The 228,915-nt window shown below is 53.8% G+C and carries 207 protein-coding genes, 2 other RNA genes and 5 pseudogenes; 138 read left to right on the forward strand and 76 right to left on the reverse strand.

Translation table 11 applies throughout. From position 1 onward, the window contains the following. Nucleotides 1–46: 46 nt before the first annotated feature. Nucleotides 47–427 (forward strand): hypothetical protein, encoded by a 381-nt coding sequence (locus tag AC07U6_RS09235; protein WP_494764596.1) that lies wholly within the window; start codon nucleotides 47–49, stop codon nucleotides 425–427. 260 nt (nucleotides 428–687) lie between these two features. Here the strand turns inward: AC07U6_RS09235 and AC07U6_RS09240 are convergent, their stop codons facing one another. The 9 genes from AC07U6_RS09240 to AC07U6_RS09280 all read right to left on the reverse strand — a co-directional run bounded on the left by AC07U6_RS09240 (nucleotide 688) and on the right by AC07U6_RS09280 (nucleotide 8,319). Then, nucleotides 688–1,626 carry a retron St85 family RNA-directed DNA polymerase gene (locus tag AC07U6_RS09240; protein ID WP_432469575.1) on the reverse strand — a complete coding sequence of 313 codons (939 nt, stop codon included), beginning with the start codon at nucleotides 1,624–1,626 and terminating at the stop codon, nucleotides 688–690. Further along, a complete protein-coding gene (locus AC07U6_RS09245; protein ID WP_494763539.1) occupies nucleotides 1,616–2,572 on the reverse strand; it encodes a retron St85 family effector protein in 957 nt (318 codons plus the stop codon). The genes AC07U6_RS09240 and AC07U6_RS09245 overlap by 11 nt, the downstream gene beginning before the upstream one ends. A gap of 364 nt (nucleotides 2,573–2,936) precedes the next feature. After that, nucleotides 2,937–4,166: an integrase domain-containing protein gene (locus AC07U6_RS09250; RefSeq protein WP_494763538.1), complete on the reverse strand. Its 1,230-nt coding sequence runs from the start codon at nucleotides 4,164–4,166 to the stop codon at nucleotides 2,937–2,939. Nucleotides 4,167–4,437: 271 nt separating this feature from the next. Further along, nucleotides 4,438–5,616 (reverse strand): Arm DNA-binding domain-containing protein, encoded by a 1,179-nt coding sequence (locus AC07U6_RS09255; protein ID WP_494763537.1) that lies wholly within the window; start codon nucleotides 5,614–5,616, stop codon nucleotides 4,438–4,440. Beyond that, nucleotides 5,577–5,783 (reverse strand): hypothetical protein, encoded by a 207-nt coding sequence (locus AC07U6_RS09260; protein ID WP_012906810.1) that lies wholly within the window; start codon nucleotides 5,781–5,783, stop codon nucleotides 5,577–5,579. Before AC07U6_RS09260 ends, AC07U6_RS09255 begins: the two co-directional genes overlap by 40 nt. A 42-nt stretch (nucleotides 5,784–5,825) precedes the next feature. Further along, nucleotides 5,826–6,386, reverse strand: a complete 561-nt coding sequence (locus AC07U6_RS09265; protein WP_494763536.1) for a 3'-5' exonuclease — start codon at nucleotides 6,384–6,386, stop codon at nucleotides 5,826–5,828. Nucleotide 6,387: 1 nt separating this feature from the next. Beyond that, on the reverse strand, nucleotides 6,388–6,693 hold the full coding sequence (locus AC07U6_RS09270) for a hypothetical protein (RefSeq protein ID WP_494763535.1): 306 nt from the start codon (nucleotides 6,691–6,693) through the stop codon (nucleotides 6,388–6,390). Between the two features lie 369 nt (nucleotides 6,694–7,062). Further along, entirely contained in the window at nucleotides 7,063–7,890 is an 828-nt protein-coding gene (locus AC07U6_RS09275) for a YfdQ family protein (protein ID WP_494763534.1), read from the reverse strand. Nucleotides 7,891–7,947: 57 nt separating this feature from the next. Continuing rightward, nucleotides 7,948–8,319: a YfdP family phage-associated protein gene (locus AC07U6_RS09280; RefSeq protein ID WP_494763533.1), complete on the reverse strand. Its 372-nt coding sequence runs from the start codon at nucleotides 8,317–8,319 to the stop codon at nucleotides 7,948–7,950. Nucleotides 8,320–9,009: 690 nt separating this feature from the next. Between AC07U6_RS09280 and AC07U6_RS09285 the strand changes: the two genes are divergently transcribed. Next, nucleotides 9,010–9,501: a hypothetical protein gene (locus AC07U6_RS09285; protein ID WP_494763532.1), complete on the forward strand. Its 492-nt coding sequence runs from the start codon at nucleotides 9,010–9,012 to the stop codon at nucleotides 9,499–9,501. A 473-nt stretch (nucleotides 9,502–9,974) separates the two neighbouring features. Here AC07U6_RS09285 and AC07U6_RS09290 read toward each other — a convergent pair whose 3' ends face one another. Next, the gene (locus AC07U6_RS09290) at nucleotides 9,975–10,520 is read right to left on the reverse strand and encodes a helix-turn-helix domain-containing protein (RefSeq protein WP_494763531.1); all 546 of its coding nucleotides are present in this window, start codon (nucleotides 10,518–10,520) and stop codon (nucleotides 9,975–9,977) included. Nucleotides 10,521–10,677: 157 nt separating this feature from the next. On the opposite strand from AC07U6_RS09290, the gene AC07U6_RS09295 reads away from it, so the two are divergent. The 9 genes from AC07U6_RS09295 (at nucleotide 10,678) to AC07U6_RS09335 (ending at nucleotide 17,780) form a co-directional block, all read left to right on the forward strand. After that, nucleotides 10,678–10,902, forward strand: a complete 225-nt coding sequence (locus AC07U6_RS09295) for a transcriptional regulator (RefSeq protein WP_494763530.1) — start codon at nucleotides 10,678–10,680, stop codon at nucleotides 10,900–10,902. A gap of 22 nt (nucleotides 10,903–10,924) precedes the next feature. Continuing rightward, the gene (locus tag AC07U6_RS09300; RefSeq protein WP_494763529.1) at nucleotides 10,925–11,473 is read left to right on the forward strand and encodes a YmfL family putative regulatory protein; all 549 of its coding nucleotides are present in this window, start codon (nucleotides 10,925–10,927) and stop codon (nucleotides 11,471–11,473) included. 229 nt (nucleotides 11,474–11,702) lie between these two features. Continuing rightward, on the forward strand, nucleotides 11,703–12,344 hold the full coding sequence (locus AC07U6_RS09305) for a phage antirepressor KilAC domain-containing protein (RefSeq protein WP_494763528.1): 642 nt from the start codon (nucleotides 11,703–11,705) through the stop codon (nucleotides 12,342–12,344). Nucleotide 12,345: 1 nt separating this feature from the next. After that, the gene (locus AC07U6_RS09310; RefSeq protein ID WP_494763527.1) at nucleotides 12,346–12,525 is read left to right on the forward strand and encodes a DUF4222 domain-containing protein; all 180 of its coding nucleotides are present in this window, start codon (nucleotides 12,346–12,348) and stop codon (nucleotides 12,523–12,525) included. Continuing rightward, the gene (locus AC07U6_RS09315) at nucleotides 12,522–13,613 is read left to right on the forward strand and encodes a conserved phage C-terminal domain-containing protein (protein WP_494763526.1); all 1,092 of its coding nucleotides are present in this window, start codon (nucleotides 12,522–12,524) and stop codon (nucleotides 13,611–13,613) included. Before AC07U6_RS09310 ends, AC07U6_RS09315 begins: the two co-directional genes overlap by 4 nt. Next, nucleotides 13,610–14,494 carry a phage N-6-adenine-methyltransferase gene (locus AC07U6_RS09320; RefSeq protein ID WP_494764532.1) on the forward strand — a complete coding sequence of 295 codons (885 nt, stop codon included), beginning with the start codon at nucleotides 13,610–13,612 and terminating at the stop codon, nucleotides 14,492–14,494. The genes AC07U6_RS09315 and AC07U6_RS09320 overlap by 4 nt, the downstream gene beginning before the upstream one ends. Further along, nucleotides 14,487–16,343: a DNA cytosine methyltransferase gene (locus AC07U6_RS09325; RefSeq protein WP_494763525.1), complete on the forward strand. Its 1,857-nt coding sequence runs from the start codon at nucleotides 14,487–14,489 to the stop codon at nucleotides 16,341–16,343. The genes AC07U6_RS09320 and AC07U6_RS09325 overlap by 8 nt, the downstream gene beginning before the upstream one ends. Then, nucleotides 16,340–17,434, forward strand: a complete 1,095-nt coding sequence (locus AC07U6_RS09330; RefSeq protein WP_494763524.1) for a DUF968 domain-containing protein — start codon at nucleotides 16,340–16,342, stop codon at nucleotides 17,432–17,434. The genes AC07U6_RS09325 and AC07U6_RS09330 overlap by 4 nt, the downstream gene beginning before the upstream one ends. Beyond that, entirely contained in the window at nucleotides 17,427–17,780 is a 354-nt protein-coding gene (locus tag AC07U6_RS09335) for an antiterminator Q family protein (protein WP_494763523.1), read from the forward strand. The genes AC07U6_RS09330 and AC07U6_RS09335 overlap by 8 nt, the downstream gene beginning before the upstream one ends. A gap of 24 nt (nucleotides 17,781–17,804) precedes the next feature. Here the strand turns inward: AC07U6_RS09335 and AC07U6_RS09340 are convergent, their stop codons facing one another. Then, nucleotides 17,805–18,344: a hypothetical protein gene (locus tag AC07U6_RS09340; protein ID WP_494763522.1), complete on the reverse strand. Its 540-nt coding sequence runs from the start codon at nucleotides 18,342–18,344 to the stop codon at nucleotides 17,805–17,807. After that, entirely contained in the window at nucleotides 18,331–19,257 is a 927-nt protein-coding gene (locus tag AC07U6_RS09345; RefSeq protein WP_494763521.1) for a hypothetical protein, read from the reverse strand. The genes AC07U6_RS09340 and AC07U6_RS09345 overlap by 14 nt, the downstream gene beginning before the upstream one ends. Nucleotides 19,258–19,585: 328 nt before the next feature. Here AC07U6_RS09345 and AC07U6_RS09350 point away from each other — a divergent pair, with 328 nt between their 5' ends. The 24 genes and pseudogenes from AC07U6_RS09350 (at nucleotide 19,586) to AC07U6_RS09465 (ending at nucleotide 41,088) form a co-directional block, all read left to right on the forward strand. After that, complete coding sequence (locus tag AC07U6_RS09350; RefSeq protein ID WP_200546792.1) at nucleotides 19,586–19,924, forward strand: phage holin, lambda family; 339 nt, start codon at nucleotides 19,586–19,588, stop codon at nucleotides 19,922–19,924. Nucleotides 19,925–19,926: 2 nt separating this feature from the next. Next, a complete protein-coding gene (locus tag AC07U6_RS09355; protein ID WP_494763520.1) occupies nucleotides 19,927–20,553 on the forward strand; it encodes a glycoside hydrolase family 19 protein in 627 nt (208 codons plus the stop codon). A gap of 8 nt (nucleotides 20,554–20,561) precedes the next feature. Next, a complete protein-coding gene (locus AC07U6_RS09360; protein WP_494763519.1) occupies nucleotides 20,562–20,738 on the forward strand; it encodes a hypothetical protein in 177 nt (58 codons plus the stop codon). Nucleotides 20,739–20,796: 58 nt separating this feature from the next. Next, a complete protein-coding gene (locus AC07U6_RS09365) occupies nucleotides 20,797–21,723 on the forward strand; it encodes a hypothetical protein (RefSeq protein WP_494763518.1) in 927 nt (308 codons plus the stop codon). Further along, complete coding sequence (locus tag AC07U6_RS09370; RefSeq protein ID WP_494763517.1) at nucleotides 21,716–21,946, forward strand: hypothetical protein; 231 nt, start codon at nucleotides 21,716–21,718, stop codon at nucleotides 21,944–21,946. The genes AC07U6_RS09365 and AC07U6_RS09370 overlap by 8 nt, the downstream gene beginning before the upstream one ends. Continuing rightward, nucleotides 21,940–22,287 carry an HNH endonuclease signature motif containing protein gene (locus AC07U6_RS09375; protein ID WP_494763516.1) on the forward strand — a complete coding sequence of 116 codons (348 nt, stop codon included), beginning with the start codon at nucleotides 21,940–21,942 and terminating at the stop codon, nucleotides 22,285–22,287. Before AC07U6_RS09370 ends, AC07U6_RS09375 begins: the two co-directional genes overlap by 7 nt. Before the next feature lie 119 nt (nucleotides 22,288–22,406). After that, a complete protein-coding gene (locus AC07U6_RS09380) occupies nucleotides 22,407–22,871 on the forward strand; it encodes a phage terminase small subunit P27 family (protein WP_494763515.1) in 465 nt (154 codons plus the stop codon). Next, nucleotides 22,825–24,561, forward strand: coding sequence for a terminase large subunit (locus tag AC07U6_RS09385; protein WP_494763514.1), 1,737 nt, complete (start codon nucleotides 22,825–22,827; stop codon nucleotides 24,559–24,561). The genes AC07U6_RS09380 and AC07U6_RS09385 overlap by 47 nt, the downstream gene beginning before the upstream one ends. Then, a complete protein-coding gene (locus AC07U6_RS09390) occupies nucleotides 24,561–25,838 on the forward strand; it encodes a phage portal protein (RefSeq protein ID WP_494763513.1) in 1,278 nt (425 codons plus the stop codon). Before AC07U6_RS09385 ends, AC07U6_RS09390 begins: the two co-directional genes overlap by 1 nt. A 17-nt stretch (nucleotides 25,839–25,855) precedes the next feature. Continuing rightward, nucleotides 25,856–26,536 (forward strand): HK97 family phage prohead protease, encoded by a 681-nt coding sequence (locus tag AC07U6_RS09395; RefSeq protein WP_494764531.1) that lies wholly within the window; start codon nucleotides 25,856–25,858, stop codon nucleotides 26,534–26,536. A 3-nt stretch (nucleotides 26,537–26,539) separates the two neighbouring features. Next, entirely contained in the window at nucleotides 26,540–27,709 is a 1,170-nt protein-coding gene (locus AC07U6_RS09400; protein WP_494763512.1) for a phage major capsid protein, read from the forward strand. A 32-nt stretch (nucleotides 27,710–27,741) separates the two neighbouring features. Next, on the forward strand, nucleotides 27,742–28,068 hold the full coding sequence (locus AC07U6_RS09405) for a head-tail connector protein (protein ID WP_494763511.1): 327 nt from the start codon (nucleotides 27,742–27,744) through the stop codon (nucleotides 28,066–28,068). Beyond that, nucleotides 28,068–28,403, forward strand: a complete 336-nt coding sequence (locus AC07U6_RS09410) for a phage head closure protein (RefSeq protein WP_494763510.1) — start codon at nucleotides 28,068–28,070, stop codon at nucleotides 28,401–28,403. Before AC07U6_RS09405 ends, AC07U6_RS09410 begins: the two co-directional genes overlap by 1 nt. Next, entirely contained in the window at nucleotides 28,400–28,849 is a 450-nt protein-coding gene (locus tag AC07U6_RS09415; protein ID WP_494763509.1) for an HK97-gp10 family putative phage morphogenesis protein, read from the forward strand. Before AC07U6_RS09410 ends, AC07U6_RS09415 begins: the two co-directional genes overlap by 4 nt. Continuing rightward, a complete protein-coding gene (gene gp17 / locus AC07U6_RS09420) occupies nucleotides 28,846–29,193 on the forward strand; it encodes a tail completion protein gp17 (RefSeq protein WP_494763508.1) in 348 nt (115 codons plus the stop codon). Before AC07U6_RS09415 ends, gp17 begins: the two co-directional genes overlap by 4 nt. A 62-nt stretch (nucleotides 29,194–29,255) precedes the next feature. Then, a pseudogene (locus AC07U6_RS09425) lies at nucleotides 29,256–29,693 on the forward strand (phage tail tube protein); the annotation flags it as partial. A 29-nt stretch (nucleotides 29,694–29,722) separates the two neighbouring features. After that, nucleotides 29,723–30,094 carry a phage tail assembly chaperone gene (locus tag AC07U6_RS09430; RefSeq protein ID WP_494764530.1) on the forward strand — a complete coding sequence of 124 codons (372 nt, stop codon included), beginning with the start codon at nucleotides 29,723–29,725 and terminating at the stop codon, nucleotides 30,092–30,094. Nucleotides 30,095–30,117: 23 nt separating this feature from the next. Further along, nucleotides 30,118–30,399: a phage tail assembly protein T gene (locus tag AC07U6_RS09435; protein ID WP_494763507.1), complete on the forward strand. Its 282-nt coding sequence runs from the start codon at nucleotides 30,118–30,120 to the stop codon at nucleotides 30,397–30,399. A 48-nt stretch (nucleotides 30,400–30,447) separates the two neighbouring features. Then, nucleotides 30,448–33,828: a phage tail tape measure protein gene (locus AC07U6_RS09440; RefSeq protein WP_494763506.1), complete on the forward strand. Its 3,381-nt coding sequence runs from the start codon at nucleotides 30,448–30,450 to the stop codon at nucleotides 33,826–33,828. A 23-nt stretch (nucleotides 33,829–33,851) separates the two neighbouring features. Continuing rightward, complete coding sequence (locus AC07U6_RS09445) at nucleotides 33,852–34,316, forward strand: hypothetical protein (RefSeq protein ID WP_494763505.1); 465 nt, start codon at nucleotides 33,852–33,854, stop codon at nucleotides 34,314–34,316. Next, nucleotides 34,313–34,792, forward strand: coding sequence for a DUF1833 family protein (locus AC07U6_RS09450; protein ID WP_494763504.1), 480 nt, complete (start codon nucleotides 34,313–34,315; stop codon nucleotides 34,790–34,792). The genes AC07U6_RS09445 and AC07U6_RS09450 overlap by 4 nt, the downstream gene beginning before the upstream one ends. Nucleotides 34,793–34,803: 11 nt before the next feature. Continuing rightward, nucleotides 34,804–35,184, forward strand: a complete 381-nt coding sequence (locus AC07U6_RS09455) for a nitrite transporter (protein WP_494763503.1) — start codon at nucleotides 34,804–34,806, stop codon at nucleotides 35,182–35,184. After that, nucleotides 35,181–38,270 (forward strand): host specificity factor TipJ family phage tail protein, encoded by a 3,090-nt coding sequence (locus AC07U6_RS09460; RefSeq protein ID WP_494763502.1) that lies wholly within the window; start codon nucleotides 35,181–35,183, stop codon nucleotides 38,268–38,270. The genes AC07U6_RS09455 and AC07U6_RS09460 overlap by 4 nt, the downstream gene beginning before the upstream one ends. Nucleotides 38,271–38,322: 52 nt before the next feature. Further along, the gene (locus AC07U6_RS09465; RefSeq protein WP_494763501.1) at nucleotides 38,323–41,088 is read left to right on the forward strand and encodes a hypothetical protein; all 2,766 of its coding nucleotides are present in this window, start codon (nucleotides 38,323–38,325) and stop codon (nucleotides 41,086–41,088) included. A 437-nt stretch (nucleotides 41,089–41,525) separates the two neighbouring features. On the opposite strand, the gene ssrA is transcribed toward AC07U6_RS09465, so the two are convergent. Next, nucleotides 41,526–41,890: a transfer-messenger RNA gene (ssrA, locus tag AC07U6_RS09470) on the reverse strand. Nucleotides 41,891–41,937: 47 nt separating this feature from the next. After that, complete coding sequence (gene smpB, locus AC07U6_RS09475; protein ID WP_105593172.1) at nucleotides 41,938–42,420, reverse strand: SsrA-binding protein SmpB; 483 nt, start codon at nucleotides 42,418–42,420, stop codon at nucleotides 41,938–41,940. A 160-nt stretch (nucleotides 42,421–42,580) separates the two neighbouring features. Here smpB and AC07U6_RS09480 point away from each other — a divergent pair, with 160 nt between their 5' ends. Together AC07U6_RS09480 and AC07U6_RS09485 are read left to right on the forward strand one after the other, a co-directional pair. Continuing rightward, on the forward strand, nucleotides 42,581–43,015 hold the full coding sequence (locus AC07U6_RS09480) for a type II toxin-antitoxin system RatA family toxin (protein ID WP_494763500.1): 435 nt from the start codon (nucleotides 42,581–42,583) through the stop codon (nucleotides 43,013–43,015). Next, the gene (locus tag AC07U6_RS09485; protein WP_494763499.1) at nucleotides 43,008–43,295 is read left to right on the forward strand and encodes an RnfH family protein; all 288 of its coding nucleotides are present in this window, start codon (nucleotides 43,008–43,010) and stop codon (nucleotides 43,293–43,295) included. Before AC07U6_RS09480 ends, AC07U6_RS09485 begins: the two co-directional genes overlap by 8 nt. 54 nt (nucleotides 43,296–43,349) lie before the next feature. On the opposite strand, the gene bamE is transcribed toward AC07U6_RS09485, so the two are convergent. The 3 genes from bamE to nadK form a co-directional block, all read right to left on the reverse strand. Next, on the reverse strand, nucleotides 43,350–43,694 hold the full coding sequence (bamE, locus tag AC07U6_RS09490) for an outer membrane protein assembly factor BamE (protein ID WP_494763498.1): 345 nt from the start codon (nucleotides 43,692–43,694) through the stop codon (nucleotides 43,350–43,352). A gap of 186 nt (nucleotides 43,695–43,880) precedes the next feature. After that, nucleotides 43,881–45,542 (reverse strand): DNA repair protein RecN, encoded by a 1,662-nt coding sequence (gene recN, locus AC07U6_RS09495; RefSeq protein ID WP_494763497.1) that lies wholly within the window; start codon nucleotides 45,540–45,542, stop codon nucleotides 43,881–43,883. Between the two features lie 86 nt (nucleotides 45,543–45,628). After that, nucleotides 45,629–46,507 carry an NAD(+) kinase gene (nadK, locus tag AC07U6_RS09500; protein WP_105593177.1) on the reverse strand — a complete coding sequence of 293 codons (879 nt, stop codon included), beginning with the start codon at nucleotides 46,505–46,507 and terminating at the stop codon, nucleotides 45,629–45,631. A 122-nt stretch (nucleotides 46,508–46,629) separates the two neighbouring features. Between nadK and grpE the strand changes: the two genes are divergently transcribed. Next, the gene (gene grpE, locus AC07U6_RS09505; protein WP_494763496.1) at nucleotides 46,630–47,202 is read left to right on the forward strand and encodes a nucleotide exchange factor GrpE; all 573 of its coding nucleotides are present in this window, start codon (nucleotides 46,630–46,632) and stop codon (nucleotides 47,200–47,202) included. Between the two features lie 47 nt (nucleotides 47,203–47,249). Here the strand turns inward: grpE and ung are convergent, their stop codons facing one another. Beyond that, nucleotides 47,250–47,930 (reverse strand): uracil-DNA glycosylase, encoded by a 681-nt coding sequence (ung, locus tag AC07U6_RS09510; RefSeq protein WP_494763495.1) that lies wholly within the window; start codon nucleotides 47,928–47,930, stop codon nucleotides 47,250–47,252. 276 nt (nucleotides 47,931–48,206) lie between these two features. Here ung and grcA point away from each other — a divergent pair, with 276 nt between their 5' ends. Continuing rightward, nucleotides 48,207–48,590: an autonomous glycyl radical cofactor GrcA gene (grcA, locus tag AC07U6_RS09515; protein WP_205066465.1), complete on the forward strand. Its 384-nt coding sequence runs from the start codon at nucleotides 48,207–48,209 to the stop codon at nucleotides 48,588–48,590. 228 nt (nucleotides 48,591–48,818) lie between these two features. Here the strand turns inward: grcA and srmB are convergent, their stop codons facing one another. Continuing rightward, nucleotides 48,819–50,147 carry an ATP-dependent RNA helicase SrmB gene (srmB, locus tag AC07U6_RS09520; RefSeq protein WP_494763494.1) on the reverse strand — a complete coding sequence of 443 codons (1,329 nt, stop codon included), beginning with the start codon at nucleotides 50,145–50,147 and terminating at the stop codon, nucleotides 48,819–48,821. A gap of 132 nt (nucleotides 50,148–50,279) precedes the next feature. Here srmB and trmN point away from each other — a divergent pair, with 132 nt between their 5' ends. Then, nucleotides 50,280–51,017: a tRNA(1)(Val) (adenine(37)-N(6))-methyltransferase TrmN gene (gene trmN, locus AC07U6_RS09525; protein WP_494763493.1), complete on the forward strand. Its 738-nt coding sequence runs from the start codon at nucleotides 50,280–50,282 to the stop codon at nucleotides 51,015–51,017. Here the strand turns inward: trmN and nadB are convergent, their stop codons facing one another. Next, nucleotides 51,018–52,619: an L-aspartate oxidase gene (gene nadB, locus AC07U6_RS09530; RefSeq protein WP_494763492.1), complete on the reverse strand. Its 1,602-nt coding sequence runs from the start codon at nucleotides 52,617–52,619 to the stop codon at nucleotides 51,018–51,020. It abuts the gene before it with no gap. A gap of 471 nt (nucleotides 52,620–53,090) precedes the next feature. On the opposite strand from nadB, the gene rpoE reads away from it, so the two are divergent. From rpoE to acpS, 11 genes are all read left to right on the forward strand, one after another. Beyond that, nucleotides 53,091–53,666 (forward strand): RNA polymerase sigma factor RpoE, encoded by a 576-nt coding sequence (gene rpoE / locus AC07U6_RS09535; RefSeq protein WP_494763491.1) that lies wholly within the window; start codon nucleotides 53,091–53,093, stop codon nucleotides 53,664–53,666. 30 nt (nucleotides 53,667–53,696) lie between these two features. After that, nucleotides 53,697–54,347 (forward strand): anti-sigma-E factor RseA, encoded by a 651-nt coding sequence (rseA, locus tag AC07U6_RS09540; protein ID WP_494763490.1) that lies wholly within the window; start codon nucleotides 53,697–53,699, stop codon nucleotides 54,345–54,347. Further along, entirely contained in the window at nucleotides 54,347–55,300 is a 954-nt protein-coding gene (rseB, locus tag AC07U6_RS09545) for a sigma-E factor regulatory protein RseB (protein ID WP_494763489.1), read from the forward strand. Before rseA ends, rseB begins: the two co-directional genes overlap by 1 nt. Beyond that, nucleotides 55,297–55,761 (forward strand): SoxR-reducing system protein RseC, encoded by a 465-nt coding sequence (rseC, locus tag AC07U6_RS09550; RefSeq protein WP_494763488.1) that lies wholly within the window; start codon nucleotides 55,297–55,299, stop codon nucleotides 55,759–55,761. The genes rseB and rseC overlap by 4 nt, the downstream gene beginning before the upstream one ends. Nucleotides 55,762–55,999: 238 nt before the next feature. Beyond that, on the forward strand, nucleotides 56,000–57,799 hold the full coding sequence (gene lepA, locus AC07U6_RS09555) for a translation elongation factor 4 (protein WP_494763487.1): 1,800 nt from the start codon (nucleotides 56,000–56,002) through the stop codon (nucleotides 57,797–57,799). A gap of 29 nt (nucleotides 57,800–57,828) precedes the next feature. Next, entirely contained in the window at nucleotides 57,829–58,782 is a 954-nt protein-coding gene (lepB, locus tag AC07U6_RS09560) for a signal peptidase I (protein ID WP_494763486.1), read from the forward strand. A gap of 140 nt (nucleotides 58,783–58,922) precedes the next feature. Further along, nucleotides 58,923–59,603 carry a ribonuclease III gene (gene rnc, locus AC07U6_RS09565; protein ID WP_105593190.1) on the forward strand — a complete coding sequence of 227 codons (681 nt, stop codon included), beginning with the start codon at nucleotides 58,923–58,925 and terminating at the stop codon, nucleotides 59,601–59,603. Beyond that, nucleotides 59,600–60,505, forward strand: coding sequence for a GTPase Era (gene era, locus AC07U6_RS09570; RefSeq protein ID WP_494763485.1), 906 nt, complete (start codon nucleotides 59,600–59,602; stop codon nucleotides 60,503–60,505). Before rnc ends, era begins: the two co-directional genes overlap by 4 nt. 5 nt (nucleotides 60,506–60,510) lie before the next feature. Then, on the forward strand, nucleotides 60,511–61,218 hold the full coding sequence (gene recO, locus AC07U6_RS09575; RefSeq protein WP_494763484.1) for a DNA repair protein RecO: 708 nt from the start codon (nucleotides 60,511–60,513) through the stop codon (nucleotides 61,216–61,218). A 102-nt stretch (nucleotides 61,219–61,320) separates the two neighbouring features. Next, nucleotides 61,321–62,052: a pyridoxine 5'-phosphate synthase gene (gene pdxJ / locus AC07U6_RS09580; RefSeq protein WP_494763483.1), complete on the forward strand. Its 732-nt coding sequence runs from the start codon at nucleotides 61,321–61,323 to the stop codon at nucleotides 62,050–62,052. Next, nucleotides 62,052–62,432, forward strand: coding sequence for a holo-ACP synthase (acpS, locus tag AC07U6_RS09585; protein ID WP_105593194.1), 381 nt, complete (start codon nucleotides 62,052–62,054; stop codon nucleotides 62,430–62,432). The genes pdxJ and acpS overlap by 1 nt, the downstream gene beginning before the upstream one ends. Here acpS and AC07U6_RS09590 read toward each other — a convergent pair. Beyond that, complete coding sequence (locus tag AC07U6_RS09590) at nucleotides 62,429–62,683, reverse strand: YfhL family 4Fe-4S dicluster ferredoxin (RefSeq protein ID WP_494763482.1); 255 nt, start codon at nucleotides 62,681–62,683, stop codon at nucleotides 62,429–62,431. The genes acpS and AC07U6_RS09590 overlap by 4 nt on opposite strands. 214 nt (nucleotides 62,684–62,897) lie before the next feature. On the opposite strand from AC07U6_RS09590, the pseudogene AC07U6_RS09595 reads away from it, so the two are divergent. After that, nucleotides 62,898–64,296 (forward strand): annotated as a pseudogene (locus AC07U6_RS09595) (recombinase). Nucleotides 64,297–64,492: 196 nt separating this feature from the next. On the opposite strand, the pseudogene AC07U6_RS09600 reads toward AC07U6_RS09595, so the two are convergent. Continuing rightward, nucleotides 64,493–64,603, reverse strand: a pseudogene (locus tag AC07U6_RS09600) (ATP-dependent helicase); the annotation flags it as partial. Between AC07U6_RS09600 and AC07U6_RS09605 the strand changes: the two are divergent. Next, a pseudogene (locus AC07U6_RS09605) lies at nucleotides 64,589–65,095 on the forward strand (hypothetical protein); the annotation flags it as partial. The pseudogenes AC07U6_RS09600 and AC07U6_RS09605 sit on opposite strands and share 15 nt — an antisense overlap. Here AC07U6_RS09605 and AC07U6_RS09610 read toward each other — a convergent pair. The 4 genes and pseudogenes from AC07U6_RS09610 to AC07U6_RS09625 form a co-directional block, all read right to left on the reverse strand. Further along, nucleotides 65,087–65,638, reverse strand: coding sequence for a serine acetyltransferase (locus AC07U6_RS09610; RefSeq protein WP_494763480.1), 552 nt, complete (start codon nucleotides 65,636–65,638; stop codon nucleotides 65,087–65,089). The pseudogene AC07U6_RS09605 and the gene AC07U6_RS09610 sit on opposite strands and share 9 nt — an antisense overlap. Before the next feature lie 51 nt (nucleotides 65,639–65,689). Beyond that, nucleotides 65,690–66,100 (reverse strand): type II toxin-antitoxin system HicB family antitoxin, encoded by a 411-nt coding sequence (locus AC07U6_RS09615; protein ID WP_494763479.1) that lies wholly within the window; start codon nucleotides 66,098–66,100, stop codon nucleotides 65,690–65,692. 29 nt (nucleotides 66,101–66,129) lie between these two features. Then, nucleotides 66,130–66,303, reverse strand: a pseudogene (locus tag AC07U6_RS09620) (type II toxin-antitoxin system HicA family toxin); the annotation flags it as partial. 1,177 nt (nucleotides 66,304–67,480) lie between these two features. Next, the gene (locus AC07U6_RS09625; RefSeq protein WP_105593196.1) at nucleotides 67,481–68,320 is read right to left on the reverse strand and encodes a MurR/RpiR family transcriptional regulator; all 840 of its coding nucleotides are present in this window, start codon (nucleotides 68,318–68,320) and stop codon (nucleotides 67,481–67,483) included. 276 nt (nucleotides 68,321–68,596) lie between these two features. Here AC07U6_RS09625 and murQ point away from each other — a divergent pair, with 276 nt between their 5' ends. The 3 genes from murQ (at nucleotide 68,597) to tadA (ending at nucleotide 70,871) form a co-directional block, all read left to right on the forward strand. After that, nucleotides 68,597–69,493: an N-acetylmuramic acid 6-phosphate etherase gene (gene murQ / locus AC07U6_RS09630; RefSeq protein ID WP_494763478.1), complete on the forward strand. Its 897-nt coding sequence runs from the start codon at nucleotides 68,597–68,599 to the stop codon at nucleotides 69,491–69,493. A 183-nt stretch (nucleotides 69,494–69,676) separates the two neighbouring features. After that, nucleotides 69,677–70,315: a phosphatidylglycerophosphatase C gene (gene yfhb / locus AC07U6_RS09635; RefSeq protein WP_494763477.1), complete on the forward strand. Its 639-nt coding sequence runs from the start codon at nucleotides 69,677–69,679 to the stop codon at nucleotides 70,313–70,315. A gap of 61 nt (nucleotides 70,316–70,376) precedes the next feature. Then, complete coding sequence (gene tadA / locus AC07U6_RS09640; RefSeq protein ID WP_494763476.1) at nucleotides 70,377–70,871, forward strand: tRNA adenosine(34) deaminase TadA; 495 nt, start codon at nucleotides 70,377–70,379, stop codon at nucleotides 70,869–70,871. 2 nt (nucleotides 70,872–70,873) lie between these two features. Here the strand turns inward: tadA and mltF are convergent, their stop codons facing one another. Further along, a complete protein-coding gene (gene mltF / locus AC07U6_RS09645) occupies nucleotides 70,874–72,331 on the reverse strand; it encodes a membrane-bound lytic murein transglycosylase MltF (protein WP_494763475.1) in 1,458 nt (485 codons plus the stop codon). 269 nt (nucleotides 72,332–72,600) lie between these two features. On the opposite strand from mltF, the gene purL reads away from it, so the two are divergent. Continuing rightward, a complete protein-coding gene (gene purL / locus AC07U6_RS09650; protein WP_494763474.1) occupies nucleotides 72,601–76,485 on the forward strand; it encodes a phosphoribosylformylglycinamidine synthase in 3,885 nt (1,294 codons plus the stop codon). Nucleotides 76,486–76,511: 26 nt separating this feature from the next. On the opposite strand, the gene AC07U6_RS09655 is transcribed toward purL, so the two are convergent. Then, the gene (locus tag AC07U6_RS09655; RefSeq protein WP_494763473.1) at nucleotides 76,512–77,306 is read right to left on the reverse strand and encodes a hypothetical protein; all 795 of its coding nucleotides are present in this window, start codon (nucleotides 77,304–77,306) and stop codon (nucleotides 76,512–76,514) included. A 486-nt stretch (nucleotides 77,307–77,792) separates the two neighbouring features. Between AC07U6_RS09655 and AC07U6_RS09660 the strand changes: the two genes are divergently transcribed. The 4 genes from AC07U6_RS09660 to glnB all read left to right on the forward strand — a co-directional run bounded on the left by AC07U6_RS09660 (nucleotide 77,793) and on the right by glnB (nucleotide 81,770). Beyond that, nucleotides 77,793–79,220 carry a sensor histidine kinase gene (locus AC07U6_RS09660; RefSeq protein WP_494763472.1) on the forward strand — a complete coding sequence of 476 codons (1,428 nt, stop codon included), beginning with the start codon at nucleotides 77,793–77,795 and terminating at the stop codon, nucleotides 79,218–79,220. A gap of 2 nt (nucleotides 79,221–79,222) precedes the next feature. Beyond that, entirely contained in the window at nucleotides 79,223–79,963 is a 741-nt protein-coding gene (qseG, locus tag AC07U6_RS09665) for a two-component system QseEF-associated lipoprotein QseG (RefSeq protein WP_494763471.1), read from the forward strand. Next, on the forward strand, nucleotides 79,960–81,294 hold the full coding sequence (gene glrR, locus AC07U6_RS09670) for a two-component system response regulator GlrR (RefSeq protein ID WP_494763470.1): 1,335 nt from the start codon (nucleotides 79,960–79,962) through the stop codon (nucleotides 81,292–81,294). The genes qseG and glrR overlap by 4 nt, the downstream gene beginning before the upstream one ends. 137 nt (nucleotides 81,295–81,431) lie before the next feature. Beyond that, a complete protein-coding gene (gene glnB, locus AC07U6_RS09675; RefSeq protein ID WP_056238873.1) occupies nucleotides 81,432–81,770 on the forward strand; it encodes a nitrogen regulatory protein P-II in 339 nt (112 codons plus the stop codon). 81 nt (nucleotides 81,771–81,851) lie between these two features. Here glnB and hmpA read toward each other — a convergent pair whose 3' ends face one another. Further along, nucleotides 81,852–83,033: an NO-inducible flavohemoprotein gene (gene hmpA / locus AC07U6_RS09680; RefSeq protein WP_494763469.1), complete on the reverse strand. Its 1,182-nt coding sequence runs from the start codon at nucleotides 83,031–83,033 to the stop codon at nucleotides 81,852–81,854. A 317-nt stretch (nucleotides 83,034–83,350) separates the two neighbouring features. Here hmpA and glyA point away from each other — a divergent pair, with 317 nt between their 5' ends. Both glyA and AC07U6_RS09690 read left to right on the forward strand, forming a co-directional pair. After that, nucleotides 83,351–84,604: a serine hydroxymethyltransferase gene (gene glyA / locus AC07U6_RS09685; RefSeq protein WP_494763468.1), complete on the forward strand. Its 1,254-nt coding sequence runs from the start codon at nucleotides 83,351–83,353 to the stop codon at nucleotides 84,602–84,604. A 123-nt stretch (nucleotides 84,605–84,727) separates the two neighbouring features. After that, nucleotides 84,728–85,864: a 3-phenylpropionate MFS transporter gene (locus AC07U6_RS09690; protein ID WP_494763467.1), complete on the forward strand. Its 1,137-nt coding sequence runs from the start codon at nucleotides 84,728–84,730 to the stop codon at nucleotides 85,862–85,864. Here AC07U6_RS09690 and csiE read toward each other — a convergent pair whose 3' ends face one another. Next, the gene (csiE, locus tag AC07U6_RS09695; RefSeq protein WP_494763466.1) at nucleotides 85,865–87,136 is read right to left on the reverse strand and encodes a stationary phase inducible protein CsiE; all 1,272 of its coding nucleotides are present in this window, start codon (nucleotides 87,134–87,136) and stop codon (nucleotides 85,865–85,867) included. Nucleotides 87,137–87,305: 169 nt separating this feature from the next. On the opposite strand from csiE, the gene AC07U6_RS09700 reads away from it, so the two are divergent. Then, nucleotides 87,306–87,914, forward strand: a complete 609-nt coding sequence (locus AC07U6_RS09700; protein ID WP_494764529.1) for a DUF1007 family protein — start codon at nucleotides 87,306–87,308, stop codon at nucleotides 87,912–87,914. Beyond that, nucleotides 87,905–88,912, forward strand: a complete 1,008-nt coding sequence (locus AC07U6_RS09705; RefSeq protein WP_494763465.1) for a nickel/cobalt transporter — start codon at nucleotides 87,905–87,907, stop codon at nucleotides 88,910–88,912. Before AC07U6_RS09700 ends, AC07U6_RS09705 begins: the two co-directional genes overlap by 10 nt. 54 nt (nucleotides 88,913–88,966) lie before the next feature. Here AC07U6_RS09705 and suhB read toward each other — a convergent pair whose 3' ends face one another. Continuing rightward, nucleotides 88,967–89,770, reverse strand: a complete 804-nt coding sequence (gene suhB / locus AC07U6_RS09710) for an inositol-1-monophosphatase (RefSeq protein WP_105593211.1) — start codon at nucleotides 89,768–89,770, stop codon at nucleotides 88,967–88,969. A gap of 175 nt (nucleotides 89,771–89,945) precedes the next feature. Here suhB and trmJ point away from each other — a divergent pair, with 175 nt between their 5' ends. From trmJ to sseB, 5 genes are all read left to right on the forward strand, one after another. Beyond that, the gene (gene trmJ / locus AC07U6_RS09715) at nucleotides 89,946–90,671 is read left to right on the forward strand and encodes a tRNA (cytosine(32)/uridine(32)-2'-O)-methyltransferase TrmJ (RefSeq protein ID WP_494763464.1); all 726 of its coding nucleotides are present in this window, start codon (nucleotides 89,946–89,948) and stop codon (nucleotides 90,669–90,671) included. Nucleotides 90,672–90,834: 163 nt separating this feature from the next. After that, entirely contained in the window at nucleotides 90,835–91,332 is a 498-nt protein-coding gene (iscR, locus tag AC07U6_RS09720; RefSeq protein ID WP_494763463.1) for a Fe-S cluster assembly transcriptional regulator IscR, read from the forward strand. Nucleotides 91,333–91,450: 118 nt separating this feature from the next. Then, a complete protein-coding gene (locus AC07U6_RS09725; protein WP_494763462.1) occupies nucleotides 91,451–92,650 on the forward strand; it encodes an IscS subfamily cysteine desulfurase in 1,200 nt (399 codons plus the stop codon). 222 nt (nucleotides 92,651–92,872) lie between these two features. Next, nucleotides 92,873–94,165 carry an aminopeptidase PepB gene (pepB, locus tag AC07U6_RS09730; protein ID WP_494763461.1) on the forward strand — a complete coding sequence of 431 codons (1,293 nt, stop codon included), beginning with the start codon at nucleotides 92,873–92,875 and terminating at the stop codon, nucleotides 94,163–94,165. Between the two features lie 69 nt (nucleotides 94,166–94,234). Beyond that, nucleotides 94,235–95,011, forward strand: a complete 777-nt coding sequence (gene sseB / locus AC07U6_RS09735) for an enhanced serine sensitivity protein SseB (protein ID WP_494763460.1) — start codon at nucleotides 94,235–94,237, stop codon at nucleotides 95,009–95,011. A gap of 59 nt (nucleotides 95,012–95,070) precedes the next feature. Here sseB and sseA read toward each other — a convergent pair whose 3' ends face one another. Continuing rightward, entirely contained in the window at nucleotides 95,071–95,928 is an 858-nt protein-coding gene (sseA, locus tag AC07U6_RS09740; RefSeq protein WP_494763459.1) for a 3-mercaptopyruvate sulfurtransferase, read from the reverse strand. Nucleotides 95,929–96,168: 240 nt separating this feature from the next. Here sseA and AC07U6_RS09745 point away from each other — a divergent pair, with 240 nt between their 5' ends. The 11 genes from AC07U6_RS09745 to der all read left to right on the forward strand — a co-directional run bounded on the left by AC07U6_RS09745 (nucleotide 96,169) and on the right by der (nucleotide 114,483). Next, nucleotides 96,169–102,132 carry an alpha-2-macroglobulin family protein gene (locus AC07U6_RS09745; protein ID WP_494763458.1) on the forward strand — a complete coding sequence of 1,988 codons (5,964 nt, stop codon included), beginning with the start codon at nucleotides 96,169–96,171 and terminating at the stop codon, nucleotides 102,130–102,132. An 8-nt stretch (nucleotides 102,133–102,140) separates the two neighbouring features. Continuing rightward, entirely contained in the window at nucleotides 102,141–104,480 is a 2,340-nt protein-coding gene (gene pbpC, locus AC07U6_RS09750; protein ID WP_494763457.1) for a penicillin-binding protein 1C, read from the forward strand. Between the two features lie 216 nt (nucleotides 104,481–104,696). Beyond that, entirely contained in the window at nucleotides 104,697–105,128 is a 432-nt protein-coding gene (gene ndk / locus AC07U6_RS09755; protein WP_013203396.1) for a nucleoside-diphosphate kinase, read from the forward strand. Nucleotides 105,129–105,331: 203 nt separating this feature from the next. After that, the gene (rlmN, locus tag AC07U6_RS09760) at nucleotides 105,332–106,501 is read left to right on the forward strand and encodes a dual-specificity RNA methyltransferase RlmN (protein ID WP_494763456.1); all 1,170 of its coding nucleotides are present in this window, start codon (nucleotides 105,332–105,334) and stop codon (nucleotides 106,499–106,501) included. A gap of 98 nt (nucleotides 106,502–106,599) precedes the next feature. After that, on the forward strand, nucleotides 106,600–107,331 hold the full coding sequence (gene pilW / locus AC07U6_RS09765) for a type IV pilus biogenesis/stability protein PilW (RefSeq protein ID WP_494763455.1): 732 nt from the start codon (nucleotides 106,600–106,602) through the stop codon (nucleotides 107,329–107,331). Then, the gene (gene rodZ, locus AC07U6_RS09770) at nucleotides 107,321–108,340 is read left to right on the forward strand and encodes a cytoskeleton protein RodZ (protein ID WP_494763454.1); all 1,020 of its coding nucleotides are present in this window, start codon (nucleotides 107,321–107,323) and stop codon (nucleotides 108,338–108,340) included. Before pilW ends, rodZ begins: the two co-directional genes overlap by 11 nt. Nucleotides 108,341–108,379: 39 nt before the next feature. Continuing rightward, nucleotides 108,380–109,501: a flavodoxin-dependent (E)-4-hydroxy-3-methylbut-2-enyl-diphosphate synthase gene (gene ispG / locus AC07U6_RS09775; protein WP_200561627.1), complete on the forward strand. Its 1,122-nt coding sequence runs from the start codon at nucleotides 108,380–108,382 to the stop codon at nucleotides 109,499–109,501. Nucleotides 109,502–109,583: 82 nt separating this feature from the next. Beyond that, a complete protein-coding gene (gene hisS, locus AC07U6_RS09780) occupies nucleotides 109,584–110,861 on the forward strand; it encodes a histidine--tRNA ligase (protein WP_494763453.1) in 1,278 nt (425 codons plus the stop codon). Between the two features lie 36 nt (nucleotides 110,862–110,897). Further along, complete coding sequence (locus AC07U6_RS09785) at nucleotides 110,898–111,518, forward strand: YfgM family protein (protein WP_494763452.1); 621 nt, start codon at nucleotides 110,898–110,900, stop codon at nucleotides 111,516–111,518. A 104-nt stretch (nucleotides 111,519–111,622) separates the two neighbouring features. Continuing rightward, nucleotides 111,623–112,804: an outer membrane protein assembly factor BamB gene (bamB, locus tag AC07U6_RS09790; RefSeq protein WP_494763451.1), complete on the forward strand. Its 1,182-nt coding sequence runs from the start codon at nucleotides 111,623–111,625 to the stop codon at nucleotides 112,802–112,804. A 173-nt stretch (nucleotides 112,805–112,977) separates the two neighbouring features. Then, nucleotides 112,978–114,483 carry a ribosome biogenesis GTPase Der gene (der, locus tag AC07U6_RS09795; protein ID WP_494763450.1) on the forward strand — a complete coding sequence of 502 codons (1,506 nt, stop codon included), beginning with the start codon at nucleotides 112,978–112,980 and terminating at the stop codon, nucleotides 114,481–114,483. 32 nt (nucleotides 114,484–114,515) lie between these two features. Here the strand turns inward: der and hisS (AC07U6_RS09800) are convergent, their stop codons facing one another. Genes hisS (AC07U6_RS09800) through hdcC form a run of 3 tightly spaced genes read right to left on the reverse strand, consistent with a single transcriptional unit; the run spans nucleotide 114,516 to nucleotide 118,343 of the window. Further along, entirely contained in the window at nucleotides 114,516–115,790 is a 1,275-nt protein-coding gene (gene hisS, locus AC07U6_RS09800) for a histidine--tRNA ligase (protein ID WP_494763449.1), read from the reverse strand. 27 nt (nucleotides 115,791–115,817) lie between these two features. Then, nucleotides 115,818–116,954: a histidine decarboxylase gene (locus AC07U6_RS09805; RefSeq protein ID WP_494763448.1), complete on the reverse strand. Its 1,137-nt coding sequence runs from the start codon at nucleotides 116,952–116,954 to the stop codon at nucleotides 115,818–115,820. Between the two features lie 36 nt (nucleotides 116,955–116,990). After that, nucleotides 116,991–118,343: a histidine-histamine antiporter gene (gene hdcC, locus AC07U6_RS09810; protein ID WP_494763447.1), complete on the reverse strand. Its 1,353-nt coding sequence runs from the start codon at nucleotides 118,341–118,343 to the stop codon at nucleotides 116,991–116,993. A 372-nt stretch (nucleotides 118,344–118,715) separates the two neighbouring features. Here hdcC and AC07U6_RS09815 point away from each other — a divergent pair, with 372 nt between their 5' ends. Next, nucleotides 118,716–120,620: an ATP phosphoribosyltransferase regulatory subunit gene (locus AC07U6_RS09815; protein ID WP_494763446.1), complete on the forward strand. Its 1,905-nt coding sequence runs from the start codon at nucleotides 118,716–118,718 to the stop codon at nucleotides 120,618–120,620. A 296-nt stretch (nucleotides 120,621–120,916) separates the two neighbouring features. Then, nucleotides 120,917–123,349 (forward strand): glucose/quinate/shikimate family membrane-bound PQQ-dependent dehydrogenase, encoded by a 2,433-nt coding sequence (locus AC07U6_RS09820; protein ID WP_494763445.1) that lies wholly within the window; start codon nucleotides 120,917–120,919, stop codon nucleotides 123,347–123,349. Between the two features lie 827 nt (nucleotides 123,350–124,176). Here AC07U6_RS09820 and xseA read toward each other — a convergent pair. Then, nucleotides 124,177–125,559 carry an exodeoxyribonuclease VII large subunit gene (gene xseA / locus AC07U6_RS09825; RefSeq protein ID WP_494763444.1) on the reverse strand — a complete coding sequence of 461 codons (1,383 nt, stop codon included), beginning with the start codon at nucleotides 125,557–125,559 and terminating at the stop codon, nucleotides 124,177–124,179. A gap of 170 nt (nucleotides 125,560–125,729) precedes the next feature. On the opposite strand from xseA, the gene guaB reads away from it, so the two are divergent. Continuing rightward, the gene (gene guaB, locus AC07U6_RS09830; protein WP_494763443.1) at nucleotides 125,730–127,196 is read left to right on the forward strand and encodes an IMP dehydrogenase; all 1,467 of its coding nucleotides are present in this window, start codon (nucleotides 125,730–125,732) and stop codon (nucleotides 127,194–127,196) included. Between the two features lie 81 nt (nucleotides 127,197–127,277). Then, nucleotides 127,278–128,858, forward strand: coding sequence for a glutamine-hydrolyzing GMP synthase (guaA, locus tag AC07U6_RS09835; protein ID WP_494763442.1), 1,581 nt, complete (start codon nucleotides 127,278–127,280; stop codon nucleotides 128,856–128,858). A 152-nt stretch (nucleotides 128,859–129,010) separates the two neighbouring features. Here guaA and murP read toward each other — a convergent pair whose 3' ends face one another. Then, a complete protein-coding gene (gene murP, locus AC07U6_RS09840; RefSeq protein ID WP_494763441.1) occupies nucleotides 129,011–130,453 on the reverse strand; it encodes a PTS N-acetylmuramic acid transporter subunit IIBC in 1,443 nt (480 codons plus the stop codon). 1,327 nt (nucleotides 130,454–131,780) lie between these two features. On the opposite strand from murP, the gene AC07U6_RS09845 reads away from it, so the two are divergent. After that, nucleotides 131,781–133,196 carry an NAD(P)/FAD-dependent oxidoreductase gene (locus tag AC07U6_RS09845; protein WP_494763440.1) on the forward strand — a complete coding sequence of 472 codons (1,416 nt, stop codon included), beginning with the start codon at nucleotides 131,781–131,783 and terminating at the stop codon, nucleotides 133,194–133,196. Nucleotides 133,197–133,393: 197 nt separating this feature from the next. Here AC07U6_RS09845 and AC07U6_RS09850 read toward each other — a convergent pair whose 3' ends face one another. Continuing rightward, nucleotides 133,394–133,771 (reverse strand): DUF2000 family protein, encoded by a 378-nt coding sequence (locus tag AC07U6_RS09850; protein ID WP_494764528.1) that lies wholly within the window; start codon nucleotides 133,769–133,771, stop codon nucleotides 133,394–133,396. Between the two features lie 180 nt (nucleotides 133,772–133,951). On the opposite strand from AC07U6_RS09850, the gene AC07U6_RS09855 reads away from it, so the two are divergent. Both AC07U6_RS09855 and AC07U6_RS09860 read left to right on the forward strand, forming a co-directional pair. Then, nucleotides 133,952–134,728 (forward strand): DUF3750 domain-containing protein, encoded by a 777-nt coding sequence (locus AC07U6_RS09855; RefSeq protein WP_494763439.1) that lies wholly within the window; start codon nucleotides 133,952–133,954, stop codon nucleotides 134,726–134,728. Nucleotides 134,729–134,892: 164 nt separating this feature from the next. Further along, on the forward strand, nucleotides 134,893–135,096 hold the full coding sequence (locus tag AC07U6_RS09860; RefSeq protein WP_494763438.1) for a hypothetical protein: 204 nt from the start codon (nucleotides 134,893–134,895) through the stop codon (nucleotides 135,094–135,096). Nucleotides 135,097–135,132: 36 nt separating this feature from the next. Here AC07U6_RS09860 and denD read toward each other — a convergent pair whose 3' ends face one another. From denD to mgtE, 3 genes are all read right to left on the reverse strand, one after another. Continuing rightward, nucleotides 135,133–136,110, reverse strand: coding sequence for a D-erythronate dehydrogenase (gene denD / locus AC07U6_RS09865; RefSeq protein WP_494763437.1), 978 nt, complete (start codon nucleotides 136,108–136,110; stop codon nucleotides 135,133–135,135). 17 nt (nucleotides 136,111–136,127) lie between these two features. Continuing rightward, a complete protein-coding gene (locus AC07U6_RS09870; protein WP_494763436.1) occupies nucleotides 136,128–137,447 on the reverse strand; it encodes an MFS transporter in 1,320 nt (439 codons plus the stop codon). Nucleotides 137,448–137,706: 259 nt separating this feature from the next. Further along, nucleotides 137,707–139,140 (reverse strand): magnesium transporter, encoded by a 1,434-nt coding sequence (gene mgtE / locus AC07U6_RS09875; protein ID WP_494763435.1) that lies wholly within the window; start codon nucleotides 139,138–139,140, stop codon nucleotides 137,707–137,709. A 602-nt stretch (nucleotides 139,141–139,742) separates the two neighbouring features. Here mgtE and AC07U6_RS09880 point away from each other — a divergent pair. Further along, nucleotides 139,743–141,974 carry a sensor domain-containing phosphodiesterase gene (locus tag AC07U6_RS09880; RefSeq protein WP_494763434.1) on the forward strand — a complete coding sequence of 744 codons (2,232 nt, stop codon included), beginning with the start codon at nucleotides 139,743–139,745 and terminating at the stop codon, nucleotides 141,972–141,974. On the opposite strand, the gene tehB is transcribed toward AC07U6_RS09880, so the two are convergent. The 3 genes from tehB to ppk1 form a co-directional block, all read right to left on the reverse strand. Next, nucleotides 141,975–142,580 (reverse strand): tellurite resistance methyltransferase TehB, encoded by a 606-nt coding sequence (tehB, locus tag AC07U6_RS09885; RefSeq protein ID WP_494763433.1) that lies wholly within the window; start codon nucleotides 142,578–142,580, stop codon nucleotides 141,975–141,977. It abuts the gene before it with no gap. A 69-nt stretch (nucleotides 142,581–142,649) separates the two neighbouring features. Beyond that, nucleotides 142,650–144,176, reverse strand: coding sequence for an exopolyphosphatase (gene ppx, locus AC07U6_RS09890; protein ID WP_494763432.1), 1,527 nt, complete (start codon nucleotides 144,174–144,176; stop codon nucleotides 142,650–142,652). Nucleotides 144,177–144,185: 9 nt separating this feature from the next. Continuing rightward, nucleotides 144,186–146,246, reverse strand: a complete 2,061-nt coding sequence (ppk1, locus tag AC07U6_RS09895) for a polyphosphate kinase 1 (protein WP_494763431.1) — start codon at nucleotides 146,244–146,246, stop codon at nucleotides 144,186–144,188. 212 nt (nucleotides 146,247–146,458) lie between these two features. On the opposite strand from ppk1, the gene AC07U6_RS09900 reads away from it, so the two are divergent. Genes AC07U6_RS09900 through pstB form a run of 3 tightly spaced genes read left to right on the forward strand, consistent with a single transcriptional unit; the run spans nucleotide 146,459 to nucleotide 151,077 of the window. Then, the gene (locus tag AC07U6_RS09900) at nucleotides 146,459–148,642 is read left to right on the forward strand and encodes an ABC transporter permease subunit (RefSeq protein WP_494763430.1); all 2,184 of its coding nucleotides are present in this window, start codon (nucleotides 146,459–146,461) and stop codon (nucleotides 148,640–148,642) included. Then, nucleotides 148,642–150,288, forward strand: coding sequence for a phosphate ABC transporter permease PstA (gene pstA, locus AC07U6_RS09905; protein ID WP_494764527.1), 1,647 nt, complete (start codon nucleotides 148,642–148,644; stop codon nucleotides 150,286–150,288). The genes AC07U6_RS09900 and pstA overlap by 1 nt, the downstream gene beginning before the upstream one ends. A 12-nt stretch (nucleotides 150,289–150,300) precedes the next feature. After that, the gene (gene pstB, locus AC07U6_RS09910) at nucleotides 150,301–151,077 is read left to right on the forward strand and encodes a phosphate ABC transporter ATP-binding protein PstB (RefSeq protein ID WP_494763429.1); all 777 of its coding nucleotides are present in this window, start codon (nucleotides 150,301–150,303) and stop codon (nucleotides 151,075–151,077) included. A gap of 16 nt (nucleotides 151,078–151,093) precedes the next feature. Here the strand turns inward: pstB and AC07U6_RS09915 are convergent, their stop codons facing one another. Beyond that, a complete protein-coding gene (locus AC07U6_RS09915) occupies nucleotides 151,094–151,768 on the reverse strand; it encodes a GntR family transcriptional regulator (protein ID WP_494763428.1) in 675 nt (224 codons plus the stop codon). A 117-nt stretch (nucleotides 151,769–151,885) separates the two neighbouring features. Between AC07U6_RS09915 and AC07U6_RS09920 the strand changes: the two genes are divergently transcribed. The 4 genes from AC07U6_RS09920 to AC07U6_RS09935 are packed head-to-tail and all read left to right on the forward strand — an operon-like array spanning nucleotide 151,886 to nucleotide 155,891. Further along, a complete protein-coding gene (locus tag AC07U6_RS09920; protein ID WP_494763427.1) occupies nucleotides 151,886–152,563 on the forward strand; it encodes a DUF2848 domain-containing protein in 678 nt (225 codons plus the stop codon). A 6-nt stretch (nucleotides 152,564–152,569) separates the two neighbouring features. Next, nucleotides 152,570–153,934 carry an amidase gene (locus AC07U6_RS09925; protein ID WP_494763426.1) on the forward strand — a complete coding sequence of 455 codons (1,365 nt, stop codon included), beginning with the start codon at nucleotides 152,570–152,572 and terminating at the stop codon, nucleotides 153,932–153,934. A 2-nt stretch (nucleotides 153,935–153,936) separates the two neighbouring features. Next, nucleotides 153,937–154,569: a hypothetical protein gene (locus AC07U6_RS09930; protein ID WP_494763425.1), complete on the forward strand. Its 633-nt coding sequence runs from the start codon at nucleotides 153,937–153,939 to the stop codon at nucleotides 154,567–154,569. Beyond that, on the forward strand, nucleotides 154,566–155,891 hold the full coding sequence (locus AC07U6_RS09935; RefSeq protein ID WP_494763424.1) for an MFS transporter: 1,326 nt from the start codon (nucleotides 154,566–154,568) through the stop codon (nucleotides 155,889–155,891). Before AC07U6_RS09930 ends, AC07U6_RS09935 begins: the two co-directional genes overlap by 4 nt. Before the next feature lie 43 nt (nucleotides 155,892–155,934). Here AC07U6_RS09935 and purN read toward each other — a convergent pair whose 3' ends face one another. Continuing rightward, nucleotides 155,935–156,573 (reverse strand): phosphoribosylglycinamide formyltransferase, encoded by a 639-nt coding sequence (gene purN, locus AC07U6_RS09940; RefSeq protein ID WP_494763423.1) that lies wholly within the window; start codon nucleotides 156,571–156,573, stop codon nucleotides 155,935–155,937. Next, a complete protein-coding gene (purM, locus tag AC07U6_RS09945) occupies nucleotides 156,570–157,610 on the reverse strand; it encodes a phosphoribosylformylglycinamidine cyclo-ligase (RefSeq protein WP_494763422.1) in 1,041 nt (346 codons plus the stop codon). Before purM ends, purN begins: the two co-directional genes overlap by 4 nt. Nucleotides 157,611–157,859: 249 nt before the next feature. Here purM and upp point away from each other — a divergent pair, with 249 nt between their 5' ends. Both upp and uraA read left to right on the forward strand, forming a co-directional pair. After that, the gene (gene upp, locus AC07U6_RS09950; RefSeq protein ID WP_105593251.1) at nucleotides 157,860–158,486 is read left to right on the forward strand and encodes a uracil phosphoribosyltransferase; all 627 of its coding nucleotides are present in this window, start codon (nucleotides 157,860–157,862) and stop codon (nucleotides 158,484–158,486) included. A 238-nt stretch (nucleotides 158,487–158,724) separates the two neighbouring features. Continuing rightward, nucleotides 158,725–160,014 carry a uracil permease gene (gene uraA / locus AC07U6_RS09955; RefSeq protein WP_494763421.1) on the forward strand — a complete coding sequence of 430 codons (1,290 nt, stop codon included), beginning with the start codon at nucleotides 158,725–158,727 and terminating at the stop codon, nucleotides 160,012–160,014. A gap of 65 nt (nucleotides 160,015–160,079) precedes the next feature. Here uraA and AC07U6_RS09960 read toward each other — a convergent pair whose 3' ends face one another. After that, entirely contained in the window at nucleotides 160,080–160,229 is a 150-nt protein-coding gene (locus AC07U6_RS09960; RefSeq protein ID WP_494763420.1) for a hypothetical protein, read from the reverse strand. A gap of 56 nt (nucleotides 160,230–160,285) precedes the next feature. Between AC07U6_RS09960 and hda the strand changes: the two genes are divergently transcribed. Continuing rightward, a complete protein-coding gene (hda, locus tag AC07U6_RS09965) occupies nucleotides 160,286–160,993 on the forward strand; it encodes a DnaA inactivator Hda (RefSeq protein WP_123335939.1) in 708 nt (235 codons plus the stop codon). 58 nt (nucleotides 160,994–161,051) lie between these two features. Here the strand turns inward: hda and arsC are convergent, their stop codons facing one another. After that, complete coding sequence (gene arsC / locus AC07U6_RS09970; RefSeq protein ID WP_494763419.1) at nucleotides 161,052–161,405, reverse strand: arsenate reductase (glutaredoxin); 354 nt, start codon at nucleotides 161,403–161,405, stop codon at nucleotides 161,052–161,054. Nucleotides 161,406–161,442: 37 nt separating this feature from the next. Then, entirely contained in the window at nucleotides 161,443–162,906 is a 1,464-nt protein-coding gene (bepA, locus tag AC07U6_RS09975; RefSeq protein WP_494763418.1) for a beta-barrel assembly-enhancing protease, read from the reverse strand. A 342-nt stretch (nucleotides 162,907–163,248) separates the two neighbouring features. Between bepA and AC07U6_RS09980 the strand changes: the two genes are divergently transcribed. Beyond that, complete coding sequence (locus tag AC07U6_RS09980) at nucleotides 163,249–164,856, forward strand: sensor domain-containing diguanylate cyclase (protein WP_494763417.1); 1,608 nt, start codon at nucleotides 163,249–163,251, stop codon at nucleotides 164,854–164,856. An 81-nt stretch (nucleotides 164,857–164,937) separates the two neighbouring features. Beyond that, nucleotides 164,938–165,996, forward strand: a complete 1,059-nt coding sequence (locus tag AC07U6_RS09985) for an AI-2E family transporter (protein WP_494763416.1) — start codon at nucleotides 164,938–164,940, stop codon at nucleotides 165,994–165,996. Between the two features lie 63 nt (nucleotides 165,997–166,059). Here the strand turns inward: AC07U6_RS09985 and bcp are convergent, their stop codons facing one another. Together bcp and AC07U6_RS09995 are read right to left on the reverse strand one after the other, a co-directional pair. Next, on the reverse strand, nucleotides 166,060–166,527 hold the full coding sequence (gene bcp / locus AC07U6_RS09990; protein WP_494763415.1) for a thioredoxin-dependent thiol peroxidase: 468 nt from the start codon (nucleotides 166,525–166,527) through the stop codon (nucleotides 166,060–166,062). Nucleotides 166,528–166,603: 76 nt separating this feature from the next. Next, nucleotides 166,604–167,161: a glycine cleavage system transcriptional repressor gene (locus AC07U6_RS09995; RefSeq protein ID WP_494763414.1), complete on the reverse strand. Its 558-nt coding sequence runs from the start codon at nucleotides 167,159–167,161 to the stop codon at nucleotides 166,604–166,606. Between the two features lie 137 nt (nucleotides 167,162–167,298). Between AC07U6_RS09995 and dapA the strand changes: the two genes are divergently transcribed. The 6 genes from dapA (at nucleotide 167,299) to ypfH (ending at nucleotide 173,910) form a co-directional block, all read left to right on the forward strand. After that, nucleotides 167,299–168,177 (forward strand): 4-hydroxy-tetrahydrodipicolinate synthase, encoded by an 879-nt coding sequence (dapA, locus tag AC07U6_RS10000; RefSeq protein WP_494763413.1) that lies wholly within the window; start codon nucleotides 167,299–167,301, stop codon nucleotides 168,175–168,177. A gap of 15 nt (nucleotides 168,178–168,192) precedes the next feature. Continuing rightward, nucleotides 168,193–169,221, forward strand: a complete 1,029-nt coding sequence (bamC, locus tag AC07U6_RS10005) for an outer membrane protein assembly factor BamC (RefSeq protein ID WP_494763412.1) — start codon at nucleotides 168,193–168,195, stop codon at nucleotides 169,219–169,221. A gap of 189 nt (nucleotides 169,222–169,410) precedes the next feature. Next, nucleotides 169,411–170,124 (forward strand): phosphoribosylaminoimidazolesuccinocarboxamide synthase, encoded by a 714-nt coding sequence (gene purC, locus AC07U6_RS10010; protein ID WP_494763411.1) that lies wholly within the window; start codon nucleotides 169,411–169,413, stop codon nucleotides 170,122–170,124. A gap of 171 nt (nucleotides 170,125–170,295) precedes the next feature. Next, nucleotides 170,296–171,153, forward strand: coding sequence for a KPN_02809 family neutral zinc metallopeptidase (gene ypfJ, locus AC07U6_RS10015; RefSeq protein WP_494763410.1), 858 nt, complete (start codon nucleotides 170,296–170,298; stop codon nucleotides 171,151–171,153). A gap of 6 nt (nucleotides 171,154–171,159) precedes the next feature. Further along, nucleotides 171,160–173,151 (forward strand): tRNA(Met) cytidine acetyltransferase TmcA, encoded by a 1,992-nt coding sequence (locus AC07U6_RS10020; RefSeq protein WP_494763409.1) that lies wholly within the window; start codon nucleotides 171,160–171,162, stop codon nucleotides 173,149–173,151. 81 nt (nucleotides 173,152–173,232) lie between these two features. After that, nucleotides 173,233–173,910 carry an esterase gene (ypfH, locus tag AC07U6_RS10025; protein ID WP_494763408.1) on the forward strand — a complete coding sequence of 226 codons (678 nt, stop codon included), beginning with the start codon at nucleotides 173,233–173,235 and terminating at the stop codon, nucleotides 173,908–173,910. Between the two features lie 37 nt (nucleotides 173,911–173,947). Here the strand turns inward: ypfH and AC07U6_RS10030 are convergent, their stop codons facing one another. From AC07U6_RS10030 to AC07U6_RS10045, 4 genes are all read right to left on the reverse strand, one after another. Then, nucleotides 173,948–174,127, reverse strand: a complete 180-nt coding sequence (locus AC07U6_RS10030; RefSeq protein ID WP_494763407.1) for a BrnA antitoxin family protein — start codon at nucleotides 174,125–174,127, stop codon at nucleotides 173,948–173,950. Between the two features lie 119 nt (nucleotides 174,128–174,246). Further along, complete coding sequence (locus AC07U6_RS10035; RefSeq protein WP_494763406.1) at nucleotides 174,247–174,435, reverse strand: YpfN family protein; 189 nt, start codon at nucleotides 174,433–174,435, stop codon at nucleotides 174,247–174,249. Between the two features lie 18 nt (nucleotides 174,436–174,453). Then, nucleotides 174,454–175,581, reverse strand: coding sequence for a succinyl-diaminopimelate desuccinylase (dapE, locus tag AC07U6_RS10040; RefSeq protein ID WP_494763405.1), 1,128 nt, complete (start codon nucleotides 175,579–175,581; stop codon nucleotides 174,454–174,456). Between the two features lie 2 nt (nucleotides 175,582–175,583). Continuing rightward, on the reverse strand, nucleotides 175,584–175,958 hold the full coding sequence (locus tag AC07U6_RS10045; protein WP_494763404.1) for an ArsC family reductase: 375 nt from the start codon (nucleotides 175,956–175,958) through the stop codon (nucleotides 175,584–175,586). Between the two features lie 388 nt (nucleotides 175,959–176,346). On the opposite strand from AC07U6_RS10045, the gene AC07U6_RS10050 reads away from it, so the two are divergent. Next, on the forward strand, nucleotides 176,347–176,541 hold the full coding sequence (locus AC07U6_RS10050; protein ID WP_105593268.1) for a hypothetical protein: 195 nt from the start codon (nucleotides 176,347–176,349) through the stop codon (nucleotides 176,539–176,541). Nucleotides 176,542–176,719: 178 nt separating this feature from the next. Continuing rightward, entirely contained in the window at nucleotides 176,720–176,779 is a 60-nt protein-coding gene (gene ypfM / locus AC07U6_RS10055) for a protein YpfM (protein WP_101505280.1), read from the forward strand. Between the two features lie 93 nt (nucleotides 176,780–176,872). On the opposite strand, the gene acrD is transcribed toward ypfM, so the two are convergent. From acrD to narQ, 3 genes are all read right to left on the reverse strand, one after another. Beyond that, on the reverse strand, nucleotides 176,873–179,986 hold the full coding sequence (gene acrD, locus AC07U6_RS10060; protein ID WP_494763403.1) for a multidrug efflux RND transporter permease AcrD: 3,114 nt from the start codon (nucleotides 179,984–179,986) through the stop codon (nucleotides 176,873–176,875). A 232-nt stretch (nucleotides 179,987–180,218) separates the two neighbouring features. After that, nucleotides 180,219–180,848, reverse strand: a complete 630-nt coding sequence (locus tag AC07U6_RS10065; protein WP_494763402.1) for a response regulator — start codon at nucleotides 180,846–180,848, stop codon at nucleotides 180,219–180,221. Continuing rightward, nucleotides 180,845–182,596 carry a nitrate/nitrite two-component system sensor histidine kinase NarQ gene (gene narQ / locus AC07U6_RS10070; RefSeq protein ID WP_494763401.1) on the reverse strand — a complete coding sequence of 584 codons (1,752 nt, stop codon included), beginning with the start codon at nucleotides 182,594–182,596 and terminating at the stop codon, nucleotides 180,845–180,847. The genes AC07U6_RS10065 and narQ overlap by 4 nt, the downstream gene beginning before the upstream one ends. A gap of 245 nt (nucleotides 182,597–182,841) precedes the next feature. Here narQ and AC07U6_RS10075 point away from each other — a divergent pair, with 245 nt between their 5' ends. From AC07U6_RS10075 to nudK, 3 genes are all read left to right on the forward strand, one after another. Next, complete coding sequence (locus AC07U6_RS10075; RefSeq protein ID WP_494763400.1) at nucleotides 182,842–183,117, forward strand: YdgH/BhsA/McbA family protein; 276 nt, start codon at nucleotides 182,842–182,844, stop codon at nucleotides 183,115–183,117. A gap of 325 nt (nucleotides 183,118–183,442) precedes the next feature. After that, nucleotides 183,443–184,909, forward strand: coding sequence for an L-asparagine permease (ansP, locus tag AC07U6_RS10080; RefSeq protein ID WP_494763399.1), 1,467 nt, complete (start codon nucleotides 183,443–183,445; stop codon nucleotides 184,907–184,909). Between the two features lie 110 nt (nucleotides 184,910–185,019). After that, nucleotides 185,020–185,598: a GDP-mannose pyrophosphatase NudK gene (gene nudK, locus AC07U6_RS10085; protein WP_494763398.1), complete on the forward strand. Its 579-nt coding sequence runs from the start codon at nucleotides 185,020–185,022 to the stop codon at nucleotides 185,596–185,598. 28 nt (nucleotides 185,599–185,626) lie between these two features. On the opposite strand, the gene AC07U6_RS10090 is transcribed toward nudK, so the two are convergent. From AC07U6_RS10090 to AC07U6_RS10100, 3 genes are read right to left on the reverse strand one after another with little or no spacing between them, the layout of a single operon-like run. Further along, nucleotides 185,627–185,893 (reverse strand): hypothetical protein, encoded by a 267-nt coding sequence (locus AC07U6_RS10090; protein ID WP_494763397.1) that lies wholly within the window; start codon nucleotides 185,891–185,893, stop codon nucleotides 185,627–185,629. Beyond that, nucleotides 185,890–186,099, reverse strand: a complete 210-nt coding sequence (locus tag AC07U6_RS10095; RefSeq protein ID WP_494763396.1) for a FimD/PapC C-terminal domain-containing protein — start codon at nucleotides 186,097–186,099, stop codon at nucleotides 185,890–185,892. Before AC07U6_RS10095 ends, AC07U6_RS10090 begins: the two co-directional genes overlap by 4 nt. A gap of 33 nt (nucleotides 186,100–186,132) precedes the next feature. Next, nucleotides 186,133–186,594: a response regulator gene (locus tag AC07U6_RS10100; RefSeq protein WP_494763395.1), complete on the reverse strand. Its 462-nt coding sequence runs from the start codon at nucleotides 186,592–186,594 to the stop codon at nucleotides 186,133–186,135. 885 nt (nucleotides 186,595–187,479) lie between these two features. Between AC07U6_RS10100 and AC07U6_RS10105 the strand changes: the two genes are divergently transcribed. Beyond that, nucleotides 187,480–188,568 (forward strand): DUF1176 domain-containing protein, encoded by a 1,089-nt coding sequence (locus AC07U6_RS10105; RefSeq protein WP_494763394.1) that lies wholly within the window; start codon nucleotides 187,480–187,482, stop codon nucleotides 188,566–188,568. Nucleotides 188,569–188,659: 91 nt separating this feature from the next. On the opposite strand, the gene tkt is transcribed toward AC07U6_RS10105, so the two are convergent. The 3 genes from tkt to rpiB all read right to left on the reverse strand — a co-directional run bounded on the left by tkt (nucleotide 188,660) and on the right by rpiB (nucleotide 192,369). Continuing rightward, entirely contained in the window at nucleotides 188,660–190,660 is a 2,001-nt protein-coding gene (tkt, locus tag AC07U6_RS10110) for a transketolase (protein ID WP_494763393.1), read from the reverse strand. 68 nt (nucleotides 190,661–190,728) lie between these two features. After that, the gene (tal, locus tag AC07U6_RS10115) at nucleotides 190,729–191,679 is read right to left on the reverse strand and encodes a transaldolase (protein WP_494763392.1); all 951 of its coding nucleotides are present in this window, start codon (nucleotides 191,677–191,679) and stop codon (nucleotides 190,729–190,731) included. A gap of 231 nt (nucleotides 191,680–191,910) precedes the next feature. Then, a complete protein-coding gene (gene rpiB, locus AC07U6_RS10120; RefSeq protein WP_494763391.1) occupies nucleotides 191,911–192,369 on the reverse strand; it encodes a ribose 5-phosphate isomerase B in 459 nt (152 codons plus the stop codon). A 314-nt stretch (nucleotides 192,370–192,683) separates the two neighbouring features. Between rpiB and AC07U6_RS10125 the strand changes: the two genes are divergently transcribed. The 7 genes from AC07U6_RS10125 (at nucleotide 192,684) to maeB (ending at nucleotide 201,155) form a co-directional block, all read left to right on the forward strand. Then, entirely contained in the window at nucleotides 192,684–193,796 is a 1,113-nt protein-coding gene (locus AC07U6_RS10125; protein WP_494763390.1) for an MDR/zinc-dependent alcohol dehydrogenase-like family protein, read from the forward strand. Between the two features lie 74 nt (nucleotides 193,797–193,870). Continuing rightward, complete coding sequence (locus AC07U6_RS10130; RefSeq protein ID WP_494763389.1) at nucleotides 193,871–195,142, forward strand: MFS transporter; 1,272 nt, start codon at nucleotides 193,871–193,873, stop codon at nucleotides 195,140–195,142. Continuing rightward, complete coding sequence (locus AC07U6_RS10135; protein ID WP_494763388.1) at nucleotides 195,142–195,885, forward strand: SDR family oxidoreductase; 744 nt, start codon at nucleotides 195,142–195,144, stop codon at nucleotides 195,883–195,885. Before AC07U6_RS10130 ends, AC07U6_RS10135 begins: the two co-directional genes overlap by 1 nt. A 29-nt stretch (nucleotides 195,886–195,914) precedes the next feature. Then, nucleotides 195,915–196,916 carry a dihydroxyacetone kinase subunit DhaK gene (locus AC07U6_RS10140; RefSeq protein ID WP_494763387.1) on the forward strand — a complete coding sequence of 334 codons (1,002 nt, stop codon included), beginning with the start codon at nucleotides 195,915–195,917 and terminating at the stop codon, nucleotides 196,914–196,916. 1 nt (nucleotide 196,917) lies between these two features. Next, the gene (dhaL, locus tag AC07U6_RS10145; RefSeq protein WP_494763386.1) at nucleotides 196,918–197,565 is read left to right on the forward strand and encodes a dihydroxyacetone kinase subunit DhaL; all 648 of its coding nucleotides are present in this window, start codon (nucleotides 196,918–196,920) and stop codon (nucleotides 197,563–197,565) included. 173 nt (nucleotides 197,566–197,738) lie between these two features. Beyond that, complete coding sequence (locus tag AC07U6_RS10150) at nucleotides 197,739–198,701, forward strand: sugar-binding transcriptional regulator (protein ID WP_494763385.1); 963 nt, start codon at nucleotides 197,739–197,741, stop codon at nucleotides 198,699–198,701. Nucleotides 198,702–198,875: 174 nt separating this feature from the next. After that, entirely contained in the window at nucleotides 198,876–201,155 is a 2,280-nt protein-coding gene (gene maeB / locus AC07U6_RS10155; RefSeq protein WP_494763384.1) for an NADP-dependent oxaloacetate-decarboxylating malate dehydrogenase, read from the forward strand. A gap of 111 nt (nucleotides 201,156–201,266) precedes the next feature. On the opposite strand, the gene AC07U6_RS10160 is transcribed toward maeB, so the two are convergent. From AC07U6_RS10160 to amiA, 4 genes are all read right to left on the reverse strand, one after another. Then, nucleotides 201,267–202,382, reverse strand: a complete 1,116-nt coding sequence (locus AC07U6_RS10160; protein ID WP_494763383.1) for a DmpA family aminopeptidase — start codon at nucleotides 202,380–202,382, stop codon at nucleotides 201,267–201,269. Between the two features lie 2 nt (nucleotides 202,383–202,384). Next, complete coding sequence (locus AC07U6_RS10165; RefSeq protein WP_494763382.1) at nucleotides 202,385–203,743, reverse strand: APC family permease; 1,359 nt, start codon at nucleotides 203,741–203,743, stop codon at nucleotides 202,385–202,387. A 237-nt stretch (nucleotides 203,744–203,980) separates the two neighbouring features. Beyond that, nucleotides 203,981–204,889: an oxygen-dependent coproporphyrinogen oxidase gene (gene hemF / locus AC07U6_RS10170; protein WP_494763381.1), complete on the reverse strand. Its 909-nt coding sequence runs from the start codon at nucleotides 204,887–204,889 to the stop codon at nucleotides 203,981–203,983. A gap of 39 nt (nucleotides 204,890–204,928) precedes the next feature. Beyond that, nucleotides 204,929–205,813 (reverse strand): N-acetylmuramoyl-L-alanine amidase AmiA, encoded by an 885-nt coding sequence (amiA, locus tag AC07U6_RS10175; RefSeq protein ID WP_494763380.1) that lies wholly within the window; start codon nucleotides 205,811–205,813, stop codon nucleotides 204,929–204,931. Between the two features lie 214 nt (nucleotides 205,814–206,027). Between amiA and AC07U6_RS10180 the strand changes: the two genes are divergently transcribed. The 13 genes from AC07U6_RS10180 (at nucleotide 206,028) to AC07U6_RS10240 (ending at nucleotide 216,725) form a co-directional block, all read left to right on the forward strand. Continuing rightward, nucleotides 206,028–206,453, forward strand: a complete 426-nt coding sequence (locus AC07U6_RS10180) for a GNAT family acetyltransferase (RefSeq protein WP_494763379.1) — start codon at nucleotides 206,028–206,030, stop codon at nucleotides 206,451–206,453. 86 nt (nucleotides 206,454–206,539) lie between these two features. Continuing rightward, the gene (locus AC07U6_RS10185; protein WP_494763378.1) at nucleotides 206,540–206,989 is read left to right on the forward strand and encodes a DUF2919 domain-containing protein; all 450 of its coding nucleotides are present in this window, start codon (nucleotides 206,540–206,542) and stop codon (nucleotides 206,987–206,989) included. A gap of 85 nt (nucleotides 206,990–207,074) precedes the next feature. Beyond that, nucleotides 207,075–207,707, forward strand: a complete 633-nt coding sequence (locus AC07U6_RS10190; RefSeq protein ID WP_494763377.1) for an RpoE-regulated lipoprotein — start codon at nucleotides 207,075–207,077, stop codon at nucleotides 207,705–207,707. Between the two features lie 105 nt (nucleotides 207,708–207,812). Further along, entirely contained in the window at nucleotides 207,813–208,709 is an 897-nt protein-coding gene (locus AC07U6_RS10195; protein WP_494763376.1) for a Dyp-type peroxidase, read from the forward strand. Nucleotides 208,710–209,015: 306 nt separating this feature from the next. Beyond that, complete coding sequence (locus AC07U6_RS10200; RefSeq protein WP_494763375.1) at nucleotides 209,016–210,029, forward strand: sulfate ABC transporter substrate-binding protein; 1,014 nt, start codon at nucleotides 209,016–209,018, stop codon at nucleotides 210,027–210,029. Between the two features lie 4 nt (nucleotides 210,030–210,033). Further along, nucleotides 210,034–210,864 (forward strand): sulfate/thiosulfate ABC transporter permease CysT, encoded by an 831-nt coding sequence (gene cysT / locus AC07U6_RS10205; protein WP_494763374.1) that lies wholly within the window; start codon nucleotides 210,034–210,036, stop codon nucleotides 210,862–210,864. Next, nucleotides 210,864–211,739: a sulfate/thiosulfate ABC transporter permease CysW gene (cysW, locus tag AC07U6_RS10210; RefSeq protein WP_494763373.1), complete on the forward strand. Its 876-nt coding sequence runs from the start codon at nucleotides 210,864–210,866 to the stop codon at nucleotides 211,737–211,739. Before cysT ends, cysW begins: the two co-directional genes overlap by 1 nt. Continuing rightward, nucleotides 211,729–212,817, forward strand: coding sequence for a sulfate/thiosulfate ABC transporter ATP-binding protein CysA (gene cysA / locus AC07U6_RS10215; protein ID WP_494763372.1), 1,089 nt, complete (start codon nucleotides 211,729–211,731; stop codon nucleotides 212,815–212,817). The genes cysW and cysA overlap by 11 nt, the downstream gene beginning before the upstream one ends. Nucleotides 212,818–212,896: 79 nt before the next feature. Continuing rightward, nucleotides 212,897–213,775 carry a cysteine synthase CysM gene (cysM, locus tag AC07U6_RS10220; RefSeq protein WP_494763371.1) on the forward strand — a complete coding sequence of 293 codons (879 nt, stop codon included), beginning with the start codon at nucleotides 212,897–212,899 and terminating at the stop codon, nucleotides 213,773–213,775. 167 nt (nucleotides 213,776–213,942) lie between these two features. Then, nucleotides 213,943–214,623: a response regulator transcription factor gene (locus AC07U6_RS10225; protein ID WP_494763370.1), complete on the forward strand. Its 681-nt coding sequence runs from the start codon at nucleotides 213,943–213,945 to the stop codon at nucleotides 214,621–214,623. After that, the gene (locus AC07U6_RS10230) at nucleotides 214,620–215,969 is read left to right on the forward strand and encodes an ATP-binding protein (protein WP_494763369.1); all 1,350 of its coding nucleotides are present in this window, start codon (nucleotides 214,620–214,622) and stop codon (nucleotides 215,967–215,969) included. Before AC07U6_RS10225 ends, AC07U6_RS10230 begins: the two co-directional genes overlap by 4 nt. Nucleotides 215,970–216,025: 56 nt before the next feature. Further along, nucleotides 216,026–216,565, forward strand: a complete 540-nt coding sequence (locus AC07U6_RS10235; RefSeq protein WP_494763368.1) for a GntR family transcriptional regulator — start codon at nucleotides 216,026–216,028, stop codon at nucleotides 216,563–216,565. After that, nucleotides 216,537–216,725: an FCD domain-containing protein gene (locus tag AC07U6_RS10240; protein WP_494763367.1), complete on the forward strand. Its 189-nt coding sequence runs from the start codon at nucleotides 216,537–216,539 to the stop codon at nucleotides 216,723–216,725. The genes AC07U6_RS10235 and AC07U6_RS10240 overlap by 29 nt, the downstream gene beginning before the upstream one ends. A gap of 46 nt (nucleotides 216,726–216,771) precedes the next feature. Here the strand turns inward: AC07U6_RS10240 and crr are convergent, their stop codons facing one another. From crr to cysZ, 5 genes are all read right to left on the reverse strand, one after another. After that, nucleotides 216,772–217,275 (reverse strand): PTS glucose transporter subunit IIA, encoded by a 504-nt coding sequence (gene crr / locus AC07U6_RS10245; RefSeq protein ID WP_494763366.1) that lies wholly within the window; start codon nucleotides 217,273–217,275, stop codon nucleotides 216,772–216,774. Between the two features lie 44 nt (nucleotides 217,276–217,319). Then, nucleotides 217,320–219,047 carry a phosphoenolpyruvate-protein phosphotransferase PtsI gene (ptsI, locus tag AC07U6_RS10250; RefSeq protein WP_494763365.1) on the reverse strand — a complete coding sequence of 576 codons (1,728 nt, stop codon included), beginning with the start codon at nucleotides 219,045–219,047 and terminating at the stop codon, nucleotides 217,320–217,322. A 269-nt stretch (nucleotides 219,048–219,316) separates the two neighbouring features. Next, complete coding sequence (gene ptsH / locus AC07U6_RS10255) at nucleotides 219,317–219,574, reverse strand: phosphocarrier protein Hpr (RefSeq protein ID WP_048915267.1); 258 nt, start codon at nucleotides 219,572–219,574, stop codon at nucleotides 219,317–219,319. Between the two features lie 383 nt (nucleotides 219,575–219,957). After that, nucleotides 219,958–220,929 (reverse strand): cysteine synthase A, encoded by a 972-nt coding sequence (gene cysK / locus AC07U6_RS10260; RefSeq protein ID WP_494763364.1) that lies wholly within the window; start codon nucleotides 220,927–220,929, stop codon nucleotides 219,958–219,960. A 194-nt stretch (nucleotides 220,930–221,123) separates the two neighbouring features. Continuing rightward, the gene (gene cysZ / locus AC07U6_RS10265; protein ID WP_494763363.1) at nucleotides 221,124–221,885 is read right to left on the reverse strand and encodes a sulfate transporter CysZ; all 762 of its coding nucleotides are present in this window, start codon (nucleotides 221,883–221,885) and stop codon (nucleotides 221,124–221,126) included. Between the two features lie 221 nt (nucleotides 221,886–222,106). Here cysZ and zipA point away from each other — a divergent pair, with 221 nt between their 5' ends. From zipA to AC07U6_RS10280, 3 genes are all read left to right on the forward strand, one after another. Continuing rightward, entirely contained in the window at nucleotides 222,107–223,078 is a 972-nt protein-coding gene (gene zipA, locus AC07U6_RS10270) for a cell division protein ZipA (protein WP_494763362.1), read from the forward strand. 67 nt (nucleotides 223,079–223,145) lie between these two features. Further along, entirely contained in the window at nucleotides 223,146–225,158 is a 2,013-nt protein-coding gene (gene ligA, locus AC07U6_RS10275; protein WP_494763361.1) for an NAD-dependent DNA ligase LigA, read from the forward strand. Nucleotide 225,159: 1 nt separating this feature from the next. Next, nucleotides 225,160–225,375, forward strand: coding sequence for a DUF3820 family protein (locus AC07U6_RS10280; RefSeq protein ID WP_314423126.1), 216 nt, complete (start codon nucleotides 225,160–225,162; stop codon nucleotides 225,373–225,375). A 262-nt stretch (nucleotides 225,376–225,637) separates the two neighbouring features. Here AC07U6_RS10280 and AC07U6_RS10285 read toward each other — a convergent pair whose 3' ends face one another. Beyond that, nucleotides 225,638–226,651, reverse strand: a complete 1,014-nt coding sequence (locus AC07U6_RS10285) for a bile acid:sodium symporter family protein (RefSeq protein WP_494763360.1) — start codon at nucleotides 226,649–226,651, stop codon at nucleotides 225,638–225,640. A 94-nt stretch (nucleotides 226,652–226,745) separates the two neighbouring features. Here AC07U6_RS10285 and AC07U6_RS10290 point away from each other — a divergent pair, with 94 nt between their 5' ends. Both AC07U6_RS10290 and AC07U6_RS10295 read left to right on the forward strand, forming a co-directional pair. After that, entirely contained in the window at nucleotides 226,746–227,666 is a 921-nt protein-coding gene (locus AC07U6_RS10290; protein ID WP_494763359.1) for a LysR family transcriptional regulator, read from the forward strand. Nucleotides 227,667–227,866: 200 nt separating this feature from the next. Beyond that, entirely contained in the window at nucleotides 227,867–228,631 is a 765-nt protein-coding gene (locus tag AC07U6_RS10295; protein WP_494763358.1) for an SDR family NAD(P)-dependent oxidoreductase, read from the forward strand. Between the two features lie 85 nt (nucleotides 228,632–228,716). Here the strand turns inward: AC07U6_RS10295 and AC07U6_RS10300 are convergent. Then, a non-coding RNA gene (locus tag AC07U6_RS10300) (RtT sRNA) lies at nucleotides 228,717–228,830 on the reverse strand. Between the last annotated feature and the right edge of the window lie 85 nt (nucleotides 228,831–228,915).

Genomic DNA, 228,915 nt, shown 5'->3' on the forward strand with positions numbered 1-228,915 from the left:
CCGGAAGAGTACCGGCTGATGGCAGAGAACCCGGAAATCTCAAAAAGTGTGTGGAACTAAAACGGGTGTGCTTACAAGTACAGCATTAAACCAGACACAACAGACACTAACAAGAGTGAACAACTCATTAGAAGCAACAACAACCGCTTTAAACTCAGCGAAAAATATAATAGACCAACAAACAAAAAGATTGGAAGAGCAACACATAAAGCTGCACAAGTACTCAACAGAGTTAAAAAACAATACCATAAAGAACCAATCAAAACTTATAATAAAAGTAGCTTTAATCGTGGGAGCAATACATTTAGCGGCAGTTCTATCAGTAGGATACTTGATCATGCAGAAACAGCCACAACAGCCACGAATAACTTTAGACTCAAAAGCCGTGGCAAAATCAATAGTAGAGCAACTAAGATCGAAGAGATAAGAGAAAAGTTAAATATAAAGAAATCTATTATTCAACCTAAAAATAAAGAAAAAATAGTTAAAGAAGAAATAAAGAAAAATCCTTTGGGGTTGAGTATGAATGAATATAGATTTAAATCGAAGTTAAAAGAAGCTCTTAAAAAAGAAAAGATGACATTACATTTCGAAGAGGTAAATAAAATAGAGAGCCGCCGATTTTAGATAAAATAAAAGAGGCGTTGAACCTCTTTTATATGGTGTTTATTAGTATAATTTTTTGTTCTACTTCTTCAATTTATTTATTGTTTCCCTACCGTATTTTTTTTCCATTGTAGCTATAAATGAAGGTTCTATGTAATATGCGAAAGCTAACAAGCCCTTCAACTTATCGACGGCTTCCTGATCTAATTTTCCATAAGAAAAACGATGTATCGCTGACGATATTAATCTTTTTCTTTCTCGCCCAAGTGAGATGTTATCATTATTAGAGATTGTTATACCCGTAATATGTCGATTATGAGCTTTCGAAGAAAGAATGGTTTTATCTTGGTTCAAAGAAATAGCCCCTTTGAAAAGATCGAATAAAACCTTTTTTATTAACTCATCAAAGCCAATAAGAGTATTCTTTATGCTTGTCGAAAATGTCATATCATCAGCATATCTTGTGAATGTTATCTCTCTTTTCCGACATTCTGTTTCAATAATTTGATCAAATGAGTACATTATTACATTGGAAATGAATGGAGAACTGGGTGCTCCAACACTCAATTTTAAACTGGATTTCCTATGCTCTCGATAGAACAAACAGTTTGATATAATAGAAGCATTGTCTTTATCAAAATCAATATTGTTTCTTCTACACTCAGCAAAAAATATTTCAGGTGTCAACGAATTGAAAAAATTGGATAGATCCAGTTTCAATAAATAACTATTCTTTGAGTGAATGAGCGCATTTTCTTTGATTCCTCTTCCAGTTCTATAAGCATAAGCGCAATCATGTACAGGCAACATATTAGATAATTCTTTAACTATGATTCGTTGAATTAACTTCAGTTCCTTTGAAGGATGAGCGATTTTACGCTTTTCATCAGAGTTTCTTTTATCAATCTCATAAATTTTATATCTATAAGGAGCAGTGGTAATAAAAATATTAATGAGGTCATCACTTAAGAAAAGTGTGCTTTGTAAAAGCTTGCGTAATGATTTTAGATTATTGGTCATTTTCTTCACCATACTTGGCTAATACACTGAGGCGTCTTTGTTCTTTATCCCTTAAATTCAAAGCGAGTTCTTGTTTTAAATTTATTTTATTTTTTGTTTTGTCAAATTGTTTTTTGTCTGAGTAAGAGCCAAATTTTATATAATTGTCATTTGCGAGTTTTTTTGGTGGAAAAAAGTATGTATTGGAACTTCTTTTCTTTTTTTGTATTAGCTCTAGTGTTAATAGTAAGTAGATTAATTGAGAAAGACGTTTTTGCGGTATTTTAATTTGAAAGGATGAAAGAACTGATTCAATTTCCGAAATTTGAACAGGGAAGCTGATATTTATTATCTCAAGTATCAGCATGCATAGATGACCATCATCATTTTGTCTAAATTTTTCAACCTTAACTTTACTGTCCACTCTTGTAAATATATCTTCGCATATTTGACCCCATACAGCTTTGTCAAATTTTCCATTTTCGGCATCATATGGATAAGTGAGTACTGCTTCGTTTACATGAGTAGATATTCTTTTTAACGGGCCTAAAAAAATAAACGAGTCCTCACTCTCAACATGATCCTCTGGTGCGATAACACAAATCTTATCATAGAGATTTTCGAAAGAAGAAAATATCCCTAATTCAACCAGTGAGCCGGGGCTTTCAAGAAATAAAAGAACTTGCGAGGATATCTTAGCAATATCGTGTTCAAAATGAAGCAAATCATCATACTGGCCAGTCTCAATATAGTCCTTGAAGGATTCAGCCATCCGAAGGCAATTATGAAACTCTTCATGTTCAGTGGCAGTATAAGCGTAAAGCTGCCCGCGCATACTTGTAGGTATGGCTTCTTTTACATCAACAAGCCCCCCGCAAACAAATATTAAATTTAAACTGTTATTAATCACAGTAAAATTTTCGACATCAAGATTTTTAAATGTATCTTTTATGATTTGTTCGTACATCTAAATTCCCAAATAAAAAAAGAGACCTGTTAGTCTCTTTTTAACTCTTTACTAAAGGATGCGGCGGATGCAAATCGGCCGATCGTGTGAGTGAGCGAGCAGGATCGGCCGATTTGCATCTGACGCAACCCTAAATCTAAACAATAAGTTCGTGTCTGGCGAAACGCCCGACAAGGCTATATAACTAAAGCCCATACGCTAAAGAGTGTTTTTTTTATAGCATGATGAATGGAAATTTTCAATTGTTTTTGCCTGATTTTGCTTTTTCCTGCGATGCAACTATATCTGTGAAATCCATAGTGTTGGCTGTCGGGGATGTGCTGCTTGATGCTCTATGCATAGCTTTGTTAGCAAGTGCAATCCTTCACGCAGCAATTGCTTTAAGCTTCTGAGCTTGAACGTAATCTCCCCACCACTGCATCAGCTCTGTTCTTTCGGCAAGATACTCAGCACGGTTGTAAGCGGCTATGATTTCATCTTTCTTGGTATGAGCTAAGGCGGATTCAAGCACCTCTGTTCTAAATTTACCGCTTTCTTCAGCAGCCGTTCTTGCTATAGAACGCATTCCGTGGGCTACCAGTTCACCACCGAATCCCATACGGATGATTGCAGCATTAGCTGTTTGCTCATGCATGTGGTTAAGCGGGGCCTTAATGCTTGGGAAAACCCACTCTCTATGACCACTGATTGGTCTGATTAACTCAAGTATACGCATAGCCTCTTTACTCAGCGGAATCTTGTGAGGGCGTTTCATCTTCATAAACTCAGCGGGGATGTTCCAGAATCGATTATCTTCGTCTATATCACTCCACCGAGCACGGACAGCTTCTCCCGGACGAACCCACGTAAGGAGTTGCCACTCAATTAGAAGACGAGTTTCGAGTCGTATAGAAGCGTTAGATAGAGCAATTAAGAATCGGGGTAAATCATCTGGCGGTAAAGCGGGCATGTTTTGCTTCTTAGGCTTACTGAATCGCTGACCGAGGTTATCAGCAGGGTTAAATTCAATAAGCTCTTCTGTAGCAGCCCAACGAAAAATTTCATTTAAACGTGAAATGATACGGCGTAGGGTTTCCAATACGCCTCGTTGTTCTATGGGGTCAAGGTGTTGTTTTAAGAGCTTGGGACGGATCTCTTTGATCGGAACGTTGCCTAAACCGGGGAAGATATTTCGTTCAAGGCTCCGCCAGATATCTTCTGCGTGGTCTGGAGAGATACCAGAAGTCTTGACCTTCTCATCTAACCATTTCCTAGCAACCGCCTGTAGCGTGTGCTCAGTGGCATCCTTAAGGGCATTGGCTTTATCGTTGTTGTGAATCTGCGGATCGATACCATTTGCAAGCAACGACAAGTATTCATCACGTAAAGCCCGAGCTTTGGCAAGTGTGAGATGAGGGTAGGTTCCTAAGCTCATCTTTGTTCGCTTCTTACTTACTGGCACTGCATACCTGAAATACCAATTTTTCTTACCACCCTTTGATAGGGGAGCGATTCGTAGCATCAGGCCGTCACCATCAAAAAGGTTGATCTCCTTTTCTGCTGGCTTGGTATTTTTGATTTCAGTGTCAGTGAGTTTCTTAGCGATCTTTGCCATTTTTAGGACCCTCGATTTTGGGACCCTTTGCGTTGGGTCCCAAAAAGGGTGCCATAAGGAGTAGCTTCTAGCAAATTTCAGTAGACTTCTGTAGACGTAAAAAAGCCCGCAAGGCTGGTTCCATGCGGGCTTGGTAGACTTCAGTATACTTCAAACAACTAAAAAGTGGTGGAGCTGGCGGGAGTTGAACCCGTGTCCGAAATTTTGTAACTAACTAATTTGTAATGGCTAATAAGTTGCTTTGATTTCTGCGGCTCCTTTACGGCTCCTTTCAGTTCCTGCCACTGACCAGCTTAGGCTTTCTCTCCGTGTTGCCGTCATACTCCTTCAGATAGCGACCATAATGTCGGAAGAGCATTTCCGGCCCCTTGTGGCCCATTTGCGCCGCCAGCCAGAAAAGGTTCACGCCGCGACTGATCAGTCGTGTGGCAAACGTGTGCCGGGTCTGATAGGGATTGCGATACCTGATACCGGCTTTCCGTAGCGTTAGTACCCAGGCTTTTTTCCTGATGGCATCCGCGCTGGCCCATGGCTTGTTTGTCTTTGGATCCTCAAAGACACAACCGTCCTTCATGAAACTAAAGGGCTTTTGATCGTTGAGCGCGATCATCGCTTCCTCAGTTAATTCTACCTTGCGCGTTCCCGCCTTTGTTTTCGTCCCTTTCGTCACGCCCGACACGCTGGCGCTCTGTACATGCGCCGTCTTCTCAACAAAATCAATATCCATCCAGCGTAGCGCGCACAGTTCGGAGCTGCGCAGCCCTGTCTGGAGCGCAAACCTGAATAAGTTCTCCCACTGTTTATTGCCTGTTGATGTTAACAGCGCGCTCACCTCAGCTGGCGACAGCGGATCGACAATATAACTACTTTCTGCATCGCTTTTATTGCTTTGATACCGTGATGCTGTGACCAGCGACACCGGGTTAATTTGCAGCACCCCATCTGTTACAGCTTCATCCAGCGACGAGCGCAGAAAAGAAAGCTGGTTTCTGATAGTTTTGAGTGTTGTCTTCTGGCTCTGGATCCACAGCTTTAATGCCGCTGGCGTTAACTCACTGGCTGGTAATATATGCAATGACGACAGAGCACTACGGCATTTTTTATAACCGCCAATTGTCGATGGCGATAAATTACGTGTCTCACAAATATCAATATATTCGTCAAGATACATTTTGATAGTTTTACCAGATGCGGCATTACCAAAAATTTTTAACCGTGCTGAACGAGGAAAATACTCTGCATAATTAAAATTCCCTCGTTCAATTTTATTGTGTATTTCGCCGAGAGTTCTCTCGGCGTATTTGATATTTTTATTATTCACTTCAAGGTTGGATAATGGTTCCCGGCATTTAACTCCCTTATATGTGAATGTGATATTAATAGTTTCCCCGTTGCTGTGTTTCCTGATGGTCACGCCGCGCGGGAGTTTAGGCGATTCTGTCGAGCCCATTTTGCAACCTCACTAAGATCTATCCATCTCTCCTTAACGCCTTCGACTTTCAGCACCTGAACCCCTTCACGCCACACACCACGCTGTACGCGCTTGTTGATCGCATCAGGAGTTTCGCCTGTCTCTTTGCAATAAGTTGAGATGGGAACACAATCGAGGCTCAGCATAGATTTCTCCATTGCCCGGCTGCACCCGGGCTATTAGGGGTATTATTCGGCGCTGGCAGGCAGCAGACGTTGCCAGATTGCCGATACGTATTTCACTTGGTGGCGGGCGTCGGCCAGTGCGTTGTGTGCTACACCATCAAATGGCATATCACGCTTCGGGTCGATACCCAGCTGGCGACCAAGCTCTACCATCGTGCGCACATCACGGTCATTCCAGAATGGCCAGAACGCGGGTAACTGTGTGCGCTGATATGCCGACCGCAGAATAACGTTGTCGAACGTCGCGCCGTTACCCCACACCTGAATGCTGGTTGATGTGCGACATTCGGCAACGAAAAGGGTTAGATTTGAAAGAACCTTTGCAACAGGAAGTGACGCAGAAGCGATAGCGGCGCGAGCCTCACTGGATTGCTGTGACCACCACATGATCGTCCCGGCATCCAGCGATGCGCCTAATTCAGTTTCGCTCTCCAACTGAACGTTGGAATAAAACGTGTTACCGATTTCACCGGTGGCCGGCTCAAAGAAAACAGCGCCAATGGATACGATTGCGGCATTGGGCTTATTGCCCATGGTTTCGATGTCGATCATTAAATGGTTCACGTTAACTATTCTCCTGATTAGGTGCTGCTGCGAGCATTGCATCGTAGATGTTGCCGAAGTTAACGCAGAAGGTTTCATCGGAGTTGAATTCCACATCGTCACAGATCATAGCTGCGGCAATCATTTCAGCAGTTGGCTCAACCGGTACCAGCATCCAACCATCCGGAATTGCCGGAGAGTTACCATCCATCGCCGCCAGCGCGATGCGGGCCAGGTTTCTGATTTGCTCGATATCATCAGGTTCAGAATAAGGGCCGGATAAATCTTCCAGTTGCTCTCTTGTGAACTGCTCAAGTAGTTTCTGCATCACTCCCCCTCAACCCATTTCACTACAGCGGCGTGTCGCGGCTTAACAAAATTCGACAGACGAGAAGTTAGTGTGACTGTTATCATTTATCTCTCTCCAGCCGACCGAAGTCAGCTAAAAATTGCTATAGCCAGCAGCGTGAAAAAGCAGCCGACAAGCATGCCGAAAAGGTAAATTCCGATGGACTCCATCATTTTTGGCTCTCGATTGCGGTGTTGGGTTTATTGCCCATAGTTTCGAGGTCGATCATTAAGTTGCTCATGTGATTTCCCGTTTTCAGGTTGCACGAATCTCTCGCCAGATGGCGATAAATAACGGAATTACGCTTCACTAATTTCCCCGGCACGCAGGGAAATTAAGGCTGAGCAATTACGCTTTAAAGTTACCGATAAAGGTTTCCACTGGCTCGCCGTCGAATTTGCCGATCAGCAGGTCGCGGAATTCGTTGGCGATCGCTTCTTCCTGTGCTTCCAGTTGAACAATGCGCAGAACAAAACGTGGTTCGTCACCAGTGAGCAGGCTATTGCGAAGGCTGAATGCACGCTCACCAAGTCCTTCATACGGCACGCATTTGAACTCAAACGCCACCGGCATAACATCTTTGCTGCTGGCCTCAATGCTTTGCATGAGGGATTTTTTGCCGCTGAAATCACCGTCTTCATGATCCTGCTGGGTGGCCTGCTGGATAGTGATGCGTCGAACAGCCTGAGCAGCCTGTGAAATTTGCATGGTATTTCCGTCAGCATCAAAGGCCAGCAGGTAATCACTCCAGTCTTCCAACCATTCAGCGATTTGCTTTTGCTTCAGGCGGTCGCCGTTAATCGCCAGCAGCGCGCGGAATGACGCAGTCTGCTTCAGGGTGATTGCAGCAACGTTATCAGCATGACCCGGATTATCCAGCGTGCCGATATTGAACACGGATCGCGCAGTCATATTGTCCGCATCAATAAAGCAGCGAGCAGGTTCCTCGGCGCTGGCGTAGCCTTTAGAATAACGGGAAAAATCATCAATGCTGGTCGTAGTCATAGCACCACGAAAACGGAAGCGTTCAAGAGAAAAGCGCTCGAGACTTTCAACGCGAGTTTCTTCCGGGAGTAATGCTGTTGGGCAAGCTAGGCCGTTAATATCATTCAGGTGATAACCAGAAAGAACCAGATCTTTAACCTGCTTAAAAGTACCGCTGTCTACCTGAGACATAAAAATTCCTTATTAACAAATGATCGAATTGGTGGCAGTGAATTGGTTGTCAGCGGTTCACTGAGCCGCTTTAAGCTTTCCGTCTGTGGCACCGTTGATATTGAACAATTGCCCCTGATCCTCTTGCAGGATGGTGAGCTTGCCGCCTTTATTAACCCACATTGGCGTTTCAGTGGTGTCCTCTTCGGAGGCTTTTCCGCGGGGCGTCGGTGTGCTGTAGTTCAGCTTGTGTTTGATCTTGACGCGCTTCTCCTCAACGGAATTACCCATACGCTCAAAATCAAAGGTGAGGACCACTTTGCCTTTTGTGCCGTTATTCAGAACGCCCAATGCAGTGGTATTCAGTGCGGCGGCGATTTTGTTCATGAATACGCCGGCGTCCAGCTCGCCCAGAAAATCGGGCACTACGGTCATGCGATCATTGCTCATAGCATTTCCTCTCGGTTAAGCGGCTGCCGCCGCCGTAAGTTTCTCCATACACAACAGAGAAGAGCACCTGCGCTTGGCGTTGCGCCCGGGTGGATTGGGTTATGAGCCCGTCGCCCGGTGATGCTCTTGTCTGTTGTGTAAAAAGGGCGGTACCAGGGACTTCAAGGGATGGAACTGGTACCGCCAAGACTACACACAGCAATACTGGTACTACGGTTATCACGGTCCTAAGCGTGATTTGGTTGTGATACCCGGTCGCTAACCGGCTTATTTCCTGCCGCTCGGTTTTGGTATTGGCCGCCAGTTGCTACGGCTCAGCCGATTTACAGGTCTTTGCGTCGGCCGGCGCTGCAGCTTGCTAAAGCACATCACAACGAAGAGAACACTGCCGGTGTCCGAATTGAACGGACTTTTTCTCTGCCCAACCCACGCCACTTAAGACGTCTGTCTGGAATCGAACCAGCACTTATGCCTTGCTCGTCAATGCTCTCATCGTTGTGTGCCTGTCTTTTAACCACGTCAGGCTCGGTGGATCCTGCTATTCCCCAACAACAAGGATTCGGTTAATCTGGATATCCCCAACAACAAAGGAACTTGTATGAATAATGACGACTACGAAGAGAAGCACATGACTCCCTACAAGAGACCTGAGCCTCCTCCGAAAGATGACGATTCTGAATGAGGTAAAACATGTCCCGACACGATTTAATTTTCGATATCCATTACTCGTATTATCTTGAAAAAATGTTTTCGACATTAACTGCTCGGATTGATCGGATATTAACCTTTTTGATAATTCTGTCGGGATGTGGTGTCTTTGTTTCTATTTCTGGCTACATGTGGTTCGGTGCATTTATTGCGGCGCTATCAATTAGCCAGGTGGTGTTTCAATACTCTCGTGCGTCAGGTATAGCTGCTGAACAGGCACGCTTTTACCTTGAACTAATCACTGACGAAAAGTTTCTGACTGATGAGGTGTTACTGGTGCGTTTTAAGCAGATTCAAAACGCTGATTCAAAACCCTGGGGCTGTCTCGAATTACCAGCACACAAGAGAGCTACGATAGCTTTAGGGCTTGATGATAAAACCAACCAACTCGGTAGACAGGAAATTCTCGCTGCATGGTTCGCGGGGGATTTACCAAGAACAAAAGAAAATGACAACCAAACCGGGCGGACATAGACCGTCAAACCCAAGACCAATACAACCAGTGAAGCCAAGAAAACTGACCCGATAATTTTGTTGGGGAACCAGATTGTTAAAGAGCGAAGCGTCCATTAGGGCGCTTTTTTGTTGCTTGCGAATCATCCCGGCCTTCATATGCCCCGGGCGGCTACTTCATGGGCGTCCTGCCTGTTCGCTGTTGATGAAATAACTATGACTTGAGTAATAGATAAAGTCAATGCGACTTGCTGGATTTTTATGATTTAGATAATAATGTGAGGGGGTTGCCTGCCGAATTTTTTTTAGTACGCTGGGTGGAAATGATGAACTACTATACGTTTATACAGTGATTTTCGATGCTATGCGATTTTTTTTGCTAATGTATAGAAAATATCATGAGAAGAGTGTGAGGAGGTGATGATGGGCGTACTTTATAAAAAAGGCTGTAATGGCGACTACATTCCCGCCGATGTAGACGATACGGAAGTCATTTACTTCCGTAATTTCCGTACAAGAATTTGTTCTGCTACCCCAACAACCCAATCCGAGTCCTTTATCTCTGTGACAGGGATTCTTTCGTCATCTACAGATAAAAAGCCATATCCGGAGCCACCGTCAAGGAACCGATAAACTGAAATTTCCCCTCTAATTACCGTAACAACAAGTTCATTGTTGCCAGGGGATATGGTGGGGTCTACAAGGACGACAGAGCCAGCCGGAGCCTGCATTATCCCTGTGTTCTTCTTCATGATGTATGCGCGATAGTGTGGTGGAACGCTTTCAGTCCATGATATCACATCAGGAGTTGAGCCATTCTCATCCCACACTGCCACTATTCTGGATGCATCGAGTTTTTCGGGTACTGATTCAGGGTTGCCACTCATACTGCCGCTACCGTTTATCAGCCAATCAGCGCTAATTCCTAGGGCAGCAGCGAGCCTACCGGAATACTTTGATGTCTCGTTTTTCCCGGTCAGTATCTTCGAGATTATTGATTGGTTCACACCTGATCGCCGGGCCAAATCACTCTGAGTCATGATCCCCGTTTCGGTCATGGCGCGCTTTAGTCGTTCACATAATGTCTTCATGACGTGAAAGTATTACCTATGTAATCAGTAGTCAAATTACCCATATGATTGACTTTATCTATTACTCAAGTCATAGTTATTTCACAAAGGTAATAGGGTGTGACTTATGAATATTGTCATTAAGAGGGCCATATCCATTGTTGGTTCTCAAAAAGAACTAGCCAGAAAAGTAGGTGTAGATCAATCCGCTGTTAGTAAGTGGTTGCGAGGCGGAGGTATTCGGTCTCAGTACATTTCTGGTCTTGTTGCTGCCACCAATGGAGAGCTAACAGCGGTTGAGATCATCAATTCGCTGAGCGTTGAGACTACAACACAGCAATCTCAAGCGTAACCACAGGAACAGGGGGTAAACCGTGGGTAACGAACCCGAATGGAAAATTGAACGTCAGCCAGCATGGCTGGTGACTGCAATCAGAAAGACAATCACAGAGTTTCCCGGTGGCTATGCGGAAGCTGCTGAATGGCTGGGTGTCACGGAACACTCGCTATTTAACCGCCTACGTAGCGATGGCGATCAGACCTTCCCGCTGGGTTGGGCGATGGTTCTGCAGCGAGCCGGTGGCGGCAATCATATTGCTGATGCTGTGGCATCCCACTCGAATGGGGTATTCGTGAAATTGCCTGAGATTGAACAGATGGGCAATGAAGAACTCCTTCATAAATTCAATGACCTTCTGTCTGCGCTTGGACATTTTGCGAGATTCTATAACGAATCAACGGCCGATGGGGTGCTGGATCGCGATGAAAGTAAGCGAATGAAAGCGAAGGGATATCGTGTGCAGGCGCTGGTGGCGGAAATTATGGTCGTCACAGAAATGCTGTTTGGAGAAGATGACGCCCGCGAGTGTGCAGCTCCGGGCGCCGTGGCGAATAAATCATTGTGTATGGAGAAATCCGCATGAGCAATTTAACCGCAAATTGTCATTTGCCGCAACTCAGGATGATCCCGGTATCGGGCGCGCCTTCGTTTCGGTATGAGCGCATGGTATCAGGTCGCTGGGTTCCGTGTAACCACAGTCGCGCGGCTCGAATTGTGGGTGTATTCAACCGGAGGGCCGCCCAATGGTTCAGCAAGTAAACAGATTTTCAACCCCATCCATGTTGCCGTCTTTCAATTCCGGACTGGTAACGATGAGCAGTCGGGAGATAGCTGCACTGGTCGAGTCTCGTCACGCAGATGTATGCCGAACAATCGAGAGGTTGATAGCTGCTGAGGTAATTCAGGGGTATGCGCCGACGGCGTACACCCACCATCAGAATGGGCAGCAGTACCACGAATACCTGGTTAGCAAACGTGATAGCTATGTTGTTGTCGCTCAGTTGTCCCCTCAATTCACTGCCCGTCTTGTTGATCGCTGGCAGGAACTGGAAGAGCAAGGGGTCAGTGTACCGCAGACGCTACCCGAGGCGCTGCGCATGGCTGCTGATATGGCAGAGCAGAATGCGCGGCTGGCGATCAAAGTCCAGCAGGACGCGCCAAAGGTTGCATTCGTTAATCAGTATGTTGAGGCCGGCGGCGCTAAAAGTCTGCGTGAGACGGCGAAGATCCTCAACATGCCGCAAAAAGCGATGATCGACGTACTGCTGCGCGACAAGGTTTTGTTCCGTCAGTCTGGTAATCTTCTGCCGCATGCCCTGCGCCAGCGTGATGGCCTGTTTAGCGTCAAAACTGGTACGTCAGATTTCGGTCATGCCTATACGCAAACCCGCGTAACCCCTCGTGGCGTCCAGTGGATCGCCGAACGCTACGCCTCTGAATTGATGGGGGGCTAACGTGACAGAGCATATTCAACCCCTGAACCGGTATTACCGGGATCATCACGGCATCGTCGTGAATGTGATCGGTTATGACGCCGCTGGACAGCGTGTTATCTACCGCCGTCCAGGTTACGAATGGGAATGCGCGGCACCGCTGATAGTGTTCCGTGCAAGATTCAAGAGGGTGGACAAGTGAGCAGCAAACTTCATGGTCTTGTATGGGAAGGTTGCGCGCATGCTGGCCTGATACTTTCCCGCGTGGCCGTTATGGCTCGTCTGGCGGATTACAGCAATAACGAAGGCTTATCATGGCCAGCGGTAGAGACTATTCAACGCGAGATTGGGGCAAAGAGCACAACAACAGTATCTACAGCGATTGCTGAGCTGGAGCGTGATGGCTGGCTGGTGAAGACTGAGAGAAAGGCAGGGGGGCGAAACCTCAGTAACCTTTATCAGATTGACGTTGAAAAACTGGAGGCAGCAGCCGGGGCTGCACGGGCATTCTATAAAACAGCGAAGAAACGAGCTTCCCGAACTATCCCCCCAAATATTGACCCCTCAAAAAATGACGGGTCAACGGTTAACCCCTCAAATATTGACCCCTTAATCGTTGATGGGTCAACGGTTGATAAAACCAGAATAGTTAACCCCCCAATGGTTGACCCCGATCCGTCATTAAATTCAAAACATGATCCGTCAGATAAAAAGATCATTTGCCAGGCTCCTGCAGAGCCCGACCCTGAAGTTGTTTTAACTGACTCTGCGAAACAGGTACTTGCTCACCTTAACCTGGTGACCGGATCGCGCTATCAGGTTGGCAAATCTTCACTCGAAAACATCCGTGCCCGGCTGGGGGAAGAATTCACCACTGAAGAGCTGATCCTGACCGTGGATTACCTAAACGAGAAATGGTCCGGCGATTTGGCAATGGCTGAATACCTGCGGCCAGCAACGATGTTCCAGCCCACTAAATTCCCCGGTTACCTGTCGGCTGCCCAGAAATGGGCCGAGGCTGGCCGTCCTAAGTGTGTGAACGGGAAGTGGGTCAAAGCGGGCGGTGAGGTTATTGGTGGCGACAACGTCGATGTTGCCGAGCGTGATGCTGCTTATCGGCGATTTATTGGCAGTGGAAGACCGATCAAACATCCCAGCCATCTTGAACTGCTGGTTAAAACTGAGGCCAGTAAAGCGGGTGTTCGTAGTATGCGTGCTGATTTTGCGGTTAGCCGTTGGAATGGTATCTGGAAAGATTGTGCAGGGCGAAATTCAGGAGGTGCAATGTGAATAGCCCATATAGTCAGGCGCTGCATGAGCTTCGCAGTCAGAAGTGCCACAAATTAAAAGAAGTCGGCGATCAGTGGCAAACGCCTGATCTGTTGTTTTGGGGCATCAACGCGATGTTTGGTCCGCTGGTACTGGATTTATTCGCTGACGACAGCAACGCTAAATGCCCGGTCTGGTATACAGCAGAGGATAATGCTTTGACACAGGATTGGTCAGAAATGCTGGCGGGGATCGGTGGTGGTGCGTTTGGTAATCCTCCTTATATTCGTTCTCAGTATCACGATAAGCAGGCGGTAACCGGAATGGTTCACATCATGAATCACACTGCTGCTATGCGTGAGAAAGGCGGGCGTTATGTTTTCCTTATCAAAGCGGCAACGAGTGAAACATGGTGGCCAGAGGATGCCGATCATGTTGCTTTCATTCGCGGACGCATTGGGTTTGATCTGCCAGTATGGTTTGTTCCTGCTGATGATAAACAACAGCCCACTGGGGCTTTTTTCGCTGGCGCAATAGCTGTGTTTGATAAGTCCTGGCGTGGTGAGCGGTTCAGTTATATCAGTCGTACTGAACTGGAGGAAAAAGGGCGGGCGTTTATGTCATTGGCTCAATTTGCCGCTGCAAAGGTGGCTCCGCCTGCCCCGGTGGAAGACGTTATGTCCGCTGAAGTGGAACAGCCAGAGGTAGAATCCCGTATCTGGCCGTTGGAAGTTGGTCTGGTGTTCAATCAGGTTGAGGGGGCGGATTCTCTGGAGTTGGCCCTGCAGAACAAGCTGAAGGCGAACATCAATCAGCTCTGGCTTGAGCGTATGCCCACAAGCGAAATAATCACCGTGGCTTGTGGTCTGGTCAACAGCATGCAGGGGGCCGTCAATGCGTGAAATTATCGTTGATAACTTTGCTGGCGGCGGCGGGGCCAGTACCGGCATCGAAATGGCCACCGGCCGCAGCGTGGACATAGCAATCAACCACGACCCGAACGCGATCGCTATGCACACCACAAATCATCCGGAGACGCTGCACTATTGCGAGTCAGTGTTCGATATTGACCCGGTATCAGCGACCGCAGGCGCACCGGTGGGACTTGCCTGGTTCTCTCCCGACTGTCGGCACTTCAGCAAAGCCAAAGGCAGCACGCCGGTTAAAAAAGAGATTCGCGGTCTGGCGTGGATCGTCCTGCGCTGGGCGCTGGCCACCCGGCCCCGAGTCATGATGCTGGAAAATGTGGAGGAATTTAAAACCTGGGGGCCGCTGCTTATTGGTGAAGATCGTCCAGACCCGGAACGTACCGGCGAAACCTTCGCGGCGTTCGCTGGCATGCTTAGCACCGGCGTGCCATCGGATCACCCGGCGCTGGATGAGGTGTGCGAATCGCTGCAGATCGGCCGACACGGTCCGGAGGCGCAGCGCCTGATCGCCGGGCTCGGCTACGCGGTCGAGTATCGCGAGCTGCGCGCGTGCGATTACGGCGCGCCGACGATCCGCAAACGCTTCTTCATGGTGATGCGCTGCGACGGGCAGATGGTCGTCTGGCCGGAAGCCAGCCACGGCGATCCGAAAAGTCTGCCAGTGCAGAGCGGACACTTAAAGCCTTGGCGTACAGCGGCGGAATGCATCGACTGGAGCATACCCTGCCCGTCAATTTTCGGGCGCAAGAAACCGCTGGCTGATAACACCATGCGTCGGATAGCTCGCGGTATTCAACGGTTCGTGATCGACAATCCAACGCCATTTATCGTGAAGTGCAATCACACCAGTACTCGCACCAAATACGATTGTTTCCGTGGGCACGGATTAAATAAACCGTTGCATACCATCACTAAAAAGCATGGTTGTGCCGTGGCCGCACCGGTGATTGCCCCTGTTTTTGCTGGTACAGGCGGTTCAACATTTCAAATGAAGCCACGCCCGGTCAATAAACCATTTTTCACACTGCTATCGCAGAACCGTACAAATGTGATCTGTCCACTTTTGGCGCCAGTAATCACCCGGCAGTTCGGCAGCAGCATCGGCCATCGAGTGGACCAACCCAGCGGTACGGTCACTGCAGGTGGCGGCGGTAAAAGCCAGTTGGTGTTCCCGACGCTTATACAGATGGGCTACGGCGAACGACCGGGGCAGGCACCACGTGTGCTCGATATGCAGAAGCCTGTCGGCACGGTCACAGCCGGCGGCAATAAGTTTGCGATCGCCAGCGCGTTTTTAGCCAAACATTTCGGCGGGAACTACACCGGTCCCGGTGTTCCGCTGGATGGCCCAATTCATACGCTCACTACTACTGATCATCACGCGCTGGTTACATCGAGCATCATAAAAATGCGCGGCACTAATACCGGGCAACCTACTGATACGCCATTGCAAACCGTTACTGCGGGTGGCCAGCATTTTGGAGAGGTACAGACCCGTCTGACGTTACAAGATTATGATGAATCTCTGGCTTTGCAGGTTGCTGAATTTCTTCACCAATATGGTTTAAGCGAGTTCGTTCTGATTGATGGAGTGACTTACCGAATCGTTGATATCGGTATGCGTATGCTACAGCCAAAGGAGCTTTATAAGGCGCAGGGCTTCCCTGATGGCTACGTTATCGATCAGGACTATCACGGCAAGCGTTACGCCAAAGACAAGCAGGTAGCCCGCTGTGGTAACGCCGTTCCGCCGCCATTCGCCCGTGCGCTGGTTGAGGCAAATCTGCCTGAGTTATGCAACCAGCAGCGGGAGGTTGCATGAGAGCGCTGTTAACCCCTGAAGTTGTGCCACGCCTTGGCGTGGTGCTGCTCAAACCGGGCAAAGAGTTAATGCGCCTGTTCTGCGCAGGGCGCGTGCTGGTGGAGTCCGAACCGGAGAACATGGCCAGGCTGTCAACCGGCCGCGTACCGGATGCCCGACAGCCTCTGGCAGAGGATGACGCTCTAATTCCATTTTTTACTGATGAACGGGTTATCCACGCTGCGGGTGGCCTCCCCGGGCTTGAACACTGGCTTGAGCGGAATGCCTGTGAATGTCAGTACCCGAACTCGGATTATCACCATCATGAGCTGGTGACCATGCGACACGCCCCGGGCGCGATGATGCTCTGCTGGCACTGCGATAACAAACTTCGTGAGCAGTCAACCGAGCTATTGGCCAGCATAGCGCGACGTAACGTTATTGACTGGATCATTGATACCGTTCTGGTCGGTCTTCGGTTTAATCGCGAGCGGGAATTATCGATTGCCGAGCTGTGCTGGTGGGCGGTTTACGTTGGCGTGGTTGACGCTATCCCGGAGGCATTGGCCGCCCGGGCGCTGCACTTGCCATATGAGCCGTTCCCGGCGGTTTACAGGGAAAGTGACATCGTTGCCGCCGACAACCGGCCCAGCGTCGCCCTGCAGGAGAAAGCTAAAGCTGCAGGCGAGCGGAAAAAGTGCAGGCTAGTCGAAAATCAGCAGGTAATGCAGGAGCAGCAGCCGAAGGTTTTAGCATTGAGCGCAGATCCTGAGTCACCAGAGTCTTTCATGTTACGGCCTAAGCGCCGCCGCTGGACGAACGAGAAGTACACACGTTGGGTGAAACAGCAACCATGCCTGTGCTGTGGACGGCAGGCAGACGACCCCCATCACCTGATTGGTTATGGACAGGGCGGAATGGGAACAAAGGCGCATGACCTGTTTGTGATACCGCTTTGCAGAGCGCATCACGACGAGCTGCACGCTGACATGCGGGCGTTTGAAGAGAAGTACGGCACGCAGCCGGAAATGCTTCTGCGTTTTCTCGATATGGCCCTGGCGAAAGGTGTGATTGCTACGGGAAAAAAAATCTTGGGAGAGAAAAATGAATGACATTTACGATGTACTTGAACGTTGGGGCGCATGGGCTGCTGCGGATAGTAGTGGCGTCGATTGGCAACCTATAGCTGCCGGATTCAAGGGCTTACTTCCCCATGAGAAAAAATCACGTACTCAGTGCAATGACGATGAAGGTATTATGATTGATGGGTGTGTGGCCCGATTATGTAAATACAAACCTGAAGAATATGAGTTAATTATTGCTCATTTTGTTTTTGGTATTTCACTACGATCTATCGCGAAGAAGAAGAAATGCTCTGACGGCACGATTCGAAAGGATATACAAACAGCGATGGGGTTTATCGAAGGAGTGATGTGTATGGTAAATTATGTTGGTTGATAATGTAACAGCGTGCGGCTTTTATTAGCCGCGCTTTTGTTTCAACAATACCTTTATATTTTCTCTAATAATAATTAGGCAGTGAAGCATAAAGAGAATAGTGAGAATGGCTAGCCATACACAAAAGAGGCTGGCGTAAAAATTTGTTGATAATCCCAATGTAAACTGAGAAATTGCAGTGATTATAGATAACCATATCGATGTGTTAATGAAAGAAGAGAGGTTATCTAAAGGTTTAAACAAGTCACTTTCATCGACTTTATCGGATGAAATCCCTTTTGCAGATTTATATGTTTCAATGTATTCCTTTGTTGCGAAAACTTTCTCCTTTAGGTTTACGATAACAAATGTATGTAAGCTTAAAAGAAAAGAACCCACAGAAATAAAACCAGAAAAAAGATACCCTCTCAGGTTTTTATGATGAAACTCAAAAAATCTGTTATTTAATTCTGGTGAGTTTTTATAAAGGAAAACAAGCCCTAGCAGGGCTAGGGCTGAAAGGGTAGCCAATATTATATATTGATGAAGAATTTTCATTGATAATATGTTTCTATATGAAAACATTTTTGTTATTTCCATTTTCGATTTGATCTTTCATTATATCAATAACTGAGTTAGAAGTGTAGTTATCATTTGTTAATCCATCAACCTTGTCCGCAATGAAATCAAAATCATACTCGTCGAAAAAGGTAGGGCAGTTCATAATATCAATGAATCTTTCATTATCATGATAATCAACGGCTACAACCTTTGCTTTTGTTAAATTTTCTGCCGCGCTGCATGCTTCAGAGACGAGTCTGCCGAGTGTTCTAGTTTTGGTACGGGTTGTGTTTTCAATTGAAAAATTAATATCTGTGTTTTTGGTCAATGACTCAATAGCTATCATGGGTTTTTGTTGGAACTCTATATGTGAGAACCTAAAAGAAGCAGATTTTATTTTTTTAAATTGAGAAAGCAGTGCTTCAATGTTGTCTTTTGTAGTTAGTATATTGAATTTTATTCTATCCTTGTATTTTTTATTGATTTTTACTATGTCTTTTTGTTTTGGTTTCAATCCTAAAGAGTCTATCTCCTCTTTGTTTTTAGCTCTAATTAATTCATTGCTTACTGTTTGAAAGTTAGAGAAAATAGAGTTCAACGAACAGGATGCATAGTGGTAAAGATATAATCCTTTTAAGTTTGACTTTTTAAGACAAAAAAAATTAAATGCCACAAGTTTTTCGCTGCTCTTTAAATCTTCAACTTTGAGTTTGAATTTACCGCCAATGATAGTCGATTTGCAGCTTTTCTTTTGGTTACGATAAGTCAACACCACACCAACGTAGTAATCACCCTCATCAGAGGTGAGTATCTGCCGTGAATAATCAGTATATGAATACACCCTAGATGATGAATCTATAATGGCTTTCATTACATCAGTGATATTAATGTGTGGATTAGGGTTTTCAATGTGGAATCCAATGCTTTTTACTTTCATATCAATCCTTTAAATTTATTATAGATCTTTTTTCCTACAAGCAATCAGATGGTACTGAAAAAAATTACAAAAATCACTAATGCGTACGCAAAAATCCTTGTAACGTGTTAAGAGTGGTTACTTAGACGCACAGCTTAACCATCGAACCTCGCCAACCGGCGGGGTTTTTTGCTTTCTGGGCCGCATCATGTTGGCCGAACATCAACAAAAACATTTGAATCAGTTAGTGAGGCGAATAGCTCTGGCAATCGCCTCACCTTGCATCTGATTTGCCAATTCCCTTTCATTCAACACACAGTGCCCACCCGGATAACCGGAGGTGAGAGATATGCGTATGCCTAACAATCCCCATAACTGGGCTGAGTTCAGTGAAATCATTGCCGCGTGGTGGCGCGGAGATACGCCGGTTGGCTCAGTTCTGCTGGCGTTTGTAATGGCCGTCTTGCGTATTGCCTACACCGGTGGCGGCTGGAAAAAAATGGTACTGGAAGGATTACTCTGCGGCGCTCTGACTTTGAGCGTTGCCTCTGGCCTTGAGTATCTGGAGCTTTCTCGCTCCCTGTCGATCGCCATTGGCGGTGGTATCGGCTTTATCGGAGTTGAGCAGTTCAGAAAAGTTCTTCTCGCCATCCTGAATACCCGCTTCGGAAACTCTCCAAGGGCATAACAATGAACCAATCACAATTTCAACGGGCGGCTGGCATCAGCGCCGGGTTAGCTGCGCGCTGGTTTCCGCACATTGATGCAGCAATGACCGAGTTCGGCATCAACAGCCCAATAGCTAAAGCTATGTTCATCGCGCAGGTGGGCCATGAGTCGAACGGCTTCAATGCCACGCGTGAGAGCTTCAATTACAGCGTGCAGGCGCTGATTGCCACGTTTGTTCCAAAGCGCCTAACCAAAGACCAGGCGCTGACGCTGGGCAGAAAGCCGGGTGAAAGCGCTCTACCAGTCGAACGACAGAAAGCCATTGCAAATCTGGTCTACAACCATCGCTTTGGCAATAAGGCTGCGGGCGATGGCTGGAAGTATCGCGGCGGTGGATTGATTCAGACCACGTTCCTGGATAACTACCGCGCAACCGGCAACGCCATCAAGGTTGACCTCGTCAGCCAGCCGGAACTGCTTGAAATGGAGCAGAACGCCGCCCGCAGCGCTGCATGGTTCTTTGTATCGAAAGGCTGCCTGAACTGGTTGCACAGCATCGAAAACGTAACCCGGATTATTAACGGCGGGACTAACGGCCTTGAAGACCGCAAAGCCCGCTACACCCTGGCAAAAAGCATTCTCGTTTAAGGAGTCCTATGAACTACCTGATTAATCGCCTGAAAGAGGCATCAACATGGCGCGGCATCATTCTCCTTGTCGCAGGTGTATTTGGCTGGCAGATGCCGCCAGGCATTCAGGAAACGGTCATTGCTGGCGGTGTTGCTCTGGCCGGAGTAGTTGGAGCGGTTGTGCCGGATAGCGTTAAAAAGTGAGCATCACAAGGCGCATTTGCGAGTGCGCCTGATGATTCATTACACTCAGGAGGATGTAATGCTGAAAATACCCGGTATTCCTGTCATCGGCAGAACAGCCAGGCAAGGGCTATGGGTGCCGGACGCGGTCTGTATCGGCGGCGCTGCAAAACCTGAGCCGGATGTTATAGACCTGCTGAGCGAAACACTGGACCCACGCATTACATATACCGGCCCGCAACATTATTATTGGTCGGCTAACGGAATGCTTGTAATGAGCGCGGTAAACGAATGGCCATCAGAATACAGAAACGGCGTGGCAGTTGGCAGGCATGAGCCGGAGCCAGCAGTAACGGCTGATATGACAAACGTTGATTCAGAGAATATGATGCCCCCGGAAACGCTAGAGGATGGGTTTGTTTCATTCAGAGAGAATGTCGGTGACAGATATCATAGAGTACGCATTAACACGGACTACAGGGGTGTGGCTTCTACACAGATAGTATTTCGGCATGCCGGTCGTAATAATCTTGCGTTCCGGGCGCAAATTATCAGTAATAAATATCAACAAATAGCTATAAATAGCGGTGTGATTGGGTATGTCGGGGAAGGTTATGAAAATGAATCTAGCGTGATTGCTGATGACATTGTGATTTTCAGAGCCGTTTATTCAATGTCTAACTATGCATCATTCCTCTGTTTTTCAAATTCTGTTGTTATTGATGATACGTTGCCAAACTATGTGGGTGATATTAAGTTGGGGCTAGATGTTTTGTCAGCTCAGTTAGAACCAGGACAGATTTCTACATCACCTGTGCCTATTTCTGTGCGTCAACGTGATGAATCAGCTGTAATTATTGATACATCCCGCACATCGTCGATAACAGTGCATTACAGCGATAACACATCAGATACATACAGCACACAAGAAAATAGTTTTTCGTTGCCGTTTGCTGCGAAAAACTGGAGTGATAGATATATAACGAGGATCGAATTGTATGACTGAAAATATAACAATCGGGTCAGATCCGGTGCAGGTAACTAACGGCTCAGAGAGTGCTCTAATCTCGGTAATTAATGGTGTTGCTATTCGTTTTGCTGACTCTGATGCGGAACCAAAAATTGCAGGTGATTTTACAAGAGACAAAATCATTATATCCCCACCTATCAAGCTTTGGATTTGGACTGATGAATACCCTGCTGCTGAGGTAGCAATAACACGATGGTAAGAGAAGCTCGTATTTACGGGAGCAAATGGGATAGAGAGCGACTGATATTTCTCAAGGCCAATCCACTCTGCATTATGTGTCAGGAACAGGGAAGAGTTTCAGCAGCAACGGTTGTCGATCACATCACCCCTCATAAACTCAAAGAGGCTCTGCGTTCTGGTGACAGTCAGGTCATTGCTAAGGCTCAGAAGCTTTTCTGGAGCCGAAATAACTGGCAGGGACTCTGTAAGCAGCATCATGATTCAACGAAGCAACGAATGGAGAAGCGTGGCGTGGCGATAGGCTGTGACGAAAATGGCATGCCTCTCGATGCCAGCTCACACTGGTTCAATCAGAAATAATATCATTTTAAGGGTGGTAGGGGGGGGATCGAAAGTTCAAAATCTTTCGGCCAAATGACCGCCGCCCATCCTTTTTGTGCATAACCGCGAAATGAAAAGTTTTTTTCTGGGAGGTTCCGATGGCAGGACGTCGCCCGAAACCGACCCATCTCAAAGTGGTAACCGGTAATCCGGGAAAACGAAAACTCAACGATAAAGAACCCACGCCAGCGCGAGAAATACCCAGCCCTCCGGTGCATCTCACCGACTGGGGAAAAGTAGCCTGGGGAAAACTCACCATGCTACTCGACGGAATGGGGATTCTGACCGTTGCAGATACGCTGGCGCTGGAGCGTCTTTGCGATATTTATGCCGACATTTTGCAACTGCGTCTCACCATCGCCGATGAGGGCCGGACATATACGGTGCAGACCGATGGGGGCTTTTTGATTAAGGCAAATCCGGCTGTGGCTATGCTGGCCGACGCTGATCGCCGTTTCAAAAGTTATCTGGTTGAATTCGGCCTAACACCTGCAGCTAGGACGAAGGTGAAAGTAGATGGTGGAGAAAAAGAAGAAGACTCGCTCAACCAGTTCTTCGGTTGATCCCGCCACGCAATACGCGCTGGATGTAACTTCGGGGAAGGTAATAGCCGGTCCTGATATTCGTAATGCCTGCCAGCGCCATTTGCGTGATTTAAAAGAGGGAAAAAAACGCGGTCTGACCTGGGATGTTGAATCGGTGACACGTGCCATCAACTTTTTTGCCCAGGTATTGAAGTTGAACGGTGGCGAGCACGAAGGTGCGCCATTTATCCTCCTGCCTTGGCAATGTTTTATCGTCGGATCTATTTTCGGCTGGAAAAACGAGGACAGTTACCGCCGGTATCGCATGGCTTATGTCGAATCGGGTAAAGGTTCCGGTAAATCTCCACTGGCAGCGGGGATCGCTCTGTACTGCATGGTTGCAGATAAGGAGCCACGCGCAGAGGTGTATGCGGCTGCAACGAAAAAAGACCAGGCGATGATCCTCTTTCGTGATGCGGTGGCGATGGTTGATCAGTCACCGGCACTGGCGCAGCGGATCAACAAATCCGGCGGAACAGGCAAAGAGTGGAACCTGGCATTCCTGCAGATGGGTTCATTTTTCCGACCAATCAGTTCCGACGATGGCCAGTCAGGCCCGCGCCCCCACTGTGCATTGATTGACGAAATTCATGAGCACAAAAATAACCAGGTCGTGGAAATGATGCGCGCCGGTACAAAAGGCCGCAGGCAGGCGCTGATTTTCATGATCACTAACAGTGGACATGATAAGACCAGTGTTTGCTATGACTACCACGAATATGGTCGCAAGGTTGCTGAAGGTTCGATAGAGGATGACAGCTTCTTCTCGTTTATCTGTTCGCTTGATGAAGGGGAAGACCCGTTCAAAGACGAAGCCTGCTGGAAAAAAGCTAACCCGTCCCTTGGTTATACATTCACCGATCGCTATCTGCGTGAACAGGTCACCCAGGCGCGGGGTATGCCCTCAAAGGAAAGCATTGTCCGCCGTCTGAACTTCTGTCAGTGGGTTGAGGCAGAAAACCCCTGGATAAGCAGCGACGTGTGGATGAGGTGTGAAGAGGATTTCGACCTTCAGGAACTGCAGGGCGAAGAGTGCTATGGCGGACTGGACCTGTCAGGCACCCGTGATCTTACCTCGCTGGCGCTCTATTTCCCAAAAAAGCGAAAGCTGGTGGTCGAGTTCTGGACACCGAAGGAAACGCTGGCAGAAAGGGCAAAAACGGACCGTGTTCCTTACGATGTATGGGAGCGGAAAGGGTTCATCCATACGACTCCGGGTAAAGCGGTTAAATATGGCTTCGTGGCTGAAAGAATCGCCGATCTCACCATGCAGTTTGATATTAAGGCGATCGCCTTCGACCAGTACCGCATGAAGTATCTTGAGCCAGAACTTGAAGAGGCCGGAGTGTCGGTGCAGCTAATCCCGCACGGTCAGGGTTACTACAAAGCGCAGGATTCAGGTTTATGGATGCCGCATTCGATTGAGCTGTTTGAACAAAAGCTGGATGACAATGAAATCATCATCAAAACCAATCCCTGCCTGCGCTGGAACGCGGCTTCAGCCGTAACCGAAGCTGATCAGAAAGAAAACCGTATCTTCGCCAAAAAGAAAAGCACCGGCCGTATCGACGGCGTGGTGTCGTCCGCAATGGCGATAGGTGCATCCGAAGGTGATATCACTGACGATGGTGATATTTACGACTTCTTCTCACAACCGTTGAGCATGTGATGGACGATACAAATTACAGCATTGATCTACGCACTAATAACGGCTGGTGGGCGCGCGTTGCGTCGTGGTTCGTCGGTGGGCGGTTAGTTACTCCTGAAAGTGGATCGCAGACCGGACCCGTCTCCGCCAGTGGAACGCTGGGGGATTCGCAGATAACCGATGAGCGCATCCTGCAAATTTCCACGGTTTGGCGTTGTGTGTCTCTTATCTCGACATTGACAGCCTGCCTGCCGCTGGATGTCTTTGAAACTGATAAACAGGACAACCGCAGCAAAGTCGGGCTCAGTAACCCGCTGGCCCGGTTACTCCGGTACTCCCCTAACCAGTACATGACCGCGCAGGAGTTTCGCGAGGCCATGACCATGCAGCTTTGTTTTTACGGTAATGCTTACGCGCTGATAGAGCGCAATACAGTCGGGGACGTTATCAGCCTCCTCCCTCTGATGTCTGCCAATATGGATGTGAGGATTGAGGGTAAAAAAATTGTTTACCGCTATCAGCGTGATACCGAATACGCGAATTTCGCGCAGCGTGAAATATTCCATCTTAAAGGCTTTGGCTTTAATGGCCTGGTGGGGCTTTCCCCCATAGCTCATGCCTGCAAATCAGCCGGTGTGGCCGTCGCGATGGAGGACCAGCAGCGAGAGTTTTACGCTAATGGGGCCAAGTCGCCGAAGATTCTGACCACCGGGGATCGCGTGCTTACCAAAGAGCAGCGCGGCCAGCTGGAAGAGAATTTCAAAGAGATAGCCGGTGGCCCGGTAAAAAAACGCCTGTGGATACTTGAGGCAAACTTTCAGGCCCATGATATCGGCGTCAGTCCGCAGGATGCTGAAACAATGGCATCCCGTAAGTTTCAGGTCAGCGAACTGGCTCGCTTCTTTGGTGTTCCGCCTCATCTGGTCGGTGACGTGGAGAAAAGCACCAGCTGGGGCAGCGGTATTGAAGAGCAGAACATGGGCTTTCTGCAGTACACCCTGCAGCCGTACATCTCGAGATGGGAGAACGGCATACAGCGCTGGCTTTTGAAGCCTGAGCAGGTCGGTGTTTATCACGCAGAGCACAATCTTGATGGTCTGCTTCGCGGTGATTCAGATTCACGTGCAGCCTTCATGAAATCAATGGGGGAGGCAGGGCTCAGAACGATTAACGAAATGCGCCGCCTTGATAACTATCCACCGGTACCCGGAGGAGATGTCGCCATGCGGCAGGCACAGTATGTGCCAATAACCCACCTCGGCAACAACACAGAGCCCCGCAGCAATGACAGGGCTTAATTTTTATGGGGGCCATGATGGCTGACATCATCAAAACGCTTTCTTTCGATGAAACCGAGATCAAGTTTGCCGGTGACGGTAAGCAGGGGATTTTTGAAGGTTATTCGTCTGTCTTTGGAAATGAAGACTCTGACGGCGACATCATTCTGTCCGGCGCTTACAAAAATACCCTCGAAAAACAGACCCGTAAGGTGGCGATGTTTTTTAACCATCGCGAGTGGGAAATCCCGGTCGGCAAATGGGATTCCATCGAAGAGGACAGCAAAGGGCTTTATGTCCGTGGCCAGCTTACGCCGGGTAACAGCGCGGCCAGTGATCTGAAAGCGGCCATGCTGCATGGCACGGTGGAGGGAATGTCAGTGGGATTCGCCGTCACTAAAGATGATTACACCATCGCAGCCAACGGTGGACGTATTTTCAAAAACATCTCCTGGCTGAAAGAGATCAGCGTCTGCACTTTTCCGGCCAACGAACTGGCGGGTGTTGATGCAATGAAGTGTATCGACGGTATTGAAACCATTCGTGATGTTGAGCGCTGGCTGAGGGATTCAGTCGGGCTCAGCAAGTCACAGGCAGTTGGGCTTATTGCCCGGTTTAAGTCAGCGGTTCGGAGCGAGTCCGAAGGCGGCGAAAACGAATCAGACATGAACGCTCTGCTCAAGAGCATCAGCACCTTTCATCAGACATTAGGAAAATAAGTTATGTCCGAACTCGCTCAGATTAAGAACGCTCTCGAAGAATCCCAGGTCAAACTGCAGGGGCTTTTCGACGAACAGAAAAAGCAGATTGAAAGCAACGGCACGATCTCAAAACAGTTGCAGGATGATATGGCCAAGGTCAATGAAGAGATGGCCAAAACCGGCCAGCGCCTCTTTGATCTTGAACAGCGCCTGTCTTCTGGTCCCGATAACCCGGAAGAAAAAAAGTCGTTCTCAGAACGCGCGGCCGAAGAGCTCACCAAGTCCTGGAACGGGAGCAAAGGCATCTTTGATGCCAAAACGTTCAATAAGTCACTCGGCAGCGATGCCGCCTCAGCAGGGACGCTGATCCAGCCAATGCAGGTACCGGGCATCGTTATGCCGGGGCTGCGCCGTCTGACCATCCGTGATCTGTTAGCGCAGGGCCGCGTTTCCAGCAATTCGCTGGAATATGTACGTGAAGAAGTTTTCACCAACAATGCAGCATCGGTTAAAGAGAAAGCGCTGAAGCCGGAATCCGATATTACTTTCAGCAAAGAGACCGCTAACGTTAAAACCGTTGCTCACTGGATTCAGGCGTCTCGTCAGGTGATGGATGATGCGCCGATGCTTCAGTCCTATGTCAATAACCGCCTGATGTACGGCCTTGCGCTGGCTGAAGAGCGACAGTTGCTGAACGGTGATGGCACTGGTGACGATTTGGAAGGGCTGAACCATGTGGCCACCGCCTATGATTCTACCCTGAACGCCACTGGCGACACGCGGGCGGATATCATCGCTCATGCCGTATTCCAGGTAACTGAATCAGAGTTCAGCGCTTCAGGGATCATTCTCAACCCGCGTGACTGGCACAGCATCGCGTTGCTCAAAGACAGTGAAGGGCGTTACATCTTCGGCGGTCCTCAGGCGTTTGCAGCAAATGTGATGTGGGGTCTGCCGGTGGTACCAACCAAAGCGCAGGCGCTCAACACCTTTACTGTTGGCGGATTTGATCTGGCCAGCCAGGTCTGGGACCGCATGGACGCCACTATCGAGGTGAGTCGCGAAGACCGTGACAACTTCGTGAAGAACATGCTGACCATTCTTTGTGAAGAGCGACTTGCACTGGCGCACTACCGTCCTACTGCGATCATCAAAGGTACTTTCACCGCTCCTGAAGCGCCTAAAAAGTAAATGGGGGGGGGTGGTAATTCGCCCTCAACTTTATGGCAATAGATGTTTTAGATGTTGTCAAAATTGAAGAGCTACGGGAGTACATCGAGTTTGATTCAGATGATCGCGATGCCATGATTAAGCGTCTGGCCCAGGGAGCGCTTGATCACTGCCTCACCGTTTGCGATGAGCCTCGCTGGAAAACAGCTGATGATATTCCCTCTCAGGTCGTGAGTGCGATGCTTCTTTATTTTTGCGATGCCTTTGAACACAGAAGTGCACAAACTGAGGTCCAGCTTTATACCAACCAAAGAGCATATGACTTACTTTTTCTGGTCAGGAACTGGACAGGAACGGCTGAAGAGGAAAAGGGGGAATAGTGGAGCCTGGTAGATTAGTTCACCGTATAACCATTATGAATCTCAGCACCTCGCGCTCACCATCAGGTCAACCTGTTGAGCAATGGATTGAGGGTAGAACCATATCTGCAGATATCCGTGGTATGGGTGTTTCCGAGTTGCTGGCCGCAGGCGCTGAACGTGCTGACGCAGATGTTAATGTGTTCATTCGTCCGAGAACAGACATCTTTGCAGCCTCACGCTTAAAAGTTATCGCTGGTCCCTTCAGGGGATGGATTTTGAATGTAATCGGTCAGCCGATGCCATATAAGCGGCACCTTCTAAAAATTCTCTGTAAACAGGGGGCTGAAAAGTGATTGATGTGAATCTGGATTTTTCCGGTTTGCAGGATATCGCCCGAGACCTGCAAACCCTCAGCAAAGCTGAAAACAATAAAGTCCTCCGGGATTCGACCCGCGCCGGGGCTGAAGTCCTCCGGCAGGAAGTGATTGACAGGGCATCTGAGCAAACCGGAAAGCTGAAGAAAAACGTTGTTGTCGTCACCCAGAAAAGCCGCCGTCGCGGTGAAATCTCATCGGGGGTGCATATTCGTGGCGTTAACCCCCGAACGGGGAACAGTGACAACACAATGAAAACCAGTGATCCGCGCAACTCGTTTTACTGGCGTTTTGTGGAGCTGGGAACGGCGACAGCACCCGCTCACCCGTTTGTCAGGCCAGCATTTGATGTCCGTATGGAAGAAGCCGCAGCGGTGGCAATGCAGCGAATGAATCAGGCTATTAACGGGATACTCAGCAAATGACGGAATCCGATATTTACCCGCTGATCGCAACGCTGGCTGATGGTCGGGTTTATCCGTATGTTGTACCACTGAGCAATGACGGATTACCTGCCGTACCTGCACCCTATGTTGTGTTTTCGCTGCCCTCAGATGTCAGCAGTGATGTGCTCTGCGGACAGGCTGAGTCTACTGTACATGTTCAGATTGATGTATGGGCGACAGAAATTGATGAGGCCAGGCTAATCCGGGAACAGGCTCTGGATAAGCTCCGCGTATTGTCACCCACTGATTTATTCCGCATTCCCGGTTATGACACCAATACACATCTGCACAGAGCCACGCTCGAATTAACGATTATTGACTGAACAGTTTGAACGAATCCGAATAACCCGCCACCTGGCGGGTTTTCCCTTTAATGGAGACAGCTATGTCCTCACTGTATGAAAAATCGCAGTTAACGCAGGTTCTCATCTCATCAGCCCCGGTGACAGCTGAAACGATGGAGACAGCAACATTTATCAATCTGAGCTGCACAATAAAAGAGGTGCAATTTACCGGAGGTCAGAAACAGGATATTGATGTAACAACGCTATGTTCAACAGAAATGGAGAACATAAACGGCCTGCCGTCACCATCAGAAATATCAATGTCGGGGAATTTCTACCGAAATCCTGCACAGGATGCACTGCGCGATGCGTATGATAATGATACGTCCTATGCATTCCAGATTATATTCCCCTCTGGTAACGGATTTAAGTTTCTCGCTGAGGTTCGCCAGCATACCTGGTCATCAGGGACTAATGGTGTGGTTTCGGCGACGTTTTCTCTGCGTCTGAAAGGCAGGCCGGAAAATATCGAAAAACCAGCGGGGCTGGCATCAATTCAGGTTAAAAAATCATGACAGATATTAAGACGCTGGCACTGAGTAAAATGGCAGGGTTTCGCCATGAAGAGGTAACAGTTCCTGAATGGGGTGGGGTCAGGATTATTCTGCGTGAGCCGTCTGGCGAGGCATGGTTACGCTGGCAGGATATCGCGAATACGGATAACGACGATAAAACTCTGACTGTAGCAGAACGCGCGGCGCTGAATCTGAGCGCAGACATCGTTCTGTTTATGGATACAGTGCTGGATACTGGTTACCAGCCAGTTTTCAATGCTGATGACGAAAATCAGATCCGCGCAGTGTACGGACCTGTTCATTCCCGGCTGGTCAGGCAGGCGCTGAATCTGATTATTCCGGCAGAGGAAGCCAGGGAAAAGTAGCTACCCCCGGTGTAAAATTTCTGATGTCGCTGGCGCTCAGGCTGGGGCGCACGTTATCGGAATTGCGCAGCAGTCTGACGGCCAGTGAGTTAATGATGTGGATAGAATTTGATAAATTTAATCCCATCGGTGATATTCGTGGCGATATTCAGTCCGCTCAGATTGTCTCCGCTATTTATGGTTCGCAGGGTGGAAAATGTTCGCTGGATGATGCTCTGCTACGCTGGGGGGAATATGCACCGGATGAAAATTCAGACGATCCGTTTTCAAAACTGGAGGCCGCATTACTGGTCGCCTCTCAATAAAATAATCACCGCCTCCGGGCGGATTTTTTATACCCGGAGAGAACAGACATGGCAACACTGCGTGAACTGATAATAAAAATATCCGCAAACTCTCAGTCATTTCAGAATGAAATTTCCCGTGCCTCACGCATGGGGAGTGATTATTACCGGGTTATGCAGGATGGCGGCAGGCAGGCGGCATCAGCACAGCGCGAAACGCAGCGTGCCCTGGCATCTGTGACCGCACAGCTTAATTCCACACGCTCTGCAGCAATGGGAATGGCTGGCGCATTTGCTGGTGCATTTGCCACGCATCAGCTGATTGCATTTGCTGATACGTGGAATCAGTTAAACGGAAGGTTAAAACTCGCGTCGTCATCCAGTGATGATTTCGCAGCGTCTCAACGCGTCCTGATGGATATAAGTCAGCGCACAGGCACATCGCTGGAGGCAAACAGCAATCTGTACAGCCGTATTGCGCAATCCCTGCGTGATGCCGGTTATGCCTCGGCGGATGTGGCTAAGGTCACTGAGACGGTTGCCACGTCCCTGAAACTTTCCGGGGCCAGCACAGCTGAGGCCAGCTCTGTAATCACACAGCTTAGCCAGGCGCTGGGTTCCGGTGTGCTCAGGGGGGAGGAGTTTAACTCCATTATGGAGAATGGGGGGCGACTGGCCCGGCTGCTGGCTGACGGGTTGGGAACCACCGTAGGTGGCCTGCGTGCGATGGCACAGAATGGTGAACTGACGACAGACAAAATCGTTCCGCTGCTGACTAACGTTGAAATTCTGCGTAAAGAGTTCGACACGTTACCCGCATCTGTAAGTGGGTCCACGCAGAAAGTGCAGAATGCACTGCTTGCCTGGGTGGGCGGGGCGGATGCTGCCGTTGGCGCATCGTCAACGCTGGCCGGAATACTGGATTCCGTCGCAAAAAATATTAATACATTAGCCACCGTTACCGGTGGGCTGATTGCTGTCGGGCTGGCGCGTTACCTGGGCAATATGGCGCTGGGGGCAACCTCTGCAACGGCAGCGTTAGTTACCGCGACAAAATCAGAAATTGCCCTGGCAGAGGCGCAGTTCAGAGGGACACAAATAGCCACAGCGCGAGCCAGAGCAGCAGTATATCGCGCACAGCAGGCACTGGTAGCAGCGCGGGGTACAGATGCACAGGCGGCGGCAGAAAAACGGCTGGCAGCAACACAAGCGTTATTAGCGAGAAACACTGCCGCCCGCACTGCCGCACAAACAGCACTGAATAATGTCACGTCCGTTGGATCGCGCCTGATGTCCGGCGCACTGGGGCTTGTCGGCGGTATTCCCGGACTGGTCATGCTGGGGGCCGGTGCCTGGTATGCAATGTATCAGAATCAGGAGCAGGCACGTAAATCAGCACAGGAATACGCCAGCAAAATAGATGAGATCCGGGAAAAAACCCGGCAAATGAGCCTGCCGGAAACGGCAGACAACGGAGAAAAAACCCGGCAGGCGCTGAACGAACAGAACCGTCTGATCGGAGAACAGGCCGAAAAGGTCCGTCAGATTAAAACGGAAATCGCGGGTTACCAGAAAATGCTGGCTAACCCCGGTGTGACGATTAACGGCTACATGATTAACCACCTGACCAGCGTGGATGATGCTACACGTGGGCTGGCGGATGCGACCAGCACTCTGGCGGTTGAGCAGGAGCGACTGTCGCAGATGCAGGCCAAATCTGAGAGCATCCAGTCAGTTCTGGAGGGGGTAGAGCATCGTCGCGTTGTGCTGATCCGACAGCAGGCAGCGGAACAAAACTCAGCATATCAGTCTCTGGTCATGATGAACGGTCAGAACACGGAGTTTAACCGGTTGCTGGGACTGGGTAATACTCTGCTCGCACAGCGGCAGGGGCTGGTAAATGCCCCGTTACGTATCCCACAAACTGAATTTTCAGATAAGCAGAAAGCCGCCCTGGAAAAAAGTCGCCGTGACCTGGAATTATCCAGGCTTAAAGGCGAGGCCAGAGAGCGACTGCGCCTGTCATATGTCGCCGATGATCTGAACCTGACAAACGACCCGCAGTTTCAGACAGGGCGACAGGAATTAATCAATAACGGTCTGGCTGAATGGAAGAACAATGAAGCCGGGAAATCAAAAGCAAAGCCTAAAGGGCCAAAAACTGAGGGTGAAAAAACAGAAGATGTTTATAAGCGCTTAATCAAACAGCAACAGGAGCAAATAGCTTTAGCGGGGACAAATACTGAACTCGCAAAAATGAAGTATCAGGTGACTCAGGGCGAACTGGCATCACTTGAAAAATCCAGGAAGGAGACGCTTCTTCAGAACGCTGCGCTAATCGACCAGAAAGACATTGCTGAGCAGTTAAAAACGTTTCGTGACGGTCTGGCTGATACTAATGATGCAGCCCGAAATCGGGGAAACATTGACTTCCTTGGAGCGGGAATGGGAGATAAGGCCCGTGACCGCATGAAGGAAATGGCCGATATCCGCACTGACTTTACCCGCCAGCAAAATGAGCTGCAGCGCGACTTCAGTCGTGGCCAGATTTCTGAAGACCTCTACAGGAAGCAAACCGAGGCACTGAAAGAAGCCCTGGACGAACGGCTGGAGATTCAGAAGGATTACTATAAAAAATCCGATGAACAGCAGTCCGACTGGCGTAGCGGGGTGACTGATGCGCTGATGAATTATGCCGACCAGGCTGCTGATCTCAGCTCGGTAGCCGCCACCGCGACCAGCGAAATCCTTAACAACACAACCAGCTCTATCGCCAGCAACCTGACCGGCGTTCTTACGACTGCGAAGACCTTCAAAGACGGTATGTCGGGCATCTTCACATCTCTTGGGGAAACAGTGATCCATACGATGATCCAGATGGCCACACAGGCACTTATTACCCGCACGATTATGGCGTCGTTTGGCGGTGGCGGTGGACTGTTCGGTAGCCTGTTTGGTGGTGCGAGTAGTGCAGCAAGTGGCGCTGGTGCGATGGGAATGAGCACCAGTTTCGCGGCATACGCTAATGCGAAAGGTGGTGTATACGATTCACCGTCACTGTCGTCATACAGCAACGGTGTTTACAGCACGCCGCAGTATTTCGCGTTTGCCAAAGGCGCGGGAGTGTTTGGTGAAGCAGGACCGGAAGCGATCATGCCGTTGACCCGTGGTGCGGATGGTTCTCTCGGTGTTCGCGCAGTCGGCCGGCAGTCGGCCGCAATCGAAGCCGCAGCGCAGCAGATTGAATCTCAGCCAAGAATTACTGTGCATGTCAGTGCTCCCAATACCTTCACCGGCAAGCCTGACGATGCAACACTTCTGGCAATTGATAAGCGAACTGAGGCGCTGGGCAGGCTTCTGGTTGACAGCCTTACATCAGAAGTCATGAAGCCTCAAAACAAATTCGGCAGAGCCATATACAGCAACCTTCAGCCCAAAAAACCTAAATAACCACCTGCCCGGAGGGACAGTTAATGGCAGATATTCTCTACCCGGACAACATCCTGCCGATGCCACTCATGGACGGATATGGCTTCAAACCGGTTTCACCACTTCTGCGTACCGAAATGACATCTGGCCGCACCCGGCAGCGGCGTCTTTACACTTCGACGCCAACGCAGGTTACCGCCAAATGGATTTTCAAAACCGATGCCCTGGCTCAGGTTTTCGAAGCGTTTTTTCGGGATGCCCTCAAAGACGGAATGTCGTGGTTTTACATCAAACTCCAGACGCCGGTCGGGGTTAAGCCCTACAAAGCCAGATTCACCGATATCTATGAAGGCCCGACGCTGATATCGCCTAAATACTGGCAGTACAGCGCCACGCTAGAGTTATGGGAACGTCCGTTGCCGCCTGTCGGATGGGGTAATTACCCGGAGCTGCTCGCAGGCTCTGCCATCATCGACATCGCGATAAATCAGGAGTGGCCAAAGGCATGACCATACTTGAAAGGCTTTATGCCAGCAGCGGATCTGAAGTCATCCATGACACCGTGCAGATTTCCGCCGGTGAGTCGAACTACTGGTTTACCCGTGGCTGGGATGATGTCAGCGTCACTCTTGAGAACGGAGAGCAGGCAACATTTGAAGGGTGCGCCGTGGATATCGCATTACCGGCGCGAAATGCTGATGGCACTCAAGACCTGAAGTTTGCTATCAGCAACATCGACGGCGTTGTGTCGGCAGCGATAGACAACATTCTGGACGAACTGAAATCATCGAAACTGACGTTCCGCCGGTACATCTCAACGGACCTGTCAGCGCCTGCAGCCGCACCTTACACTCTCGAAATAAAATCCGGCACATGGACAGCAACGTCCGTTCAGCTCACCGCCGGGTATATGAACGTGCTCAAAACAGCATGGCCACGCTTCCGGTATAACCTCGCCGAACACCCGGGCCTGCGTTACATGTAATGAGGTTTCCCATGTTTGATCCTGATAAATACCGTTCAGTCACCTGGCTGAAGGGCGGCAGGTCTTATCCTGAACTTGACTGCTTCGGCATCATTAACGAGATACGCGACGATCTCGGGCTGACTCGCTGGCCAGATTTTGCCGGGGTGACAAAAGACGGTGATGGCTTAAATCGTGAAGCGCAAAACCTGATGAAGTCGCTGATCCGCTGCGAGCCCTGCGAGGGAGCTGGCGCGGCATGTTACTCAGGTTCGGCGGTAACCCACGTCGGGATAGTCGTCAGCGTTGATGGCCAGCTTTATGTCGCCGAGTGTAATCCGGGCATGAATGTCACTTTCCTTCCTGTTGCGCGGTTCGTTCGCCGCTTCAGCCGCGTGGAGTTCTGGCAATGACAATACGTGTTTATCCGTCCCGCCTGCCGGGAGAGCCGCTCGAGACGCATCAGCACGCGGCCTGCACGCTGCATGACTGGATGGTTAGCAATGTTCCTGGCTACAGCAATGACCGGGTACATCCGGTCAGCGTCGATGTGGATGGTGTTGCGGTGCCACCGGTAGAGTGGCCACTCTGCTACCTGCGTGCGGATTCTGATGTACGGATTTATCCGACGCCTTACGGCACGGGGCTGGAAATAGCTGCATGGGTGGCTATCGGCGTGTCTGTCGCTTCGGCTGCATATTCGATCATCATGATGACGCAGATGGGGAAAATGGGGACGTCTCCGGGAAATGGCGATCAGCTGGACCTGGCACCCGCGAAAGCTAATACCGCAAAACTCGGCGATCCTGTTCGTGAGGTGCTGGGGCGTTGCCGGGTGTTCCCTGATTACCTGTTACAGCCGATAAGCCGCTTCGATAAACATGACCCGCAGATTTACCGCACCGAGATGTTTCTCAGTGTCGGTTTCGGTAATTACGTCATCGTTAATCCGGGTGACATTAAGATCGGCAATACGCCAGTTAATTCCTTCGGTGAGGACACGTCCCTGACCATCTATGCACCGGGGGCAGACGTCAGCGGAGACAGAAGGGCTGATAACTGGTTTAACTCGACGGAAGTGGGTGGAACAACGTCAGGTACCGCTGGCCTCGATCTGGCTTCAACAGGGCCGGATAACGTGAGTATCAGCGCGGACGCCGTGATTGTCTCCGGGAACAGTATTTCACTGATTGGCCAGACGTCAGATGATGAAGACGCAGATGACGATACCTCTGTACCGGAATCATGGACAACCGGCACAGTGATAACCGTTATCGCGCCTGATTCCTTCACTACTACTACTGCTGGTGGCCGTAACGTTATCTATGGGGATTTCACGGAATTAAACCCATCAGTTGGAATGGCCGTGAGCCTGCAGTGGGGAACGTATGACTATGATCTGTTCATTGCGTCATATGACCCTGGCACGCCAGCCATTCCCGGCGTCGGAGGTTCTGCAGCCTCGGTTACGTCCAGCGCTGCTCCAACAACATACGACTTCAGCACCTCGGCATTGTCATTCACTCTGATCTGGGCAGGCGTCAGCTATGTTGTGGCACTCAGCGCGAACTATCTGACGATGTCTGGTCTGACTGATGCAATTGATGATCAGCTGACTGGCTCCGGTCTGGTGGCGCGGGACGCAGGCGGCGTTCTGCAGATCGCTGAGAAATCCAGTCCGTACAGCGGCAATTCGATTGGCACAACCGTTCTTCCGCCATCACTGTTTGGCGATGCGCCGGTTAATGTCGCGGGTGTTACCTCAAGCGGCGGAAGTCCTGAGGTTCTTCCCTCTGTCACCCTGGCGTGGAACAGCGCGACAGGTACGGCGTTTTCCGGCATACCTGATGGTACGCAGCGTATAGCGTTTGGAGCTAAAGGCGATCAGTTCCGCATCACCGATGTTGACGGCCTGACGCTCAGCGTTGAACGAATGGTTGAAGATATCACCGGCCAACTGGTTGCAGATGCCAGCTGGCCGGGATTCACTCCCAGAACGTTGCTGGATGCCAGCGTGACAGGCGTGAATGATACATATGACTGGATGGGGCCATTCCTGTGCTGCCCTGAAGGTGAAACCACCACGCAGATTGAGCTCAATTTTGTCTACCCGCAGGGGCTGGTGGATATCGGTAGTAAGGATGGGAAAATCCACTGGCATGACGTTGAGATAACCATCCAGTACCGACTTTCAGGCTCAGCAGAATGGACCTCAGCCAAAATCAAACACGGTAACGACACGGTCAATATGATCGGCTATACCGAGTCGATCACCTTCCCTATTGCCGGAAATTATGAAGTCCGGGTTAAGCGTGACACCCCTGTGTGGGGCGGCACTACGCGTGATTCCGTGCAGTGGCAGGCGATGAGGGCAAAACTGCCGACGCGGCCATCACGCTACAACAACCTCACGACAATGGCGCTGACGGTGCGAACCGGCAACCGTCTGGCTTCACAGTCAGATCGTCGGGTAAATGCCGTGGTCACGCGCCTGTATGATGGCCATACATCCCGCAGCATTTCGGGTGCGTTTTATCACGTTGCGCGAAGCCTGGGATATAACGACAACCAGATTGATATGGCTACCATTAATCAACTGGAGGCGACGTACTGGACGCCACGCGGCGAGCACTTTGACTATGAAGCGGCAAGCGACAGCACGTCAGCAAAAGATGTGTTCGATAAAATAGTCGAAGCGGGAATGGGGTATTTTCTGCTGTCTGACGGACTCTTATCTGCCGGAAGGGAGGGGATAAAAAACTGGACGGGGATGATCACCCCTCAAGAGACAGTAGGGGAGATGGAAACGGCTTTCCGGGCGCCGTCAGATGATGATTACGACGGCGTGGACGTCAAATATATCAACCCGGTGACCTGGGCTGAAGAAACCGTTCAGTGCAGGACAGCGGATAATCCGGTACCGCGTAAAACGGAGGATTATTCGCTGGATATGGTAACGAGCGAGGATCGTGCTTACCGCATAGGCATGCGCCGGTTGATGAAGCACCTGCATCAGCGCCGGACCTACACCGCAACAACAGAGCTGGACGCGTGGTGCTATCAGTATGGTGACCGGATTATCCTGGCTGATGATATCACTGGGAAAACCATCAGCTGCCTGATTGACTCGATGCAGCATGACCAGCAGAAAATTACGTTACAGGTCACCGAACCGCTAAACTGGTCTTATACCAGCCCGCGCTGCTGGATAAGATTTCAGGACGGAAGGGCATCACGCCTGCTGACACCAACGAAGGTGGATGAATACACGCTCAGCGTTCCGTATAGCGATGATCTGGACCCTGACAGCTGGCTGATGGATGACCCGGACATCGAATTACCCCGCCTGATGTTCTGCGACGGTATGCAGGCAGCAAGGCACGGGATCGTTGCTGAAATAGCGCCAGACAGTGACGGCACCTGCCAGCTCACCGCGCCGGAGTATAAAGAGATTTTCTACAGCTACGACGACGCAACGTATCCAGGCGATACCGTTTAACCACATCAATTAACCTGCAATCCGCTCCGGCGGGTTTTTTTATGGAGTAAATATGGCTTCATTCAATCCACCGCTGGGAAGTTCAAACCCGGAAGTTCTGCTGGATAATGCCACTCGCCTCGATAAGTTAATCAACGGATCAGATAAGACGGTGCCTGACAGGTCAGGGGAGCCATTAATGTCATGGTCAGCAATTACAGAAGAAGCAGGTGAGATTATCAGCCAGGCAGAAGAAAGTTTTTACTCTCAGTTAAATCAACAGGCACATACATTCGACGATCAACTCTCCGGCCAGCAGGCAAGACTTGAAACTGCAATTATAAACGCCGGCTCACAGGTTCTCGGTCGTTATGAGGACGGGCCATTGACATTGACTGGGTATAATCAGCTTATTGCTTACAGTGGTACTTTTTGGAAGTTGGCTGCCTCAGTAGTAATTGGCTCGGGATACACTACGGCGGGAACAACAGAGGCCACTTGGAACGCGACAGATAAACAAAATTTTGTCGATGTCGGCCAGGGGCAGCTGCGGGCAGAGTTGGGCACTATTTTTATGCCTGCGGCATCCGGCAATGCTGCAACGGATGTGCAGCTGTTGCAGTCGGCGTTAAATGCAAGGGGAGAGATCAACTATAACACCCCCGGAGAATACCTGTATAACTTGCATAGCGTTATTAAATCCGGAACATCTTTCCGTACTGCCGCGGGAGCTGATTGGAAACAGGTAGCCGGAAAATCCAATCCCTTTCTCGTCAACCAGGCGTTTTCTGCATCCCGTTATGTTGTAACCAGCATGACGAAAAATACCACAGCGATTAACGTTTATCTCGATGGCTCGGATATCAAAAGCGGTAATTATATTACTGTTGTCTGCAACAGTCATCCGTTCGTTCGCGGAGACTGGGCTGCATTTCATGGCGCGAAAGAGTTCGGCTATGACGGCATTATGCGGGTTATTTCAGTCGTGGATGCGAACACGATCATTGTTGAAAGCCACTCAACGATGCTTACTAACTCAGCAACTGCGAATACTGACTTCTGGAACGGACTGTTCTGTTTTAAAGCGGATACGGATATTAAAGTCGATATTCAGGGCCGTATTGATGGAAACTGGCGCGGAAATTCCACTGCCTCAGTGACTGACTTTGACGATCGCGTTAAATATATGGGGATGTCGTTCTGGGGGGTGAATAACCTCATACTGGAAGTGAATGATGCGTTCAATATCAGAAAATATGCGGTGCTGTTGGCTAACGTTCGAAACGTCCGTGTACCGCGTATTAATTTTTACAACTTTTCTGACGGCCTGCATATTCAACCGCCTTTTGTCGGCATCAGTGTGGGCACGCTTGGCGGGGCGACGGGTGATGACCTTCTGGCGCTGACAAATGGAGACTACGAGGCGTATCAGCTGAGTCGCGGGCATGGGTACAGCATCTACGCCGATCATCTGATGCCACAGAATGCGCTGACGGCCATGAAAGTTGCAGGTGCGCCCGGCTACCGCTTCTGGGATATCGGGATCGGGAGTATCTCAGGCTCTGTTCGTCTTCAGATTATTTCCGCAATCCGTGACGGTATTCTCTCATACACAGATATCGGTAAATTCCATATCGGATCATGTTCCTGCGCGTCGCAGACGAAAGACGATTTTTATCTGAACACCGATAAAATGAAAAGCTTCACTATCGACGACTACGAAGTGTGCTCCCTGAACAGCGGTACCTGGTGTATCACGATGGGGAACCGCTATGGCCTCACCGGCAACATCGAGCACATCGGAATAAAAAGCATCCGATACAAAGAGGGGATGCCGTTAAAATCCATCGCATATATCGGCAATAACTGCAGTATCGGCCTGATGGACCTGCATTTTGCCAACGCCAGACCGCTTAACGGTGCACAGGCGGTAGTGCATACTGAGCGGGCGCGAACCCAGAGTGGGGATGCGGGAGAGTCTGCAGGGGGCTTTATCGATACACTTAAAATCTCCGGTAAGTTTACCTTCCCGACCGCCGGTAGCGGGCGGCTTATCTGGATGCGGGCGCTCTGGAACCGAATACTGCTGGACAATCTGGTCGTTGAGGGCGGTGAGCGCGTCATCCATGAGAACCTGGTTACCGGCAACAAAGGCAAGGTGTTGTGCAACAACCTGCACGTAAAAGGGGCGAGTGGATTCTGCAACACCTACAACAAGATTGAGGCATACCACTCATCTACCGTGCTTGAGACGACAGACATGCCGTACTGGACGCGGGATGCGTCTGCTGTGGTGGAGATATTCGGTGCAGTCAATACGCTGAATAACACCGGGGTCTGCCGTGTTGAGGCCGGTAAATATTACGCGAAGGGCCTGGACGTTCCGGTTAACCTTACTGACTACCCGCCGGCCGGAAATCACGGGGATGTTGTCTTTAACACTAACCCGACAGGTAACGTTGTCGGACGCCATCAGTTCAACGATGCAAGCAATACCTGGGAACTGAAGGACAGGGAAAAAATCAGCCAGTCACCGGCTGACACGACTGCAGATACTTACAATCCGATATGGGGGCGGGGCTTCAACTATGTGCTTACACTAAACCGGGGTGTGCAGTTCACTGCATCTGCCGCTAATCTCGCCACGCTCAATCGCGGGGATAAGATACGGTTTTATCTGACGCAGGACGCAACTGGCGGAAGAGCGGTCACGTTCGGCACAGCATACAAATTCCCAGTAGCGTGGGTGAATGGTGGTACTGCAGGCCAGCACACCATCGGTGAGTTTGTCTATGATGGGCAATTCCTGGTGTTGGATCGAGCTAACATCTGGTATTGATGATGGACCAGTGATGGCCATAACCCTTTGGATGCTATGAGAGAAAAAAATCAGGTGTTGGAAATATAGTTATGGGAGAAGAAGAAGGGCTATCTAGCCCTTCTTCTTCTTTCGCTTTTCGCTAAGGCATCCGTTTACAGCGGTTCAGTGCCTCTGCTGCAAGTTCGGCAACAGCTGGAACCGGGTCTGATGTTAGATCATTGAGGTGTTTTTCTGCGGTTCTGTAAATGTAGTCTTCGAAGTGAAAAGCAAAAGCTGTAATAGCCAATAGTCTGTCTTGGCACAAAAAAGCCCGCAAAAGCGGGCTTTCTCATCGCTCAGGAGTCGCGGCTCCTTTACGTATCCTTTTTTGTCCGTTTACAGTCTGGTTACTGTCCGGACTCAGTGACTAACTGCCTGAAAAATAATGTGCTGTCCTGTCACTGTCCTATCTGGATTGGTGGAGCTGGCGGGAGTTGAACCCGCGTCCGAAATTACTACACCGTCGGCACTACATGCTTAGTCCAGTCTTTACATTCGCCGGTTAGCTGCGAACGGACACGCTACTAACAAACTAGCCTGATTAGTTTTAACGCTTCAACCCCAGGCTGGGCATCCACGCGATCTCTTTTGGGTTTGACCTCTCTTTAATCCCCGTCTTAAGAGCGGAAGCTAGGGAGAGAGGGCTCTTAGCAGGTTATTAAGCTGCTAAAGCGTAGTTTTCGTCGTTTGCGACTATTTTTTTGCGGCTTTTTACGAGGCAAACCGCCCCTCGGCATGCTCCTAGGGCTTCGCAAATCCCGTCGAATCCAGAATCAGCCCCAAGTAGAGAAACAGTATAACAGAAAAACCTGTCGCTAAGCCAGTAGCTTAGCGATTCGCGTGCTTCATAATACGCGCTTTGTCTAATTTCCATTCACGATCTTTGATGTCATCGCGCTTGTCGTGCTCTTTCTTACCTTTCGCCACGCCGATCTTCAGCTTGGCCCAGGCATTTTTCCAGTACATCGACAGCGCCACGATGGTGTATCCGTCGCGGTTGGCTTTGCCAAAGATAGTATCGAGTTCGCGCTGCTTCAGCAGCAGCTTGCGGCTGCGGGTAGGATCGCAAACCACATGCGAAGAGGCCACGCTCAACGGCTGGAATGTTGAACCGAACAGGAAAGCTTCACCGTCACGCAGCAGAATATAGCTGTCGCTGATATTGGCCTTCCCGGCACGGAGAGATTTAACTTCCCATCCCTGTAGCGAAAGCCCAGCTTCGAACTCTTCTTCAATGAAGTATTCGTGGCGGGCACGCTTGTTCATGGCAATGGTAGCGGAACCGGGTTTATGTGCTTTTTTCTTTGTCATAGTGCCACTTAGTGTACATGAAGCCGTGATTTTTGGCATCCCCTGTAACGTGACCGAAAGGGGAAAGGGGTATTCTAGCAGATGCCAGCCAGGAGAGAATTTTTGTTTGAATCCCGGCAATGGTATTATTTAAAAGTTCTAAGATTAGACAGGAATTGTTATGTCCCAGATTAGTCGTTCGGCGCTGGTGCCGTACAGTGCTGAGCAAATGTACCGGTTAGTGAATGATGTCAACAGCTATCCGGAATTTCTGCCGGGTTGTACCGGCAGCTGTGTACTTGAAGCCAGCAACGATCAGATGACCGCATCCGTAGATGTTTCCAAGGCGGGCATCAGTAAAACTTTCGTTACCCGCAATACCCTGACGGATAACCAGAGCATCCATATGCAGCTGGTTGATGGCCCGTTCCGCAAATTAAGCGGCGGCTGGCGGTTTACTCCACTGAGCGAGGAAGCTTGTAAAGTTGAGCTGAACCTGGATTTCGAGTTCACCAATATGCTGGTTGAACTGGCATTTGGGCGCGTCTTTAAAGAACTGGCCAGCAGCATGGTTCAGGCTTTCACCCAGCGTGCGAAAGAGGTCTACAGTGCCTGATATTGCGGTTGAAGTTGTCTATGCACTACCGGAAAAACAGTATCTGTACAGCGTCAAGGTTCCGGAAGGCAGCACGGTTGAAGATGCGATAAAGGCATCCGGCCTGCTCGACCTGCGAAGCGATATCGATCTGCAGGAAAACAAAGTCGGCATCTATAGCCGCCCGGTAAAGCTGCATGATGAAGTGCAGAGCGGCGATCGTATTGAAATCTACCGTCCGTTGATTGCCGATCCGAAAGAGCTACGCCGCCAGCGGGCTGAGCGCGCAGCAAAAAAATAAGGCGCCGTTGCGCCTTATTTTGTCTCCGTTCTACGACTTTTACGTCGTAGTGGATCAACCCTCAGATTTTGTCAGAGCCGGTTTATTATCAATGTTGGTCAGCGTTCCGTTGCTGTCGAAGGTCAGCGTCAGGGTGTGCTGTTTGATTGGCTCATGGCCAGGCTGCTGGCGGAATACGTAGTACCAGACGTTGTTGCCGAACGGATCGTGCATCATCGGCGTACCCAGAGTGTAAGCAACCTGCTGTTGCGTCATACCGGTGTGGATCTTGGCAACATCGTTGGCAACCAGGTAGTTACCCTGGTTGATATCAGGCCGGTAAACCACTCGCTCCAGAGTGGAACATCCAGCGGTCATCATCAGAAGAACCACCGCAGCAGTCAGCGTTTTACAGCGCATAAGTATGTTTATTCCTTTGTGGCTATTTGTATCCCCACCCACCTGAAGCAGCCGCCCCGGCAATCTGGGTCTATCAGTGTACAACTACGATACCAGCGTAAGTTGCCGATGATAATAAACCTTTACGCAGTTTAAAACCTCTGCGAAGCAAGGATATGACCACAAACCGGTAAAAAAGTGCAATGCTCAGGCGGCTAAAAGTTCTTTTGCGTTCGCCAGCGTGTTGCGAGTGACCTCGCTTCCGCCCAGTAAACGTGCCAGTTCCTGCAGGCGCGAGCGTTTGTCCAGGCACTGCATATGGGTTTCAGTCATTTCGCCATCGGTTTCTTTGCTGACAAAGAAGTGCTGATGGCCACAGCCTGCAACCTGCGGCAGGTGGGTAACGCACATCACCTGGGTCGATTCACCCAGCTGGCGCAGCATTTTGCCTACCACGGCGGCAGTTGGTCCGCTGATACCCACATCGACCTCATCGAAGATCAGGGCCGGCGTATCCATCTTACGGGCGGTAATCACCTGAATAGCCAGCGCGATGCGCGACAGCTCACCGCCGGAGGCCACTTTCGCCAGTGGCTGTAGCGGCTGGCCGGGGTTGGTGCTGACGCGGAAATCAATGCGATCGCCGCCTTCCGCCGTCAGGTGCTCAGGGTTGAACTGCAGGTCGATAGTGAAGCGACCGTGCGGCATTGACAGCGCGTGCATACTTTCAGTGATCAAACGACTCAGCTCTTCGGCAAAGTGCGCGCGGCGTTCGTGCAGCTGTTCGGCACAGTGCAATGCGGCTGCGTGGTGTTCGGCTACCGCCTGAGCCAGTTCATCCTGATCGCTTTCCTGCTGGTCGAGCAGCTGCTGTTCAGCCAGCAGTTGCTGATGGAAGCCAGGCAGCTCTTCCGGTGGGATATGATGCTTGCGGGCAAGGCTGATTTGCCGCGACAGGCGCTGTTCCAGCTCCTGAAGACGATTAGGGTCCAGATCCAGGCGATCGCAGTAGTGGCGCAGCTCGTCGCTGGCTTCGCTAATCTGAATGGCGGCCTCTTCCAGCATGCCAAATACGCCGCTGAGCTTGTCATCCATTTCGGTAAGCTCGCCCATGAGCTGACGAACGGTATAAAGCTGGCTTTGCAGGTTATGGTCTTCGCCATCTGCCAGCATCAGCAGTGTCTGCTGGCTGACGGAAAGTAGATGGCCGCTGTTAGCCTGGCGCTTGTACTCTTCGTCAATCTGCTCGTACTCACCCTGTACCGGGGCGAATTCATTCAGTTCTTTCAGCTGATACTGCAGCAGTTCGCGGCGCGCTTCGCGCTCCTGTGCCTGATGCTGATGGTGTGCGAGGTTGCGGCAGCTCTGGTGCCACTGGCGATAGCGCTGCGCCATATTTTGCAGCAGCAGCGTTTCGCCCGCGTAGGCATCCAGCAGAGTTTTCTGATGTTCGGGTTTGAGCAGCAGCTGATGCGCGTGCTGTCCGTGGATCTGAATCAGCACCTGGCCCAGTTCACGCAGCTGGGAGAGTGGCACCGAAGTACCATTGATGAATCCGCGCGAACGGCCATCGCTACTGATGACGCGGCGCAGCAGGCACTCGTTGCCGTCATCCAGCTGGTTCTCGCTCAGCCAGCGCTGGGCTGAAGGCGTATCCTTCAGCGAGAAGCGGGCGCAGATATCCGCACGGGATGCGCCCTGGCGAACCATGTCCGCTTCGGCACGACCACCCAGACAAAGCCCCAGCGCGTCAATAGCGATGGACTTACCCGCACCGGTTTCGCCGGTGATTGCCGTCATGCCGCGCTGAAAATCGATCTCCAGTTCACGAACGATAGCAAAGTTACTGATGGTCAGTTGTGCCAGCATAGTTGCCTTCCTGTATGAAAACACATATATGGTTTTTTATACAGTATATACTGGTTTTATGACCAGTAAAGTAGCCAGGCACAGTTTTAGAATAATTTTTTTGACCAGCCGAGTTTTGAGCTTAAAGTATTGAAATAGTTATAATTTTTAGGGTGAATAAGATTGAGGTGATAGTCGCTACGGCGGATCAGTACATCTTCCCCTTCCTGGATCGGCAGTGCAATCTGGCTGTCGCAGCTGATTTCCAGATCGCTGCGCAGGGAAGAAAAGCGCAGGCGGATCGTGCTGCTGCTGTTAATCACCAGCGGCCGTGCTGAAAGGGTGTGCGGGAACATTGGCACTATCGCAATCGCGTCCAGCGATGGGGTTAAGATCGGGCCACCTGCTGAGAGAGAATAGGCGGTGGAGCCGGTCGGCGTGGAGATGATCAGGCCGTCGGAACGCTGCGAAAAGGCGAAACTTTCATCGATATAAACTTCAAACTCAATCATATGGGCCACTTTGCCCGGATGCAGGACCACTTCATTGATGGCGGTGCCGATGCGCGGCGCGCCGGACTGGCGGCATACCTGTGCCTCCAGCAGAAAACGGCTTTCAACAAAGTATTCGCCTTCCAGCACGTCAGCCAGCTGTTGCTGGGCGTTATCCGGGTCGAGATCGGTCAGAAATCCGAGATTACCGCGGTTGATGCCGATAACCTTAATATCATAACGCGCCAACACGCGTGCGGCGCCGAGCATATTGCCGTCACCGCCGACTACTACCGCAAGGTCCGCTTTCTGGCCGATTTCAGCCAGCGTGCCGGTTTCCACCCCTTCCAGTTTCAACTCGCGGGCAATCTGGCGCTCAATGATCACCTGATACCCGCGCGCGGTGAGCCAGCGGTACAGCATTTCATGGGTGGTGAGCGCAGTAGGATGCCGGGGATGGCCGACAATCCCGATGCAGTTGAAGTGGCTGTTCATGATTCTGGCATTCCTTACGAGGTAAACTCCCCCGACAATGTGACTGGTTCCCTTGAAACCGCGATTCTGATCCCCATAATAAGCGAACCAGCGATGGAATATGCACAAACGCGGAGAAATTCATGAGTAGTAAAGAACAGAACACACCAAACGAGCAAGTCTCAGACGAAATTGAGATCGAGCAGGCGAAAAACCAGGCAGAAGATGGGGTGGACCCGCGCGATGAACGTATTGCGCAGCTTGAAGCCCAGCTGGCTGAATCTCTGGGGGGCGTGCGTGATGCGCAGCTGCGCGCTCAGGCCGAGATTGAAAATATTCGCCGTCGTGCGGAAATGGACGTTGAGAAGGCGCACAAGTTTGCCCTGGAAAAATTCGTCAACGAGCTGCTGCCGGTGATCGACAACCTTGAGCGTGCGCTGGAAGTGGCTGATAAGACTAACCCGGAACTGGCTTCGATGATCGAAGGTATCGATCTGACGATGAAATCGTTGCTGAACGCGGTGGGTAAATTCGGTGTGGAAGTGGTGGGTGATACTAACGTGCCATTCAACCCGGATGTGCATCAGGCAATGTCGATGATGGAATCCGAAGACGTTGCGCCAAACCACGTAATGATGGTGATGCAGCGTGGCTACACCCTGAACGGTCGCCTGTTACGCCCGGCGATGGTTGCAGTGGCGAAAGCTAAAGCCTGATAGTTAAAGCATAAAAAAAGCACCGTCAGGTGCTTTTTTTATCGCTGTTATTCAGGAAGATGCGGAGTCCAGTCTATCGGCGCTTCATTCCGTTCACTCAGCCACTGATTGGTTTTAGAGAAGTGCGCGGAACCGAAGAAACCGCGATGTGCCGACAGTGGGGAAGGGTGCGGCGCCTGCAAAACGTGGTGGCGCTTTCGGTCGATAATGCTGCCTTTCTTCTGCGCATGGGAACCCCACAGCAGAAAAACCACGCCTTCGCGATGCTGATTGATTGCGGCAATAACGTTATCGGTAAAGGTTTCCCAGCCAAATTTAGCATGTGAATGCGCCTTGCCACCCTCAACGGTCAGTACGGTGTTAAGCAGCATGACGCCCTGGTGCGCCCAGCTTTCCAGGAAACCGTGATTAGGTCGCTGAAACCCCGGGATATCCGTCATCAGTTCTTTGTACATATTCACCAGCGAAGGTGGTACCGCTACGCCTGGCAGGACAGAAAAGGCCAGACCGTGGGCCTGATTCGGGCCGTGGTAAGGGTCCTGACCCAGAATGACCACTTTTACCTGCCCTAATTCCGTCAGGCGAAAAGCGTTAAACACGTCTTTTTGTGGCGGATAAACCGTTTTGCCGGCCGCACGCTCAGCCGCAACGGCAGCCAGCGTTTCCCTGAAGTACGGTTTTTCTTTTTCCTCAGCCAGCACATCGTGCCAGGTCATAGTATTGACCATCGCCAACTCCTTTAAGTCTGTAGAGCGTGTAGCTTAGCGTGGTTTAGTAAGGGGTTAAACTTAAAAAATAATTGAATATTTACAAAAATATTAGAAATAAAAAACCGGGGAAAATTGATATAAAACAGAATGTTACTTTATTAACCGTTATTGGCGGTTTTCATCAATTGATTTGGGTCAAAGAGGAGAGCATTTCGGGCTGATATACAGAAGACTGGTTTATCCATCCATCCGTGCGCAGTTTCACCCTGCGCTAACTGCCTGGGAGGCAACATCATGATTACCGGAATCCAAATTACTCAAGCAAAAAATAGCGCGCTGCTAAATTCATTCTGGCTGCTGGACAGCGAGAAAGCGGAAGCCCGCTGTGTGTGCGCGAAATCTGGTTACAGCGAAGATCAGGTTGTGCCAGTAAGCGATCTGGGGCAAATCGAATACCGCGAAATTCCGCTGGAAATGAAGCCAGAAGTGCGCGTAGAAGGCGGGCAGCATCTGAATGTGAATGTTTTAAGCCGCGAAACGCTGGAAGAAGCGGTTAAGCATCCGGAAAAATATCCGCAGCTGACTATCCGCGTATCGGGCTATGCAGTGCGTTTTAATTCTCTGACGCCGGAACAGCAGCGTGATGTGATTACCCGTACCTTTACTGAGAGTTTGTAAGCGATAATCACCGTATTTTATTGGTGAGCTGTTGATAAACGCATCACGTCAGCAATCCGTTTAATTAACTGATTGCTGGCGTTTTTTTTCACTTTCAGCAAAAACAGAGGTGCGTTGGAAAATGAGCATTTGGAACAGCGATTAATTTTCGCACCAAAGACCTGTTTTCATCGGTTACCTACATAAAAAAACCGCCCTTCAGAGGCGGTTTTTTACCATGCAGTGCGATTATTCAGCACTGTCGGTTTTAGCAGCACTTGGCTTGCGGCGTTTACCGACATTTTTGGCGTCGCGGTGGCGGACTTTAGCGCGCGGCTTCTCGTCTTCTTTCGCCTTATCTTTCTTCTCTTTGCGCTTCGCCAGCACCTTTTTCGATGGTTTGCCTTTCAGCTTCTCATTTGGTGGACGGGTGGTCGGGCGCAGTTCTTCGATGATGCGTGATTTCAGCGGCTCCTGGATATAGCGACTGATTTTACCCAGCAACAGATGATCGTGCGCTTCAACCAGAGAGATAGCGATGCCTTTCTTGCCGGCGCGGCCGGTACGGCCGATGCGGTGTAGATAGGTATCTGCCGTTACAGGCATATCGAAGTTGAATACGTGGCTAACATCATCGATATCAATACCGCGCGCGGCGATATCGGTAGCGACCAGCACGTTGACGCGGCCTTCAACAACGCGTTTGATGGCTTCGTTACGCTTGGCCTGCACCAGTTCACCTTCGAGGTAGCTGGTATTGATCCCGGCTTCACGCAGCCACGCGCAGACTTCATGAACGCGCTCGCGTTTACGCACAAAGATCACCGCACGGGTCACTTCAGGCTGTTTAAGCAGGTGGATAAGCAGAGCAGTTTTATGCTGCGTATCATCCGCACGGTAATACCACTGCTGGATTTTTTTGCGCTCGCGACGGGCGGGATCGGCTTCAACTTCGACCGGCTCGTTCAGAATACGCTCGGCGAAGTCCTTAATGGCTTCCCCTTCCAGCGTGGCGGAGAACAGCAGCGTCTGCTTACGCCAGCGCGTTTCGGCACTGATAGTCTCAATATCCTGCGCAAAGCCCATGTCCAGCATGCGGTCGGCTTCATCAAGGATCAGGGTTTCAACCGCGCGGCAGTCAAAGTTTTCTTCTTTAATGTATTGCAGCAGACGGCCGGTGGTGGCTACCACTAGATCCTGGTTTTCGCTGAACACTTCCGCGTGGTTCATAAATGCCACGCCGCCGGTGATGGTCGCGATATCCAGGTGAGTGTGTTTCGCCAGTTCGCGCGCCTGCTCGGCAACCTGCATGGCCAGTTCGCGCGTTGGCGTCAGAATCAGAACGCGTGGCGGGCCAGACTTCTTACGCGGGAAGTCGAGCAGGTGTTGCAGGACGGGCAGCAGGTAGGCCGCAGTTTTGCCTGTACCGGTTGGTGCCGAACCCAGAACGTCGCGACCCTCCAGTGCTGGCGGGATCGCCGCGGCCTGAATGGCAGTGGGGCGCGTGAAGCCTTTTTCCTGCAGGGCTTCCAGCAGGCTTTCGTCTAGTTCGAGTTCGGAAAAAGTGGTTACAGTCATGGTCTACCTCAGTTTGGGGCGCTGATTATAGACAGATTGAACGCGATCTTCATCTGTTTGTATCGGGTTAATGACTTTTCCTTCGTCACGGTTTGCCCTATGCTAGCGCCGTTTCTCTTTCAGGTCAGTCAAATGTCGCAACAGAAAGCCATTCTCCGTGCCAACGGGTTTACCTTTAAACAATTTTTTGTCGCTCACGATCGTTGCGCCATGAAGGTGGGTACCGATGGCGTACTGCTCGGAGCCTGGGCGCCGGTTGCCAACGTACGCCGCGTACTGGATATCGGTACGGGCAGCGGTCTGATTGCACTGATGCTGGCGCAGCGTACCGCGGAATCGATACAGGTTGATGCCGTCGAGCTTGATGCGGCGGCGGCAGAGCAGGCGCAGGGAAACGTTATCGCCTCGCCGTGGCCGGACCGAATCCACGTTCATCAGGCCGATATTCTTGAATGGACGATGGGCTGTGAGCAGCGCTATTCGCTGATTGTCAGCAATCCGCCCTATTTTGCACCGGGTTCGGACTGTGCGACCCCTGAACGTGCTTCCGCTCGCTATACCGGCGCGCTCACGCATGAAGCCCTGCTGGGCTGCGCCGAGCAGCTAATCACGGAAGACGGATTTTTCTGCGTGATCCTGCCGGAATCTGCAGGGAGTGTGCTGGTTGAGAGTGCGCTACAGCGTGGCTGGCATCTGCGTTTCCGCACCGATGTGGCCGACAACGATACCCGGCCACCGAACCGCGTCATGCTGGCGCTATCGCCGCAGGCGGGCGAGCAGATGCTGGACCGTATGACGATTCGCGGGCCGGATCAGCACTACTCTGAGGCCCACTGTAGTCTGACCCGCGACTTCTATTTATTCCGCTAATTAAGGAATCAGCACCGTCGGTCTGGCTTCATCCAACACTTCGGGATAGTCGAGCGTGTAGTGCAGGCCGCGGCTCTCTTTACGTTCGAGGGCGCATCGCACCATCAGTTCGGCAACCTGTACCAGATTACGCAGCTCAAGCAGGTTGTTAGAAATGCGGAAATTGGCGTAGTACTCGTCAATTTCCTGCTGCAGGGTGTTAATACGCCGCAGCGCGCGTTCCAGGCGCTTAGTGGTGCGAACAATCCCCACGTAGTCCCACATAAACAGCCGCAGTTCATGCCAGTTATGCTGGATCACCACCCGCTCATCGGAATCGTCCACCCGACTTTCATCCCACACTGGAAGCGCCGTCACTAATTGAACATCAGCCAGGCGGCGATCGATATCTTCCGCCGCCGACCAGCCGTAAACCAGGCACTCCAGCAGAGAGTTCGAGGCCAGGCGATTAGCGCCGTGCAGGCCGGTATAAGTGACTTCACCAATGGCATACAGCCCGCTGAGATCGGTTTGTCCCTGCTGGTTCACCATCACGCCACCGCAGGTATAGTGCGCCGCCGGGACGATAGGGATCGGCTGGCTGGTGAGATCGAAACCCAGCGTCAGCAGCTTTTCGTAAATAGTGGGAAAATGTGCGCGGATAAAGTCCGGCGACTGATGGCTGATATCCAGATACATGCAGTCGGCACCCAGCCGCTTCATTTCATGGTCAATTGCGCGGGCGACGATATCGCGCGGCGCCAGTTCGCCACGTGGATCGAAGTCCGGCATAAAACGAGAGCCATCAGGGCGCTTAAGCAATGCGCCTTCACCACGCAGGGCTTCGGTTAGCAGGAAGTTGCGGGCATCGGGGTGGAACAGGCAGGTGGGGTGAAACTGGTTAAACTCAAGATTGGCCACCCGACAGCCGGCACGCCATGCCATGGCGATGCCGTCACCGGAAGCGACATCGGGATTGGTGGTGTATTGATACACTTTCGCTGCGCCGCCGGTTGCCAGCACTACGGCCCGCGCGCGGCAGGACTCCACTTTTTCACGTTTGCGGTTCCAGATATAGGCTCCGACTACCCGGCGTTCACCCGGCAGTCCGATCTTGTCGGAGACGATCAGGTCAACGGCGTTGCTGCGTTCAATCAACGTAATGTTGGGATGACTAAGTGCCTGGCTGACCAGGGTCGTTTCAACGGCCTTGCCGGTGGCGTCGGCGCTGTGCAGGATGCGGCGGTGGCTATGGCCGCCTTCGCGAGTTAAGTGATAAGGCTGCTCGCTGTTTCCTGGGGTTTCTTTATCGAAAAGCACGCCGTTATCAATCAGCCACTGAACGCAGTGGCGTGCGTTACTGGCGATAAACGAAACGGCATCACGCTCGCAAAGGCCACTGCCGGCGATCAGCGTATCTTCAATATGAGACTCAATGCTGTCAGTTTCATCAAACACGGCCGCGATGCCGCCCTGGGCATAAAACGTTGAGCCTTCGCTGACCGGGCCCTTACTCAGCACGGTAACGCGGTGTTTCGCCGCCAAACGCAGCGCCAGTGAAAGGCCCGCTGCGCCGCTGCCAATAATTAAGACATCACAGCTGTAATCGGAAGAATGCGTCATGGTGTTTAATTTACTAAACAGGTTATTTGCTGAGCATAGCACTCAAATTAATCAGGCAAAAAGGCTTTTTATCGACCAGTATGCACAGTGCGAGCAGAATTAAGATATGGAAATGTGCCGCGTACACCGGGCTGAACACACAAGGTGGGGTTATTAATAGTGTGAACCGAAGCTTGTTGAAGCGATTAGAGGGTGAAAAACCTGGCCCCATGCGTTACTCTGCGGGCGTCGTCAGGGTAATGAACTCTAAGTTCAGTAGACAAAGAAAGGCAGTGGCCCACAAATCGGTAAGAATGTATAAAAAAGCGAGCTGATTTGTGAATATGTCCCGACGACCTCACAAAAATAATGGCGTAATGGAACTTCTCCAATGAAAATCACTCAAATCGCGTGCTTGCTCGAAAACAATTTGGGGTTATCACTGGGAGTTTGGTTACGCGTGGAAACAGATTTGGGGAGATTTTACCTCGGATGAGCGAGCAGTTAACGGATCAGATTCTCGTTGAGCGCGTGCAGAAGGGTGATCAGAAGTCATTCAATTTACTGGTGGTGCGCTACCAGCATAAAGTGGCGAGTCTGGTTTCCCGCTATGTACCATCAGGAGATGTTCCTGACGTAGTGCAGGAATCATTTATTAAGGCCTATCGTGCGCTGGAATCGTTCCGGGGGGATAGTGCTTTCTATACCTGGCTCTACCGAATTGCCGTCAATACGGCTAAAAATTATCTAGTGGCTCAGGGGCGTCGTCCGCCTTCCAGCGATGTGGACGCTATCGACGCAGAAAACTTTGAAAGTGCGGGAGCGCTGAAAGAAATTTCGAACCCTGAGAACTTAATGTTGTCAGAAGAACTGAAACAGATAGTTTTTCGTACTATCGAAATGTTACCCGAGGACCTGCGCATGGCGATTACGCTGCGCGAGCTTGATGGCCTGAGCTATGAAGAGATAGCGGTTATCATGGACTGTCCGGTGGGCACGGTTCGTTCACGAATTTTTCGTGCACGAGAAGCTATTGATAATAAAATTCAACCGCTTATCCAACGTTAGCAATAACGTACACAGGAAGGGTATTGAGGCATGCAGAAAGAACAACTTTCCGCTTTAATGGATGGTGAAGCACTGGATACTGAGCTGATGTCGGCGCTCAATTCCGATGCCGCGCTACAGAAAAACTGGGAAAGCTATCATCTGATCCGCGATACGTTGCGTGGCGATGTCCCACAGCTGCTGGATTTTGATATCGCTGCCCGCGTGGCCGCGGCTATCGAAGATGAGCCAGCGAAAACTGTCACCCGATTGATCCCGGAAGCTCAGCCGAAACCCGCAGAAGCTGCAGCGATGCCGTTTTGGGGCAAAGTGCGTCCATGGGCTGCTCAGATTACACAGGTCGGCCTGGCTGCCTGCGTTTCACTGGCGGTCATCGTCGGCGTTCAGCAGTACAACAAGCCCGTTGTGGATCAGTCCTCAGACTCACCGGCGTTTAACACGCTGCCGATGATGGGACAGGCTTCGCAGGTTAGCCTTGGTGTGCCGTCTGAAAACGCAACTAACACCAGCAAAGTCAATCAGCAGGTGCAGGATCAGCGTCGTCGAGTGAATGCACTGCTGCAGGACTATGAGCTTCAGCGTCGTCTGCATGCGAAACAGCTGCAGTTCGATCAAAATCCTGACCAGCAGGCTGCTGCTCAGGTTCCCGGTAATCAGTCCTTAGGAATGCAACAGCAGTAATGAAGCAGCTTTGGTGTGCCGTCAGCCTTCTGGCTGGCAGCCTGATGTACTCCTCTGTCGCCCCGGCACAATCTCCGTCCGGGGCGCTGTTACAACAGATGGAGCAGGCAAGCCAGTCTCTCAGTTATGAACTCGCCTATATCAATGTCTCCAGGTTGGGGATCGAATCCCTTCGCTATCGTCATGCGGTCATTGATAACAAAACCTACGCGCAGCTGCTGCAAATGGATGGGCCTCGTCGAGAGATCATTCAGCGCGGAAACGAGATCAGCTATTTCGAACCGGGGCTGGAACCCTTCACTATGGCGGGCGATCATATTGTTGATTCGCTGCCCGCACTGGTTTATGCCGATTTTCAGCATCTTGCCAGCAACTATGATTTTGTACCTGTTGGCCGCACGCGTATTGCCGATCAGCTTTGTGAGGTGATTCGCATTGTTTCACGTGATGGTACCCGTTATGGCTACGTAGTATGGTTGGATAGTGAAACTAAACTGCCGCTGCGTGTTGATTTGCTCGATCGTGATGGTGAGACGCTGGAGCAGTACCGCGTGATCAGTTTTGCCGTCGATCAGGGTGTGAGTAAACTGATGCAGGGGCTGGAAACCGCTAACTTGCCGCCTTCGCTGTCGGTGCCTGCGGGTAACAAAGTGGCACTCAACTGGAAAGCTGGATGGCTACCGGCGGGAATGAAGGAAGTAGCGCAGAGCCGCCGTCAGATCCCATCGCTGAACCGCCCGGTTGAGTCGCGACTTTACTCTGACGGGCTGTTCAGCTTCTCTGTCAACATTACCCTTGCGGATAAAAACAGCACATCTCAGCTGTTGCGCACTGGGCGTCGTACGGTGCAGACTGAAGTGCGTAGTAATGCGGAAATTACCGTAGTGGGCGAACTACCACCCGCTACAGCCAAACGCATTGCAGATAGCATTACTTTAGGTACAACACCATGATGAGAGAATGGGCTACGGTTGTCTCGTGGCAAAACGGCGTGGCTACGCTGCATTCAGAAATTAAAACTTCCTGTAGCAGCTGCTCTGCCCGTAAAGGCTGTGGCAGCCATATGCTGAACAAGCTTGGGCCGAAAAATGCCCATGTGATGAAAATTGCCAGCGCCGAGCCGCTGATTCCGGGCCAGCGAATTGAGCTGGGTATCGCTGAATCCAGCCTGCTGAGTTCGGCGCTGTTGGTTTATATGTCGCCGCTGGTAGGATTGTTTATCCTTGCCGGGCTGTTCCAGATGCTGTTTCACAGCGATCTGGCCGCTGCCTGCGGTGCGCTGCTGGGCGGGATTGGTGGCTTTATTATCGCTCGCGGCATTTCTGGCGTGCTGGGCCGTTCCGCTTCGTACCAGCCGGTAATCCTCAGTGTGGCATTGCCACCGGATGCGCTTCACGTTACTACCGATGCCTGATCCTCATCACCTCAGCCCCAGCCACCATCTGGCGGGCAGAGCAATATCCCGCCTAATATTTACGCAATTCTTTGTTTCCAGGCCGTTGCTGGTACTATTGGCACCCCGCGATGATTCCACCCCTTTGATATGTAGTGTAGAATGCAGCCTTTCGGGCCTCTGTTCGCCTGTGATATCACGCTCTCCTGATTTTATATCGCGAGAGTTCCAGAATTTGTAAGGCAGAAAAACCTCAATAATGAAGCACATAAGAAATTTTTCGATCATCGCCCACATTGACCACGGCAAATCGACGCTCTCTGACCGTCTGATTCAGATTTGCGGTGGCCTGACCGAACGTGAAATGGCTGCACAGGTTCTGGATTCCATGGATTTAGAACGTGAGCGCGGTATTACCATTAAAGCGCAGAGCGTCACCCTCGATTACCATGCACCTGATGGTCAGACATACCAGCTGAACTTCATCGACACCCCAGGACACGTTGACTTCTCCTACGAAGTTTCCCGTTCCCTGGCGGCGTGTGAAGGCGCACTGCTGGTGGTTGATGCCGGTCAGGGTGTTGAAGCCCAGACGCTGGCAAACTGCTATACGGCGATGGAAATGGATCTGGAAGTCGTGCCGGTTCTGAATAAGATCGACCTGCCTGCTGCCGATCCTGAGCGTGTTGCCCAGGAAATTGAAGATATCGTTGGCATCGATGCCACCGATGCGGTGCGCTGCTCGGCGAAAACCGGCGTGGGCGTGCCGGACGTACTGGAACGTCTGGTGCGTGATATTCCGCCACCGGAAGGAGATCCTGAAGGTCCGCTGCAGGCGCTGATCATCGACTCCTGGTTCGATAATTATCTTGGCGTTGTCTCGCTGGTTCGTATTAAAAACGGCACCATGCGTAAGGGCGACAAGATCAAGGTAATGAGCACCGGTCAGATTTACAACGCCGATCGTTTAGGGATTTTCACGCCTAAACGTGAAGATACCGACTTGCTGAACTGTGGTGAAGTAGGCTGGCTGGTCTGCGCAATCAAAGACATCCTCGGTGCGCCGGTGGGCGATACTCTGACGCTGGCCCGTAATCCTGCCGATAAAGCGCTGCCAGGCTTCAAAAAAGTGAAGCCACAGGTTTATGCCGGTCTGTTCCCGATCAGCTCTGATGATTATGAAGCCTTCCGCGATGCGCTGGGCAAGCTGAGCCTTAACGACGCTTCTCTGTTCTACGAGCCGGAAAGCTCAACGGCGCTGGGCTTCGGTTTCCGCTGCGGCTTCCTTGGCCTGCTGCATATGGAAATTATCCAGGAGCGTCTGGAGCGTGAGTACGATCTCGAACTGATTACTACTGCGCCAACCGTCGTGTATGAAGTGCAAACCACGGATAATGAGATCGTCTACGTTGACAGCCCGGGCAAACTGCCGCCGCTGAACAATATTGAAGAGCTGCGCGAACCGATCGCAGAATGTCACATGCTGCTGCCGCAGGAATATCTCGGCAACGTCATTACTTTGTGTATCGAAAAACGCGGCGTGCAGACCAACATGGTTTACCACGGTAACCAGGTTGCGCTGACCTATGAAATTCCGATGGCGGAAGTGGTGCTCGATTTCTTCGACCGCCTGAAGTCAACCTCTCGTGGCTATGCGTCACTGGATTACAACTTCAAGCGTTTCCAGACTTCTGACATGGTGCGCGTGGACGTGCTGATCAACGGCGAGCGTGTTGATGCGCTGGCGCTGATCACCCACCGTGATAATTCACAGTATCGCGGCCGCGATCTGGTTGAGAAGATGAAAGATTTGATCCCCCGCCAGCAGTTTGATATTGCGATTCAGGCGGCGATTGGTACTCACATTATCGCCCGTTCAACCGTAAAACAGCTGCGTAAAAACGTTCTCGCCAAGTGTTACGGCGGTGACGTCAGCCGTAAGAAAAAGCTGCTGCAGAAACAGAAAGACGGTAAGAAACGCATGAAGCAGGTGGGTAACGTTGAGTTGCCGCAGGAAGCGTTCCTTGCCATTCTCCACGTAGGTAAAGACAGTAAATAAGCCCAACTTAGGGCTTTGAGGGAACTGGAATGGCTAATATGTTCGCCCTGATTTTGGCGATAGCAACGCTGGTCACCGGAATTATCTGGTGTATCGACAAGTATAAATGGGCGCCGGCCCGCCGGGCGAAGGGCGCAGCGGCAAAAGCCGAAGGCACGCCAGAAACCAAAGCGGATAAACAGCCAGGCTGGGTGGAAACCACGGCATCGGTGTTCCCGGTTTTGCTGGTGGTTTTCGTGGTGCGTTCATTTATTTTTGAGCCGTTCCAGATCCCTTCAGGATCGATGATGCCGACGCTGCTGATCGGGGATTTTATCCTTGTGGAAAAGTATGCCTACGGGATTAAAGATCCGATCACCCAGACTACGCTGATCCCAACCGGGCATCCTAAGCGCGGTGATGTGGTGGTATTTAAATACCCGAAAGATCCAAGTCTGGACTATATTAAGCGTGCCATCGGAGTTCCTGGCGATCGGGTAACCTACGATCCGCTGAGCAAAACGGTGTCAGTTACGCCAGGCTGCGGTGGTGGCAAGTGTGAAACCGCGCTGCCAGTGACCTACTCAAACGTAGAGCCAAGCGATTTTATCCAGACCTTTAGTGGCTTTAACGGCAACGAAGTGGGTAATGGTTTCTTCCAGGTGCCACAGGGTGAATCCATGCCGGGCGGACTGCGTTTAGCCACGCGTAGTGAAACGCTCGGTGATGTGACTCACCGGATTTTACTGGTAACCCAGATGCCAAGCCAGGCTGCATCCTATTACCAGCAGCCGGGCCAGGAGCAGTCCACGTGGGTCGTGCCGCAGGGCATGTACTTTATGATGGGCGACAACCGTGATAACAGCGCCGACAGTCGCTACTGGGGCTTTGTCCCGGAACGCAATCTGGTGGGTAAAGCGACGGCTATCTGGATGAGCTTCGAAAAACAGGAAGGCGAATGGCCAACCGGCGTACGTCTGAGCCGGATTGGTGGCATTCACTAATACTCATCGTTGGGTGAGTATATTTAACGGTTGGCTTCCCGCTTTGGGGAGCCACTGCACACGAAACAGATCGTGTTGGTGTTCAGGCCCAGCCCTGTTCCGTGTGCAGCATAATTGACGCATTCAGAAATTGGTAACGCATGAACCCCATCGTGATTAACAAGCTTCAACGCAAGTTGGGCTACACTTTTACTCATCAGGAATTGTTACAGCAGGCACTCACCCACCGTAGCGCCAGCAGCAAACATAACGAGCGACTGGAATTTCTGGGCGACTCTATTCTGAGCTATGTCATCGCCAATGCCCTTTATCATCGCTTCCCGCGCGTGGATGAAGGCGACATGAGCCGTATGCGAGCCACGCTGGTTCGCGGTAATACGCTGGCGGAAATGGCAAGAGAGTTTGACCTCGGTGAATGCCTGCGCCTTGGGCCGGGTGAGCTGAAAAGCGGCGGCTACCGCCGTGAATCGATTCTGGCTGATACGGTTGAAGCGCTGATCGGAGGGGTATTCCTCGACAGCGATATCAGAACGGTGGAGCAGCTGATCCTCAGCTGGTACGCCAGCCGTCTTGAGCAGATCAGCCCGGGCGATAAACAAAAAGATCCGAAAACGCGCCTGCAGGAGTTTCTGCAGGGTCGCCATTTACCGCTGCCATCCTATCTGGTCGTGCAGGTTCGTGGCGAAGCGCACGATCAGGAATTTACTATCCACTGCCAGGTGAGCGGCATGGCAGACCCGGTTGTGGGAACCGGCTCAAGCCGTCGCAAAGCTGAGCAGGCAGCGGCCGAACAGGCGCTGATTAAGCTGGGAATTGAATGAGCGAACAAACCACCCATTGCGGCTTTATTGCTATTGTAGGCCGTCCGAACGTCGGTAAATCGACCTTACTGAACCAGCTTCTGGGGCAGAAGGTTTCCATTACCTCGCGTAAACCTCAAACCACCCGTCACCGTATTATGGGCATCCATACCGAAGGCGCCTATCAGGCGATCTACGTGGATACCCCCGGTCTGCATATGGAAGAAAAGCGGGCGATCAACCGCCTGATGAACCGTGCAGCCAGCAGTTCAATCGGCGACGTTGAGCTGGTGATATTTGTTGTTGAAGGCACGCGCTGGACGCCAGACGACGAAATGGTGCTGAACAAACTAAAAGACAACAAAGTGCCGGTCCTGTTGGCGATCAATAAGGTCGATAACATTACCGATAAAAGCATTCTGCTGCCCCATTTGCAGTTCCTTAGTGAGCAGATGAACTTTATGGATGTGGTGCCGATCTCGGCTGAAAAAGGCAATAATGTCGATACCATTGCCAACATCGTGCACAAGCTGCTGCCGGAAGCGGAGCACCACTTCCCGGAAGAGTACGTGACCGATCGTTCTCAGCGTTTTATGGCCTCCGAAATCATCCGTGAAAAGCTGATGCGTTTCCTCGGTGCGGAACTGCCCTACTCGGTTACGGTTGAGATTGAGCAGTTCGTCTCTAACGCACGCGGTGGCTATGATATCAACGGCCTGATCCTCGTTGAGCGTGAAGGGCAAAAGAAGATGGTAATTGGCAACAAAGGGGCCAAAATCAAAACCATCGGTATTGAAGCGCGTAAAGATATGGAAGAGATGTTCGAGGCGAAGGTGCACCTTGAGCTGTGGGTTAAAGTGAAGTCCGGCTGGGCGGATGATGAACGCGCCCTACGCAGCCTGGGCTATACTGACGACCTCTGATTTTGATGGAAGGCTGGCAACGCGCCTTTGTCCTGCACGCGCGACCGTGGAGCGAAACCAGCCTGCTGCTCGATCTGTTCTCTGAACAGCACGGCAGGGTGCGGGTACTGGCGAAAGGTGCCCGCTCCAGACGTTCCAGCCTGAAGGGCGCTCTGCAACCCTTCACCCCTCTGCTGGTACGCTGGGGAGGGCGCGGCGAGGTGAAAACCCTGCGCGGCGCTGAACCCGTTTCGCTGGCACTTCCGCTCAGCGGCATCACACTCTACTGTGGCCTGTACGTCAATGAACTGCTTTCGCGCGTACTGGAACACGAAACCGCTTTTAACGAACTCTTCTTTGACTACCTGCACTGTATCCAGGCACTGGCGGCAGCGTCCGGTTCGCCGGAGCCTGCGCTGCGCCGTTTTGAGCTGGCGATGCTGGGCCATCTTGGCTACGGCGTGGACTTTATGCACTGCGCCGGCAGCGGGGAAGAGGTTGCCGATGAGATGACCTACAGCTACCGGGAAGAGAAGGGATTTATTGCCAGCCTGGTGGTAAACAACCGCAGTTTTACCGGGCGGCAGCTGCGTGCGCTCTGGCTGCGTGAATTCCCCGATGCGGATACTCTGCGTGCGGCCAAGCGCTTTACCCGTATTGCACTCAAACCCTATCTTGGCGACCGGCCGCTAAAAAGTACTGAGCTGTTTCGCCAGTTTCTGCCGAGAAAATGAGCGGACACTTCGTCTTCGGCAAACGAATAGCGACAGATCATACCCCTGCGCCCGTCGAACGTTGTACACTCGATAAAACATTCGCGATTACCAGAGGACCTCATGGCAGAGTTACTGTTAGGCGTAAACATCGATCACGTTGCGACCGTACGCAACGCTCGTGGTACCAATTATCCCGACCCGGTTCAGGCCGCATTTGTCTCAGAACAGGCGGGAGCTGACGGTATTACCGTACATCTTCGTGAAGACCGCCGTCACATCACTGACCGCGACGTGCGCATTTTGCGCCAGACCATTCAGACCCGTATGAACCTGGAAATGGCCGTAACCGATGAGATGGTCGAGATTGCCTGCGAAATCGTGCCGCATTTCTGCTGCCTGGTGCCGGAAAAACGCGAAGAAGTCACCACCGAAGGCGGGCTCGATGTGGCCGGGCAACTGGAAAAAGTGACCGCTGCGGTTAAACGCCTGAACGATGCCGGCATCCTGGTTTCGCTGTTTATTGACGCCGACCGCGGGCAGATCGATGCTGCCGTGGCTTCCGGGGCACCTTACATTGAAATCCATACTGGTGCTTACGCCGAAGCAGCAGAAGGCCCGGCGCGCGATGCTGAGCTGGCGCGTATTGCCGAAGCGGCAACCTATGCTGCAGGCCAAGGGCTGAAGGTTAACGCGGGCCATGGTTTGACCTATCACAACGTCCAGCCAATTGCTGTTCTGCCCGAAATGCACGAGCTGAACATTGGTCATGCGATTATTGGCCGTGCGGTTTTCAGCGGCCTGGCGGATGCGGTTAAAGAGATGAAGCAGCTGATGCGGGAAGCACGTCGATAATGGCGATTCTCGGCCTCGGCACGGACATTGTAGAGATTGCCCGCATCGAAGGGGTGATCTCCCGTTCAGGTGACCGACTGGCGAAGCGGGTGCTCAGCCCCAATGAGTGGGCGCAGTATCAGGCACACCAGCAGCCGGTTCGGTTCCTGGCCAAGCGCTTCGCAGTAAAGGAGGCGGCGGCCAAAGCCTTCGGCACCGGCATTCGCGGCGGTCTGGCATTTAATCAGTTTGAGGTTTACAACGACGAGTTAGGCAAGCCGGGGTTGAGATTCTTCCAGCACGCACAGGAAGTGGCGAAGAAACTGGGTGTGATGCACGTTCACGTTACCCTGGCCGATGAGCGCCATTACGCCTGCGCGACGGTGATTATCGAAAGCTAACCTGTGGGGTGCAGCACCACGAATTTGTCCCACAGCTGATCGTTCGTTTCTACCCGCTGTGGGTCAATAATAATGGTGTTATCAATCGGGCAGACCTGCCGGCAGGTCGGCGCATCGTAATGGCCTACGCACTCTGTACAGCGATCGGTGTCGATCTCGTAATACTCCATCCCCATCGAGATCGCTTCGTTGGGGCATTCAGGTTCGCACATATCGCAGTTGATACAGCGCTTTGTAATTAATAATGCCACTTCAATCACTTACCTTTTTTATCTTCTATAATCAATTGGTTATCTGGTGTTTATGTTCCTTACTATGATTAACTATCTGTGGATTTGTACAGTATGAAAACACTGATACACTCACTTGCGTAACACAAAACCGCAACACAGACCGAAAATCACCACCTTAAAGGGCCTCATGTGCGAGCCTGTCTCGCGATGGGCCATAGGATAAGGAATTTCAATGCCGCGCACTGTAACACAGAACCCCGAAAAGCCCAATAATGACGATTTTTTGAGCGCTTTAGAACGCTGGGAGGGGGGGAAGCCGCCGTAGACAAGCTCACACATGCGAATCTGTGTTACGGCAGCAAAAACCATACTCAAGCACCAGGGACAATCCCGGCGATCTAAGATATGAAAAAGAAAGCTATTTACGCATAGATTTCAGTAAGGCCGGTAAGGTTACGTTCTATGCGGAGTTCCCTAAGAAAATGGGGCTGAAAGGGCGTAAGTTGGGTAAATGGCCGGAACTGGCGATTCAACTTGCGCGTGAGAACGCGGTGGAAATGGCGGGGGAAGGACTGAGGGCTGAGTCTGTGCATTTGGCTTTGGAGAGCTATCGTGCTGACCTTGAAGCGAAAGTACAACGCCAGAAACTAAGTGACCACAGCTACCGGACTTATTGTGCGAGGATAAAGCAGATCGATTTAGCGTTCGGTGATCGTGAAGTGTTCGGTGATGTGACTTATGGAAGAATCATTGAGGTGCTGGATACCTGGATAGCAACAAAGTCTAATAACCATGCGCTTGAATTATTCGCCGAACTTCGCCGGTTTTGGAAATATTCAGTTCCACAGCTATGCAACGGACGAAACGTCGCAGCGAGCATACCGGATGATTATGTATCTTCCCGTGTGCAACGGCCTGCGCCTACGCGCCTTTTTACTGATATCGAATCTATAGCGAAATTGTGGCTTAACGTCGCGGGGTGTACCTCCATCCATCAGAAAAATGTCATGCGTTTTATGATCCTTACGGGGGGACGCCCTATCAATGTCAGCAATCTGCAATGGAATTATGTCAGGGAAGATATAAAAGAAATTGTTTATCCGGCCGGGATAATCGGTATGCGTGGCGCGATGAAAACGCAGAAGGAATTCAGGATCCCAATAACCGCTGGTATTGAGCGTATTTTGCAGGAACAAAAGGAATGGAGGGACTCGGTACCGGGGTGTAACCAACAGTTTGTTTTTCTTCAACCGCGCAATCCCGAACTACCGTTTGCAAAGCGATCCCTCGGTAAGCTGATAAAAACTTACAGCCCGGAAAATGCAGTAAAGGGAATTAAACATGACGGGACAGTGAAGGGTAGGGAAGGGGCATTCAATACGATGTGCCGTAAGTTCTTTAAGAGCAATGTTATTGCTCAGATGCGTGCAAAGGGCTTCTCCCGCTCTGATACGCGGGAGATTAGCCTTTTGTGTTTGCACCATTCGGATAAAAGCGCGGATCCTATGGCTGAACATTACGACTTTTCAGATGAGATATTGCAGGAGGAAATGGCGTTGAAGAAAACAGCTTTTGAAGCGCATGAAGCAAGTATCTTAACGCAGGTTATTTTACTGAGGAAAAAAGGTTAATACTCGCTTCGACATTTTTGGATAAATGCCTGAACGTTCTGGCGCTCGTACCTTACTACTTTGGAAGTAAAACGGATCGGTGCCAATATTTTTTTATGGCGGTGGTTGATATTCCAGTCACAGAGAGTCTTTTGGGTGATTCCACCGAGCATTTTGCAAACCTCTGCCGGAGCGAGCAGTTTGTCGGATTGTTCGCTCACTTCAAACCTCGCTTTTTCATGGCTTCGAGCAGGATGTCCTGCACTTCACGTTTTGAATCGCGCCGCTGCATTACCAGTTCGTCTACGGTATCGGCGGCGATGTGATGACTACTGGCGGTGCGGACTCTGTTACTCTGGCAACTGCAAACCTTCCTGTGCACGGGCATACTTTTTCTGCTAATACCAGTAGTTTTGACTATGGTACGAAAACAACGAGTACATTTGATTACGGGACAAAATCAGGGGGTATAAACACTGCTGGAGGACATTTTCACTCGTTATGCGGCGATACAACAGATTCAGAGGCTGGTTCACCTGTCGGACTGAACCGTAGCGATTCTCGTTTAGGGGTGCCAGGTACAACACATGGTGCACGGGGTTATATAAATAATCTCTATGGTAACGGGCCTCAAATTATAAGCAATTCAGGTGATCATGTGCATACTTTTTCAGTAGGAATTGGAGCACATAGCCACACTATGGGTATTGGTGCGTACAGCCATTCAGTTTCGGGAACTACTAGTAATACTGGATCAGGTACAGCAGTTGGCGTGACTAACTCATATATAAAACTGATGGGGTGGTACCGCTCAGCTTGAGGTCTTCTCTTTTACGTTTAGGGAATGCGTCGTATAGCAAACGCTATTGTCCGGTATGTTTTTATTTATAAATGCCATAGCACCGACTTTTACGTTATTGCCAATTGTTATATCATCACTGATGATGCAGCAATTGGCTCCTATCTCAACGTTATCTCCGATAAGAATTCTGCTATTAATCCCATGATTCACGCCAATAGTCGTATTTTGCCTGACGTGGAAGTTTTTTCCGATAAGGCAGGCACGGCTGATTACTATACCTTGGTAGTGGGCAAAGGTAATTCCGGGGGCAATTCTTGCTCCTAGCTCGATTTCAATTCCATAGCGAGAAATTAGTTTTCTATTAATTTTGTAGGCGCGCTTAATGTTCCTTTTTCCACCTTTTTGAAAAAAATACGAGGCAATTCGCCACCAGAAAATAAATCGAATGTTATAGTTTTTTATATATCTGCGAATAATGCGATCCCAAGTGAATTTGTTATCAAGCCCTATAACCTCTACATGGAGGCAGTTTTTTAATTGCTGGTATGCTGAAGGAACCATATGAAATATATTCTCTTGCTTTCGGAAAATATTTAAAGCCTCTTACGAGGCTTAACGTTTTTCTCGTCGAATCACTTTATCAGCCGCCACGCGGGACAGGAAGCCGGAACGGCTACCGTACTCAGGATGTGCAACGACAAATTGATCGATACGGCGGATTAACAACGAGGGGAGCGTGACATTGATTTTTTCCGCTTTCCCCATCAGCCGGGTTACGTCCACATCAACCAGCGCCCACACCACGCCCACATAATCGGGATCGTCCAGCCAGTTTTCCACGCTGGTGGCTTCCGGCACTGCTTCACCATCTTCCACCAGTAATTCTATATGTGCGTCGATAGCCTCGCGCACGCTCTCAATCGCATCCTGATAGTTGTCGCCGCCAGAGAAGCAGCCTGGAATATCGGGTACACGAACGCCGAAGGATGAATCGCCTTTATCAATAGCAACAGGGTATAACATTTAAACCTCCAGTAGGTGGGGCTTAAAGCTCCGCCTGTTTTTTTAATGCTTTTTAGTGTCGGTAGCGGTATGTCCTTTTGTGGATGTTTTACCGTTACCAGCCCCTTTTTCGTTGGGTGTTTGAACTGGTGATGACTGCCTTTAACTCTCACCAGATACCACCCATCGGCCTCTATCATTGCTATTGCATTCCTGCTATCCATCCTCCGGTTCTCTGTGTTGTTTTGATGGGGTTATAATAACTCTTGTTGTGTTAACGGTCAACTCATTGCGGGGTTATAGGGGTTATTTTGAAGGGAAGGAGTTGCAAACGGGATAAAGAGTTTTGTGTTACGGTGGCTTATTGATGCTAAATTTATGTGTTGTCTGGCGTAACGCAAAAGATAACACATAAATTCAATTTATTGTTTTATAATGGTTTTAACGTATAGCTCACACATATCGCAGTTGATATAGCGTTTGGTGATCAGTAGTGCCATCTTGGATGAAGTGCCGTTAAAAAAGTATTAGATTCGTACATATCTCTGCAGGAGAAAGATGTGTGTTTTTCTCATTAACTTAGCATACGTACTTTTGAGAATGCGTAATGTAACACATAATTTTCTTGCACCCAATAATAGTGATATTTTTTTGAGTATGAATTTTAAAATCGTTAGTTACGTTACATAATCATAGTTTTTTAATGTCATTAATAATGCATTAGTAATAGCCTTCGTAATGAAGGCCGATTGAAAATGGTTACTTTTTATTTGAACTAATTCTTTTTTGTTACTGTTTTGTAAATTTTATTTTGTCGGCTGTATATACTTCGGCTTTTCCATCATTACGTATGTAAGAAAAAGAACCAGCCATTGTCATAGTACCTTGAGATGTTATATATCCGGACCATGATTCAGAAAGGACATAGCTCCAGTCGGGATTTGGTCTGTGTCGAACAATATAGCTAATCGCACACGGATATTCTGACGAAAAAAAGCGAACCTTCCATCGCGACTGTTATAATCCATTTTACCAATAGGCGTTTTTTTATTGGCGAAGCTTAACTCGAAAGTTCCAGTATCTACATTGCTATTGATTATGTTTAAAGTGTAATTACCATCTTCGACAGTATATATTCTATCAATTTTATGAGGCATAAAACACATCCTTTTTTCAACTGAGGTTATGATGGTTAATTAAAAAATTCTTGTGATTTTTTGGTGGGTTTTCACTGCCCTAAGCGAATTTTTAATGTTTTATCTTTTCTGAGAAATAGTAATTTAAATGAATTTAAGAAGGTGGTATGTCGTTTATTATTTAGATGGTTGTTTATATATATAAATATAATTTATTGTATAAAATAATAGTATCGTGCGCAGCGATGCCGCGCACTTAACTTATTCAAGTCAACTTCTTAACCAGCGCCTCACTGTGTCGAATATGGCTGGTCGCGCGTTCAGGATCGCGCTGGATCAGTGCCATAAACAGCAGATCGGTCAGTGCCAGCTGCGCCATAGTGGAGGATATCGCGGCACTGCGGGTGGTTTGCTCCTCAGCCACAGTATAGAGACAGTGCGATGCCGCCTGCTGCAGCGTATTCGGCGTAAAGCCGGTAAAGGCCAGCACGGTGGCACCAATCCGTTGTGCTTCCTGCGCAGCCAGGTTAATTTCCCGGCGCTCGCCGGTATAGGAGATCGCCAGCAGCACATCGCCGGGGCTCATCGCCTGCACGCTGGCCAGCAGCGCATGCATATCCTGCTCTGCAACCGCGCTGATACCAATCTTCATCAGCTTCCACGAAAAATCTTTTGCCACTAAACCGGAAGCGCCAATACCCACCAGAACAATACGCTTCGCGTTTCGCAGCAGGCGCAGCGTCTCCAGCAGCATCTCTTCACTGTTGATATCCAGCGTGGCGCGAATGGCGGACATCTTTTCCGTAAACAGCTTTTCGCCCACGGTTTTAAGGGGGTCGTCGCTGAGAATAAGGTTATGCACGGTAATCGCATCTTTGTCCGCCAGCGACTCACTGAGTGCCAGTTTCAGCGCAGGGAAGCCTTTGTAGCCCAGCTTTTGGGCAAACTTAACGACACTTGACTGGCTTACGCCGGATTCATCCGCCAGCTTTTGTGAACTCAGGTGACGCGCGCGGTCCGGCTGCGACAGCAGGTAGTCAGCCAGGCGGCGCTCATTTAGTGCCAGGCTGGGATACAGCTGACGAATACGCAGCAGTGAACTCATCTCTTTTCCTCTTGCCAATTCGAATTCATCACGTTGAATTGACAGCAATGATAACAGGCATGACGCAAAGTCTAACCTACTGATTAGCAGTTTCCATGTTTTAGCGGGCCAAAATTCAGCGCGCTTCGGGCGAGCCGATAAGCGTGCCGGATTTTTCTGCTTCTCGTCGTTCCACTAACGTTTACACTGATCCTAGTGTAAAAACGGTTTATTTTGAATAAAATATTCAAAAAATGAAATATCTGTTCGAATTAAAAATTCAGTCAAGGGGAAAGAATGGATCTGGGTTCACTGGTGTCAGAAACCCGCAATGCGGACACTCTTGATCTCGACAGCCTGTCAACGCTGGAGATGGTCAGCAAATTTAATCAGCAGGATGCCACCGTGGCTGCGGCGGTCAGCCTGACTCTGCCGCAGGTGGCGCTGGCCGTTGATGCCGCCGCCGCCGCACTGGCTGCTGGTGGTCGCATCATTTATATGGGAGCCGGCACCAGCGGCCGCCTGGGCGTGCTGGATGCATCGGAATGCCCGCCGACCTTTGGTGTATCACCCGATCTGGTGATTGGCCTGATTGCCGGTGGGCCAGGGGCGATGTTTAAGGCCGTTGAGGGCGCTGAAGACGATGAACAACTGGGTGTCCGCGATTTGCAGGGGCTGGAGCTCAGCCCCAATGATATGGTAATCGGCCTGGCCGCTTCCGGCCGTACGCCTTATGTCATCGGTGCGCTACGTTATGCTCGCCAGCACGGTTGCCGCACTGCAGCTGTTTCCTGCAATCCTGGATCGCCAATTGCCTGCGAAGCCGAAATTGCTATTTCACCAGTGGTGGGGCCGGAAGCGCTAACCGGGTCAACCCGTCTGAAGTCCGGCACCGCACAAAAGCTGGTACTGAATATGATCTCCACCGGTGCGATGGTGAAAATCGGTAAGGTCTGGCAGAACCTGATGGTCGATATGAAAGCTACCAATATCAAGCTGGTGGACCGCGCGCGTCGTATGGTGTGCGAAGCTACGGGATGTAACCCTCAGCAGGCTGACGAAGCGCTAGAGCTGGTAGACTACGAAGTCAAAACGGCCATCCTGATGATCCTGGCCGATCTGTCGGGCTCCGAAGCGCGTCAGCGGCTTACCAGGCACGGAGGATTTCTGCGCGCTGCGCTCAACGAGCGGTAAAAGCGAGTTCTTCACTCACTTCTGAGTACACTTATTCTCTGTATGCTACAGGTGTAGCGTGCTTTGCTGTTGGTGAACTAAGCCCGACGGCGAAGACCGTGAGTAACGGGCCGATCGATGAGGCTGAACAACAGCTTCTTCTTCACCCATTTTTTAAGATTCATTGCCTGCGAGGAGTAAGGTTTGACAACCAGCCAGGAACGACGCGTTATTTTTTTCGATCTCGACGGCACGCTGCACCAGCAGGATATGTTTGGTACCTATATGCGCTGGATGCTGCGGCGTCAGCCATTAAACCTGCTGCTGGTTTTACCGCTGCTGCCGGTGGTGGCCGCGGGCCTGTTACTGCGTGGCCGCGCTGCGCGCTGGCCAATGAGCCTGCTGCTGTGGTCCATTACCTTCGGGCACAGCGAGCAGCGCCTGCTACAGCGGGAAAATGAGTTCGCCCGCTGGTTTCGCCAGCGCGTGAAGGCTTTTCCTGTGGTACAGCAGCGCCTGACGGACTACCTCAACAGCGATGATGCCGACGTTTGGTTAATCACTGGCTCGCCGCAGCCACTGGTAGAGCAGGTGTATTTCGATTCCGCGTTCCTGCCGAAGGTCAAATTGATCGCCAGCCAGATGACTCGTGCCAGGGGGGGGCGTGTGCTGGCACTGCGTTGTCTGGGGCACGAGAAAGTCGCGCAGCTGGAAGAGCAGATCGGCACGCCGCTCCAGCTCTACAGTGGGTACAGTGACAGCAATCAGGACAACCCGCTGCTGTTCTTCTGTCAGCATCGTTTCCGCGTAACCCCCGTAGGAGAGCTGCAACAGCTTGAATAAGCGAGGTCTGTCGGGCGTAATCAGTGTATAATTTCGCGCTTTTTTTCTGCGGGAGACTCAGGTGAGCGACAATAACGATGAATACTGGATGCGCCACGCGCTGATGCTGGCCCGCCGTGCCTGGGACGAAGGCGAAGTTCCGGTAGGCGCGGTGCTGGTTCACGAAGGGCGGGCGATCGGCGAAGGCTGGAACAGGCCAATCGGTCATCACGATCCTACCGCGCATGCGGAAATCATGGCGCTGCGCCAGGGAGGTAAAGTCATTGAAAATTACCGGCTGCTTAATACTACGCTGTACGTAACGCTGGAGCCGTGCGTGATGTGTGCAGGGGCGATGGTTCACAGCCGCATCGGCAGATTGGTTTTTGGCGCACGTGATGGAAAAACCGGGGCGGCAGGCTCACTGCTTGATGTGCTGGGGCATCCAGGCATGAACCACCAGGTACAAATAGAAGAAGGTATTCTGGCGACGGAGTGTGCGGCGATGCTGAGCGACTTTTTCCGCCATCGCCGTGCGGAGAAAAAAGCGCAGCGCCTGGCGGGGAAGACACTTTAGCCTCAGTTCATTGCTAACTGCGGCGGAACGGCGGGATAGGCATTACCCAACTCGGCCTCGGTTGCGGCCTTCTGCGCCAGTTTTCTTTCCTGATCCTCCAGATAGCCCACCAGGCTTATCTGATACTTCCTGATATTCTCGACATACGCGTAGGCTTCGTGCCCGCGTGCATAGCCATAGGTGGTCTGGCTGTAGTAACGCTTCTGGCTTAACATCGGCAGCCGCAGCTTTACATCGGCCCAGCTGTCAGGATTGCCCTGCTGTTTTTCCGTCAGCTTGCGCGCATCCAGCATATGGGCGTAGCCCATATTATAAGCGGCAAGGGCGAACCAGATGCGTTCATCATCCGGGATGCCCGCAGGCACTTTCTCCATCATCTTCACCAGGTACTCGCTGCCGCCGCGCACGCTTTGCTCGGGATCGGTCCGGTCCGTAACATTCAGGCTGTCTGCGGTGTTACGCGTTAACATCATCATCCCGCGCACGCCGGTTGGCGAAGTAGCCTGAGGGTTCCAGTGTGATTCCTGGTAAGAAATTGCCGCCAGCAGCCGCCAGTCGATGCTCTGCGCATATTTTTCAAACAGCGGCTGGATCGCCGGCAGCGTGCCGTCAATGGCCCGCAGGAACGTCCGGGTGTCAACATAGTCAAAGGTACCGACGTGGCCGAGATACTTTTCATCCAGCCGTGCCATCGCGTCTTCTTCACCCATCTGATTATAGAAGTCGAGCATCGCCGCATTCAGGCTGTCGTCCTGCTCACGCGGGATATACCAGGTGACAGGTTCTTCATCCGTGATATCAAATGCCACTGCCAGCTGCGGATGGATGCGTTGCATCAGGCCAATGGTTACCGAATCGCCGACCGTATACTCGATCTTGCCATCGGCCACGGCCTGCAGCAGCGTCTGCGGCGTTTGATCGGTGGAGATCGCCCAATCGAGATCCGGGTACTGATTCTCTTTCGAACCACGCAGGGTAGAAAGATAGGCCGAACCGGACGCCACAATTAGCCGTCCCTTAAGATCGCCGAGATTCTTCGGTCTCGTTGCTCCGATGCGGTACACCAGCTGCTGCGAAACGGAATAGTAGGTCGGTCCGGCACGGAAATGCGCCAGACGTTCATTGTTGTAGATTAAACCGGCCGCCAGCACATCAGCTTTGTCATCTTCCAGATCGTCAAACAGATCGCTCAGGTTCGGGCGCACGGTTACTTCCAGCTTCACACCAAGATAATCGGCGAAGCGTTTTGCCAGCTCGTAGTCCATACCAGCAGGTGATTTATTCACGGTGTAGTAAGTCAGAGGAGAATTTATCGTGCTTACACGTAAAACTCCTCGCGATTTTATCTGCGCGATGCGGTCGGTTGCACCGCCGTACCAGGGTATCGACGGCCACAGTGCAAGCGCGAGCAGCACCATCACCAGCCCGGTGAGCAGGTAGTTTAATTTTAGGCGTTTCAAATAGTTATCTCTCGGTGGCTCTCGGGCATCTGTCTTTAATGGCAGTATTTATTGGCTATAATTGCTCCTGAGCGTGGAGCATTTTGCTCAAGTCCGAGTGGCATCGCAACCTAAATCAACCTGAATCGTGCGATTTTCAGCCAATTCTGGATGCCGATTAATTCTGCGCAAACGGTTTCGTAACCGGTGGGGATTCTCTATAATAGCGCCCGTTTTCCCTGTTGCGCCCAATGAAGCGTCGCCCGGCGCTTCGAGACGAGAGATCTTTAATGATGGAAATTCTGCGTGGTTCGCCCGCCCTGTCGGCATTTCGTATTAACAAACTGCTGACCCGCTTTCAGGACGCTCACCTGCCGGTGAGTGATATTTACGCCGAGTACGTCCATTTCGCCGATGTCAGCGCACCGCTTGATGCGGATGCTAAAGCGCGCCTGCAGCGCCTGCTGAAATACGGTCCTTCTCTCGCTGAGCATACCCCGGAAGGCCGCCTGCTGCTGGTGACCCCGCGTCCCGGCACGATCTCCCCGTGGTCATCCAAAGCGACCGATATCGCCCACAACTGCGACCTGCCACAGGTTCTGCGCCTTGAGCGCGGCCTGGCCTTCTATATTCAGGCTCCACAGCTGACCGATGCGCAATGGGGCACGTTGGCTGCTCTGCTGCACGACCGCATGATGGAAACCGTCTTTACGGATCTGAATCAGGCCGAGCAGCTGTTCGCACACCATCAGCCCGCGCCGGTACAGAGCGTGGACGTGCTGGGTGAAGGTCGTGATGCGCTGGTTCAGGCTAATATCAAGCTGGGCCTGGCACTGGCCGAGGATGAGATCGACTACCTGCTGGCCGCGTTTGAAAAACTGGGGCGCAACCCGAACGATATCGAGCTCTATATGTTTGCTCAGGCAAACTCAGAGCACTGCCGTCACAAAATTTTTAATGCCGACTGGGTGATTGACGGTGAACAGCAGCCAAAATCTCTGTTCAAGATGATCAAAAACACCTTTGAGAAAACCCCGGACCACGTGCTGTCTGCCTATAAAGACAATGCCGCGGTAATGGAAGGTTCTCAGGTGGGGCGTTTCTACGCTGACCGCCAGGGCGCCTATGATTTCCATCAGGAAGACACGCATATCCTGATGAAGGTAGAAACCCATAACCACCCGACGGCGATTTCGCCGTGGCCGGGTGCGGCGACCGGTTCCGGTGGCGAAATCCGTGATGAAGGCGCGACCGGACGCGGCGCGAAACCAAAAGCCGGTCTGGTTGGCTTCTCCGTATCTAACCTGCGTATCCCGGGTTTTGAACAGCCGTGGGAAGAAGATTTCGGCAAGCCGGATCGTATCGTAACCGCACTGGATATCATGACCGAAGGCCCTCTGGGTGGCGCGGCGTTTAACAACGAATTTGGTCGCCCGGCGCTGAACGGCTACTTCCGTACCTATGAAGAGCGCGTCAACAGCCATAACGGCGAAGAGCTGCGCGGCTACCATAAGCCAATCATGCTGGCTGGCGGTATTGGTAACATCCGTGCCGATCACGTGCAGAAAGGCGAAATCACCGTCGGTGCCAAGCTGATCGTACTGGGTGGCCCGGCGATGAATATCGGTCTGGGCGGCGGTGCGGCCTCATCCATGGCTTCCGGGCAGTCGGATGCCGATCTGGACTTCGCCTCCGTACAGCGCGACAACCCGGAAATGGAACGCCGCTGCCAGGAAGTGATCGACCGCTGCTGGCAGATGGGTGAAGCCAACCCGATTCTGTTTATCCACGACGTGGGTGCGGGTGGCCTGTCCAATGCCATGCCGGAACTGGTCAGCGACGGCGAGCGCGGCGGTCGTTTCAATCTGCGCGACATCCTCAATGATGAACCGGGCATGAGCCCGCTGGAAGTCTGGTGTAACGAATCCCAGGAGCGTTACGTGCTGGCGGTTGCGCCGGAGAGCATCGCGCTGTTTGACGAGCTGTGCAAACGCGAACGCGCTCCGTATGCGGTGATTGGTGAAGCCACCGAGGAGATGCATCTGTCGCTGGCCGACAGCCATTTCGACAACACGCCAATTGACCTGCCGCTGGACGTACTGCTGGGCAAAACGCCAAAAATGACCCGCGATGTAGCCAGCCTGAAGGCAAAAGGCGACGCGCTGGTTCGCGACAATATCTCGATTGCTGATGCGGTAAACCGCGTCCTGCATCTGCCGACCGTTGCGGAGAAAACCTTCCTCGTAACCATCGGTGACCGTTCTGTCACCGGTATGGTAGCGCGCGATCAGATGGTTGGCCCTTGGCAGATCCCGGTCGCCAACAGCGCGATCACCACCGCCAGCCTCGACAGCTACTACGGTGAAGCGATGGCGCTCGGCGAACGTGCGCCGGTTGCGCTGCTGGACTTCGCTGCCTCCGGTCGTCTGGCCGTGGGCGAAGCGCTGACCAACATTGCTGCGACTCAGATTGGTCCGCTGACGCGCATTAAACTTTCCGCTAACTGGATGGCCGCAGCCGGCCACCCGGGTGAAGATGCGGGCCTGTACGAAGCGGTGAAAGCCGTCGGCGAAGAGCTGTGCCCGGCGCTGGGTATCACTATCCCGGTAGGTAAAGACTCTATGTCGATGAAAACCCGCTGGCAGGAAGGTGCCGGGCAGCGTGAGATGACTTCTCCGCTGTCGCTGGTGATCACCGCCTTTGCCCGCGTGGAAGACGTGCGCAAAACCGCAACCCCACAGCTGCAAACCGTGGATAACCGGCTGCTGCTGATTGACCTCGGCAACGGCGTAAATGCGCTGGGTGCAACGGCACTGTCTCAGGTTTATCGTCAGCTGGGTGACAAACCTGCCGACGTGCGCGATGCGAAGCAGCTGGCCGGATTCTGGAATGCGATTCAGACCCTGGTTGCCGATGGCAAACTGCTGGCTTACCACGACCGTTCCGACGGTGGCCTGCTGGTGACGCTGGCGGAAATGGCCTTTACCGGCCACTGCGGCGTTGAGGCAGACATTGCCGCGCTGGGCAGCGACAGTCTGGCTGCGCTGTTCAACGAAGAGCTGGGCGCGGTGATTCAGGTTGCTGCAGCAGACTGCGCTGCGGTTGAGCAGGTGTTTGCTGCCAACGGACTGGGCGACAGCGTTCACGTGCTGGGTCGTGCGGTAGAGGGCGATCGCTTTGTGATTACCTCCGGCGATTCTGCGGTGTACAGCGAAAGCCGTACCACGCTGCGTACCTGGTGGGCAGAAACCACCTGGCAGATGCAGCGCCTGCGCGACAACCCGATCTGCGCAGACCAGGAACACGAAGCCAAGAAAGACAACAGCGATCCGGGCCTGAACGTCAAACTGACCTTCAAGCCAGAAGAAGATATTGCCGCACCGTTTATTGCCACCGGCGCGCGTCCAAAAGTTGCCGTACTGCGCGAGCAGGGCGTTAACTCCCACGTTGAGATGGCGGCTGCCTTCCATCGTGCCGGGTTTGATGCGGTTGACGTGCATATGAGCGATTTGCTTGCGGGTCGTCGTGGTCTGACCGACGTTCAGGCACTGGTTGCCTGCGGCGGCTTCTCCTACGGCGATGTGCTGGGTGCCGGTGAAGGCTGGGCAAAATCGATTCTGTTCAACAGCCGCGTCCGTGATGAGTTCGAAACCTTCTTCCACCGTCCGCAGACGCTGGCGCTGGGCGTATGTAACGGTTGCCAGATGATGTCCAATCTGCGCGAGCTGATCCCGGGTAGCGAAGAGTGGCCACGCTTTGTGCGTAACCAGTCCGAGCGTTTTGAAGCCCGCTTCAGCCTGGTAGAAGTTGCGGCCAGCCCGTCTCTGCTGTTGGATGGTATGGTCGGTTCTCGTATGCCGATTGCGGTGTCGCACGGTGAAGGCTTTGTTGAAGTGCGTAGCGATGCGCATCTGGCACAGCTTGAGCAGAAAGGTCTGGTGGCGCTGCGCTTTGTCGATAACTTCGGCAACGTGACCCAGCAGTACCCGGCTAACCCGAACGGGTCTCCAAACGGTATTACGGCGGTGACTAACGAAAGCGGTCGCGTAACGATTATGATGCCGCACCCGGAGCGCGTGTTCCGTACCGTCAGCAACTCCTGGCACCCGGCAGAGTGGGGCGAGGACAGCCCGTGGATGCGTATTTTCCGCAATGCGCGTAAGCAGCTGGGCTGATACCTGTGTGAGTAGCTTGCTGTAAATCAGCGGGCTAATGGCAGGTTTGAAAAAGCCACCGTCCTTTGGGATGGTGGCTTTTTTTTATCATTTACTTCTCCGAAACGGGTGGCAAGATGAAAAGCTTTGCTGGAATCGCGGTGAACGAGGGCCAGCCTGGGCGGCTGCCGGGCGGTCCTCGCGCCGCCTTGCGGTGCCTTCGGTTTCGGTATCGGGCCTTGCGGATCGGCGTGGAGCGGGCGTCCTGCCCGCGCCACGCCTGAGCGCAGCATCCATGCTGCTCTCTCCGGTCCCGCTACCTGCACCTCAGCGCTGCGGATTGCCCGGCAGCCGCCCAGGCTGGCCCTCTTCCGGAAATTGCCGTGGCTTCTTTTCTGCGTTGAGACAGGTTCAGTCATGAGTATTAACTTGATCGGCAAGCTGATTTTGCTTTCATTATCTGAATGACCAGCGGGTTTTCCTGTCTGTGTCGTTATCTGGAGTGGGTAATGTGGGCCAGTTTCACTTGAGGTCCGATGGGATGATGAAAGCCGATCTTTTAAAGCAGCGACTCCGGTATCAAAGCGCAGACGGGTTGGCCCCGGAAATCGACAATCCGCAGCGCTGAACGCACGCAGTGAAGGCACCACGCAACGCGTGGCGCGAGGACCAGTCCGTTTCCGGGGCCAACCCGTCTGCGCCAGCATCAAAATCATCAGCTCCGAAACCACCAGCACCAAAATCATCAGCACCGAAATCATCAGCACCGGAATTACCAGCCTCAGCCCACTGTTGCATTTCCCCGACAATCTACTCAAACCACTGTCTCCAAAAGGAGACATTTAACTCATTGATTTAAATGGCACGTTTCGCGCATCGCAAAAAGTGTTTCTTTTCAGCGACACTCATCCGGACCGACTGGTCAAAATAGCGTGCCGACCCAACTCAGTGAAAACCTAAAAAATCACCATTTTATAATAAGTTAAAACATGAATTGTAAAACTGGCACGATGATTGCTATAATCTGCTCAGCGGCTCATTCACCTGGTTATGACAGCCCTGCGCAAGCGGTCTAGTGCCCATAACGCCCAGAATGACGCACAAAACGGAGCCTGTCGTCCACCCCACCGATAATCGTTCACTCTGTGACGTTATCAAACATCGGACACAACGTTGAGTTAGGCTCCACCTATTCAGCCTCGCTGCTTACTATGCAGCGTCGCCCGATGGCCGGTTCAGTGAACCGGCCATTTTCATTTCATCGCCTGGCTTTCCTCGCCGCCCACTCTCCGCTAGCATCACAGATAACCTGAACAAGAGATCAATCCGTGAAGAAATGGCGTCTGTTTCCACGATCGCTGCGTCAGCTGGTGCTGATGGCGTTTTTACTGGTGTTATTACCGCTGCTGGTGCTGGCATGGCAGGCCTGGGAAAGCCTGTCGGCGTTGAGCGATCGCGCGGCGGATACTAACCGTACCACCCTGACCGATGTGCGGCGCAGTGAAGCAATGGCGCGTACGGCGCTGGAACTGGAGCGCAGTTATCGTCAGTACTGCGTACTGGATAACCCGATGCTGCAAAAGCTCTATCAAACTCAGCACAGCCGCTATTCGCAAATGCTTGATGCCCACGCACCGGTACTGCCAGACATCCGCACTTACCAGGCGCTGCGTCAAAGCCTTACTCAGCTGAGCCAGATAAAATGCGACAACAGCACACCGGTAAAAGCCGCCGCCGATCAGCTGGAGGCATTTTCTTCCGCCAACGCTGAACTGGTGCAAACTACCCGCGAAGTGGTTTTCTCGCGCGGCCTGCAGTTACAGCGTGAAATTGCCGATAGGGGACAGTATTTTGGCTGGCAGGCGCTGACACTGTTCCTGCTCAGCCTCGGGCTGGTGGTGTTGTTTACCCGCATGATTATCGGGCCGGTGAAAGCCGTCGAGCGGATGATTAACCGTCTGGGCGAAGGGCAACAGCTTGAACAGGACCTGATGTTCAAAGGACCGCGTGAAATTCGCTCTTTGGGGCAGCGCATACTGTGGCTGAGCGAGCGGCTGACCTGGCTTGAGTCCCAGCGCCACGAGTTCCTGCGCCATATCTCTCACGAGCTGAAAACGCCGCTGGCCAGCATGCGTGAAGGAACGGAATTGCTTGCCGATCAGATAGCTGGCCCCTTAACCGCTGACCAGAAAGAAGTCGTTAGTATTCTCAATGACAGTAGCCGTCGCCTGCAAACGCTGATTGAGCAGCTGCTGGACTACAATCGTAAGCTGGCCGATGGACCACTGCCGCTTGAGGATGTGCAGCTGGCCCCGCTGGTTGAAACGCTGGTTGCCAGCCACAACCTCACGGCTCGCGCTAAGATGATACACACCGACATCGATCTTCAGCTCGCCAGCTGTCGTGCGGAGCCGACATTGCTGCTGCGGGCGATCGATAATCTTTACTCCAATGCTGTACACTACGGCGCAGAATCAGGCCGTATCTGGGTCCGCAGCCGCCAGCAGGGAGACCGGGCAATTATTGAAGTTGCCAACACCGGCACGCCGATCCCGACCGCAGAGCGGGCGATGATCTTTGAACCTTTCTTCCAGGGCAACATGCAGCGAAAGGGGGCCGTTAAAGGCAGCGGGCTGGGGCTGAGTATTGCAAAAGACTGCCTGCAGCGTTTGCAGGGTGATTTACAGCTGGTTGACAGCAAGGAAGCGGATGTTTGCTTCCGTATCGAATTAAATACCACCGCCGGGAATGACTAGTCATGCGCTTTTCACCTTTATCTGCTCTGTTGTCTCTGGATCGAACCGGCAAACTCGCTGCGGTGTCACTGCTGATCCCACTGATATTTGGCTGCAGCCAGGTGCCGGAGAAGAACAGCAATCTGACGCATGATTCATTCAGCGAATCTGAACGCCGCGTTGTGGATTTCCAGGCGGTCTCCTGCGGCCAGGTCTGGGCCTTTAACAACGCGCAGGTGGTCAACAACCCGCTCTACTGGCTGCGAACAATGGACTGTGCCCTGCGCCTGTCACCTGCCGAAGCTCGCGTCGAAGCGCGCCGCTGGCCGGCGGATAACTGGCAGAGCCGTTTTAAACAGGCCGTACTGCTCAGCAACGGTAACGTCACGCCCGTGGAGCGCCGCCAGTATTTACATCGTCTTGATGATTATAGCTACGACTACCCGACCGCCGTGCGCCCGTTACTGGCCATGTGGCGGGAAGGGCAGGGATCGCTGTTGCAGCTTTCGGCAGAGCGCACGCGCTACGCGGCGCTGCAACAGACCAGCGATGCGCAGCTTGATGCGCTGCGCCAGCAGGAAATCGCGCTGAACCAGGAGCTGGCGGTGACCCGGCGCAAGCTGGATTCCCTGACCGACATCGAGCGCCAGCTTTCATCACGCCGTTCGCCCGATGCGGCCGACAGCAGCCACGCGGCGGATAAATCCGTACCGGACGACGCAACATCATCCGGTAATAAATCAGAGGACGATGCAACGCCATGATAAAAAAATCAGCCCGCCTGCTGCTGGTGGATGACGACCCCAGCCTGCTTAAACTCCTCGGTATGCGCCTCAGTAGTGAAGGTTTTGCCGTCACCACCGCCGAAAGTGGCCCGGAAGCGCTGCGGGTGCTGGACCGTGAAACTATCGATCTGGCGATTAGCGATCTGCGCATGGATGAAATGGACGGGATGGCGCTGTTTGCCGAAATCCAGAAACGTCATCCCGGTATGCCGGTGATCATTCTTACCGCGCATGGTTCTATCCCGGATGCCGTTGCCGCTACGCAGCAAGGTGTGTTCAGTTTCCTGACCAAGCCGGTGGACCGTGATGCGCTGTACAAAGCCATCGATGAGGCGCTGGCGCACCGGGTGCCAACGACGGACGAGTCGTGGAGCGAAAATATTGTCACCCGCAGCCCGCTGATGCTGCGTCTGCTGGAACAGGCGCGGCTGGTGGCGCATTCCGACGTCAGCGTGCTGATTAACGGTCAGAGTGGAACCGGAAAAGAGATTCTGGCGCAGGCGATCCATGCGGCCAGCCCGCGCGCGGGCAAAGCGTTTATCGCGATTAACTGCGGTGCGCTGCCGGAGCAGCTGCTGGAATCTGAGCTGTTTGGCCATGCGAAAGGGGCTTTTACCGGTGCGGTGAGCAGTCGGGAAGGGCTGTTCCAGGCCGCCGAGGGGGGAACGCTGTTCCTCGACGAAATTGGTGATATGCCGCAGGCACTGCAGGTCAAACTACTACGCGTGTTGCAGGAGCGCAAAGTGCGCCCGCTGGGCAGCAACCGCGATCTGGATATCGATGTGCGCATTATCTCCGCCACCCATCGCGATCTGCCAAAAGCGATGGAGAGAAAAGAGTTTCGCGAAGATTTGTTCTATCGTTTAAATGTGGTCAATTTGAAGATCCCGGCCCTGCACGAAAGAGCCGAGGATATTCCGCTGCTGGCCAATCATTTATTGAAGCAGTCGGCGGCGCGACACAAGCCGTTTGTCCGCAGCTTCTCCAGCGACGCGATGCATCGCCTGATGGCCGCCAGCTGGCCGGGGAATGTGCGCCAGCTGGTGAATGTGATTGAACAGTGTGTGGCGCTGACCTCGGCACCGGTCATCGGCGACGCGCTGGTTGAACAGGCGCTGGCCGGAGAAAATACGGCGCTGCCCACGTTTGCGGAGGCGCGTAATCAGTTCGAGCTTAACTACCTGCGTAAGCTGCTGCAAATGACCAAAGGAAATGTGACCAATGCCGCCCGAATGGCGGGGCGCAATCGTACCGAGTTTTATAAACTGCTGTCGCGACACGAACTGGACGCCGCCGATTTTAAAGAATAATTTTCAGTGCCGTTTTCACTATCAATTATGGTAGTTTAGCTGCCTGAAAAAAGAGACAGACCGCGCCGCGTGACCTGTCCGGTGAAGTTAATCGTTGATTACCCGTCCGTTACCGGAGGGAGAAATAAGGGTCTGCTATGAAAAAGATCGATGCAATTATTAAGCCGTTCAAACTGGATGACGTGCGCGAAGCGCTGGCGGAAGTCGGCATCACCGGTATGACGGTAACGGAAGTAAAAGGTTTTGGTCGTCAGAAAGGCCACACCGAGCTGTATCGCGGAGCTGAATATATGGTCGATTTTCTGCCAAAAGTGAAAATCGAAATCGTTGTGGCTGATGATATTGTCGATACCTGTGTCGATACCATTATGAACACAGCACAGACCGGTAAAATCGGCGACGGTAAGATTTTCGTATTTGATGTGGCGCGCGTTGTGCGTATCCGCACCGGTGAAGAAGACGAAGAAGCGATTTAATCGCTGTCTTTTACTTGCGTAACAGGGCCTGAATATTCAGGCCCTGTTCAATTCTGGCGTTACGATCGGCAGAGTGGTGTGTTATAGCGCTTTGTGCGGGCCAAACACTTCATAATGAATACGATTGTGCGAAACGCCCAGCTGTTGAAGCTGTTGCTCCACCGTCTCCATGAATCCCACCGGCCCACACAGATAATACTGCATGGCCGGATCGCTGAGCCTGGACTCCAGCGGCGACAGGTTGATAAGCCCGTGCGTGTCGAATTTTTCTTTATCCTGAGCTGTGGGATGGCTGTACCAGATATGCTGCGTAAACCCTGGCAGATGATTTCCGGTTTCCGTGACCTCTTTGGCAAAAGCGTGCGTGCTGCCGTTATCGGCGGCATGGAACCATTGTACCGGCGACGGATGTCGGTTCTCTGCCAGCTGATGCAGCATCGCCAGCATTGGCGTCAGCCCTACACCCGCCGAGATCAGCGTGACCGGGGTTTCCGGCTTCACGTCCAGGAAGAAATCACCGGCCGGTGGAGCAACGCGCAGATGCGTGCCCACCTTCTGCTGATGCAGCCAGCTGGACATCGTTCCGCCCTTTTCATGACGTACGGCAAGCCGGTAATTTTTGCCATTGGGTGAGCGAGTGAGTGAATACTGACGAATTTCTTTATTTTCAAAAGAAGGATCGTCCACCCAAAGGGCAAGATATTGCCCGGCGCGATAGCCCGCTACCGGCTGGCCGTCAGCCGGGGTCAGCACAAAGCTTGTGATTACCGAACTTTGTGGTGTGATTTCGCTAATGATGAATTCTCGCGTTCCCCTCCAGCCACCGGGTTTTTGCTCGGAGAGTTCATAGATCTGCTCTTCACGCTGCACGAAGATCCCGGCCAGCACGCCATAGGCTTTGCCCCAGGCCTCAAGAACCTCTTCACCCGGATGCAGCATCTCATCGATGCTGGCCAGTAAGTGAGTACCGACAATGTTGTATTGCTCGGGTCGGATGGCAAAGCTGGTATGTTTTTGGGCAATTTTCTCCACGGCGGGGCCGAGCGCCGCCAGATTATCAATATTACTGGCGTAGGCACAGACGGCGTTAAACAGCGCTTCCCGCTGGTGGCCGTTGCGCTGATTGCTCATATTAAAAATATCTTTCAGTTCGGGATTATGGCTGAACATGCGATCGTAAAAGTGGGCCGTCAGGCGTGGTCCAAGCTCGAGAATAGCGGGAAGGGTGGATTTGACGGTGGCAATGGTCTGATTATCTAGCATGGTGAACCCCCTAATCTTATAACGTGTATTTCAAATGCATTTGATTGACGAGTGGTTGCATTGTAAATACACCTTCAATATCAGTGGTTATTTATCCGTGCTGATAACAGGGGCTTAATGAATAAGCTGCAAGTTGATAATGAGGAAAACTCCGTAACCAACTGCTTGTAAAAATGATATCTAAGCCTTGCTGGCTCTGAAGCCAATCGTTTGCGCAAAAAGGCGGTCATGGCGCTATTCAACGGCTGGGTAACAGTTTAAACTGTTGACCACACCCTCACGTTCCTTATTAAAGTCAGTTGAGTCAGGAGATGCAGATGTTAAAGCGTGATATGAACATTGCCGATTACGATGCCGATTTATGGCAGGCGATGGAGCAGGAGAAAGTGCGTCAGGAAGAGCACATCGAGCTGATTGCTTCAGAAAACTATACCAGCCCACGTGTAATGCAGGCTCAGGGGTCCCAGCTGACTAACAAATATGCCGAAGGGTATCCGGGTAAACGCTACTACGGTGGCTGTGAGTACGTGGATATCGTTGAGCAGCTGGCTATTGACCGCGCTAAAGCGCTGTTCGGTGCCGACTATGCCAACGTGCAGCCGCATTCCGGTTCACAGGCGAACTTTGCGGTTTACACCGCGCTGCTGCAGCCGGGCGATACGATTCTGGGTATGAACCTGGCGCACGGTGGTCACCTGACTCACGGTTCCCCGGTTAACCTGTCCGGTAAACTGTATAAAGTCATTCCTTACGGCATCGATGAAACCGGCAAAATCGACTACAACGAGCTGGCCGAGCTGGCTAAACAGCACCAGCCGAAAATGATCGTAGGCGGCTTCTCCGCATACTCCGGCGTGTGTGACTGGGCTAAAATGCGTGAAATCGCCGACAGCGTTGGTGCATACCTGTTTGTGGATATGGCTCACGTTGCGGGCCTGATTGCCGCCGACGTTTACCCTAACCCGGTTCCTCACGCACACATCGTGACTTCTACCACCCACAAAACCCTGGCGGGCCCGCGCGGTGGTCTGATCCTGGCGCAGGGCGGCGCCGAAGATCTGTATAAGAAGCTGAACTCTGCGGTCTTCCCTGGCGGCCAGGGTGGTCCTCTGATGCACGTTATCGCCGGTAAAGCGGTGGCGTTCAAAGAAGCGATGGAGCCAGAGTTCAAAACCTACCAGCAGCAGGTTGCTAAAAACGCACGAGCGATGGTTGAAGTGTTCCTGGAACGTGGCTACAACGTGGTTTCCGGCGGCACCCATAACCACCTGTTCCTGCTGGATCTGGTTGACAAAAACCTGACCGGTAAAGAAGCCGATGCCGCTCTGGGCCGCGCTAACATCACCGTCAACAAAAACAGCGTACCTAACGATCCGAAGAGCCCGTTTGTGACTTCCGGTATCCGTATTGGTTCTCCGGCGGTAACCCGTCGCGGTTTCAAAGAAGCCGAAGTTCGCGAGTTGGCTGGCTGGATCAGCGATATTCTTGACAATATCAATGACGAAGGCGTCAGCGAGCGCGTGAAGAAGCAGGTTCTGGATATCTGCGCCCGCTTCCCGGTATACGCATAATCCGCTAGCAGTCCATTAACTGCGAGCCGTCACACAGATAACGGGGCACATCAGTGCCCCGTTATTTTTTTATCCATCAGCACAGTGTAGAGTACCGCCGAAACTTATTCTGTCGGACGGAACATGACGATACGATCGACGTACTGGCTGGGGCTGGGCTACTTCACTTATTTCTTTGCCTACGGCGTATACCTGCCATTTTGGGGTGTCTGGCTGGAAGGCAGTGGCATGAAGCCTGAACAGATAGGTCTGCTGCTGGGCTGCGGCATGATTGCCCGCTTTACGGGTAGCCTGCTGATTGCCTCGCGCGTCACAAATCCCTCTCAGCTGGTCAATGCATTGCGCCTGCTGGCACTGATTACCCTGCTGTTTGCGCTGGGGTTCTGCTTCGGTTCGCAGTGGCTCTGGCTGCTTTTCGTGATGGTGGGCTTTAACCTTGTGTTCTCACCGCTGGTGCCGCTGAGCGATGCGCTGGCTGCCACCTGGCAGCGGCAAATCGCGCTGCCCTACGGACCGGTGCGGCTGTGGGGATCGCTGGCGTTTGTTATCAGCTCGGCATTGACCGGTGTACTGGTCAATCAATTCTCTTACCAGGCGATTCTGATGCTGCTGTGCGCAGGCTGCGGCGCGATGCTGGCGGGCATGCTGCTGCGTCCGGCGGTGATGCCGCAGGGCACCTCTAAGCAGGGCAGCCACGCTGGCTGGCAGGTGTGGCTACAGATGCTACGTGAAAATGCCGTCTGGCGCTTTATGCTGTGCGTGACGCTGATGCAGGGAGCGCATGCGGCCTATTATGGTTTTAGCGCAATCTACTGGCAGCAGGCGGGCTATTCGGCCAGCGTCGTGGGTTATTTGTGGTCGCTGGGCGTCGTGGCTGAGATTGTCATTTTTGCCTCCAGCAACCGACTGTTTCGCCGCTGGAGTGCGAGGGATCTGCTGCTGCTCTCCGGCATTGCGGCGATTGTTCGCTGGAGCCTGATGGCAGCCACTACCGATCTGGGCTGGCTGATTGTGGCACAGATCCTACACTGTGGCAGTTTCACCGTTTGCCATCTGGCGGCAATGCGCTTTATGGCCTCCCGGGAGGGAGCGGAAGTGATCCGCCTGCAGTCTCTTTACTCGGCGCTGGCGATGGGTGGCGGTATTGCCATTATGACCATGATCTGCGGCGTGCTGTTCCAACACCTGCAGGGCGGAGTTTTCTGGGTGATGGCGCTACTGGTGGTTCCGGCCCTGTTCGTGCGGCCAAACGTTCGTTAGCTATGACTCAAGCAGCGCCCGGATGCTGCGCTGCTGGTGCTCGCCCAGCGGCAGCTCCGCGTGGATCAGCGGCGGTGAGAACAGCGGCAGCGTGGTGACATAGGGGGTGATCACCAGCGAAATTCCCTTTGGTGCACTGTTACGCTGATAGTCATCCACCGTCAAATATTTGATATTTAACGGCAGCAGCGTCAGCTCGCGCAGCTGCTGTTCAACGCAGCGTTCGAGTTCGCTGTCATAGCCGGTCAGCAGCAGCACCTGCTTTTCCTGCAGAGCGTTCTCCTGCATCAGCCAGGCGCCAAAGATAATGGCCGTCAGGCCCAGCTCTTCTTCAGAAAATCGCATCGAGAACTGCTGTTCGAATTCAACCAGCGCGGCACGCGTCGTTCGCAGCAGGCGCGGATACTGTCGCGCCACGTCTTCCACCAGAGTGTGATCAATCCCTACGGCGAACCGTACTCGCTCCAGCGCCTGCGCCAGATGGCTGAACAGCTGGGCGCACAGTTCTTCATGACAGCTGAACTGCATACCTGACAGCTGCTGAAAGCGGAGGATAAGCTGTTTAATCGCCAGCAATAGTCGGGCTTCATATTCACCAACCGTCTGGCTGACGTTGGGAATGTGCAGCTGGCTAAACAGCAATGCCAGCGGGATGGCATCATCTGCAGAGGTTTGCTGATAACCCTGCCGATGCCAGCAGCGAAGGATCTCCTGCGCCAGTACGTACTCTGTTTTGGCGCTCAGCCAGCTTGCCTGCTCAGGATTAAAGTCCACCAGGCCGTCATGGGCGAGGGAGTACTGCAGGTATATTTGCAAAAAGTGGCGGTCGCGCGCGTTAAACTCCCGCATAAGCTGCCGGGAGCAGTGCTGGATCAGCGCCTGTAAATTATGCTCATCATACAGCGCCTTGCTGACCTCGTTACGCTGCAGGCGGTGTTTAATCTTTGCAGTGAAATAGTGGCAGACAAAATCAGGGGACAGCCGCAGTGCCCGGCGTAAACCGTGCAGCAGACACAGGCGCTGATTTAGCTGTGCGCCGATCAGCTTTAGTACTCCCTGCCGATCCTGTTCGATAATCAGCTGGTGATAACGCTGGATCTCCAGCGTAACCTCCGCTATATCTTGCCGGGCTACCGCGTCTTCTACCCCGTTGAGCTGGCAGTACATCTCCAACGTAACGGCAGGTTCAGGAAGACAAAGCATTAAAATGAGGTGGCAGCGCCGTTGCTGACGGGAAAAAACAGAGGTTTCTGGTGAGTAATCACTCGTCATCTGCGCCCCCGCTAAACGTATATTGTGTTAATCCTAGCCTGACTCTTTGCGGCTGTGGAGAGTCTGTAGACGTTTATTCGGCGCTTTTAAAGACAGGTCACAAAAATAATCGGGAAATCCTGGAATGGGGTTAGATTTGTTACGTTATAACAGATACATTATTGGGCTGATGCTGGTTGTGGGTTCCGTGCCGGCGGCGTGGTCGCATCCGCACAGCTTTATTGATATGCAAACCACGCTGCTCCACCAGGGTGACAATATTACCGGGCTGAGAATGCGCTGGGTTATGGATGAAATTACCTCCGCCGATCTGCTGTATGACGCTGCCGACGCTAAACCCGGCTCGGTTATCTGGAAGAAACTGGCGGCCGAAGTGATGGCTAACGTACTGGGTCAGCACTACTTCACCGAGTTCTGGTATCAAAAACAGCCGGTGAAATTTGAAAATCTGCCGCCGGAGTATCATCTGTCGCGGCAGGGACACCGGGCGGTGCTGGAATTCGTGCTGCCGCTGGCGCATCCGCAGCCGCTTAAGGGGCAGCGCTTCGTCTTCTCCACCTTTGACCCGACCTACTTTGTTGATATGTATTACGACTCGGAAAAATCGTTGAAAATCCCTGATGAACTGGCGAAACAATGCCACTTTGAACTGAAAACGCCAAAACCTGACGCATCAATGCAGGCGTATGCGCTGTCGCTGGATAAAGCGGATGCGCCAGCGGAAGAGATGGATTTGGGCCGCCAGTTTGCCCAGACGGTCACGCTGGTATGTCAGTAAATATCCTGTCTACGCAGGCACGTAGCTGGCGGCAGCTGTGGCCGCTGTATCTGCTGATCATTGTACTGTTGGCCTGTGCGCTGCTGGTGTGGCAGTTCTGGCCGCAGATCCTGTTACAAAGCGTGCTCTGGCAGAAAAGCCTGCATCAGCAGATGACCGCGCTGCTGCAACAGGTTGCCAGCCATCCTCAAAAGACGGGGCTGACGCTGATGGGCTTCAGCCTGCTGTATGGCGTTTTGCATGCGCTGGGCCCGGGGCATGGCAAGGTGGTGATCGCGACCTTCCTGGCCACGCATCCTACCCGGGTAAAAACCAGCCTGCAGCTGACGATGATGGCAGCGGTGGTGCAGGGCGGCGTGGCCATTGCGCTGGTCACGATAATGCTGGTGGTGCTAAAACTCTCTTCGCGGCAGCTGCATCTCAGCAGCTACTGGCTGGAAAAAAGCAGCTATCTGCTGGTGGCCGGGCTGGGATTATGGCTGTGCTGGCGTGCCGGCCGGAAGTTAAGCACGCTGCGTGCTTCAGGCAAGGCTGGCGGCATGACCATTCATCGCATTGTGCCAGCCGATCACCAACACAGTGAACACTGCGGCTGCGGGCATCAGCATGTACCGGACAGTGCTCAACTTGCCGCCGCCGTGGGCTGGAAAACCAAAAGCCTGGTGGTGCTGTCGATGGGGATGCGCCCCTGTTCCGGTGCGATTATGATGCTGTTGTTCTCAAAGGTCATCGGCGTGTACGGCTGGGGCGTGCTATCGGCGATAGCGATGGCGCTGGGGACGGCGCTGACCGTTTCCGGCATGGCGCTCCTGGTGCAGATATCCAGGGTGCTGGCGCTGCGCCTGAGCCGCAATCGTCCTCCTGCGGGCTGGCAGAAGGTGGCGCTGAACTGCCTGGCGCTGAGCGGAGGGATACTGCTGCTGGCAGTGGGGAGCGTATTGTGGCTGAGCGCTCAACCGGATATTTCGAGCGGTATCCGACCGCTGTTTGCCCGTTAATTTCAGGCATAAAAAAGGCCGACGTCAGGTCGGCCTTAGTGAGACGGGTAAAAATTAACGCTTCAGCGCTTCGCTCAGCTCTTCACGGATGTTAGCCAGGATTGATTTCACCACGCGCGGGTTACCGGCAACGATGTTTCCTGAAAGCATATAGCCGTGTGCGCCAACAAAGTCGGTGACCAGACCACCGGCTTCACGAACCAGCAGTTCACCCGCGGCAAAATCCCACGGCTTCAGGCCGATTTCGAAATAACCGTCAACGCGGCCGGCGGCGGTGTAGGCCAGGTCCAGCGCAGCAGAACCGGTACGGCGAAAATCTGCACACTGGGTGAACAGTTTGCTGACGATGTTGATATAAGGGGTGGCGTGCTGTTTCAGCTTGAACGGGAAACCGGTCGCCAGGATGGTGCCATCCAGATCGCGAGCGGTGCTGCCGCGCAGGCGGTAGCCGTTAAGCTGTGCGCCCTGGCCGCGAACGGCGCTGAACAGTTCATTACGCATTGGGTCATAAACTACCGCCACTTCGGTGCGGCCTTTAATGCGCACGGCGATAGAAACAGAGAAGTGAGGCAGGCGTTTGATGAAGTTGGTGGTGCCATCCAGAGGGTCGATAATCCACTGTATATCCTGGTCTTCACCGGCTAACTCACCACTTTCTTCAGTAATAATGGTGTGTTTCGGGTAAGACTTGCGAATCACCTCGATAATCTGGCGTTCCGCTTCGCGGTCAACATTAGTCACAAAGTCGTTGCTGCCTTTCTGGCTGGCTTCGACTGCGTCCGGGGTTTCATAGTTCTTAGCAATTACGTTTCCGGCCTTGCGCGCAGCGCGCACGGCGATGTTGAGCATCGGATGCATGTAGTGTCGTCTCACTGGATGTTAAAGAACGGTATCTCTCACTACTTCCAGCCTGCCGGTTTAGTGGCCGCCGCAGTAGTTGGATATAAAACGGCGCATACTATAGCAGGGAGAACGGCAAATGTCCTGAAAATATGATAGCATCGTTAAATTATTCCTCACACCTGACACTCTCATGCTGCAAAATATCCGAATCGTACTGGTTGAAACGTCCCACACCGGCAATATGGGCTCCGTAGCCCGTGCCATGAAAACGATGGGTTTAACAAACCTTTATCTGGTCAATCCGCTGGTTAAGCCTGACTCGCAGGCCATCGCTCTGGCTGCCGGTGCCAGCGATGTAATTGGTAATGCCACCATTGTCGATACCTTTGATGAAGCGATTGCCGGCTGCAGTCTGGTTGTCGGCACCAGCGCGCGTTCCCGTTCGCTGCCCTGGCCGATGCTGGACCCGCGTGAATGTGGTCTGAAGAGTGTGGAAGAGGGGCAGCAAGCGCCGGTTGCACTGGTGTTTGGCCGTGAACGCGTAGGTCTGACCAATGAAGAACTGCAAAAATGCCACTACCACGTGGCGATTGCCGCGAACCCGGAATACAGCTCGCTAAATCTGGCGATGGCCGTCCAGGTGATTACCTATGAAGTGCGCATGGCCTGGCTACAATCGCAGGAAACCGAAGCGTCCGAAGTGACCAAATCGCCTTATCCGCTGGTGGACGATCTTGAGCGTTTTTACCAGCATATGGAGAAAATGATGGTGGCCAGCGGCTTCATTCGCGAGGCGACACCAGGGCAGGTGATGAGCAAAATGCGCCGCCTGTTTACCCGTGCACGCCCGGAAAAAGATGAGCTAAACATCCTTCGCGGCATGCTTTCATCCCTTGAAAAAAAGCGGGAAATTTAATTATTTTAATTTAAATCAGGTGTTTAATACTTGAGTAAAATACTTGGTTAAATAGTTGAGTGTTTTACTCGGTTAAATACTTGACCAATTTACTCAGGAATGGCAGACTTGCGTCCATATTTTGTTAACACCCATCCAGGGTTATAACCGAGGTCGTAAAGCCATGAGACTGACATCCAAAGGCCGTTATGCTGTTACCGCTATGCTCGATGTTGCACTGCACTCTCACGAAGGTCCGGTACCTTTAGCTGATATTTCAGAGCGTCAGGGCATCTCGCTTTCTTATCTTGAGCAGCTGTTCTCTCGTCTGCGCAAGCATGGTCTGGTTGCCAGCGTACGTGGTCCGGGTGGTGGTTATCTGCTGGGTAAAAGTTCTGATGCGATCGCGGTGGGTGCAGTGATCACTGCCGTTGACGAATCTGTTGACGCCACCAAATGTCAGGGCAAAGAAGGCTGCCAGGGCGGCGAACGTTGCCTGACCCATGTACTGTGGCGCGATCTGAGCGAGCGCATCAGCGACTTCCTGAATAATATTACACTGGCCGAGCTGGTGAACAACCAGGAAATCCTGGAAGTTGCCGACCGCCAGAACAGTAACGAGATTCGTCGCATTCCGAATGGTCGTATGCACGAAACAATTAACATTAATCTGCGCGCCTGATCCTCACTCAATCGCGTTTCCAGCGTTGTGCAGATTATGTATCCCTGAGCTTTCAGATTGTCGTCCGGTGACAGCGGGCTGAAAGCTCAGGGAAAACCTGTACGGAGCTTAACGCGCAATGAAATTACCGATTTACCTCGATTACTCCGCCACCACTCCGGCCGATCCCCGTGTTGCCGCGAAGATGATGCAGCACCTCACACTTGATGGAACCTTCGGTAATCCGGCCTCCCGTTCCCACCGTTTTGGCTGGCAGTCAGAAGAAGCCGTAGATATCGCCCGTAACCAGGTTGCCGAACTGATCGGTGCCGATCCCCGTGAAATCGTGTTTACCTCCGGTGCAACCGAAGCCAATAACCTGGCGATTAAGGGTGCCGCTGAGGCGAATCAGGAAAAAGGCCATCATATTGTTACCTGTACCACGGAACATAAGGCCGTACTGGATACCTGTGCGCAGCTTGAAAGCGAAGGCTACAGCGTCACCTGGCTTAATCCACAGGCTGACGGTGTTATCGATCTTGCTCAGCTTGAAGCCGCACTGCGTGACGACACGGTACTGGTGTCGATTATGCACGTTAATAACGAAACCGGAGTGATTCAGGACATTGCCGCCATCGGCGAACTGTGCCGCTCCCGTGGGGTACTTTTCCATGTTGATGCGACTCAAAGCGTGGGAAAATTGCCGATCGATCTCACTACGCTGAGCGTTGATTTAATGTCCGTATCCGCCCATAAAATTTACGGCCCAAAAGGCATTGGCGCGCTATACGTTCGCCGCAAGCCAAAGGTGCGAATTGACGCGCAGATCCACGGTGGTGGCCACGAGCGCGGCATGCGTTCCGGTACGCTGCCGGTGCATCAAATTGTCGGCATGGGTGAAGCCTATCGTATTGCCAAAGAAGAGATGTCCGAAGAAATGGCGCGCCTGGCTTCACTGCGTGCGCGTTTCTGGGCGGGTATCAGCGCAATTGAGCAGGTTCATCTTAATGGTTCATTCGAACACGGCGCGCAAAATATTCTTAACGTCAGCTTCGGCTACGTTGACGGCGAATCGCTTATTATGATGCTGAAGGATCTGGCCGTTTCATCCGGCTCAGCCTGTACCTCTGCCAGCCTGGAGCCTTCCTATGTCCTGCGTGCAATGGGCGTGAGCGACGATCTCGCCTACAGCTCGCTGCGTTTCTCGCTGGGCCGTTTCACCACCGTTGAAGAAATTGACTATGCGATCGCGCTGATTGTGAAGTCGATTGCGCGGATACGTGAGGTTTCCCCACAGTGGGCGGCGTTTAAAGCGGCAGGCGTTGCTGCTGCCAGCTAGACGTTAGCCTGGAGATTCGCGTTATGCCAACGGGCCGGATTAACTCTTCGGCCCGTTTCACATTCAGCAGAAAAGCACGGCATGAAAGCATGCGGTGAAAACATCTTTCCCGCATTTCTGTTAGTCTGGAGTGTCGATTTTGAATAGCATCTGTCCTGCGGTAAATCGCAGAGGCCGGGGATCTCCGGTCCACGACGTGAAAAAATGAAAAGGAGCCATGCGATGACCACCTCTGTCATGAACATTACCCTGTCAACGGCTGCGGCCGATCCGCGCTGGGGCGAAAAAGCGATCCTCACCAGCAACGACAGTGGAATGACGATCCATATCACCGGCAAAGGTGCACAAACTACGATTCAGCGCGCCGCGAGAAAAATTGGCGGGCAGGGGATACGTAATATCAGCCTGAGCGGCGACGGTTGGGATCTGGAAAACAGCTGGGCATTCTGGCAGGGCTACCGCGCACCAAAAGGGTCACGTCAGGTTGAATGGGCCGAGCTGAATGACGCTGACACCAAAGAACTGAACAGCCGCCTGAAGATCGTTGACTGGGTGCGCGATACCATCAATATGCCTGCGGAAGATCTGGGGCCAGAACAGCTGGCAACCCGCGCGGTGGATCTGCTGTGTGATGTTGCTTGCGATAGCGTCAACTACCGCATCACCAAAGGCGAGGATCTGCGTCTGCAAAACTATGCTGGTCTGCACACCGTCGGGCGCGGTTCTTCCCGTAGTCCGGTGCTGCTGACGCTGGACTTTAATCCGTCAGGTAAAGAGGACGCACCGGTATTCGCCTGCCTGGTTGGCAAAGGTATTACTTTCGATACCGGCGGCTACAGCCTGAAGCAGAGCGGTTTTATGGATTCCATGAAATCGGATATGGGCGGCGCTGCTACCCTGACCGGCGCGCTGGCGCTGGCGATTACCCGTGGCTTGGATAAGCGCGTGAAGCTGATCCTCTGTTGCGCAGATAACATGGTCAGCGGCAATGCCTTCAAGCTTGGCGATATCATCCACTACCGCAACGGCAAAACCGTTGAGGTGATGAATACCGATGCTGAAGGCCGTCTGGTTCTGGCCGACGGACTGATTGATGCCAGCGCGCTGAAGCCAAAACTGATCGTCGATGCGGCTACCCTGACCGGTGCGGCGAAAACCGCGCTGGGTAACGATTATCATGCGCTGTTCAGCTTTGACGATACGTTAGCGCAGTCGCTGCTAAGCTGTGCTGAAAAAGAGAGCGAGCCGTTCTGGCGCCTGCCGCTGGCGGAATTCCACCGCAGCCATCTGCCGTCAAACTTTGCCGACCTCAACAACATAGCCAGCCCGGCACACTCTGCCGGTGCCAGCACCGCGGCAGCCTTCCTGTCATACTTTGTCAGCGAATATAAGACCGGCTGGCTGCACATTGACTGCTCCGCCACCTACCGTAAAGGTGCGGTGGATCAGTGGTCTGCGGGGGCAACCGGTCTGGGTGTGCGTACCGTCGCTAACCTGCTGCTCAGCCACGAATAATGGCGATCGGGCGATCTTCCTTCGCGGATCGCCCGCTAAAACATGGCCCGTAACGAAAAGAACCTGACGATGAACGAACTTAACTCGCGCCTTGAAGAGGTGCTGAAGCTGGCCGCCGGTGAACCGGCACACCGCCCCGAATTTTTTTCCCTGCTGATGGATGCCAGCGTGGTGGTGCCGGGCGAAAGCGCCGAGGTCGGTTCGGCTATTGATGCCAGCACGCCGGTAGATTTACAGCACTGGGAAAAAGACGACGGAACCAGCATTATTCCCTGCTTCACGTCCGTTAGCGCACTGGAGCAGGCGGTCAGCAGCGAACAGGCTTATCTGGTGATGCCAGTGCGTACGCTGTTTGAAATGACACTGGGTGAAACGCTGTTCCTGAATCCAAAACTGCCGGAGGGGAAAGAGTTTTCGCCGCGTGAAATTGCCGATTTACTGGGCGATCGCGGGAGCGCACTCAGCCAGCAGACCGTGCTGGAAGGCGGGACACCATTACTGCTGTCGGAAATCGCCGAGCCGCCCGCGCAGATGATTGACTCGCTGACCCAGCTGTTTGCCAAATACAAATCGGTGCGCCGCGCCTGGGTGGCCCACATCAAAGAGAGTGTCGATCAGCCAGCAAACCTGCTGATTGGTATCGAAGCCGACGGCGACGTTGACGCGATCATTCAGGCGGCGGGAAGCGTGGCGACCGACACTATGCTGGAAGATGAGCCGATCGATATTTGTCATGTCGTGGAAGGTGATAAGGGCATCAGCCACTTCTTTATCGCTCACATCAAACCTTTCTATGAACGCCGCTGGGGCAGCTTCCTGCGCGATTTCAAAGTGGTTAATATTTAACGTCTTGCATGAAAAAGGCGACCAGTCGGGTCGCCTTTCTACCGAAGTACTAAAGGGGCTTACAGCGAATCGTTGACGATCGGTAGATCGTTGCGGCTGCCCCATTCTCCCCACGAACCGTCATACAGCGTGACCTCTTTCGCTCCCAGGCTGGTCAGCGCCAGAATGACCACCACCGCTGTTACGCCTGAGCCGCAGCTGGCGATAACCGGCTGGGCCAGATCGACACCCTGCTGACTGAAGATAGCGCGCAGCTCTGAGGCCGGTTTCAGCTGGCCTTCGCTGACCAGGCTATTCCACGGCACGTTCAGACTGCCGGGAATACGGCCACGATGCAGACCCGGACGGGGTTCGTCAACTTCACCGTGGAAGCGGTTTGCCGCGCGGGCATCAACAATCTGCGCGCCGCCTTCATGACTGACCAGCAGCACATCGGTCACGCGTTTAACCCGATCGCCGTCTGTGACTTTCGCATCAAAATCACCTTCCATCAGGCTGACTTCACCGCTTGCCAGCGGCAAGTGAGCTTTCTGCCAGCCAGCCAGCCCACCGGCCAGAATTGACACCTGCTCCGCGCCAAAATAGTTCAGCATCCACCAGGCGCGCGGCGCGGAAAACAGATTGCCTTCATCGTAAACTACCAGATGTTTATCCGCGCTGACGCCCAGTTCGCGCATGGCAACGGCAAAAGCTTCAGCACGCGGCAGCATATGAGGCAGGGCGGTGCTGTGGTCGGAAAGCGCTTCGATATTAAAGAATGGCGCACCGGGTAGATGGGCAGTCAGGTATTCAGCGGTCACATCACGCGTTAATTCCTGGCCGGGCGGCAGCATGCGCGCGTCCAGAACCTGAATATTTTCATCGGTAATATGCTCCGCCAGCCACTCGGCGGTCACAAACAGGGAACGGGTCGTCATAGCGTCCTCATCGTTGACAGTGTTTTGCTGAGTGTCAGCGATTTTACCCTCTACCACAAGGCTAAATCCCGGTACTGCGAGGCAGCTGGCAAAATGCCTGCGTGGAGGAATAGAAATTGCGCAGATTACCTATTACTATTTTAAAGAAATTGTAACACAGGTTGACGGTCATCCAGATGCAGCGGCCAGGCAAGGGAAACTGTCAGAATAAATGCATAATGGAATATAAGGTTGGTTCTGATGGATGTGCTCAGGCTGTTACTGCGCTTACCTTTTCTGCTGCTAAAGGGCCTTTGCTGGCTGATTTCTCGCCTGCTGCGGCTGCTGGGATGTATTCTTCGCCCGCTGCTTGGCGAGATTAACTGGCAGGCACCACGCTGGGCGGCGGCATTTGGCCGCGGTTTTAACCGTCTGGAGCAGGGTGTAATTCGCCATCCTAAAGTCATCAGCCTGAGTCTTATCTTGCTGTTGGGCCTGGCGGCGGCGGGTTGGTATGGCTGGAACCTTTGGCAAAACCGCCCTAAGCCAATAGACGTTGCGCCGATTGAGGTGCAGCAAACTCATGTCGAAGCCTCCAACCCGCAGGCGCTGGATTATCAGGCGGCAACTCTCCCTAAACAGCTTCTGACTCTCAGCTTTGATACCTCTGCCGCACCCATTGAACGCGTCGGCAAGTCGGTTGATAAAGGTATCAGCATAAAACCGGCGTTGGATGGCGAATGGAAATGGTCCGATGCGCAAACGCTTATTTTTACGCCGAGAGCCCCGCTGCCGCTGGGTGCGAGCTATCAGGTAGACCTCAATCCGAAGACGCTGCTTGCTCCGCAGATCCAGCTGGAACAAACTCGCTATGATTTCAGCGTACCCGCTTTCGATTATCAGCCCGGCGAGGCCGAATATTACCAGGACCCACAGAATCGCGGCCAGCACAGTGCCATTTTTAACCTGCGTTTTACCGCGCCAGCCGATGTGGCCAGCGTAGAAAAACAGCTTTCGTTGGGTGTTTCAAGCGCGAAAGGACAGGCTGAAAAGCCGCTAAAATTCACCGTCAACTGGGATGATAAAAAACTTAACGCCTGGATACGTTCCGAATCGCTGGTGGCGATGGAACACGGTGGTGTGGTGCATCTGAAAATCGGTGAACCGCTAAAATCGTCGTTGCCGGGAAACAGTATTGAGCGCAAAGGTGAAAGCTGGGTTAGCGTGCCAAACCTTTACAGCCTGAGCGTCAGCGATGTCAGTGCGCAGGTGGTTGATAAACCGGGCAGCCCGAGTGAAAGGGCGCTGATCGTCGGTTTCAGCGATGCAGTGGCGGATAATGAGGTTGGCAAAGCGGTCAAGGCCTGGCTACTGCCGCAGCACGATCCGCGTCCTGAGGCAAAAAATGCGGACCAAAGTGAGTTCACCGAATGGAATCTCGACAATATCGATCGGGCCGTTTTACAGAAATCACCGCAGCTTCCGTTAAGCCTCAACGATGCTGAAGAGGATTATCAGCCTCAGTTCAGCTTTAAATTTGATGCTCCGGCGCAGCGCTATTTGCTGGTGCAGGTTGATGCACTGGTGACCTCCAGCGGCGGCTATAAAATGCCGCAAAAAGTCTGGCAGGTGGTGCAGGTGCCGGACTATCCGCAGATGCTGAGTTTTGCCGCCCAGGGTGCGCTGCTGCCGGTGAACGGCGATAAGCATCTTAGTGTGGCGGCGCGCAATGTCCCGGGCATGAGGCTGGATATCAAGCGGGTTATCCCGAGTCAGCTGCAGCATATTGTTTCATTCAAGAGCCGCGAATATGCCTCCGCTGATTTTAACCGGCTGAACGATGAGTATTTCACTGAGCACTTCCGTTACCAGACCGCACTTGGCAACCAAAGGCCGGGGGAAGTCAGCTATCAGGGGATCGATCTGTCGCGCTACCTCTCTACCGACAGTGCGTCCCATCGCGGTGTATTCCTGCTTTCCCTGTCGCCGTGGTCCCCAGAGCAAAAAGATGCACAGCCGGGGGAAGAGGCGTATCAGGATGAAGAACAGCAGAGTATCGGCGACTCGCGTTTCGTGGTGGTGACCGATCTCGGGATAATTGCCAAGCGTGCGCAGGATAAATCCCGTGACCTGTTCGTTCAGTCCATCAGCAGCGGTCAGCCGGTAGCGGATGCGCAGGTTTCCGTGGTGGCAAAAAACGGAGAGAAGCTGCTTACCCGCAGGACGGGGGGCGACGGTCACGTCCGTTTCCCACCGCTGGAAGCCTATACCAACGAGCGCCAGCCGGTGATGTTCCTGGTTGAAAAAGAAGGGGATGTGTCGTTCCTGCCCAGCGGGCGAGACAACGATCGCGGCCTCGACTTCTCGCGTTTTGATGTCTATGGCGAATCCACGCCGGAAGACTCGCGAACCCTCAGTAGCTACCTGTTTTCCGATCGCGGCGTTTATCGCCCCGGTGATACCTTTAATATCGGCCTGATTACCCGCGCCGCCGATTGGTCAGTACCGCTTAACGGCATTCCGGTACGGGCAGAAATTCACGATCCTCGCGACAAGCTGATGCGCACTGTACCGCTGACGCTCAACGCCAGCGGTTTTAATGAACTGAGCTTTACCACTGATGAAAACGCGCCAACAGGTGAATGGATGATCTACCTCTACCTGCCGGGTAAGGATGATGATTCCACCCGCCTGCTGGGCAGTACGGCGGTGAATATCAAAGAGTTCGAGCCGGATCAGCTCAAGGTTAAACTGTCGCTGACGCCGGACAGGCATTCAGGCTGGGTCAAACCCGGCGAGCTGAAGGCCATTATTGATGTGCAGAATCTGTTTGGTACCCCGGCGCAGGGGCGTCGTGTCGCTTCGAAGCTGACGCTGCGTCCGGTCTATCCGGCCTTCGATCGCTATCCTGACTATGCCTTCTATGAAGTGCGTCCGGCCGGTGAAGGGTTTGAAACGGAACTGCAGGACAGTACGACCGACGACAGCGGCGCGGCAAATATTGCGCTGGATCTCAGCGGCTGGGAGGATGCTACCTGGCAACTTCAGCTGCTGTCTGAAGCTTTTGTTGCCGGTGGAGGGCGTTCCGTTGCCGCCACGGCGCGGACTCTGGTTTCGCCGTGGGACTATCTGGTAGGCTTCAAGCCGGACGGCGATCTCAGCTTTATCCGCCTTGGCACGCAGCGCAGCGTCAATCTGCTGGCGATCGACCCGTCACTTGAGCCGATAGCGCTTGGCGACCTGAAGCTGGAACTGCTGGAGCAAAAATACCTGTCGGTGCTGACGCGGCAGGAGTCCGGCGTATACAAATATCAGTCGAAGCTGAAGGAAATCCCGGTCAGTGAGAACCGGTTTGAACTGGCGGCATCCGGTACGACCTTACCCCTGATGACCAACCAGCCGGGTGACTATGTACTGGTGGTGAAAAATGCCAAAGGCGATGTGCTCAACCGCATCGCCTACAGCGTCACCGGCAACGCCAATATTAGCCGTTCGCTGGATCGTAATGCCGAGCTGAAACTGAAGCTCGATCGCGGTGAGTATCAGCCGGGCGATGAAATTGAGGTGGCAATCAATGCGCCTTACACCGGCAGCGGGCTGATCACCATCGAGCGGGACAAAGTGTATAGCTGGCAGTGGTTCCATACCACGACCACCAGTTCCGTGCAGAAGATCCGTATTCCGGCCGGGCTGGAGGGCAATGCCTATATCAACGTGCAGTTTGTGCGCGATATTAACTCTGATGAAATCTTTATGAGCCCGCTCAGCTACGGCGTGATGCCGTTTAAAATCAGCAACCAGGCGCGGAAAAATGCGCTGGCGCTGAGCGTGCCGGACGTGATCAAGCCGGGGGATAACCTGCCTGTTACGGTCACCACCGACGGCCCGCAGCAGGTTGCGGTATTTGCGGTTGATGAAGGAATTCTGCAGGTGGCGCGCTATCGACTGACCGACCCGCTGGACTACTTCTTCCGCAAGCGCGAACTGAACGTGGAAAGTTCGCAGATTCTCGACCTGATCCTGCCGGAGTTCAGTAAGTTGATGTCGCTGACTTCTGCACCGGGTGGTGACGGCGGTGAAAGCCTGGATCTGCATCTGAATCCGTTTAAACGCAAGCGCGACAAGCCAGTGGCGTTCTGGTCCGGCATTACCGAGGTGAACGGGCAGGCGCAGTTTGCCTGGCCGGTCCCGGACTACTTCAACGGCAAAATCCGCGTGATGGCGATTTCTGCCACCGCCGGAAAAATCGGTAAGGCGCAGACCTCCACCACCGTACGTGATGATTTTATTCTGACGCCGAACGTTCCGGCGACGGTGGCGCCGGGAGATGAGTTTGACGTCAGCGTTGGCGTCAGCAACAACCTTGAGGGACAGGGAAGTGAAGCGCTGCCCGTCAAGCTCAGCGTAATGCCACCGTCACAGCTGGAGGTGGTCGGTAGCGCAGAGCAATCCCTGCCGCTGGCGGCGAAGCATGAAGGCGTGGTGACCTTCCGCCTGCGGGCGAAAGCCGTGCTCGGCGATGCTCCGCTGGTGTTCCGCGCCGGTTACGGCGATAAAACCAGTCAGCGAACCTTGAGTACCTCGGTGCGCCCGGCGATGCCGTATCGCACTCAGTCAGTAATGGGGCGCATGAACGGTAGCCAGCAGCAGGTGGATAACCTGCGCCAGATGTTTGATGCCTATGCACAGCGGCAGGCGGCAGTGTCTTATTCACCACTGGTACTGACCAGCGGACTGGCGCGCTATCTTGCGGATTATCCTTATTACTGTTCTGAACAAATCGTCAGCCAGTCAATCCCGCTGCTGTTGCAGAGTGAGCACCCGGAACTCCGTGGCAGCCTGTCGAATGATAAAGTCCGGCAGCAGCTTAAAGGCATTCTCGACGTGTTGCGTTCGCGGCAGAACGGCGATGGGGCTTTCGGACTCTGGACGGCATCACCGCAGGCCGATCCGTTCGTGACGCCGTACGTGGTTCAGTACCTGCTGGAGGCCAGAGCGGCGGGCTATCCGCTGCCTGCCGATATGCTTGATGAGGCCAATGTGGCGCTGCGTACCCTTGCCAGCAGTGGCTATGAGGACCTGTATCATCTGCGCCTGCGCGCCTGGGCGATTTACCTGCTGACGCGACAGGGCGAAATCACCACTAACGCGCTGGCTTCGGTGCAGGAAACGCTGCAAAACCGCTTCCCTGACGGCTGGAAAACCGACCTCGCTTCGCTGTACCTGGCGTCTTCCTGGAAACTGCTGAAAGCAGATGACGAAGCTGAACGGCTGTTGCAGCCCAGCTGGCAGGCGCTGAGTAAGGCCTATGACAAGAGCTGGTGGACGCAGAACTATTACGATCCGCTGGTGACGGACGCCACGCGACTGTACCTGATCGTTCGCCACTTCCCTGAGAAAGTAGATGCGATCCCACCACAGGTGCTGGAAAACATGGTGCAGGCGCTGCGTGAAGAGCGCTACACCACCTTCTCCTCGGCGATGAGCATTCTGGCGCTGGAAAGCTATGCCGGGCAGGTGGCGCAGCACAATGATGTGCAGGGCCTGAAGATTAATCAAATCAGCGGTGACGATAAGGTTCCGCAGCTGATTTCCTCAATTCAAGGCCAGTTCAGCCAGGGTGAGTTCAGTTCCGCTGCGCGCTCGATTCAGTTCGGCAATCCGAACAGCGCACCGGCATGGTATGTGGTGACGCAGGCCGGTTACGACCTTGCTGCGCCGCAGAAAGCGATTTCGCGCGGGCTGGAAATTACCCGCGACTATACCGATGCGGCCGGAAAACCGATCGATAAAGTGACGCTGGGCCAGACGATCTCGGTTCATCTTAAGGTGCGGGCGAATTCGCAACAGGCACTGAGTAATCTTGCCGTCGTCGATCTTCTGCCGGGTGGGTTTGAAGTCGTACAGCAGACGCCACCACCGCCGGAAAGCGGTGAGGAGGAGGGCGATAGCGGAAACAGTGGCGGCTGGACCTCACCGCTGGCAGCGAATGGCTCAACCTGGTCGGTGGATTACAGTGATATCCGTGAAGATCGAGTGATCGTCTATGGCAGTGCAACGCGTGAAGTGCAGGAGTTTGTGTATCAGATTAAAGCCACCAATACCGGCAGCTTTGTGATCCCACCGGCCTATGGTGAGGCGATGTACGATCGCGATATCCAGGCGATGTCCGCCGCGCAGGGGAAAATTCAGGTGGTGGCGGCTGAACCGTCAGCCGCACCGTAACGCGGCTGATGAAGTTAACCGATCGGGCTGGTTTAAAGCGGCTGTTGCAAAATGCTGCCGCAGTAGTGGTATTGCTGGCCCTGTTTCTGCTGGGCTGGCGGCTGTGGCCACATCCGCCGCTGTCACAGGGGCTGCCGCTGTCTACGGTCTGGTACGATCGTCATGGCCAGCTGCTGCGTTTACAGCTCGCCAGTGACGATCGCTATCGCCAGTGGACGCCGCTGGCGGAGATGTCGCCGCTGGTGATTGACGGTATCCTGCTGCATGAAGATCGCTGGTTTTACGCTAATCCCGGCTTTAACCCGGTCAGCCTGCTGCGCGGGTTCTGGCGCAGCTATATCACTGGTAGCAGCAAGCAGGGGGGATCGACCATCACTATGCAGCTGGCGCGCATGAAGTGGCAGCTGAATACACGAACCCCCGGCGGAAAGCTGGTGCAGCTGCTGCGCGCCGTGCAGCTTGAGCTGAGCTACTCCAAGCACGATATTCTGGAAGCCTATCTGAATTACGCTCCTTTCGGCCGTAACATTGAAAGCCTGGGTGCTGCCAGCCTGATCTACTTTAACAAACTCCCCGCAAAGCTGACGCTGGCTGAGGCACTGACACTGGCCGTGCTGCCGCAGTCGCCCAGCCTGCGCATCGATCCGCGCAGCGGTGAACTCAGTCCTGCGCTGATGCAGGCGCGCAATCGCCTGTTTGCCCGCTGGCAAAAAACCTGGCCCACCGATGCGGGGCAGCAGGCGCTGTTCCGCCTGCCGATGACCCTGCGCCAGCCGCAGGCGCTGCCGTTTATTGCGCCGCATTTTGTTGAGCAGATGCAACCGGGTGAACGCGCGCTTCGGGTTGACACCACGTTGGATGCCACGCTGCAAATGCTGGTTGAGCGGCAGGTTCGTGCCTATATCTTACGCAATCAGAACCGGGGAATTCACAATGCGGCGGTAATGCTGGTAGATAGCCGGGATATGGGCGTGCGCGCACTGGTGGGATCGGCAGATTATTTCAACCGGCAGATCCAGGGGCAGGTTAACGGCACAACGGCAAAACGTTCCCCCGGCTCTACGCTTAAGCCGTTTATCTACGCGCTGGGTATGGAACAGGGCGTGTTGCATCCGATGACCGTGCTTAAAGATGTGCCGTCTACCTTTGGCAGCTACGCGCCGGAAAATTTTGACCGACGTTTTCTGGGGCCGGTGACCGCAACCGATGCACTTAATTTCAGTCGTAATATTCCCGCTGTGGCTATTGCGGCGCAGCTGCGTCAGCCGAGTTTCTATCAGTTTTTACGGCTGGCCGGTATCAGCAATATGGCGAGTGAAAAACATTACGGGCTGTCGCTGGTGCTGGGCGGTGGCGAAGTGACGGCTCAGGAGCTGGCCAGGCTTTATGCCATGCTGGCAAACCGCGGCGAACTGCGCCCGCTAAGGATGCGTGAAAGCGATCCGCTTGATACCGGCGTCAGATTGTTGAGTGAAGAAGCCAGCTTTATGACTCTTGATGTTCTGCAGCAGCATCGTCGCCCCGGCGATACGCTGGCCCAGAGACCGTCCTCGCTGCCGGTTTACTGGAAAACCGGAACGTCATGGGGATTCCGCGATGCCTGGAGCGTAGGGATTTTCGGGCCTTACGTGCTGGTTGTCTGGCAAGGTAATTTCTCTGGTCAGGGGAACAATGCGTTTATTGGCGTGGAAGCCGCCGCGCCGCTGTTCTTCAATATCATCGACAGCGTTGCTGCCAGCTATCCTCAGCTGCGGGAGCCCCGGCACCGCTTTCCCCCTCATCTCAAAAAGGTGGATATCTGCCTGCCCAGCGGAAACCTGCCGACCCAATGGTGCCAGCAGCGCGGCAGCAGCTGGTTTATTCCGGGTAAATCTCCGATTACCGTTGATACCGTGTACCGTCCGGTGCGGATTGATAACCTGAGCGGGAAGGTCGCCTGCGCGCCGTGGGATGAATACAGCAGCCATGTTGAGGTCTTCGAATTCTGGCCTTCCGACCTGGCGAACGTTTTTGCCAGTGCGGGCCTGCCAAAACGACCGCCGCCTGCCGGAGCATGCCAGCCGGAGGCACAAAACGGTTCAGCGCCGCGTATTACCTCACCCTTAAAAAATACGACCTACACGCTAAGGCAGTCGCAGCGCGGGCGCGAGCATATCAGTTTCAGCGCGGTGACCGACGCCGACAGCCGCATCGTTTACTGGTTTGTTGATGATATCTACCTCGGCAGCAGTGCCAGCAAAACGCCGCTGGACTGGCAGCCATCACGCTCCGCCAGGTACAGAATTCGCGCGGTTGACGATCGCGGCCGTGCCGACAGCCGCACGGTAAGGGTTGAAATCATTAACTGATATCATGCGGTTTTGCTGCCGCCCGGTGGTTAATCATCCGCGAACTGGGTAAAATGGCGGCAGGTGGCGAAAAAAGCCGCGACGCCGATCGTGTTTTTCAACATTTTCTTGAAACTCCGATAGGCATTTCCGCTTATGCACCCTTATAATCTGCGGCCATTTTCCCGGCCGGGACACTTTTCACGGCTAAACTCGACGTATAAAACAGGGGTCAACATGACTATTGAGCGTACCTTTTCCATCGTAAAACCTAACGCTGTGGCAAAAAACGTAATCGGTGCCATCTTCAACCGTTTTGAAAGCGCTGGCTTCAAAATCGTTGGCAGCAAAATGCTGCATCTGAGCAAAGAACAGGCCGAAGGTTTCTATGCTGAGCACCAGGGTAAGCCGTTCTTTGATGGTCTGGTAGAGTTCATGACTTCTGGTCCGGTTGTTGTTTCCGTACTGGAAGGCGAAAATGCCGTTCAGCGTCACCGCGATCTGATGGGCGCAACCAACCCGGCTAACGCTCTGGCGGGTACACTGCGCGCTGACTACGCTGACAGCTTCACCGAGAACGCAACCCACGGTTCTGATTCAGCTGAGTCCGCTGCACGTGAAATCGCCTACTTCTTCGGCGAAGGCGAAGTTTGCCCACGCACTCGCTAATCAGCGGCTGCCAGACTGGCGTCAGGTTTGGTGAATAACCCTGTGGTTTACAATTTATTTTTGCCAGCCGCTTTAACCTTACGTTAGTCGCGAGTACAATTATGCGCCCCGGTGGAGCTTGCTCTCCGGGGCGCTTCTTATTCTATTCACCTGAATTCATCAAAACAGCGCCATAACGTGTAATAACGAGGCCAGAGAACATTATGTCAGATACTATTGTGACGCCGTCGTCCGCATCGCCTGTAACCGTCCAGCCTAAAAAAGACAAAATCAACCTGCTCGATCTGAATCGCCAGCAAATGCGCGAGTTCTTCGTCAGCCTTGGAGAAAAACCGTTTCGTGCCGATCAGGTGATGAAGTGGATTTACCACTACTGCTGCGATGATTTCGACGAAATGACCGATATCAACAAGGTCTTTCGCAACAAGCTGAAAGAGCTGGCGGAAATCCGCGCGCCTGAAGTGGCTGAAGAACAGCGCTCTGCAGATGGCACCATTAAGTGGGCCATTCAGGTGGGCGGTCAACAGGTTGAAACCGTTTATATTCCTGAAAAAGATCGCGCCACACTCTGTGTTTCCTCACAGGTAGGCTGCGCGCTGGAATGTAAATTCTGCTCCACCGCACAGCAGGGCTTTAACCGTAACCTGCGCGTTTCGGAAATTATTGGTCAGGTCTGGCGTGCCGCTAAAATCATCGGCGCAACGAAAGTGACCGGCTCGCGTCCTATCACCAACGTGGTGATGATGGGGATGGGGGAACCGCTGCTGAACCTGACTAATGTTGTGCCGGCGATGGAAATCATGCTGGATGACTTCGGCTTTGGTCTGTCCAAACGCCGCGTGACGCTCTCAACTTCGGGCGTTGTTCCTGCGTTGGATAAGCTTGGCGATATGATCGACGTGGCGCTGGCTATTTCGCTTCACGCACCGAATGACACAATTCGTGACGAAATTGTTCCGATCAATAAAAAGTACAATATTGAAACGTTTTTGGGCGCCGTCAGCCGCTATATCGGTAAATCTAACGCCAACCAGGGACGAGTAACCATTGAGTACGTGATGCTCGATCACATCAATGACAGCACCGACAACGCCCATGAGTTGGCCGCGCTGCTGAAAGATACGCCGTGTAAAATCAACCTGATTCCGTGGAACCCCTTCCCGGGAGCGCCGTATGGCCGTAGTTCAAACAGCCGTATTGACCGCTTCTCTAAAGTGTTGATGGAATACGGCTTTACGACTATTGTGCGTAAGACGCGCGGCGATGATATTGATGCCGCCTGCGGTCAGCTGGCTGGTGATGTTATCGACAGAACTAAGCGTACGCTGAAAAAGAAAATGGCGGGTGAAGCCATATCTGTGAAGGCGCTCTGAAACCCGATCTTTTCCGGTAGAGAAACGCTGCCGCTGACTGTTTGCCCTGGACTGATTGACGTACCCTGATGGTACATCACAGCCCAGGGAGAGGCAGAATGCATATCAGGATGAGTGTAGCGGCGGCGTTGCTGCTGCTGGCGGGATGCCAGACGGCGCAGCAAAACAAGGCACTGGTTGAAACCCGGTTGCAGCTGGGTCTGGCCTATCTTGCGCGCGGCGAGTTAGATGCCGCGCAGAGAAATCTGCAGCGGGCCGTGGCGCTGGCACCGAACGATTATCGTACTCAGCTGGCGGAAGCCCGCTATCAGCATCAGGCTGGCGATGATGCGCTGGCTGTGAAGTACTATCATCGCGCGCTGACGCTGGCACCGCAAAACGGCTATGTGCTTAATAATTACGGTGCGTTTCTTTGCAGATTAGGGCAGTATGATGCGGCACAACGGCATTTCATTCAGGCTGCTGGAGATTCAGCAAATGGGACTCGTGCCGACAGCGTTGAAAATTCAGGCTACTGTTATCTGAATGCCGGGCAGCAAGAGAGAGCGCGTAATGCGCTGGCGGAAGCGGTAACAGCCGATCCCGCCAAGGGAATGCCCATGCTGGCAGAAGCCGAAAGGCGATTTGGAAAGGGGAAACGTGAGGATTCACGGCTCCTGTTAGAAATTTATCAACACAGCTTTCCTGTTTCAGCGGAAAGTTTGTGGCTAGAGATTCGCTTCGCCGTGCAGGAAGGCCGCACTGCTGACGTTAAACATTACGGGGGCCAACTTGCGCGAATTTTTCCACAATCGATACAGTACCAGCATTTTTTAGCTAATGAATACTGAAGCCACTCAAGAAAAATCTAACGTAAATTCAACAGGCGAGCGTCTGCGTAGCGCCCGTGAAAAAATGGGCCTGACTCAGCAGAACATTGCTGAGCGCCTCTGCCTGAAACTGTCCACCGTTCGCGACCTTGAAGAAGATAAGACGCCGACTGATTTGGCATCGACCTTCTTACGCGGCTATATCCGCTCTTATGCCCGCCTGGTGCATATCCCGGAAGAGGACCTGCTGCCGATGATGGCAAAACAGGCCCCGATCAGGGCGGCGAAAGTTGAGCCCATGCAGAGTTTTGCACTGGGTAAACGCCGCAAAAAACGGGACGGCTGGTTAATGATATTCACCTGGCTAGTGGTGTTCGTGGTTGTGGGCCTGACCGGCGCCTGGTGGTGGCAGAATCATAAAGCTGCACAGGACGATCTGGTCACTTTGTCCGATCAGAACAGTTCCGTCACCGATGACAACAGCCAGTCTATTCAGCTGGAAGGTACCTCTCCGGACGCCTCCGCTCAGCCACAGTCCCCTGAAGAGGGGGCTTCGGCTCAGACGACCCCCGTTGAGCCGGTGGACAACAGCGGAAATGCGGTGGCTCCAGCGGCGACCGCTCCCGTTGCTTCCGCCCCTGCTGCTTCTGCTCAAACCAGTCAGAATCAACCTGCCGTTGTTTCGCCAAGCCAGGCTCAAGTGGATAACACCACCGGCAGCCCGTTACCAACCGACAGCCCGTTACCAACCGGCAGCGCCGGCGTTAGCCAACCTGCCGTCGATCCAAATGCACTGGTGATGACCTTCACCAAAGATTGCTGGCTGGAAGTGACCGATTCCGCAGGTAAAAAACTGTTCAGCGGGATTCAGCGCAGCGGTGGTAAACTTAGCCTTGCTGGTACGGCACCTTATCGCTTGAAAATCGGTGCGCCAGCCGCAGTACAGATCCAGTATCAGGGTAATCCTGTCGATCTGAGTCGTTTTATCCGTACTAACCAGGTTGCTCGTCTGACAGTAGGTGCGCCATAACGCATCTTCTCAGGGCGCGAGCAATTGTGGAGAAAGAATATGCATAATGAAGCACCCATTACCCGTCGCAAATCGAAGCGCATTTACGTCGGCAAGGTGCCCGTGGGCGACGGAGCACCTATCGCCGTCCAGTCTATGACCAATACCAAGACCACCGACGTTGCTGCGACAGTTGCTCAAATTAAAGCACTGGAGCGCGTCGGTGTTGATATCGTTCGCGTATCCGTACCCACTATGGATGCTGCCGAAGCGTTCCGCCTGATCAAACAGCAGGTTAACGTTCCTCTGGTTGCCGATATTCACTTTGACTATCGAATTGCTTTGAAAGTCGCTGAATATGGCGTGGACTGCCTGCGTATCAACCCGGGTAACATCGGTAACGAAGAACGTATCCGCCAGGTTGTTGACTGCGCACGACACTACAACATTCCGATTCGCATCGGCGTGAACGGTGGATCGCTGGAAAAGGATCTGCAGGAAAAGTACGGCGAGCCAACGCCGCAGGCGCTGCTGGAATCGGCAATGCGTCATGTGGATCATCTCGATCGTCTTAACTTCGATCAGTTCAAAGTCAGCGTTAAAGCTTCCGACGTTTTCCTGGCCGTTGAATCCTATCGCCTGCTGGCGAAGCAGATCGACCAGCCGCTGCATCTCGGGATTACCGAAGCGGGTGGCGCGCGTGCCGGCGCGGTTAAGTCTGCCATCGGTCTTGGCTTGCTGCTGTCGGAAGGCATTGGCGATACGCTGCGTATTTCGCTGGCGGCCGATCCGGTTGAAGAAGTTAAAGTCGGTTTCGATATTCTGAAATCCCTGCGTATTCGCTCACGCGGTATCAACTTTATCGCCTGTCCGACCTGTTCCCGTCAGGAATTTGACGTGATCGGTACGGTGAATGCGCTGGAAGAGCGGCTGGAAGATATCATCACGCCGATGGACATCTCGATTATCGGCTGCGTGGTCAACGGCCCCGGTGAAGCAACGGTCTCCACCATGGGGGTGACCGGCGGCAATAAGAAAAGCGGCTTTTATGAAGACGGTGTTCGCCAGCGAGACCGTCTTGATAACAATAATATGATCGACCAGCTGGAAGCGCGTATTCGTGCTAAGGCGACAATCCTCGATGAATCACGTCGCATTGATGTTCATCAGGTCGAGAAATAAATTTATCGCGTCTGGCCGCGGCTGATATCGCGAATTGAGTAGCTAGTCGGGATTCAGCCAGACACAAAAAATGGAAAAAACAGTGGCGAAGAATATCCAGGCCATCCGTGGCATGAATGATTATCTGCCTGCCGATACCGTGGTGTGGCAGCGCATTGAGCAGATCCTGAAGCAGGTGCTGGGCAGCTATGGCTTCAGCGAAATACGTCTGCCGATTGTAGAGCAAACCCCGTTATTCAAACGCGCGATCGGTGAAGTCACCGACGTGGTTGAAAAAGAGATGTATACCTTCGACGATCGCAACGGCGAAAGCCTGACTCTGCGTCCGGAAGGTACCGCAGGCTGCGTGCGTGCCGGTATCGAACACGGTTTGCTGTTCAACCAGGAACAGCGTCTGTGGTACATCGGGCCGATGTTCCGCTACGAGCGTCCACAGAAGGGCCGCTATCGCCAGTTCCATCAGATTGGCGCCGAGGTCTTTGGCCTGCAGGGCCCGGATATTGATGCCGAGCTGATCATGATGACCGCGCGCTGGTGGAAAGCGCTGGGTATTGCTGATCACGTCAAGCTGGAGCTGAATTCGATCGGCTCGCTGGAAGCGCGCGCTAACTATCGTGATGCCCTGGTGGCGTTCCTTGAGCAGCATATCGATGTGCTCGATGAAGACTGCAAACGCCGTATGTATACTAACCCACTGCGAGTGTTGGACAGTAAAAACCCGGACGTGCAGGCGTTGCTGAACGATGCGCCAACGCTGGGTGACTATCTGGACGATGATTCCCGCGAGCATTTCAACGGCCTGTGTGCGCTGCTGGATGCTGCCGGTATTGCTTATACTGTCAACCAGCGTCTGGTGCGCGGTCTTGACTACTATAACCGTACCGTTTTCGAATGGGTGACCACCAGCCTGGGCTCACAGGGCACGGTGTGTGCCGGTGGGCGCTATGATGGCCTCGTTGAGCAGCTGGGCGGGCGTACTACGCCAGCGGTTGGTTTTGCGATGGGTCTGGAGCGCCTTGTCCTGCTGGTGCAGGCAGTTAATCCAGAATTTGAACCGACACGAATTGTTGATGTCTATGTTATCGCTTCGGGCCAGGGCGTGCAGTCAGCCGCAATGCTGCTGGCAGAACAGCTGCGAGATGCGCTGCCTGAACTGAAGATAATGACCAACTTTGGCGGCGGCAACTTTAAGAAGCAGCTTACCCGGGCCGACAAGTGGAAAGCCCGCATCGCTCTGGTTCTCGGCGAAGATGAAGTCGCTAACGGTCAGGTAACAGTTAAAGATTTACGCAACGGCGAACAACAAACTCTGGCGCAGCCTGATGCTGCAACCCTGCTGGCTTCAATGCTACAGAACTGAGCCTGAGCAAAGCACGATTTAAAGGAGTAGGACTGCGTGGAAGTGTATAGCAACGAAAATGAGCAGGTAGACGCGCTGAAGAATTTCTTTGCCCAGAACGGTAAAGCTCTGGTAGTTGGCGTGGTACTGGGCGTAGGTGCTCTGGTCGGCTGGCGCTACTGGAACAATCTCCAGGATGGCGCATCGCGTGAAGTTTCTGCCGCCTATCAGCAGGTATCTTCTGCGCTGGACGCCAGCAAGCCTGCAACGCTTGAAGCGGCTGCGAAGTTTGCCAGCGACAACAACAATACCTACGGTGCTCTGGCCTCTCTCGATCTGGCAAAGCGTTATATCGATAACAACCAGCTGGATAAAGCAGCCACTCAGCTACAGAGCGGCCTGCAGGATGCAAAAGACGCCAACCTTCAGGCTGTGCTGAATCTGCGCCTGGCGCGCATTCAGCTGCAGCAGAAGCAGCCTGAAGTGGCGTTGAAAACGCTGGAAAACATCAAAGGTGAAGGCTGGACGGCCATTGTTGCGGATATCCGCGGCGAAGCGCTGTTAAGCAAAGGCGATACCCAGGGCGCCCGCGAAGCGTGGAGCAAAGGGGTGGCCTCTGATGCGTCTTCGACGTTGAAAGAAATGCTGCAAATGAAAATGAATAATCTGCCGGGTTAATCTCGTTTAGAACCACCGCTGGCGGCGTTTTGCGCGGCCGCGGATCGGGTTATAAGTGTATAAGGCTCCAATATTTGGCCTGAACAGGGCACAAGAGGGACTTCATGGAATTGCGTAAGATACTTCTGCCGGGACTGATTTCAGTCACTTTACTCAGCGGATGTTCATGGTTTAGCGGCGAAGAAGATGTGGTTAAAATGTCACCGCTGCCGACCGTACAAAACCAGTTCACTCCGGAAAAAGTCTGGAGCACCTCGGTGGGTGATGGCGTGGGTGATTTTTACTCCAACCTGCACCCGGCCTGGGCCGACAACACCGTTTATGCAGCCGATCGCCACGGTATTGTCAAGGCACTGAATTCTGGTGATGGTAAAGAGCAGTGGAAAGTTGACCTGTCAGAGAAGACCGGTTTCTTCTCCAGAAACCTGCCTGCGCTGCTTTCCGGTGGTCTGACCGTTGATGGTGCCCACGTTTACGTCGGCAGCGAACGCGGCCAGGTTTACGCATTAAATACCAACGATGGCAGCGTTGCCTGGCAGACCAAAGCCGCCGGGGAAGTCTTATCCCGTCCGGTGATCAGTGACGGTCTGGTGCTGGTACACACCAGCAATGGTATGCTGCAGGGGCTGGATCAGTCCAGCGGCGTGGTGAAGTGGTCAGTTAATCTCGACGTACCGGCTCTGAGCCTGCGCGGTGAGTCTGCGCCAGCTACCGCGTTTGGTGCAGCGATTGTTGGTGGTGATAACGGTCGCGTCAGCGCGGTTATCATGAACCAGGGCCAGATTATCTGGCAGCAGCGTATTTCACAGCCGAGCGGAGCGACCGAAATCGACCGCCTGTCAGATGTAGATACCACCCCGGTGATCGTTAACGGTGTGGTTTATGCACTGGCCTATAACGGTAACCTGACTGCGCTGGATCTGCGCTCTGGCCAGATCCTGTGGAAACGCGAAATCGGTTCCGTTCACGATATGATCGTTGACGGTGGCCGCATTTACCTGGTCGATCAGGACGATCGCGTGATTGCACTGAGTACCGACGGTGGCGTCTCTATCTGGCGTCAGAGCGACCTGCTGCACCGCAATCTGACCGCGCCGGTTCTGTATAACGGTTACCTGGTTGTGGGCGATAGCGAAGGTTACCTGCACTGGCTCAATACCGACGACGGTCGCTTTGTTGCCCAGCAGAAAGTGGACAGCTCCGGCTTCCAGACCAAACCGGTGGTAGCCAGCGATAAACTGCTGATTCAGACCAAAGACGGTGAGGTTTACGCGTTTACGCGCTAATTTCCCTCTGTTTTACGTTATATAGCGGCCCCTGATGATTCAGGGGCCGTTTCGTTTTTCTCCTGGCGTGTTATCCTTACGCCATTGTCCTGAGCCCTGCGGCGGAAAAAATCTGTCTGACGCAGAGAATAGTATTCGCAGCCAGGCGTAATTTTCAGTTATGAGGCTTCAATATGGTACCTGTGGTCGCGCTGGTCGGGCGTCCCAATGTGGGAAAATCCACCCTTTTTAACCGTTTAACGCGCACGCGAGATGCGCTGGTGGCGGATTTCCCCGGACTTACCCGGGATCGCAAATATGGTCGTGCCGAAATTGAAGGCCGCGATTTCATTTGCATCGATACCGGTGGTATTGATGGTACCGAAGAGGGCGTGGAAACGCGTATGGCGGAACAGTCGCTGCTGGCGATTGAAGAGGCTGACGTTGTACTGTTTATGGTTGATGCCCGTGCCGGGTTAATGCCTGCGGACACGGCTATTGCTAACCACCTGCGTTCGCGTGAAAAACCGACGTTCCTTGTCGCCAACAAAACCGATGGCCTGGATGCGGACGCTGCGGTGCTGGACTTCTGGTCGCTGGGCCTGGGTGAAATTCATCCGATCGCGGCTTCGCACGGTCGTGGTGTTACCGGTCTGCTGGAGATGGTGCTCCTGCCGTGGATGGATAAAGTCGATCCGCGCGAAGTCACCGAAGAAGAAGAGAATGCGGCCTACTGGGCAGAGCTGGAGCGCAAAGAAGCAAAAGCGCGCGGTGAAGTTATCGAAGACGAAAAAGAAGAGGAAAATGACTTTAACCCGCTGGATCTGCCGATCAAGCTGGCGATTGTCGGCCGTCCTAACGTTGGTAAGTCCACGCTGACTAACCGTATTCTCGGCGAAGAGCGCGTCGTGGTTTATGATATGCCGGGGACAACCCGCGACAGTATCTATATCCCGATGGAGCGTGATGGTCGTGATTATGTCCTGATTGATACCGCCGGCGTGCGCAAGCGCGGAAAAGTGACCGATACGGTTGAAAAATTCTCGGTAATCAAGACCCTGCAGGCCATTGAAGACGCCAACGTGGTAATGCTGGTGATCGATGCCCATCTGGGGATCTCGGATCAGGATCTGTCACTGCTGGGCTTTATCCTCAACAGCGGTCGTTCGCTGGTGATCGTGGTGAACAAATGGGATGGCCTGAGCCAGGAAGTGCGTGACGAAGTGAAAGAGACGCTGGACTTCCGTCTGGGCTTTATCGACTTCGCTCGCGTTCACTTTATTTCTGCGCTACACGGCAGCGGAGTAGGCAACCTGTTTGAATCAGTGACCGAAGCCTATGACTGCTCAACTCGTCGCGTAAACACCTCAATGCTGACGCGCATTATGAACATGGCCGCTGACGATCATCAGCCGCCGATGGTGCGCGGTCGTCGTGTGAAGCTGAAGTATGCCCATGCCGGTGGTTATAACCCGCCTATCGTGGTCATCCACGGCAACCAGGTGAAGGATCTGCCGGATTCGTATAAGCGCTATCTGATGAACTACTTCCGTCGTTCGCTGGAAGTGATGGGCACGCCGATCCGTATTCAGTTCAAAGAGGGTGAGAACCCGTTTGAAGGCAAGCGTAACCTGCTGACGCCAAATCAGCTGCGCAAGCGTAAACGCCTGCTTAGCCATTTGAAGAAGCATAAACGTTGATAAAAAGGGGGGCCGCCGGCCCCCTTTTTTATTCAGTCTTCCGTGGTTTTGACGGACCTGTTAGCCAGTTTTTTCCAGATATCATCTGGCCGCATGGTTTCCTGTAAATTAGCCTTGAGATCCCAGAGCCCCGTCCGGCTGTCGGCATTCAATGTAACAATATACCGACAGCCTGTTTTCAGGGCATTCGAGTGCTGACGCTTGATTCTGGCTCCCGTGAAGTCACTCAGTACTTTAAATTCAGGAAGATGCCGTCGTAACTGGTCTGCCAGAAGCAAAGCGTCGATGTTCTGTCCGGGGTCCTCGCAGGTGACAACAATATCAGGGTGATTGCTGGTATTGCCCTTCACCCCTACGGTTTCCAGCAGTAGCAGCAGGCGCTCAATACCAATGGCGAAGCCGGAGGCCGGTAATGTTTTGTGGCTGAACAACTCAACCAGTCCGTCATACCGCCCACCGCCGCAGAGCGTACCCTGAGACCCTAACTCATCGGTTATCCACTCAAATACCGTGCGAGTGTAGTAGTCAAGCCCGCGAACAAGACGAGGATTGATGGTATAGCCGATACCGGCGCTGTCGAGCAATCGACACAGCCCTTCAAAGTGTTGCTGTGATTCACTACCCAGATAGCCGAGAAGTTTTGGGGCCCCTTCAATCATGCTCTGCATATCCGGATTTTTACTGTCGAGGATGCGTAATGGATTATTCTGCAAACGCAGCAGGCTGTCCTCATCCAGTATGTCGCGGTGCTGTTCGAAATAGCTGACCAGGTGCTCACGATGCTCATGTCGTTCCGGCAGAGTGCCGAGTGAATTAATCTCCAGCCGCACGTAGCGTTCTACCTTCAGTGCTTTGAAGATATCGTTGGCCATATAGATGAGTTCGGCATCGATGTCGGCACCGGGCATGCCAAAGGTTTCCACACCGAACTGGGTAAACTGGCGCAGCCTGCCTTTTTGTGGCCGCTCATAGCGAAACATGGGGCCCTGATACCACAAACGTTGCGTGTTGTTATAACACATATTGTTTTCAATGATGGTTCTCACACAGCCGCTGGTACCCTCCGGTCGGAGGGTGATATGTTCGCCGCTTTTATCGAGGAAGTTATACATCTCCTTTGACACGATATCGGTAGACTCACCGATTGCGCGTTCAAATAGCGAAACGGGTTCCAGAACGGGCAGCCGAATCTCCTGATAGCCGTAGCGTCGGGTGATACTTCTAACCTTCCTCTCCAGCCATTGCCAGACGGGCGCTTCTTCGGGGAGGATGGTTCGCATCCCTCTGATTGCCTGAATTTTGCTCATTTTTATTCCTTACATGGCAACCGCTTTTCAGGCGGCGTGGGCCAGCCGATCGGCGATAACGTCATCAATCAGCCGATCGATTTGGCTGGAGTCCAGATGATGTGCGGTGACAATCAGGTGAGCGATATCACCGGAAGTTGCCAGACAGTGCTTTTTCCAGACGTCTTCTGAGGGGCAGGGGAAGACAACGGTGATTGAATTTCTGTTGCGCCACGCATTGATTCCCGCTTTCTGGAAGCGTTCAACGGCGTACTCAGCCAGATTCAGACAGCGTTCAATGCGCCTTACCCAGCTTTCATGACTGTGACTGCGAACGGCTTCCCACATCATCAGCGGAGTATGTCCATTGCGTGAGCCCGAGATGGTCTTATCGTGAGCAGAGATGTAATCGATCTCAACGGATATGCGGTCAACGTTTTTCTTCTTAGCGACTACAATGCCACAGGGGATCGGTGAACCGATCATTTTGTGGCCAGAAACACCAATAGAATCAATACCATCAGCAAAAGAATAAGCCTGTGGGTCATCAACAAAAGGCAGGATCATTCCGCTCAGCGCCGCGTCTGCGTGCAGGTAATAATCCTCTCGTTGAAAGCCGGCTTCTTTCAGTCGTTGCTGAATCAGTGCGATATCATCAATCGCCCCGCGTACGGTCGTCCCGATGTTAGCAAAAATAATCGGATGTTTTTCATTGTCGCGGGAAATTTTATTCATCAGGTCGTCGTAATCTACTTCGCCATTCGGAAGAGACTCTACAACGCTGGATTTGATTCTCAGCAGCTTAACGATTTTCGCCACGGAGTAGTGGGTATCTTTAGAGTAATACAGCGTACCTTCCGGAAAAATTTCCCTGCCAAGGTAACATCCGAACATATTGCTCTCGGTCCCTCCGTTTGTGATATATCCCCAGCTTTCAGCAAAAGGAATTTTGAACAGAGTTGCAAAATATTCCATAACCTCACTTTCAAATTCAAAAGAATTTAACAGGTAGTTGCAATACTCACCCCAGTCGCCACAGTTATTGATTGAAAAACGCATAAAGCGCTCGAGATTAGTGTAATTAAAATCTGCGGATTCCGGATAGCCCAGGTTGAAATATTGATTCTTAACGCAATGTGACCAGAACGCATCCAGTTTGTTTTGATTTTCAATTGACAGAGTCATAGTGTTAATTCCTTTTTGGTTGAGAGAGGTTTCAAATCAAGGTTTTTTATCGAGATAAAGAATGTCATCGCCTTTTTTATTACGACCCGAGGCAACGAAGCAGAATAACGGAATGGTGAACATCATCATGACTATTCCCCAGAACATTGAATCAGTACCCGAGCCGAGTAATGCGAAGATGCTATAAATCATGCCAATAACCACCATTACGCTGTAAAACATAAAAGAGGGCCCACGATTTATTTTTTTCGACATCATAATGATTGGCAGGGAAATTAACGCGTACATGTAAGGTAAAAGGGAGGCAAAGACGGACATTAATATGACGACTTGAAACTGTTTTGCCAGGTTAGGTGAGGCGGTCATCATCAAGACGGCACTCATCAGTACGCCGGTAAAAATCAGGCTTTTGATCGGGACATCATTTTTATTCACCTGGGCAAAGAACTGTGGGAACAGTCCCTGCTGAGCACCTGCGCGTGGCCCTTCGGACTGCAGAATCAGCCAGCCGGAAATTGAGCCGAAACAGGCAATGATGCTGAGCGCAGAGGCGATATTGCCCGCGGTATTACCGAACATATAGCGTGCAGCATCGGCAAACGGGGCAGAGGAGTTCACCAGCTCTTCGTGAGGAACCAGACCCATAATCACCGTACAGCTGCCAACGTAGCAGACTGAGGCAATCAGCAAACCCATGACCGTTGCTTTAGGGACCGTCCGTTCCGGGCAATCAACCTGGCCGGTAGAAACTACCGCAGACTCCACTCCCAGGAATCCCCACAGTGCAATGGATGCGGCAGACATAATCGCTGAGCTGTCACTTTTACCCGTGCCGTTGTAGACCTGACTGAACATCACCGGATCAAACCAGAACCAGCCGACAACACCGATACCCAGCACCACAACCAGCATACAGCTGGCAGTAAATGACTGCGCACGGCCAGCTACACGAGCGCCAAGGCTGCCGAGTGCGATAAAAGCCCAGAGGATCACGATGGCCGTCACGCAGCCAACCGTGGGATCTTTAAGCTGCGGGAAGAAGTAACTGAGATAGCCAATCCCCGCAACCAACAGGGCTACGTTGCCGATCCAGGCGCTAATCCAGTAGCACACGGTGGTTTGAAATCCCACAAAAGGGCCAAAAGCATCGCTGGCATAGGCCACTATGCCACCGTTACGCGGCGTCAACAGGCTGGTTTTTGCGAAGACCAGGGCGATGGCAATGACCCCGATAATAGTGAACAGCCATCCCCAAAGGGAGATGTAACCAATACCGGCGAGGTTTGTGGGTAGCATAAATACCCCTGACCCCATCATATTTGACGCGGTGACAAGCGTCAGAGCCACGACGCCCATTTTATGAGCTGATTTTGCGCTAATTTTATCCATTTTAAATGTCCTGTAACGAGGTGCTATTAATAATGAGAAGGCGGCTTGAATTTAAAGTGATGTACGGAGTTTAAAAACGCATGCGGGGCTAATAATGATTTAGATCATTTATTTTCAGTCTTTGAATTTTTTCTTCGGGGTTGTGAGTCGTTTTTTTCTAAAAACATTAAAAATTCGTTCTGTCCCCTTTTTTATTTGTACCGTTACCGGGGTTGAAGGTTTTAAACGGACAGCTTGTTTCAGTGATGTGGTTTTGTATGCTTGACAAGGATTGTTAATGTGATGGATTATCCCTGCGTGAAAAGGGCGAGTCTATTATTTTATGGATGGGCGCGTTTTTAATTATAATCCTAAATTCTATGGGAGCTACCCATGTCCAGAACGTCCAGAGTTTATGTTCAGGGGTTGCCACAACTTATTCAGCTTAATGGGCATAATAATGAGATTGTGTTTCATGATGATGAGGATTATTTGACCTTTCTTAACTGTTTGAAAAGAGCTTGTGAATTATTCGACTTTGATTTACATGCGTGGACTCTGTTGCCACATCAGATAATGATGTTATTAACGCCGCAGACAAAAGAAGATCTTAGTCGGCTGGTCCAGCATATCGGCAGAAGCTATGTTCCCTGGTTTAATCAAAAGTATCATCGTAGCGGTAGCCTGTGGGAAGGGAGATATAATAGTTCCCTGATTGAACCCGAAGCTTATTTACTCATTGCGCAAAAGTTTGTTGATACCCGCCTTCGGGAACTGCACGTCGCTGAGGGAGAACGGCTTGCGTGGAGCAGCTACCGGAATAATATTGGCGAGCAGCAACAACAATTGATTACCCCGCATGAACAGTATTTGCGTCTTGGCCATACTCCCCAGGAACGCGCCATCCAGTATGCGCGTTTTATTCGATCTCCTCTCAGTCCTTCTATTGAAAAACGGCTGCAGGATTGCCTGAACCAGAATCGCCTGCTGGGTACGCCGCAGTATTGTCAGCGGTTGGAGAGGCTGCTCCACAGACCAGTACAACCGAGGCAGGCCGGGCGACCACGTAAATATTTTCATAATCAGGTCGCCGACTGGGCATGGCTGGAGGATCAGGCGGCCTGTCTGCTGTCGCGCTACTGCTACCAGGAAGTTCGGCTGCCGCTCCTTGAAAATGAAGGGAGTGAAGCGGCTTTTACTTTACAAAATCAGACGTTCTCCCTCGCAGGTAATCGCAGAGCTCTTCTACGCAGAGAGGGAACGAAGGGATGTCTGCAAATGATTGATCAGCACCCGCATCTGCAGTCCACGAGCAAGCTATGGTACCAGGGGATAATGTTCCGTAGTACAAAATGCTCCGGCGAACATATTCAACAGTATCAGCAGCTGGGTGTTGAAGCCTTTGGTTATGCGGGGGTGGATATCGAACTGGAGCAGCTGGTTATGCAATATGATTTTTTTAAATCGCTGGGCCTGAAGGAAAACGTTGAGTTGAAAATTAACAGCACCGGGACTCAGCAGGAGTTTGCGGCCTTTCGCGCAGCGTTACGTGCTTTTTATCAACCTTTCACCGGCATTTTCGAATCTGGATGGACTGAATGTCTGGCAATGCAGCCGGAAAAACTGCTGTGCTCAGACCATCCTCTGCTGGCAAGGCTACGTTCCATGGCGCCGGGGATCGGCGATTTCCTTGGGGAGGAATCGCGAAAGCGTTTTGATTGTCTGCTGGAATCCCTGACTAAAATCCGCGTTCCCTTTGTGGTGGATCGCTGGCTTTACCCTTCCAATGCCTATTGCCACACCCATTTCGAATGGCACAGCGAAAAACTGATGGAACACAGTCTGTTATGTCGGGGTGGTCGCTATGATGACTGCGCGAGTACCGTTCTTGAAACGCCGATTCAGGCCTGCGGTTTTGCGCTAATGCTGGACCCGATAATGCGCTTGCTGCGTCTGACGGATAAGCACCTGCTAAAGCAGCAGGTCACGGATGTGGTTATCATTCCGGGTTCTCCTGCTGCCAGTACTCAGGCGTTAAATATCGGTCGGTCGCTCAGAAAAACATTCCCGCAGATGAGCATCGCCAATGATTTTTCGCATATGCGCGTCACAGCCTGCGTGCGGAATGCCAGACGGCAGGGTGGGCGGTTCATTATCGTGGTTTCCTCTGAAGAAGCAGCAACCGAAGTCGCCATTTACGATCGCGACAGCGGGGAAGAGCAGAGGGGCAATCTTGCTAAGGCGATTAGCATACTGAGCCATAGTCTCAATGTTTCCCCCGGTTGCCGGGGGGGATAAATGTACCATATGGATAATTTTTTAGTTGAATGTTAACTTTTTGTTTATCACATAATGAACCCGATGGTACAATTTTGGCGTTAGTTGCGGGAGCTTATGTGCGTCAGGCCTGATCTGGCGGGTGTGTGAGCTTCAGCGGTTAACACCGGACGGGCTGGTCCCGCGTAATAATGTTAATAAAAATAAGACATCTATAACTTATTGTAGCTCATCGTCATGAGCGGGATGGCAACCGCCACACTCGGCGGTATCTGCCAGCAATAATGACGTCTTATTCTCTCCAGGAGTGTTTTTGTATGCCTCATACAGATGCCGGGTCATCAAAATGGCTGGGCTTGTGGTGTTTCCTGCTAGGGTTAATTCTGCTGGCAGCAGGCCTGTATTTTGTCATTGGTGGTGTGAAACTGATTTCACTTGGCGGTAGCTGGTACTTCGCAATTGCCGGTATTTTCACCGCCATTTCTGCGATTCAGTTTTTTCGTCGTAAATCATCCGCAGTTCTGATTTTTGCTCTGGTGTTTATTGGTACCGTAATCTGGGCCATTCAGGATGCCGGTATTGATTTCTGGCCGCTGGTTTCCCGTGTGGTATTTTTCGCCGGCATGCTGTTGCTGGCGCTGATCACTTACCCGGCGTTACGCAAGCGTGAGGGCAAACCTTCAGCCGCTAAGCTTTCCTACGGTCTGAGCGCTGTGACCGTGGTTGGTCTGCTGATTACCGCATTCGAAATGTTCCAGCCGCATCCTCCGGTTGCTTCAAGCGGTCAGGAACTGCCGCTGGTCCCGGTGGATAAATCAGCTGAACAGAAAGACTGGGATAATTACGGCAACACTGCCGGAGGTAGCCGCTTTGTGGCGTTGGATCAGATTACGCGTGACAACGTGAAGGATCTGAAACCCGTCTGGACCTTCCACACCGGTGATATTCCTGAAAGCCCAACCGGCAACGGTGCTGAAGATCAGCAAACCCCGCTACAAATTGGCGATCGTCTGTATCTCTGTACTCCGCACAACAACGTGATTGCCGTGGATGCGGATACCGGTAAACAGATCTGGAAAACCGAAATCAACGCGCAGTCGCAGGTATGGAACCGCTGCCGTGGTCTGGCTTACTTCGATGCTACTAAACCACTGCAGCAGCCAAGCGTGCCGGATTCAACGCCGGTGACCGCGGTGACTCTGGCTGCCGGTGATACCTGTCAGCGCCGTCTGTTGATGAACACCATTGACGCGCGTCTGGTGGCTATCAACGCCGATAACGGTGAAATGTGTCAGAACTTTGGCGATAAAGGTTTTGTTGACCTGAAAGCCGGTCTGGGTGAAGCCGGCGATCCAAAATATCAGCTGACCTCCGCGCCAACCCTGGCGGGTACCACCGTTGTTGTCGGTGGACGCGTGGCTGATAACGTGCAGACCGATATGCCTGGCGGCGTACTGCGCGGTTTTGACGCGATCACCGGCGAAATGCGCTGGGCGTTTGACCCGGGCAACCCGGACCCAACGGCCAAGCTGGAAGCGGGCAAAACCTTTGTTCGTAGTACGCCGAACTCCTGGGCTCCGATGTCCTACGACCCGGCAATGAACACCGTGTTCCTGCCGATGGGTAGTTCGTCCGTTGACCTGTGGGGTGCAAACCGTAACGCGCTGGACCATAAATATGGCGCCTCTATCCTGGCGCTGGATGCGACGACCGGTAAAGAGAAATGGGTGTACCAGACCGTTCATAACGATCTGTGGGACTTCGATATCCCAATGCAGCCAAGTCTGATTGACTTCCCGCAGAAAGACGGCAGCAGCAAACCAGCAGTGATATTTGGTACCAAAGCAGGCCAGATCTTCGTGCTGGATCGTCTGACCGGTCAACCGCTGACCGAAGTGAAAGAAGTGCCGGTTAAGCCTGGCAACATTCCTAACGAGCAGTACACGCCGACCCAGCCTAAGTCTGTTGGTATGCCGCAGATTGGTGCGGATACGATGACCGAGTCTGACATGTGGGGCGCTACGCCGTTCGATCAGCTGGCCTGCCGTATTAGCTTCAAATCTATGCGTTACGATGGTCTGTTTACTGTTCCGGGTACCGACCTGTCCCTCAGCTTCCCGGGTTCACTGGGCGGTATGAACTGGGGCAGCCTGTCAACCGATCCGAACAACCATTACATCTTTGCTAACGATATGCGTCTGGGTCTGTGGGTTCAGATGATCCCGGCGAAAACCACCTCTGGCCCGGCCAGCAACGGCGGTGAAGCAGTGAATACCGGTATGGGCGCAGTACCGCTGAAAGGCACTCCGTATGCGGTAAATAAAAACCGCTTCATGTCACCGCTGGGCATTCCTTGCCAGAAGCCACCGTTCGGTACGCTGTCGGCTATCGACCTGAAAACGCAGAAAGTTGTGTGGCAGGTGCCGGTAGGTACGGTACAGGATACCGGTCCGTTTGGTATTAAGATGAAGGCGCAGATGCCAGTGGGTATGCCAACGCTGGGCGGTACGCTTGCGACTCAGGGCGGCCTGGTGTTTATCGCGGGTACTCAGGACTACTACCTGCGCGCTTTCGATACCTCAACCGGTGAAGAAGTGTGGAAAGCCCGCCTGCCAGTCGGTAGCCAGGGTGGCCCAATGAGCTACAAATCGCCGAAAACAGGTAAACAGTACATCCTGATTTCTGCCGGCGGTGCGCGTCAGTCCCCGGATCGCGGTGACTACGTGATTGCCTACGCGCTGGATAAATAAGTCGAGCGACTTACTGGACTGAGCGTTCTGTAATGCAGCGCTCCCTTCTGTAAAAGCGTCATGCTGACCGGAGGGGAATCCTAAAAAACCGCTGTCTCTTTGAGATGGCGGTTTTTTTATGCATTGAATACCTGGTTGTAAACCTGCTTTACGGCCTACATAGCTTAACAAGCTGAAAGTCGGGATATCGTGGGTAACAAGCTGCCAGCGAACAGGCGTTCGGGGTTCAGCCTCTATAACAATTTCATCGTTTTTATCTTTATAAATAAGTAAAAGTTGCTGTGAATGTGGGTTGGGGTTCAGCCTCTACTGCTGCTCCAGGGCGGTCCTCGCGCCGTGCATGGCACGGTGCCATCGGTTACGCCATTTCGCCAACGGATCGGCCAGGATTGAACGTCCCTGTTCAAACCCGGCCTGACGCCAACATCCCTGTTGTCATCTCCTGGCGCAATGGCTTCACCTCAGCGCTGCGGATGCCCTTACGCAGCAGCAGAGGCTTTCCCTTTTAGGTAATTTCATCGCTTTTCGCTTTTGTCCTTCAGGCAACACAGAAGTCAGAGAGCAGGCTGGCAGTGTCCCCGAGCGGGCAATCCACAGCGCTGAACGGAGAGAGGAAGCCAGGATTTGGCCGCATGGACGCGGCCAAAAGTCACAGCCGGGCAGGACGCCCGTCTGTGGCGATCCGGGAGGCTGACGAACGAAGTGAAGGGACCGCAACGCGGCGCGAGGACCAGCCCGAACGGGGACACTGCCAGCCAGCGCCAGCCTCTGAGGCTGCAAGCGGCATGACAAAATCCAACCATATCGTGCAAGCGACGCCTGATGGCTCAGGAAGCAGAACGCCTACGGGGTTTCTTAACCGGTGCTATCGGCGTAACCGCAGTCACTTCGCTCTCCACCCAACCATCATCCAGCCGCGTCTTCAACGTATCGCCAGGATGCAGCTGCTGCGCTTTCTTTACCACCTGACCATCCGCCGCCGTGGTGACGCTAAATCCGCGTGCCAGCGTGGCCAGCGGGCTGACGCCCTCAAGCTGAGCTGCCAGATTGCTGAAGCGCTGCTTATTGCCGTTAAGCTGCTGCTGCATTGACTGCTGTAGGCGATACTGCCACTGCTGTAGCTGCTGGCGCAGACGCTCCACGCGCATTTCCGGGCGAATAGCATTCAGACGCTGCTCCACGCGTTCCTGCTGGCGCAGCGCCTGACGCACCTGTAACTGCACGGCATCATCCAGACGTCGGCGCAGCTTAATCAGTGCGGTCTGTTGCCTCGCCAGCTGAAGCTGCGGATGCTGCTGCTGAAGGCGGTGATGCAGGCGGGTAAAGCTGCGCTGCTGCTGCGCAAGATAGTAATCCATCGCCATCTCCAGCCGCTGCTGCTGTGACTGAAGCTGACGCAACAGCTCAATCTGGTTTCGGCTAACCAGTTCGGCAGCCGCAGAAGGCGTTGGCGCGCGCAAATCGGCGACAAAATCGGCAATAGTGACATCGGTTTCATGGCCCACGGCGCTGACAATAGGAATACGGCTGGCAAAAATCGCCCGCGCCACGCGCTCGTCGTTAAAGCTCCACAGATCTTCCAGCGAACCACCACCGCGGCCAACAATCAGCACGTCGCATTCGCCACGGGCATTGGCCAGCTCAATCGCACGGACAATACCTGCAGGCGCTTCAGCCCCCTGAACCTGAGTCGGATAGATCACCACCGGCAGGGAGGGATCGCGGCGATGCAGAACGCGCAGCACGTCGTGCAGCGCGGCACCGCTGGCGGAGGTAATCACCCCTACCTGACGGGCCGGAGCGGGCAGCGGCTGCTTGTGAATCTGTTCGAAAAGCCCTTCCGCCATCAGGCGCTGCTTCAGCTGCTCAAACTGCTGCTGCAACAGCCCGTCACCGGCAGGTTGCATGCTCTCTGCAATCAGCTGATAGTCGCCGCGCGGTTCATACAGCGTGATGGTGGCACGCACCAGCACCTGCTGACCATTCTGCGGCCGGAAGTTAACACGTCGGTTGCTGTTGCGGAACATCGCGCAGCGTACCTGTGCGCCGTCGTCCTTCAGCGTGAAGTACCAGTGGCCTGAAGAGGGCTGGGAAAAATTGGAGATCTCAGCGCTCAGCCACACCTGGCCCATCTCCATCTCCAGCAGCTTGCGCACTGTAGTATTGAGACGGCTGACGGTAAAAATATTGGCGGTTGGCGGTAGCGGCATGTGATGAAGATCAAATTTTAAATCAGGGGGTTAATTAACCGATACTACATGGCTGAACGAAGGTTTCAAGAGTTTTTATTAAAAAGTACTGGAGGCAATCGATTACGGCCTGTATAATGCCGCGGCAATATTTTACAAGTTCTCATTCACCCTGAGGTTGAGATATTGCCATGCTAAGAATCGCTAAAGAAGCCCTGACATTCGACGACGTACTGCTCGTTCCTGCTCACTCTAACGTACTACCGAACACTGCCGACCTCAGCACCCAGCTTACCAAAACTATTCGTTTGAACATTCCAATGCTGTCCGCTGCCATGGATACCGTGACCGAAGCCGGTCTGGCCATTGCGCTGGCGCAGGAAGGTGGTCTGGGCTTTATCCACAAAAATATGTCCATTGAGCGCCAGGCGGATGAAGTTCGCAAGGTGAAAAAACACGAAAGCGGCGTCGTGACTGAACCGCAGACCGTGCTGCCAACCACCGCGCTGAGCGAAGTGAAAGCGCTGACCGAGCGCAATGGTTTTGCCGGCTACCCGGTTGTTAACGGCGAAAACGAACTGGTGGGTATTATCACCGGACGTGACGTTCGCTTCGTGACCGATCTGTCACTGCCAGTTTCCGCTGTGATGACGCCGAAAGAGCGTCTGGTGACGGTGAAAGAAGGTGAGGCCCGCGAAATCGTACTGCAGAAAATGCACGAAAAACGCGTTGAGAAAGCGCTGGTTGTTGATGACAGCTTCCATCTGCTGGGCATGATCACCGTTAAAGATTTCCAGAAAGCCGAGCGTAAACCTAACGCCTGTAAAGACGAGCACGGCCGCCTGCGTGTGGGTGCTGCTGTTGGTGCGGGCGCCGGCAACGAAGAGCGCGTTGATGCGCTGGTAGCCGCCGGTGTTGACGTGCTGCTGATTGACTCCTCTCACGGCCATTCTGAAGGCGTGCTGCAGCGTATTCGTGACACCCGTGCTAAATACCCTGACCTGCAAATTGTTGGCGGCAACGTGGCAACCGGATCCGGTGCGCTGGCGCTGGTTGAAGCGGGCGTGAGCGCGGTGAAAGTCGGTATCGGCCCTGGTTCTATCTGTACGACCCGCATCGTGACTGGCGTAGGTGTACCGCAGATCACTGCCGTATCCGACGCGGTCGCCGCGCTGGAAGGTACCGGTATTCCGGTCATCGCCGATGGCGGTATTCGCTTCTCTGGTGATATCGCCAAAGCTATCGCTGCCGGCGCTTCTGCGGTGATGGTTGGCTCCATGCTGGCAGGTACCGATGAAGCACCTGGCGAAATCGAACTTTACCAGGGCCGTTCATTCAAGTCCTACCGCGGTATGGGTTCCCTGGGCGCGATGTCTAAGGGGTCTTCTGACCGTTATTTCCAGACCGATAACGCCGCTGACAAACTGGTGCCGGAAGGAATCGAAGGCCGCGTAGCCTATAAAGGTTTCCTGAAAGCTATCGTGCATCAGCAAATGGGTGGCCTGCGCTCCTGTATGGGCCTGACCGGCTGTGGTACTATCGACGACCTGCGTACCAAAGCGGAATTTGTTCGCATCAGCGGTGCCGGGATTCAGGAAAGCCACGTTCACGACGTGACCATTACCAAAGAGTCCCCGAACTATCGTATGGGTTCCTGATAAACTCTGCACTGTGCGCCCGGCTTAGTCGGGCGTTTTACTACTTCCCGTATTTTGAATTACATCGCCCTGGAATAGCCAATGACGACGGAAAACATTCATAAACACCGCATTCTGATCCTCGATTTCGGTTCACAGTATACCCAGCTGGTTGCGCGCCGCGTACGTGAGCTGGGCGTGTACTGCGAACTGTGGGCGTGGGACGTAACCGAAGAGCAGATCCGCGGCTTCAAACCGAGCGGCATCATCCTCTCCGGCGGTCCGGAAAGCACCACCGAACACGGTAGCCCGCGCGCGCCGGAGTACGTGTTTAACGCCGGTGTGCCGGTGCTGGGCGTATGCTACGGCATGCAGACCATGGCAATGCAGCTGGGCGGCGCGGTTGAAGGTTCTAACGAGCGTGAGTTTGGCTATGCGCAGGTAGAAGTGAAAACCCAGAGCGCGCTGACCCGCGATATCGAAGACGCCCTGAGCGCCGCCGGTAAGCCGCTGCTGGACGTCTGGATGAGCCACGGCGACAAAGTCACTGCGATTCCGTCCGACTTCGTGACCGTTGCCAGCACCGATACCTGTCCGTTTGCCATTATGGCCAACGAAGAGAAGCGTTTCTACGGCGTGCAGTTCCACCCGGAAGTAACCCATACCCGTCAGGGCCAGCGCCTGCTGGAGCGCTTCGTGCGCGATATCTGCGAGTGTGAAGCACTGTGGACCCCGGCGAAGATTATCGAAGATGCCGTTGAGCGCCTGCGCGAACAGGTTGGCGAAGATAAAGTGATCCTCGGCCTGTCCGGTGGCGTTGACTCTTCCGTTACTGCAATGCTGCTGCATCGCGCAATCGGCGATCGTCTGACCTGCGTATTCGTGGATAACGGTCTGCTGCGTCTGAATGAAGCCCAGCAGGTGATGGAGATGTTTGGTGACCACTTTGGTCTGAACATCATCCACATTGAAGGCGAAAAGCGCTTCCTGTATGCGCTGGCGGGTGAAAACGATCCGGAAGCCAAACGTAAGATCATCGGCCGCGTGTTTGTTGAAGTCTTCGACGAAGAAGCGCTGAAGCTGGAAGACGTGAAGTGGCTGGCACAGGGCACCATCTATCCGGACGTGATTGAGTCTGCGGCATCTGCCACCGGTAAAGCGCACGTCATCAAATCTCACCACAACGTGGGCGGCCTGCCGAAAGAGATGAAGATGGGCCTGGTTGAACCACTGCGCGAGCTGTTCAAAGACGAAGTGCGTAAAATCGGCCTGGAGCTGGGCCTGCCGCACGCGATGCTGTTCCGCCATCCGTTCCCGGGCCCGGGTCTGGGCGTGCGCGTACTGGGCGAAGTGAAGAAAGAGTACTGCGACCTGCTGCGCCGCGCAGACGCTATCTTCATTGAAGAGCTGCACAAAGCCGACCTGTACAACAAAGTCAGCCAGGCGTTTACCGTCTTCCTGCCGGTTCGTTCCGTCGGCGTGATGGGCGATGGCCGTAAATACGACTGGGTTGTTTCCCTGCGTGCAGTAGAAACCATCGACTTTATGACCGCACACTGGGCGCACCTGCCGTATGACTTCCTCGGCCGCGTTTCCAACCGCATCATCAATGAAGTGAACGGCATCTCTCGCGTGGTTTACGATATTTCCGGTAAACCACCAGCCACGATAGAGTGGGAATGATTTAACGCCAGTCCCTGGATAATCACTTCTGTTCAATACCGCAAAAAGCCCTCTGTTTCACGGAGGGCTTTTCTTTTCAAGGGCGATTCGGTGTTAAGCGGATACCCGCAGCACGGGTGATTTCCGTCAGCGTTTTGATAGTTGGATTACCTTCAGCTCAAATCCACATCCTTCCAGCCAAAGCACCACGTGATGATAAAACCGCTCAAGTAAGCGATGAGAGGCCCTGCCGCGTAGACCGCCATACCCGTGTAGATCCCCTCGTTAGAGGTCATCAGCGGCAGTGTCACCAGCCCGGACGGGCCGAACACGGTGTTCATGCCAATCGGTAACCCAAGCCATGCCACCAGGCCAATAAAGAAGCCGCCGCAGGCACCGCCCAGGCAGGCGGTGACAAACGGTTTTACCCTGGGGAGCGTGACGGCATAAATTAGCGGTTCGCCGATGCCCAGCAGGCCGGGAATAATCGCGCCTTTAACCTGATTACGCGTGGCTGAGTGCCTGGCCGAACGGAAGTAAAGCGCCAGCGCGGCACCGACCTGTCCACCTCCGGCCATCGCCAGTATCGGGAACAGAGAGTTGAATCCCTGGGCATCCATCAGAGCAAAATAAACCGGGATAAAGCCCTGATGCACGCCGAAAACGACCGCAATCAGGAACAATCCTGCAAGAATCGCGCAGCCAAAAGGATTGCCGTTCAGGTGCAGGAACAGCCAAGACATGCCTTTAAACAGCTCACCACCAATCGGCATGATTAAGGTAAAGGTGATTGCGCCGGTAATAACCAGCGTCAGCAGAGAGGTGAGGATCATGTCGAGATTGTCGGGGATAAAGCGGCGGAGCTGCCGTTCAATCCACGCGCCGAGAATTGAGGCAATCAGCACGCCAATAATATTCCCTCGCGGATCGATGCTCATGCCAAAAAAGTTATCGATCCCGGAGAAGTAGCCCACCGTTGCACCCGGGTTGTAGCCCATAACGAACAGCGAGGCGATAATGGCGCCGTTGACACCGGTTCCGCCAAATGCCTTTTGCGCGTTGTAGCCAATCAGTATCGGCAGGAAGGTAAACAGCCCCTTGCCGAAAATCTTCATGTAACCGACGATCTGCACCAGAGTGACATTTTTCTCCTCGGCATTTGCCAGCAGGCTTTGCTCGAGCAGCGTCGCAAAACCCAGCAGCATCCCGGCGGCAATAAAGCCGGGTATCAGCGGCGTAAAAATGGTGGCGAACTTAGCCAGAAACTGATGTACGGCGCTGGTTTGGCTGGCTTTTATCTTCTGCTTATTATCGCGAGCCACCGCGTCAATAGCCGGGCCTTCAGCATCAGCAACCGCATCGCGGGCCAGCAGCGTATTCATCATTTCAGCGGCGGTTTGCGCTTTACCCGGCCCGAGAACGATTTGCAGCTGATCGTCGGTGTTAATTACGCCAAGAACCCCCGGCAGCGCTTTCAATCTGTCGCGATCCACAAGCTGGTCATTGCTTAACGTCAGGCGCAGTCGGGTCATGCAGTTTCCGCAGCCCACGACGTTGTTTTTACCCCCGACCTGTTGCAGGATCTCGGCAATTAACTGTTCGGTAATCTTTGCCATAAATCGTTCTCCGTATTGATCCGCGCGATGGGTATGGGGCAGAGGTTCCAAAATGGGGAATTTCTCGTCTCCCTATAAGCGGCCTGAGCCTTTTTCCGCTGAAAACCAAAAGATAGCGTTGCTTTAGTATTACAGTTTTCCGCTCACTCTTCCTGGCGGTCCCCTTTAGTTGTCAGCGCAGACAGCGGATTTAATGACAAAATGTGACCTTCAGCGTTGTAGCGCTGCGTTAATAGTAGGGAGACTGCAGAGAAAGGTAACGAATATGAAGAAAATCAGAATGTCTACACGTTTACGGGGTGAAGCCGTATGTCCGATGCTTCAGGTGCGTTCGTGGCAGGCCCTGGTATATATTCAGCACCTTTTGCGAAATTCAACGAAATTACTGATTTAACGATACAGTGAAATTTATCCCTGAGATTATGGAGGGGGTAAGCAGGTTTTATTACCCTTAAATAAATCTTTTTTGCTATGGCGATGGTGATTAAAACATCAAAATCCTGCGGTTAAAAAAGATGCGGTTATCTTCTGTCGATAACCTTAGTTATAAAATGTATATAAAGTAACCCCGTAATATCGGAGCCTTAACAGCGAGCGTTAAGTGGGGTGCTGAATTTTACATCATGTATGTTATCTGCTACTGCTTTTGGTTGCTAGAAATGACATTTAAATATTCAGAGTTAATTCAAATAATCACATTTTTTTATTTTTTTTTAAATGAATAATTAATCATTAAATTTACACTGATTTACGTTTATTTATGCACTTTTTATTTACAAAAGTGAATGAAACTGGCCCTTTTACCTGTTTTTTAGAGTGTTGAAGGTTATCATAATGTGCCTGAAAGGGTGTTTTTATGTGTCAAATTTGTTAATGTGTGCACCGATAGAGGCTTTTTTACCCCAGAGATGCCGTGCAGCAATATGCAGTTGGACAAGAGATAATCAGAAATATGCACTCACATACGCGATCCCGGAAATTGACGTTTCCGCTAAAGAGATTCCGTTAACATTTTAGATACTGTCTATAACTTGATATAGATAACGGTCATGTTTGCACGGATAGAGGCTGGCGAAAATCTAATTTTAATTATCTGAAAAAGCGATTGGTGATTATATCAACCATCGCCAGGGATGCCTTTGCTTTTTTTCAGGGAATACGTAACGTTGCTGGTTAAGCAACATGAAAGCTGCATCAGATATCAATTTTAAAAATTAACACCGAATGTCGTGGGGATATCGCCTGCGTACTGTTCGCTACAGATTAATTTCTCAGGTAAGGGCATCGGGAAAGCTGCTTACCTGTTATTAAAAAAGGAAAATCTAAAATGAATATCACAAGAAGAAAATTTTTGATTGGTGGTGCAGCCGTTGTTGCGGCCGGTGGCGCCGGGATATTGACCCCGATGTTGACACGCGAAGGTCGCCTGATCCCGGGTAAACCGCGCGTGGGTTTTGTTGACGGTCTCAACGGACCGTTGCCAAAGCAGTCTGATGTGGTGGTTGTGGGCGGCGGTATCCAGGGGATTATGACCGCAATTAACCTGGCTGAGCGCGGCCTGTCGGTTGTGGTTGTAGAAAAAGGGAATATTGCCGGTGAGCAGTCGAGCCGTTTTTATGGTCAGGTGATGACCTATAAAATGCCGGATGCCACATTCATGCTGCACCATATGGCGAAGCAGCGCTGGCGCGAGATGAATGCCAAAGTGGGCGCCGATACCAGTTATCGCACGCAGGGCAGGGTTGAAGTGCCACTGGATGATGAAGATTTAGCACACGTCAGACAGTGGATTGATACCAAACATAAAGAAGTAGGTTCGGATATCCCATTCAAAACCCGAATCATTGAAGGTGATGAACTGAGCCAGCGCTTAAAAGGCGCCACGTCCAGCTGGAAAATTGCCGGATTCGAGGAAGACTCAGGCAGTCTCGATCCTGAAATCGCCGCCTTCGTGATGGCTGAATACGCGATGAAGATCGGCGTAAAAATCTACACCAACTGTGCTGCCAGGGGCATTGAAACTCAGGCCGGTGCCATTTCCGATGTGGTAACTGAAAGGGGTGCAATCAGAACGTCGCAGGTTGTGGTTGCCGGTGGGGCATGGTCCCGACTGTTTATGCAGAATCTGAATGTGAATGTGCCAACGCTGCCAGCTTATCAGTCGCAGCAGCTGATCAGCGGTGCGCCGGGTGCGCCTGGCGGTAACGTTGCGCTGCCGGGGAATATTTACTTCCGTGAACAGGCCGACGGCAGCTATGCAACTTCGCCACGTGTGATTGTTGCGCCGGTTGTGCAGGAATCCTTCATGTACGGCTACAAGTATCTGCCGCTGATGTCCCAGCCTGACTTCCCGGTGCATATTTCACTCAACGAGCAGTTAATCAACACCTTTATGCAGCCGAAGCACTGGGAGCTGAATGAGGTTTCACCGTTCGAGAAATATCGCGATATGACCGCGGCTCCGGACGTCCCTGAGCTGGAAAGCTCGCTGGAGAAACTGAAAGCTGAGTTCCCGGCGTTTAAAGATTCAAAACTTATCGATCGCTGGAGTGGCGCGATGTCGATTGCGCCGGATGAAGACCCAATCATTTCCGTGGTGAAAGAGTACCCGGGTATGGTGATCAACACGGCAACGGGCTGGGGCATGACGGAAAGCCCGGTTTCGGCAGAGATAACCGCCGATCTGCTGCTTGGTAAGACGCCAGTGCTGAATCCTGAGCCATTCAGCCTCTATCGTTTCTAACGATATAGCAGCGAATAAACCGGACGCTTCTCAAGTAAGGCACCGTGAGCACACTCTGGCTGACCAGGCGCTTCGCCAGTCAGCTATAGTCAGCAAACTCTGTCTGAGAGGTGTCCGGGTGAAAATGCGCTGCAACACCACAAAAAATCCCACGACAATCGGGATGATGCGGTACAGGAACGGCCTGTTATCAACCTTTAATCATGTAATCCCAGTCCCTTAATCACTTTATCCACGATCTTTTTCGGCCCGCGTACGCCCAGCCCGACCAAATTTAAATTGTCTGCGTCCTCAGCCATAAACACGTCTCGATTAGCCTCATCGTGCCCGGTTGAAAACATCGCGTGCACGTAGGGAATCAGCGTTAACTCTCGCTCCAGCCCTTTACGATGTGCCGTCTGCAATCCATTGATGTCCGAGGTAAAAATCAGCATAGGCTGGCCGGACATATTGCCGTACTGGCGGCCTTTGGCATCAACGTAAGGCGCGCCCATAATTTCGGGAGCGGTGGCGGCAATCCCCGTAGCCAGAAACGCCACAACGTTTAATAGACGGTCTGAGGCTTTTGTGTCAATTTAGCGACAGTTGCTGCAAATCTGTTCTGCATCAATCCGCAACGCTCCGAACCGCCTCCTGCCCATTTCCGATCCTGCGCCTGGCGTTCGCACGCCTGAAAACAGGCGTAATAGGGGGGCGGATGTGAAATTTTGTGCGCAGTATTCCCCCTGAACTATGAACTGATAAAGGAGCCGGCCATGCTGCCACTGAAAGCACTGAGCCTGATTATTCTGTGTATTATGCTGCTGTCGCTGGGTGCCAGCCTGGCGCAGGCAACCCATCACTCGGGGGCAGCCGGGCAGGGTTGGTGGTCGGCCCGGCGTGATTCCTCCGGGATGGCACCCGATCCGGCCAGGCTGGCAAATCTGGCCATGGTGCAGGTCTATGCGGCACCCACCTATGGCTGGAAAGGCAAGGTGGCAGTGCATCCCTGGATTATCTTTAAGCGTGCCGGTGAAACCCATTTTAGCCGCTATGAAGTAATTGGCTGGGGCAGCGGCGACAAAGTGCGGCTGAATGCCAACCCACCGGATGGATACTGGTATGGCGCGAAGCCGCGCCTGCTGGTGGAACATCAAGGACCTGCTGCAGAAGCGATGATCCCGAAAATTCAGGCGGCGATTGCTTCTTATCCCTGGCCACAGACTTATCACGCCTGGCCCGGTCCTAACAGCAATACCTTCCTTGCTCATATCGGGCGTGAAGTACCCGATTTACAGCTTGATATGCCGGCAAACGCGGTGGGGAAAGATTTTCGCTCTCTGCTTAATCCGATAGGGTTGCCGCCTTCCGGGCGCGGACTGCAGGTGTCTTTGCTTGGCCTTGCCGGCGTCACGTTGGGAGCCGAAGAGGGGATTGAAATCAATATCCTTGGGCTGAACATGGGGCTGGAGTTTGCCCCGTTGCGTCCGCGCCTGCCTTTTATCGGTGGGATCGGTAGCGATAACCTACAAAGCAATCGTCTGCAAAACTAGCAGTTCTGTTCTTATCATCAATCTCCTGTTTGCCGGGGCTGGTTACAATTTGCGAGCTGGCCCGCAACATCATTCTCATCAATGTAAATCCACCGTCCTTTTTACGGCAGCGCTCCAGGTGTTGCTTTTTCACGCTGGTTCTTTCGATTCAGGCCTGGCAGAATATGCGCAAGCTGATGCTGGCACATCATCTGACTTTTCCTGCTCCGGTCCATGAAGGTTCAACGGCTTTCTGGCATCTTGCGGATGTGCTGTCCTGGCTGGAGGGGCGGGGAAGCTATCGCTTACCTGCGGGGGTACAGGAGGCCGCTCTGGTGGCATTGAGTATCAATCTGCTAAACCAGAAGCGGCGTTACCGACAGGAGTGAGCCAGCCGAGGCCGGTAAATACCGGCCTCGGCGTTATCAGGCGCTTGTTTCTTTTTCCGCGATAAACTCGTTCACCATTTCGTCAAATGAGGCATTGGCTTCGAAGCCAAGACGGCGGGCGTAGTCGGCATGGAAATCACCGGGCCAGGAGTTAACGATGTTAATAATCGCCTGGTCCTGCTGATAGCTGATTCGGGAAACGACCTCATCACCGGCAATCGTGCGCAGCGATCCGATCATCGTTTCTACCGTCACGGACAGGCCGCACAGATTGATCACGCGGCCCTGGTCCAGTGTATCGCCATCAAGCTCGTGGCCGCGGATCAACGCTGCTACGGCTTTATTCGGCGACATCAGCCACAGGCGGGTATCGGTGCTGACCGGGCAGTTCGCCGCTTCGCCGTTCAGCGGCTCGCGGATAATGCCACTGGCAAAGCTGGATGCGGCCGCATTCGGTTTACCCGGGCGGACGACGATAGTTGGCATGCGCAAACTGCGACCATCAAGGAAGCCACGGCGGCTGTAGTCTGACAGCAGCAGGTCGTTCATTGCTTTCTGCGTGCCGTAGGAGCTTTGCGGCATCCACACCTGCTCATCCGGTACTTTATCCGGTAGTTTGCCGCCAAATACGGCCACTGAGCTGGTGGTGACCAGGCGAATGCGCTGTGGCAGGGCGCGCAGGCGCTCCATAATCTGGCGGGCAGCGTCAACGTTGATTTTCATGCCGAGATCGAAGTCCTGTTCGGCCTGGCCGGAAACAATGGCTGCCAGATGGAACACGCTGTCGGTTTGTTCGTTAATCAGATTAGCCAGCTCGGCCGGGTTACTGATATCGCCACAGACAACGCGCAGGCGCGGATCGTCAATACCCGTCAGCGGGGCGATATCGAAGGCGGTAATTTGCGTGATGTTCTGCGGTTGGCCCTGGCGGTTAAGCAGTGAACCTTTAGCCAGCAGCGCCTTAACCAGTTTTTTTCCCAGGAATCCGGCGGCTCCGGTGATGACGATATTCATAGTTTGCCTCGTTAGAATTAGCGGTTAACAACACGGCCGGGGATCAGGAAGATCGCCGCAGCACCAACAAACAGCGTGCAGGAGATGATCAGCATGCCGGTCAGGGTCGAATGAGTCAGATCGCTCAGGAAGCCCATAAGGTAAGGGGCGACAAAACCAGCCAGGTTACCGAAGGAGTTAATCAGCGCGATACCTACAGCGGCCATCGTACCGCCGAGGAAGGCCGTCGGCAGGCTCCAGAACAGCGGCAGCGTGCTCAGTCCGCCGGCTGCACCCAGAGTCAGGCCGAACATCGCGATCCACAGGTTGTCGGCATAAAGGGCGGAAATGACCATGCCCACACCGCTCATTATTGCAATTACGGCCAGGTGCCAGCGGCGTTCCCGGTGCTTATCTGCACTGCGTGAGGCGACAATCATGGTGACGATTGCTGCGGCGTAAGGAATGGCCGTCAGCAGTCCGACCGTGAAGACATCTTCAACCCCGGCGTTGCGGACCAGCGTTGGCAGCCAGAAGCTGACGGTGTAAAAACCGGCGATCAGGCAGAAGTAGATCAGGGTCAGCAGCCACAATTTGCCGTTGCGCAGTACCGCACCAAGGCTTGCCTGTTCATGTGGTGAATCCTCTACGGCATCCTCCTGTACACGGGCATTCATGATTGCTTTCTCTTCCGCGCTGAGCCATTTGGCGTCGTTGATGCGATCGGGCAGCATTTTTAACACCAGCAGACCCACCAGCAGCGATGGCGTTCCCTGCAGGATAAACAGCCACTTCCAGCCGGCAAGGCCATGCATATTATGGAAATGATCCATAATCCAGCCTGAAATCGGGCCACCCAGCAGACCGGAGAGCGGAACGGCGGCGGCGAACAGCGCGAACATTTTTCCGCGACGGTAGGACGGGAACCAGAATGAGAGATACAGGATCACTCCGGGATAGAAGCCTGATTCAGTCAGGCCAAGCATAAAGCGCACGGCATAAAACTGGAATGGCGTAGTGACCAGCGCGGTCAGCGGGGCAATAACTGCCCAGGATGCGAGTAGTGCAGCCAGCAAACGGCGTGCGCCAAAGCGTTGAAGAACAATATTGCTGGGTACCTGAAAAAAGAAGAAGCCGATAAAGAAGATACCTGCACCTAATCCATATACCGTTTCTGAAAATGCCAGATCGCTCGACATTTGCAGCTTGGCAATACCGACGTTAATACGATCGAGATAGGCAAAGATGTAGCTGATCATCAGTATTGGGAGGATACGCCAGACAGCTCGCTTCCAGGCATTTTCCTCCCGATCGCTGATATGGCTGCTGAGCGGCGTTGCCGTTGTTTGCATATTCATAATTCATCCTTCGTGTAGGGAAGAGTCAGAGGAAAATCCGTTCTTCGGGTAGTGAAACGACGATCCTGCAACTCCGGTTCAGAATTCGTCCGGCGATCGGGAGCGTTAATAATGGTGAAGCTTTGTTATTTTTTGTTAGATTAGCGACGAAAATGAATTTGATCTGCGTGATAAGTCACATTGCAGACCATTAATTATCATTTTATAACAGAATTAAGGTGGAAAACGGCAATTCCCCGGCGGAAAGCCGGGGGAAAGATTAGTGAAGAAGGAAGAGGGTGGCGAGTCCGAGGAAGATAAAGAAGCCGCCAGTATCGGTTAGTGCGGTAATCATGACGCTTGAACCCACGGCGGGGTCGTGCTTAAATTTCGTCATCAGTAACGGTATCAGCACGCCCATTAGGGCCGCGAGCAGCAGATTCAGCACCATTGCCAGCATCATCACGCCGCCCAGTGCAGCATTGCCGTACATGGCCCAGGTTACGCCGCCCATAATCCCGCCCCAGAACACGCCGTTTATTAGCGCAACGCCGAGTTCACGTGCAATCAGGAAAGAGAAGTTACCCGGTTCAACCTGATGCAGCGCCAGCGCGCGAACAATCATGGTAATCGTCTGGTTGCCGGTGTTACCGCCGATCCCGGCCACGATAGGCATCAGCGTTGCCAGCGCAACCAGCTGTGAGATGGTGTCCTCAAACAGGCCAATCACCCGCGAGGCGACAAATGCGGTACAAAGATTGATCGCCAGCCAGGTCCAGCGAGTGCGAACCGCTTTTCTTACCGGTGCAAAGACATCCTCATCCGGGTTAACGCCGCCCATTTTGCGGATATTGCTGTCGTTCTCGTCATTGACCAGGTCAATCACATCTTCGACGGTAACGCGGCCGATAAGTTTGCCTTTGGCATCAATAACGGCAGCGGAAATCAGGTCATAACGTTCGAATGAGCCCGCCGCATCTTCGGCTTTATCGTCAATAAGAAAGGTAGTCGGGCTGTCGTTCATCACCTGCAGGACTTTTTTATCCGGCATATTCAGCAGAATTTCCGTCAGCGGCAGTTCGCCCAACAGGGTGTTATTTTTGTCGGTAACAAAAATCTTATCGGTACCTTCAGGAATAATTTTTCTGCGCCGCAAAAAGCGCTGCACGGTGGCAAGGGTGACATCGGAACGAACCGTCACCAGATTAAAGTCCATGATGCGACCGACCCGGTCACGGTCAAAATGCATCACGTCAAGCACGCGAGAGCGCAGATTTGGCGCCAGCGAAGTCAGCAGGCGGCCGGTAATATCGCGTGAGAGATATCGCGCTAAATATGCCTGTTCGTCGATATCAAGAGGCTCGATGGCGCGCAGCAGATCGCGGTCGCTCATCTCTTCAATCAGACTTTCCCAGACGCTCTCTGAGACTTCTACCAGCACCTGACCACGTCGATCGTTGCCGATGAGGCTCCACAGCGCCAGACGTTCTTCTTCTGGCAGAGCCTCCAGCAGGTCGGCGATATCGGCGGCGTGGAGCAGGGGCAGGGTTTGCTTGATCTCGTCAATCTGTTCGCGGTGGGCCTCGGCTTCGGCCGCTGACTCTTGCAGCGGGTGCCCCAACAGAGTATCAACCAGATCTTTATCGTTAAGCAGCAGGTTAAGAAGGCGGCCACGAATTTCAGCCAGTTGTTGAACATGTGAGAGGGCTGACATACTACGTCCTTTAATCTGGCGATGAACAGGCAATGTGAGGTTATAGCTTAGTCGATTAAGGCCACTGATGAAGCGGCAGACGCAAACGATGGCCTGCTACGAATTCCGTCCGGATGCGCTAGTTATCTTTAACGGCGCTGACGGATGTGGCTGGAGCTGCTTTTTTTTGTTTATGATGTTCAATCGCACCGGGTACCACGTAAATCAGTCGGCCTAACAAAATGATAAAGCTGACGAACAGAATGATACGGGTTATGGTTCCGGTTTTTTGATGTTTTCGAAATGACATAGCGTTATTCACGCACTTTAATCCAGTAAGACCCTGACGGGCGATGATTAATTTAGACACAGCAGGGCTGTCAGGTCAATGGCTGCAGGCGCTGTGTTTAAATCAGTTGGCAAGATTTTGTATATTTAAAAACGGCCTCAGTGGCAGAACCAACTGCGATCGAGGGGAATTATAGTAAGATTGACAGTAATCAACCTGTGGCCATGTTTTCAACATATAATAGCATCAGGACATTATTATTTATTATCATCCTGTCTTATTGTTATCGAAATTTTTAAAACCTGCGCAGCACGTTAAAAAGCACATTACAAAAATGAAGAAATCCGTTTTTCTGAAAAAGTTTTCCGCCCGATTTTGGGGCCTGCCTTTGCTGTTGTCGCTGGTTACACTGCCGCTGGCATCTGCTCTTTCAGTGCGATTATGGCTTCCTGAAGGTTATGTTTACCTGGTCTATCTTCCTCTGGCGTTGATGATTGCGCTACTGATGGTGTTTAACTGGGCCGCCCTGCCAGGCATCACGATTGCACTCTGCTGGCACTATTTTCACCGCTATACGCCCATTCAGGCGGTCACCATCATTTCAGTTTTTCTTATCACATTGTCGATGTGCTGGGGAGGATACAGCCTGCAGTCGAACCGCCGCTGGCGGGCAGGTATCGGTGAGCTGCGTACGGTAGCTGTTCGGCTGTTCTGGCTGGCCTTTGCTATGCCAACGCTGTTTATCGTGCTGATGCAAATAGTGACACCGATGAATATTTTGCCTCTGAGTAACTCGATATTCACCAGCGACTCGTTCTCCATACATACCCTGCTTAACTATCAGTCCGTTATGCTGTCCCTGCTGGCTACCGCGCAGCTGTTTTATTTTGCACTGCGGATAATCCGTAATCCGCGTTTTTTTTACACGCTGCGGCGGCGCTGTCGTAATCAGTTTGCATCCGGCGTCAACTTCAGGGAGTGGATGCTGTGGTTGAGTCTGGTGCTGTTTCTGCTGCTGATGCTCACCCAGTTTCACACCTCACAGGAAAACCTGTTAACAACCGACTACGGTATTCCTCTACTGCTGCCGTTGATGCTGTGGGCCGCGACGCGTTTTGGCTATCTGTTTACTTCGTTGAGCTGGGGCATTCTGCTTATCGTGCTCTACCAGCTGCGCGACCGCTACTTAAATCCGACAACGGAGGGGTATCATCTGGCGGTTATATCGGCGAATCTGCTGGTTTTCACACTGACAATTTTGCTGATGTCCGCCATCAGTACCCGACAGCGTCGGCTTCTGGATAAAGCGCGGCGCATGGCGATAACCGATCCCGTTATTGGGCTGCCAAATGTGCGCGCATTGAGCCGGGTGTTGACCAGTAATACCGGAGCGGTGTTATGTTTTCTGCGGATACCCGACCTTGACCGTCTGGGTCGTACCTATGGTTTACAGCTGCGTATTCAATATAAGCGCAGCCTCGCCGAGCATCTTAAACCCTGGCTGTTGCCATCGGAAAACGTCTATCAACTTCCCGGATTTGACCTTGTGCTGCGCCTGGAACATTCCGCGAATCTGGCGCGCATAGAAAGCCTGGAAGCCCGGCTGAAAGATTATCATCTTAGCTGGGACGGCTTGCCGATCCATCCTGACGTGGGTATCAGCTACTGTAGCGTGATGCCGCCGGTGAACTACCTGTATGAGCTGCTCGGGGAAATGAGCGCGATGGCGGAGATTGCCCTGCACAGCGGCCACGCGGAAAACCTGCAGCAAAAGGATAAGGTACCGGTACAGCGCCAGCTGACTGAAAAGCTGGCGATGCTGCAGGATATTCAGCTGGCAATGCAGAATGGCGGTTTTTATCTGATGACGCAGAAGATCCACGGCATGCGCGGCGATGATTATCATGAAATCCTGCTGCGGATGGTGAATTCGCAGGGGGAACATATCAAACCCGCCCAGTTTATCCCGGTTGTGCAGGAGTTCGGCCTGACGTGGGAGGTCGATCAGCTGGTGCTGGATCAGGTTCTTGCATTTATCGATCGCCATCGAGAGCAGCTGCCGGGTATCCGCTTTGCCGTAAACCTGTTTGCCGCAACACTGTGTCGCCCTCAGCTGGCGGCGGAAATATCCGCTCGGCTCAAAGCAAGCAATATTGAACCCTGGCAGCTGATCATTGAAGTTGCCGAATCACCGATGCTAAGTGATTACAGCTGGGGAAATCGCAGTATTGCCCAGCTGCGCCAGCTGGGATGCCGGGTGGCGATAGATGATTTTGGTACGGGCTATGCCAGCTACTCTCGCCTGAAGCAGGTGCAGGTGGATATGCTGAAAATCGACGGTAGCTTTGTCCGTAATATGCTGCAGAGCAGCCTGGATTATCAGATTATTGAGTCAATCTGCGTGGTAGCTCGGCTGAAACGCATGCAGATCGTCGCCGAGTATGTTGAGACGCACGAAGTCGCCATGGCGCTGCGTAAGCTGGGTGTGGATTATTTACAGGGGTTTGTTATTGGCGTACCTGAGCCGCTGGACAATCTGGTCGCGGCTCCTGAAGACGCGCGGTAATCAGTCTTTTACGCTCGCTTTCTGCGCCAGAATGGTGGCAAAACGCAGCGAAATACGTTGGCCGTTCTCGTCAGTTTTATGTAACTGGCCAACGTTTTCGTTGTACTTAATGATGTGCCATTTACGGTAGTAATCGCTCAATTCCCCGGATTTAAAGGCAAATGGAAAACCGAGGTTGCACGGATAATCGCTGGTATCCATGGCGGCCACAATCAGGTTGAACCCATCTCTGGCTGTGCTCGCCTGCATATCGGCAATCAGCTGTGGAATGGTTTCCGGCTGCAGAAACATCATCACCACCGTTGATAGCACCATGTTATAGGAACCGTTAAAGCGGAGGGTGTTGAGGTCGTGCTGCGCAGTGTCGATCCCGGTCAGATTCTCGGCGGCAATAATCTCATTAAGTCGTGCCAGGCTGATGGGATTTTTATCCCATGCAGTAACGTCAAAGCCGTGGTTGTTCAGATAGAGGCTGTTGCGGCCGTTGCCGCAGCCAACGTCCAGCGCGGTTCCGCCTTCAAGGTAGGTCAGTGCGGCAATGACTTCCGAATGGGGTGGGGTAAGCTGGTATTTTTCCGTAAAGAAGTTATCGGGTCTTATCATCATGTTGCTTCTTATCTTCGTAAAAAAGGGTTCAGGCTAGCCTGAACCCCACACGAGCATTAATCAACGGCGTTAGTGCTCTTCCTGTATCGTCAGCTGCCAGCCGGTTACGTCGTTCCAGTAGCTTTGCTCGCGCTCAAGATCCAGCTGAACCAGGTTGTTCTGACTGAAATAATCGCGCGGGAACGTCAGCGTCCAGTGACCGTCATCGGTTTGTAATTGCAAATCGCTGGGACGAGTGGTGGCCTGGCGCTGATTGTTCAGCAGTGTTCCAAGGCGCAGCAGGAAGACCAGTGGCAGGAACTGCTTGCGTTTGAACAGCGTCAGGCGTGGCATTTCGTCAACTTTAACCGCTTTGCGGTGGAAGCGTACCAGCGTTGCCAGCAGTGATTGTTGATCCTGGTTAAATCCAGGCATATTGGTGTTTTGCAAAATATACGCCGAATGGCGATGCATACCGCTGTGGTTAATGGTCAGCCCCACTTCATGCAGCATCGCGGCCCATTTCAGCAGCGCGGCCAGCTGCGGATTTTCCAGCTTGGGATTCTGCTCGCGCCACTGCTCGAACAGCTGTTCCGTGGTTTCCAGCACCCGGCGGGTCTGATCGCTGTCGATGGCGTAATGGTTAGCCAGGCTTTGCGCCGTGCGGCTGCGAATATCCTGATGACGGAAGCGGCCTTCCATCTCATACAGCACGCCTTCGCGCAGCGCTCCGTCGGAAAGCCGCAGTTCACGAATCGCCAGTGCATCAAACACGCCGCAGAGGATCGCCAGACCTGGCACGAAGACTCCTTTGCGCTCCTCCGACAGTCCCGGCAGGCTGAGCGCGTCGAAAGACTTATGCTTAATGACCTCGTCATACAGCTTCTCCAGCCGCTCAGGGGTAATCAGCTTGTCTTTTTCGCCCATTGCCACCAGCACTTCACAGGCGGCCTTGATGGTGCCGGAAGCGCCCAGCGCATATTGCCAGCCCATCAGGCGATACTGCCAGGCCAGCGTTTCCAGCTTCTGCGCCGCCGCCAGTCGCGCGCGGCGGAAGGCTTCTTTACTGATGTTGCCACCGGGGAAATAGAGATTAGCAAAGCTGACACAGCCCATACGGCGGCTCTCAACCAGCTTTGGCTCAAAGTCTTCCCCGATCACCATCTCGGTCGATCCACCGCCGATGTCGATGACCAGCTTGCGGCCTTTTTCAGGCTGGGTGTGCTCCACGCCCATAAAGATCAGACGAGCTTCTTCATGGCCCGAAATAACTTCAATCGGATAGGGGATCACTTCCGCAGCACGCTGCAGAAAATCCTCGGCATTCACGGCCAGGCGTAGCGTATGCGTTCCAACAATGGTCACGTTACTTGGGCTGAACCCCTGCAAACGTTCTGCAAACAGCGCCAGGCAGCTCAGGCCGCGCTGGATTGCTTCTTCACTCAGTACATTATTATTGTCCAGGCCATCGGCCAGATGAACCCGCTGCTTAAGGCGACCCAGAACCTGCATGGCACCGTCCACTACACGGGCAATCACCATGTGAAAACTGTTCGAACCGAGGTCGATAGCAGCAAGTTCCTGCGGTTTAGGCGTACTTTTATGGGATATTGGCATAGTTGTGTGTCAGTCAGGTTGCTCAAGAGATTTAATATAATCGTAAATAGCCAGCTGTGCGCGAACCTTACGGCGGTTGCCACGTGGAACATAGCGGTTGCTCAGCTCTTTATCGACATAACGGGCCTTCAAGGTATCACTTAACAGAATGGCAATAATATCCAGCACACGCTGTTTCAGAATGGGATCAAGAATGGAGACGGCCACTTCAATACGGTAGTCAATATTTCGGGTCATCCAGTCAGCGGAAGAGAGGAAGACTTTTTTATCGCCGCCGTTATCAAAAATATAGACGCGATCGTGTTCCAGATAGCGGTCAACAATACTGATCACGCGAATATTTTCGCTGATGCCTTCCAGATCGGGGATCAGGGAGCACATCCCCCGCACCAGCAGGTTCACCTTCACGCCAACGCTGGATGCCGTATAAAGGCGATCCACCAGGCCTTTATCCACCAGGTTATTGATCTTCAGGGTGATGCCGGCCTGAATACCGTTCTGCGCGTTAGCGATTTCCGCATCAATCAGCTGATACAGCATTTTGCGTGAGTTCTGCGGTGACACCATCAGATGTTCAAAGCTTACCGGACGATACGGGTTTTCAATAAAGTTGAACACCCGACGGACCTCGTTGGTAATACGGGCATCGGCAGTCAGCAGTGAATAGTCGGTGTAAATACGCGCGGTTTTTTCGTTAAAGTTACCGGTGCCGATATGGGCGTAACGAACGATTTCACCGTTTTCGCGGCGGGAAATCAGGAACAGCTTGGCGTGGATCTTCAGACCCGGCGCGGAGAAGATAACGTGTACGCCGGCCTCGGTCAGGCGTTTGGCCCAGTGGATGTTGGCCTCTTCATCGAAGCGGGCCTGCAGTTCAACCACCACCGTCACTTTCTTACCGTTGTAGGCCGCATGGATCATTGCATCCATAATGCGCGAGTGCTTGGCTACGCGATAGATATTGATCTTGATAGCTAAGACCGACGGGTCAAACGAGGCCTGGCGCAGCAGCTCCAGCACGTGCTCAAAGGTGTGGTACGGATAGTAGAGCAGCACATCACGGTTGCGAATGGCGTCGAAGCCGTTACGGAAGCGGTCAAACCAGATATGGCGCAGCTGCGGCAGCGGCTTATTCACCAGGTTTGCTTTGCCCACGTTAGGGAAGCCGATGAAGTCTTTGAAGTTATGATAGCGACCGCCGGGAACGATTGAATCATAGTTAGAGATGTTCAGCTTTTTACGCAGTAGTTCAACCATCGCATCGGGCATATCGCGCTGATAAACAAAGCGGACCGGCTCGGCGGTCAGACGCTGCTTCAGGCTGGATGACATCAGCTCCAGCAGGCTGGACTCCATCTCGTTAACCAGATCGTATTCCGCATCGCGGGTCATCTTCATCGAATAAGCATTCAGCGCATCGTAATCAAAGAACCCGCGGAAGATATCACCCAGGCAATAGCGCAGAATGTTATCGAGCAGGATCATTGGCTTACGGCGGCGAGGCGTTTCCGGTGGCAGATTAACGAAGCGCGGCACCTTATCTGACGGGATCTCCAGCAGGGCGTAACGAATATCTTCGCCGCGAATAATTTCCACCGCCAGATAGGTGTAATCATCCTTGAGGAATTCGATCAGGTCAGTGTCTTCGTTGATCAGAATCGGTGTGATGTGCTGGCGAAGATGGTGTTTAAAGTAGTGACGCAGCCAGCTCTGCTGATTAGGGGAAAGCTGACGCTCGTTAATCAGGAAGATCTGGTTTCGCGCCATCTCCAGCAGCAGGTCATTGTACAGGCTGTCGAACTCCTGGTCGGCCTTCAATACACGAGCCTGAATCTTTTTCAGCAAATGCCGGGGCGTGCTTGGGGAACCTTGCTCTTCACCGATCAGAATGCGACGTTTCAAATCAGCAAAGCGAACTTTATAGAACTCTTCCAGGTTATTGGAATAGATACCCAGAAAACGCATACGCTCAATCAGCGGGTTAGTTTTATCAGCGGCTTCCTGTAGCACACGTTCATTAAAGGACAGCCAGCTTAATTCTTTTTCTATGTAAAGCTTTTCCTGACCCATTTTTACTCCGTTCGGCTGATTCAGGATGTAGATATCCATTGTTCTGCAACATTATGGCGAGAGTATGGCAGCAATGTCCAACGGCAGATATATGACATTTTTGTGACAGGGATGCAGGAAGCGCCCCCGCGTCGGTGGGCATATGTCATTGTATCGCACTGTGTAATTGTCTTATTAGCCGCATACGGGCAACATAGCGACTTTACCGCATAATGGAAACCAGACCAGGTATGATCGATAACCCGATACCCGTACACGACAACGCCCGTAGCCGACGATTTGCCGATCGTTTGACCCGGCGCGTGGTGACCGCGTGCGGGGTGGCCATCCTTTTAGTGATGCTATTGCTGTTCTTCTGGCTGATTTGGGTTGTCATACCGCTGTTTACTGCACCTGATTTCCAAAATAACGGTGAGATTAAGCTGGAGCAGGCAGACAGGTCGGTGGCACTGGGAATGGATAAAACCCAGCGCTGGGGATGGCGCATTGATGAAGACGGCCGCGGTCAGTTTATTTCTCTGGATGCGAAGAACCCGGCTCTGTCACAGTCACAGCCGCTCCAACTTCAGCCCCAACGGCTGCTGGCGGGGCCGGTTCACGCCGCCTCCAGCGCGGATAACCTGACGACGCTGCTGCTGGATAACGGCGGCAGTATGCTGCTTGTTCGTCCCGATTTCACCACGCAGCAGCAGCCGCACTGGACGTTCCCGCTGGGTGAGCTCCCCATCGCCTCCGGTGAGGCCGGTACAGAACATATCAGCGTTGCGCAGAGCGCAGAGAATCGTTGGGTTGTCGCGCTGGCTGGGACCGATAGCGTTTCGCTGTGGCAGCTCCAGCCGCAGCAGCCCGCACAGAACATCCATCTCGCCGTCAGTGATGTGAATCAGCTGCTGCTGTCGCCCGACGGCGGGCTGCTTTTTACCCTTTCCGGTTCGCAGCTGCGTGTCTGGACGCTCGGTGAGGGCGCAGCAATACTGAGAGATGCAATTGCGCTGCCCAGACCGGCAAAATCGCTGGCGCTGCTCAGCGGCGGAAGTTCTCTGCTGGTTGCGGATGAGCAGGGGATTTCGCAGTGGTTTGATATTGCCAGTGCTGATGGGCCACATCTGCGACATATTCGTGCCTTCGACGGTGCCCGCTGGCAGCCGCTGCTGTTCAGCGAAGCTCATCGCCGCGTCTTCGCCACCCTCAGCCCACAGGGCGAACTGAAGCTGTATGCCAGTAAACAGCAGGGCGCTATCCTGACCCGGCAGCTGCCGGAGGGCATTCAGCGCGCGCAGTTTGCACCAGAGGGTGACGGGCTGCTGGTGGAGCGTGAAGGCAGCTGGCAGCATTTCCGTATGCAGAATCCGTGGCCCGATATCAGCTGGCGTAGCCTGTGGCAAAAAGTCTGGTACGAAAACTATCCTGAACCGGACTATGTCTGGCAGTCAACTTCGGCTAATGACTATTATCAGGGAAAATACAGCCTGGTACCGATGGTGGTGGGCACGCTGAAAGCGGCGGCGCTGGCGATGCTGTTTGCTACCCCGCTGGCGCTGGCGGCAGCGATGTATACCGCGTGGTTCATGTCCCCCCGGCTGCGGCGCTGGGTTAAACCGGCTATTGAAATGATGGGGGCACTGCCCAGCGTGGTGATCGGACTCATTGCCGGACTGTGGCTGGCCCCAAGGCTGGGTGACAAACTATCAGGAGTAATGCTGCTGCCGCTGATGCTGGCTGTCGTGCTGCTGCTGTGCAGCTGGGGGAGGCAGAAACTGCCGCAGCGTTGGCGCCGGCGCTGGCTGAGCGAAGGGCGCGAAGTGGTGATTCTGCTGCCGCTGTTGTTGCTGACCGGCTGCTTTTGTCTGTGGATTGTGCCAATGGCAGAGCAGGCTATCTGGGGACAGGTATGGGCCGATCGCCTCAGTTCAGGTTACCAGCAGCGTAATCTGCTGGTGGCTGGGGTGGCGATGGGCTTCGCGCTGGTACCGCTGATTTTTACGCTGGCGGAAGATGCAATATTTAGCGTTCCCGCCTCGCAGGGACAGGGATCGCTGGCGCTGGGTGCCACGCAGTGGCAAACCCTGGTCCGCGTCGTGCTGCCGGGGGCATCATCGGGTATTTTCGCTGCACTGATGATCGGCTTTGGCCGCGCGCTGGGCGAGACGATGATTGTGTTGATGGCCACCGGCAATACGCCGGTCACCGATGGCGGTTTGTTACAGGGTTTGCGCTCGCTGGCGGCCAATGTGGCCGTTGAAATGCCCGAAGCGGCGGCGGGCAGTGCGCATTACCGAATCCTGTTCCTTTCTGCGCTGGTGCTGCTGGTATTTACGCTGGTGGTAAATACGATCGCAGAAATCGTGCGGCAGAGGCTGCGACAGCGTTACAGCCAGCAGGAGGTGCAGGGATGATGAATGCTGAACGCAATAACCATCGCTGGCGCTGGCTGACCGGCGGTGCCGTCGCCGTCAGTCTGCTGGTCTTTATGCTGTTGATAGCCCTGCTGGGCTGGCAGGGACTGCGCTATTTCTGGCCACAGCCGGTGGAGCTGTTTACCGTCAATACGCCGTCAGGAGAGCAGCAGCTGTTGGGTGAAGTCGCCGGGCAGCAGCAGGTATCGCGGCAGCAGCTTGAAGCCAGCGGGCAGCCGCAGCCACCGAACCTTCCGGAGAGTGTCACCCGCTATCTGATTAAAACCGGCAATCGCGATTTCGCCGCACCGGATTTCCGTACCATTCTGTCAGCGGAGATTGTCAACCGTACCGCTCCTGGCCCGGTGATTGTGTTACAGCGCCTCAGCGGTGGAAATGCCTACGGCTGGTTTAATGGACTGCAGGAGGGCGGACAGACGCTGATGGCACGCGATCTTAACCAGACGCTGCAACAGCGCCTGGTCCTGGCTCGCCAGCGTATTGCCGAAGCAGAAAAACTCCGCCGGGTATCGATGGCACGAGTGAATACCCAGCTGGAAGCGCTGGAAAAGCAGCGTAGTAAGCAGGTCGCCCGCAGGAATTATGATGCCCAGGCGCAGTCGGTCTATGAGGCTGACCGGGCGGAGCTACAGCGGCAGTTTGCGCGCTATGCGTCCCGCCTCTCAGCTCTCCACATGGAAAGCAACAATACGGCATTGCTGTTGCGCGATGCGACGGGTATCACCCACCGCATTCCCCTCGGGCAGATTATTTCCGCCTGGCAGCCCAACACCATGAGCACCTGGCAGAAATGGCAGCACTTCGGCGATCAGCTCTGGCATTTTGTCAGCGACAGCAGCGGGGACGGACAGCGGGACGGCAGGGTATTTCCGGCCATCTTCGGCACTATACTGATGGTGCTTCTGATGTCGGTGGTAGTCATGCCGTTGGGCGTGATTGCGGCAATCTGGCTGCACGAGTACGCCGGGCGCAATATGCTGACCCGGCTGGTGCGTATCGCGGTGGTTAATCTGGCGGGCGTACCGTCAATTGTGTACGGCGTGTTTGGCCTGGGCTTCTTTGTCTGGCTGATGGGGGGTAGCATCGACCGGCTATTCTTCGCCGGCACGCTGCCGAACCCGACCTTCGGTACCCCCGGCCTGCTGTGGGCTTCGTTGACTCTGGCACTGCTAACGCTGCCGGTGGTGATTGTTGCCACTGAAGAAGGGCTGTCCCGTATCCCGCCTACCCTGCGGCAGGGTTCGCTGGCGCTGGGGGCCACGCAGGCCGAAACGCTATGGCATGTCACGCTGCCCCTGGCGGTTCCGGCGATGCTGACCGGGCTGATCCTGGCCGTGGCGCGTGCCGCCGGGGAAACCGCGCCGCTGATGCTGGTCGGGGTGGTTAAAATGGTACCTGAACTGCCGATTGATTCGCTGTTCCCTTATCTGCACCTTGACCGTAAATTTATGCACCTTGGTTTTCAGATTTACGATCTGGCATTCCAGAGCCCCGACGCCGAGGCCGATCGCCCGCTGGTATTTGCCACGGCGCTGTTACTGGTATTGCTGATCCTTGGATTAAACCTGGTGGCGATGATCCTTCGCCATCGTCTGCGCGAGCGCTACCGCGCGCTGATGCACTAATACGGGATGGTTATGGCTGTCATATTTGAAGATGCGGAAACCGCGCTGGAACTGGATAATCTGAGTTTGTGGTACGGGGCAAAACCGGCACTGAACAACATCAGTCTGCGGATACCGAAAAATCGCATTACTGCGCTGATTGGCCCCTCCGGCTGCGGTAAATCGACCCTCCTGCGCTGCTTTAACCGCATGAACGATCTGATCGACAACTGCCGGGTGGAAGGCGATATTCGTCTGCATCAGCAGTCGATCCTCGGGCACGATCGCGATCTGTCCCTGCTGCGCCGCCGCGTTGGAATGGTTTTCCAGCGTCCCAATCCCTTCCCCAAGACCATCTATGACAATGTGGTTTACGGCCTGCGCCTGCAGGGCATCCGCGATCGGCGGGTGCTGGATGAAACGGTGGAGCGTGCGCTGCGTGCGGCGGCATTGTGGAGCGAGGTGAAGGATAACCTGTGGCAGAATGCGCTGACGCTCTCCAGCGGACAGCAGCAGCGGTTGGTGATCGCGCGCGCCATCGCCATTGAGCCGGAGATCCTGCTGCTGGATGAACCCACCTCGGCGCTGGACCCGATTTCAACGCTGGTGATTGAAGAGTTGATGAGCACTCTCAAACAGCATTTCACCCTGGTGCTGGTCACGCATAATATGCAGCAGGCCGCGCGCGTATCTGATTACACTGCCTTTATGCATCAGGGCAGCGTGGTGGAGTTTGGCCTGACCGACGATCTGTTTACCGCGCCGCAGCAGCGCAAAACCGAAGACTACATTACCGGGCGCTTTGGCTGATACGGGCCGGCGGCGGCTATCGCCCGGCCCCCGCCAGCAGAGCGCGTTTAAACGAGAGGATATGATGGCGGGTCGCGTGCTCCGCCGTTTCCGTGTCGCCGGCCTCGAGTGCATCGACGATGGCGCTGTGTTCGGCAATCACCTCTTCCACATGCCCGCTGTCAGCCAGCGTCGTGGCCCAGAACCGCTGTGCCTGGGCGTGTATGATACTCAGAATATCCATCAAACGGCGGTTAGCCGCAATGGCGGCCAGCAGATGGTGAAACTGATTATCACACTCCATCATCATCAGTGAATCCCGCTGTCGGCAGGCGTCGGCCAGTCGGTTATTCACTTCGCGCAGTTGTTCAAGCTGGGCTGGCGTGATACGCGCCGCGGCCAGTCGGGTACAAAGCTGCTCATTCACCAGGCGGACTTCAATCAGCTCCAGCGCGTCATCGACCGAAAGCGGCGCCACCATCACACCTTTGCGCGGCAAGATTTGCAGCAGTCCCTCCGCTGAAAGACGGTGTACCGCCTGATTAACCGGCGTGCGCCCCACCTCCAGATCCACCATCACCTGCGCCATATTCAGATAATCGCCGGGTTTGTAGCGCAGCGTTATCAGCGCCTGACGAAAACGGAGATATGCCAGTTCATTCAGTGAAATAGCACGATCTTCTGACGGTACGCTGGTGGAGTCGTTCTTCAAAATTGATCCTCTCATTTTGACCTTGCCCACATTTTACACAAAAGCCACGGTGAAAATGTCTTTTTTTAAATTATAGTGAAATTTCACAGGTATTTTAGTTGCAATAAGGAATCCACAATGTTGCAGTTTTCACTAGGATTTAATCAGGAAGATGCGGTTAAGGTTGATATTAATCAGTTTGTTATTGCCGGATGGGCAGGCAGAGATCGTCATGCCGTGCTTGAACATATCAAAGAGCTGGAGGCGCTGGGCGTGCCTGCTCCCGGTGCGGTACCGCTGTTTTATCGTGCCAGCGCGTCACTGCTGACCCAGCAGTCCTGCATTGATGTGGTGGGCAAGAGCAGCTCCGGGGAAGTGGAGCCTTTCCTGTTCAGCTGGCGGGGCGAATGCTGGCTGACGCTCTCTTCCGACCATACCGACCGCGAGCTGGAAAGCCACAGCGTAGCGCTGTCAAAACAGGTGTGCGCTAAGCCGCTGGCCCGCACGGCCTGGCGGCTGAGCGAGGTGATCGACGACTGGGACGCTTTGCTGATGCAGTCCTGGATCAAAGAAGGATCGAGCTGGACGCTCTATCAGCAGGGACGGCTGGCGGAGCTGCGTACGCCACAGGATTTGCTGTCGCGGTATCTGGGCAGCGCGGCCCTGCCGGATGGGCTGGGAATGAGCTGCGGAACCCTCAGCGCGCTGGGTGGGATTCGGCCCGGAACGCATTTCCGTATGGCGCTGGTGGACGAAAAACGCGGATGCCGCATCGAGCATGAATACCGTATTCAGACGCTGCCGCTGGTGGCCTGAGGAGCAATGATGATGACGTTAAAGCAGGCAGCCGCTGCCCTTGCCGAAGGAAAAGTCAGCGCCCGGCAACTGACTGAAAACGCGCTGGAAGCGGCGCTGGCTCCGCAGGGTGAAGGCCAGCGGACATTCCTGAAGATCTGGCCACAGCAGGCGCGTCGGGCTGCCGTGGAGTCAGATGCACGCCGCCAGCGCGGTGAAGCGCGTGGCCCGATCGATGGGCTGCCGGTTAGCGTGAAGGCACTGTTTGATATTGCCGGCGAGACGACCAGCGGCGGTTCTATCCGGCTGGCTCAGGCGGTCCCGGCGCAGGAGGATGCCGCCATCGTGGCGCGTCTGCGGCAGGCGGGGGCAGCCATTGTGGGCAGCACCAATATGACCGAATTTGCCTTTTCCGGGCTGGGGATTAACCCGCATTACGGCACCCCGGCGAACCCCTGGCAGCGGGAACGGCGGCTGATCCCCGGTGGATCATCCTCTGGTGCGGCGGTTGCGGTTAGCGACGGCATGTGCCTTGCTTCGGTCGGTACCGATACCGGTGGCTCGGTACGCATTCCGGCGGCACTCTGCGGGCTGACCGGCTATAAGCCTACAGCGCGCCGCATTGACCCGCGCGGTCTGCAACCGCTGTCGCCCTCGCTCGACTCCATCGGCGTCATAGCCCATGACGTGGCCAGCTGCGTACTGCTGGATAGCGTTATCGCCAACCTTCCTTTGCGACTGGCGATGGTGGAACCGCAGCAGCTGAGGTTGGCGATCCCACAGACGGTGGTGTTAGACGGTTTGAGTGAAGAGGTGGAGCAGGCGTTTTATACCGCAGTGGAGCAGCTGAAGAGCGCCGGGGTTCACATCGATCCACTGCCGATGGCGGCGTTTGCAGAACTGGCGAACATCAATGCTGCGGGGGGGCTGACGGCGCTTGAATCCTGGAATTGGCACCGCGCGCTGATTGAAAAGGACGCGGAAAGCTACGATCCCCGCGTGCTGTCGCGTATCCGCCGCGGAGCAGCCATCACGCCCGAAGAGGCCGAGCGGCTGCATCAGCGGCGACGCGACTGGCAGCAGCAGGTCCGTATTGAAATGGCCGGGTATCACGCGCTGATGATGCCGACGGTACCGATGATTGCCCCCACCATTACCGGGCTGGAACAGGATGACGCGCATTATTTTACCGTTAACGGCGCAATGCTGCGTAACCCCTCGATTATCAACTTCCTTGACGGCTGCGCCGTTTCGTTACCCTGCCACGCGGCGGGAACGGCTCCCGTTGGCCTGATGCTGGCAGCGCGGCCGGAACAGGATGAAACACTGATGTGCAGCGCGCTGGCGATAGAACACCTGCTGCGCCCCCTAACCCAATCGACAGGAGTTTAACGATGAAACATCATCAGGGAATGCTGTTTGTGGCGACCAATGTTGCCAGTGAAGATGAAGCCGATTTCAACCGCTGGTATGACCATGAACACGTCGAAGAGCGGGTCGCAATTCGCGGTTTCCTTAGCGGTACGCGTTATCGCGCGCGGCAGGCAGCGCGGCGCTATCTGGGGCTGTATAAAACCAGCGGGCTGGAGGATTTCACCAGCGCTGACTATCACGCCGCCTTTACCCGGCAGACGTCGTGGTCGGTGCAGAATCTGCAAAAAATGGTTAACCCGATGCGCCGGGTATGCCGCATCGAATCCCGTGTTGGCCAGGGGAGTGGGGCGCATCTGGCGGTGCTGACCTGTCATACCACCGTCACGGCAGCCACCTGTCAGCAACTGGGCGAAACGCTTGCCGCGCGTCCGGGCTTTGTGACCAGCGCACTGCTCAGCCCCGATACGGCGTTGAGTTCCCCGCTGCCGAAGGAAGTGCGCGACAGCAGCGCGCTGCAGCAAATCGTGCTGATTGAGGCCAGCAGCGAGGTGGCAATCGACGATCTGGCCCAGCAAGCCTCAGAGAAACTGGCAGCGACGGTGGAATTCTATTCGCTGAGCTGGCAGCTCACCGCACAGGAGATGGCATCATGAACCTGTCTGATGTATCTCAGGGACGGGCGCGCGTGATAGAAAAAGAGACTCATGCCCCGCCAAAAACCGGCAAGCTGGCCGCGGCCAGCTCCATCGGCACCGCGCTGGAGTGGTATGACTTTACCATCTACAACATTATGGCCGCGCTGATCTTCAACCATGTGTTTTTCCCTTCCTTCGATCCGTTGGTGGGGACTATCCTGGCCTTTTCGACCTACGCGGTAGGCTACGTTTCGCGTCCGCTGGGCGGCATGCTGTTTGGCCATCTGGGCGATGTGCTGGGGCGGCGCTTCGTGCTGGTGACCACCCTGATCGTCATGGGCGTTACCTCTGCGCTGATGGGAATACTGCCGGGCTATGCGCAGTGGGGGATTTTCAGCCCGATACTGCTGGTGCTGCTGCGCTTCATTCAGGGAATTGCGCTCGGCGGCGAGTGGGCGGGGGCCGTATTGCTGGCGATGGAGCACGGCAGACAGGATCGGCGCGGTTTGAACGCCTCCTTTGCGCAGGTGGGGCCTTCGTGCGGTACGCTGTTTGGCACGGCGATTATTGCGGTGATAACGCTGGCTGTCAGCCCTGAACAGTTCCAGCACTGGGGCTGGCGGCTTCCCTTCCTTCTCAGCCTGCTGCTGGTATTCTTTGGTCTGTGGCTGCGCCGGGGCATTGATGAAACGCCGGTATTCCGTGCGCTGGAAGCGAAAAAGCAGACCAGCCATATGCCGCTAAAAGAGGTGGTGCTCAAGTATCCAAAAACGCTGCTGATCGCAGGCGGATCGCGTATTGGTTCAGATGTGTTGTACGCACTGGTGGTGGTCTTCACGCTGACCTACGTGACCACGGTGCTGAACCTGCCGCGCCCGCTGGCGCTGGGAGCAACCATGCTCGGTGCACTGGCGAATGCGCTGGCGGTACCGCTGTGCGGCATACTTTCGGATAAATTTGGTCGTCGCCCGGTTTATCTGGCCGGGGCGCTGATGGGAATGGTATGGGCATTCGCCTTCTTTACCTTACTGGACAGTGCCCAGCCGTGGATAATTTGCCTGGCGGTGGTGGTGGGGCTGCTGATCCATGCGGTGATGTACGGTCCGCAGGCGGCGTTTGTGACTGAACAGTTTCCGGGGCATATACGCTATGCGGGTTCCTCGCTGGCCTATACGCTGGCGGGGATATTGGGCGGCGGATTTGCGCCGTTAATTATTGCCACGCTGTACAGTGAAACGGGGGGAACTTTTTGGGTGTCGGTCTACATTGTGCTGGCGCTACTGATCACAGTGCTGGCGGTGGGATTTGCGCGGGAAACGGCGAAAAAGCCGCTAGCGTAACCAGGGGAAAAGTGAGGGCGGACAAGACTCCGCCCTGCATCAACTACTCGAACGCATGCCCTTCTGCAGGGAGCGGCTGGCCATCCAGCCAGGCGCGATCGTCACGCATTGCCAGCCGGCCTTCAACGAACCAGCTCACCACCAGCGGATAAATCGCGTGTTCCTGATGCTGAACGCGTGCGGTCACATCCGCTTCGCTGTCTTCACGAAATACCGGCACCTTCGCCTGTAAAATCACCGGACCACCGTCCAGTTCTTCCGTCACAAAATGCACAGAGGTACCGTGCTCATCATCGCCGTTCTCAATTGCCTGGCGATGAGTGTGCAGCCCCGGGTATTTCGGCAGCAGGGAAGGGTGGATATTCAGCATCCGTCCGGCATAACGCTGCACGAACGCCGGGCTGAGAATGCGCATATAGCCGGCCAGTACCACCAGATCGGGGGCATAGGCATCGATTTCCAGCATCAGCTGGCGGTCGAACGCTTCGCGGTCAGCAAACTGCGAGGCGGTCAGCGCATGAGCCGGAACGCCTGCTTCACGTGCGCGCTCCAGGCCATAGGCCTCCGTCTTGTTGCTGAATACGGCAGCGATGCTGCCGTTGATGCGCCCCTGCTGACAGGCATCCAGAATTGCCTGTAAGTTGCTTCCATTCCCGGAAACCAGCACGACTATACGTTTCATAAATTGATGACCACACGCTCTTCAGAATCAGAGGCTTTAATGGTACCAATTTTCCAGGCTTTTTCACCCGCGTCGTTCATCAGCTGTACCGCTTTGTCTGCTTCTGCCGCGCTCAGGGCAATGACCATACCCACGCCACAGTTAAAGGTGCGGTACATTTCATGACGGCTGACGTTACCGGCCTGCTGCATCCAGCCGAACACCGCTGGCCATTCCCAGCTTGACTCTTCAAGCACGGCCTGGGTGTTGTCCGGCAGTACGCGCGGGATATTTTCCCAGAAGCCACCGCCGGTCAGGTGGGCGATGGCGTGCACGTCAACCTGCTCAATCAGGCTGAGGATGTTTTTCACGTAAATACGGGTTGGTGCCAGCAGGTGATCGGAAAGCGATTTGCCTTCCAGCTGGGTGGTTTCCGGGTCGGTTTTGCTGACTTCCAGAATTTTACGCACCAGCGAGTAGCCGTTAGAGTGCGGGCCGCTGGAACCCAGCGCGATCAGCACGTCACCATCGGTCACTTTGCTGCCGTCGATGATTTCAGACTTCTCGACCACGCCGACGCAGAAACCCGCCACGTCGTAATCTTCGCCGTGGTACATACCAGGCATTTCAGCGGTTTCACCGCCGACCAGCGCACAGCCAGACTGTGAACAGCCTTCTGCGATGCCGGTGATGACGCTGGCTGCGGTATCCACATCCAGTTTGCCGGTTGCGTAGTAGTCGAGGAAAAACAGAGGCTCTGCGCCCTGTACCACCAGATCGTTAACGCACATCGCGACCAGATCGATACCAATCGTATCGTGGCGCTTCAGGTCCATCGCCAGACGCAGCTTGGTGCCAACGCCGTCAGTGCCGGAAACCAGTACGGGTTCACGGTATTTTTGCGGCAGCGCACAAAGGGCACCGAAACCGCCCAGTCCACCCATGACTTCAGGGCGGCGGGTTTTTTTCACTACGCCTTTGATACGATCGACTAAAGCATTACCAGCATCGATATCTACGCCGGCGTCTTTATAGCTGAGAGAGGTTTTGTCGGTCACTGCGAAATCCCCACGCGTTTGCGGTTGGTGGTGTGGTGGTAAAAATAAAGCGCCGTAATTCTACCAGTGCAGGCAAACGTTTGCGAGTGCCATCTTACCCCGCATGGCGGATAGGTGAATTTCAGCTAATCCTGACACCAATCGCCGAGATTAACTAAACTATTGCACTAAGTCATATGGCGCTGCGGCTAAATGGCGCTATAATCTCGCGATTTTTTTTTTGCTGCTTAACACTCCGGGAGTACAACAATGAAGATCGTGGAAGTCAAACACCCGCTGGTCAAACATAAACTGGGTCTGATGCGTGAGAACGACGTAAGCACCAAACGTTTTCGTGAACTCGCGTCAGAAGTGGGAAGCCTGCTGACCTATGAAGCGACTGCCGATCTGGAAACTGAGACAGTGACCATCGAGGGCTGGAACGGCCCGGTGCAGATCGAACAGATTAAAGGTAAGAAGATTACCGTTGTGCCAATCCTGCGTGCCGGTCTGGGCATGATGGAAGGCGTGCTGGAGCACGTACCGAGCGCACGTATCAGCGTGGTCGGCGTGTACCGCGACGAAGAGACACTGGAGCCGGTACCGTATTTCCAGAAGCTGGTTTCCAATATTGAAGAGCGTATGGCGCTGGTCGTTGACCCGATGCTGGCCACCGGTGGCTCTATGATTGCCACTATCGATCTGCTGAAAAAAGCAGGCTGCACCAGCATTAAGGTGCTGGTACTGGTCGCTGCACCGGAAGGCATCGCCGCGCTGGAGAAAGCGCACCCGGATGTTGAACTCTATACCGCATCCGTTGACCAGGGGCTGAACGATAAGGGGTATATCATCCCTGGCCTCGGCGACGCCGGCGATAAGATTTTTGGTACTAAGTAAAGTATGTTCCAGGCTATCTTACTTGCCATTTTGCACTCGGGCAGTGCTCATAATCCTCACGTACCTGGTGTACGCTCCGGTTATCGCGCGCTGGTCGTGTCCAAACTGCCTGCGACGACAACGCCTGGCCTGTCAGTCCCTTATGGTGGATGCAATTCTACTGTGAGATGATTTTTTTGTATCAAGCCGACCGCAGAGTCGGCTTTTTTATGGCAAACATATCAAGGGGTAGTGAAACATGACGCGTCGCGCAATAGGCGTACACGAGCGGCCACCGCTGCTGCAAACCATTCCACTCAGCTTCCAGCACCTGTTCGCGATGTTTGGTGCCACCGTGCTGGTGCCGATTCTGTTCCACATCAACCCGGCCACGGTGTTGCTGTTTAACGGTATCGGCACGCTGCTGTACCTGTTTATCTGTAAGGGCAAAATCCCGGCGTACCTCGGCTCAAGCTTTGCCTTTATCTCTCCGGTACTGCTGCTGCTGCCGCTGGGATACGAAGTGGCGCTGGGCGGCTTTATTATGTGCGGTGTGCTGTTCTGCCTGGTGGCGCTGATTGTTAAAAAAGCCGGTACCGGCTGGCTGGACGTGATGTTCCCACCGGCGGCGATGGGCGCGATTGTGGCGGTTATCGGCCTGGAGCTGGCGGGCGTGGCGGCGAATATGGCTGGTCTGCTGCCTGCAGACGGCTCCTCTCCCGACAGTAAAACCATCATTATTTCTATGGTGACGCTGGGCGTGACGGTATTTGGTTCCGTACTGTTCCGTGGTTTCCTGGCCATTATTCCTATTCTGGTCGGGGTGCTGGTGGGCTATGCGTTATCCTTCTTTATGGGCATCGTTGACTGGACGCCGGTTCGCGAGGCGCACTGGTTTGCGCTGCCAACGTTCTACACCCCGCGCTTTGAGTGGTACGCGATCTTCACCATCCTGCCTGCGGCGCTGGTGGTGATTGCCGAGCACGTCGGGCACCTGGTGGTCACCGCCAATATTGTGAAGAAAGACCTGCTGAAAGATCCGGGCCTGCACCGTTCGATGTTTGCCAACGGCATCTCGACCGTCTTTTCCGGCTTCTTCGGCTCAACGCCAAACACCACCTACGGCGAGAATATCGGCGTGATGGCCATTACCCGTGTATACAGTACTTGGGTAATCGGCGGCGCGGCGATTCTGGCGATCCTGCTCTCCTGCGTCGGTAAACTGGCGGCGGCAATCCAGGCCGTGCCGGTGCCGGTGATGGGTGGCGTGTCGCTGCTGCTGTACGGGGTCATCGGCGCGTCGGGTATCCGCGTGCTGATTGAATCGAAAGTGGACTACAACAAGGCGCAGAACCTGATCCTGACCTCGGTGATTCTGATCATCGGCGTCAGCGGCGCAAAAGTGCACATCGGTGCTGCCGAGCTGAAAGGCATGGCGCTGGCGACCATCGTTGGTGTGGGCCTGAGTCTGATCTTTAAAGTCATCAGCCTGATGCGTAAGGAAGAAGAGATCATTGACGTGGCGGATGAGCGTTCCGACGTCAAGTAAATCTCTGCCTGTCTGTTAATGACTGTGCCTCAACGTCAATACGTGAGGCGCAGTAAACTCCCGACTTATCGCTGCTTTCTCACAACGCCGTTCCTGCTGCCGCTCGGCATTTCGCCCGCCTCTTTTTGCCCAATGACGTTATTTTTTAGCAATCCCTGTAGCCGGATGTCGGTTTTATAACTGCGGTTGATCCCATCATTGGCTTTACGTTTCATGATCGCCGATGAGTTGTGTTAGAATTTTCGTGATTTCTGCATGCGTAAACCCTGAGGTGATTCTGAACACGCCGGCACAGCTTTCACTGCCACTTTATCTGCCCGATGACGAAACCTTTGCCAGCTTCTGGCCAGGTGAAAATCCGTCCCTGCTGGCCGCACTGCAGAGTGCACTTCATCAGGAACACGGTAGTTACTTCTATTTCTGGTCGCGGGAAGGAGGAGGGCGAAGCCACCTGCTGCATGCAGCCTGCGCTGAGCTTTCGGCGGCCGGAGAAGCCGTCGGTTATGTCCCGCTGGATAAACGCACCTGGTTTGTTCCTGAAGTCCTCGACGGTATGGAGCAGCTGGCGCTGATCTGCATTGATAATATCGAATGCATTGCCGGAGATGAGCCGTGGGAAATGGCGATTTTTGACCTCTACAACCGCATTCTGGAAACCGGTAAAACCCGCCTGCTGATCACCGGAGATCGGCCCCCTCGCCAGCTTAACCTTAAACTGCCAGACCTGGCTTCACGCCTCGACTGGGGACAAATTTATAAGCTTCAGCCTTTGTCCGATGAAGATAAGCTGCAGGCGCTTCAGCTGCGTGCTCGCCTGCGGGGATTTGAACTGCCGGAAGACGTGGGTCGATTCCTGCTGAAGCGGCTGGATCGCGAGATGCGCACGCTGTTTCTGACCCTCGATCAGCTCGATCGCGCTTCGATCAGCGCGCAGCGCAAGCTGACTATTCCGTTTGTCAAAGAAGCGCTGGATCTCTGAGCCTGACGCCGAAGCCTTCACAGAGAAGGCCTCGTTAAGACAGGGAATACGCCCACAGTTACAGAATCTCCAGCACCTGCTCAGGCGGCCTGCCAATGCGGGCCTGCCCGTTAGTCACCACGATAGGCCGCTCAATCAGCTTCGGCTGAGCGACCATTGCGGCAATCAACTGATCCTCGGTTAGCGCCGGGTTATCCAGCCCGGTAGATTTATACTCATCTTCTTTGTGGCGCATCAGTTGGCGGGCGCTGCTGAAACCCAACTGTTTTACCAGCGCTTTTAGCGTTTCGGCATTCGGCGGGATTTCCAGATAGCGAATCACCTGCGGTTTAATACCGCGTTCCTCCAGCAGCGCAAGGGTTTCGCGGCTCTTGGAACAGCGCGGGTTATGGTAAATCTGTACATCACTCATTTTATTTCCTCCGGCCTCTTCGCTTTGGCCCTGCTTGTTATCTCTTTTGATACTGACGGAAACGTTCCTGCAGCTGCCTTAGCTGATCGATGCGCGCGTCGTAGCGTGCCTGTTTAAGGCTGCCGAGCGGCACCTGAGAACTGGCGCTGCTAAGGCTACGGATCGCCTGATCGAGCTGCCCGGCAAGGGCCAGCCCTTCGGCCCGCGCGGCCTGCTCTTCATCCGACAGTCCCTGAGCCGCAGAAGCCTGGGCCAGTAAATCCCAGCCGTTGGGATCGTCTTTATTGGCCCAGGTATAGCGATACAGCACTTTGCTGGCGTTAGCGGGCTGTTTTGCTTCCACATAGGCATTTGCCAGGTTGAGCTGGAGCACCGGATTGCTGCCGCTGGCTTTAATCGCTACCAGACGATTAATCGCCTGCTGCGGCTGATTCAGACCGATATCAATATCGGTAATAATATCCAGGTACCAGACGTTATCCGGCTGCTTCGCCAGCAGCGGGGCAATGATATTTTTCGCCCCGGCATAGTTTTTCGCTTCCAGCATCTGCACGGCTTTACCGTACTGCGCGGCGGCCTGCTCCCGGCTGTTCCCCTTCGACAGTGATTCCAGCAAATCTGCGGTCAGCTGGTTCTGGCCGGTAGAAAACATCCCCAGCGCCCTGACTTTAGCCATATAAAAATCCTGAGACGACTGCACCACCACCGGCTTCATCTGATTCGCACGGTTGCGGGCGTCGGACAGTCGGCTGTCGGGAAGGGGGTGAGTTAACAGGATTTCCGGCGGCTTGGAGGAAAATCGCGACTCGTCGGCCAGCTTTTGCAGGAAGGTGGGCATCGCTTCCGGGTCGAATCCTGCCCGCTGCAGTACCTGAATACCTATACGGTCGGCTTCCTGCTCATTTTGCTGAGTAAAGCTGATGATCCCCTGCTGGGCACCTGCAAGCGTCCCGCTCAGCGCCGCCATACCCGCCTGCGGGCTGGCCATCGCCAGCAGAATCGAGCCCAGTGCGCCCACCCACGTCAGCGGCGCGTTTTTCTGCTGTTCTTCCATCGCTCGGGCGAGGTGGCGCTGGGTAACGTGCGAGATTTCGTGCGCCATCACTGAAGCCAGCTGGCTTTCGTTATCGCTATAGCGAAACAGGGCGGAATGCAGCACAACGTTGCCGCCAAAGAAGGCAAAGGCGTTAATTTCATCGTTGCGGATCAGGTAGAAATGGAACGGTGTTTTCACCGACCAGGCGTGGGCAACCAGCCGCTGTCCGAGTTGATTGATGTACTGATTCATTAGTGGGTCGTTGATGATTGGCGCGCTGGCACGCAGCTGGCGAACGTAAAAATCCCCCATCGCCAGTTCCTGATTGACCGACAGTGTGCCACCCGCCGTCGTACCAATATCCGGGAGATTATCAGACACATCGGCCTGGACCGGCGTAGCACCCCCCGCCAACAGGGAGATAACCAGCGAAGTTAGCAGGCTTTTCTTCAATCGGTTGAACATAGGTAAACCCTAACAAGGACGTCCAATTTTTGACCGGCAGGATGCCGAAATGTTCTGCAAAGGGTGAAAACTCCGCACCCATCGCCATCTTAACCAGTGGTTGGTGGGAATGAAATGGTAAAACCGAGTGAAGTAGGGGGTAAAGTTCGGAATGACTGGCGGGGCGGCATTCGAGAGGCGCCATCAATAATTAATTTGGACTGCGAACGTTAGAATATTCCCAAAACAATTGGGAAGTGTACAATCGTAGAGTGCTTTACCGACATGTCCCACACTTTTTAACAAACGCGCATAAAAACTACAAGGCGCTAAGAAAATGAAATTATTCACTAAGGTGAATCCATGTTAAGGCAATTACGCCCTAAGACGGATTTGCGCACGCTGATCACGCTGCTGGCCGTGGCAAGTATTGTTATCACGCTGGCGAATTCTCTGTACGCCAGCTGGTGCGTGCAGCGTGATGTGCTGATCGGGAATACGCTGGAGTCTAACCGGGTTTATGCCACCAAGCTGGCTGCAACCTCTGAAGTGTTCTTCCAGCTGGCTCAGTCGCAACTTTCCTATAGCGCCAAAATGCTGGAAGGCGGGCTGGATAATGAAACGCTGCTGCAAAAAGAAGTGGATCGCCTTCGTGAACAAACCAGCAGTTTTAACTCGGTGGTGATTGTCGATGCAAACGGCTGGGTGAAAGCCATTTCCCCGGAATCGCTGATGCTGAAAGGCATGAGGCTGACTTCTTCCGCTGCCAAACAGGCGCTGACCCAGCGCAAGCCGATGATTAGCAATCCGACGATCTCCGCCGCCAACAATCTGCTGGTGTTTATCTCCTGGCCGGTGTGGTCGAAAACCGGTAGCTATCTTGGCTACGTCGGCGGATCGATTTATCTGAAAAAGAAAAGCATTCTTAACGCCCTGCTGGGCGAACAGTTCTACCGTGATGGCTCTTCGCTTTACGTGGTGGATGCCGGGAATCAGGTGCTTTATCACCAGGATCATAATCTGATTGGTAAAACCATTGCGCCGATTATTGATGACGATCGGCGGAATAAAGAGAGCAACGGTTTCCTGCAGCTAAACGGTGACGGCGGGCAGGCGATGCTGGCGGGCTACGCGATGGTTCCGGTTTCGGGCTGGATGATTGTGGCGATGAAACCGAAAGAAGCGACGCTGGCACCGCTAAACAGTCTGCTGCTGCAGGTGCTGAAGCACTCCGTGCCGTTTGCGCTACTGACGCTGATCCTCGCGCTGGTTCTGGCCCAGCGTATTGCCCTGCCGCTCTGGCAGCTGGCGCGTAAAGCCAGTCAGATGGACACGAACGATGCATCCCGGGAAATTAGCGGTATTCGCTCCTGGTATTATGAAGCCTCGCAGATTAAACGGGCGATGCTGGCCGGTATCGGGCTGATGCAGGATAAGATCGGACGGCTGAAAAGTGAGGTACAGACCGATCCGCTGACCGGGCTGCTCAACCGACGCGGTCTGAACGCCGTGCTGGAATATTTCCTTGCGACCCAGCAGCCTTTTGCCGTGCTGGCGCTGGATATCGACTACTTTAAACGGGTGAACGATACGTTCGGCCATGATGTTGGCGACGATGTGATTGAAAACGTGGCTCGCCAGCTGGAATTCGGCGTGCGGCAGACCGATGTTATCTGCCGCAACGGCGGCGAAGAGTTTTTGATGATCCTGCCCGCGACCGACAGCGAAACGGCACTGGCCATCGCTGAACGCGTGCGTCGGCGTATTGAAATTCAGGTCTTGGACAGCGTTGGCAGTATTACCATTTCAATCGGCGTTGCCTTCTGGACGCCAGAGATGAAAACCATGGAACACACGTTTAAACAGGCCGATGAAGCGCTGTATCAGGCCAAAAATGCCGGTCGTAACCAGGTAATGACTCTGCAAAAAGCTGCCGTGCAGCCGGAAGCCGTTCATTCAGCTACGTTCTGATATTGACTCCCGCCCCGCTTAGCAGCGAGGGCGGTGAGTTTCAGTTACACTCACCTCATCTTTCCAAGGCAAGGACTCCTTATGCTGGAACTTTTACTGCAGTGGTATCGCCGTCGTTTTACCGACCCGCAGGCTATTGCCCTGCTGGCGATCCTGCTGGCAACGTTCTGCATCCTGTTTTTCTTTAACGGTCTTCTGGCCCCGCTGCTGGTGGCGATTGTACTGGCTTATTTGCTGGAATGGCCGATGGTACGGCTCGAACGGTTGGGCTGTTCCCGCAGCTGGGCGACCACGCTGGTACTGATTGTTTTTGCTGCCCTGCTGCTGATTTTACTGCTGGTGGTGGTGCCGGTGGCCTGGCAGCAGGGGATCAACCTTGCCCACGAATTGCCCAGCATGTTGACCCGTCTTTATCAGTTTGCCACTCGTTTGCCGGAGCGTTTCCCCACGCTGATGGATGTGGGGATTGTTGATATCGTCGTGGAAAACCTGCGTACCCGGCTGAGTGGCTTGGGCGATCAGGTAGTGAAATATTCGCTGGCCTCGCTGGTTGGGCTGATGACGCTGGCCATCTATCTGGTCCTGGTGCCGCTGATGGTCTTCTTCCTGCTGAAGGATAAAGAGCAGTTGCTGAATGCGGTTCGCCGGGTGCTGCCGCGCAATCGCGGTCTGGCCGGGCAAGTATGGATCGAGATGAATCAGCAGGTTTCCAACTATATACGCGGCAAAGTGCTGGAAATGGTAGTGGTGGGAATTGCCAGCTGGATAGGTTTTCTGGCGATCGGCATGAACTACGCCCTGCTGCTGGCGGTGCTGGTTGGCGTTTCGGTACTGATTCCGTATATCGGCGCCATGGTGGTGACTATCCCGGTCATTGGTGTAGGCCTGGGGCAGTGGGGGCTGACCGGCGATTTCTGGACCATGATGATTATCTATCTGATTATTCAGGGGCTGGATGGTAATATTCTGGTACCTGTGCTGTTCTCAGAAGCGGTCAATCTGCATCCGCTGGTGATCATCCTGTCGGTGGTGATTTTTGGTGGGCTGTGGGGGTTTTGGGGCGTGTTCTTCGCCATTCCGCTGGCGACGCTGATCAAAGCGGTGGTCCATGCCTGGCCGGATGAACTGCATAATGAGTAACGATCGGGCGGGCCGCATTATGCCAGCCCGCCCGTTTAATCAGGTGCGAACGACTGATGTGACTCAGGACGCTTTCAGATAATCCATCACGATGTCGTGGTGATTGCTGGTTTTAAAGTCATCAAACACTTTCTCAACCTTGCCGTCAGCGCCAACCAGGAAGCTGATGCGATGAATACCGTCATAGGTTTTACCCATAAAGGTCTTCTCACCCCAGATCCCAAACTGTTCGCAGACCGCGTGGTCTTCGTCGGACAACAGGGTAAAGTTAAGCATCTCTTTTTCAACAAAGCGGGAGAGCTTCTCAGGTTTATCCGTGCTGATCCCCAAAACTTCAACGCCAGCTTTTTTCAGCTCATCCATGCTGTCACGCAGCCTGCACGCCTGTACGGTACAGCCCGGCGTCATCGCTTTCGGATAGAAATAAACCAGAACGCGCTGCCCCTGGAAGTCGGCCAAATTTACTTGCTCGCCATCCTGATCGGGCAGACTAAATTTCGGTGCAATATCACCGGCTTTCAGTGGGTTCATCACTACACTCCGTTTTTTATCATTTATGCTGTAGGCTAATTAAAACAGTTTCTTTCCACAGTGGTGGACGGACCATTCAGGCGCCGTGGTGCGAAACCGCCTTAATAGTGCCCTGAGCATGAAGTTCTGTACATAGGCGGTTGAACGCCTGCTCGATAAGTGACGCATCCTGACTGGCAGGACTGTGTGCCGTCATTTGAATATAAAGCAAAGGCGGCTGATTATCCTGTGCCGGCTGGGTTCTTGAGGCTAGCTCCGCAATATTCATCTGATGCGAGTCAAACAGATCGGTAAAGCGCTCAATGATATGCGGGGAATCGGCAACCTCAACCTGTACCCAAACCGTTGCCGGCATCGGCGGCCGCGCGCTGGCCCCGGTGCGTTTCATCACAATCAGCAGCTCCAGCTCTGCGCCTTTCAGCGGCAGGGTGGATTCAATCAGCGTAATTGCATTCCAACTGCCGGACAGCAGCATAATAAAAGTGAACTCTTCGCCGAGCATCGCCAGCCGACTGTCCTCAATGTTGCATCCGCAACTGCTGACGTGGCGCGTAATGGTATTGACGATTCCGGGACGGTCAACGCCAAGTGCGGTGATGACCAGGTGGTGCTCGGGTGACTGCGGCAAAATCATGCTTCCTGTCTAAATGCTAATAACCATAAGGTAAACATAAAAAAAACTGCTGACAAGGGCCTGAGCGGCCTTGTCCGCTTGCTTTTAATGCTCGGTCAAACGTACCATGAAGCACTTGTTTGTCGAGGGGATCGCCAATGTTTACGGGAAGTCTTGTAGCACTCGTTACGCCAATGGATGACAAAGGTAATGTCTGCCGTGCGAGTCTGAAAAAACTGATTGATTATCATGTTGCCAGCGGTACATCGGCAATTGTTTCTGTAGGAACCACCGGTGAGTCCGCCACCCTGAGCCATGATGAGCATGGCGACGTGGTGCTGATGACGCTGGAGCTGGCCGATGGCCGCATCCCAATCATCGCCGGAACCGGCGCAAACGCCACTTCGGAAGGCGTCTCTCTGACTAAACGTTTCGAAAAATCCGGCGTTGTCGGCTGCCTGACAGTGACGCCGTATTACAACCGTCCTACGCAGGAAGGGCTGTATCAGCACTTCAAAACCATCGCGGAAAGCACCGATCTGCCACAGATGCTGTACAACGTGCCGTCACGCACGGGGTGCGATCTGCTGCCGGAAACCGTTGGTCGCTTGGCGAAAATTAAAAATATTATCGGAATCAAAGAGGCTACCGGGAACTTATCACGGGTAAGTCAGATCCAAGAGCTGGTTGATGAAGATTTCGTGCTGGTTAGCGGCGATGACGCGACGGCACTGGACTTCATGCATCTGGGTGGACACGGCATTATTTCCGTAACGGCGAATATCGCCGCGCGCGAAATGGCAGAGCTTTGTGCTCTGGCACAGCAGGGTAACTTTGCTGAAGCGCGCCGCCTTAACCAGCGCCTGATGCAACTTCATCAGAAGCTGTTTGTTGAACCCAATCCTATTCCGGTTAAATGGGCCGCGAAAAAGTTAGGATTAATAGCAACCGATACGCTGCGTCTGCCAATGACGCCGCTGACCGATGCCGGTCGTCCGGTTGTAGAGCAGGCTCTTAAAAACGCCGGCCTGCTGTAAATCTAGGGAGAATTGATGGCTTACTCAGTACAAAAGTCCACGGTAGCGAAAGTGGTGGGACTGTCGTTAGTGATGCTGCTGGCAGCATGTTCTAACGATCAACGTTACAAGCGTCAGGTTAGCGGTGACGAATCCTACCTGCAGGCAGCCGATCTTAGCGATCTGCACGCACCTGCTGGCATGATCCTGCCGCTGCAAAACGGTGAATTTGATATCCCGAACGTTAGCGATAAAGGGCAGGTGGGTAAGCAGCTTGATATTCGTCCACCGGCGCAGACTCTGGCATTGATGAACGGCACCCGCACTCAGTATGCCGGTAACACCGGTACGCTGCTGGTGGATTCTCGCACCGGTTCAATCTGGCCGCAGGTTGTCAGTGCCGTGCAGTCCTACAACTATCCGATTGTTGACCGTCAGGACGGCAGTCAGACGTTGACCACCGACTGGGTACAGTGGAACCGTGCTGATGAAGACAATCAGTACCGTGGCCGTTACCAGCTGAGCGTACAGCAGCAGGGCTATCAGCAGGTGCTGAACGTGAAGCTGCTGGAGCTTGAGCAGGAAGGCAAAAGCGTGACTGCGCCGATCCAGCTTCAGCGCTACACCGCGCAGATGCTGAACGACATCAGCACCAAACTGGATAAGATTGAAACCACCCGTGAAGATGCCGCTGCAAACCGTAGCGTGACTCAGATCGACGTGCAGAGCGGTGCCGATGATACCGGCCTGCCGAATCTGATCGTACGTGCGCCGTTCAACGTCGTATGGCAGCGCCTGCCGGCAACGCTGAAGCGTGTGGGCATGGAAGTGACCGACAGCAACCGCTCGCAGGGTAGCCTGAATGTCACCTACAAGGCGCCGGGCAGCAGTACCTGGGATGAACTGGGTGCGAAAGATCCTGAGCTGACCAACGGTAACTACAAACTCCAGATCGGCGATTTGGATAACCGTAGCAGCCTGCAGTTCCTCGATCCGAAAGGACATCCGCTAACGCAGTCGCAAAACGACGCGCTGGTCGCCGTTTTCCAGGCGGCATTTAAGTAAATCCGAAGGCCGGGAATCTCTCCCGGCCTTTTTATTTGCTGCCGCGTAAACGATTGCTTCGGTTTTTTACGCGCAGAACATATAATTCGCCCGGCAGAAAATTTTTAGCGGGTTGCCACAGGCAGCCCGGACAGTAACCGTTCTCTACCCCGCAGATTTTTCAGGGGATACACGTTGGAGTTAAACAAGATGCAAAAGAAAGCTGAGTTGTATCGCGGCAAAGCGAAAACCGTTTACAGCACCGAAAACCCGGATCTGTTGGTACTCGAATTCCGTAACGATACGTCAGCGCTGGACGGTGAGCGTATCGAACAGTTTGATCGTAAAGGAATGATTAACAACAAGTTCAATTATTTCATTATGACCAGGCTGCAGGAAGCCGGAATTCCAACCCAGATGGAAGCCCTGCTGTCGGATAACGAAGCGCTGGTGAAAAAGCTGGATATGGTGCCGGTTGAATGCGTGGTACGCAACCGTGCTGCCGGTTCACTGGTGAAGCGTCTGGGCGTTGAAGAGGGCCTGATCCTCAATCCGCCATTGTTTGACCTGTTCCTGAAGAACGATGCCAAACACGACCCAATGATCAACGAGTCCTACTGCGAAACCTTCGGCTGGGTCAGCAAAGAAAATCTGGCGAAAATGCGCGACCTGACCTACAAAGCCAACGACGTGCTGAGCAAGCTGTTTGCCGACGCGGGCCTGATACTCGTTGACTTCAAACTGGAGTTCGGTCTGTTTAACGGCGAAGTGGTGCTGGGTGATGAGTTCTCCCCGGACGGCGCGCGCCTGTGGGATAAAGACACCCTCAACAAGATGGACAAAGACCGCTATCGTCAGAGCCTGGGTGGCCTGATCGAAGCGTATGAAGAAGTAGCGACTCGTCTGGGCGTGAAGCTCGACTAATTCCTGCAAGGGGTGATTTAGCCCCTGAAAAAGCACGCTTTCATTAAGGCCGGGTAATCCTGGCCTTTTGTATGATATCTGCCTGAAGTTTACTTTTCTGGTTTTCCGCCTGCCGCACGACTAAAATCGACATATTCAATGTGTTGACCCTTTACAAATAAGAGGCCGCCTATGCGCTGGCAGGGACGTCGCGAAAGCGACAATGTGGAAGATCGCCGTAATCAGTCAGGTTCGGCAGGCGGCGGTGGCATTCGGCTTCCGCGCGGCAAGGCGGGTATTATCCTGCTGGTCGTGGTGGTAGGTGCTGGTTTCTTTGGCTATGACCTGACGCCATTGATAACCGGTGACGGCAGTTCATTAACGCAGTCAACCAGCCAGCAGCGGGTAGGTGCTAACGATGATGAAGCCGCAAAGTTCAGCCGCACTATCTTTGCGCTAACCGAAGATACCTGGCAGCAGCTGTTTAAGCAGATGGGCGAAACCTGGCGCCCGCCAACACTGGTGATGTACCGTGGCCAGACGTCAACCTCCTGCGGGCGCGGCCAGTCGGCGATGGGGCCGTTCTACTGCCCTGCCGACAGCAAAGTGTATATCGACCTCTCTTTCTACGATGAGATGAAAACCAAACTGCACGCCGGCGGCGAATTTGCTCAGGGTTACGTTATTGCCCACGAGGTTGGCCACCACGTACAACATCTGCTGGGCATTGACAGCAAAGTGCGCCAGATGCAGCAGGGTGCCAGCCAGAAAACCGTCAACCAGCTTTCGGTGAAAATGGAGCTGCAGGCGGACTGTTTTGCGGGCGTCTGGGGCCACTATATGCAGCAGCAAAATATACTGGAAGCCGGTGACCTCGAATCGGCCCTGAATGCTGCCGAAGCGATTGGCGACGATCGATTACAGCAGCAAAGCCAGGGGCGCGTAGTACCGGACAGCTTCACCCACGGGACTTCGAAGCAGCGCTACAGCTGGTTCAAAAAGGGCTTTGACAGTGGCGATCCCGGCCAGTGCAACACCTTTGCGGGCTGATCGCCGGTGACGGAAACGGAAGCTACCGCACAGCTGGAACGTCAGGGCTGGCGGCGATTGCTGGTCATCAGCGGCGAAGTGCAGTGGACAGAGCAGCAGGCCACCGCGTGGATCGGCCAGCTTCCCGGCGACTGGCTGTGGGTGGGCGAAACGCCGCGTAGCGAACTGAACTGCCTGCCTGGAGCGATGCGTACGCTGCTCGGGCGGGAATTTCAGCACGCGGTATTTGATGCTCGCGCAGGTTTTCATGCCGAAGCGCTGGCCGCGCTGGCTGGAACTTTGAAGGCGGGGAGCTGGCTGCTGCTGCTGGTGCCCGAATGGCTGCGCTGGCCGCAGCAGGCGGACGCCGATGCACAGCGCTGGAGTGAGAGTGATGCTCCCCTTGCCAGCACGCGCTTTGTGCAGCGGCTACAGCAGCTCTTGCTGGCCGATGATCGCGTTGCCGTCTGGCGTCAGAATCAACCCTTTAGCCTTCCGCCACTGGCCAATACTCCCGCCTGGCACAGCGATAGCCAGCAGCAGCAGCGGATCATCAGCGCCTTATTGCAAAGCGAACCGGGTATCTCGGTGCTGACGGCACCGCGCGGGCGCGGCAAATCCGCGCTGGCGGGGATGCTGGCCGCCCGCTGGCCGGGGCGCTGCCTGGTCACCGCGCCCGCCAAAGTTTCGACGGCGGTACTGGCCGATTTTGCCGGTGATAATTATGCCTTTATTGCCCCGGATCGCCTGCTGGCAGAGGTGGGGCAGCATCAGGCAGACTGGTTGCTGATCGACGAGGCCGCTGCCATTCCCGCACCGCTGTTGCGGCGGCTGGTTGCGCTGTATCCCCGCACATTACTCACCACTACCGTCCAGGGCTATGAAGGGACCGGGCGCGGTTTTCTGCTGAAGTTCTGCGCTACGTTGCCGCAGGTTAAGCACAATCGGCTGGATGTGCCGCTGCGCTGGGCTGAAAACGACCCGCTGGAAGAACTGATAGCCGATGCGCTGCTGTTTGACGACGGTGAACCTCCAACCGTAAAGGGTGACATCGTTTATCAGGCGCTGGAGCAGGACGACTGGACGCGTCAGCCCGAGCGTATGGCCGCCGTCTATCAGCTGCTGACCAGCGCCCATTATCGCACCTCGCCGTTGGATCTGCGCCGGATGATGGACGCGCCGGGCATGCATTTTACCGCCGCCCTTCAGGAAAACACCGTGCAGGGCGCGCTGTGGGCCGTTGATGAGGGCGGGCTATCCGCCGAACTGGCCTGGGCGGTGTGGGGGGGGTATCGCCGGCCACGCGGTAATCTGGTGGCGCAGTCGCTGGCGGCGCATGCCGGCCTGCCCGAAGCGGCACAGCTACGATCGCGGCGCATCAGCCGGATTGCCGTTGCCGCTCAGCGGCGCGGGCAGGGCTGCGGTCAGCGGCTGGTTGCTCTCTGCCGTGAGCAAAGTTGCGGGCTGGATTTCCTTTCGGTCAGCTTTGGTTTTGCCACTGAACTGTGGCGATTCTGGCAGCGCTGCGGCTTCCAGCTGGTGCGTTTTGGTACCCAGCGTGAAGCGAGTAGCGGCTGCTATGCGGCGATGGCGATCCTGCCGCTCAGCGACGCTGGCCGGGCGTTGTTGGCGCGTGCCGCACTCCGACTTGAGCGCGAGGGCTACTGGTTAAGCCATCTGGTGGAAGATCACACCCTGCCGCTAAACCCGCAGCCGGGTGATGGTCATCTGAATAAGGACGACTGGCGCGAGCTTGCGGGATTCGCCTGGGCCCACCGGCCGTTTGAAGCCGGCCTTGCTGCGCTGGGGCGGCTGGCGCAGTTGATGCCGGAAATTGCGCCGCTGCTCTGTGCCGCGCTGCTACAGCGACAGTCTGCGACGGAAATATGCCGCCAGTATCGTCTTGCCGGGCGTAAGGCGCTGCTGCTGGCATGGCGTTCTGAAGCTCAGCGGGCGCTGGCGATGATTGATGCTGAACGGGCGCTGAGGTGGCAGCAGAGGGTTATCTTGTTGCAATAAATCCAACATCTCGGTCAAAATTCTGCCGTTTTCTCCGTCGGTAAGAGGCGTATGATCGCTTTACCGAATAAGGAGAGCACCATGAAATATGACTACGTTGTAGTACATAGCCCGTCGCTTCCGGCCACTCAGCTGTTTTTACTGTTTCATGCAGCCGGGGATAAACAGGTAGCTATGGCGCAGATCGGCACCGAGTTTGCCAAAGCCTTCCCGCGGGCGCAGGTGGTCAGTATTGGTGCCCCAGAGCCGGAGCGTCAGTGGTACCCTGCGTCAGGCAGCGAAGATGAGCAGACCCGCGTTGCTGAAGCACTGCCCGATTTTATCGACGCCGTGCGTCATCACCAGCAGCAGAACGGCGTGCGTGCCGAAGCCACCGCGCTGATTGGTTTCGCTCAGGGCAGCACGATGATCCTCGAGGCCGTTGCCCAGCGCCCGGATCTGGCCGGTCGGGTTGTGGCCTTCAGCGGTCGCTATGCAGCTTTACCGCAGAAAGCGAGCACCCGAACCACCATTCACCTGATCCACGGTGATAACGACGTGACTGTTCCACTGACACATGCGGTTGACGCGCAGGAGCGATTAACGGCAATTGGCGGTGACGTCACGCTGAATATCGTTGACGATTTGACCCATGCCGTAGATGACCGGGCGATGCAGGTGGCACTTGAGCGGCTGCAGTTTACCGTGCCGCGCCGCTACTTTGATGAAGTGCTTGGCGGTGGGCGGCCAGGTGATGATGATGTGATTGCTCTGATATGATGCTATTCAGGCAGGTTAAAGACCTGCCCGAAATTTTTCATTTACTGTCACTTATCACGGCTTCACGAAGAATTTTGTTAATACGGCTCTGGTAGGCGGGACCCTGGCTTTCAAGCCTGTGAATCACATCGGCATCAATGCGTACTGTTTTCTGCACGTTACGAGGACGGTAAAATCTACCGCGTTCCGCTGTAGCCCACTGACATCCTTGTTCCATGTAACAACATTCCTGTAACTACAGGATGGGGGAATTATGAGCATGTCAATTGCGGCTCTGGAAGCAATTCCAGAGCCGTTTCGAGAGTAATGCAAATAAATTAGTGAGTGAAAGGCAGGCTACTTCTTCTTCGGCCAGTCGTCTTCATCATCCCACTTGTGGTTGAAGTCGCGGTGCGGTGGCAGTTCTGGCTTATTTTCCAGGAACTTTTTGTGGTCGATGCGCTTCAGGTCCTTGTACACGTTCATCAGAATGCCGACCATCAGCAGGATCACCAGGACCCACCAGTACTCTTTAAAAAATTCCATATCTTCACCTCAAAACGCTTACGCGATCAGCTGTTCCATAATGCGCTGGTACATACGACTCAACAGCTGGAGATCGGCGGCCTTCACGCACTCGTTAATTTTGTGAATGCTGGCGTTCACCGGTCCTAACTCCACTACTTGCGCACCCATGCGGGCAATAAAGCGCCCGTCAGAGGTCCCACCGGTCGTTGCAAGCTGTGGCCTGATTTCATTATAGTGCTCAACCGCGTTAACCACCGCATCAACCAGCTTACCGCGTGAAGTGAGGAACGGCTGGCCGGAGAGTTTCCACTCAATGCTGTAGCGCAGCTGGTGGCGATCGAGCAGCTCCCGTACCCGCTGTTTGATTAGCTCATCGGTGAGTTCGGTGCTGAAGCGGAAGTTGAACTGCACGAAAAAGTCGCCGGGGATGACGTTGTTGCTGCCGGTTCCCGCCTGCACGTTGGCAATCTGCATGCTGGTAGGGGGGAAGAACTCGTTGCCGCGATCCCACTCGGTGGCGACCAGCTCGTTCAACGCAGGCATTGCGCGATGCACCGGGTTGTCGGCGAGGTGCGGATAGGCAACGTGGCCCTGCACGCCGTGGAGGGTCAGGTTAGCGGTAATCGAACCGCGGCGGCCATTTTTCACCACGTCGCCAACCACTTCGGTGCTGGAAGGTTCACCAACCAGGCAGTAGTCCAGGCGCTCGTTGCGCGCCATCAGTGCCTCAACCACCTTAACGGTGCCGTTTGCGGCGCTGGCTTCTTCGTCGGAGGTGATCAGGAAGGCCAGGCGACCTTTGTGCTGTGGATGCGCGGTAACAAAGCGCTCGGCGGCAACCACCATCGCTGCCAGCGAACCTTTCATATCCGCTGCACCACGGCCAAACAGCATGCCGTCGCGAATGGTGGGTTCGAACGGGGGATTGATCCAGTGGTTGGCATCGCCGGTTGGGACCACGTCGGTGTGTCCGGCAAAGGCCAGCGTTTCGCCCTGGCCGCGCCACGCCCAAAAATTCAGGGTATCGCCGAAGTTCATTGGCTCAACGGTAAAGCCCAGCGCCTCAAGGCGAGCAATGAGAATAGCCTGGCAACCGGCATCATCCGGGCTGAGGGAAGGGCGACGAATAAGCTGCTGCGTCAACTCAATGACCGGACAATACATAATTAACACTTCTCCTGAATAAACTGCTGATACGTGGCTTCACTGAAGCCCAGCAGCATAGAGCCGTCTGCGGCACAGAGCAACGGGCGTTTAATGATTGCGGGCATTGCCAGCATCAGTTCCTGCGCGGCTGCTGCATTATTCACTGCTTCACGCGTGGCTTCGTCCAGTTTGCGCCAGGTCGTGCCACGCGTGTTCAGCAACGGTTCCCAGCCGAGAACGGCAATAAACTGGCCCAGCAGCGCCGCGTCCAGCCCGTCGGTGCGATAGTCGTGGAACTGATAGTCGGTATTGTTGGCTTCCAGATATTTGCGCGATTTTTTAATGGTGTCGCAGTTTTTAATGCCGTACATGGTCAGCGTATTTTCAGATGTCATAAAACTCTACCTGTCATCGGGAAACGTTCAAAAGGGTATTATTCCACAGAATCACGCTGTTGGGATGGCGGGATCGTCATATGTATCTATGATCCTGCTTCTCTATCGGCGTTCAAACCGCGGTTGGCTGGTAACGATTAACAGAAGGAGCAGCGAATGTTGAGCAAACCACCTGTAAGGTTATCGGTGGTTTTCTTCCTCTGTTAATCAATTCCTTATCGCAGATCGGGGCCGGGCAGAACTTTTGGTGCCCAGAAGGCAAACTCAGACGTTCGTACCCTTCTGTTTTTTGTGGGATTCATCTATATTCGGAAGAATGCAAAGCAGGATAATCGCTGCGAGCAAATCATCTTCAGGGTGAAGACCCATTTTCAGGAGGAGGGGAACCATGAACTATTTGAAAGAGTCCGCGGTACATGCGGTAGAAGAAACCCAGTCCACAATTATTCTCACGCGGAAGAAAAAAACCCGCTGTGAGGAGTTTGCGCACGTCGTTGAAGCGGTGATGCGGGACTATCCTGATGCCAAAACGCATATCGACAGCGAAAGCGGCGGTTACGATAAGATCATCATTCTGAAGTAACCGGGCTAATGGCCCCCAGAAGGGGCCAACGTTAGTCGTTGATCAAATTGTGCACTCCAACACAATTTCCGCAGAATTCTGCTATCAATGGTTTCCTCGATAGCTGTAAATGAGATCTCCGTCTATTCTTCTTGCCTGATTGCTTCTAAAATAGCCCCACAAAAAAAGAGAGGCTATGATGATCGACTTGGAATTAGGGAACTGGAAAGACTTTATCGAAGCAATGTTACGCAAGTAATTCGCTCTGCTAGAGAGAAGCGTGGTGGCAAACCAGTCCGCTTTATCTTCAGTAACCCATATTAAAAAAGGCAGCCAACCGGCTGCCTTTTGCTTATTTTAGCTTTTCTTTCAGCGGGAAGCGTCGCCGCACCAGCATAAAGAACAGCGGCACAAAGAAGATGGCCAGCACCGTGGCTGATATCATTCCGCCCATCACCCCCGTTCCTACCGCATGCTGGCTGCTGGAGCCCGCACCGCTGCTGGTCGCCATCGGCAGCACGCCGAAGATAAACGCCAGCGAGGTCATCAGGATCGGGCGCAGGCGCTGGCGCGAAGCCTCAAGCGTGGCCTCAATCAAATCGCTGCCGCGCGTGTTCAGCTCATTGGCAAACTCAACAATCAGAATGGCGTTCTTCGCCGACAGCCCGATCACCGTTAGCAGCCCGACCTGGAAGTAAACGTCATTTTCCAGCCCGCGCAGCCAGGTTGCCACCAGCGCGCCAATAACTCCCAGCGGAACGACCAGCATGACCGAGAACGGGATAGACCAGCTTTCATATAACGCGGCCAGGCAGAGGAACACCACCAGCAGTGAGAGGGCGTACAGCGCCGGCGCCTGTGCCCCGGTCATCCGTTCCTGCAGTGAGGCTCCCGTCCACTGTAAGCCAATCCCGGTTGGTAACTGACTGACCAGGTTTTCCATAATATTCATCGCCGTACCGTTACTCACGCCCGCGGCGGATTCACCGACAATTTCTACCGCCGAGTAGCCGTTATAGCGTTCCAGACGTGGCGATCCGGTTTCCCAGCGCGAGCTGGCAAAGGCGCTGAACGGCACCATCTGCCCGCTGGTGTTTCTCACGTACCATTTATTAATGTCGTCCGGCAGCATGCGGTACTTCGCCGCGGCCTGAACGTAAACCTTTTTCACCCTGCCGCGATCGAGGAAGTCATTCACGTAGGTGGAGCCCCAACCAGTTTGCAGCGTGCTGTTAATATCGTCCAGCGATACGCCCAGCGCCTGCGCCTTACGCTGGTCGATATCAATGCGCAGCTGCGGGCTATCATCCAGTCCGTTGTGGCGAACGCGAGTCAGCGACGGATTGTTTTTCGCTTTTTCCAGCAGCGTATCGCGAGCGCTCATCAGTGCCTGATGGCCGAGCCCGGCATGATCCTGCAGCTCCATATCGAAACCGGCCGAGTTGCCCAGCCCGGTAATCGCAGACGGGCTGCTGGCGATCACGCGGGCTTCGGTGATGTTTTTAAAGACTTTGGTTGCGCGCTCGATGATCGCAAAAGAGGAATTCTCGCTGCCTGTACGCTCCTTCCAGTCCTTCAGGCGGACGAAAAGACGCGCGACGTTCTGCCCGTTACCGCCGGGGCCGGCACCGACGGTGGCGAACACGGAGACCACATTATTTTTCTCAGAGGTCAGGTAATAGTGTTCAACTTTCTGCACCACCTTCATGGTTTGCTGCAATGTGGAACCGGAAGGTAGCTGTACCTGGGTTGTGAAAATACCGCGATCCTCCAGCGGCAGGAATGAGGTGGGCAGGCGGAGGAACAGGAACGCCATAATCGCCATCAGCGCCAGATACAGCACCAGCCAGCGTCCGCCTTTAGCCAGAATACGCCTGACGCCGCGCTCGTAACGCTCGGCGTTGCGATTAAACATGCGGTTAAACCAGCCGAAGAATCCGCGGCGGCCGTGATGATGACCCTGCGCCAGCGGTTTCAGCAGCGTTGCGCACAGGGCAGGGGTGAGGATCATCGCCACCAGCACCGACAGCACCATCGCCGACACGATGGTGACCGAGAACTGGCGGTAGATCGCCCCGGTGGTGCCGCCGAAGAAGGCCATCGGAATGAAGACCGCCGACAGCACCAGCGCAATGCCGACCAGCGCACCCTGAATCTGGCCCATCGACTTACGTGTGGCCTCACGCGGCGAAAGCCCTTCTTCGCTCATTATTCGCTCGACGTTCTCCACGACAACAATCGCATCATCCACCAGTAGGCCGATTGCCAGCACCATGGCGAACATGGTCAGGGTATTGATGCTGTAGCCGAAGGCGTAGAGCACGCTAAAGGTGCCGAATAATACTACCGGCACGGCAATGGTCGGGATCAGCGTGGCGCGAAAGTTCTGCAGGAACAGGTACATCACCAGGAATACCAGCAGCACCGCTTCAAACAGCGTTTTCACCACGTCCTCAATGGACGCCTTAACAAACGGCGTAGTTTCAAAGGCGATTTTGGCTTCCAGTCCGTGTGGGAAGTAGTGCGACAGTTCATCAAGGCGGGCGCGGACCAGGGTATCCGTTTGCAGTTCGTTAGCGCCAGAAGCCAGCTTCACGCCCAGCCCGGATGCGGCCATGCCGTTATAGCGGCTGAGATAGTCATACTTCTCGGCTCCCAGCTCTACCTCAGCCACATCGCCCAGCGTCACGACCGAACCATCGGTGTTAACGCGCAGAGTAATATCGCGGAACTGCTGCGGAGTTTGCAGCAACGACTGAGAATTGACGCTGGCATTCAGCGCCTGTCGGTCAACGGACGGCAGCCCGCCAAGCTGCCCTACGGCAACCTGACTGTTTTGTGATTCAATTGCGCTGACCACATCGCCGGTGGTCAGCGAGTAGTTAATCAGTTTATTGGGGTCCAGCCAGATGCGCATTGCGTACTGGGAACCGTAGGCATCCACCTGGCCAACGCCGTCAATACGGCTCAAAGGGTCCTGAATATTACTGGCCACGTAGTCAGATATATCCTGCTTATCCATGCTGCCGTCGGTGGAGACAAAGGCCACCATCAGAATATTGGTATCCCCGGTTTTATTCACCGTTACGCCCTGGGACTGCACGTCCTGAGGCAGTTTTCGCAGCGCGGTTTGCAGCTGGTTTTGCACCTGCTGGCGCGCTTCATCGGGGTTAGTGCCCGCTTCAAAGGTGAGGGTGATGGTGGCCTGACCGGTATTGCTGCTCTGCGACGACATATACATCAGGTTGTCGATGCCGGTCATGTTCTGCTCAATGACCTGAGTGACGGTATTTTCCAGCGTTTCGGCAGAGGCACCGGGGTAGTTTGCGGTAATACGAACGTTAGGCGGGGCCAGGTCGGGGTACTGTTCTACCGGTAGCGACATAATCGCCAGGCTGCCGGTAAGGCAGAGAATAATCGCCAACACCCAGGCAAAAATGGGGCGGTCGATAAAAAAGTTCGCCATTGCAAGCTCCGCAGCTGATTATCGGAATAGAAAGAAAAAGAATTCACCAGCCAGATCCGTTTGGCGCTGAAATGAGGCGTCCGGTGCGGAGCGGATTTATCAACCGATTCAACAGGCTCCATCGATTCACCATTTTACCTGTCTGGCCGATCTAAAGCGTGGAGAAAATGAGGAGAAAGTGTAAATTAGCGTGGAAAATTACAGGGGGTTATTTACTTCCTGACGCATAGTGTCACTGATGTGACTCCAGCCAGAGAACGGTGGCGGCAACCCTGGAGCGGACATTCAGTTTGCGCAGAACGCTGCGGATATGCACTTTTACCGTTTGCTCGGAAATCGATAAGTTTTCTGACACCTCTTTATTCGACAGGCCGCGCGCCACCTCTTTCAGCACATCCATTTCGCGGGCGGTAAGAATCGCGAAGGGATCGTTCTGCCAGGAACGGTTTTCCCGCCAGAGCTGCATGGTGTTGCTGAATGCCTGCCCACCTTCGGCAACATTAATAATCTGCGCCAGCATTTGCTCTGGTTCGCTGTCTTTCAACAGGTAGCCGTCAACGCCCGCATTAAGCAGGGTAAAGAAGTCACTGCGGCTGTCGGAAACGGTCAGGATCACCACCCGGCAGGGTATCGATTCACTCCGCAGTATCTGCAACGTCTCCAGGCCGGAAAGCCCCTTCATATTGAGATCCAGCAGCACCAGATCCGGCTGCATCTGCCGCGCCAGCACCAGCGCTTCCGTGCCGTTACTGGCTTCCGCCACCACCTGAAAACGGTTGTCCAGCTGCAAGAGCTGATGCAGACCGCGACGCATCAGCGGATGATCGTCAACGATTAAAACGCGAAAAACAGTGTTGGTCATACTTCACTCCCTGAATGTGCGAATGGGGGAATCGGGTCTGCTGCGGCAGGCAAGACGCTTTCCGTGGCCAGCATAAATTGTAGTTCAACGCGGGTACCACCGGCTTCACCGCGCGTGATGCTCAGCGCGCCGTTCAGCCTTGTTGCCCGCTCATGCATGATAGTCAGCCCGTAGTGATCCGGAGGCTCGTGCTGGCTGGCAATGCCAACACCATCATCCATAACGGTAATGTACAGCTCGCCCCGGTCATCGCGGCGGGCGATGACGGTTATATGTTGTGCATGAGCGTGACGAATGGCGTTAAGCAGCGCTTCGCGGACGATTTGCAGCACGTGGATCTGCTGCTGAGCCTGCAGCTGCCCGTCAATATCGCACTGTAATACAATGGGCGCGTCGCTTTGCGGGCGCAAAGGCAGAATCACCTGCTCCAGCGCCCGAGAAAGGCTGGCGGGTTCAATCGTCAGGCGGAAGGTGGTCAGCAGCTCACGCAGCTGTCGGTTGGCGGCTGTCAGCGCCTGTTCAAACTCGGCCACCACCGTCTGTGCCTGCGTGGCGTGCGGTTCGAGCGTTCGTTTCAGGCGCGCAATCTGAATGCGTAAAAAAGTCAGCGACTGGGCCAGCGAATCATGCAGCTCGCGGGCGATAGTGGCCCGCTCTTCAAGCAGCAACAGTGTGTGCACCTGCTGTTGCGCCTGCCACAGTTCCAGCGCATGCTCCAGCAGAGAAGCAACGCCCTGCATCAGGCGCGGTTCGCTGCTGTGTGCCTGCCAGCGCAGCAAACCACACGGCTGCGGCTGGTGACTGAGGTAAAGGGGAATCGAATGCCACGGTAGCTGCGGATCGCTGTGCCCGGCGCTCAACACGCCAAAGTCAGGCACGGAAAACTCTATACTGTTGAGTCGCTCATGGCGCAGCACCATCGCCAGCGTGAGTTGAAAAGCTTCGCGGCCTTCCACGCTTCGGCTCAGCCGCTGCGAGCAGGCATACAGCAGAGTGAGGCGTCGATTGGCCTGAGTAAGGCTTACCGTTTTTGCCCGTACCGATTCTGACATCGCCGTCCATGATTTCTCCAGTTCACCGGACATTCGCGTGAAGGCGCGCGTCAGAACGCCAAGCTCATTATCAAGATCGGTACTTAGCGGCGGCAACGTAAAATGCGTCTGTTCAATGGCTTCGCTGGCGCTGAGTAACTGCCCAAGTGGCCCAACGATTTTCAGCCGAATATGGCGCAGCGTCACAATCACCAGCAGAGCAATGGCGGTAAATCCCAGCAGGCAGGTCAGCGCCACGATACGCATTTTCAACTCTGCCCAATGCTGCAGCGCCAGTACAAAATGGTCAATCTGCGTCACGGAATGGATAATCTGCGTCACATGCTTAGCGTTAACCTCCGGGCGGTTAGAGTTTAACGAGGGCTGTAGCTGCTGCCAGGAGGAGAGCAGATCGTGGTAGCGCTGGCGAACGGCATCCGGCACATAAAAACGATCGAGCGATTTTAAGGCCGGGGCCTGCAAGGTTTGCTGATACTGATTGATATGTTCTGCTTGCTGTGGGGAAAGCGAGGTGATATCCCACGCCAGCCGATAGCTTTGCATTCGCAGCGAACCGGCCAGATTAATGACCTCCGCATCGCGCAGGCTCCCTGACAGGGTGAGCAGCGCCAGTCCACTGGAACAAATCGACAGCAATACAATAGCGAACAGTGTACGCGCGATGCTGTGGGTGACGGAGCGTTTGACTGATGGCATGCAGTTATCCTTAGTCTGTGTGTAGATATTGTAACCAAATAACCGTTGTATCTGAAGCCACCCTGCAACGTGATTCATTTTCTGTTACATCCGGCTTGTTCATGTACATTCCCTGACATTAGCTGGCGTAACGCTACGCTGTGCTGACAATGCTTTAAAGCTTTTACCCGCGCCTCACTCTGCTTTTCATTGTATTGGTAATAATTAGCTCCGTAACTAACCCGTACCGTTTGAGGAGCACTATAATGAACAAGACCATACCCGCACTGATCGCGGCGGCCTTATTAGCTGCGACCTCTTTCTCTACGCTGGCTGCAACGCCGGTTGACGGTAGCCAGGCCATGAATATGCAGAGCATCGGTAGCGTCTCCGTTTCCGGTGTCAGAGGTTCGCTGGATGATGCAACCCATCAGCTGGCGAAAAAAGCGGAAGAGCTGGGTGCCAGCCATTATCGCGTTGTCCGCGCTGATACCCCGGGCGACTCCAGCCTCTGGAGCGGCACCGCAGAGATTTATCGCTAACGTTTTTACCCTGTAATACCCCTGTCCCTGTGTAGTCCTTAGTGCCATCACTAGCCGGTCGCAAATTGTGACCGGTTTTTTTATGCGCCACTCGACAAAAATTACAAAACCTCACGATTTCGCCCGCGGATTTTTTGCGTAGACCTGACAGAACGGTTAGGATGCATCGCCGCAATTTCCCGCGTGTCTTTAAATATAACTACAGTGCATCGGGTAAGTACTCCAGGTTGCAGCAACCGACGCAATCGTTTGGTCGGCACATAAAAATAACAGGATACCAGGACGGGTAACCGCATCACTTGTGGACAGGAAAATAGGATAGAAAATGAAAGCTGATAAAGTATCTGGCGCAGAAAAACGCGCTGCCAAAAGACGTTGGTTAAATTCGCAGGATTCTGGCTATAACAAAGCGATGGACAATCGTCACGTGCAGATGATTGCTATCGGTGGCGCAATCGGTACGGGCCTGTTTCTCGGTGCCGGTGCGCGTTTGCAGGTTGCCGGTCCGGCCCTGGCCATCGTCTATTTAGTCTGTGGTATCTTCTCCTTCTTCATTTTACGCGCCCTGGGTGAGCTGGTATTACACCGCCCGTCAAGCGGCAGCTTCGTTTCTTACTCTCGCGAATTCCTCGGCGAAAAAGCCTCTTACGTTGCCGGCTGGATGTACTTCGTCAACTGGGCGATGACCGGTATCGTCGATATCACGGCTGTTGCACTCTATATGCACTACTGGGGCGCATTCGGTGATGTACCGCAGTGGGTCTTTGCCCTCGGCGCGCTGGCTATCGTCGGCACCATGAACATGATCGGCGTTCGCTGGTTTGCTGAAATGGAGTTCTGGTTCGCGCTGATTAAAGTGCTGGCGATCGCCATCTTCCTGGTGGTGGGCGTGGTGTTCCTCGGCAGCGGCAAGCCGCTGGATGGCAACGCGACCGGTTTCCACCTGATCACCGACAACGGCGGAATGTTCCCTAACGGCCTGATGCCGGCGCTGGTCCTTGTGCAGGGCGTGGTCTTCGCCTTCGCCTCTATCGAGCTGGTGGGTACCGCTGCCGGAGAGTGTAAAGACCCGAAAACCATGCTGCCAAAAGCCATCAACAGCGTCATCTGGCGTATCGGCCTGTTCTACGTCGGTTCCGTCGTGCTGCTGGTACTGCTGCTGCCGTGGAATGCCTATCAGGCAGGGCAGAGTCCGTTCGTGACCTTCTTTAGCAAGCTGGGCGTGCCTTACGTGAGCAGCATCATGAACATCGTGGTTCTGACCGCCGCATTGTCGAGCCTGAACTCGGGCCTATATTCAACCGGTCGTATTCTGCGTTCCATGTCGATGGGCGGTTCTGCACCGCAGTTCCTGTCTAAGATGAGCCGTTCGCAGGTGCCTTACGCCGGTATCCTGGTGACCGTCTGCGTTTACATCGTTGGCGTTTATCTGAACTATATCGTTCCTGCCAGCGTGTTTGAGATCGTGCTGAACGTGGCGGCGCTGGGCATTATCTCTTCCTGGGCCTTTATCGTGGTGTGCCAGATGCGCCTGCGTAAAGCGATTAAAGAAGGGAAAGCGGATGACGTCAGCTTTAAGCTGCCGGGCGCACCGTTCACCTCATGGCTGACGCTGCTGTTCCTGCTCAGCGTGCTGGTGCTGATGGCGTTTGACTACCCAAACGGTACCTATACCATAGCGTCGATTCCGCTGATCGTTATCTGGCTGATTGCTGGCTGGTTCTTCGTGCGTAAGCGCGCGCAGTCTCTGTCTGAAGAGCAGCACGCCGCAGCGGAAAAACTGATGAAGTAACCCCGCTGTTTCCCGGTCGGAGCTGTTTTCAGCCCGGCCGGTGTTTCAGATAGTTTTCCCTCCGTACCCGTTCTATGATGACAGGCTCCTGATACCTTCACGGAGCCTGTATGTCCGCCAAGATTGACATCATCAAAAATAAAATCCTGTCAGAAAACTGGTTTGTCCTGCGTAACTTCACCTACGATTTGACCGCGAAAGACGGTGCGGTGATTCGCCACAAGCGCGAAGTTTACGATCGCGGCAACGGAGCGACGATCCTGCTCTACAATCGTGAGAAAAACAGCGTGGTGCTGACCCGTCAGTTTCGAATCGCTACGTGGGTGAACGGCAATCCCGATGGCATGCTGATCGAAACCTGCGCCGGGCTGCTGGATAACGACTCCCCCGAGGACTGCATTCGTAAAGAAGCCATTGAAGAGACTGGCTACACGATTGGCGAAGTCGAAAAGCTGTTCGAGTTGTTTATGTCGCCCGGCGGCGTGACCGAGGTGGTGCATTTCTTCGCGGCGGAGTACAGCGAATCCCAGCGCGACAACGCCGGCGGCGGCGTTGAGGATGAAGACATCGACGTGATGGAAATCCCTTTCCCCGATGCATGGGCGATGATCAAAGACGGTCGCATTAAAGACGGTAAAACCGTCACGCTGCTCCAGCACGCGTTGATCGCGGGCTGGCTCCACCTTTAACTCATTACGACCTTTACGCCTGTATCCCTCAATAGGTCACCGTTACGGTGACCACATCGCTGTAGGTTCCCGCCGGTGGGCTGGCCTGGGTCGGGTTAATCGTCGCCGTATAGTTAATGGTTTGCGATGTGCCGCTGCCGGTGGTGATGGTTTGCGCACTGCTGGCAAAGGTGAAGGCGCTGATGCCGCCAAAGGTCGAGGTACTCGATGAGGCACTGCAGGCCGCATAACTCAGACCGCTGACCAGCAAGAGCAGGCCGGCTAACAGAAGGCGCAGGATCGCGTGCATTTTCATGGCTGTTTTTCCGCTGAAGAATTGCCCAGGCAGACAAAGGTAGCGAACAGAGGCGATGTTTTACCCGATGCATCTATCTTGAAGTCGTGACGGCAGCTTCCCTGAGGCCGTTTCACGACGATCTCATTGCTGGCCGCCAGTCCGCTAAGCCAGACTTTGCCGCCGTAGCCGACGAGGGTGGTTTGCCCGCTGTGGGTTTCCGTCACGGTGTTCCCACCGGCAGCGGCGGCGGCTGTGCGTCAAGCAACGTCAGACTGGCTGAACGTATCATTTCTTGCCAGTAGCCAGGCGGCTTTCAATTCAGCTATAGTTAATGGTACACGGTAAGTGTTCTCGCTGTTGTTTTGCGTATCGAGACGCGGACTGACAATATTTTGAATGCGCTCCTGCTGATTTAATCCCGATATAATTGCTGTTATATCATCTCGCTTCGAGAAGTAGCATTGAGCACCTATGCTTGTCAGGTATTTAACTAAACCCGGATCGTCTACGCTGGTTAGAATAATAAGCTTAACTTTTCTCCAGTGATGGTGATTATCGCGGATAAACTCTATTCCTGTAATAATATCCATGCCGCTGTCATAAAGCTCTGTGAAAACAATATCGACGTCACCTATCTCCAACAACAGTTTTAAAGCTGAAAATGATTTCAGATTTGCCAACAATAAAAAGTTTGAAGACTGATTTACTACTTTGCGCAACCCCGCGGTGACGAATGTATCGGGGTCCAGTAAGGCTACTTTTTTATCATCATATTGCCGACAACGGGTTAAGCCCTGGCCTGCTGACTTGGTTTTTATTTATAAGAACAATTTAGTTATAAAAACTTTCCTTTAACAGTCTTCATCATTAAAAATTACAAAACGGAGGTTTATAAATGTTTGGTGGGTATTTTATGTGAAAAAAACCTGAGAAAAGATCATTGTCAGGATTAAAAAACCAGGTCGCGGCCTGTGGAGGGTTTGCTGGCAACATAGTTAACGTTAATTTAAAGAAAACTTTAAATTCCGGGGCGTGGGAATGTTCCTGGATGTAACTGTGTTGGCTTATGAAGAGCAAAAAACAGCGTAGTAGCGACCGTGAGAGCACTCACCCGGAAATAATTATTAAGCATATTCTGAATTAGATCCAGTTATTCATATAAGTAATTAATTTCCATTATTAACTTGTTTGATGGGTTTCTGTTGTTGATGTATTCATGGGTGAATCTTAAGGAAGATTGCATGATGTTTAGCGCGGAAGCAGACAGATTAGTATGAAAAGCAGCCAGAAAAAGGTGGCGGGAACACGATCCCGCTCCAGATATTGGCGGATTGATATCGTTAGCAGGAAACAAGAGTGAGGTCGTTCACAAATTAATTCATTATTCTGCTATCCGGGTAGCAGTTTGCCGTTTTTCTGCTTTCATCTGCGTGATAGCGGAATTCCCTGGCATGGTTGCAGAGCGTTGACGGGTTAAGCGTCGCGCAGCTACAGTCCGATAAATCTGATTGAGGTACGGGTAAAGTCCTACCATCATATTCTTACACGCTGATTGTGAGAGATTATGCGATCGTTGATATCCCACCCTGGCAGGGACCCCATCAATGTTTTACGGTATGAAGTGGTTGTCGCTGGCTCCCCTGTTCTTCACAGCCCTGCTGTACGCGCAGCCATTGCAGAAGACATTCGATAGCTGGCAAATCACCTGTAACAATCTCAACAGCTGTGAAGCGCGCAGCCTGCCGGGTACTAACGGCCTTGCGATGACTATCGCGCGCCATGCTGGACAGGATGATAGCCCGTTGCTGAGAATTGACTACGGAAATCGCTACAGCGGTGAGCTTCCCGGCGGTGCATTACAGGATAATCTGCTACTGGACGGTCAGCGAATGAGGTTAGATCTCAAGCACTGGCAGGCCACTCCCCACCATCTCGTTACCGATCACAGCATCTCAATCAATGGGTTTATCGCCCAGATTATGGATGCTGATTTAATCCAGCTGGTCTATCGCGCCGATGCGTCTGTTCGTCTGAAGGGGTTAAAAGCTGCGCTGCTGCTGATGGATGAGGTCCAGGGGCGGGTGAATAGCAACAGTGCCTGGATTCGGCGTGGCGATCGCCCTGCATGGGATGTGCCCGCAGCCCCCGCGGTACCGCAGATTTATCAACCCGAACGGCCGCCGCAGCCGTTAACGCCAGAGGAAACACGCGGACTGATTGATTTTGGCAGTCTGCATATTAACAGTGAAAGCTGTTCACTGGATATGCAGCGGCGCGAGGTTTCGGTATCACCGCTGACGGATGACAAGGCACTGCTGTTGGTGGGTTGTGAGATGGGGGCTTATAACATTATCGATCTGGCTTTTGAGGTGACGCGCCAGCCTCCTTATATTCCGCAACACATTACTCTGATGCTGCCGTTTGTTCCTCCCGATAGCGACGAGCGGCAGCTGGAGCCGATTAATGCAGAATATGATGCGACAAATGGAGAACTGCTGACGTTCAGTAAAACACGCGGTATGGGGGACTGTGGCGTAGCTACGCGCTGGCAGTTCAACGGGCGGGAGTTCGTCCTGGCCGAGTATGCACAGGAAAGTACCTGCGATGCGTGGAACAGCAGCGATCGCTGGCCGATGCTGTGGGTCAGTCGGGTGGAGAGTCAGCCCCGCAGCAGCGTTGAGATTGAGCCTTAATTTTGCTGTGGCACGGGTAGTGCCTGCCCCCCGTCGGCGCAGGCACTGAAATAACAGGCAGCGGCTTATTCGCAGCGCCCGCAACGTCACATCAATGCGGTTTCAGCAGTGCCTCAGCATGGCTGACAATGTTCTCTACCGTGAAACCAAACTCGGCAAACAGCTTCTCAGCCGGCGCCGACTCGCCAAAACCGGTCATCCCGACAATCGCTCCGTTCAGACCGACATATTTGAACCAGTAATCGGCAATCCCGGCTTCAACCGCTACGCGAGCGGTCACATTTGACGGCAGTACCGACTCGCGATAGGCGGCGTCCTGCGCATCGAACAAATCGGTGGAGGGCAGGGAAACGACCCGCACCTTATGTCCGCTGGCGGTCAGCTTCTCAGCTGCGCCCAGTGTGATTTCCACCTCGGAACCGGTGGCAATCAGAATCACCTCCGGCGTACCGTCACTGTCTTTCAGAACGTAGCCGCCACGCGAAATATTCTCCAGCTGCGCCTTGCTGCGCGCAGGCTGGGCCAGATTCTGCCTGGAGAGGATCAGCGCGGTCGGGCCGTGCTGGCGCTCAACGGCGTGCTTCCACGCCACGGCCGTCTCAACCTGATCGCAGGGGCGCCAGACGCTCATGTTGGGCGTAACCCGCAGGCTGGCGAGCTGCTCAACCGGCTGGTGGGTTGGGCCATCTTCACCCAGCCCGATGGAATCGTGGGTATACACCAAAATCTGGCGCGCTTTCATCAATGCTGCCATGCGTACCGCATTACGGGCATATTCAACAAACATCAGGAAGGTGGCAGTGTAAGGTATAAAACCGCCGTGGTGAGCGATACCGTTGGCGATCGCCGTCATACCGAATTCACGCACACCATAGTGAATATAGTTACCTGCGCTGTCATCTTTAATCGATTTTGAGCCTGACCAGATTGTCAGATTACTCGGCGCCAGATCGGCAGAGCCACCTAAGAATTCATTCAGCAATGGACCATAGGCTTCCAGAGAATTTTGCGAGGCCTTGCGGCTGGCGATTTTCTGCGGATTATCCTGCAGCTGCTGAATATACTTCTGCGTCTCGGCTTCCCAGTTTTCCGGCATACCGCCGCTCATGCGACGGCTGTATTCCGCGGCCAGTTCCGGGTGCGCGGTTTTATAGGCGTTGAACCGGGTATTCCAGGCTTTTTCACGTTCGGTACCGGCCTGTTTCGCATCCCACTGTGCATAAATATCTTGCGGAATTTCAAAAGGAGGGTAATTCCAGCCCAGTTCTTTACGCGTCAGCGCGACTTCCTCTTCACCCAGCGCTGCACCGTGGGATTCTTCCTTACCGGCTTTATTTGGCGAACCGAAGCCAATAATAGTCTTACAGATAATCAGAGACGGTTTGTCGGTGACGCTTTGCGCTTCTTTAATCGCGGCGGAGATCGCTTCAGGATTATGTCCGTCAATATCGTGGATCACGTGCCAGTGATAGGCTTCGAAGCGCTTCGCCGTATCATCGGTGAACCAGCCGTCCGTTTCACCATCAATGGAAATGCCGTTGTGGTCGTAAAAACCAATCAGCTTGCCCAGCCCCAGCGTACCGGCCAGGGAACTGACTTCATGGGAGATGCCTTCCATCAGGCAACCATCGCCCATAAACACATAGGTAAAGTGGTCAACGATCTGATGATCCGGGCGGTTGAACTGTGCCGCCAGCGTGCGCTCGGCGATAGCCATTCCCACCGCGTTAGCCAGCCCCTGGCCCAGCGGCCCGGTGGTGGTTTCCACACCCGGTGTGTAGCCGATTTCCGGGTGCCCCGGTGTTTTTGAATGCAGCTGGCGGAAGTTTTTCAGCTCTTCCATCGGCAAATCGTAGCCGGTAAGGTGCAGCAGGCTGTAAAGCAGCATTGATGCGTGGCCGTTGGAGAGAATAAAACGGTCGCGATCCGCCCAGGCGGGATTGGCCGGATTATGATGCAGGAAATCGCGCCACAATACCTCGGCAATATCTGCCATCCCCATTGGTGCGCCGGGGTGGCCCGATTTTGCTTTTTGTACGGCGTCCATGCTCAGGGCACGGATGGCATTTGCCAGTTCTCTACGTGAAGACATATCTTCTCCCGAAGTGCAGAGAGCGGATTGGAAATCCGCCCTGATGATGGAAAGGGTTGACTGAGGAGCTACAGTTTAGCGGCCAGCACGTCTTCCAGCTTCTGCTGGTCAACGGCGAACTGGCGGATACCTTCAGCCAGTTTCTCTACCGCCATGGGGTCCTGATTGTGCTGCCAGCGGAACTCCGCTTCGGACAGCGGCGCAGGCTGGTGGAAGGCTTCGGTTGATGGCGTGAGCTTGCGTTCAACCGGCGCGGTGCTGGCCTGGAGTTCTTCCAGCAGATTAGGGGAAATGGTCAGGCGATCGCAGCCCGCCAGTGCCAGAATCTGCTCGGTTTTACGGAAGCTGGCTCCCATAATGACCGTGTGATAGCGGTGCTGCTTGTAGTATTCATAGATACTGCGAACGGATTTAACGCCTGGATCTTCATCAACCACATAGGGATCAAGCGGCTTCCGGCTGTTGTACCAGTCATAAATACGGCCCACGAACGGGGAGATCAGGAACACGCCCGCTTCGGCACAGGCACGCGCCTGAGCAAACGAAAACAGTAGCGTCAGGTTGCACTGAATACCGTTTTTTTCCAGCTCTTCGGCCGCTTTAATCCCTTCCCAGGTGGAGGCCAGCTTGATCAAAATCCGCGAGCGGTCGATACCGTGATCCTCATACATTCTAACCAGCTTTTCTGCCTTGGTAACGCACATGCCGCGATCAAACGACAGCCTGGCATCAACCTCGGTAGAGACGCGGCCCGGCACGCTTTTCAAAATTTCCAGACCAAGATTAACGGCGACTTTATCGCTGGCGTTGATAATCTGAGTTTCTTTGCTGCCGCCCTGCTTTTTGGCGTAATCAATAGCATCGGTAATCAGGTGTTTGTAGGAATCCAGCCCGGCAGCTTTAAGAATAAGAGATGGATTGGTAGTCGCATCTTGCGGGTGATAGTTGCGGATCGATTCGATGTCGCCGCTGTCTGCCACTACCGCGGTGTACTGTTTCAGTGCGTCTAGCTGATTCATCTGTCTAAGCTCCTTGTAAGCAATCTTGTACCCGACAGCCGGTAACAGACGCGCCCAGTGCGTTTCTGAACCGCGGGGGTACTGCGGTTGTTGCGAAATAATCTCAGGCGGATCACAGTGCATCAGGCAGGATTGAACTGGAATGCGCTTTTTCTGATTGTTGCAATGGGCCTGCCCAATGGTTTGCCGCAGGCCGCGTATACCGGGGCCTGCAGGCAATTCTCCTGTCCTTTACGAACTTTTGAGCTGTTCGTAATAGCCTATTTTTTCAACTTTTGGCGCTGAGCGTCCGCCTTCAAATTCCGCATTTAGCCATGCTGCAAGAATCGATTTTGCCAGTTCGGCCCCAATGACCCGGGCACCTAAGGTAATGATCTGCGCGTCGTTACTTTTACGAGCGCGTTCTGCGGAGTACGTATCGTGACACTGCGCGGCACGAATGCCGGGAACTTTATTTGCCGTGATGCTCATGCCAATGCCCGTACCGCAGACCAGAATGCCACGCTGATGACGGCCATTTTTGATGGCTTGTGCCACCGTCCAGGCAATATCCGGGTAGGCACATCCGCCTTCGTGCCGGGCATCAGCGCTGTAATCAGCGGTGGTAAAGCCGGACTGGTGAAGATAATCAATCAGGGCATTTTTCAACTCAATGGCGGCATCATCAGCGCCAATTGCAATAGAAAGCATAGCAGATCTCCAAAAGAAGGTGACGAAAGTGGCCGGCGATCCCGCAGATCGTGCCCACCGCTTTACTTACCCTATGCGCAAAATATCAAATGTTCAATACGAGAGCATATGATTAATCTGTTTTAAGCGATAGTAAAAATTAAAAGAGGGATTGATCACAATAATTTATATTAATAAGGGTGTTAAACGGCTAAAAAATCGGTTGTAAGAAGTTTGTCACAGTTTTCATCTTCGGTTGTTGGCTTTCAAGCACGCTATGCGTACTGTTCATTTAATCAATGCATGTTCAAATGATCATTAAGCGGAGACGGATTATGTGCCAGACATGTACAGAACAGAGCCGACGCGTCGCGGATATCCCGCAGCGAATGAAAGCGGTTGTAGCCTATGCACCGGGTGATTATCGGCTTGAGGAAGTGGATGTGCCCAGCATTGGGCCAAAGGAAATCCTGGTAAAAGTCGAAGCCTGCGGTATCTGTGCCGGCGATGTTAAGGCCTATGAAGGCGCACCGAGCTTCTGGGGTGATGAAAAGCAGCCTGCCTATATCAAAGCGCCGATGATCCCGGGCCATGAGTTTATTGCTCACGTGGTAGCGCTGGGTGATGGAGTAACGGAATTTAACCTCGGCGATCGGGTGATCTCCGAGCAGATTGTGCCGTGCTGGGAATGTCGTTTCTGCAATCGCGGGCAGTACTGGATGTGTGAAAAACACGATCTTTACGGCTTTCAGAACAACGTAAACGGCGGCATGGCGCAGTATATGAAGTTTACCAAAGAGGCCATTAACTACGCGGTGCCGGCGGATCTGCCGATTGAAAAAGCCATCCTGATCGAGCCGTACGCCTGTTCGCTTCATGCCGTACAGCGCGCCAATATCAAACTGGGCGATGTGGTGGTGTTGGCCGGGGCGGGGACGCTGGGGTTGGGCATGATTGGTGCAATTAAGAAATCCGGCGCGGAGAAACTGGTGGTACTTGACCTCTCCGACCGTCGCCTCGAGCTTGCCAAAACCTTCGGTGCCGATCTGGTGATTAACCCCGCGCGGGAAGACGCGATAAAAATCGTTAAGGAGATGACCGAGGGATACGGCTGCGATATTTACATCGAGGCAACCGGCGCAGCGAAATCGGTAGAACAGGGGCTGACGATGATCCGCAAACTCGGCACCTTTGTAGAGTTCTCGGTGTTTAAAGATCCGGTCAGCGTCGACTGGAGCATTATCAGCGACCGTAAAGAACTGGATCTCCTCGGATCACATCTGGGGCCTTACTGTTACCCGCTGGTCATCAGCGGCATCGCAGATGGATCGCTGCCGACCGAAGGTGTGGTCACCCATACGCTGCCGCTGGAGCGTTTCGCCGAAGGGTTCGACCTGATGAAGCGCGGCGTTGATTCAATCAAAGTGGTACTCAATCCAAATCTCTGAATCCAGGCCTGGCGGGTGCGGCAGTCCTGGTCCACGTCGGGCGCACTTCCTGAAGGCAACACCGGGAGAATATAATGTTACAGCGAATGATTGCACGTACGGGACTGTCGCCCAAGCTGATGGTGGGCTACGCGGGTGTACTGATTTTTATGATGGGCGAAGGGCTGGAGCAGGGGTGGCTTTCGCCTTACCTGATTGAAAAAGGACTGACCGTGCAGCAGTCTGCACTGCTGTTTAGTGTTTACGGTTTTGCCGCCGCCATTGCCGCCTGGTTTTCCGGCGTGCTGGCTGAAATCTATACTGCAAAGCGCGTGATGCTGGTGGGGCTGGTGCTGTTTATGATCGGTTCGGTACTGTTTCTGAGCATCGGTCTGCCGAGCAATCACCTGATGACTATGATCTCCACCTACGCGCTTCGCGGCCTGGGTTATCCATTGTTCGCCTATGGTTTCCTGGTCTGGGTAGCCTATGAGGCTCCGCGCGACAGGCTGGGTTCAGCGGTAGGCATCTTCTGGTTCGTCTACAGCGGCGGGCTGAGTGTACTAGGCGTGCTGTACTCCAGTATTGCGCTGCCGATTCTGGGTGAAATCCATACCTTGTGGAGTGCGTTGATCTTTGTAATGCTGGGCGCGATGATCGCACTATTCCTCAATCGTGGAAATGATGATGCGGAAGTGCAACGCGAAAAGCCGACGCTGGCCTATGTGCTGAAGGGGATCACCATTGCCTTTGAAAATCCCAAAATCGGTCTTGGCGGTATTGTCCGCACCATTAATACCTCAGCGGCCTACGGTTTCGTGGTGTTTATGCCGACCTACATGATGGATTTAGGTTTTACCCGCACCGACTGGCTGCATATGTACGCCGCGCTGTGGGGCGTCAATATCATATTTAACCTGCTGTTCGGCATCATCAGCGACGGTCTCGGCTGGCGTAACGTTGTGATGTGGTTCGGCTGCATCGGCTGTGCTGTGACCACAGCACTGTTCTTCTATATACCGCAGTGGCTGGGAGCGAACTATCTGGCAACCGTCGTCATCGCCGGACTGTTCGGCGCCTGCCTGGCCGCATTTGTCCCTCTTTCCGCACTGATGCCGTCGCTGGCGCCGGAAAATAAAGGTGCAGCGATGTCGATTCTTAATCTTGGTGCCGGGTTAAGCACCTTTGTTGGCCCGGCGGTGGTCGGCCTGTTTATCGGCCCGTTTGGCGCAGCCGGGGTAATCTGGATTTATACCGGCCTCTATCTGCTGGCGGCGGTGCTGATGAAGTTTGTCACTCTGCCAGCGGGGGACGCGCCTGTGGACAGCGCCGACACCCGCTTACTCAAACAGAAAGGAGCACTCTGATGAGCACAGAACTGACGGGCAAAGTTGCCCTTATTACCGGCGGTGCAGCGGGAATCGGCCACGCCATCGCCGAATGTTTTTTACAGCATGGTGCCAGAGTAGCGCTATTCGATCGCGATCCGACGGTAGCTGGCGTAGCCAGAGCACTGGACCCAGAGCGTGCAATCGGTCTGGTGGTTGATGTCACCAGCCGCAGAGCGGTTTATCAGGCCGTTGAACAGACCGTGGCGCATTTTGGGCGGCTGGATATTGTGGTGAACTGCGCGGGCGTTGCGCTGCTGGCTCCCGCTGAGTCTTTAAGCGAAGAGGTATGGGACCGCACGCTGGATATCAATCTGAAGGGGACCTTCCTCGTTTCACAGGCGGCAGGCCAGCACTTCCTGCGACAGAAAAGCGGCAACATTATTAATATGGCCTCGCAGGCCAGCGTGGTGGCACTGCCCCAGCATCTGGCCTACTGCGCCAGTAAAGCGGCGGTGGTTGGGCTGACCCAGGTGCTGGCGCTGGAGTGGGGGCCGTACAACATTAACGTCAATGCCATTTCGCCAACGGTGGTGTTGACCGAGCTGGGGGCAAAGGCCTGGGCTGGTGAAGCCGGCGAAGCGCATAAAAAACAGATCCCGTTGCGTCGGTTTGCGGAGCCAGAGCACATTGCTGCTACGGCGCTGTTCCTTGCCAGCCCGGGTGCGGCAATGATGAACGGTGCCAACGTGGTGGTCGATGGCGGCTTTACCATTTGCTGAAGCCAGAATTTTGCTAACAGGAGTGACAGATGAATCGCATTATTAACGATCCTGATTATGTTGTAGAGGACGCTATCCAGGGATACCTGAAAGCCCATCCAGCCATTTATCAGGCCACCGACAATCCGCGGGTGCTTAAGCGTCCACAGGCTCCGATTGCGGGCAAAGTCGGCGTGGTGACCGGCGGTGGCTCCGGCCATGAGCCGGCATTCCTTGGCTATATGGGAAAGAACATGCTCGATGCAGTAGCGATTGGCGAGGTGTTTTCTTCCCCGACGGCAGGTGCTTTCCTTGACGCGTTTAAGGCAGCCGACGGTGGCGCGGGCGTGGCCTGCCTCTACGGCAACTACGCGGGCGATAACATGAATGTTAAGATGGCGATTAAAAAAGCCACCGCCGCCGGCATTACGGTCAAAGCCGTGGTGGCGAATGACGATGTTGCATCCGCCCCGGTCAGTGAAATCGGAAGGCGCCGCGGTGTAGCGGGCGAAATTCTGATGTGGAAAGTGGGCGCGGCTGCGGCTGCGCAGGGATACGATCTGGACGGGGTGATTGCTGTTGCGCAGAAAGCCATCGACCGCTGTCGTTCGATTGGCGCGGGCCTCAGCTCCTGCACTATTCCGGCGGTGGGTAAACCCAACTTTCATATCGAGCCCGGCACGATGGAGATCGGTATCGGTCACCACGGCGAGCCGGGCATTGAAGTGATCCCAACCCAGAGCGCGAAAGAGATGGCTGCCACCATGCTGAATTTCGTGCTTGCCGAGCAGGCCGATTCGCCGCCGCCGGAAGTGGTGGTACTGGTCTCTGGTTTGGGTGCGACCCCGGTCATGGAGCTGTATATCTACTATGCGGAAGTGGAAAAGCTGCTGGCTGAAAAAGGCATTCGCGTTCACCGCGCGCTGGTCGGCAACTATTTTACCTCGCTGGAAATGATGGGCGTCACGCTGACGCTGATGACGCTTGATGACGAACTGAAAAAGCTGGTGGACCTGCCGACTCAGGCACCTGGCCTGATGCAGGGAGAATAAGATGATGACGAAACTTTCAACGCAGCACGGCAGCCTGCTGGTCAGCGAACTGGTGACAGTGATTAAAAGTAATCGTGACTATCTGAGCGAAATTGACGGCGCTATCGGCGATGGCGATCACGGCATCAATATGGCGAAAGGTTTTACGCTTTGTGGCGAAAAGCTGGATGAGCGGCAGTCGCTGGCGGAGGCCTTTGATACGCTGTCTGACGCGTTGATGGAGGGGATTGGCGGTTCGATGGGACCGCTGTACGGCAGTTTCTTTATGGGGATGGCCGATAATATTCGCAGTAAATCTGCTCTGACGTCCAACGATTTTGCCGCTATGCTGCGGGCGGGGCTGACCGAACTGCAGGATATCAGCGAGGCAGGGGTGGGTGATAAGTGCCTGATGGACACACTGATCCCGGCGGTTGAGATAGCCGAACAGCGGGCGGATGAGGGCTATACTGTGATGCTGCCGGCGATTCGCGACGCTGCACGCCAGGGCCGCGATTCTACAAAAGATCTGGTGGCGAAGATTGGCCGTGCCAGCCGTCTGGGTGAGCGGTCGCGTGGGGTGCTGGATGCTGGCGCTGTATCCTGTTGCCTGCTGCTGGAACAGATGGCAGCCAGCGCACAGCAGCAGTTGTTGGCGGAGACGGTCTGAGCGCTACGGCAAGAAAAATCCGACCTGCTCGTGAGGTAAAATGGTATAAATTAGCAGCCCGTCATGCGCATAAGGAGCGGCTGTATCCGCTCCTTATGTGATAATTGACATTGATCGCGGCAGGAATACTCCTGCCCAAACAGCACGACTCAGACAGGGAGACGACTGCCCGGATGGAAAAAAACACGCTATCTCAGGATACCGAACTGCTGACGGAAATTGCCGTCGCTTACTATCAGGACGAGATTACCCAGGAAGAGATTGCGCGAAAGTTTGGTATCTCCCGCATCAAAGTCGGGCGTCTGTTAAAGCGTGCAAAAGAAGAGGGCATTGTGGAGATCAATGTGCGCTACCATCCGGTGTTCAGTACCCGGCTGGAGCAGCAGCTGCTGGAACGATTTTTGCTGCAGCGCGCGCTGATTGCACTCGATCATCATGATGACGAAGAGCAGCGGCGGCAGGTTGCTGCGCTGGTTGCCATGCACCTTTCGCAAACCTTAAAAGATAACGCGGTGGTGGCGGTAGGACAGGGGCGCAATGTTGCCGCCGTCGCCGATCATCCCGGCAGCGTACCCACCCGCAACTGCCACTTTATCAGCGGCATTGGCGGAACCCATCGCCCCGGTGACGCGATTAACGCCGACCATATCAGCCGCCGTCTGGCGAAAAAATTCGGCGGTATTAGCGAAACGCTGTACGCCCCGGCCTATGTGGAAAACCGCGCGCTTAAAGACGCCTTTATGCAAAACGGTACCATCAAAGAGACGCTGGACCGCGCCCGCAAGGCGGATGTGGCGCTGGTGGGCATCGGCGATATGAACGAAAACAGTTATATGGTGAAGCTTGGCTGGTTTACGCCTCATGAGATTATCGACGCCAGCCTGAATCAGGGGGTGATCGGTGATGTGGCCGGATACGACTTTTTCAACGCGCACGGCCAGCATGTAGATACAGTGATGAACGATCGAGTGATTGGCCTGAGCATCGACGAGCTGCGCAAGATCCCCTGCGTGATTGCGATTGCCTCAGAAAACACGAAGGCAATGGCAATCCTCGGCGCGCTGCGAACCGGCGCCATTGATATTATCGCCACCACGGCACAGAATATCCGTACCTTACTGAATATGACCAAATAACCTGCTGCCCCGGCGGACTGAACCAGACGGTCCGCTGTCATACCTCTCCTTTAACGCACGAACTGCCGGTTTTTCCGATTGCTCCGTGTCAACGATGTGGGCTGCCTCAAGTTTTTCACTGCGCTGCCACTTCTATACTGAGACGTTTGTACCTACAGAAAAAGGAACGCGTTAATGGACGACCAGTTAAAACAGAGTGCGCTCGATTTTCATCAGTTCCCCGTTCCGGGCAAAATTCAGGTTTCCCCCACTAAACCGCTGGCCACGCAGCGCGACCTGGCTCTGGCCTATTCGCCCGGCGTGGCGGCTCCGTGCCTGGAAATCGCCGAGGACCCGCAGGCGGCGGATAAATATACCGCCCGCGCTAACCTGGTCGCGGTCATTTCCAACGGTACTGCGGTGCTGGGGCTGGGCAATATTGGCGCGCTGGCCAGTAAACCGGTGATGGAAGGGAAAGGCGTGTTGTTTAAAAAGTTCGCCGGTATTGATGTGTTTGATATCGAAGTTGATGAGCTGGACCCGGATAAACTCATTGACGTCGTCGCGGCGTTGGAACCGACCTTTGGCGGTATCAATCTGGAAGATATTAAAGCGCCGGAGTGCTTCTACATCGAGCAGAAGCTGCGCGAGCGGATGAAAATTCCGGTGTTCCATGACGATCAGCACGGTACCGCCATTATCTGTACCGCTGCGGTGCTGAACGGCCTGCGGGTGGTGAAAAAGACTATTTCAGACGTGCGGCTGGTGGTTTCCGGGGCAGGCGCATCGGCTATCGCCTGTATGAACCTGCTGGTGGCGCTGGGTATGCAGAAACACAATATCGTGGTCTGCGACTCAAAAGGCGTGATCTACCAGGGGCGCGAGGCCAACATGGCCGAAACCAAAGCGGCCTATGCGGTGGTGGATAGCGGCAAGCGTACGCTGGACGACGTGATCGCTGATGCTGATATCTTCCTCGGCTGTTCCGGTCCGAAAGTGATGACGCCGGAAATGGTGAAAAAAATGGCGCGCGATCCGCTGATCCTTGCGCTGGCTAACCCGGAACCGGAAATCCTGCCGCCGCTGGCGAAGGAAGTGCGCCCGGATGCGATTATCTGCACCGGCCGTTCGGATTATCCTAACCAGGTGAACAACGTTCTATGCTTCCCGTTTATCTTCCGGGGCGCGCTGGATGTCGGTGCCACGGCAATTAATGAAGAGATGAAGCTGGCGGCAGTTCACGCCATTGCCGATCTGGCGCTGGCGGAGCAAAGCGAAGTCGTGGCCTCGGCCTATGGCGATCAGGAACTGTCTTTTGGTCCTGAATATCTGATCCCGAAACCGTTCGATCCGCGACTGATTGTGCAGATCGCGCCGGCGGTGGCCAAAGCGGCAATGGACTCCGGCGTGGCGCGCAGGCCAATTACTGATTTTGACGCCTACCGCGAAAAACTTACCGAGTTTGTTTATAAAACGAATCTGTTTATGAAGCCGGTGTTTTCGCAGGCGCGTAAAGATCCGAAACGCGTGGTGCTGGCCGAGGGTGAGGAAGCGCGGGTGCTGCACGCCACCCAGGAGCTGGTTACGCTGGGGCTGGCAAAACCGATTCTGATTGGTCGCCCGAGCGTGATTGAAATGCGTCTGCAAAAGCTGGGGTTGAAAATCGAGCTGGGTAAAGATTTCGAGGTGGTGAACAACGAGTCTGACCCGCGCTTTAAAGAATACTGGAACGAGTATTACCAGATTATGAAGCGTCGCGGTGTTTCGCCGCAGCAGGCACAGCGTGCCGTCATCGGTAATCCAACCTTGATCGGAGCCATCATGCTTCATCGTGGCGAAGCGGATGCGCTGATCTGCGGCACCATCGGTGATTATAAAGAGCACTATGCGGTGGTGGAGAAGCTGTTTGGCTTCCGGGGTGACGTGAAGGTGGCCGGTGCGATGAATGCGCTGGAGCTGCCGAGTGGTAACACCTTTATTGCCGACACCTACGTTAATGAAGACCCGACGCCGGAGCAGCTGGCGGAACTGACGCTGATGGCGGCGGAAACCGTACGCCGCTTCGGGATTGAACCGAAGGTAGCACTGCTGTCGCACTCCAGTTTTGGCACCTCCAACGCGCCGGCGGCCTGCAAAATGCGCGAAACCCTTGAGCTGGTGAAGGCGCGTGCGCCCGATCTGGAGATCGATGGTGAAATGCACGGCGATGCGGCGCTGGTGGAAAGTATCCGCAACGATCTGATGCCGGACAGCCCGCTGAAAGGCGCTGCGAATATCTTGATTATGCCTAACGTGGAGGCGGCGCGGATCAGCTACAACTTGCTGCGTGTTTCCTGCTCGGATGGGGTGACGGTGGGGCCGGTGCTGATGGGCATCGCCAAACCGGTGCACGTGCTGACGCCGATCTCCTCAGTACGGCGCATTGTGAATATGGTGGCGCTGGCGGTGGTGGAAGCCCAGACGGCACCGCTTTAAGTCCATAACTGCACTTCAGGCTTCCGGATCTCGTTCCGGAAGCCTGTTTTAATACGCCGGGCCAGTTTAATACTTCTGCCTGAGCTATCAATGAGTTGCTCGCTTAACTGGTTATTTTGCCTTCCAGCCCAGTTGATGCAGCGCCTTCAGCAGTCGTTCAGCGCTCAGCCCTTCAGCACGGTGCCCGTCGTTGCCGCTCATGTTTTTCGCCGCCAGCAGCGCATTGATTATCGACTCTTCAACCGCATCCGCCGCCGCCGCAAACAGTGGAGAAATATGATCGTTGTTTACCATCGCTACTGGTGAAGTCAGCGCGCCTTTATGCTGATAATCCACCATCGGCAGCCCGAGATTACCGGTCGAAAATGCCAGGAAAATATCCCCGCTGGAATCCTCCGTGCCGCCGCCGCAGCGTGCAATGCCCGTTCCGGCCCGCGCCGCGAGCCGCGAGCACTGGTGGGGCAGGAGTGGGGCATCGGTCGCCAGCACCACCACAATTGACCCCATGCCGGGGTGAGCCAGCGGGGCATGAAACGGTGACGGAATATCCTCCAGCAGGCGGCCAACGGGATAGCCCGCAATGCGTAATTCATCGCGACGGCCATGGTTCGCCTGCACCAGGGCGCCCACGGTCCAGCCGCCTTCTTCACTGCTGAGCCTGCGCGAGGCGGTGCCGATACCGCCTTTAAACTCGTGGCAGATCATGCCGCTGCCGCCGCCTACCGAGCCTTCCTGTGGGCGGCCGGCGCTGGCGGCGCGCTGTGCCTGCGCAACGTGTTCGGCTTTGACGTGCATACCGTTAATATCATTGAGCAGGCCGTCGAAGGTTTCCATCACCACCGGCATGGTCCAGTACACCGAATTGTCGCCAACCGGCAGAGATTCGCGTTCCAGCGAAATTAATGCATCGCGTACGGTTCCAACGCTGTGAGTGTTGGTCAACGCCACCGGCGTCGTCAGCAGGCCGGCTTCTCTAATCCACTCCAGCCCGCTGGCATCGCCGTTGCCGTTGAGCACGCTGACTCCGGCAAAGCACGGCTGATTTCTCGCCAGCCCGCCGCGCGGTTCAATTACCGTCACGCCGGTGCGGACCCGGCGGCCATCGCTAAGATCCTGATGCAGGCTGGTGTGACCTACCCGAACGCCGGGGACATCGGTAATCGCATTCAGCGGGCCTGAAGTTCCTGACCCAATTCGAATCCCTAAAGCCTGTGCACGTAAAGACATGGTTACTCTCCCTGGGTGGTTTCAGCGGTAAAGGAATGGCGGTGACGGACCCACAGGGCCACGCCAAGCGCAATAACGAAGATAACAATCAGATAATCCTTCAGGCTGGTGGCGACCAGCAGCGTCCACAGCACCCACAGGCAGAACAGCAGCGCAATTACCGGTGGTAGCGGCCAAAGTGGCATCAGATAAGGATGCTGAAACTGACGACGGCGACTGATAAGCGCAGCTGCGGCAATCACGACATACACCAGCAGCAGCAGGATGACGGTAAATGAGGTCAGCCCCTCAAGGTTGGAACTGAATGCCAGCATGGCAGAAATCACCGTAAACAGCAGAGTGGCAAACCACGGCGATCCGTTACGTTTGCCAATCAGGCAAAGCGCTTTATTTAAACGTGTAAACCAGAAGTTATCCCTGCCGCTGGAGAAAATGACCCGGCTGGACTGCATGGCGGTGGCAATAATGGCGTTAAAGACCGACAGATAGATTGCCGCGCTGACAACGCGGGCCAGCATCGGACCACCCAGTACCCCGAGAATATAGCTTACCGGATCGGCCGACGTGGCCATTTCTTGTAGCGACGGTGCGCCGATCAGCAGAGCGGCAAAGGGCACGATCTCCACGATCACCACCACCAATAGCGTCAGCATAATGGCTTTCGCCATCGGCTTGCCTTTCACCGGCATATCCTCAGCCATCGCAACGGCGGAACCGTAGCCGTTGTAGGAAAACAGCGCGGTACCGGTCATGGCGATAACCGCAGCCAGCGGAACCGGGGACATCAGGCCCTGACCGTTTAGCATTGTCGGCGCGGTGAAAATGGTGGCAGGCTGACTGGGGTGGGTCAGCCCCAGCCAGGCAATAATCAACAGGACGGCAATTTCCAACACCAGAAAAAAACCGGTTAACAGTGCGCTGGAACGGATATTCAGCAGCGCACAGGCTCCACCAACCAGCACGGTTAACATCCCCCCTTCGGAGGGGGAAAAATGCGTGCCTAACGCGGTGTTGAGATAAGGAATGGCACCCACCGCCAGTACGGCGGGAATAAACAGCGTACCTGCGGTGATAAACAGGTACATCTGGATAGCCGACAGGTTGCCGAACAGCCGTTTGATAATGATGTATTCCCCACCGGCGCTGGGGTGAGCAGCACCCAGTTCGGCATAACACAGCCCCAGACAGAGGGCGATACCGGCCGCGATGGCGAAAGAGATCAGGGCTCCGCTGCCTGCGCTGGTAATGGCCAGCGGAGCGATAACAAAAATAGAACTGGCGGGGGTTACGCTTGATGCGGTAATCATCACGACACCGGCAACGCTGAGGTTACCGGTCAACTCGATTGGCTCTTCTTCCATTCTGCATTTCCTTGCTGAGTTGCCAATGCGTCTACCGCGATATATCCCGGGCCGGGACAATCAAACGTTATTTAATGGTTAAAATAGTGTTATGTAAGTAACCAGCAGACAGGCTATTGCAGAATGAAACTGCTATATTTGGCGGGAAGTGCCAGATTTATGGCCAGAAGAAGATCGCGCCCACAAAATTAAACATCGTCATGCCGGGCGCGAGAACAACAGAGAGTCGTGAGGTGTTTAAAGCCAGTCTTTCACCGGCAGGAAGTCACGATAAAGCGCGGCTTCCGGGCTGTCATCGGCAGGCTGGTAATCATATTCCCAGCGCACCAGCGGCGGCATTGACATCAGGATAGATTCGGTACGCCCGCCGGTTTGCAGGCCAAACAGCGTGCCGCGATCCCAGACCAGGTTAAATTCAACATAGCGGCCACGGCGATAGAGCTGGAACTGGCGTTCGCGCTCGCCCCACGGCAGTGCCTTACGGCGTGCAACAATCGGCAGGTAGGCGTCGAGGAAGCCGTTACCCACCGCCTGCATAAAGCGGAAGCCGTGGTCGAAGTCCGGCGTGTTCAGATCGTCAAAGAACAGACCGCCGATGCCGCGCTGTTCGTCGCGGTGCTTCAGATAGAAGTAATCGTCGCACCACTTCTTGTAGCGGGGATAGACATCTTCACCAAACGGCTGGCACAAATCGAAGGCGGTCTGATGCCAGTGCACCGCATCCTCTTCAAAGCCGTAGAACGGGGTGAGGTCGAAGCCACCGCCAAACCACCAGACCGGGTCCGCGCCCGGTTTTTTGGCGATAAAGAAGCGCACGTTGGCGTGGCTGGTTGGCACGTACGGATTTTCCGGGTGGATCACCAGCGATACGCCCAGCGCTTCGAAACTGCGCCCCGCCAGCTCAGGGCGATGGGCGGTTGCCGAAGCGGGCATCGCATCGCCGTGAACGTGTGAAAAGTTAACCCCGGCCTGCTCAAAAACGCTGCCGCTGCGCAGAACGCGACTGCGCCCGCCGCCGCCGCCGGGGCGAGCCCAGCAGTCTTCGGTGAAGCTGGCGCTGCCGTCCGCCAGGGAGAGCTGCTGGCAAATGTTATCCTGCAGTTCCAGCAGGAACCGTTTGACCACGGCGATATCAGGTACGTTCATGAGATAACCTTCTTAGCGAAAAGACCGACGGAGTATACCTCAGCCCATCCGTCTGCCTGCATCATACTCATTAAAAAAGCTGACAATTCCATCGGCGATCGCACCGGCGATCTTCTGGCGAAATGCGGTGGTCCCCAGCAGCTTTTCCTCCTGCGGGTTGGTGATAAAAGAGGTTTCAACCAGTACCGAAGGAATGGACGGCGATTTCAGTACTGCGAACGCGGCCTGCTCGGTGTGCTGGCTGTGCAGGTGGTGCATCGGACGGATCTGATTGAGCACGTGCTTGCCCAGCGTCAGGCTGTTTTTTATGGTATCGGTCTGTACCAGATCGAACAGCACCTGCTGTAAATAGCGATCTTTCGCTGCCACCTCCACACCGCCGACGTTATCTGAGGCGTTCTCTTTTTCCGACAGATACTTGGCCATGGTGCTGCTGGCACCGCGATTGGAGAGGGCAAACACCGAAGCGCCGTTGGCGGCGGGACTGGTAAAACCGTCGGCGTGAACCGACATAAACAGATCTGCGCCGTGCTGGTGGGCAATCTCTACCCGCTCGCCGAGGGGGATAAAGCGATCGGTTTCTCGCGTCAGGCGCACATCAATATGCGGATGTTCGCTGAGCAGATGGCGGATATGGTTCGCGATCTCCAGAACGATATGCTTCTCTTCCGATCCTTCCTGCCCCACCGCGCCGGAATCGATGCCGCCGTGACCCGGATCAATCATTACGATTTTTTTGCCCGTCGCAGGACGCGGAGGGTGAGGCGAAACCGACGCCTGCTGCTGGCGAGAAGTCATCCTGAGAGTGACATCCTCCTCCTCATTAGCCAGTGCAGATTTGCGCGCCATCAGCATCAGTGCCAGGCTGGAAAGGATAAACTGCCGACGCGAGCTGAGCGGTCGGAGCTGAAAAATCTTTTTCATAAGAAAATCCTGAAGCAAAAAGTGCTTATTGTTGTATCGTAACAATGCCCGGGCGGCGAGAAAGGAGCTATTTCATCTTTTTACTTTTTACTTTTTATTTCAGCATGCTAATGACGTTTTTATTATTTTTTTATCCGTACGCAATCGTCAGGCTTGCACCAGCAGAAGAATGCGTGATAATCAGTAGATTATGCTTAACCTTAGGTCTATTCCCATGGAAATCCGCGTATTTCGGCAGGAAGATTTTGAAGAAGTGATTACCCTCTGGGAGCGTTGTGATTTGTTACGTCCCTGGAACGATCCCGAAATGGACATCGAACGTAAACAGAACCATGACCCGGATCTGTTTCTGGTGGCGGTGGTCGGCGGTGAAATCGTTGGCTCCATCATGGGTGGCTACGACGGTCATCGCGGTTCGGCGTACTATCTTGGCGTGCATCCTGACTATCAGGGCCGTGGCTTTGCCAACGCGCTGATTAACCGACTTGAGAAGAAGCTGATTGCACGCGGCTGCCCGAAGATCCACGTGATGGTGCGGGAAGAAAATGACGCGGTGCAGGGCTTCTACGAAAAACTGGACTATGAAGCCGTTGACAGCGTGCTGCTGGGTAAACGTCTTATTGAAGATCGCGAGTACTGATTCTCCCGTCTTACTGGCGATGCTGGGTTCTGATCTCACCTCATTTTTCGCCGGGCGCGTTGTGCCCGGCGGCTACCGTAAAGGCTATGCTCAAATACACCCCCGACGACTACGATGCTCGTGGCCAGCTGCGCCTGCCGCTGAGCTTTTGGGCCATTCTATTATTGCAGGCGCGCACCTGGGTACTTTTCGTGATGGCCGGCGCATCGCGCCAGCAGGGTGCAGCGCTGCTTGAGCTGTTTTATCCGGATACCCACACCTTCTGGCTCGGCCTTGCGCTGGGTGGCCCGGCGGCGGTGGGCCTTCTGCTGACCGGCTATCGGCAGCGGCTGCCGCGCCTCTGGCAGGCGTGGCGCTGGGTGCTGTTGGCGACGCTTGCTGTGATGCTGGCGATGCAGGGAGTGTCGCTGTGGCAGCAGGATGAGCAAACCTCGCCGCTGGTGCTGTTTGTCTCCCTGCTCGATCTACTGGGCCTGCTCGCCCTGTGGCGTCAGCGTCGGCTGGCCGACTGTTTTGACCCAGAGCAAAATCAGTAGCGTCATCCGCCCTGTGGATTAAACTTTTCGGCGATCCGCGACTCAAAGCAGTTCGGACGTTTTGTTACTGATACCTGGAGTTGTAATGAATAATTTTCGCCCGGCGCTACTGATCGCCACTCTTTTACTGGCGGGCTGCGCCGGCTCCGGCAGTCAAACGGGCAGCGCCAGCCAGTCAACCTGGTGGAATCCCGTTTCCTGGTCATGGTCCGGACTGAATCCCGTGAACTGGTTTGGCTCTTCTCTGCAAATCACCGAGCAGGGTGTTGGGGGGGTTAACGGCAGCACGCCGCTGCAGCAGAAGGCGATCGAGGATGGCCTGAAGGGACAATATACGCTGAGAAACGGTATGCGCATGGTGGACGGTAGCGTGGTTTCTTTCTGGCAGGCGCTGGATGACAGCAAGCAGGTACGGATGGAGCTGAGCGGTCGCACTACCGTCAACCGCATTGAGGTAATGGATAAGGATGTGGCCACCGATAGCGGTGTGAAAATTGGCACCCGCTTCAGCGACCTGTTCAGCAAAGCCTTTGAGTCCTGTAAAAAGGGCACCGGCGCGGACCGCGATGGCGTGGAATGCCGTGCGCCCAACAGCCAGCATATCAGCTATGTCTTCAGCGGTGACTGGCACGGGCCGGAAGGGCTGATGCCAGCGGATGACACGCTGAAAAACTGGGCGGTGAGTAAAATTATCTGGCACAGCCAGAACGCAGGCTAAAAATCACAATTATCTTGCGCTTAAGCAGGCTCCTGGCGCTGGCTTCAGGTATCATACTGGCGTAAAAACCGACCAGATATAACCTGAAAGCCAGGAGTTCGCAGCATGTCAGATTTCCAGAGCGGGATTTTGTTAGAACACCGCCGTTTTGCTATCTATCTTGAAGCCATGTGCCAGGGCGATATTGCCGCGATCCGCAGCGGCAGCCATCTTTTCCTTCAGCAGCTGTCACTGCAGCAGCAGCGCTATCCCGATGCCGGTCTGGGCGCGGTCATTGCCTTCGGCAGCGGCCTGTGGAACGATCTCAACCCCACCAACAGCACCGCTGAGCTGAAGGATTTCCAGCCGCTGGGTAAAGGCATTGCGCCAGCCACCCAACGGGACATGCTGATCCATATCCAGTCGCTGCGCCACGATGTGAACTTCAGTCTGGCGCAGGCCGCGCTGGCCGCCTTTGGCGATGCCATCCGTATTGAAGAGGAAACTCACGGTTTCCGCTGGGTGGAAGAACGCGACCTCAGCGGCTTCGTTGACGGCACGGAAAACCCGCAGGGCGAGCAGCGTGAAGCGGTGGCGATTATTGCCAGCGGCGAGAACGCGGGCGGCAGCTACGTACTTAGCCAGCGCTGGCAGCACAATCTGAAAATGTTTAACCGCCTGGCGGTGGAAAAACAGGAGCAGATTATTGGCCGCACCAAAGAGAGCAACGAAGAGCTGGAGGGCGACGCCCGGCCTGCGACCTCACACGTGGCGCGTGTAGATCTGAAAGAAGAGGGCAAAGGGCTGAAAATTTTGCGCCAGAGCCTGCCTTACGGTACCGCCAGCGGCGTTCACGGCCTGTTTTTCCTTGCCTACTGTGCAACGCTGTATAACATTGAACAGCAGCTGCTGAGTATGTTTGGCGAAGCGGACGGCAAGTATGATGCGATGCTGCGCTTCACCAAACCGTTGACCGGCAGCTACTTCTACGCGCCGTCGCTGTCGCAGCTGGCCGCGCTTTAAGACGACCCTGACTCTGTAACGTTCCTTCTGCTGCCGGTTGCTCCCGCCGCTTTGTTTTCCTCCATCCCGGAGTGGCGGCGGGAGTTTGCGGCAATAAGGCAACGAGTTGCTGCGTCAGCTATGTTCGCCAGTCTCATTTTAGGCATAGTATTCCCGGCCACTGCATAATCAATTCCACACCCTTATAGCGTTTTCTGCTTGCAAATCACCAAACGGTATATAAAACCGTTACAGCTTTTACCCGGGTTATAAATAAACTGAAGGCACTTCAGGCGTAAGCCTTTCCATCTCTCTTCAGGGTGCTACATGACGTTACCGACGGTGAAAAAATTAGTCAGCGCGACTGCTTTCTCGTTACTGCTTACCGGTGCCGCGCAGGCCACGGAGCTGTTGAACAGTTCTTATGATGTCTCTCGCGAGTTGTTTACCGCCCTGAATGCACCGTTTGAAAAACAGTGGGATGAGCAGCATCCGGGCGACAAGCTGACCATCAAGCAGTCCCACGCCGGTTCTTCCCGTCAGGCGCTGGCTATTTTGCAGGGGCTGAAAGCAGATGTGGTCACTTATAACCAGGTGACTGACGTGCAGGTTCTGCACGATAAAGGCAAGCTGCTCCCGGCTGACTGGCAGCAGCGCCTGCCGAACAGCAGCTCGCCGTTCTACTCCACCATGGCTTTCCTGGTGCGTAAGGGAAACCCTAAGAATATCCGCGACTGGAACGATCTGGTGCGTGACGACGTTAAGCTGATTTTCCCTAACCCGAAAACCTCGGGCAATGCGCGCTATACCTATCTGGCGGCTTGGGGGGCGGCCGACCGTGCCGACGGCAAAGATAAAGCCAAAACCGAAAAGTTTATGACGCAGTTCCTGAAAAACGTTGAGGTGTTTGATACCGGCGGCCGTGGCGCGACCACCAGCTTCGTCGATCGTGGCCTGGGCGACGTGCTGATCAGCTTTGAATCAGAAGTGAATACCATCCGTAATCAGTATGAGAAAGACGGTTACGAAGTGATCGTGCCGAAAACCAACATTCTGGCTGAATTCCCGGTGGCGTGGATCGATAAGAATACCGAAAGCAACAAAACCACCGATGCGGCGAAAGCCTATCTGAACTATCTCTACACGCCAGCGGCGCAGCAGATTATTACTCAGTTCTACTACCGGGTGAATAATCCGCAGCTGATGGCCGAGCAGAAAGATCGCTTCCCGCAGACCGATCTGTTCCGCGTGTCCGATGCGTTTGGCAGCTGGGAAGAGGTGATGAAAGTTCACTTCGCCAACGGTGGCGAGCTGGACAAGCTGTTAGCGGCAGGACGGTAAGCGGATGTTTGCAATCAGTAAGCGCGTGCTGCCCGGCTTTGGCATCAGCCTCGGCAGCAGCCTGTTTTTCACCTGTTTAATTCTGCTGCTGCCGATCAGCGCGCTGCTTATGCAGCTGTCGCAGATGACGCTGGCGCAGTATTGGGAAGTGATCACCAATCCGCAGATGGTGGCGGCCTATGAAGTGACGCTGCTGGCCGCGGGCGTGGCGTCGATCTTTAATGCCGTCTTCGGCATGCTGATGGCATGGATTCTGACGCGCTACCGTTTCCCGGGGCGTGCAATCCTTGACGGCCTGATGGATTTACCGTTTGCGCTGCCAACGGCGGTCGCGGGCCTGACGCTGGCCGGTCTGTTCTCCGTGAACGGCTGGTACGGTGAGTGGCTGGGGCAGTTTGGTATTAAAGTCTCCTACACCTGGCTGGGTATCGCGGTTGCGATGGCCTTTACCAGCATCCCGTTTGTGGTGCGTACGGTGCAGCCGGTGCTGGAAGAGTTAGGCCCGGAATATGAGGAAGCGGCTGAAACGCTGGGCGCAACCCCGTGGCAGAGCTTCCGCCGCGTGGTATTGCCTGAAGTGGCTCCGGCCCTGCTGGCGGGAACCGCGCTGTCGTTTACTCGCAGCTTAGGTGAGTTTGGCGCGGTAATCTTTATCGCGGGTAACATCGCGTGGAAAACCGAAGTCACCTCGTTGATGATTTTTGTGCGACTGCAGGAATTTGATTATCCGGCCGCCAGCGCCATCGCCTCGGTGATCCTTACCGCGTCGCTGCTGCTGCTGTTTGCGATTAACACCTTACAAAGCCGGTTTGGCCGTCGTCTGGGAGGCCACTAATGGCGGATATAAGCGAATTTAAAGGCGTGGGCCGCGCGCGTTTTCAGTGGGGTAAGTGGATTCTGATTGGGCTCGGTATGCTGATCTCCCTGCTGCTGCTGGTGGTTCCGCTGATTGCCATCTTTACCGAAGCGTTGTCCAGCGGGCTGATGGCCACCTTCAGCAATCTGCAGGATGGCGACATGCTGCACTCAATCTGGCTGACGGTGCTGATTGCGCTGATCGTCGTGCCGGTGAACCTGGTGTTCGGTACGCTGCTCGCCTGGCTGGTCACGCGTTTTAACTTCCCCGGCCGCCAGCTGCTGCTGACGCTGTTTGATATTCCGTTTGCCGTTTCGCCGGTGGTTGCCGGTCTGATGTATCTGCTGTTCTGGGGCGTGAATGGCCCGGTCGGCGGCTGGCTGGATGCCCACAGCATTCAGCTGATGTTCTCCTGGCAGGGCATGGCGATGGTAACCATTTTTGTTACCTGCCCGTTTGTGGTGCGCGAACTGGTGCCGGTGATGCTGAGCCAGGGCAGCCATGAAGATGAAGCGGCGGTGCTGCTGGGTGCATCCGGCTGGAAAATGTTCTGGCGTGTGACGCTGCCAAATATCCGCTGGGCGCTGCTGTACGGCGTGGTGCTGACCAACGCCCGCGCGATTGGTGAATTTGGTGCCGTGTCGGTCGTCTCGGGCTCTGTGCGCGGCGAAACCTACACGCTGCCGCTACAGGTTGAATTACTGCATCAGGATTATAACACCGTTGGGGCGTTTACCGCCGCCGGATTATTGACCCTGATGGCGATAGTCACACTGTTTCTGAAAGGTGCGCTGCAGTGGCGCTTAGAAAGCCAGCAGCACCGCCTGCAACAGGAGGGGAATAATGAGCATTGAAATTGGTAACATCAACAAATCCTTCGGCAAGACGAAAGTCCTGAACGATATTTCCCTGGATATCCCTTCCGGGCAGATGGTTGCACTGTTAGGGCCGTCAGGCTCGGGTAAAACGACCCTGCTGCGTATTATCGCCGGGCTGGAGAATCAGAACAGCGGTCGCCTGAGCTTCCACGGCAAAGACGTCAGCCGCGTACACGCGCGCGATCGTCAGGTTGGCTTCGTGTTCCAGCACTACGCACTGTTCCGCCATATGACGGTGTTCGACAACATCGCCTTTGGCCTGACCGTGCTGCCGCGCCGCGAACGTCCGTCAGCGGCAGAAATTAAGCAAAAAGTGACCCGCCTGCTGGAGATGGTGCAGCTTTCCCATCTGGCAGGACGTTTCCCGGCGCAGCTTTCCGGCGGCCAGAAACAGCGCGTGGCGCTGGCACGCGCACTGGCGGTAGAGCCGCAAATTCTGCTGCTGGATGAGCCATTCGGTGCGCTGGATGCCCAGGTGCGTAAAGAACTGCGCCGCTGGCTGCGTCAGCTGCATGAAGAGCTGAAGTTCACCAGTGTATTTGTGACGCACGACCAGGAAGAGGCGATGGAAGTCGCCGATCGCGTGGTGGTGATGAGCCAGGGCAACATCGAACAGGTTGGCACACCGGACGAAGTGTGGCGCGATCCGGCTACCCGCTTCGTGCTGGAATTCCTCGGTGAAGTGAACCACTTTGACGGCGAAATCCACGGTTCGCAGTTCCACGTTGGCGCGCATCAGTGGCCGCTGGGCTATGCGTCCGCGCATCAAGGTAACGTCGAACTGTTCCTGCGCCCGTGGGAAATCGACGTCAGTCGCCAGAGCAGCCTGCAAACGCCGCTGCCGGTACAGATCCTCGAAGTCAGCCCGCGCGGCCACTACTGGCAGCTGGTGGTTCAGCCCGCCGGCTGGAGCAGCGAGCCGGTCACCGTGGTGCTGGAAGGCGAGCAGTCAACGCCGATCCGCGGCGAGCGTCTGTTCGTCGGACTGCAGCAGGCGCGCCTGTATAATGGTGATACGCCGCTGCGACCCGTTGCCTTTGCGCAAAGCGCCTGATATTTTTCTAAGCTGACCCTTTTTAGCAACAGGGGCTGGATTTTTCCGGCCCCTGTCATTTCATGCCTGGAACCGGACTTTGACCACTCTCGAACACACCATTGGTAACACTCCGCTGATCAAGCTTCAGCGCCTTGGCCCGGATAACGGTAGCGAAATCTGGTTGAAGCTGGAGGGCAATAATCCCGCCGGTTCGGTGAAGGATCGCGCGGCGCTGTCGATGATCCAGCAGGCCGAACTGCGCGGAGAGATCCAGCCCGGCGACGTGCTGATTGAAGCGACCAGCGGCAATACCGGCATTGCACTGGCGATGATTGCGGCGATGAAAGGCTACGTTCTTAAGCTGCTGATGCCGGACAACATGAGCATTGAGCGCCAGGCGGCGATGCGCGCCTATGGCGCAGAGCTGATTCTGGTCAGCCGTGCGCAGGGCATGGAGGGGGCGCGCGATCTGGCCACTGAGATGGCGGCTCGCGGTGAAGGCAAAGTGCTGGATCAGTTTAATAACGCCGATAATCCGCTGGGCCACTACCGCACCACCGGCCCGGAAATCTGGCAGCAGACAGCGGGCAGGGTCACGCATTTCGTCTCCAGTATGGGGACCACCGGGACCATTACCGGCGTGAGCCGTTTTCTGAAAGAGCAGAGCGGAACGGTGCAAATTATCGGGCTTCAGCCTTCGGAGGGCAGCAGCATTCCCGGTATTCGACGCTGGCCGGAAGCCTATCTGCCCGGTATTTTCCGCCCGGAACTGGTCGATCGGGTCATGGATATGTCTCAGCAGGAAGCGGAAGAAACCATGCGGCAGCTGGCGCAGCGTGAAGGCGTGTTCTGCGGCGTCAGCTCCGGCGGTGCGGTAGCCGGTGCGCTGCGTATTGCTCAGGCGAATCCTGGTAGCGTGGTGGTGGCGATCATCTGCGATCGCGGCGACCGCTATCTCTCCACCGGCGTGTACTGATTCCGCTGCTTTTTTTGGTCATCGTGTGGAATCTTTTACCATCCAGGGGTTCAAAACCCGCCGTACGTTCGCTGCCGGACTTGCCATACTGTAAGGATTAGGTAAAACCGGCTGCGGATTATTTTCGGACAGGCGAAAATAGCGGCTGTATCACTAAGAGATCCCCGATGAAAATTTTACTCGTTGATGACGACCTTGAGCTGGGCACCATGCTCAGCCAGTATCTTATTGCTGAAGGTTTTGATGCCTCGCTGGTGCTGACCGGTAAAGCGGGCGTGACCGGCGCGCTTTCCGGCGAATACAGCGCGATGATCCTCGATATTATGCTGCCGGATATGAGCGGCATTGACGTGCTGCGTCAGGTGCGGCAAAACAGCCGCCTGCCGGTGATCATGCTGACGGCGAAAGGGGATAATATCGATCGCGTTATCGGCCTGGAAATGGGCGCCGATGACTATATGCCGAAACCCTGCTATCCGCGCGAGCTGGTGGCGCGCCTGCGTGCGGTGCTGCGCCGGGTCGAGGAGCAGCCTGCGGCAGTGGAAAACAAAGATGTGATTAGCTGGGGGGAACTCACCCTCAACCCGGCAACCCGCATCAGCGAGTGGCAGAGCAAACCGTTCGATCTCACCGCCTCTGAATTCAACCTGCTTGATTTACTGCTGCGCGCACCAGACCGTGTGGTATCAAAAGATGAGCTGTCTGAGAAAGGTCTGGGCCGCTCGCGTGAAGCCTACGATCGCAGCGTGGACGTTCATATCAGCAACATCCGCCAGAAGCTGGCTGCACTGACTAACGATACAATTAATATCGAAACGGTACGCAGCATCGGCTACCGCATCCGATGACCTCCCGGTTCCGCGGCTTCCTGTTCTGGAAGATTCTGCTGGGTTTCTGGTTAACCTACATTGCCATTACCCAGCTGATGTGGCTGGGTTTCAGCCTGTACGGCAATCATCGCGAGCCGCCGGAGAACCTGGCCGCCCGTCGCATCGTTAATCTGCAAATGACCTCTGCTGTATCGGTGCTGCAAAACGGCGGGCCGGAGTCGCTGAGGGATATGATGATTGACTGGCCGGACAGCGACCGCCGCTTTTTCTCGGTTCAGCAGGTGGATTCTCTGCCGCCGGATGTGCCAAAGGATGAATTAAGTCGCGATATGGCCTCCCGCGAATTCCCGCAGCAGGTGGTGGAATGGGTGACCGGTGCCGACGGCAAATTCTACCAGCTGCGTTATGACGTGGCCGGTCTGCGCCGCGACAGCCAGATGAACCGACATCCGCGCAGCATTCTTAATATGCCCGAGCCACTGTTTATCGTCGGCTGTTTCTGCGGCCTGCTGTTCAGCCTGTTCCTGGCCTGGAATTTGACGCGCCCGATGCGGCAGCTGCGTGAAGGGTTCGCGAGGGTTTCGACCGGCGATTTGTCGGTGCGGCTGTATCCTAAAATGCGCCGCCGCCACGATGAGCTGTCGGCTGTGGCCAGCGACTTTGATGCGATGGTTGAGCGTCTGTCGGTACTGGTCAGCGCCCGCGAAGAGCTGCTGCACGATGTCTCCCACGAGCTGCGATCGCCGCTGGCGAGGTTACAGCTGGCCACCGGACTGGCGCGGCAGACTCCCGCCTCGGTTGAAAGCTCGCTGGATCGTATTGATGAAGAGGCCCGTCGGCTGGATAAGATGATCGGCGAGCTGCTGTCCCTCTCCCGCGCCGAGCAGCAGAAAATCCCCGATGAGCAGTATTTTGACCTGCTTGGCCTGCTGGAGGCGGTAACCAACGATGCGCGTTATGAAGCCCAGGTTCCCGGTGTGGACATCCTGCTGACTGCGGACTCGCAGCAGGATTACACGGTAAAAGGGGATGCAAACCTGATCCGCTCTGCGATTGAAAACGTGGTGCGCAATGCGCTGCGCTTCTCCACTCAGGGACAGCAGGTGACCATTACGCTGCGGCAGGAAGGAACCTGGCTGACGATTATCGTTCGCGATCAGGGGCCGGGCGTTGAGGCCGATAAACTTTCCAGTATTTTCGATCCGTTCGTGCGCGTCAGTTCGCCGCTTTCCGGTAAGGGATATGGTCTTGGCCTGTCAATCGTCCGCAAGGTCGTGCTGGCTCATCAGGGGGAAGTGAAAGCGATTAACGCCCGAGAAGGGGGCCTGGAGCTGACGCTTCGCCTGCCGCACTGGGTGGTTTAGACCCGGCGCGTATTTTGCTACGGCAATGGATGATATTTCAGATTTGAGGTTATGGCATGAGCAGTTTAGCTAGCGGCAGGCAGCAGGAAGCTCAACGCATCGTTGACGCATTATCGATTGCTATAGCGCAGCACCGCCTCAGGCCCGGTACACGGTTGATTGAGGCCCAGATCGCCGAGGTGCTTTCTGCTAACCGTAACCACGTACAGGCAGCGTTACAGCGGCTGGCGCTGCAGCATATCGTCACTATCTCGCCGAATCGTGGTGTAAAGGTGTCACAGCCCTGCGCCAGAGAAGCGCGTGAGGTGTTTATTGCCAGGCGAGCGGTTGAGGATGCGGTGCTCGCTGGAATCAGCGCGGAGAAGCTGGCACGTTTCAGTGAGGAGATTGAAGCGCATCAGCTGGCGGAGCAGCAAGCGCTGGCCAGCGGCGACCGCCGCAATATCATTCGTGAACTGAGCGCATTTCACCTACTGCTGGCAAAAATCAGCGATAATCAGGTGCTGAGTAAAATACTGGCGAACCTGATGGTGCGCAGTTCTTTGATTGTCGCGCTTTATCAGCGCAATGGATACCCCGGCTGCCCAGTGCGATGAGCACTGCGCCGTGCTGGACGCGCTGCGGGCGGGGCAGGGCGATGCTGCCCGTTCGATTATGTGTGACCATTTGCATCATCTGGAACAGCAGCTGGATTTGATGGATTCGCCGGCAGAGTCATTGACGCTGCGCGATGCGCTGACCGGCAGCCAGCCATAAAAAAAAGCCCCCTGATTGCTCAGGGGGCTTTCTGGGTTATCTGGGCTTACTTCTTAATGCGGATAACCGGCGTTTCACCGACGGTCACGCTGCCGGTCAGTTTAGTCAGCTCTTTGATCTCATCCATGTTTGAGATGACCACTGGCGTCAGCGTTGATTTCGCTTTTTCTTCCAGTAAAGGCAGATCGAATTCGATGACCACGTCACCTTTCCTCACTTTCTGCCCTTCTTCAGCGATGCGCTTAAAGCCTTCGCCTTTCAGTTCTACCGTATCAATACCAAAGTGAACAAACAGCTCAATACCGCTGTCGGACTCGATGGAAAACGCATGATTGGTTTCGAAAATTTTACCGATGGTGCCATCAACGGGAGCCACCATTTTATTGCCAGAAGGTTTGATAGCGATACCGTCGCCAACAATTTTCTCTGCAAACACAACGTCCGGTACGTCTTCGATATTGACGATTTCACCAGACAGGGGGGCCACGATTTCAATCGCACCAGATGCAGAATCTGACTTATCGCCAAAAAGTTTTGAAAACAAACCCATGTTCTTCTCCTAAGCAGTAATATTGGGCCAGCTGTCTCCGGGCCTTAGCAGAGTGTCTTTTCTTCAATGAACTTGTTGACCAGGTTCATCAACTCGTCCGCTGTTGGTTGTGCCAGAGCCTGCTCTGCTAGCGCCTTCGCGTCTTCAAAATTCGTATTACGAATAATTTTTTTGATGCGTGGAATAGAAATAGAGCTCATGCTGAATTCATCCAGCCCCATTCCCAATAGCAGTAGTGTAGCACGTTCGTCGCCTGCCAGCTCACCGCACATACCGGTCCACTTGCCTTCTGCGTGAGAAGCATCAATAACCTGCTTGATCAGCGTCAGAACGGACGGAGACATCGGATTGTAGAGATGGGAGATCAGATCGTTACCACGATCAACAGCCAGAGTATACTGCGTCAGGTCGTTTGTCCCAATACTAAAGAAATCAACTTCTTTTGCCAGATGGTGCGCAATCACCGCCGACGCCGGGGTTTCCACCATGATACCCACTTCAATGCTCTCGTCGAAGGCTTTGTCTTCTTCACGCAGCTGGGCTTTCAGGGTTTCCAGTTCGGCCTTCAGGAAGCGTACTTCCTCAACGGAAATCACCATCGGGAACATGATGCGCAGTTTGCCAAATGCGGAAGCACGCAGGATGGCGCGCAGCTGCGCATGCAGAATTTCGGTACGGTCCATAGCAATACGGATCGCGCGCCAGCCGAGGAACGGGTTGTCCTCTTTTGGCAGGTTCATATACGGCAGATCTTTGTCGCCGCCGATGTCCATGGTACGCACAATCACCGCCTGCGCGCCTACGGCTTCGGCTACGGCTTTGTACGCGTGAAACTGCTCATCTTCGGACGGCAGTGATTCACGGTCCATAAACAGGAATTCGGTACGGTACAGGCCCACGCCTTCAGCACCGTTGCGCTCTGCACCGGCAACGTCACGCACGGTACCAATGTTGGCGCAGACTTCAACCTGATGGCCATCAAGCGTGATTGCCGGCAGGTCTTTCAGTTTAGCCAGTTCGTTCTTTTCAGAAGTGTACTGATGGGCAACCGCCTTCAGTTCATCAATCACATCGGCCGTTGGGTTAACGTAAACTTTGTTGTTTACGCCGTCCAGAATCACGTAGTCATCGTTTTGAATCTGGCTGGTCACATCACCGGTACCTACGATGGCCGGCAGCTCCAGAGAACGCGCCATGATAGAGGTGTGTGAGGTACGGCCACCGATGTCGGTAATAAAGCCCAGCACCTTGTTCAGGTTCAGCTGTGCAGTTTCAGACGGGGTCAGATCCTTGGCAATCAGCAGCACTTCTTCGTTGATCGCGCTTAAATCGACAATATGCAGACCCAGGATATTCTGCAGCAGGCGTTTGCCGATGTCGCGAACGTCAGCAGCACGTTCTTTCAGGTATTCATCGTCAAGCTCTTCCAGGGCTTTAGCCTGGCCTTCAATGACGGAAAAGGCAGCAGCATCCGCAGTCGCATGCTCGTCTTTAATCAGGGCGATGATTTCCTGCTCAAGTTCTTCATCTTCCAGCAACATAATGTGGCCTTCGAAGATCGCTTCTTTCTCTTCACCGAAGGTTTCCCCGGCTTTGATTTTGATCGCTTCCAGCTGCACGGCAGCTTTTTTACGACCATCAAGAAAACGCTGAACTTCCTGATCGCATTGATCGGCAGAAATCTTTTTCCGGTTGATGACAATTTCATCTTCTTTCAACAGAAGAGCTTTGCCGAAAGCGATACCCGGTGATGCTAAAATGCCTGAAATCATAACCCTACCTTTCCTGTCTCTGATAATCATCGAAAGCGATGAACCGCTGATGACTGCATCGGTTAATTCACCCAGCGAACCTGACGTTGTCTGTAGCCGATCTTGTCAGCTTTTGGCTATTTTACGAAAGCAATAACGCGGACGTGCTGTCCGCGATCAAGATACTTACAGTATATCCGCTGACTTTTATCCTGCCGCTGTGTGGCAGCTAAGTGCTGCGATGACCTTCAGCCAAAGTCTTACGCTGGATGATGGAAAAACGACCGTGATTACTCGAGCTCGGCCATCAGTTTAACCAGATGCTCAACCGCTTTCTGCTCGTCTTCGCCTTCAGCAGATAGGGTTACAACGGTACCCTGAGTCAGGCCCAGAGTCTGCAGCTTGAACAGGCTCTTAGCGCTGGCGGATTTGCCGTTAGAGGTCACGGTGATTTCAGAAGAGAATGCTTTCGCTTCTTTAACGAACTGAGCAGCAGGGCGGGTGTGGAGGCCGTTTGGTGCGGTGATGGTAACTTCTTGCTGGAACATTATATTTCCCCAACTTAATTTGGTTTGGTGTTGTTGGCCTAAAGTTCAGGCGAAAGCCGGAACCTTAGCCGGTATGAGTCGCGCTGGCCTGGTACAAAGACTCGCCAAAAAATGCGCTGATAAGGTGGAAGTCAGACTGAGAGAAAATCCGCGATTAACCTCTCGCTTTTCCACACTTCATTATGCCGCTATTTATCACAGTGCGCCAAACCAGTAAAACGATTCAGGTCACGCGGCGATTAATTTTACGGATCGAAATAATTGGCAGCTTAAATACCAGACACTGGAGGTTAAAAGCAATCTGCAGGATGGCAAAAGTTTGACGGACTCCACAAAAAAGCACCCAAATGGGCGCTTTTTTGAGCAAATCGTGGTGTCGGCGATTACTGTTGCAGCTCTTTTTCAGTGAACAGATCGGCGAACAGGGCGGTAGAGAGATAGCGCTCACCGGAAGACGGCAGGATCACCACAATATTCTTGTTGGCGAAGGCTTCATCTTCCTGCAGATTCAGCGCTGCGGCGACGGCTGCACCGGAAGAAATACCCGCCAGAATACCTTCGTCTTCCATCAGGCGACGTGCGGTAGAAATCGCTTCTTCGTTGGAGATAGCGACAACACGGTCAACCAGGTTCAGATCGAGGTTGCCCGGGATGAAACCGGCGCCGATACCCTGAATCTTGTGCGGGCCTGGCTTGATTTCGTCACCGGCCAGCGCCTGGGCGATAACCGGAGAGTCGGTTGGCTCAACCGCAACGGTAATCAGCTCTTTCTTGCCTTTGGTGTTCTTAATATAGCGGCTCACGCCGGTCAGCGTACCGCCGGTGCCCACGCCTGCGATAAACACATCGACTTCGCCATCGGTATCTTCCCAGATTTCCGGGCCGGTGGTTTTTTCGTGAATTTCCGGGTTGGCCGGGTTGCTGAATTGCTGCAGCAGCACGAACTTATCCGGGTTGCTGGCAACAATCTCTTCGGCTTTAGCAATCGCGCCTTTCATGCCTTTGGCGCCTTCGGTCAGTACCAGGTTTGCACCCAGCGCCTTCAGCAGCTTGCGGCGCTCCACGCTCATGGTTTCCGGCATGGTTAGCGTCAGCTTGTAACCGCGAGCAGCGGCCACATAGGCCAGAGCAATACCGGTATTGCCGCTGGTTGGTTCAACCAGTTCAATGCCAGGTTTAAGAATTCCGCGTTTTTCTGCGTCCCAAATCATATTGGCACCGATACGGCATTTGACGCTGAAGCTTGGGTTGCGTGACTCAACTTTCGCCAGAATGCGTCCATTACCGATGCGGTTCAGTCGAACCAGCGGCGTATGACCGATTGTTAACGAGTTGTCTTCATAGATCTTACTCATAGCCTGTCCTTAACTGTATGAAATATTGGGAACGGTCTAGAGCATACCGTGTTCAATTTATCAAGGAAGTGAAGAAATCGTATATATATATGTTCTGTCGAAATAAGCCCTGCCGAAACGGCATATAGATAAAACTAAGGCTGCACAGGGCGTATTGGCACCCTGTCGCAGCGAAAGTATCGGGCGGCTCTGGCTTAACGGCTCAGCCCAAGCGTAGCGCGGTAGCGGTCCACCCACATGGCGGTAGCACCGCATACGGCCACCGGCATGATCGCCAGATTCAGGATGGGGATCAGGGTGAACAAACTGACCAGCGCGCCGAATTGTAAATTATCTGTCTTATTCTGACGCAGTGCTGCACGCATCTGAGTAAAACTGACTTTGTGGTTATCGAAAGGATAGTCGCAGTACTGAATAGAAAGCATCCATGCGCTGAACAGGAACCACAGTACCGGGGCCACCGTCTGACCAAATCCGGGGATAAAATAGAGCAACAGCAGTACGATGGCGCGCGGTAAATAATAGGCCAGCTTCTGCCACTCGCGTTTCATTATGCGTGGAAAATCTTTTACAATTGCCGCCCAGCCGCTATCGGGCAGTGGCTGACCGGTGAGCCTGGCTTCCAGCTGCTCGGCCAGCAGGCCACAAAACGGTGCCGCAATCCAGTTAGCGATAGTGGAGAAAAAATAGCTAAAGACTAGAATAATGGAGAGAACGACCAGCGGCCAGAGCAGGTAGCTGAGCCACTGCAGCCAGCCGGGTACCATGGCCATCAGTTCGGGTATCCACTGGCCAAGACGTCCAAACAGCCAGATAAAGGCACCGCCCATCAGAAGGATATTGACCAGCAGCGGCAGGATGACAAAGCGGCGAATGCCGGGCAGGCGGATCAGCTGCCAGCCCCGGGAAAAATAATGGAGTCCGTTATGACCATTGTTGGAATTATTTAGTACCATATAATGCTTTATCTCCTATTCACATGCTGGTTTCGGCTATCATAACCCAGCTGTTTGCGCTTTCCAGGGCAAGATTGCGCGAAATTACAGCAAAAAAGCGTCCTCGACTCGGGATATTTGTCAGAAAATACTGCACAGACTTGCACTTGTGTACTTGGGCAAATACAGTTAGAGGATAAAGTTTGCCGCGGTGGCAAGGTATTGGAACAACAGAGAATACAATGATGCAGGATTTGCGTCTGATATTAATCGTTGTTGGCGCGGTCGCAATTATAGCGCTTTTACTGCACGGTTTGTGGACCAGCCGTAAAGAGCGTTCATCAGTTTTTCGCGACCGCCCGCACAAGCGTTTAAAGCAGGACAGAGAAGAAGCTTTCGAGGATGACGAAGAAGGTATGGATGACGTGCGTGCCACGCGCAGCCCTCCTGAACAGTCGGACCCTTCCTTCGGTGGATTCAATGCCGGGGATGAACCGCCGCGTCAGCCTAAACCTCGCCCGGAGCCGGTTCGTCACCAGCCTCCGGTCATTGAGGAACAGCCTGAACAGGACCCGTTGTTCGACGGCGACGTGAGCCATAGCGCACAGCCAGAGCCTTATCATGATGAGGTTCCGACACGTCGAGCCGAGCCCGTGCTGAACGCGGAACCCGTTGCCCGCGCTGAAGATCCGGAGGCAAAACCGGTTTCTGCCCCAGCACCCGAGCCGCAGCGGGCTGAACCAGTACAGCAGGCGCCTGCTCATACCGAGGCTCCGCGTGCAGCAGCACCGAAGGAAACCGTTCTGGTCCTGCACGTTTCGGCTCACGCCGGTGGCAGTATCAGCGGTGAAGCCCTGCTGCAGGGTGTGCTGCAGGCTGGTTTCCAGTTTGGCGAAATGAATATTTTCCATCGTCATCTGAACCCGGCGGGCAGCGGCCCGGTGTTGTTCAGCCTGGCGAACATGGTGAAGCCGGGTTCATTTAATCCGGATAACATGTCGGACTTTTCCACCCCTGGCGTCTCTATCTTTATGATGGTGCCGTCCTACGGCGATGCGAATCAGAACTTCAAGCTGATGCTGCAATCCGCGCAGCGCATCGCTGATGATGTGGGTGGCGTGGTACTGGACGATGAACGTCGTATGATGACGCCGCAGAAGCTGGAATCGTACAAAGGGCGCATCCGCGAAGTCGTCGAAGCCAACAGCCACTAAACGTTTTTCTAATCTCGCTTAACTAACCCCCGATTTCGGGGGTTTTTTATCTCTGATGGTGCCGCATATGCAATCCGTACAAGACAAACTTACCCATCTGAAAGCTCTGCTTCACCACCATGAATACCGGTATCACGTGCTGGATGCGCCGGAAATCCCGGATGCGGAGTATGATCGTCTGATGCGTGAGCTGCGCGAGCTGGAAACGGCTCACCCGGAGCTGATTACTTCCGATTCGCCGACCCAGCGGGTGGGAGCTACCCCGCTTGCGGCGTTTGAGCAGGTCCGCCATGAAGTCCCGATGCTGTCACTGGATAATGCGTTTGATGAAGAGAGCTACCTGGCGTTCAACAAGCGGGTACAGGATCGCCTGAAGAGCAGCGATGGCATCCTCTTCTGCTGCGAACTGAAGCTGGACGGTCTGGCGGTCAGCCTGCTGTATGAAGACGGTCTGCTGGTTCGCGCGGCCACCCGAGGCGACGGCACAACCGGTGAGAACATCACCTCCAACGTGCGCACCATTCATGCTATTCCGCTGCGCCTGAAGGGCGACAATATTCCGGCCAGAGTAGAAGTGCGCGGTGAAGTCTTTATGCCGCAGGCCGGTTTCGAAAAAATGAACGACGAAGCGCGTCGTACCGGCGGCAAAGTGTTTGCCAACCCGCGAAATGCGGCGGCAGGGTCGCTGCGCCAGCTGGACCCGCGTATCACCGCCAAACGCCCGCTGACCTTTTTCTGCTACGGCCTGGGGCTACTGGAAGGCGGTGACATGCCGCGCAGCCACATTGAGCGCCTGAAACAGTTTAAAGCCTGGGGATTACCGGTCAGCGATCGTGTGCGCCTGTGTCACAGCGCCGATGAAGTGCTGACCTTTTATCGTCAGGTTGAGGCCGATCGCCCGCAGCTGGGTTTTGATATCGACGGTGTGGTGATCAAGGTGGATTCGCTGGATCTGCAGGAGCAGCTCGGTTTCGTTGCCCGTGCGCCACGCTGGGCCGTGGCGTTTAAGTTCCCGGCGCAGGAGCAGATTACCACCGTACGTGACGTTGAGTTCCAGGTGGGGCGCACTGGCGCGATCACCCCGGTTGCCCGTCTGGAGCCGGTGCTGGTTGCCGGGGTGATGGTCAGCAATGCCACGCTACACAATGCCGATGAAATCGATCGTCTGGGGTTAAAGATTGGCGATCGCGTGGTGATCCGCCGTGCCGGAGATGTTATCCCCCAGGTCGTCGGCGTTGTGGAATCCGCTGGAGATGCGAGGGAAATAATATTCCCGACCCACTGTCCGGTTTGCGGCTCGGACGTTGAGCGCGTAGAGGGCGAAGTCGTGGCCCGCTGTACCGGTGGCCTGATCTGTGGCGCACAGCGTAAAGGTGCGTTAAAGCATTTTGTCTCCCGCCGGGCGATGGACATCGACGGCATGGGCGAGAAGATTATCGATCAACTGGTGGATAAAGAGTACGTACTTAATGCGGCCGATCTGTTCGATCTCACTGCCGGTAAACTCACCGGTCTGGATCGTATGGGGCCGAAATCGGCGCAGAATGTGGTTGATGCGCTGGCAAAAGCGAAGCAAACGACCTTCGCCCGCTTCCTCTACTCGCTGGGTATCAGCGAAGTGGGTGAGGCGACCGCCGCTAACCTTGCCGCGCATTTCGGCACGCTGGAGGCGCTGATGGCGGCCGATATCGACGCGCTGATTGCCGTACCGGACGTCGGTGAAGTGGTGGCCAGCCACGTGCGTAACTTTATGGATGAAGAAAGCAACCGTGAAGTTATCCGCCTGCTGGTTGAGAAAGCTGGCATTCACTGGCCGGAAGTGGTGGTGGTGAAGGCCGAAGAAATCGACAGTCCGTTTGCCGGTAAAACCGTGGTGCTGACCGGTTCATTAAGCGTGCTGTCACGCGACGACGCCAAAGATCGCCTAACGGCGCTGGGCGCGAAGGTGAGCGGCAGCGTGTCGAAGAAAACCGATCTGGTGATTGCCGGAGAGGCCGCAGGCTCTAAGCTGGCGAAGGCAACCGAGCTGGGCATCGCGGTGATCGATGAAGCGGAAATGATTCGTCTACTTGGTGAGTAATATGGAAAAGGAACAGCTGGTTGAAATTGCTAATACGGTGATGCCGTTTGGCAAGTACAAAGGGCGGGTGCTGATCGATCTGCCCGAGGAGTATTTGCTGTGGTTTGCCCGCAAGGATGAGTTTCCGCAGGGCAAGCTCGGCGAGCTGATGCAGATTACGCTGGCGATCAAGATTGAGGGGCTGGAAGGGCTGGTTAAGCCGCTAAAGCGGGGATAGCGGTTGGTGCTTGTTGCCTGCGGGCTATGAGATAGCCTGGCTGGCTGTTCCCCTGCCCACCATGTACCAGCCATTCAGCTCAAAGGCAGTATCGACCTGAAACCGAAGGAACCGCAAAGCGGCGCGAGGACCGCCCGGCAGCCGCAGAGGCTGTTCCCCAGCCCTCGATGCGCCAGCCATGCAGCAAAAAATAGCCGCTCCAAAATGAAGCGGCTATTTCAGCATTCCGACAGGTCGCAGGCTAAACGCCCATCCAACCAGACTACTTCTGCGACTCCACCAGCGTCTTACCCGTAGCCGACTGCGCTGCCAGCTTCTCGCCGGACTTTTTATAACGCTGCGCCAGCATTGAACACACCATCAGCTGCACCTGATGGAAAATCATCAGTGGCAGAACGATAATCCCCACCGCCGACGACGGGAACAGAATATTCGCCATTGGTACCCCGTTCGCCAGACTCTTCTTCGAACCGCAGAACAGAATGGTAATTTCATCCGCCCGGTTGAAGCCAAACAGACGCGCCGCAGCAAGGTTGATGACCAGAATCAGGAACAGCAGAACCAGGCTACCGACCACAATCCATAGCAGAGTGCTGACGCCAACACGCGTCCAGATGCCGTTTACCACCGCTTCACTAAAGGCGGAGTAAACCACCAGCAGAATCGATGCCTGATCGGTCTGACCGATAAGCTTACGGTTTCTTTCCACCCACGCACCAATCCAGCGGCGGGAAATATGCCCGACAATAAACGGCACCAGCAGCTGCAGCATAATCTTACCGATCTGCTCAAAATTCCCGGTGGCCGCATCGCTATTAACATTCATCAGCAGACCCACCAGTAGAGGCGAAATAAATACCCCCAGCAGACTGGATGCCGACGCGCTGCAAACCGCAGCGGCAACGTTGCCGCCTGCCAGCGAGGTCAGGGCAATCGCCGACTGTACGGTAGCAGGCAGAATGCACAGGTACATAAAGCCGGTGTAGATCTCGGTAGTGAGCGGCAGTGGATGCCACCAGACGAGCAGCATACCCAACGCCGGGAAGATGACGAAGGTACTGAACATCACCCACAGATGCAGCCGCCAGTGGCCGCCCCCGGCAATAATTTTCTCTTTCGAGAGTTTGGCGCCGTGCATAAAGAACAGCAGGGCAATTGCAGCAGTGGTCAGCCATTCAAAAAAATCAACGAAGTGGCCGCGTGCAGGAAGAAAAGAAGCCAACAGGACGGTGGCGATCAGTTTCAGCATCAGCGGATCGAGACGAAATTTACCCATTGTTAACGCCTTGTTATACAAACATGCGGCTATTGTGCGACGGGCGGGTTTAGAAATAAAATTGATTTATTAAATGAATATATGAGAAAAATCGATGAATTACACGTTGCGTCAGCTTCGGGTGTTTGTGGCGGTGGCCGGGCAGGGCAGTTTCAGCCTGGCAGGGCAGGCGATAGGCCTGAGTCAGTCAGCTGTCAGCCACAGTATTAAAGAGTTGGAAGGGGAAATGGGCATTCGTCTGCTCGACCGCACAACGCGTGAGGTCGTGCTGACGGAAGCCGGAGAACAGCTCGCCAGCAGGCTGGAACATCTGCTGGAGGAGTTAAACAATACTCTGCTGGATGTACGCAGTTACGGCCAGCAGCGCAGCGGTACGGTGCGCGTTGCCGCCAGCCAGACCATCTCAGCACATCTGATGCCCCAGTGCCTGGCTGCCGGGCAGGTGAACTATCCTGAAATCCGGGTGATGCTGCGCGATCGCCCGCAGCAGTGGGTGCTGCAAAGCATTCGTAATGCGGAGATGGATTTTGGAATTGTTATAGGACCGCTTCAGTCTGATGATCTGGAGTGCGAAGCCATTCTGGATGAGCCTTTTCTGCTGCTGTGCCGCATGGACGATCCGCTGGTACAGCAACAAACCATCCACTGGCATATGCTTAACCAGCGCACGTTGGTGCTACAGGATTATGCTTCAGGCAGTCGGGTACTGATTGATGGAGCGTTGCGCATGCAGCAGGTACAAGCTGATATTGCGCAGGAGATAGGCCATCCTGCCACGCTTTTTCCGATGGTAGAAGCAGGGATTGGCATTAGTATCCTACCCGCTTTGGCGCTTCCGTTACCGCAGGGACGACCGCTGCTGGTCAGGCGGATAGTGCCGGAAATTAACCGCACGATAATGCTGGTCCGGCGCAAAAACCGTTCGCTGACCCCCGCCGCAGAGGCGATCTGGCAGGTGGTGCGGCAGCAGGCTGAATTGTTGAACCAGCAGCGCGCGTCAGCACCGCCTTTTTAGACCGAAATGTCTGGTATGCGAATGGCCACCACAGAATTAATGCGAACGGGACAAGCTGGGAAGGGGGCATTCTCAGCTCACTTATTACTAATCATTAATGTTTTTAAGATGTTAATTATCCCTGCATGCTGAAAGGATTTAGGTGAATTTTATTTCGGATGGTATAATCATCACCTGTAACTTTACTCAGGGGGAGAATAATGCAGAGATTAACAGGACGTACCGCACTGATTACCGGTGCTGGTTCCGGTATAGGACAGGCTACCGTTCATCGTTTTTTACGCGAGGGCGCGCGCGTTATCGCCGCTGATATTGCACCTGAAGGTTTAGAGAAAACCGCACGCTGCGCTCACGAAGCGGGACTGGCTGGCCAGCTCACCACCGTTGAGGTTGATATTTCTCAGGAAGTTTCCGTCCAGAAGAGCCTGGGCACTGCGATCAAGGCGGCGGGTGGGTTGCAGATATTAGTGAATGCCGCAGGCATTCTTCGCTCATGCCATACCCATCAGATGACGCTGGATTTCTGGAATCGTATGCTGGCAGTGAATCTGACCGGGACTTTTCTGGTCACCCGTGAGGCGCTGCCGGCGCTGCTGGATAATCGCACCAGCGTCATTGTTAACTTCAGCTCTACCTCAGCCAGCTTTGCTCATCCTTATATGGCAGCCTATGCGGCGACTAAAGGGGGCATCCAGTCCTTTACGCATACCCTGGCATCGGAATATGCCAAACAGGGGCTGCGTGCGGTTGCAGTTGCACCGGGCAGTATCGCTTCTGGCATGACGAACGATCCCGGTATTCCATCTGATGCAGATATGTCCTTGTTCAGCAAAATGATGCCCGCTATCGGTCAGGGTTTTGCTTCACCGGATTCCGTCGCGGGGGTTATTGCGATGTTTGCGTCTGATGATGGGGAGTTTATTACCGGTACTGAACTGCGCATCGATGGCGGTACGCATATGTAATCGTGCCGGTTCAGGCTGGGAAATGGTTCAAATCCCGCCCGAATCGCGCATAGCAAAAAGGCGCCTTTAGGGCGCCTTTTTACATTGGTGGGTCGTGCAGGATGACTTCGCTCTGCGGGCTGCTGCTATCGCAACGTTGTCTCGCTTTCGCTCGACTCAAACCTTTTTCGGTTCTCATCCTTCACGATTTATATCGTGCATCACCTGAAGTGATGGTGGGTCGTGCAGGATTCGAACCTGCGACCAATTGATTAAAAGTCAACTGCTCTACCAACTGAGCTAAC

The organism is Erwinia sp. GW821-FHT03D09 (genome assembly GCF_059420805.1).

Coding starts and splice junctions, on each gene's coding strand:
- AC07U6_RS09240 (WP_432469575.1), bottom strand. CDS start 1,626: ATGACCAATAATCTAAAATCATTACGCAAGCTTTTACAAAGCACACTT.
- AC07U6_RS09245 (WP_494763539.1), bottom strand. CDS start 2,572: ATGTACGAACAAATCATAAAAGATACATTTAAAAATCTTGATGTCGAA.
- AC07U6_RS09250 (WP_494763538.1), bottom strand. CDS start 4,166: ATGGCAAAGATCGCTAAGAAACTCACTGACACTGAAATCAAAAATACC.
- AC07U6_RS09255 (WP_494763537.1), bottom strand. CDS start 5,616: ATGGGCTCGACAGAATCGCCTAAACTCCCGCGCGGCGTGACCATCAGG.
- AC07U6_RS09260 (WP_012906810.1), bottom strand. CDS start 5,783: ATGCTGAGCCTCGATTGTGTTCCCATCTCAACTTATTGCAAAGAGACA.
- AC07U6_RS09270 (WP_494763535.1), bottom strand. CDS start 6,693: ATGCAGAAACTACTTGAGCAGTTCACAAGAGAGCAACTGGAAGATTTA.
- AC07U6_RS09275 (WP_494763534.1), bottom strand. CDS start 7,890: ATGTCTCAGGTAGACAGCGGTACTTTTAAGCAGGTTAAAGATCTGGTT.
- AC07U6_RS09280 (WP_494763533.1), bottom strand. CDS start 8,319: ATGAGCAATGATCGCATGACCGTAGTGCCCGATTTTCTGGGCGAGCTG.
- AC07U6_RS09285 (WP_494763532.1), top strand. CDS start 9,010: ATGTCCCGACACGATTTAATTTTCGATATCCATTACTCGTATTATCTT.
- AC07U6_RS09290 (WP_494763531.1), bottom strand. CDS start 10,520: ATGACTCAGAGTGATTTGGCCCGGCGATCAGGTGTGAACCAATCAATA.
- AC07U6_RS09295 (WP_494763530.1), top strand. CDS start 10,678: ATGAATATTGTCATTAAGAGGGCCATATCCATTGTTGGTTCTCAAAAA.
- AC07U6_RS09305 (WP_494763528.1), top strand. CDS start 11,703: ATGAGCAGTCGGGAGATAGCTGCACTGGTCGAGTCTCGTCACGCAGAT.
- AC07U6_RS09325 (WP_494763525.1), top strand. CDS start 14,487: ATGCGTGAAATTATCGTTGATAACTTTGCTGGCGGCGGCGGGGCCAGT.
- AC07U6_RS09330 (WP_494763524.1), top strand. CDS start 16,340: ATGAGAGCGCTGTTAACCCCTGAAGTTGTGCCACGCCTTGGCGTGGTG.
- AC07U6_RS09335 (WP_494763523.1), top strand. CDS start 17,427: ATGAATGACATTTACGATGTACTTGAACGTTGGGGCGCATGGGCTGCT.
- AC07U6_RS09340 (WP_494763522.1), bottom strand. CDS start 18,344: ATGTTTTCATATAGAAACATATTATCAATGAAAATTCTTCATCAATAT.
- AC07U6_RS09345 (WP_494763521.1), bottom strand. CDS start 19,257: ATGAAAGTAAAAAGCATTGGATTCCACATTGAAAACCCTAATCCACAC.
- AC07U6_RS09350 (WP_200546792.1), top strand. CDS start 19,586: ATGCGTATGCCTAACAATCCCCATAACTGGGCTGAGTTCAGTGAAATC.
- AC07U6_RS09355 (WP_494763520.1), top strand. CDS start 19,927: ATGAACCAATCACAATTTCAACGGGCGGCTGGCATCAGCGCCGGGTTA.
- AC07U6_RS09360 (WP_494763519.1), top strand. CDS start 20,562: ATGAACTACCTGATTAATCGCCTGAAAGAGGCATCAACATGGCGCGGC.
- AC07U6_RS09365 (WP_494763518.1), top strand. CDS start 20,797: ATGCTGAAAATACCCGGTATTCCTGTCATCGGCAGAACAGCCAGGCAA.
- AC07U6_RS09370 (WP_494763517.1), top strand. CDS start 21,716: ATGACTGAAAATATAACAATCGGGTCAGATCCGGTGCAGGTAACTAAC.
- AC07U6_RS09375 (WP_494763516.1), top strand. CDS start 21,940: ATGGTAAGAGAAGCTCGTATTTACGGGAGCAAATGGGATAGAGAGCGA.
- AC07U6_RS09380 (WP_494763515.1), top strand. CDS start 22,407: ATGGCAGGACGTCGCCCGAAACCGACCCATCTCAAAGTGGTAACCGGT.
- AC07U6_RS09385 (WP_494763514.1), top strand. CDS start 22,825: ATGGTGGAGAAAAAGAAGAAGACTCGCTCAACCAGTTCTTCGGTTGAT.
- AC07U6_RS09390 (WP_494763513.1), top strand. CDS start 24,561: ATGGACGATACAAATTACAGCATTGATCTACGCACTAATAACGGCTGG.
- AC07U6_RS09395 (WP_494764531.1), top strand. CDS start 25,856: ATGGCTGACATCATCAAAACGCTTTCTTTCGATGAAACCGAGATCAAG.
- AC07U6_RS09400 (WP_494763512.1), top strand. CDS start 26,540: ATGTCCGAACTCGCTCAGATTAAGAACGCTCTCGAAGAATCCCAGGTC.
- AC07U6_RS09405 (WP_494763511.1), top strand. CDS start 27,742: ATGGCAATAGATGTTTTAGATGTTGTCAAAATTGAAGAGCTACGGGAG.
- gp17 (WP_494763508.1), top strand. CDS start 28,846: ATGACGGAATCCGATATTTACCCGCTGATCGCAACGCTGGCTGATGGT.
- AC07U6_RS09435 (WP_494763507.1), top strand. CDS start 30,118: ATGTCGCTGGCGCTCAGGCTGGGGCGCACGTTATCGGAATTGCGCAGC.
- AC07U6_RS09440 (WP_494763506.1), top strand. CDS start 30,448: ATGGCAACACTGCGTGAACTGATAATAAAAATATCCGCAAACTCTCAG.
- AC07U6_RS09445 (WP_494763505.1), top strand. CDS start 33,852: ATGGCAGATATTCTCTACCCGGACAACATCCTGCCGATGCCACTCATG.
- AC07U6_RS09450 (WP_494763504.1), top strand. CDS start 34,313: ATGACCATACTTGAAAGGCTTTATGCCAGCAGCGGATCTGAAGTCATC.
- AC07U6_RS09455 (WP_494763503.1), top strand. CDS start 34,804: ATGTTTGATCCTGATAAATACCGTTCAGTCACCTGGCTGAAGGGCGGC.
- AC07U6_RS09460 (WP_494763502.1), top strand. CDS start 35,181: ATGACAATACGTGTTTATCCGTCCCGCCTGCCGGGAGAGCCGCTCGAG.
- AC07U6_RS09465 (WP_494763501.1), top strand. CDS start 38,323: ATGGCTTCATTCAATCCACCGCTGGGAAGTTCAAACCCGGAAGTTCTG.
- smpB (WP_105593172.1), bottom strand. CDS start 42,420: ATGACAAAGAAAAAAGCACATAAACCCGGTTCCGCTACCATTGCCATG.
- AC07U6_RS09480 (WP_494763500.1), top strand. CDS start 42,581: ATGTCCCAGATTAGTCGTTCGGCGCTGGTGCCGTACAGTGCTGAGCAA.
- bamE (WP_494763498.1), bottom strand. CDS start 43,694: ATGCGCTGTAAAACGCTGACTGCTGCGGTGGTTCTTCTGATGATGACC.
- recN (WP_494763497.1), bottom strand. CDS start 45,542: ATGCTGGCACAACTGACCATCAGTAACTTTGCTATCGTTCGTGAACTG.
- nadK (WP_105593177.1), bottom strand. CDS start 46,507: ATGAACAGCCACTTCAACTGCATCGGGATTGTCGGCCATCCCCGGCAT.
- grpE (WP_494763496.1), top strand. CDS start 46,630: ATGAGTAGTAAAGAACAGAACACACCAAACGAGCAAGTCTCAGACGAA.
- ung (WP_494763495.1), bottom strand. CDS start 47,930: ATGGTCAATACTATGACCTGGCACGATGTGCTGGCTGAGGAAAAAGAA.
- grcA (WP_205066465.1), top strand. CDS start 48,207: ATGATTACCGGAATCCAAATTACTCAAGCAAAAAATAGCGCGCTGCTA.
- srmB (WP_494763494.1), bottom strand. CDS start 50,147: ATGACTGTAACCACTTTTTCCGAACTCGAACTAGACGAAAGCCTGCTG.
- trmN (WP_494763493.1), top strand. CDS start 50,280: ATGTCGCAACAGAAAGCCATTCTCCGTGCCAACGGGTTTACCTTTAAA.
- nadB (WP_494763492.1), bottom strand. CDS start 52,619: ATGACGCATTCTTCCGATTACAGCTGTGATGTCTTAATTATTGGCAGC.
- rpoE (WP_494763491.1), top strand. CDS start 53,091: ATGAGCGAGCAGTTAACGGATCAGATTCTCGTTGAGCGCGTGCAGAAG.
- rseA (WP_494763490.1), top strand. CDS start 53,697: ATGCAGAAAGAACAACTTTCCGCTTTAATGGATGGTGAAGCACTGGAT.
- rseB (WP_494763489.1), top strand. CDS start 54,347: ATGAAGCAGCTTTGGTGTGCCGTCAGCCTTCTGGCTGGCAGCCTGATG.
- rseC (WP_494763488.1), top strand. CDS start 55,297: ATGATGAGAGAATGGGCTACGGTTGTCTCGTGGCAAAACGGCGTGGCT.
- lepA (WP_494763487.1), top strand. CDS start 56,000: ATGAAGCACATAAGAAATTTTTCGATCATCGCCCACATTGACCACGGC.
- lepB (WP_494763486.1), top strand. CDS start 57,829: ATGGCTAATATGTTCGCCCTGATTTTGGCGATAGCAACGCTGGTCACC.
- rnc (WP_105593190.1), top strand. CDS start 58,923: ATGAACCCCATCGTGATTAACAAGCTTCAACGCAAGTTGGGCTACACT.
- era (WP_494763485.1), top strand. CDS start 59,600: ATGAGCGAACAAACCACCCATTGCGGCTTTATTGCTATTGTAGGCCGT.
- recO (WP_494763484.1), top strand. CDS start 60,511: ATGGAAGGCTGGCAACGCGCCTTTGTCCTGCACGCGCGACCGTGGAGC.
- pdxJ (WP_494763483.1), top strand. CDS start 61,321: ATGGCAGAGTTACTGTTAGGCGTAAACATCGATCACGTTGCGACCGTA.
- acpS (WP_105593194.1), top strand. CDS start 62,052: ATGGCGATTCTCGGCCTCGGCACGGACATTGTAGAGATTGCCCGCATC.
- AC07U6_RS09610 (WP_494763480.1), bottom strand. CDS start 65,638: ATGGTTCCTTCAGCATACCAGCAATTAAAAAACTGCCTCCATGTAGAG.
- AC07U6_RS09615 (WP_494763479.1), bottom strand. CDS start 66,100: ATGTTATACCCTGTTGCTATTGATAAAGGCGATTCATCCTTCGGCGTT.
- AC07U6_RS09625 (WP_105593196.1), bottom strand. CDS start 68,320: ATGAGTTCACTGCTGCGTATTCGTCAGCTGTATCCCAGCCTGGCACTA.
- murQ (WP_494763478.1), top strand. CDS start 68,597: ATGGATCTGGGTTCACTGGTGTCAGAAACCCGCAATGCGGACACTCTT.
- purL (WP_494763474.1), top strand. CDS start 72,601: ATGATGGAAATTCTGCGTGGTTCGCCCGCCCTGTCGGCATTTCGTATT.
- AC07U6_RS09655 (WP_494763473.1), bottom strand. CDS start 77,306: ATGTCTCCTTTTGGAGACAGTGGTTTGAGTAGATTGTCGGGGAAATGC.
- qseG (WP_494763471.1), top strand. CDS start 79,223: ATGCGCTTTTCACCTTTATCTGCTCTGTTGTCTCTGGATCGAACCGGC.
- glrR (WP_494763470.1), top strand. CDS start 79,960: ATGATAAAAAAATCAGCCCGCCTGCTGCTGGTGGATGACGACCCCAGC.
- glnB (WP_056238873.1), top strand. CDS start 81,432: ATGAAAAAGATCGATGCAATTATTAAGCCGTTCAAACTGGATGACGTG.
- hmpA (WP_494763469.1), bottom strand. CDS start 83,033: ATGCTAGATAATCAGACCATTGCCACCGTCAAATCCACCCTTCCCGCT.
- glyA (WP_494763468.1), top strand. CDS start 83,351: ATGTTAAAGCGTGATATGAACATTGCCGATTACGATGCCGATTTATGG.
- AC07U6_RS09690 (WP_494763467.1), top strand. CDS start 84,728: ATGACGATACGATCGACGTACTGGCTGGGGCTGGGCTACTTCACTTAT.
- csiE (WP_494763466.1), bottom strand. CDS start 87,136: ATGACGAGTGATTACTCACCAGAAACCTCTGTTTTTTCCCGTCAGCAA.
- AC07U6_RS09700 (WP_494764529.1), top strand. CDS start 87,306: ATGCTGGTTGTGGGTTCCGTGCCGGCGGCGTGGTCGCATCCGCACAGC.
- AC07U6_RS09705 (WP_494763465.1), top strand. CDS start 87,905: ATGTCAGTAAATATCCTGTCTACGCAGGCACGTAGCTGGCGGCAGCTG.
- suhB (WP_105593211.1), bottom strand. CDS start 89,770: ATGCATCCGATGCTCAACATCGCCGTGCGCGCTGCGCGCAAGGCCGGA.
- trmJ (WP_494763464.1), top strand. CDS start 89,946: ATGCTGCAAAATATCCGAATCGTACTGGTTGAAACGTCCCACACCGGC.
- iscR (WP_494763463.1), top strand. CDS start 90,835: ATGAGACTGACATCCAAAGGCCGTTATGCTGTTACCGCTATGCTCGAT.
- AC07U6_RS09725 (WP_494763462.1), top strand. CDS start 91,451: ATGAAATTACCGATTTACCTCGATTACTCCGCCACCACTCCGGCCGAT.
- pepB (WP_494763461.1), top strand. CDS start 92,873: ATGACCACCTCTGTCATGAACATTACCCTGTCAACGGCTGCGGCCGAT.
- sseB (WP_494763460.1), top strand. CDS start 94,235: ATGAACGAACTTAACTCGCGCCTTGAAGAGGTGCTGAAGCTGGCCGCC.
- sseA (WP_494763459.1), bottom strand. CDS start 95,928: ATGACGACCCGTTCCCTGTTTGTGACCGCCGAGTGGCTGGCGGAGCAT.
- AC07U6_RS09745 (WP_494763458.1), top strand. CDS start 96,169: ATGGATGTGCTCAGGCTGTTACTGCGCTTACCTTTTCTGCTGCTAAAG.
- pbpC (WP_494763457.1), top strand. CDS start 102,141: ATGAAGTTAACCGATCGGGCTGGTTTAAAGCGGCTGTTGCAAAATGCT.
- ndk (WP_013203396.1), top strand. CDS start 104,697: ATGACTATTGAGCGTACCTTTTCCATCGTAAAACCTAACGCTGTGGCA.
- rlmN (WP_494763456.1), top strand. CDS start 105,332: ATGTCAGATACTATTGTGACGCCGTCGTCCGCATCGCCTGTAACCGTC.
- pilW (WP_494763455.1), top strand. CDS start 106,600: ATGCATATCAGGATGAGTGTAGCGGCGGCGTTGCTGCTGCTGGCGGGA.
- rodZ (WP_494763454.1), top strand. CDS start 107,321: ATGAATACTGAAGCCACTCAAGAAAAATCTAACGTAAATTCAACAGGC.
- ispG (WP_200561627.1), top strand. CDS start 108,380: ATGCATAATGAAGCACCCATTACCCGTCGCAAATCGAAGCGCATTTAC.
- bamB (WP_494763451.1), top strand. CDS start 111,623: ATGGAATTGCGTAAGATACTTCTGCCGGGACTGATTTCAGTCACTTTA.
- der (WP_494763450.1), top strand. CDS start 112,978: ATGGTACCTGTGGTCGCGCTGGTCGGGCGTCCCAATGTGGGAAAATCC.
- hisS (WP_494763449.1), bottom strand. CDS start 115,790: ATGAGCAAAATTCAGGCAATCAGAGGGATGCGAACCATCCTCCCCGAA.
- AC07U6_RS09805 (WP_494763448.1), bottom strand. CDS start 116,954: ATGACTCTGTCAATTGAAAATCAAAACAAACTGGATGCGTTCTGGTCA.
- hdcC (WP_494763447.1), bottom strand. CDS start 118,343: ATGGATAAAATTAGCGCAAAATCAGCTCATAAAATGGGCGTCGTGGCT.
- AC07U6_RS09815 (WP_494763446.1), top strand. CDS start 118,716: ATGTCCAGAACGTCCAGAGTTTATGTTCAGGGGTTGCCACAACTTATT.
- AC07U6_RS09820 (WP_494763445.1), top strand. CDS start 120,917: ATGCCTCATACAGATGCCGGGTCATCAAAATGGCTGGGCTTGTGGTGT.
- xseA (WP_494763444.1), bottom strand. CDS start 125,559: ATGCCGCTACCGCCAACCGCCAATATTTTTACCGTCAGCCGTCTCAAT.
- guaB (WP_494763443.1), top strand. CDS start 125,730: ATGCTAAGAATCGCTAAAGAAGCCCTGACATTCGACGACGTACTGCTC.
- guaA (WP_494763442.1), top strand. CDS start 127,278: ATGACGACGGAAAACATTCATAAACACCGCATTCTGATCCTCGATTTC.
- murP (WP_494763441.1), bottom strand. CDS start 130,453: ATGGCAAAGATTACCGAACAGTTAATTGCCGAGATCCTGCAACAGGTC.
- AC07U6_RS09845 (WP_494763440.1), top strand. CDS start 131,781: ATGAATATCACAAGAAGAAAATTTTTGATTGGTGGTGCAGCCGTTGTT.
- AC07U6_RS09855 (WP_494763439.1), top strand. CDS start 133,952: ATGCTGCCACTGAAAGCACTGAGCCTGATTATTCTGTGTATTATGCTG.
- AC07U6_RS09860 (WP_494763438.1), top strand. CDS start 134,893: ATGCGCAAGCTGATGCTGGCACATCATCTGACTTTTCCTGCTCCGGTC.
- denD (WP_494763437.1), bottom strand. CDS start 136,110: ATGAATATCGTCATCACCGGAGCCGCCGGATTCCTGGGAAAAAAACTG.
- AC07U6_RS09870 (WP_494763436.1), bottom strand. CDS start 137,447: ATGAATATGCAAACAACGGCAACGCCGCTCAGCAGCCATATCAGCGAT.
- mgtE (WP_494763435.1), bottom strand. CDS start 139,140: ATGTCAGCCCTCTCACATGTTCAACAACTGGCTGAAATTCGTGGCCGC.
- AC07U6_RS09880 (WP_494763434.1), top strand. CDS start 139,743: ATGAAGAAATCCGTTTTTCTGAAAAAGTTTTCCGCCCGATTTTGGGGC.
- tehB (WP_494763433.1), bottom strand. CDS start 142,580: ATGATGATAAGACCCGATAACTTCTTTACGGAAAAATACCAGCTTACC.
- ppx (WP_494763432.1), bottom strand. CDS start 144,176: ATGCCAATATCCCATAAAAGTACGCCTAAACCGCAGGAACTTGCTGCT.
- ppk1 (WP_494763431.1), bottom strand. CDS start 146,246: ATGGGTCAGGAAAAGCTTTACATAGAAAAAGAATTAAGCTGGCTGTCC.
- AC07U6_RS09900 (WP_494763430.1), top strand. CDS start 146,459: ATGGAAACCAGACCAGGTATGATCGATAACCCGATACCCGTACACGAC.
- pstA (WP_494764527.1), top strand. CDS start 148,642: ATGAATGCTGAACGCAATAACCATCGCTGGCGCTGGCTGACCGGCGGT.
- pstB (WP_494763429.1), top strand. CDS start 150,301: ATGGCTGTCATATTTGAAGATGCGGAAACCGCGCTGGAACTGGATAAT.
- AC07U6_RS09920 (WP_494763427.1), top strand. CDS start 151,886: ATGTTGCAGTTTTCACTAGGATTTAATCAGGAAGATGCGGTTAAGGTT.
- AC07U6_RS09925 (WP_494763426.1), top strand. CDS start 152,570: ATGATGATGACGTTAAAGCAGGCAGCCGCTGCCCTTGCCGAAGGAAAA.
- AC07U6_RS09930 (WP_494763425.1), top strand. CDS start 153,937: ATGAAACATCATCAGGGAATGCTGTTTGTGGCGACCAATGTTGCCAGT.
- AC07U6_RS09935 (WP_494763424.1), top strand. CDS start 154,566: ATGAACCTGTCTGATGTATCTCAGGGACGGGCGCGCGTGATAGAAAAA.
- purN (WP_494763423.1), bottom strand. CDS start 156,573: ATGAAACGTATAGTCGTGCTGGTTTCCGGGAATGGAAGCAACTTACAG.
- upp (WP_105593251.1), top strand. CDS start 157,860: ATGAAGATCGTGGAAGTCAAACACCCGCTGGTCAAACATAAACTGGGT.
- uraA (WP_494763421.1), top strand. CDS start 158,725: ATGACGCGTCGCGCAATAGGCGTACACGAGCGGCCACCGCTGCTGCAA.
- AC07U6_RS09960 (WP_494763420.1), bottom strand. CDS start 160,229: ATGAAACGTAAAGCCAATGATGGGATCAACCGCAGTTATAAAACCGAC.
- arsC (WP_494763419.1), bottom strand. CDS start 161,405: ATGAGTGATGTACAGATTTACCATAACCCGCGCTGTTCCAAGAGCCGC.
- bepA (WP_494763418.1), bottom strand. CDS start 162,906: ATGTTCAACCGATTGAAGAAAAGCCTGCTAACTTCGCTGGTTATCTCC.
- AC07U6_RS09980 (WP_494763417.1), top strand. CDS start 163,249: ATGTTAAGGCAATTACGCCCTAAGACGGATTTGCGCACGCTGATCACG.
- AC07U6_RS09985 (WP_494763416.1), top strand. CDS start 164,938: ATGCTGGAACTTTTACTGCAGTGGTATCGCCGTCGTTTTACCGACCCG.
- bcp (WP_494763415.1), bottom strand. CDS start 166,527: ATGAACCCACTGAAAGCCGGTGATATTGCACCGAAATTTAGTCTGCCC.
- AC07U6_RS09995 (WP_494763414.1), bottom strand. CDS start 167,161: ATGATTTTGCCGCAGTCACCCGAGCACCACCTGGTCATCACCGCACTT.
- dapA (WP_494763413.1), top strand. CDS start 167,299: ATGTTTACGGGAAGTCTTGTAGCACTCGTTACGCCAATGGATGACAAA.
- bamC (WP_494763412.1), top strand. CDS start 168,193: ATGGCTTACTCAGTACAAAAGTCCACGGTAGCGAAAGTGGTGGGACTG.
- purC (WP_494763411.1), top strand. CDS start 169,411: ATGCAAAAGAAAGCTGAGTTGTATCGCGGCAAAGCGAAAACCGTTTAC.
- ypfJ (WP_494763410.1), top strand. CDS start 170,296: ATGCGCTGGCAGGGACGTCGCGAAAGCGACAATGTGGAAGATCGCCGT.
- ypfH (WP_494763408.1), top strand. CDS start 173,233: ATGAAATATGACTACGTTGTAGTACATAGCCCGTCGCTTCCGGCCACT.
- AC07U6_RS10030 (WP_494763407.1), bottom strand. CDS start 174,127: ATGGAACAAGGATGTCAGTGGGCTACAGCGGAACGCGGTAGATTTTAC.
- AC07U6_RS10035 (WP_494763406.1), bottom strand. CDS start 174,435: ATGGAATTTTTTAAAGAGTACTGGTGGGTCCTGGTGATCCTGCTGATG.
- dapE (WP_494763405.1), bottom strand. CDS start 175,581: ATGTATTGTCCGGTCATTGAGTTGACGCAGCAGCTTATTCGTCGCCCT.
- AC07U6_RS10045 (WP_494763404.1), bottom strand. CDS start 175,958: ATGACATCTGAAAATACGCTGACCATGTACGGCATTAAAAACTGCGAC.
- AC07U6_RS10050 (WP_105593268.1), top strand. CDS start 176,347: ATGAACTATTTGAAAGAGTCCGCGGTACATGCGGTAGAAGAAACCCAG.
- acrD (WP_494763403.1), bottom strand. CDS start 179,986: ATGGCGAACTTTTTTATCGACCGCCCCATTTTTGCCTGGGTGTTGGCG.
- AC07U6_RS10065 (WP_494763402.1), bottom strand. CDS start 180,848: ATGACCAACACTGTTTTTCGCGTTTTAATCGTTGACGATCATCCGCTG.
- narQ (WP_494763401.1), bottom strand. CDS start 182,596: ATGCCATCAGTCAAACGCTCCGTCACCCACAGCATCGCGCGTACACTG.
- AC07U6_RS10075 (WP_494763400.1), top strand. CDS start 182,842: ATGAACAAGACCATACCCGCACTGATCGCGGCGGCCTTATTAGCTGCG.
- ansP (WP_494763399.1), top strand. CDS start 183,443: ATGAAAGCTGATAAAGTATCTGGCGCAGAAAAACGCGCTGCCAAAAGA.
- nudK (WP_494763398.1), top strand. CDS start 185,020: ATGTCCGCCAAGATTGACATCATCAAAAATAAAATCCTGTCAGAAAAC.
- AC07U6_RS10090 (WP_494763397.1), bottom strand. CDS start 185,893: ATGAAAATGCACGCGATCCTGCGCCTTCTGTTAGCCGGCCTGCTCTTG.
- AC07U6_RS10105 (WP_494763394.1), top strand. CDS start 187,480: ATGTTTTACGGTATGAAGTGGTTGTCGCTGGCTCCCCTGTTCTTCACA.
- tkt (WP_494763393.1), bottom strand. CDS start 190,660: ATGTCTTCACGTAGAGAACTGGCAAATGCCATCCGTGCCCTGAGCATG.
- tal (WP_494763392.1), bottom strand. CDS start 191,679: ATGAATCAGCTAGACGCACTGAAACAGTACACCGCGGTAGTGGCAGAC.
- rpiB (WP_494763391.1), bottom strand. CDS start 192,369: ATGCTTTCTATTGCAATTGGCGCTGATGATGCCGCCATTGAGTTGAAA.
- AC07U6_RS10125 (WP_494763390.1), top strand. CDS start 192,684: ATGTGCCAGACATGTACAGAACAGAGCCGACGCGTCGCGGATATCCCG.
- AC07U6_RS10130 (WP_494763389.1), top strand. CDS start 193,871: ATGTTACAGCGAATGATTGCACGTACGGGACTGTCGCCCAAGCTGATG.
- AC07U6_RS10135 (WP_494763388.1), top strand. CDS start 195,142: ATGAGCACAGAACTGACGGGCAAAGTTGCCCTTATTACCGGCGGTGCA.
- AC07U6_RS10140 (WP_494763387.1), top strand. CDS start 195,915: ATGAATCGCATTATTAACGATCCTGATTATGTTGTAGAGGACGCTATC.
- dhaL (WP_494763386.1), top strand. CDS start 196,918: ATGATGACGAAACTTTCAACGCAGCACGGCAGCCTGCTGGTCAGCGAA.
- AC07U6_RS10150 (WP_494763385.1), top strand. CDS start 197,739: ATGGAAAAAAACACGCTATCTCAGGATACCGAACTGCTGACGGAAATT.
- maeB (WP_494763384.1), top strand. CDS start 198,876: ATGGACGACCAGTTAAAACAGAGTGCGCTCGATTTTCATCAGTTCCCC.
- AC07U6_RS10160 (WP_494763383.1), bottom strand. CDS start 202,382: ATGTCTTTACGTGCACAGGCTTTAGGGATTCGAATTGGGTCAGGAACT.
- AC07U6_RS10165 (WP_494763382.1), bottom strand. CDS start 203,743: ATGGAAGAAGAGCCAATCGAGTTGACCGGTAACCTCAGCGTTGCCGGT.
- hemF (WP_494763381.1), bottom strand. CDS start 204,889: ATGAACGTACCTGATATCGCCGTGGTCAAACGGTTCCTGCTGGAACTG.
- amiA (WP_494763380.1), bottom strand. CDS start 205,813: ATGAAAAAGATTTTTCAGCTCCGACCGCTCAGCTCGCGTCGGCAGTTT.
- AC07U6_RS10180 (WP_494763379.1), top strand. CDS start 206,028: ATGGAAATCCGCGTATTTCGGCAGGAAGATTTTGAAGAAGTGATTACC.
- AC07U6_RS10185 (WP_494763378.1), top strand. CDS start 206,540: ATGCTCAAATACACCCCCGACGACTACGATGCTCGTGGCCAGCTGCGC.
- AC07U6_RS10190 (WP_494763377.1), top strand. CDS start 207,075: ATGAATAATTTTCGCCCGGCGCTACTGATCGCCACTCTTTTACTGGCG.
- AC07U6_RS10195 (WP_494763376.1), top strand. CDS start 207,813: ATGTCAGATTTCCAGAGCGGGATTTTGTTAGAACACCGCCGTTTTGCT.
- AC07U6_RS10200 (WP_494763375.1), top strand. CDS start 209,016: ATGACGTTACCGACGGTGAAAAAATTAGTCAGCGCGACTGCTTTCTCG.
- cysT (WP_494763374.1), top strand. CDS start 210,034: ATGTTTGCAATCAGTAAGCGCGTGCTGCCCGGCTTTGGCATCAGCCTC.
- cysW (WP_494763373.1), top strand. CDS start 210,864: ATGGCGGATATAAGCGAATTTAAAGGCGTGGGCCGCGCGCGTTTTCAG.
- cysA (WP_494763372.1), top strand. CDS start 211,729: ATGAGCATTGAAATTGGTAACATCAACAAATCCTTCGGCAAGACGAAA.
- AC07U6_RS10225 (WP_494763370.1), top strand. CDS start 213,943: ATGAAAATTTTACTCGTTGATGACGACCTTGAGCTGGGCACCATGCTC.
- AC07U6_RS10230 (WP_494763369.1), top strand. CDS start 214,620: ATGACCTCCCGGTTCCGCGGCTTCCTGTTCTGGAAGATTCTGCTGGGT.
- AC07U6_RS10235 (WP_494763368.1), top strand. CDS start 216,026: ATGAGCAGTTTAGCTAGCGGCAGGCAGCAGGAAGCTCAACGCATCGTT.
- AC07U6_RS10240 (WP_494763367.1), top strand. CDS start 216,537: ATGGATACCCCGGCTGCCCAGTGCGATGAGCACTGCGCCGTGCTGGAC.
- crr (WP_494763366.1), bottom strand. CDS start 217,275: ATGGGTTTGTTTTCAAAACTTTTTGGCGATAAGTCAGATTCTGCATCT.
- ptsI (WP_494763365.1), bottom strand. CDS start 219,047: ATGATTTCAGGCATTTTAGCATCACCGGGTATCGCTTTCGGCAAAGCT.
- ptsH (WP_048915267.1), bottom strand. CDS start 219,574: ATGTTCCAGCAAGAAGTTACCATCACCGCACCAAACGGCCTCCACACC.
- cysK (WP_494763364.1), bottom strand. CDS start 220,929: ATGAGTAAGATCTATGAAGACAACTCGTTAACAATCGGTCATACGCCG.
- cysZ (WP_494763363.1), bottom strand. CDS start 221,885: ATGGTACTAAATAATTCCAACAATGGTCATAACGGACTCCATTATTTT.
- zipA (WP_494763362.1), top strand. CDS start 222,107: ATGATGCAGGATTTGCGTCTGATATTAATCGTTGTTGGCGCGGTCGCA.
- ligA (WP_494763361.1), top strand. CDS start 223,146: ATGCAATCCGTACAAGACAAACTTACCCATCTGAAAGCTCTGCTTCAC.
- AC07U6_RS10280 (WP_314423126.1), top strand. CDS start 225,160: ATGGAAAAGGAACAGCTGGTTGAAATTGCTAATACGGTGATGCCGTTT.
- AC07U6_RS10285 (WP_494763360.1), bottom strand. CDS start 226,651: ATGGGTAAATTTCGTCTCGATCCGCTGATGCTGAAACTGATCGCCACC.
- AC07U6_RS10290 (WP_494763359.1), top strand. CDS start 226,746: ATGAATTACACGTTGCGTCAGCTTCGGGTGTTTGTGGCGGTGGCCGGG.
- AC07U6_RS10295 (WP_494763358.1), top strand. CDS start 227,867: ATGCAGAGATTAACAGGACGTACCGCACTGATTACCGGTGCTGGTTCC.